The sequence below is a fragment of the Rhizobium sp. LCM 4573 genome (assembly GCF_001854865.1).
Taxonomy (GTDB): Bacteria; Pseudomonadota; Alphaproteobacteria; order Rhizobiales; family Rhizobiaceae; genus Neorhizobium.
This window is the reverse complement of sequence record NZ_MDDW01000001.1, coordinates 559,850-789,865: the sequence shown is the minus strand read 5'-3', so window position 1 is coordinate 789,865 and position 230,016 is coordinate 559,850. Positions and strand designations below refer to the sequence as shown.

The 230,016-nt window shown below is 62.4% G+C and carries 209 protein-coding genes, 1 tRNA gene and 2 pseudogenes (2 of these 212 only partly in view); 116 read left to right on the top strand and 96 right to left on the bottom strand.

Going from position 1 to position 230,016, the window contains the following annotated elements; genetic code table 11:
- A protein-coding gene (locus LCM4573_RS03965) for a glucose/quinate/shikimate family membrane-bound PQQ-dependent dehydrogenase (protein ID WP_071004658.1) crosses the window boundary here: on the top strand, window positions 1–1,981 show its 3' portion. It extends 365 nt beyond the left edge of the window; only the last 1,981 of its 2,346 coding nucleotides appear in the window; its start codon lies beyond the left edge, outside the window; the stop codon is at window positions 1,979–1,981.
- Window positions 1,982–2,044: 63 nt separating this feature from the next.
- Here the strand turns inward: LCM4573_RS03965 and LCM4573_RS03960 are convergent, their stop codons facing one another.
- Window positions 2,045–2,347, bottom strand: a complete 303-nt coding sequence (locus LCM4573_RS03960) for a BON domain-containing protein (RefSeq protein ID WP_071004657.1) — start codon at window positions 2,345–2,347, stop codon at window positions 2,045–2,047.
- Between the two features lie 55 nt (window positions 2,348–2,402).
- Window positions 2,403–4,343 (bottom strand): PAS domain-containing sensor histidine kinase, encoded by a 1,941-nt coding sequence (locus LCM4573_RS03955; RefSeq protein ID WP_071005172.1) that lies wholly within the window; start codon window positions 4,341–4,343, stop codon window positions 2,403–2,405.
- 181 nt (window positions 4,344–4,524) lie between these two features.
- Here LCM4573_RS03955 and LCM4573_RS03950 point away from each other — a divergent pair, with 181 nt between their 5' ends.
- Genes LCM4573_RS03950 through LCM4573_RS03940 form a run of 3 tightly spaced genes read left to right on the top strand, consistent with a single transcriptional unit; the run spans window position 4,525 to window position 9,500 of the window.
- On the top strand, window positions 4,525–5,127 hold the full coding sequence (locus LCM4573_RS03950; RefSeq protein WP_071005171.1) for a TetR/AcrR family transcriptional regulator: 603 nt from the start codon (window positions 4,525–4,527) through the stop codon (window positions 5,125–5,127).
- 43 nt (window positions 5,128–5,170) lie between these two features.
- Window positions 5,171–6,331, top strand: a complete 1,161-nt coding sequence (locus LCM4573_RS03945; RefSeq protein ID WP_071004656.1) for an efflux RND transporter periplasmic adaptor subunit — start codon at window positions 5,171–5,173, stop codon at window positions 6,329–6,331.
- Between the two features lie 22 nt (window positions 6,332–6,353).
- Window positions 6,354–9,500, top strand: coding sequence for an efflux RND transporter permease subunit (locus tag LCM4573_RS03940; protein ID WP_071004655.1), 3,147 nt, complete (start codon window positions 6,354–6,356; stop codon window positions 9,498–9,500).
- A 19-nt stretch (window positions 9,501–9,519) separates the two neighbouring features.
- Here the strand turns inward: LCM4573_RS03940 and LCM4573_RS03935 are convergent, their stop codons facing one another.
- Window positions 9,520–10,431, bottom strand: coding sequence for a LysR family transcriptional regulator (locus LCM4573_RS03935; RefSeq protein WP_071004654.1), 912 nt, complete (start codon window positions 10,429–10,431; stop codon window positions 9,520–9,522).
- A gap of 177 nt (window positions 10,432–10,608) precedes the next feature.
- Between LCM4573_RS03935 and LCM4573_RS03930 the strand changes: the two genes are divergently transcribed.
- The 11 genes from LCM4573_RS03930 (at window position 10,609) to LCM4573_RS03880 (ending at window position 22,278) form a co-directional block, all read left to right on the top strand.
- Complete coding sequence (locus tag LCM4573_RS03930; protein ID WP_071004653.1) at window positions 10,609–11,814, top strand: ABC transporter substrate-binding protein; 1,206 nt, start codon at window positions 10,609–10,611, stop codon at window positions 11,812–11,814.
- Window positions 11,815–11,818: 4 nt separating this feature from the next.
- Entirely contained in the window at window positions 11,819–12,601 is a 783-nt protein-coding gene (locus LCM4573_RS03925) for an ABC transporter ATP-binding protein (RefSeq protein ID WP_071004652.1), read from the top strand.
- Between the two features lies 1 nt (window position 12,602).
- A complete protein-coding gene (locus LCM4573_RS03920) occupies window positions 12,603–13,304 on the top strand; it encodes an ABC transporter ATP-binding protein (protein ID WP_071004651.1) in 702 nt (233 codons plus the stop codon).
- Between the two features lie 193 nt (window positions 13,305–13,497).
- Window positions 13,498–14,385, top strand: coding sequence for a branched-chain amino acid ABC transporter permease (locus LCM4573_RS03915; protein WP_071004645.1), 888 nt, complete (start codon window positions 13,498–13,500; stop codon window positions 14,383–14,385).
- On the top strand, window positions 14,378–15,388 hold the full coding sequence (locus LCM4573_RS03910) for a branched-chain amino acid ABC transporter permease (RefSeq protein ID WP_071004643.1): 1,011 nt from the start codon (window positions 14,378–14,380) through the stop codon (window positions 15,386–15,388). The genes LCM4573_RS03915 and LCM4573_RS03910 overlap by 8 nt, the downstream gene beginning before the upstream one ends.
- Before the next feature lie 73 nt (window positions 15,389–15,461).
- Window positions 15,462–17,057, top strand: coding sequence for a GMC family oxidoreductase (locus tag LCM4573_RS03905; RefSeq protein WP_071004641.1), 1,596 nt, complete (start codon window positions 15,462–15,464; stop codon window positions 17,055–17,057).
- A gap of 177 nt (window positions 17,058–17,234) precedes the next feature.
- A complete protein-coding gene (locus tag LCM4573_RS03900; protein ID WP_071004639.1) occupies window positions 17,235–18,314 on the top strand; it encodes an enoyl-CoA hydratase/isomerase family protein in 1,080 nt (359 codons plus the stop codon).
- 149 nt (window positions 18,315–18,463) lie between these two features.
- Window positions 18,464–19,450: a thiosulfate ABC transporter substrate-binding protein CysP gene (cysP, locus tag LCM4573_RS03895; protein ID WP_071004637.1), complete on the top strand. Its 987-nt coding sequence runs from the start codon at window positions 18,464–18,466 to the stop codon at window positions 19,448–19,450.
- Window positions 19,451–19,526: 76 nt separating this feature from the next.
- Entirely contained in the window at window positions 19,527–20,348 is an 822-nt protein-coding gene (gene cysT, locus LCM4573_RS03890) for a sulfate ABC transporter permease subunit CysT (protein ID WP_071004635.1), read from the top strand.
- Window positions 20,349–20,350: 2 nt separating this feature from the next.
- On the top strand, window positions 20,351–21,262 hold the full coding sequence (gene cysW / locus LCM4573_RS03885) for a sulfate ABC transporter permease subunit CysW (protein WP_071004633.1): 912 nt from the start codon (window positions 20,351–20,353) through the stop codon (window positions 21,260–21,262).
- Window positions 21,259–22,278: a sulfate/molybdate ABC transporter ATP-binding protein gene (locus LCM4573_RS03880; protein WP_071004631.1), complete on the top strand. Its 1,020-nt coding sequence runs from the start codon at window positions 21,259–21,261 to the stop codon at window positions 22,276–22,278. Before cysW ends, LCM4573_RS03880 begins: the two co-directional genes overlap by 4 nt.
- Before the next feature lie 94 nt (window positions 22,279–22,372).
- On the opposite strand, the gene LCM4573_RS03875 is transcribed toward LCM4573_RS03880, so the two are convergent.
- From LCM4573_RS03875 to LCM4573_RS03865, 3 genes are all read right to left on the bottom strand, one after another.
- The gene (locus LCM4573_RS03875; protein ID WP_071004629.1) at window positions 22,373–23,806 is read right to left on the bottom strand and encodes an NAD-dependent succinate-semialdehyde dehydrogenase; all 1,434 of its coding nucleotides are present in this window, start codon (window positions 23,804–23,806) and stop codon (window positions 22,373–22,375) included.
- 200 nt (window positions 23,807–24,006) lie between these two features.
- On the bottom strand, window positions 24,007–24,588 hold the full coding sequence (locus tag LCM4573_RS03870) for a cupin domain-containing protein (protein WP_071004624.1): 582 nt from the start codon (window positions 24,586–24,588) through the stop codon (window positions 24,007–24,009).
- 140 nt (window positions 24,589–24,728) lie between these two features.
- The gene (locus tag LCM4573_RS03865) at window positions 24,729–25,916 is read right to left on the bottom strand and encodes an acyl-CoA dehydrogenase (protein ID WP_071004622.1); all 1,188 of its coding nucleotides are present in this window, start codon (window positions 25,914–25,916) and stop codon (window positions 24,729–24,731) included.
- Between the two features lie 99 nt (window positions 25,917–26,015).
- Here LCM4573_RS03865 and LCM4573_RS03860 point away from each other — a divergent pair, with 99 nt between their 5' ends.
- The 14 genes from LCM4573_RS03860 to LCM4573_RS03795 all read left to right on the top strand — a co-directional run bounded on the left by LCM4573_RS03860 (window position 26,016) and on the right by LCM4573_RS03795 (window position 40,100).
- Window positions 26,016–26,933, top strand: coding sequence for a LysR family transcriptional regulator (locus tag LCM4573_RS03860; RefSeq protein ID WP_071004617.1), 918 nt, complete (start codon window positions 26,016–26,018; stop codon window positions 26,931–26,933).
- Window positions 26,934–26,993: 60 nt separating this feature from the next.
- Window positions 26,994–27,671, top strand: coding sequence for a phosphoribosyltransferase (locus LCM4573_RS03855; RefSeq protein ID WP_071004615.1), 678 nt, complete (start codon window positions 26,994–26,996; stop codon window positions 27,669–27,671).
- A 94-nt stretch (window positions 27,672–27,765) separates the two neighbouring features.
- Entirely contained in the window at window positions 27,766–28,815 is a 1,050-nt protein-coding gene (locus LCM4573_RS03850) for a dipeptidase (protein WP_071004614.1), read from the top strand.
- Between the two features lie 43 nt (window positions 28,816–28,858).
- Window positions 28,859–30,502, top strand: coding sequence for an ABC transporter substrate-binding protein (locus LCM4573_RS03845; RefSeq protein WP_071004612.1), 1,644 nt, complete (start codon window positions 28,859–28,861; stop codon window positions 30,500–30,502).
- Between the two features lie 12 nt (window positions 30,503–30,514).
- On the top strand, window positions 30,515–31,582 hold the full coding sequence (locus LCM4573_RS03840) for an ABC transporter permease (RefSeq protein ID WP_071004610.1): 1,068 nt from the start codon (window positions 30,515–30,517) through the stop codon (window positions 31,580–31,582).
- Window positions 31,579–32,511 (top strand): ABC transporter permease, encoded by a 933-nt coding sequence (locus LCM4573_RS03835; RefSeq protein ID WP_071004608.1) that lies wholly within the window; start codon window positions 31,579–31,581, stop codon window positions 32,509–32,511. Before LCM4573_RS03840 ends, LCM4573_RS03835 begins: the two co-directional genes overlap by 4 nt.
- The gene (locus tag LCM4573_RS03830) at window positions 32,508–33,344 is read left to right on the top strand and encodes an ABC transporter ATP-binding protein (protein WP_071004606.1); all 837 of its coding nucleotides are present in this window, start codon (window positions 32,508–32,510) and stop codon (window positions 33,342–33,344) included. Before LCM4573_RS03835 ends, LCM4573_RS03830 begins: the two co-directional genes overlap by 4 nt.
- Window positions 33,341–34,090 carry an ABC transporter ATP-binding protein gene (locus LCM4573_RS03825; RefSeq protein WP_071004604.1) on the top strand — a complete coding sequence of 250 codons (750 nt, stop codon included), beginning with the start codon at window positions 33,341–33,343 and terminating at the stop codon, window positions 34,088–34,090. The genes LCM4573_RS03830 and LCM4573_RS03825 overlap by 4 nt, the downstream gene beginning before the upstream one ends.
- A gap of 118 nt (window positions 34,091–34,208) precedes the next feature.
- A complete protein-coding gene (locus LCM4573_RS03820) occupies window positions 34,209–35,735 on the top strand; it encodes an ABC transporter substrate-binding protein (RefSeq protein ID WP_071004602.1) in 1,527 nt (508 codons plus the stop codon).
- Between the two features lie 181 nt (window positions 35,736–35,916).
- Window positions 35,917–36,867, top strand: coding sequence for an ABC transporter permease (locus LCM4573_RS03815; RefSeq protein WP_071004600.1), 951 nt, complete (start codon window positions 35,917–35,919; stop codon window positions 36,865–36,867).
- Window positions 36,864–37,682 carry an ABC transporter permease gene (locus tag LCM4573_RS03810; protein ID WP_071004598.1) on the top strand — a complete coding sequence of 273 codons (819 nt, stop codon included), beginning with the start codon at window positions 36,864–36,866 and terminating at the stop codon, window positions 37,680–37,682. The genes LCM4573_RS03815 and LCM4573_RS03810 overlap by 4 nt, the downstream gene beginning before the upstream one ends.
- 19 nt (window positions 37,683–37,701) lie before the next feature.
- On the top strand, window positions 37,702–39,099 hold the full coding sequence (locus tag LCM4573_RS03805) for an amidase (RefSeq protein WP_071004596.1): 1,398 nt from the start codon (window positions 37,702–37,704) through the stop codon (window positions 39,097–39,099).
- A gap of 183 nt (window positions 39,100–39,282) precedes the next feature.
- Window positions 39,283–39,624 (top strand): YqjD family protein, encoded by a 342-nt coding sequence (locus LCM4573_RS03800; RefSeq protein WP_071004594.1) that lies wholly within the window; start codon window positions 39,283–39,285, stop codon window positions 39,622–39,624.
- Window positions 39,624–40,100, top strand: coding sequence for a hypothetical protein (locus LCM4573_RS03795; RefSeq protein WP_071004592.1), 477 nt, complete (start codon window positions 39,624–39,626; stop codon window positions 40,098–40,100). Before LCM4573_RS03800 ends, LCM4573_RS03795 begins: the two co-directional genes overlap by 1 nt.
- A gap of 4 nt (window positions 40,101–40,104) precedes the next feature.
- Here LCM4573_RS03795 and LCM4573_RS03790 read toward each other — a convergent pair whose 3' ends face one another.
- Window positions 40,105–40,863, bottom strand: a complete 759-nt coding sequence (locus LCM4573_RS03790) for a Crp/Fnr family transcriptional regulator (RefSeq protein ID WP_071004590.1) — start codon at window positions 40,861–40,863, stop codon at window positions 40,105–40,107.
- A 122-nt stretch (window positions 40,864–40,985) separates the two neighbouring features.
- Between LCM4573_RS03790 and LCM4573_RS03785 the strand changes: the two genes are divergently transcribed.
- Window positions 40,986–41,330, top strand: a complete 345-nt coding sequence (locus LCM4573_RS03785) for a hypothetical protein (protein ID WP_157895479.1) — start codon at window positions 40,986–40,988, stop codon at window positions 41,328–41,330.
- 12 nt (window positions 41,331–41,342) lie between these two features.
- Here LCM4573_RS03785 and LCM4573_RS03780 read toward each other — a convergent pair whose 3' ends face one another.
- Window positions 41,343–41,909, bottom strand: coding sequence for an RNA polymerase sigma factor (locus LCM4573_RS03780; RefSeq protein WP_071004586.1), 567 nt, complete (start codon window positions 41,907–41,909; stop codon window positions 41,343–41,345).
- Window positions 41,906–42,088: a NepR family anti-sigma factor gene (locus LCM4573_RS03775; protein WP_071004584.1), complete on the bottom strand. Its 183-nt coding sequence runs from the start codon at window positions 42,086–42,088 to the stop codon at window positions 41,906–41,908. The genes LCM4573_RS03780 and LCM4573_RS03775 overlap by 4 nt, the downstream gene beginning before the upstream one ends.
- Window positions 42,089–42,256: 168 nt before the next feature.
- Between LCM4573_RS03775 and LCM4573_RS03770 the strand changes: the two genes are divergently transcribed.
- The 3 genes from LCM4573_RS03770 to LCM4573_RS03760 all read left to right on the top strand — a co-directional run bounded on the left by LCM4573_RS03770 (window position 42,257) and on the right by LCM4573_RS03760 (window position 44,387).
- A complete protein-coding gene (locus tag LCM4573_RS03770; protein ID WP_071004582.1) occupies window positions 42,257–43,051 on the top strand; it encodes a response regulator in 795 nt (264 codons plus the stop codon).
- Window positions 43,052–43,138: 87 nt separating this feature from the next.
- Complete coding sequence (locus LCM4573_RS03765) at window positions 43,139–43,303, top strand: DUF1328 domain-containing protein (RefSeq protein WP_071004580.1); 165 nt, start codon at window positions 43,139–43,141, stop codon at window positions 43,301–43,303.
- A gap of 127 nt (window positions 43,304–43,430) precedes the next feature.
- Complete coding sequence (locus LCM4573_RS03760) at window positions 43,431–44,387, top strand: sensor histidine kinase (RefSeq protein ID WP_244505218.1); 957 nt, start codon at window positions 43,431–43,433, stop codon at window positions 44,385–44,387.
- Window positions 44,388–44,603: 216 nt separating this feature from the next.
- Here the strand turns inward: LCM4573_RS03760 and LCM4573_RS03755 are convergent, their stop codons facing one another.
- From LCM4573_RS03755 to LCM4573_RS03740, 4 genes are all read right to left on the bottom strand, one after another.
- The gene (locus LCM4573_RS03755) at window positions 44,604–44,801 is read right to left on the bottom strand and encodes a CsbD family protein (RefSeq protein ID WP_046794795.1); all 198 of its coding nucleotides are present in this window, start codon (window positions 44,799–44,801) and stop codon (window positions 44,604–44,606) included.
- A gap of 123 nt (window positions 44,802–44,924) precedes the next feature.
- Entirely contained in the window at window positions 44,925–45,845 is a 921-nt protein-coding gene (locus LCM4573_RS03750; protein WP_071004577.1) for an ABC transporter permease, read from the bottom strand.
- The gene (locus LCM4573_RS03745) at window positions 45,838–46,848 is read right to left on the bottom strand and encodes an ABC transporter permease (RefSeq protein ID WP_071004575.1); all 1,011 of its coding nucleotides are present in this window, start codon (window positions 46,846–46,848) and stop codon (window positions 45,838–45,840) included. The genes LCM4573_RS03750 and LCM4573_RS03745 overlap by 8 nt, the downstream gene beginning before the upstream one ends.
- 72 nt (window positions 46,849–46,920) lie before the next feature.
- Window positions 46,921–48,630: a peptide ABC transporter substrate-binding protein gene (locus LCM4573_RS03740; RefSeq protein ID WP_071004573.1), complete on the bottom strand. Its 1,710-nt coding sequence runs from the start codon at window positions 48,628–48,630 to the stop codon at window positions 46,921–46,923.
- A 328-nt stretch (window positions 48,631–48,958) separates the two neighbouring features.
- Here LCM4573_RS03740 and LCM4573_RS03735 point away from each other — a divergent pair, with 328 nt between their 5' ends.
- From LCM4573_RS03735 to LCM4573_RS03680, 12 genes are all read left to right on the top strand, one after another.
- Window positions 48,959–50,122: a M20 aminoacylase family protein gene (locus tag LCM4573_RS03735; RefSeq protein ID WP_071004571.1), complete on the top strand. Its 1,164-nt coding sequence runs from the start codon at window positions 48,959–48,961 to the stop codon at window positions 50,120–50,122.
- A 31-nt stretch (window positions 50,123–50,153) separates the two neighbouring features.
- Window positions 50,154–52,001, top strand: a complete 1,848-nt coding sequence (locus LCM4573_RS03730) for an ABC transporter ATP-binding protein (protein ID WP_071005170.1) — start codon at window positions 50,154–50,156, stop codon at window positions 51,999–52,001.
- Between the two features lie 96 nt (window positions 52,002–52,097).
- Entirely contained in the window at window positions 52,098–53,051 is a 954-nt protein-coding gene (locus tag LCM4573_RS03725; protein WP_071004568.1) for a sugar-binding transcriptional regulator, read from the top strand.
- A gap of 143 nt (window positions 53,052–53,194) precedes the next feature.
- Entirely contained in the window at window positions 53,195–54,520 is a 1,326-nt protein-coding gene (locus LCM4573_RS03720; RefSeq protein ID WP_071004567.1) for a sugar ABC transporter substrate-binding protein, read from the top strand.
- 141 nt (window positions 54,521–54,661) lie between these two features.
- Window positions 54,662–55,534 carry a carbohydrate ABC transporter permease gene (locus tag LCM4573_RS03715; protein WP_071004565.1) on the top strand — a complete coding sequence of 291 codons (873 nt, stop codon included), beginning with the start codon at window positions 54,662–54,664 and terminating at the stop codon, window positions 55,532–55,534.
- Between the two features lie 10 nt (window positions 55,535–55,544).
- Complete coding sequence (locus tag LCM4573_RS03710) at window positions 55,545–56,369, top strand: carbohydrate ABC transporter permease (RefSeq protein WP_071004563.1); 825 nt, start codon at window positions 55,545–55,547, stop codon at window positions 56,367–56,369.
- A 29-nt stretch (window positions 56,370–56,398) separates the two neighbouring features.
- The gene (locus LCM4573_RS03705) at window positions 56,399–57,403 is read left to right on the top strand and encodes an ABC transporter ATP-binding protein (RefSeq protein ID WP_071004561.1); all 1,005 of its coding nucleotides are present in this window, start codon (window positions 56,399–56,401) and stop codon (window positions 57,401–57,403) included.
- A gap of 22 nt (window positions 57,404–57,425) precedes the next feature.
- Entirely contained in the window at window positions 57,426–58,907 is a 1,482-nt protein-coding gene (locus LCM4573_RS03700) for a mannitol dehydrogenase family protein (protein ID WP_071004559.1), read from the top strand.
- 11 nt (window positions 58,908–58,918) lie between these two features.
- A complete protein-coding gene (locus tag LCM4573_RS03695; RefSeq protein WP_071004557.1) occupies window positions 58,919–59,629 on the top strand; it encodes an HAD family phosphatase in 711 nt (236 codons plus the stop codon).
- A 34-nt stretch (window positions 59,630–59,663) separates the two neighbouring features.
- Window positions 59,664–61,244 carry an FGGY-family carbohydrate kinase gene (locus tag LCM4573_RS03690; RefSeq protein ID WP_071004555.1) on the top strand — a complete coding sequence of 527 codons (1,581 nt, stop codon included), beginning with the start codon at window positions 59,664–59,666 and terminating at the stop codon, window positions 61,242–61,244.
- Between the two features lie 87 nt (window positions 61,245–61,331).
- Entirely contained in the window at window positions 61,332–61,982 is a 651-nt protein-coding gene (locus LCM4573_RS03685; RefSeq protein ID WP_071004553.1) for a glutathione S-transferase family protein, read from the top strand.
- Window positions 61,983–62,077: 95 nt separating this feature from the next.
- Window positions 62,078–62,791 (top strand): sulfate transporter family protein, encoded by a 714-nt coding sequence (locus tag LCM4573_RS03680; RefSeq protein WP_071004551.1) that lies wholly within the window; start codon window positions 62,078–62,080, stop codon window positions 62,789–62,791.
- Here the strand turns inward: LCM4573_RS03680 and LCM4573_RS03675 are convergent.
- Window positions 62,788–63,213 carry a VOC family protein gene (locus LCM4573_RS03675; RefSeq protein ID WP_071004549.1) on the bottom strand — a complete coding sequence of 142 codons (426 nt, stop codon included), beginning with the start codon at window positions 63,211–63,213 and terminating at the stop codon, window positions 62,788–62,790. The two genes, LCM4573_RS03680 and LCM4573_RS03675, sit on opposite strands and share 4 nt — an antisense overlap.
- 91 nt (window positions 63,214–63,304) lie before the next feature.
- On the opposite strand from LCM4573_RS03675, the gene LCM4573_RS03670 reads away from it, so the two are divergent.
- On the top strand, window positions 63,305–63,856 hold the full coding sequence (locus LCM4573_RS03670) for a TetR/AcrR family transcriptional regulator (protein WP_071004547.1): 552 nt from the start codon (window positions 63,305–63,307) through the stop codon (window positions 63,854–63,856).
- Here LCM4573_RS03670 and nth read toward each other — a convergent pair.
- Window positions 63,830–64,612, bottom strand: a complete 783-nt coding sequence (nth, locus tag LCM4573_RS03665) for an endonuclease III (protein ID WP_071005169.1) — start codon at window positions 64,610–64,612, stop codon at window positions 63,830–63,832. The two genes, LCM4573_RS03670 and nth, sit on opposite strands and share 27 nt — an antisense overlap.
- A 22-nt stretch (window positions 64,613–64,634) precedes the next feature.
- Between nth and LCM4573_RS03660 the strand changes: the two genes are divergently transcribed.
- A complete protein-coding gene (locus LCM4573_RS03660; RefSeq protein WP_071004545.1) occupies window positions 64,635–65,132 on the top strand; it encodes a DUF2244 domain-containing protein in 498 nt (165 codons plus the stop codon).
- 85 nt (window positions 65,133–65,217) lie between these two features.
- Window positions 65,218–66,099, top strand: a complete 882-nt coding sequence (locus LCM4573_RS03655) for a bifunctional helix-turn-helix domain-containing protein/methylated-DNA--[protein]-cysteine S-methyltransferase (RefSeq protein ID WP_071004543.1) — start codon at window positions 65,218–65,220, stop codon at window positions 66,097–66,099.
- Window positions 66,100–66,286: 187 nt separating this feature from the next.
- Here the strand turns inward: LCM4573_RS03655 and LCM4573_RS03650 are convergent, their stop codons facing one another.
- Window positions 66,287–67,270 carry a sugar-binding transcriptional regulator gene (locus LCM4573_RS03650; RefSeq protein WP_071004541.1) on the bottom strand — a complete coding sequence of 328 codons (984 nt, stop codon included), beginning with the start codon at window positions 67,268–67,270 and terminating at the stop codon, window positions 66,287–66,289.
- Window positions 67,271–67,474: 204 nt separating this feature from the next.
- On the opposite strand from LCM4573_RS03650, the gene tal reads away from it, so the two are divergent.
- Window positions 67,475–68,440, top strand: a complete 966-nt coding sequence (tal, locus tag LCM4573_RS03645) for a transaldolase (protein ID WP_071004539.1) — start codon at window positions 67,475–67,477, stop codon at window positions 68,438–68,440.
- 129 nt (window positions 68,441–68,569) lie between these two features.
- Here the strand turns inward: tal and LCM4573_RS03640 are convergent, their stop codons facing one another.
- The 6 genes from LCM4573_RS03640 to LCM4573_RS03615 form a co-directional block, all read right to left on the bottom strand.
- A complete protein-coding gene (locus LCM4573_RS03640) occupies window positions 68,570–69,865 on the bottom strand; it encodes an MFS transporter (RefSeq protein WP_071004536.1) in 1,296 nt (431 codons plus the stop codon).
- Between the two features lie 77 nt (window positions 69,866–69,942).
- Window positions 69,943–70,344: a MarR family winged helix-turn-helix transcriptional regulator gene (locus tag LCM4573_RS03635; RefSeq protein ID WP_071004534.1), complete on the bottom strand. Its 402-nt coding sequence runs from the start codon at window positions 70,342–70,344 to the stop codon at window positions 69,943–69,945.
- A 40-nt stretch (window positions 70,345–70,384) separates the two neighbouring features.
- The gene (locus LCM4573_RS03630) at window positions 70,385–71,233 is read right to left on the bottom strand and encodes a metal ABC transporter permease (RefSeq protein WP_071004532.1); all 849 of its coding nucleotides are present in this window, start codon (window positions 71,231–71,233) and stop codon (window positions 70,385–70,387) included.
- A complete protein-coding gene (locus tag LCM4573_RS03625; RefSeq protein WP_071004530.1) occupies window positions 71,230–72,093 on the bottom strand; it encodes a metal ABC transporter permease in 864 nt (287 codons plus the stop codon). Before LCM4573_RS03625 ends, LCM4573_RS03630 begins: the two co-directional genes overlap by 4 nt.
- Complete coding sequence (locus LCM4573_RS03620) at window positions 72,074–72,967, bottom strand: manganese/iron ABC transporter ATP-binding protein (protein WP_071004528.1); 894 nt, start codon at window positions 72,965–72,967, stop codon at window positions 72,074–72,076. The genes LCM4573_RS03625 and LCM4573_RS03620 overlap by 20 nt, the downstream gene beginning before the upstream one ends.
- On the bottom strand, window positions 72,964–73,851 hold the full coding sequence (locus tag LCM4573_RS03615) for a metal ABC transporter substrate-binding protein (RefSeq protein ID WP_071004526.1): 888 nt from the start codon (window positions 73,849–73,851) through the stop codon (window positions 72,964–72,966). Before LCM4573_RS03615 ends, LCM4573_RS03620 begins: the two co-directional genes overlap by 4 nt.
- 216 nt (window positions 73,852–74,067) lie before the next feature.
- On the opposite strand from LCM4573_RS03615, the gene LCM4573_RS03610 reads away from it, so the two are divergent.
- Window positions 74,068–74,712, top strand: a complete 645-nt coding sequence (locus tag LCM4573_RS03610; RefSeq protein ID WP_131818929.1) for a hypothetical protein — start codon at window positions 74,068–74,070, stop codon at window positions 74,710–74,712.
- Between the two features lie 32 nt (window positions 74,713–74,744).
- Here LCM4573_RS03610 and LCM4573_RS03605 read toward each other — a convergent pair whose 3' ends face one another.
- The 4 genes from LCM4573_RS03605 to LCM4573_RS03590 all read right to left on the bottom strand — a co-directional run bounded on the left by LCM4573_RS03605 (window position 74,745) and on the right by LCM4573_RS03590 (window position 80,164).
- Window positions 74,745–74,990 (bottom strand): hypothetical protein, encoded by a 246-nt coding sequence (locus tag LCM4573_RS03605; protein ID WP_071005168.1) that lies wholly within the window; start codon window positions 74,988–74,990, stop codon window positions 74,745–74,747.
- A gap of 124 nt (window positions 74,991–75,114) precedes the next feature.
- The gene (gene lysS, locus LCM4573_RS03600) at window positions 75,115–76,611 is read right to left on the bottom strand and encodes a lysine--tRNA ligase (RefSeq protein WP_071004522.1); all 1,497 of its coding nucleotides are present in this window, start codon (window positions 76,609–76,611) and stop codon (window positions 75,115–75,117) included.
- A gap of 206 nt (window positions 76,612–76,817) precedes the next feature.
- A complete protein-coding gene (gltX, locus tag LCM4573_RS03595) occupies window positions 76,818–78,275 on the bottom strand; it encodes a glutamate--tRNA ligase (RefSeq protein ID WP_071004521.1) in 1,458 nt (485 codons plus the stop codon).
- 116 nt (window positions 78,276–78,391) lie between these two features.
- Entirely contained in the window at window positions 78,392–80,164 is a 1,773-nt protein-coding gene (locus LCM4573_RS03590) for an SLC13 family permease (protein WP_071004519.1), read from the bottom strand.
- Between the two features lie 153 nt (window positions 80,165–80,317).
- Between LCM4573_RS03590 and LCM4573_RS03585 the strand changes: the two genes are divergently transcribed.
- Complete coding sequence (locus LCM4573_RS03585; protein ID WP_071004517.1) at window positions 80,318–80,863, top strand: glutathione peroxidase; 546 nt, start codon at window positions 80,318–80,320, stop codon at window positions 80,861–80,863.
- Window positions 80,864–81,045: 182 nt separating this feature from the next.
- Here LCM4573_RS03585 and LCM4573_RS03580 read toward each other — a convergent pair whose 3' ends face one another.
- Both LCM4573_RS03580 and LCM4573_RS03575 read right to left on the bottom strand, forming a co-directional pair.
- A complete protein-coding gene (locus LCM4573_RS03580) occupies window positions 81,046–81,798 on the bottom strand; it encodes a TerC family protein (protein WP_071004515.1) in 753 nt (250 codons plus the stop codon).
- Window positions 81,799–81,895: 97 nt separating this feature from the next.
- Complete coding sequence (locus LCM4573_RS03575) at window positions 81,896–82,591, bottom strand: TetR/AcrR family transcriptional regulator (protein ID WP_071005167.1); 696 nt, start codon at window positions 82,589–82,591, stop codon at window positions 81,896–81,898.
- Window positions 82,592–82,744: 153 nt separating this feature from the next.
- Between LCM4573_RS03575 and LCM4573_RS03570 the strand changes: the two genes are divergently transcribed.
- From LCM4573_RS03570 to xylA, 5 genes are all read left to right on the top strand, one after another.
- Window positions 82,745–83,968, top strand: a complete 1,224-nt coding sequence (locus LCM4573_RS03570) for an HlyD family secretion protein (protein ID WP_071004513.1) — start codon at window positions 82,745–82,747, stop codon at window positions 83,966–83,968.
- Window positions 83,969–83,995: 27 nt separating this feature from the next.
- Window positions 83,996–85,588, top strand: a complete 1,593-nt coding sequence (locus tag LCM4573_RS03565) for a DHA2 family efflux MFS transporter permease subunit (protein ID WP_071004511.1) — start codon at window positions 83,996–83,998, stop codon at window positions 85,586–85,588.
- 146 nt (window positions 85,589–85,734) lie between these two features.
- A complete protein-coding gene (locus LCM4573_RS03560) occupies window positions 85,735–86,754 on the top strand; it encodes a LacI family DNA-binding transcriptional regulator (RefSeq protein ID WP_071004509.1) in 1,020 nt (339 codons plus the stop codon).
- 31 nt (window positions 86,755–86,785) lie between these two features.
- On the top strand, window positions 86,786–88,240 hold the full coding sequence (xylB, locus tag LCM4573_RS03555; RefSeq protein ID WP_071004507.1) for a xylulokinase: 1,455 nt from the start codon (window positions 86,786–86,788) through the stop codon (window positions 88,238–88,240).
- Window positions 88,241–88,434: 194 nt separating this feature from the next.
- A complete protein-coding gene (xylA, locus tag LCM4573_RS03550) occupies window positions 88,435–89,745 on the top strand; it encodes a xylose isomerase (protein WP_071004505.1) in 1,311 nt (436 codons plus the stop codon).
- 147 nt (window positions 89,746–89,892) lie between these two features.
- Here the strand turns inward: xylA and LCM4573_RS03545 are convergent, their stop codons facing one another.
- A complete protein-coding gene (locus LCM4573_RS03545) occupies window positions 89,893–90,768 on the bottom strand; it encodes an aldo/keto reductase family oxidoreductase (RefSeq protein ID WP_071004503.1) in 876 nt (291 codons plus the stop codon).
- Between the two features lie 93 nt (window positions 90,769–90,861).
- Here LCM4573_RS03545 and LCM4573_RS03540 point away from each other — a divergent pair, with 93 nt between their 5' ends.
- The 11 genes from LCM4573_RS03540 to LCM4573_RS03490 all read left to right on the top strand — a co-directional run bounded on the left by LCM4573_RS03540 (window position 90,862) and on the right by LCM4573_RS03490 (window position 104,973).
- Window positions 90,862–91,764, top strand: a complete 903-nt coding sequence (locus tag LCM4573_RS03540) for a LysR family transcriptional regulator (protein ID WP_071004501.1) — start codon at window positions 90,862–90,864, stop codon at window positions 91,762–91,764.
- 199 nt (window positions 91,765–91,963) lie between these two features.
- Window positions 91,964–93,484 (top strand): sugar ABC transporter ATP-binding protein, encoded by a 1,521-nt coding sequence (locus LCM4573_RS03535; protein WP_071004499.1) that lies wholly within the window; start codon window positions 91,964–91,966, stop codon window positions 93,482–93,484.
- The gene (locus LCM4573_RS03530) at window positions 93,484–94,488 is read left to right on the top strand and encodes an ABC transporter permease (protein ID WP_071004497.1); all 1,005 of its coding nucleotides are present in this window, start codon (window positions 93,484–93,486) and stop codon (window positions 94,486–94,488) included. Before LCM4573_RS03535 ends, LCM4573_RS03530 begins: the two co-directional genes overlap by 1 nt.
- Window positions 94,489–94,561: 73 nt before the next feature.
- Window positions 94,562–95,527 (top strand): substrate-binding domain-containing protein, encoded by a 966-nt coding sequence (locus tag LCM4573_RS03525; RefSeq protein ID WP_071004495.1) that lies wholly within the window; start codon window positions 94,562–94,564, stop codon window positions 95,525–95,527.
- 196 nt (window positions 95,528–95,723) lie between these two features.
- Window positions 95,724–96,776 (top strand): sugar phosphate isomerase/epimerase, encoded by a 1,053-nt coding sequence (locus tag LCM4573_RS03520; protein ID WP_071004492.1) that lies wholly within the window; start codon window positions 95,724–95,726, stop codon window positions 96,774–96,776.
- A gap of 180 nt (window positions 96,777–96,956) precedes the next feature.
- Window positions 96,957–98,132 (top strand): Gfo/Idh/MocA family protein, encoded by a 1,176-nt coding sequence (locus LCM4573_RS03515; protein WP_071004490.1) that lies wholly within the window; start codon window positions 96,957–96,959, stop codon window positions 98,130–98,132.
- A 289-nt stretch (window positions 98,133–98,421) separates the two neighbouring features.
- Window positions 98,422–99,786 carry a GH1 family beta-glucosidase gene (locus LCM4573_RS03510; RefSeq protein WP_071004488.1) on the top strand — a complete coding sequence of 455 codons (1,365 nt, stop codon included), beginning with the start codon at window positions 98,422–98,424 and terminating at the stop codon, window positions 99,784–99,786.
- Window positions 99,787–100,143: 357 nt separating this feature from the next.
- Window positions 100,144–101,184, top strand: coding sequence for a methionine ABC transporter ATP-binding protein (locus LCM4573_RS03505; RefSeq protein WP_083347319.1), 1,041 nt, complete (start codon window positions 100,144–100,146; stop codon window positions 101,182–101,184).
- Window positions 101,174–101,842, top strand: coding sequence for a methionine ABC transporter permease (locus tag LCM4573_RS03500; RefSeq protein ID WP_071004484.1), 669 nt, complete (start codon window positions 101,174–101,176; stop codon window positions 101,840–101,842). Before LCM4573_RS03505 ends, LCM4573_RS03500 begins: the two co-directional genes overlap by 11 nt.
- Window positions 101,843–101,880: 38 nt before the next feature.
- Entirely contained in the window at window positions 101,881–102,657 is a 777-nt protein-coding gene (locus LCM4573_RS03495) for a MetQ/NlpA family ABC transporter substrate-binding protein (protein ID WP_071004482.1), read from the top strand.
- Between the two features lie 123 nt (window positions 102,658–102,780).
- A complete protein-coding gene (locus LCM4573_RS03490) occupies window positions 102,781–104,973 on the top strand; it encodes an EAL domain-containing protein (protein WP_071004481.1) in 2,193 nt (730 codons plus the stop codon).
- 116 nt (window positions 104,974–105,089) lie between these two features.
- Here the strand turns inward: LCM4573_RS03490 and LCM4573_RS03485 are convergent, their stop codons facing one another.
- From LCM4573_RS03485 to LCM4573_RS03475, 3 genes are read right to left on the bottom strand one after another with little or no spacing between them, the layout of a single operon-like run.
- Window positions 105,090–106,034, bottom strand: a complete 945-nt coding sequence (locus tag LCM4573_RS03485; RefSeq protein ID WP_071004479.1) for a rhodanese-related sulfurtransferase — start codon at window positions 106,032–106,034, stop codon at window positions 105,090–105,092.
- A 23-nt stretch (window positions 106,035–106,057) separates the two neighbouring features.
- Window positions 106,058–107,041: a CHAD domain-containing protein gene (locus LCM4573_RS03480; RefSeq protein ID WP_071004478.1), complete on the bottom strand. Its 984-nt coding sequence runs from the start codon at window positions 107,039–107,041 to the stop codon at window positions 106,058–106,060.
- Window positions 107,016–107,513: a CYTH domain-containing protein gene (locus LCM4573_RS03475; protein WP_071004477.1), complete on the bottom strand. Its 498-nt coding sequence runs from the start codon at window positions 107,511–107,513 to the stop codon at window positions 107,016–107,018. The genes LCM4573_RS03480 and LCM4573_RS03475 overlap by 26 nt, the downstream gene beginning before the upstream one ends.
- A 180-nt stretch (window positions 107,514–107,693) precedes the next feature.
- Between LCM4573_RS03475 and LCM4573_RS03470 the strand changes: the two genes are divergently transcribed.
- From LCM4573_RS03470 to LCM4573_RS03455, 4 genes are all read left to right on the top strand, one after another.
- Window positions 107,694–108,344: a 2-dehydro-3-deoxy-phosphogluconate aldolase gene (locus LCM4573_RS03470; protein WP_071004475.1), complete on the top strand. Its 651-nt coding sequence runs from the start codon at window positions 107,694–107,696 to the stop codon at window positions 108,342–108,344.
- Between the two features lie 86 nt (window positions 108,345–108,430).
- Window positions 108,431–109,144, top strand: a complete 714-nt coding sequence (locus tag LCM4573_RS03465) for a tellurite resistance TerB family protein (protein WP_071004473.1) — start codon at window positions 108,431–108,433, stop codon at window positions 109,142–109,144.
- Between the two features lie 136 nt (window positions 109,145–109,280).
- Window positions 109,281–109,976, top strand: a complete 696-nt coding sequence (locus LCM4573_RS03460) for a GNAT family N-acetyltransferase (RefSeq protein ID WP_071004472.1) — start codon at window positions 109,281–109,283, stop codon at window positions 109,974–109,976.
- Window positions 109,973–110,170, top strand: a complete 198-nt coding sequence (locus tag LCM4573_RS03455; RefSeq protein ID WP_071004469.1) for a hypothetical protein — start codon at window positions 109,973–109,975, stop codon at window positions 110,168–110,170. Before LCM4573_RS03460 ends, LCM4573_RS03455 begins: the two co-directional genes overlap by 4 nt.
- Here the strand turns inward: LCM4573_RS03455 and LCM4573_RS03450 are convergent.
- On the bottom strand, window positions 110,142–111,077 hold the full coding sequence (locus tag LCM4573_RS03450; RefSeq protein WP_071004467.1) for a LysR family transcriptional regulator: 936 nt from the start codon (window positions 111,075–111,077) through the stop codon (window positions 110,142–110,144). The two genes, LCM4573_RS03455 and LCM4573_RS03450, sit on opposite strands and share 29 nt — an antisense overlap.
- Window positions 111,078–111,179: 102 nt before the next feature.
- On the opposite strand from LCM4573_RS03450, the gene LCM4573_RS03445 reads away from it, so the two are divergent.
- Window positions 111,180–112,166 (top strand): zinc-dependent alcohol dehydrogenase family protein, encoded by a 987-nt coding sequence (locus tag LCM4573_RS03445; protein ID WP_071004465.1) that lies wholly within the window; start codon window positions 111,180–111,182, stop codon window positions 112,164–112,166.
- A 4-nt stretch (window positions 112,167–112,170) separates the two neighbouring features.
- Here the strand turns inward: LCM4573_RS03445 and LCM4573_RS03440 are convergent, their stop codons facing one another.
- The 3 genes from LCM4573_RS03440 to LCM4573_RS03430 form a co-directional block, all read right to left on the bottom strand.
- On the bottom strand, window positions 112,171–113,202 hold the full coding sequence (locus LCM4573_RS03440) for a nickel/cobalt transporter (protein ID WP_071004463.1): 1,032 nt from the start codon (window positions 113,200–113,202) through the stop codon (window positions 112,171–112,173).
- Complete coding sequence (locus LCM4573_RS03435; RefSeq protein WP_071004461.1) at window positions 113,196–113,840, bottom strand: DUF1007 family protein; 645 nt, start codon at window positions 113,838–113,840, stop codon at window positions 113,196–113,198. Before LCM4573_RS03435 ends, LCM4573_RS03440 begins: the two co-directional genes overlap by 7 nt.
- A gap of 211 nt (window positions 113,841–114,051) precedes the next feature.
- Entirely contained in the window at window positions 114,052–114,948 is an 897-nt protein-coding gene (locus LCM4573_RS03430; RefSeq protein ID WP_071004458.1) for a LysR family transcriptional regulator, read from the bottom strand.
- 543 nt (window positions 114,949–115,491) lie between these two features.
- On the opposite strand from LCM4573_RS03430, the gene odc2 reads away from it, so the two are divergent.
- Both odc2 and LCM4573_RS03420 read left to right on the top strand, forming a co-directional pair.
- Window positions 115,492–116,625: an ornithine/lysine decarboxylase gene (odc2, locus tag LCM4573_RS03425; RefSeq protein WP_071004457.1), complete on the top strand. Its 1,134-nt coding sequence runs from the start codon at window positions 115,492–115,494 to the stop codon at window positions 116,623–116,625.
- 89 nt (window positions 116,626–116,714) lie between these two features.
- A complete protein-coding gene (locus LCM4573_RS03420) occupies window positions 116,715–117,281 on the top strand; it encodes a GNAT family N-acetyltransferase (protein ID WP_071004455.1) in 567 nt (188 codons plus the stop codon).
- 103 nt (window positions 117,282–117,384) lie between these two features.
- Here LCM4573_RS03420 and LCM4573_RS03415 read toward each other — a convergent pair whose 3' ends face one another.
- Genes LCM4573_RS03415 through LCM4573_RS03405 form a run of 3 tightly spaced genes read right to left on the bottom strand, consistent with a single transcriptional unit; the run spans window position 117,385 to window position 118,609 of the window.
- Window positions 117,385–117,801 carry a GFA family protein gene (locus LCM4573_RS03415; RefSeq protein ID WP_071004453.1) on the bottom strand — a complete coding sequence of 139 codons (417 nt, stop codon included), beginning with the start codon at window positions 117,799–117,801 and terminating at the stop codon, window positions 117,385–117,387.
- Between the two features lie 26 nt (window positions 117,802–117,827).
- Window positions 117,828–118,292 carry an SRPBCC family protein gene (locus tag LCM4573_RS03410; RefSeq protein WP_071004451.1) on the bottom strand — a complete coding sequence of 155 codons (465 nt, stop codon included), beginning with the start codon at window positions 118,290–118,292 and terminating at the stop codon, window positions 117,828–117,830.
- Window positions 118,289–118,609 (bottom strand): helix-turn-helix transcriptional regulator, encoded by a 321-nt coding sequence (locus LCM4573_RS03405; RefSeq protein ID WP_071004449.1) that lies wholly within the window; start codon window positions 118,607–118,609, stop codon window positions 118,289–118,291. The genes LCM4573_RS03410 and LCM4573_RS03405 overlap by 4 nt, the downstream gene beginning before the upstream one ends.
- Before the next feature lie 213 nt (window positions 118,610–118,822).
- Here LCM4573_RS03405 and LCM4573_RS03400 point away from each other — a divergent pair, with 213 nt between their 5' ends.
- Window positions 118,823–119,506: an OmpW family protein gene (locus tag LCM4573_RS03400; RefSeq protein WP_083347290.1), complete on the top strand. Its 684-nt coding sequence runs from the start codon at window positions 118,823–118,825 to the stop codon at window positions 119,504–119,506.
- Between the two features lie 70 nt (window positions 119,507–119,576).
- Here the strand turns inward: LCM4573_RS03400 and LCM4573_RS03395 are convergent, their stop codons facing one another.
- On the bottom strand, window positions 119,577–119,795 hold the full coding sequence (locus LCM4573_RS03395; RefSeq protein WP_071004447.1) for a 4-oxalocrotonate tautomerase family protein: 219 nt from the start codon (window positions 119,793–119,795) through the stop codon (window positions 119,577–119,579).
- Window positions 119,796–119,825: 30 nt separating this feature from the next.
- Window positions 119,826–120,566 carry an SDR family oxidoreductase gene (locus LCM4573_RS03390; RefSeq protein WP_071004445.1) on the bottom strand — a complete coding sequence of 247 codons (741 nt, stop codon included), beginning with the start codon at window positions 120,564–120,566 and terminating at the stop codon, window positions 119,826–119,828.
- A gap of 99 nt (window positions 120,567–120,665) precedes the next feature.
- Here LCM4573_RS03390 and LCM4573_RS03385 point away from each other — a divergent pair, with 99 nt between their 5' ends.
- A complete protein-coding gene (locus LCM4573_RS03385; protein ID WP_071005165.1) occupies window positions 120,666–121,559 on the top strand; it encodes a LysR family transcriptional regulator in 894 nt (297 codons plus the stop codon).
- Window positions 121,560–121,789: 230 nt separating this feature from the next.
- The gene (locus LCM4573_RS03380; RefSeq protein ID WP_071004443.1) at window positions 121,790–123,034 is read left to right on the top strand and encodes an MFS transporter; all 1,245 of its coding nucleotides are present in this window, start codon (window positions 121,790–121,792) and stop codon (window positions 123,032–123,034) included.
- 184 nt (window positions 123,035–123,218) lie between these two features.
- On the opposite strand, the gene LCM4573_RS03375 is transcribed toward LCM4573_RS03380, so the two are convergent.
- On the bottom strand, window positions 123,219–123,479 hold the full coding sequence (locus LCM4573_RS03375; RefSeq protein ID WP_071004441.1) for an STAS/SEC14 domain-containing protein: 261 nt from the start codon (window positions 123,477–123,479) through the stop codon (window positions 123,219–123,221).
- A gap of 147 nt (window positions 123,480–123,626) precedes the next feature.
- Between LCM4573_RS03375 and LCM4573_RS03370 the strand changes: the two genes are divergently transcribed.
- On the top strand, window positions 123,627–124,430 hold the full coding sequence (locus LCM4573_RS03370) for a potassium channel family protein (RefSeq protein ID WP_071004439.1): 804 nt from the start codon (window positions 123,627–123,629) through the stop codon (window positions 124,428–124,430).
- Window positions 124,431–124,475: 45 nt separating this feature from the next.
- On the opposite strand, the gene LCM4573_RS03365 is transcribed toward LCM4573_RS03370, so the two are convergent.
- Window positions 124,476–124,970 (bottom strand): GNAT family N-acetyltransferase, encoded by a 495-nt coding sequence (locus tag LCM4573_RS03365; RefSeq protein WP_244505217.1) that lies wholly within the window; start codon window positions 124,968–124,970, stop codon window positions 124,476–124,478.
- A 101-nt stretch (window positions 124,971–125,071) separates the two neighbouring features.
- Between LCM4573_RS03365 and LCM4573_RS03360 the strand changes: the two genes are divergently transcribed.
- Window positions 125,072–126,088, top strand: a complete 1,017-nt coding sequence (locus tag LCM4573_RS03360; RefSeq protein ID WP_071004437.1) for a serine hydrolase — start codon at window positions 125,072–125,074, stop codon at window positions 126,086–126,088.
- Between the two features lie 385 nt (window positions 126,089–126,473).
- Here LCM4573_RS03360 and LCM4573_RS03355 read toward each other — a convergent pair whose 3' ends face one another.
- The 3 genes from LCM4573_RS03355 to LCM4573_RS03345 all read right to left on the bottom strand — a co-directional run bounded on the left by LCM4573_RS03355 (window position 126,474) and on the right by LCM4573_RS03345 (window position 129,765).
- Window positions 126,474–127,460: a WD40 repeat domain-containing protein gene (locus LCM4573_RS03355; RefSeq protein WP_071004435.1), complete on the bottom strand. Its 987-nt coding sequence runs from the start codon at window positions 127,458–127,460 to the stop codon at window positions 126,474–126,476.
- A gap of 178 nt (window positions 127,461–127,638) precedes the next feature.
- On the bottom strand, window positions 127,639–128,748 hold the full coding sequence (locus LCM4573_RS03350; protein WP_071005163.1) for a GTP-binding protein: 1,110 nt from the start codon (window positions 128,746–128,748) through the stop codon (window positions 127,639–127,641).
- A 123-nt stretch (window positions 128,749–128,871) separates the two neighbouring features.
- On the bottom strand, window positions 128,872–129,765 hold the full coding sequence (locus tag LCM4573_RS03345; RefSeq protein WP_071004433.1) for a LysR family transcriptional regulator: 894 nt from the start codon (window positions 129,763–129,765) through the stop codon (window positions 128,872–128,874).
- A 128-nt stretch (window positions 129,766–129,893) separates the two neighbouring features.
- Between LCM4573_RS03345 and LCM4573_RS03340 the strand changes: the two genes are divergently transcribed.
- A complete protein-coding gene (locus tag LCM4573_RS03340) occupies window positions 129,894–130,157 on the top strand; it encodes a DUF2798 domain-containing protein (protein ID WP_071004431.1) in 264 nt (87 codons plus the stop codon).
- 23 nt (window positions 130,158–130,180) lie between these two features.
- Here the strand turns inward: LCM4573_RS03340 and LCM4573_RS03335 are convergent, their stop codons facing one another.
- Window positions 130,181–130,972, bottom strand: a complete 792-nt coding sequence (locus tag LCM4573_RS03335; RefSeq protein ID WP_071004430.1) for a creatininase family protein — start codon at window positions 130,970–130,972, stop codon at window positions 130,181–130,183.
- Between the two features lie 85 nt (window positions 130,973–131,057).
- On the opposite strand from LCM4573_RS03335, the gene LCM4573_RS03330 reads away from it, so the two are divergent.
- The 3 genes from LCM4573_RS03330 (at window position 131,058) to LCM4573_RS03320 (ending at window position 133,675) form a co-directional block, all read left to right on the top strand.
- Window positions 131,058–131,552 (top strand): MarR family winged helix-turn-helix transcriptional regulator, encoded by a 495-nt coding sequence (locus LCM4573_RS03330; RefSeq protein ID WP_071004428.1) that lies wholly within the window; start codon window positions 131,058–131,060, stop codon window positions 131,550–131,552.
- A gap of 110 nt (window positions 131,553–131,662) precedes the next feature.
- Window positions 131,663–132,685 (top strand): LacI family DNA-binding transcriptional regulator, encoded by a 1,023-nt coding sequence (locus LCM4573_RS03325; RefSeq protein ID WP_071004426.1) that lies wholly within the window; start codon window positions 131,663–131,665, stop codon window positions 132,683–132,685.
- A gap of 24 nt (window positions 132,686–132,709) precedes the next feature.
- Complete coding sequence (locus LCM4573_RS03320; RefSeq protein WP_071004423.1) at window positions 132,710–133,675, top strand: 2-hydroxyacid dehydrogenase; 966 nt, start codon at window positions 132,710–132,712, stop codon at window positions 133,673–133,675.
- On the opposite strand, the gene LCM4573_RS03315 is transcribed toward LCM4573_RS03320, so the two are convergent.
- Complete coding sequence (locus LCM4573_RS03315; RefSeq protein ID WP_071004421.1) at window positions 133,638–134,432, bottom strand: gamma-glutamyl-gamma-aminobutyrate hydrolase family protein; 795 nt, start codon at window positions 134,430–134,432, stop codon at window positions 133,638–133,640. The two genes, LCM4573_RS03320 and LCM4573_RS03315, sit on opposite strands and share 38 nt — an antisense overlap.
- A gap of 307 nt (window positions 134,433–134,739) precedes the next feature.
- Here LCM4573_RS03315 and LCM4573_RS03310 point away from each other — a divergent pair, with 307 nt between their 5' ends.
- Entirely contained in the window at window positions 134,740–135,846 is a 1,107-nt protein-coding gene (locus LCM4573_RS03310) for a TRAP transporter substrate-binding protein (protein ID WP_071004419.1), read from the top strand.
- A gap of 381 nt (window positions 135,847–136,227) precedes the next feature.
- Here LCM4573_RS03310 and LCM4573_RS03305 read toward each other — a convergent pair whose 3' ends face one another.
- Both LCM4573_RS03305 and LCM4573_RS03300 read right to left on the bottom strand, forming a co-directional pair.
- Window positions 136,228–137,733 carry a TRAP transporter large permease subunit gene (locus tag LCM4573_RS03305; protein WP_071004417.1) on the bottom strand — a complete coding sequence of 502 codons (1,506 nt, stop codon included), beginning with the start codon at window positions 137,731–137,733 and terminating at the stop codon, window positions 136,228–136,230.
- A 29-nt stretch (window positions 137,734–137,762) separates the two neighbouring features.
- Window positions 137,763–138,302 carry a TRAP transporter small permease subunit gene (locus LCM4573_RS03300; protein ID WP_071004415.1) on the bottom strand — a complete coding sequence of 180 codons (540 nt, stop codon included), beginning with the start codon at window positions 138,300–138,302 and terminating at the stop codon, window positions 137,763–137,765.
- A 288-nt stretch (window positions 138,303–138,590) separates the two neighbouring features.
- Here LCM4573_RS03300 and LCM4573_RS03295 point away from each other — a divergent pair, with 288 nt between their 5' ends.
- From LCM4573_RS03295 to LCM4573_RS03260, 8 genes and pseudogenes are all read left to right on the top strand, one after another.
- Window positions 138,591–140,924 (top strand): bifunctional diguanylate cyclase/phosphodiesterase, encoded by a 2,334-nt coding sequence (locus LCM4573_RS03295; RefSeq protein WP_071004414.1) that lies wholly within the window; start codon window positions 138,591–138,593, stop codon window positions 140,922–140,924.
- Between the two features lie 162 nt (window positions 140,925–141,086).
- A complete protein-coding gene (locus tag LCM4573_RS03290; RefSeq protein WP_071004412.1) occupies window positions 141,087–141,845 on the top strand; it encodes an N-acyl amino acid synthase FeeM domain-containing protein in 759 nt (252 codons plus the stop codon).
- 183 nt (window positions 141,846–142,028) lie between these two features.
- A complete protein-coding gene (locus LCM4573_RS03285) occupies window positions 142,029–142,253 on the top strand; it encodes an aa3-type cytochrome c oxidase subunit IV (RefSeq protein WP_071004410.1) in 225 nt (74 codons plus the stop codon).
- 84 nt (window positions 142,254–142,337) lie between these two features.
- Window positions 142,338–143,639, top strand: a complete 1,302-nt coding sequence (locus tag LCM4573_RS03280) for a Re/Si-specific NAD(P)(+) transhydrogenase subunit alpha (RefSeq protein WP_071004408.1) — start codon at window positions 142,338–142,340, stop codon at window positions 143,637–143,639.
- Window positions 143,639–144,058 carry an NAD(P) transhydrogenase subunit alpha gene (locus tag LCM4573_RS03275; RefSeq protein ID WP_071004406.1) on the top strand — a complete coding sequence of 140 codons (420 nt, stop codon included), beginning with the start codon at window positions 143,639–143,641 and terminating at the stop codon, window positions 144,056–144,058. Before LCM4573_RS03280 ends, LCM4573_RS03275 begins: the two co-directional genes overlap by 1 nt.
- A gap of 16 nt (window positions 144,059–144,074) precedes the next feature.
- Entirely contained in the window at window positions 144,075–145,475 is a 1,401-nt protein-coding gene (locus LCM4573_RS03270) for an NAD(P)(+) transhydrogenase (Re/Si-specific) subunit beta (protein WP_071004404.1), read from the top strand.
- A 119-nt stretch (window positions 145,476–145,594) separates the two neighbouring features.
- A pseudogene (locus tag LCM4573_RS28750) lies at window positions 145,595–145,823 on the top strand (AbrB/MazE/SpoVT family DNA-binding domain-containing protein).
- 211 nt (window positions 145,824–146,034) lie between these two features.
- Window positions 146,035–147,057, top strand: coding sequence for an LLM class flavin-dependent oxidoreductase (locus tag LCM4573_RS03260; RefSeq protein ID WP_071004401.1), 1,023 nt, complete (start codon window positions 146,035–146,037; stop codon window positions 147,055–147,057).
- A 53-nt stretch (window positions 147,058–147,110) separates the two neighbouring features.
- Here LCM4573_RS03260 and LCM4573_RS03255 read toward each other — a convergent pair whose 3' ends face one another.
- Window positions 147,111–148,004 (bottom strand): tetratricopeptide repeat protein, encoded by an 894-nt coding sequence (locus LCM4573_RS03255; RefSeq protein WP_083347288.1) that lies wholly within the window; start codon window positions 148,002–148,004, stop codon window positions 147,111–147,113.
- 131 nt (window positions 148,005–148,135) lie between these two features.
- A complete protein-coding gene (rpsU, locus tag LCM4573_RS03250; RefSeq protein WP_071004399.1) occupies window positions 148,136–148,363 on the bottom strand; it encodes a 30S ribosomal protein S21 in 228 nt (75 codons plus the stop codon).
- A 297-nt stretch (window positions 148,364–148,660) separates the two neighbouring features.
- On the opposite strand from rpsU, the gene LCM4573_RS03245 reads away from it, so the two are divergent.
- The 5 genes from LCM4573_RS03245 (at window position 148,661) to LCM4573_RS03225 (ending at window position 154,191) form a co-directional block, all read left to right on the top strand.
- Window positions 148,661–149,914 carry a sarcosine oxidase subunit beta family protein gene (locus LCM4573_RS03245; protein ID WP_071004397.1) on the top strand — a complete coding sequence of 418 codons (1,254 nt, stop codon included), beginning with the start codon at window positions 148,661–148,663 and terminating at the stop codon, window positions 149,912–149,914.
- Between the two features lie 19 nt (window positions 149,915–149,933).
- Window positions 149,934–150,290 (top strand): sarcosine oxidase subunit delta, encoded by a 357-nt coding sequence (locus LCM4573_RS03240; protein WP_071004395.1) that lies wholly within the window; start codon window positions 149,934–149,936, stop codon window positions 150,288–150,290.
- Window positions 150,287–153,265 (top strand): sarcosine oxidase subunit alpha, encoded by a 2,979-nt coding sequence (locus tag LCM4573_RS03235; RefSeq protein WP_071004393.1) that lies wholly within the window; start codon window positions 150,287–150,289, stop codon window positions 153,263–153,265. The genes LCM4573_RS03240 and LCM4573_RS03235 overlap by 4 nt, the downstream gene beginning before the upstream one ends.
- A complete protein-coding gene (locus LCM4573_RS03230; RefSeq protein ID WP_071004391.1) occupies window positions 153,258–153,815 on the top strand; it encodes a sarcosine oxidase subunit gamma in 558 nt (185 codons plus the stop codon). Before LCM4573_RS03235 ends, LCM4573_RS03230 begins: the two co-directional genes overlap by 8 nt.
- Before the next feature lie 64 nt (window positions 153,816–153,879).
- Window positions 153,880–154,191 carry a hypothetical protein gene (locus LCM4573_RS03225; protein ID WP_071004389.1) on the top strand — a complete coding sequence of 104 codons (312 nt, stop codon included), beginning with the start codon at window positions 153,880–153,882 and terminating at the stop codon, window positions 154,189–154,191.
- 12 nt (window positions 154,192–154,203) lie between these two features.
- Here LCM4573_RS03225 and LCM4573_RS28745 read toward each other — a convergent pair whose 3' ends face one another.
- The 16 genes and pseudogenes from LCM4573_RS28745 to LCM4573_RS28430 form a co-directional block, all read right to left on the bottom strand.
- Window positions 154,204–154,332: a hypothetical protein gene (locus LCM4573_RS28745; RefSeq protein WP_274534840.1), complete on the bottom strand. Its 129-nt coding sequence runs from the start codon at window positions 154,330–154,332 to the stop codon at window positions 154,204–154,206.
- A 291-nt stretch (window positions 154,333–154,623) separates the two neighbouring features.
- Window positions 154,624–155,112 carry a MaoC family dehydratase gene (locus LCM4573_RS03220; RefSeq protein ID WP_071004387.1) on the bottom strand — a complete coding sequence of 163 codons (489 nt, stop codon included), beginning with the start codon at window positions 155,110–155,112 and terminating at the stop codon, window positions 154,624–154,626.
- An 80-nt stretch (window positions 155,113–155,192) separates the two neighbouring features.
- Window positions 155,193–157,133, bottom strand: coding sequence for a glycogen debranching protein GlgX (gene glgX, locus LCM4573_RS03215; protein ID WP_071004385.1), 1,941 nt, complete (start codon window positions 157,131–157,133; stop codon window positions 155,193–155,195).
- Window positions 157,134–157,358: 225 nt separating this feature from the next.
- Window positions 157,359–158,987 (bottom strand): alpha-D-glucose phosphate-specific phosphoglucomutase, encoded by a 1,629-nt coding sequence (locus tag LCM4573_RS03205; protein WP_071005161.1) that lies wholly within the window; start codon window positions 158,985–158,987, stop codon window positions 157,359–157,361.
- A gap of 2 nt (window positions 158,988–158,989) precedes the next feature.
- A complete protein-coding gene (gene glgA, locus LCM4573_RS03200) occupies window positions 158,990–160,435 on the bottom strand; it encodes a glycogen synthase GlgA (RefSeq protein ID WP_071004381.1) in 1,446 nt (481 codons plus the stop codon).
- Window positions 160,435–161,697, bottom strand: a complete 1,263-nt coding sequence (glgC, locus tag LCM4573_RS03195; protein WP_071004378.1) for a glucose-1-phosphate adenylyltransferase — start codon at window positions 161,695–161,697, stop codon at window positions 160,435–160,437. The genes glgA and glgC overlap by 1 nt, the downstream gene beginning before the upstream one ends.
- A 20-nt stretch (window positions 161,698–161,717) precedes the next feature.
- Window positions 161,718–163,931, bottom strand: coding sequence for a 1,4-alpha-glucan branching protein GlgB (gene glgB / locus LCM4573_RS03190; protein ID WP_071004375.1), 2,214 nt, complete (start codon window positions 163,929–163,931; stop codon window positions 161,718–161,720).
- Window positions 163,931–166,393 carry a glycogen/starch/alpha-glucan phosphorylase gene (locus LCM4573_RS03185; RefSeq protein ID WP_071004373.1) on the bottom strand — a complete coding sequence of 821 codons (2,463 nt, stop codon included), beginning with the start codon at window positions 166,391–166,393 and terminating at the stop codon, window positions 163,931–163,933. The genes glgB and LCM4573_RS03185 overlap by 1 nt, the downstream gene beginning before the upstream one ends.
- Window positions 166,394–166,620: 227 nt before the next feature.
- Window positions 166,621–167,841, bottom strand: a complete 1,221-nt coding sequence (locus tag LCM4573_RS03180) for a TadE/TadG family type IV pilus assembly protein (RefSeq protein WP_071004370.1) — start codon at window positions 167,839–167,841, stop codon at window positions 166,621–166,623.
- Window positions 167,842–168,000: 159 nt separating this feature from the next.
- Window positions 168,001–168,879 carry a transglutaminase family protein gene (locus LCM4573_RS03175; RefSeq protein WP_071004369.1) on the bottom strand — a complete coding sequence of 293 codons (879 nt, stop codon included), beginning with the start codon at window positions 168,877–168,879 and terminating at the stop codon, window positions 168,001–168,003.
- Window positions 168,879–171,284: a circularly permuted type 2 ATP-grasp protein gene (locus LCM4573_RS03170; RefSeq protein ID WP_071004366.1), complete on the bottom strand. Its 2,406-nt coding sequence runs from the start codon at window positions 171,282–171,284 to the stop codon at window positions 168,879–168,881. The genes LCM4573_RS03175 and LCM4573_RS03170 overlap by 1 nt, the downstream gene beginning before the upstream one ends.
- A gap of 75 nt (window positions 171,285–171,359) precedes the next feature.
- Window positions 171,360–172,517: an ABC transporter permease gene (locus LCM4573_RS03165; RefSeq protein ID WP_071004364.1), complete on the bottom strand. Its 1,158-nt coding sequence runs from the start codon at window positions 172,515–172,517 to the stop codon at window positions 171,360–171,362.
- Window positions 172,514–173,452, bottom strand: a complete 939-nt coding sequence (locus tag LCM4573_RS03160; protein ID WP_071004362.1) for an ABC transporter ATP-binding protein — start codon at window positions 173,450–173,452, stop codon at window positions 172,514–172,516. Before LCM4573_RS03160 ends, LCM4573_RS03165 begins: the two co-directional genes overlap by 4 nt.
- Window positions 173,449–174,426, bottom strand: coding sequence for an HlyD family secretion protein (locus tag LCM4573_RS03155; protein WP_071004360.1), 978 nt, complete (start codon window positions 174,424–174,426; stop codon window positions 173,449–173,451). The genes LCM4573_RS03160 and LCM4573_RS03155 overlap by 4 nt, the downstream gene beginning before the upstream one ends.
- Entirely contained in the window at window positions 174,423–175,049 is a 627-nt protein-coding gene (locus LCM4573_RS03150) for a TetR/AcrR family transcriptional regulator (protein WP_071004357.1), read from the bottom strand. Before LCM4573_RS03150 ends, LCM4573_RS03155 begins: the two co-directional genes overlap by 4 nt.
- Window positions 175,050–175,202: 153 nt before the next feature.
- Window positions 175,203–175,624 (bottom strand): annotated as a pseudogene (locus LCM4573_RS28430) (phytanoyl-CoA dioxygenase); the annotation flags it as partial.
- A gap of 215 nt (window positions 175,625–175,839) precedes the next feature.
- Between LCM4573_RS28430 and LCM4573_RS03140 the strand changes: the two are divergent.
- Together LCM4573_RS03140 and LCM4573_RS03135 are read left to right on the top strand one after the other, a co-directional pair.
- Window positions 175,840–177,150: an AAA family ATPase gene (locus tag LCM4573_RS03140; protein WP_071004353.1), complete on the top strand. Its 1,311-nt coding sequence runs from the start codon at window positions 175,840–175,842 to the stop codon at window positions 177,148–177,150.
- Complete coding sequence (locus LCM4573_RS03135; RefSeq protein WP_071004351.1) at window positions 177,147–177,794, top strand: HNH endonuclease; 648 nt, start codon at window positions 177,147–177,149, stop codon at window positions 177,792–177,794. The genes LCM4573_RS03140 and LCM4573_RS03135 overlap by 4 nt, the downstream gene beginning before the upstream one ends.
- Window positions 177,795–177,862: 68 nt before the next feature.
- On the opposite strand, the gene LCM4573_RS03130 is transcribed toward LCM4573_RS03135, so the two are convergent.
- The 4 genes from LCM4573_RS03130 to cpdR all read right to left on the bottom strand — a co-directional run bounded on the left by LCM4573_RS03130 (window position 177,863) and on the right by cpdR (window position 182,244).
- Window positions 177,863–179,290, bottom strand: a complete 1,428-nt coding sequence (locus tag LCM4573_RS03130) for a mannose-1-phosphate guanylyltransferase/mannose-6-phosphate isomerase (RefSeq protein WP_071004349.1) — start codon at window positions 179,288–179,290, stop codon at window positions 177,863–177,865.
- Window positions 179,291–179,423: 133 nt separating this feature from the next.
- Complete coding sequence (locus LCM4573_RS03125; protein WP_071004347.1) at window positions 179,424–181,391, bottom strand: BCCT family transporter; 1,968 nt, start codon at window positions 181,389–181,391, stop codon at window positions 179,424–179,426.
- A gap of 309 nt (window positions 181,392–181,700) precedes the next feature.
- Window positions 181,701–181,775, bottom strand: a tRNA-Val gene (locus LCM4573_RS03120).
- A 106-nt stretch (window positions 181,776–181,881) separates the two neighbouring features.
- Window positions 181,882–182,244, bottom strand: a complete 363-nt coding sequence (gene cpdR / locus LCM4573_RS03115; RefSeq protein WP_046794669.1) for a cell cycle two-component system response regulator CpdR — start codon at window positions 182,242–182,244, stop codon at window positions 181,882–181,884.
- Between the two features lie 173 nt (window positions 182,245–182,417).
- Between cpdR and LCM4573_RS03110 the strand changes: the two genes are divergently transcribed.
- Both LCM4573_RS03110 and hisN read left to right on the top strand, forming a co-directional pair.
- The gene (locus tag LCM4573_RS03110) at window positions 182,418–183,302 is read left to right on the top strand and encodes an N-formylglutamate amidohydrolase (RefSeq protein WP_071004345.1); all 885 of its coding nucleotides are present in this window, start codon (window positions 182,418–182,420) and stop codon (window positions 183,300–183,302) included.
- Window positions 183,303–183,562: 260 nt separating this feature from the next.
- Complete coding sequence (gene hisN / locus LCM4573_RS03105; RefSeq protein WP_071004343.1) at window positions 183,563–184,342, top strand: histidinol-phosphatase; 780 nt, start codon at window positions 183,563–183,565, stop codon at window positions 184,340–184,342.
- A 32-nt stretch (window positions 184,343–184,374) separates the two neighbouring features.
- Here the strand turns inward: hisN and LCM4573_RS03100 are convergent, their stop codons facing one another.
- Window positions 184,375–185,343: an alpha/beta fold hydrolase gene (locus tag LCM4573_RS03100; RefSeq protein WP_071005160.1), complete on the bottom strand. Its 969-nt coding sequence runs from the start codon at window positions 185,341–185,343 to the stop codon at window positions 184,375–184,377.
- A gap of 337 nt (window positions 185,344–185,680) precedes the next feature.
- On the opposite strand from LCM4573_RS03100, the gene LCM4573_RS03090 reads away from it, so the two are divergent.
- Window positions 185,681–186,163 carry an Hsp20 family protein gene (locus tag LCM4573_RS03090; protein ID WP_071004340.1) on the top strand — a complete coding sequence of 161 codons (483 nt, stop codon included), beginning with the start codon at window positions 185,681–185,683 and terminating at the stop codon, window positions 186,161–186,163.
- Window positions 186,164–186,280: 117 nt separating this feature from the next.
- Here LCM4573_RS03090 and LCM4573_RS03085 read toward each other — a convergent pair whose 3' ends face one another.
- Window positions 186,281–187,273 (bottom strand): bile acid:sodium symporter family protein, encoded by a 993-nt coding sequence (locus tag LCM4573_RS03085; RefSeq protein ID WP_071004338.1) that lies wholly within the window; start codon window positions 187,271–187,273, stop codon window positions 186,281–186,283.
- A 100-nt stretch (window positions 187,274–187,373) separates the two neighbouring features.
- Here LCM4573_RS03085 and LCM4573_RS03080 point away from each other — a divergent pair, with 100 nt between their 5' ends.
- Window positions 187,374–188,219, top strand: a complete 846-nt coding sequence (locus LCM4573_RS03080) for a LysR family transcriptional regulator (RefSeq protein WP_071004336.1) — start codon at window positions 187,374–187,376, stop codon at window positions 188,217–188,219.
- A 12-nt stretch (window positions 188,220–188,231) separates the two neighbouring features.
- On the opposite strand, the gene LCM4573_RS03075 is transcribed toward LCM4573_RS03080, so the two are convergent.
- Window positions 188,232–189,284 carry a low specificity L-threonine aldolase gene (locus tag LCM4573_RS03075; RefSeq protein WP_071004334.1) on the bottom strand — a complete coding sequence of 351 codons (1,053 nt, stop codon included), beginning with the start codon at window positions 189,282–189,284 and terminating at the stop codon, window positions 188,232–188,234.
- Window positions 189,285–189,800: 516 nt separating this feature from the next.
- On the opposite strand from LCM4573_RS03075, the gene gltB reads away from it, so the two are divergent.
- From gltB to LCM4573_RS03060, 4 genes are read left to right on the top strand one after another with little or no spacing between them, the layout of a single operon-like run.
- Window positions 189,801–194,492: a glutamate synthase large subunit gene (gene gltB, locus LCM4573_RS03070; RefSeq protein WP_071005159.1), complete on the top strand. Its 4,692-nt coding sequence runs from the start codon at window positions 189,801–189,803 to the stop codon at window positions 194,490–194,492.
- Entirely contained in the window at window positions 194,489–194,653 is a 165-nt protein-coding gene (locus LCM4573_RS28015) for a hypothetical protein (RefSeq protein ID WP_157895478.1), read from the top strand. The genes gltB and LCM4573_RS28015 overlap by 4 nt, the downstream gene beginning before the upstream one ends.
- Before the next feature lie 12 nt (window positions 194,654–194,665).
- The gene (locus LCM4573_RS03065; RefSeq protein ID WP_071004333.1) at window positions 194,666–196,120 is read left to right on the top strand and encodes a glutamate synthase subunit beta; all 1,455 of its coding nucleotides are present in this window, start codon (window positions 194,666–194,668) and stop codon (window positions 196,118–196,120) included.
- A 35-nt stretch (window positions 196,121–196,155) separates the two neighbouring features.
- Window positions 196,156–196,758, top strand: coding sequence for a nucleoside 2-deoxyribosyltransferase (locus LCM4573_RS03060; RefSeq protein WP_071004332.1), 603 nt, complete (start codon window positions 196,156–196,158; stop codon window positions 196,756–196,758).
- Window positions 196,759–196,950: 192 nt separating this feature from the next.
- On the opposite strand, the gene LCM4573_RS03055 is transcribed toward LCM4573_RS03060, so the two are convergent.
- Both LCM4573_RS03055 and LCM4573_RS03050 read right to left on the bottom strand, forming a co-directional pair.
- Window positions 196,951–198,201, bottom strand: coding sequence for a DUF459 domain-containing protein (locus tag LCM4573_RS03055; RefSeq protein WP_071004331.1), 1,251 nt, complete (start codon window positions 198,199–198,201; stop codon window positions 196,951–196,953).
- A 73-nt stretch (window positions 198,202–198,274) separates the two neighbouring features.
- Complete coding sequence (locus LCM4573_RS03050; protein ID WP_407071711.1) at window positions 198,275–199,489, bottom strand: lytic murein transglycosylase; 1,215 nt, start codon at window positions 199,487–199,489, stop codon at window positions 198,275–198,277.
- Between the two features lie 198 nt (window positions 199,490–199,687).
- Between LCM4573_RS03050 and galU the strand changes: the two genes are divergently transcribed.
- Window positions 199,688–200,575 carry a UTP--glucose-1-phosphate uridylyltransferase GalU gene (gene galU / locus LCM4573_RS03045; protein ID WP_244505214.1) on the top strand — a complete coding sequence of 296 codons (888 nt, stop codon included), beginning with the start codon at window positions 199,688–199,690 and terminating at the stop codon, window positions 200,573–200,575.
- Between the two features lie 83 nt (window positions 200,576–200,658).
- Here galU and LCM4573_RS03040 read toward each other — a convergent pair whose 3' ends face one another.
- Complete coding sequence (locus LCM4573_RS03040) at window positions 200,659–201,945, bottom strand: sugar MFS transporter (RefSeq protein WP_071005158.1); 1,287 nt, start codon at window positions 201,943–201,945, stop codon at window positions 200,659–200,661.
- 177 nt (window positions 201,946–202,122) lie between these two features.
- Window positions 202,123–203,649 carry an outer membrane beta-barrel protein gene (locus tag LCM4573_RS03035; protein ID WP_071004328.1) on the bottom strand — a complete coding sequence of 509 codons (1,527 nt, stop codon included), beginning with the start codon at window positions 203,647–203,649 and terminating at the stop codon, window positions 202,123–202,125.
- A gap of 157 nt (window positions 203,650–203,806) precedes the next feature.
- Here LCM4573_RS03035 and LCM4573_RS03030 point away from each other — a divergent pair, with 157 nt between their 5' ends.
- Window positions 203,807–204,802 carry an SIS domain-containing protein gene (locus LCM4573_RS03030; RefSeq protein WP_071005157.1) on the top strand — a complete coding sequence of 332 codons (996 nt, stop codon included), beginning with the start codon at window positions 203,807–203,809 and terminating at the stop codon, window positions 204,800–204,802.
- A gap of 45 nt (window positions 204,803–204,847) precedes the next feature.
- On the opposite strand, the gene LCM4573_RS03025 is transcribed toward LCM4573_RS03030, so the two are convergent.
- Both LCM4573_RS03025 and LCM4573_RS03020 read right to left on the bottom strand, forming a co-directional pair.
- Window positions 204,848–205,312 carry an NfeD family protein gene (locus LCM4573_RS03025; protein ID WP_071004327.1) on the bottom strand — a complete coding sequence of 155 codons (465 nt, stop codon included), beginning with the start codon at window positions 205,310–205,312 and terminating at the stop codon, window positions 204,848–204,850.
- 3 nt (window positions 205,313–205,315) lie between these two features.
- A complete protein-coding gene (locus tag LCM4573_RS03020) occupies window positions 205,316–206,341 on the bottom strand; it encodes an SPFH domain-containing protein (protein WP_071004326.1) in 1,026 nt (341 codons plus the stop codon).
- A gap of 237 nt (window positions 206,342–206,578) precedes the next feature.
- On the opposite strand from LCM4573_RS03020, the gene queC reads away from it, so the two are divergent.
- Genes queC through queE form a run of 3 tightly spaced genes read left to right on the top strand, consistent with a single transcriptional unit; the run spans window position 206,579 to window position 208,376 of the window.
- Window positions 206,579–207,289 carry a 7-cyano-7-deazaguanine synthase QueC gene (gene queC, locus LCM4573_RS03015; RefSeq protein WP_071004325.1) on the top strand — a complete coding sequence of 237 codons (711 nt, stop codon included), beginning with the start codon at window positions 206,579–206,581 and terminating at the stop codon, window positions 207,287–207,289.
- On the top strand, window positions 207,289–207,645 hold the full coding sequence (queD, locus tag LCM4573_RS03010; RefSeq protein ID WP_071004324.1) for a 6-carboxytetrahydropterin synthase QueD: 357 nt from the start codon (window positions 207,289–207,291) through the stop codon (window positions 207,643–207,645). The genes queC and queD overlap by 1 nt, the downstream gene beginning before the upstream one ends.
- Window positions 207,642–208,376, top strand: a complete 735-nt coding sequence (queE, locus tag LCM4573_RS03005; protein ID WP_071004323.1) for a 7-carboxy-7-deazaguanine synthase QueE — start codon at window positions 207,642–207,644, stop codon at window positions 208,374–208,376. The genes queD and queE overlap by 4 nt, the downstream gene beginning before the upstream one ends.
- A gap of 69 nt (window positions 208,377–208,445) precedes the next feature.
- On the opposite strand, the gene hemH is transcribed toward queE, so the two are convergent.
- The 7 genes from hemH to LCM4573_RS02970 all read right to left on the bottom strand — a co-directional run bounded on the left by hemH (window position 208,446) and on the right by LCM4573_RS02970 (window position 217,758).
- On the bottom strand, window positions 208,446–209,480 hold the full coding sequence (gene hemH / locus LCM4573_RS03000) for a ferrochelatase (RefSeq protein WP_071004322.1): 1,035 nt from the start codon (window positions 209,478–209,480) through the stop codon (window positions 208,446–208,448).
- A gap of 118 nt (window positions 209,481–209,598) precedes the next feature.
- Entirely contained in the window at window positions 209,599–211,539 is a 1,941-nt protein-coding gene (locus tag LCM4573_RS02995; protein ID WP_071004321.1) for a 5'-nucleotidase C-terminal domain-containing protein, read from the bottom strand.
- 219 nt (window positions 211,540–211,758) lie between these two features.
- The gene (gene omp10, locus LCM4573_RS02990; RefSeq protein ID WP_071004320.1) at window positions 211,759–212,136 is read right to left on the bottom strand and encodes an outer membrane lipoprotein Omp10; all 378 of its coding nucleotides are present in this window, start codon (window positions 212,134–212,136) and stop codon (window positions 211,759–211,761) included.
- A gap of 158 nt (window positions 212,137–212,294) precedes the next feature.
- Entirely contained in the window at window positions 212,295–213,746 is a 1,452-nt protein-coding gene (locus LCM4573_RS02985; RefSeq protein WP_071004319.1) for a homospermidine synthase, read from the bottom strand.
- A gap of 203 nt (window positions 213,747–213,949) precedes the next feature.
- Window positions 213,950–214,582, bottom strand: coding sequence for an aminotransferase class IV family protein (locus LCM4573_RS02980; RefSeq protein ID WP_083347285.1), 633 nt, complete (start codon window positions 214,580–214,582; stop codon window positions 213,950–213,952).
- The gene (locus LCM4573_RS02975) at window positions 214,567–215,736 is read right to left on the bottom strand and encodes an aminodeoxychorismate synthase component I (RefSeq protein WP_071004318.1); all 1,170 of its coding nucleotides are present in this window, start codon (window positions 215,734–215,736) and stop codon (window positions 214,567–214,569) included. Before LCM4573_RS02975 ends, LCM4573_RS02980 begins: the two co-directional genes overlap by 16 nt.
- A gap of 174 nt (window positions 215,737–215,910) precedes the next feature.
- Window positions 215,911–217,758 carry a M3 family oligoendopeptidase gene (locus LCM4573_RS02970; RefSeq protein WP_071005155.1) on the bottom strand — a complete coding sequence of 616 codons (1,848 nt, stop codon included), beginning with the start codon at window positions 217,756–217,758 and terminating at the stop codon, window positions 215,911–215,913.
- A 170-nt stretch (window positions 217,759–217,928) separates the two neighbouring features.
- Here LCM4573_RS02970 and LCM4573_RS02965 point away from each other — a divergent pair, with 170 nt between their 5' ends.
- Together LCM4573_RS02965 and LCM4573_RS02960 are read left to right on the top strand one after the other, a co-directional pair.
- Window positions 217,929–219,491 carry a sigma-54 dependent transcriptional regulator gene (locus LCM4573_RS02965; RefSeq protein ID WP_116285279.1) on the top strand — a complete coding sequence of 521 codons (1,563 nt, stop codon included), beginning with the start codon at window positions 217,929–217,931 and terminating at the stop codon, window positions 219,489–219,491.
- 209 nt (window positions 219,492–219,700) lie between these two features.
- Window positions 219,701–221,527: a DUF882 domain-containing protein gene (locus LCM4573_RS02960; protein ID WP_071005154.1), complete on the top strand. Its 1,827-nt coding sequence runs from the start codon at window positions 219,701–219,703 to the stop codon at window positions 221,525–221,527.
- 36 nt (window positions 221,528–221,563) lie between these two features.
- On the opposite strand, the gene LCM4573_RS02955 is transcribed toward LCM4573_RS02960, so the two are convergent.
- Entirely contained in the window at window positions 221,564–222,196 is a 633-nt protein-coding gene (locus LCM4573_RS02955; RefSeq protein WP_071004316.1) for a TetR/AcrR family transcriptional regulator, read from the bottom strand.
- Between the two features lie 165 nt (window positions 222,197–222,361).
- Between LCM4573_RS02955 and LCM4573_RS02950 the strand changes: the two genes are divergently transcribed.
- Window positions 222,362–223,738, top strand: coding sequence for an MFS transporter (locus LCM4573_RS02950; RefSeq protein ID WP_244505213.1), 1,377 nt, complete (start codon window positions 222,362–222,364; stop codon window positions 223,736–223,738).
- Window positions 223,739–223,873: 135 nt separating this feature from the next.
- On the opposite strand, the gene LCM4573_RS02945 is transcribed toward LCM4573_RS02950, so the two are convergent.
- Window positions 223,874–224,746: an EamA family transporter gene (locus LCM4573_RS02945; RefSeq protein ID WP_071004315.1), complete on the bottom strand. Its 873-nt coding sequence runs from the start codon at window positions 224,744–224,746 to the stop codon at window positions 223,874–223,876.
- Window positions 224,743–225,357 (bottom strand): nitroreductase family protein, encoded by a 615-nt coding sequence (locus LCM4573_RS02940; RefSeq protein ID WP_071004314.1) that lies wholly within the window; start codon window positions 225,355–225,357, stop codon window positions 224,743–224,745. Before LCM4573_RS02940 ends, LCM4573_RS02945 begins: the two co-directional genes overlap by 4 nt.
- Window positions 225,358–225,497: 140 nt before the next feature.
- Here LCM4573_RS02940 and LCM4573_RS02935 point away from each other — a divergent pair, with 140 nt between their 5' ends.
- Window positions 225,498–226,394 carry a LysR family transcriptional regulator gene (locus LCM4573_RS02935; protein ID WP_071004313.1) on the top strand — a complete coding sequence of 299 codons (897 nt, stop codon included), beginning with the start codon at window positions 225,498–225,500 and terminating at the stop codon, window positions 226,392–226,394.
- 22 nt (window positions 226,395–226,416) lie between these two features.
- Here LCM4573_RS02935 and LCM4573_RS02930 read toward each other — a convergent pair whose 3' ends face one another.
- The 5 genes from LCM4573_RS02930 to LCM4573_RS02910 all read right to left on the bottom strand — a co-directional run.
- Entirely contained in the window at window positions 226,417–227,178 is a 762-nt protein-coding gene (locus tag LCM4573_RS02930) for an amino acid ABC transporter ATP-binding protein (RefSeq protein ID WP_071004312.1), read from the bottom strand.
- Entirely contained in the window at window positions 227,175–227,855 is a 681-nt protein-coding gene (locus LCM4573_RS02925; protein ID WP_071004311.1) for an amino acid ABC transporter permease, read from the bottom strand. The genes LCM4573_RS02930 and LCM4573_RS02925 overlap by 4 nt, the downstream gene beginning before the upstream one ends.
- A 95-nt stretch (window positions 227,856–227,950) precedes the next feature.
- Window positions 227,951–228,724, bottom strand: a complete 774-nt coding sequence (locus LCM4573_RS02920; RefSeq protein WP_071004310.1) for an amino acid ABC transporter substrate-binding protein — start codon at window positions 228,722–228,724, stop codon at window positions 227,951–227,953.
- Between the two features lie 227 nt (window positions 228,725–228,951).
- Window positions 228,952–229,224: a DUF2312 domain-containing protein gene (locus LCM4573_RS02915; RefSeq protein ID WP_071004309.1), complete on the bottom strand. Its 273-nt coding sequence runs from the start codon at window positions 229,222–229,224 to the stop codon at window positions 228,952–228,954.
- Window positions 229,225–229,385: 161 nt separating this feature from the next.
- Window positions 229,386–230,016, bottom strand: the 3' portion of a protein-coding gene (locus LCM4573_RS02910) for an N-formylglutamate amidohydrolase (RefSeq protein ID WP_071004308.1). Its footprint extends 161 nt past the window's final position; 631 of the gene's 792 nt are visible here — the last part of the coding sequence; its start codon lies beyond the right edge, outside the window; it ends in the stop codon at window positions 229,386–229,388.

Here is a 230,016-nt window from a genome sequence, read left to right as displayed (position 1 = left end):
GCTGTCGATCGTGATCGCGGTGGCGGTCGCGGTGCTTTCGATGTTCATGGACCCTTACAATCTCGACGGAGAGCTTCCGGAAGAGGCGGTGGCGGCGGCGCCCGCGCTTGGCGGCAACGTACCTCCGGGGGAATGGCACCAATATGGCCGCACGCCCTATGGCCAGCGCTATTCGCCACTCGATCAGATCAATGTGGAAAACGTCGCCAATCTTCAGGAAGTCTGGCGCTACCAGACCGGTGACGTGAAGCTGCCCGACGACGTGGGCGAGACCACCTATCAGGTGACGCCGCTGAAAGTCGGCAACACGCTCTATCTCTGCACACCGCATAACTGGGCGATCGCGCTCGATGCGACGACCGGGCAAGAGAAGTGGAAGTTCGACTCAAACTCGGGGATGAACCCCGATCGCCAGCACCAGACCTGCCGCGGCGTGACCTATTACGCAGATCCGGCTGCGGCGCCTGGCACGGCCTGCGCGCAGCGGGTCTATCTGCCGACGTCCGATGCACGGCTCATCGCTCTCAATGCGGAGACCGGCGAGATATGCACCTCCTTCGCCGATCAGGGCGTGCTGCATCTGGAAACCGGAATGAAGTACAACCCGGCCGGCTACTATTATTCCACCTCGCCGCCGGCGATCGCCGGCAACAAGATCATCATCGGTGGTGCGGTCAACGACAACTACTCGACTCAGGAACAGTCCGGCGTCATCCGCGCCTACGACGTCAATACCGGGCAGCTCATCTGGAACTGGGATTCCGGCAATCCGACCCAGACGCAGCCGCTGGCCCCCGGCCAGACCTATAGCACCAATTCGCCGAACAGCTGGTCGGTGTTCAGCGTCGACGAACAGCTCGGCCTCGTCTACATTCCGCTTGGTAACCAGGTGCCGGACCAGCTCGGCATGGGACGTAGCGAAAACGTCGAGAAATATTCCTCCTCGATCGTCGCGCTCGACATCAATACCGGCGCCGATCGATGGGTGCGGCAGACTGTTCACCACGACCTTTGGGATATGGACGTCCCCGCGCAGCCGGTTCTGCTGGACATCACGCAACCGGACGGCAATGTGGTGCCCGCGCTCGTCGGGCCGACGAAGCAGGGCGATATCTACGTGCTCGACCGGCGCTCCGGTGAACCGATCATTCCTGTGACGGAAGAGCCGGCTCCGGGCGGTGCCATCCCCGAAGACTTCACCGCGCCGACCCAGCCCACTTCGGCCCTGACGTTCAAGCCCGAGACGCTTCAGGAAAAGGACATGTGGGGCATCACCATGTTCGACCAGATGGTGTGCCGCATCAAGTTCCATCAGCTGAAGTACGAGGGCCGCTATACGCCGCCGTCGCTGGAAGGCACGATCGTCTATCCGGGCAATTTCGGCACCTTCAACTGGGGCAGCGTCGCGGTCGATCCCGAGCGTCAGGTCATGTTCGGCATGCCCACCTATCTGGCTTTCACCTCGCGGCTCGTTCCGCGCTCGGAGATCCCGTCCAAAGGCGCGGACGAGAAGGGCAGCGAACAGGGGCTGAACCGCAATGAAGGCGCGCCATACGGCGTCTACATGGGTCCCTTCCTCGGGCCGCTGCAGATCCCCTGCCAGGCCCCGCCATGGGGCTATGTGGCGGGTGCGAACCTCCGCACCGGCGAAATCGCTTACAAGCACCGCAACGGCACGGTCTACGACATGACGCCGCTACCGCTGCCCTTCAAGGTGGGCGTTCCGGGCATCGGCGGGCCGATGATCACCAAGGGCGGCGTGGCCTTCCTCGGCGCAGCTGTGGACGATTATCTGCGCGCCTATGATCTCACGACCGGCCGACAGCTCTGGGAGGCCCGGCTTCCGGCCGGTGGACAGGCCACGCCGATGACCTATGCGGTAGATGACGGACGGCAGTTCGTGGTGATGGTCGCCGGCGGTCACGGATCGGTCGGCACCAAGCCGGGCGACTATGTCATCGCCTATGCGTTGCCGCGGTGATCTTGGTTTGAAAGAGGGCAATCGCATGCCCGATTGCCCTCTTTCAGAAGGATGATCCGAGGGTCACAGCGGCCTTGGCCCGCCATTGAAGAAAGACGGCGCGGTGTGTCGGATTTCATTGCGGACCGAGGTGACGCCGGATACGCCCCGGGCGACTTCCTCGGCCCGTCCGATTTCCTCCGGCACCTGGACCGCGCCCGAGAGCGTGACCTCACCGCCTTTTACAGTCACCGTCACGTCGCTGGCATCGACTCCGCCTGCGGAGGCGAGCGCATCGGAAACGGCGCTTTCCAGCGTCGCGCGGGGCGGGAATTCGGCCTCCACCTCGGCAGGCGTTTCATGGAAATGCTGGTGCTTGAATACCATTGCGGCGTTCTCCCTGATGAGATCGGGAAAACAACGCCGTCGCACCGGCTTTTGTTCAGACCTTGGCGCATAATACGGTCGCGATCACTTCCTGAAGCTGGTCCTGCGAGAAAGGCTTGCCGAGCCGCGGAAGGCGGTTGTCGCCGCCTTTCGGCAGTTCCGCATAGCCCGTCGCGAGCACGATCGGCAAATCCGGCCATTCTGCGTGAATTTCCGCGGCAAGCTCCGAGCCGCTCATGCGCGGCATGGAATGGTCCGTGATCACGAGGTCGATCCGGTTGTCGCCATTGCGGAGTGTGTTCAGTGCATCGACGCCGCTATAAGCCTCGATCACCCGATGCCCCAGGTCCTCGAGCATGAGGGTCGTGTTCATCAGCACCAGCGCGTCGTCGTCGACGGCAAGAACGGTGAGCTGTTTCCTGGGAACCGCCATAGATGACGTCGCCGCTTCCTCGGGTTGGGGGACTGCCGAAGAATTGGCGCCCGGCAGGAACAGCGAAACCTTCGTCCCTTCGCCTTTCCTGCTCTCGATCGCCAGCTTGCCGCCGGATTGTTCGGTGAGGCCTTGGACCATGGAAAGACCGAGCCCGGTTCCCTTGCCGACCCCCTTGGTGGTGAAAAAAGGCGTGGTGGCCTGGGTCAAGGTCTCCTCGTCCATGCCCTCGCCGGTGTCCGCGACGCTGAGTTCCACATAGCGGCCGGGCTTGAGGCTGCCCCGCCTTACAGGGATATCGACTTCCCGTGCTTCGATGATGATGGCTCCGCCGCCGGGCATCGCGTCCCGGGCATTGACGACGAGGTTAAGCAGAGCGGTTTCGAGCTGCACGGGGTCGGTCATCACATGAGTTGGATGCTCGGCAAGCCTGGTCTCGATCCGGACCGTCGAACCCAGYGAGCGTTGCATGAAATCCATCAGCTCCATGACCAGCGCGGAGATGTCCACCGCCTGCATGTTCAGATCCTGCCTGCGGGAGAAGGCGAGCATGCGCTGCGTCAGCGCGGCGCCGCGTTCGGCGCCCTGAATGGCGTTGTCGACAAGCGGACTGAGCGCAGGGTCGCTCGGCATGCGCTTGCGCAGGATCTGCAGGCTGCCGAGGATCGCCATCAGAAGGTTGTTGAAGTCATGGGCGATGCCGCCGGTGAGCTGGCCGATCGCTTCCATCTTTTGGGCCTGGAAGAGTTCCTCGCGGGCCTGGTTCAGTGCCTTTTGTGCTTCCACTTTTTCCGTGACATCGCGGGTGATCTTGGCAAAGCCGATCAATTCCCCGCGTTCGTCATGGATGGCATCTATGATGACGTGAGCCCAGAAGCGGGTTCCGTCCTTGCGCTGTCGCAGGCCTTCCCTCTCGATGCGGCCCTCCTGCCGGGCAGTCTCCAGGCTCTTCTGCGGCTCTCCGGCGAGGCGATCCTCCTCGGTATAGAACTGCGAGAAATGACAGCCGACGATCTCGTCGGCGGTATAGCCCTTGATGCGCTCGGCCCCCACGTTCCAGTTGGTGACGTAACCTTCCGGGTCGAGCATGTAGATGGCGTAATCGGTGACGCCCTGGACGAGAAGCTGAAACTTCTGTTCGCTGCCTTTCAGTTCCTCCTCGGCGTGTTTGCGCTCGGTGAGGTCACGGGTAATCTTGGCGAAGCCCAGCAGCCTGCCGGAATTGTCCCAGATGGGGTCGATGACGACATGCGCCCAGAAGCGGCTGCCGTCCTTGCGCACCTGCCAACCCTCGTTTTCGAAGTGTCCTTCGGCGGCCGCCGCGTCCAGCGCTCGCTGCGGCTGGCCAACCAGCCGCTCTTCCTCGGTGTAGAAGCTTGAAAAGTGCTGGCCGAGGATTTCGTTGGCCTCATATCCCTTGAAACGGCGGGCGCCGGGGTTCCAGCTTACGACCCGGCCCTCGAGATCCAGCATGTAGATGGCATAATCTGTAATCGCGTCGATGAGGAGCCGGTAACGCTCTTCATTCATCAGCGAAATACTGGGAATTTCCTGCATTTTCATTCGAGACCCGGCAATCCACCCCTGCGGCAACGCATCATAATGCCATCCGCCCATTTTTGTTCCATCATGGAGGTGAATTTCTTGCCGCGAAAGCCGCAGCGGAAAAGTTGACAAAGGAGTGATGTCGATTTAATACTGACGAAAAATGAAATTCGTCACACGTAAAGAAAGCCGAACCGAGATGGAGCCCCACGCCCAGGCCATCGAAGCGAACCGACAGGAAAACGTCGCCCGCATCCTCGATGCGGCGGAGCGGCTTTTCCGGCACTACGGTTATACCAAGACCAATGTCGCGGACATCGCTCGCGAGTTGGGCATGTCGCCGGCCAATATCTACCGTTTCTTCTCTTCCAAGGCGGATATCCACCAGGCTCTTGCCAAGCGCATGCTCGAGGCCAGTTATCAGGCGGCTCTGGCCAATGCGGGCCGTCCGGTCAGCGCCGCCGAGAGGCTGCGCGATCATATACTGCAGCAGCACCGTATCACGCTCGAGACCATGATAGACGAGCAGAAGGTTCATGAGATGGTCGTCATCGCCATCGAGCAGCAATGGCCGGTCATCGAGGAGCATCTGGAACGGATTCGCGCGCTCATCGCCGTCCTGATCAGGGAGGGTGTCGAGGCTGGCGAGTTCCGCGACCAGGATGTCGAGCTCGCTTCGGAAAATTTCATGTCGAGCATGGTGATACTCTGCCATCCGCAGCTTGTGGCCGACTGCCTGCTCGATAGCCGGATCGGCAAACCTGAAGATCTCGTCGAATTCGGCCTGCGGGCTTTGAGATAAACTGAAACGCTAAAGTTCATCACCGCCATCAGGAGTGCGGCTCATGTTCGTTTCGACTACACGGCGTAATGTTTCACTATTTTTCAAGGGAGGCGTCGCGGCAGCGGCGCTGGCTCTTCTTGCGGGATGTTCGGAAGGTGAGGGGGCAATCGGTGCCCCGGAGATTGTCCGGCCGGTGAAAGTCGTCGAGGTCGGCGAGCCCGATCAGGGGCGGCGGCTGGAATATTCCGGCTCCGTCAAGGCGCGCACCGAGATGAATCTCGGATTCCGCGTGGGCGGCAAGATCACCGAGCGTCTCGTGGACGTGGGGGATCGCGTCGGTCCGGGAGACGTGCTGGCGAAGCTGGACGCGGTGGATTATCAGCTTGCCCTGCGCCGCGCCGAGGCCGATCTCGCATCCGCGACGAAGCAGGAGGAGATTTCCGAACTCGCCCGCCGCCGCGCTCAAAGCCTCTTTTCCAAGAACATCGCCTCCAAGTCCGAGCTGGAACAGGCGACGCTGACCCACGACCAGGCGGTCTCCGCCCAGCAGTCGGCCGCTTCCGCGCTCGAGGAAGCCCGCAACCAGGTTGCCTATACCGAATTGCGGTCGGGCCAGAACGGCATCGTGACGACCGTCAGCGCCGATATCGGCCAGGTCGTCGGCTCGGGAACGCCGGTCGTCACCGTTGCCGTCGATGGCGGCAAGGAGGTGCAGATCGCCGTTCCGGAAGTGGATATCGGCCAGTTCCGTCCCGGCAAGACCGTCAAGGCCCGCTTCTGGTCCGATCCTAATCTTGTTCTCGACGGCAGCGTCCGCGAGGTCGCCGGCAGCGCGGATGCCCAATCGCGCACCTTTGCCGTTCGCGTCAGCCTGCCGGAAAACCCGCGCGTACTGCTCGGCATGACCGCCACTATCGAGGCAACAGAAGACAATGCCGTTCCCGGCTATGCCATTCCGCTTGCCGCCCTAGGCGAAAAGGAAGGCAAGACGGTGGTATGGATCGTGGACCGGCAAGCGGGAACGGTCAGGTCGCAGCCCGTCACGGTCGGCACCTTCTCCGATCACGGCGTGCGCATTTCGGAAGGTCTTTCGACCGGGGACGTGGTCGTCTCCGCCGGCACACAGTTCATGAAGGAAGAGATGAAGGTCAAGCTGCCGGAAATGGTGAGTTCCCGGTTCGGCAACGTCAACAGCATGTCCACGGCTTCCGTGAAGCCCTGAGATCGGACCGAAGGACACGACCATGACCTCCTCCAACAATTCTTCCTCCGGTAAGGAACCCTTCAACCTTTCGCGCTGGGCGATCGGCCATCCGAGCATAGCCCGCTTCCTGTTCGGCCTCATCATCGTCATGGGCGCTCTCGGCGTCATGAACATGGGTCAGAAGGAGGACCCGGATTTCACCTTCCGCGTGATGGTGGTGCAGTCTGTCTGGCCGGGCGCTTCGATCGAGGAAATGCAGGACCAGGTGGTCAACAAGATCGAGCGCAAGCTGCAGGAAACTCCGCATCTCGATTTCGTCCGGTCCTATACCCGCGCCGGCTTTGCGATCACTACCGTCCAGATCAAGGGCGATACCAATGCTCAGGAGGTGGCCGACGCCTTCTACCAGGTGCGCAAGAAGGTGGGCGACATCCGGCAGGAGCTGCCCGAAGGCCTGCTCGGTCCCTATTTCAACGATGAATTCGGCGATACCTTCATCACGCTGCACGCGATCAGCGGCGACGGTTACAGCTATCCGGAACTCAAGAAGATCGCCATCCAGGCGCGCGACATGCTGCTCGGCACGCCAGGTGTCGAGAAGGCGGTGATCCTCGGCGACCAGCCGCAAAAGATCTATATCGACGTTTCCTCGAAGGCCCTGGCCGAGCGCGGGCTGACCGTCGTCAGCATCCGCGACGCCATTGCCGGCCAGAACAATGTCGATCCGGCCGGCAGCGTAGAGACCGGCGATCGTTCCGTGCGCATCGCGGTCGAAGGTGACATCACAACGCCGGAAGACATCCGGGAATTGCGCCTGCGCAGTGGCGATCAGGTGATCCGCCTCGGCGATATCGCGACCGTCAGCGAGGGCCTCGAAGACCCGTTCCAGCGCAAGTTCCGCTTCAACGGCCATGATACGGTTCAGATCGGCGTCGTGATGGCCAAGGGCTTCAAAGTCACCGATGTCGGCCACGCGGTCGAGGAGACCTATCATAATTTCGAACAGACGCTGCCGGTGGGCGTCGCCGTCGAGCAGATATCGAACCAGCCGGAAGTCGTGACCGAAGCGATCGGCGAGTTCACAAAGGCGCTCATGGAAGCGCTGGTGATCGTGCTGATCGTTTCTCTCATTTCGATCGGCTGGCGCTCGGGGATCGTGATCGCGATCGCCATCCCGCTGGTGCTCGCCGCCACCTTCGCCATCATGTACTATATCGGCATCGATCTGCAACGCATCTCGCTCGGCGCTCTCATCATTGCGCTGGGACTCCTGGTCGACGACGCGATGATCGTGGTCGAGATGATGGAGCGCAAGCTGGAGGAGGGGCTCGAACGCCTGGATGCGGCGAGCTTCGCCTATCGATCGACCGCTTTCCCGATGCTGACCGGCACGCTCATCACCACCGCCGGCTTCATCCCGGTCGGCTTCGCGGATTCGACCGCCGGCGAATACGTGCGCTCGCTCTTCTTCGTGGTCGGCATCGCGCTCGTCACATCCTGGTTCGTCGCGGTCTATTTCACGCCGTGGCTCGGCTACATGCTGCTCAAGCAGCGCGCGCATGCCGGTACGCACAAGGATGTCTACGACACGCGCTTCTACCATCGTCTGCGTGGCACGATCAGCTGGGCGGTGCGACACCGGATCATCGTCATCCTGCTGACGTTCGCCGCCTTTGGCGGCAGCCTCTACGCCTTCAATTTCATTCCGCAGAGCTTCTTCCCGCAATCGTCGCGGCCGGAGATTCTGGTCGATATGTGGCTGCCGGAAGGGACCAGCATCAAGGAAGTGGAGCGTCAGGCGAAGGCTCTCGAAGAACAGATTCTGCCCGATCCCGACAAGACTTTCGTCGCCACCTATATCGGCGAGGGCGCACCGCGCTTCTTCCTGCCGCTCGACCAGCAGCTCCGCAATCCGAACTATGCTCAGCTTTTGGTCATGGCGAAGGACGTGGAAGCCCGCGAGCGGCTGATCGTCAAGCTGCGCGCCATCCTGGCGGAGGATTTCCCGTCCGTGCGCGGCAAGGTGGACCGCCTCTTCCTCGGTCCGCCGACCGGCTGGCCGGTACAGATGCGCGTCACCGGCCCGGACAAGGCGGAAGTTCGCCGCATCGCCGATGCCGTGAAGGCCCGCTTCGAGGGRCAGCCTAACTTCGGCGCGATCCAWGACGACTGGATGGAGCCGGTGCCCGCCATGAAGCTGGTGATCGACCAGAATCGCGCCCGCGCGCTCGGCGTCACCTCCCAGCRCATCCGCCAGATGCTGCAAGCCGCCGTTTCAGGTGCTCCGCTCGACGATTTCCGCGATGGCGAGGAGACGATCTCGATCGTCGCCCGCGAGCCGGAAACGAGTCGCAATCTTCTTTCGGCCGTGCAGTCGGTCTATGTCCCGACGGATTTCGGCGGCTTCGTGCCCATCTCGCAGGTTGCCAAGGTGATGCCCGTATTCGAGCAGGGCATAGAATGGCGCCGCGACCGCTTGCCGACGATTACCGTCAAGGCGACCCTGCCGGATGGCATCGAGCCTACCCAGGTGGCCATCAACCTCTACAACAACATGGCTGATCTGCGGGCCAGCCTGCCGGCCGGCTACAGGATCGAGATCCAGGGCGGGGCGGAGGATTCGGCCGAAAGCCAGGCCTCGATCGCCGCCAAGGCGCCGATCATGCTGTTCGTCATCCTGCTTCTGCTGATGATCCAGCTCCAGCATTTCGGCAAGGCCATGCTCGTGCTCGCCACCGGGCCGCTCGGGGTGATCGGCGCAGCGATGGCGCTGCTCATCACCCGCGCGCCATTCGGCTTCGTGGCGATCCTCGGCGTCATCGCGCTGCTCGGCATCATCATCCGCAACTCCATCATTCTCATCGACCAGATCGATCAGGACATCGCCGCCGGCATGCCCCGGCAGGAGGCGATCGTGGGGGCCGCGGTTCGCCGCTTCCGGCCGATCACGCTGACCGCGATGACTGCGATCCTCGCGCTGATTCCGATCTCCCGCGAGGTATTCTGGGGACCGATGGCCTATGCGATGATGGGCGGCATCCTGGTTGCCACGGTGCTTACCATCCTTGTCCTGCCCGCAGGCTACGCCTTGTTCTTTGGCCGCGAACCGAAAAACAAGGAAGAGACAGGCGCCGACCAGCGCGATCTCTTCGAGGAACCCAGGGACTTTCCCGTGGCCGCCGAGTGACGGACACGGCATGCCTTCCTCACGATTTACGGAGGAAGGCGTCCTTGTTGGCGTTCACGGCCGCGACGATATAGTCCGCCACCACCCGAACGCGCGGAATCTGGCTGAGGTCGCGGTGCCGGATCAGCCAGTAGTTCCGGAGCAGGTCGACTTCGTCCGGAAGCACGATCTCGAGATCGGGCTGGTGCCGAGCGATGAAGTGCGGGAGCACGCAAAGACCGAGACCATTTCGTGTCGCGGTCAGCTGCGCGAAGATGCTGGAGCTCTGGAAGCGCGGCTTGATGCCCGGATGCACGTCGCCCAGATAATCGAGGCCAGGYGCAAAGATCATGTCCTCGATATAGCCGATGAAGGGGTGGGCAAGGAGGTCTTCCCTGCAGGTGATCGGCTCGCTTCGGGCGAGATAGGTTTTCGCGCCGTAGACGTTGAGCGTATAGTCGGTGATCTTCTCGATGAGGTAGGGGCCGCCCTTCGGCGGATCGAGGGTGACGGCGATATCCGCCTCCTTGCGGGAAAGCGACATGATCTGCTGGATCGTCACCAGCTCCAGCGAGAGGTTCGGGTGCTGCGCCGTGAACTCGCCCATTCGATGGGCGAAGAAGAAGTTTGCGAAGCCTTCCGGCGCGCTCAGGCGGATGACGCCTCGCTGGGCGGTGGTGCCGGAGACGATGTCCGCCTGCAGGCGATCCGCCTCCAGTTCTATCTTCTCCGCGGTGTCGATGAAACGCTGGCCCATGGCGGTCAGTACATAGCCGCGTGGATTGCGCTCGAAGAGCTTCACCTTGAGTGCGAATTCCAGCCGGTCGATGCGGCGCGAGACGGTGGCATGGCTGGTGCGCAGGTGACGCGCCGCCGTCGACAGTTGCCCGGTTCGGGCGACTGCCAGGAAATATTGCAGATCATCCCAGGTGAAATTCGGATTTCCGCTCATGTTCCTCCCGCAGTTCTGTTCAAAAATGCACAGATGCTGTTTGCAATTAATTGGGTGGGCCTTCTTGCGTCAACCGGAGTTTTCCGGAACCATGGGGCCGGATTGACCGCTTTGAGGAGGGCGGCTCGCCAATTTTGAACAGATTCGCAATCTGGCACTCTCTGGGAGGAGAAACTCATGCGAAAGAATCTCATTGCCTCGCTGGCATTTCTGCTGGCCGGCAGCACCGCCGCGCTTGCGCAGAGCGTATCCGACGGCAAGGTGAAGATCGGTATTCTGAACGATCAGTCGGGCGTCTATGCCGATTTCGGAGGCAAATCCTCGGTCGAGGCCGCGAAGATGGCCGTCGAGGATTTCGGCGGCAAGGTGCTCGACATGCCGATCGAGATCGTCGATGCCGACCATCAGAACAAGCCGGACATCGCCTCCAACATCGCCCGCCAGTGGTATGATACCGAGCAGGTCGATGCCATCATGGAGCTGACGACCTCGTCGGTCGCGCTCGCCGTGCAGGCGCTCGGCAAGGAAAAGAAGAAGATCGACATCGTTACGGGTGCGGCGACCACCGACCTCACCGGCAAGCAATGCAGCCCCTACGGCTTCCACTGGGCTTATGACACGCATGCGCTCGCGGTCGGCACCGGCGGCGCGCTGGTGAAGCAGGGCGGCGACAAATGGTTCTTCCTGACGGCCGACTACGCCTTCGGCTACTCGCTGGAGCAGCAGACGAGCGACTTCGTCAAGTCGAGCGGTGGCGAGGTCGTGGGAGCGGTCCGGCATCCRCTGGCGACCACCGATTTCTCCTCCTTCCTGCTGCAGGCGCAATCTTCCGGGGCAAAGGTGATCGGGCTGGCAAATGCCGGCCTCGATACCTCCAACGCCATCAAGCAGGCGGCTGAATTCGGCATCACCGCCGGCGGCCAGAACCTCGCGGCTCTGCTCTTCACGCTTGCGGAAGTGCACGGCCTCGGACTCGAGGCGGCGCAGGGCCTGACGCTGACGGAAGGCTACTACTGGAACCTCGACGACCAGAGCCGCGAGTTCGCCAAGAAATTCTTCGCACGCACAAACAAGATGCCGAACATGATCCATGCAGGCACCTATTCCTCGGTGCTGCAGTATCTGAAGGCCATCGAGAAGGCCGGCACCGACGAGACCGAGGCTGTCGCCAAGGCCCTGCACGAAATGCCGGTGGACGACTTCTTCGGCCGCGGCGGCACGGTCGCGTCGAACGGGCGCATGATCCACGACATGTACCTGCTGCAGGTGAAGAAGCCGGAAGAAAGCAAGGAGCCGTGGGACTACTTCAACGTGCTCGCCACCATTCCGGGCAAGGAAGCCTATATGGACCCTGCCAAGAGCGGCTGCGAACTGGTGAAGTAATCTCATGGCGGTCTCCGCGACATTGACGGACAACGAGCCGCGGGTGGTGCTTTCCGCCCGCGGCCTCAGCAAGAATTTTGGCGCCTTCGCCGCGGTGAAGAACGTCGATCTGGATGTGCGGCATCAGCGCGTACACGCGCTGATCGGTCCGAACGGGGCCGGCAAGACGACCGTGTTCAACCTGCTGACCAAGTTCCTGCAGCCGACGGCCGGTTCCATCACGCTGCTCGGCGCCGACATCACCAGGACGCCGCCGGACAAGGTTGCGCGGATGGGGCTCGTGCGGTCCTTCCAGATCTCGGCCGTTTTCCCGCATCTTTCCGTGCTGGACAATGTGCGGGTGGCATTGCAGCGGCCGAACAATCTCTCCACCCAGTTCTGGCTGCCGATGTCCTCGCTGAACCGGCTGAACGCCCGCGCGGACGAACTGATCGAGGCCGTGGGCCTCAAACGCGAGCGCAACGCGCTTGCCGCCGACCTTTCCTATGGACGCAAGCGCGTGCTGGAGATCGCCACCACGCTGGCGCTCGATCCGAAGGTGCTGCTGCTCGATGAGCCGATGGCCGGCATGGGGCAGGAGGATATCGGAACCGTTTCCAGCATCATCCGCGAGGTCGCAAAGGAGCGCGCGGTGCTGATGGTGGAGCATAATCTATCGGTCGTCGCCGATATCTGCCATCATGTTACCGTGCTTCAGCGGGGCGAGATCCTCGCGGAAGGCGATTACGCCGCCGTCAGCCAGGATGAGCGCGTGCGGCTCGCCTATATGGGCACGGAGGAGGCGTGAGATGAAACCTCTTCTGCAAGTCTCCAACCTGAATGCCTGGTATGGCGAGAGCCATGTCCTGCACGGCGTCGATATGACGGTGGGCGAGGGCGAGACCATCACCATTCTCGGGCGCAACGGCGTCGGCAAGACGACGACGCTACGGACCATCATGGGCATCATCCGCGAGCGGAAAGGCGAAATCCGCTTCGACGGCAAGGACATGCTTTCCGTGCCGCTGCACCGCACGGCTCATGTGGGCCTCGGCTTCGTGCCAGAGGAGCGCGGCATCTTCTCGACGCTGACCGTCGAGGAGAACCTGATGTTGCCGCCGGTGGTCGCGGACGGCGGCATGTCGATCCGCGAAATCTACGACCTTTTTCCCAATCTCGAGGAGCGGCGCTCCAGCCCTGGCACCAAGCTTTCCGGAGGCGAGCAGCAGATGCTGGCCATTGCGCGCATCCTGCGCACAGGCGTGCGCCTTCTCGTCCTCGACGAACCCACTGAAGGGCTTGCGCCCGTCATCGTGCAGCGCATCGGCGAAGTTTTGAAGAAGCTCAAGGAACGCGGCATGACCGTGCTGCTCGTGGAGCAGAACTTCCGCTTCGCAAGCCGTATCGCCGACCGCTTTTACCTGATGGATCACGGTAGAATGGTCGCGGATTTCCCCGTTGCCGAATTGCCGGCCCGCATGGACAAGCTCCACAAGGTTCTGGGGGTGTGAGGATGGCCGAGATTTTGATCAAAACCCCTCCCCAACCCCTCCCCACAAGGGGGAGGGGCTTACCTTGCCGCACCGTCGGGGCCAAGCTTGCCGGTGAGCGTGCTGCGAGTCTTCTCCCCCCTTGTGGGGGAGATGGCGAGCAGGCCAGAGGGGGTGTTTCTCACTCAGTTGCTTTGGTCAGGAGCCCCACCCCATGACCATGATCTTCGGCATACCGCTCCAGGCATTTCTCGGTCAGCTTTTGATCGGGCTCATCAACGGCTCCTTCTATGCGCTGCTGAGTCTCGGCCTGGCCGTCATCTTCGGGCTTCTGCGCGTCATCAACTTTGCGCATGGCGCGCAGTACATGCTCGGCGCCTTCGCGGCGATGCTGCTCTTGCAGTATTTCGGCATCAACTACTGGTTCGCGCTCGTACTCGCGCCGGTGATCGTCGGCCTCTTCGGCGCGCTGATCGAACGCACGCTGCTGTCGCGGCTCTACAAGCTCGATCACCTCTACGGGCTACTCTTCACCTTCGGCCTGGCGCTGACGATCGAAGGCACCTTCCGCTATCTCTACGGTGCGGCGGGGCAACCCTATTCGGTGCCGCCCGCGCTTGCCGGAGGGACGAACCTCGGCTTCATGTTCCTGCCCATCTATCGCGGCTGGGTGGTCGTGGTATCGCTCATCGCCTGCATCGGCACATGGCTGCTCATCGAAAAGACCAAGCTCGGCTCATATCTGCGCGCAGCGACGGAAAATCCCGTGCTGGTGCAGGCCTTCGGCGTCAACGTGCCGATGCTTCTGACACTGACCTATGGGCTCGGAGCGGCGCTTGCGGCTTTCGCAGGTGTGCTGGCCGCACCCGTTTACCAGGTCTCTCCGCTGATGGGCAGCAACATCATCATCGTGGTGTTCGCGGTAGTCGTGGTCGGCGGCATGGGTTCGATTATGGGCGCCATCCTCACCGGCTACATGCTGGGCATAGCGGAGGGGCTGACCAAGGTTTTCTACCCGGAGGCATCCAATATCGTGATCTTCGTCATCATGGCGATCGTGCTTCTCATCCGGCCCGCCGGTCTCTTCGGAAGGGATGCGTGACATGACCGACCTCATCCACAGCACCACTTCCGCGAAACGGACGGAACGCTCGGCCACCGCCTCGATGACCTATGCGATCTTCCTCGCGGCGGGCCTCGCTTTCCTGGTGATCGCACCGGCCTTCTTCTACCCGATCTTCCTGATGAAGCTGCTCTGCTTCGCGCTTTTCGCCTGCGCCTTTAACCTGCTGCTCGGCTATACGGGGCTCCTCTCGTTCGGCCATGCGACCTTCTTCGGCGGTGCCGCCTATTTCACCGCCCATGCGGTGAAGGAGTGGGGCCTCACGCCGGAGCTCGGTATATTGCTCGGTGTCGCGGGTGCGGTCGTTCTCGGGCTCGTGATGGGTTTCGTGGCGATCCGCCGGCAGGGCATCTATTTCGCGATGATCACGCTGGCGCTCTCGCAGATGTTCTATTTCTTCTGCCTGCAGGCGGAGTTCACCAGGGGCGAGGACGGTATCCAGTCCGTGCCGCGCGGCCATCTCTTCGGGCTCATCGATCTTAGTCAGCCGACCAACATGTACTATTTCGTACTGGCGGTGTTCGTGATCGGCCTGCTCATCATCTGGCGCTTCATCAACTCGCCCTTCGGCATGATCTTGAAATCGATCCGCGAGAACGAGGCCCGCGCCACCTCGCTCGGCTATTCGGTGGCCCGCTACAAGCTCGGCGCCTTCGTGATGTCGGCCGCACTCGCGGGGCTGGCGGGAGGCGTCAAGGCGCTGGTCTTCCAGTTCGCGACGCTGACGGATGTGACCTGGCAGATGTCCGGCGAGGTGATCCTGATGACGCTTCTCGGCGGCATAGGCACGCTCATCGGTCCGATCTTCGGCGCCGGGCTGGTGGTGACGCTGCAGAACTATCTCGCGACTTCGGACTTCCCGGTGACGATCATCACAGGCGTCGTGTTCATGGTTTGCGTGCTTCTCTTCCGGCGCGGCATCATCGGAGAATTCTACGCCTCGCGGCTCGGCCGGAAGCTCGGTTTCGAGCATCGGCGGTAAACATCAATTGCCCCTCACCCTAGCCCTCTCCCCGCAGGCGGGAGAGGGGACGCCCCTGGAGTCGGTCGAGATCATGGAAACTTACGACTACATCATCATCGGTGCCGGCAGCGCTGGCTGTGTGCTTGCCAACCGGCTTTCCGCCGACAGCCGCAACCGCGTGCTGCTGCTGGAGGCCGGAGGCAGGGACAATTATCACTGGGTGCATATCCCGGTCGGCTATCTCTACTGCATCAACAATCCGCGCACCGACTGGTGCTTCACCACCGAGAAGGAAGAAGGACTGAACGGCCGCTCGCTTTTCTACCCGCGCGGCAAGATTCTCGGCGGCTGCTCCTCGATCAACGRCATGATCTACATGCGCGGCCAGGCGCGCGACTACGGTCTGTGGCGGCAAATGGGCTGCGCCGGCTGGGGCTGGGACGACGTGCTGCCTTACTTCAAGAAATCCCAGGATTTCTACAAGGGCGCCGACGAGATGCATGGAGCCGGCGGGGAATGGCGGGTGGAAAAGGCGCGCGTGCGCTGGGCCGTGCTCGACGCTTTCCAGAAGGCGGCCGAGGAGGCCGGCATCCCGATCATCGAGGATTTCAACCGCGGCAATAACGAGGGATCCAGCTATTTCGACGTCAACCAGCGCTCCGGCATCCGCTGGAACACGTCCAAGGCATTCCTGCGGCCGGCAATGAGCCGAAAGAATCTGAATGTGCTGACCAAGGCGCATGTACGCCGATTGATCGTCGAGAACGGCGAAGTGAGAGGCGTCGAATTCCAGCATGAGGGGGCAATGAAGCAGGCGCGTGCAACGCGTGAGACCGTGCTGAGCGCCGGCGCGATCGGCACGCCGCATATCCTCGAACTCTCGGGCGTCGGCCGGGGCGAAGTGCTGCAGAAGGCCGGCATAGAGATAGTGAAGGAGGTTGCGGGTGTCGGCGAGAACCTGCAGGACCACCTGCAACTGCGCATGGTCTACAAGGTGACCGGCGTGCCGACGCTCAATGAAAAAGCCTCCCGCCTTCTCGGCAAGGCATCGATCGGTCTCGAATATGCCTTCCGGCGCTCGGGCCCGATGTCCATGGCGCCCAGCCAGCTCGGCATCTTCACCCGATCGGGCCCGGACAAGGAAACGCCAGACCTGCAATATCATGTGCAACCGGTCTCTCTCGACAAGTTCGGCGATCCGGTGCACGCCTTCCCGGCCATGACCGCAAGCGTCTGCAACCTCAGGCCGGAAAGCCGGGGCTCGGTGCATGCGAAGAGCCCGGATTTTGCTGCACAGCCGGCGATCGCGCCCAATTATCTTTCCGCGCCTGCCGACCGCGACATAGCGGTAAGAGCAATCCGCCTGACCCGGGAGATCGTGAAGAGGCCGTCCTTCGCGCGCTACCGTCCGGAGGAATATAAGCCCGGTCCCTCCTATGAAACCGACGAGGATCTGGAGAGGGCGGCGGGCGATATCGGCACGACGATTTTCCATCCGGTCGGGACCGCTCGCATGGGCGCCGATCCGGAAAGCGTCGTCGATATCCGGCTGAAAATGCGGGCGCTCGGCAGGCTTCGTATCGCCGATGCCTCGATCATGCCCAATATTACCTCCGGAAATACAAATTCGCCGACTATCATGATCGCTGAAAAGGCGGCCGAGATGATATTGGCGGATAATCGATAGAATGGGAAATTAGATATGGGATGCTCGGCCGCGCGGCATACTTAACCCTCCCCCTTGTGGGGAGGGTGGCCGGCAGGCGGGAGGGGTTTCACTCCAAGCTAAGTCCCCTCCCCAACCCCTCCCCACAAGGGGGAGGGGCTCCACGCATCGCCGAGTGTCCAATAATAAGGAAACAGCATGTCCGGTACCGCACAGCAAAGCGATGAAATCCTCCTCGGTCGCGCCGGCTCGGCCGCGCTTCTCCGCCTCAACCGGCCGAAGGCACTGAACAGCCTCAATCTTTCGATGGTGCGCGAGATGCGGCAGGCGATGGAGGATTTCGCGGCCGATCCGGAAGTTTCCTGCGTGGTGCTGAAAGGCGAGGGGGAGCGGGGGCTCTGCGCCGGCGGCGATATTCGCGTCATCTACCAGGCGGGAAAGGCCGGCGATCCGGAAGTCACGCGCTTCTGGCGGGAGGAATTTCCCCTGAACTACATGATCTCGCATTATGCCAAGCCCTATGTGGCGCTGATGGACGGCATCACCATGGGCGGCGGCGTGGGGCTCGCTTCGCATGGCCGGCACCGGATCGTTACGGAACGCACGCGGCTCGCGATGCCGGAAACCGGGATCGGCTATTTCCCCGATGTCGGGGCGACCTGGTTGTTGCCGAAGGCGCCCGGCGAGGTCGGCACCTGGCTTGCCCTCACCGGCGAGGTGATCGGCGCGGCGGATGCGATCTACGCCAACCTCGCCGATGTCTGCGTTCCTTCGGAAAGGCTGGAGGCACTGGTGGAGGCGCTCGGCGAACTCAAGGGCGGCGCATCCGACGAACAGGTACGGGCGGTGATCGACCGCTTTGCCGTCGTGCCGGGCGAAAGTAGGCTGGAGGCAGAACGCGCCCTCATCGACCGTGCTTTCCGCTTCGATACGGTCGAGGAGATCGTTGCGGCATTGGAGAAGGAAGAGGGCGAGTTCGCCGCCGCTACTCGCGAGATCATCGCAAAACGCTCGCCGACCAGCCTCAAGCTGGCGCTGCGGCTGATCCGGCTGGGGCGCGGCAGTTCCGGGCTGGTGGAGTGCCTGGAGCGGGAGTTCGCGGCGGGCTCAGAGATCCTCCGAAACCACGATTTCTACGAGGGCGTGCGCGCCGCGATCATCGACAAGGACCGCAATCCACAATGGTCTCCCGCCTCGCTTTCGCAGGTGAGCGATACCGATATAGACCGCTATCTGGTGGCGAAACATGAGGTCCTTTTTCCCGATCATAGGCTCTGAGACGAGGGGCTGAGGAAAAGCGTCGCCAAATGCCTCTGAAAATGGAGGAAAATTCCAACCGGGCGATCGGCGGAGGTTCGCGGTTTCTCGCGGTTTTCCGTCGTCATCGATAGTTTCGTCGCCAATCAGACGAATTACCGGAGACTTTCATGAACCGCCTCCTGATCCTCGGCACCGCCATCGCCGCGCTCTTCGCCGCGCCGGCTTTTGCGCAAGCGCCGACGACCATTCTCAATGCCTCCTATGACGTGGCCCGCGAGCTTTTCGCGGCCGAGAACGAGGCTTTCGTCAAGCAGCATCCGGGCGTCACCGTCGACCAGTCGCATGCCGGCACTTCCAAGCAGGCGCGTTCGATCGTGGAAGGCCTTGAAGCCGACGTGGTGACCTTCAATCAGGTGACGGACGTGAATTTCCTGGTGAAGCAGGGCTTCGTTTCCGAAGACTGGCAGAAGGATTTCGCCAACGACGCATCACCCTTCTACTCCTTCCCGTCCTTCCTGGTGCGCGCCGGCAATCCGAAGAACATCAAGGACTGGAGCGATCTCGCCCGTGACGACGTGCATGCGGTCTTCCCGAATCCGAAGACCTCCGGCAATGCTCGCTACACCTATCTCGCGGCTTACGCCTGGGCGAACGAGGCCTATAACGGCGATACGGAGAAGATCGAGGCCTATATCACCAAGATCTTCGACAACGTTCCGGTATTCGATACCGGCGGCCGCGCCGCGACGACCACATTCGTCGAGCGTGAGATTGGCGACGTGCTGATCACCTTCGAAGCCGAGACGCGTGGCATCGTCAAGCAGTACGGCGCTGACAAGGTCGAGGGTGTTACCCCCTCCGTCAGCCTGCTTGCCGAATTCCCGGTCGCGATCGTCGATAAGGTTGCGGACAAGCGCGGCTCGCGCGAACTTGCGAAGTCATATCTCGACTTCCTCTACACCGAGGAGGGCCAGCGTATCGCCGCCGAGTTCGGCCATCGCGTCCAAAACGAGAAAGTTGCCGCAGAGTTCAAGGACAAGTTCCCGGAAATCCGCCTCGTCAATGTCGATGACGTATTCGGCGGCTGGGACAAGATTCAGGAAGAGCACTTCACCTCCGGCGGCACTCTCGACAAGCTCTACGGCAGCCGCTAAGCGCCTGACCATAGTTTCCTCCCAAGAGCCCGGCGGGTGAAAGCCCGCCGGGTCTCGCCGTGACAGGGAAAGACCATTGAAACGCAACGTGCTGCCCGGACTGCGCCTCTCGCTGGGTGTAACCCTGTTCTATGTCGGGCTGATCGTGGTGCTGCCCATCGCCGCACTCGTCTTCAAGGCCGCGAGTCTGGGTCCGGAAGACTATTGGCGGATCGTCTCCTCCGCGCGCGCGGTTGCGAGCTATCGTGTGACCGTGCTTTCGGCGCTCGGCGCCACGCTCTTCAACCTTTTCTTCGGGTTGGCGCTCGCCTGGGTGCTGACGCGGTACCGCTTTCCCGGCTGGCGCATCGTCGATGCCATGGTGGACCTGCCCTTCGCGTTGCCGACGGCGGTGGCCGGCATCGCGCTGACGGCGCTTTTTGCCAATAACGGCTGGTTCGGCTCGGTGCTTTCCGATCTCGGCATCAAGGTGGCCTATACGCCGCTCGGCATCATGATCGCCATGTGCTTCACATCGCTGCCCTTCATTGTGCGAACCGTGCAGCCGGTGCTCGAAGATATCGATCCCGCGCTTGAAGAGGCGGCGCAATCGCTCGGTGGTTCGGATTGGGAAATCTTCCGCAAGGTCATCCTGCCGCTCCTGACGCCGGCGCTTCTGGCCGGAACGTCGCTCTCCTTCGCCCGGTCGCTTGGCGAGTTCGGAGCGATTATCTTCATCGCCGGCAACCAGCCGATGTCGACGGAGATCACCGCGCTCCTCGTCTTCATCCGGCTCGAGGAATACGATTACCAGGCGGCCGCCGCGATCGCATCCGTGCTGCTGCTGACCGCCTTCGTGATGCTCGCCGTCACCAATACGCTGCAGGCGCGGGCACTGCGTTACACGGTGAGGAGCTGACCATGAGCGCAAACCTCACTTCGGGCCTTGGGCGCAGAAAGTCGCCGCGCGTCGGCGACGGGCCGCTCTTCCGCAGAGCGCTTATCGGCACCGTGCTGGTGATCGGCGCCTTCCTCATTCTGGCGCCTCTCATCGTCATCGGCTTCGAAGCGTTCAAGCAGGGCTGGAAGACCTATAGCGCCACCATCGCCAATCCGGATACGCGGCACGCGATCCTGCTGACGGTGGTGACCGCGCTCATTGCCGTGCCGGTCAATACCGTCTTCGGGGTCGCGGCCGCCTGGGCGATCACCAAATTCGATTTCCGGGGCAAGCGCTTCCTGCTGGTCCTCATCGAAATCCCCTTCTCGGTTTCGCCGATCGTCGCCGGTGTCGCCTATCTCTTCGTCTACGGCCTGCAGGGAATTTTCGGCCCCTATTTCGATGCGCATGACATCAAGATCCTTTTTGCGCTGCCCGGCATCATTCTCGCCTCCATGTTCGTGACGGCCCCATTCGTGGCGCGCGAACTCATCCCGCTCATGCAGTCGCAGGGCCGCGATCTGGAGGAAGCGGCGACCTCGCTCGGCGCATCCGGCTGGCGCACCTTCTTTTCGGTCACTCTCCCGAATATCAAATGGGCGCTGCTCTACGGCGTCGTGCTCTGCAACGCGCGTGTGATGGGCGAGTTCGGTGCGGTCTCGGTCGTTTCCGGCAATATCCGCGGGCAGACGAACACTCTGCCGCTGCATATCGAGCTGCTCTATCACGATTATCAGACGGCCGGCGCCTTTGCCTCGGCCTCCATCCTGGCGATCATCGCCGTGTTCACCATCATCGCCAAGGTCGCGCTTGAAAGACAGGGTGCCGGCCGCACCCGCAAGACCGTCCCCCGCCCGGCACTTGCCGCAAATCCCGCGGAGAAAAGCTCATGAAGATCCGCCTCGACCACGTGGTCAAAACCTTCGATACCTTCCGCGCCGTGCGGGATGTTTCGCTCGACATCGAGAGCGGCGAGCTGGTGGCGCTGCTTGGGCCTTCCGGCTCCGGCAAGACGACGATCCTGCGTATGGTGGCGGGGCTTGAATATTCCGATGGTGGCCACATCTATTTCGGCGATCAGGATGCCACCGATATTCCGGTGCGCGAGCGCGGTGTCGGCTTCGTCTTCCAGCATTACGCGCTCTTTCCGCATATGACGGTCGCGGAAAACATCGCCTTCGGCATGAAGGTCTCCAAGGTGAAGCGGGAGAGGGCTGCCATCGATGCCCGCGTTTCCGAACTCCTGCGGCTGGTGCGGCTGGAGGGCCTCGGCGATCGCTTTCCGGCGCAGATTTCCGGCGGTCAGCGGCAGCGCGTGGCGCTCGCCCGTGCGCTTGCCGTCGATCCCAAGGTACTGCTGCTCGATGAGCCCTTCGGGGCTCTCGACGCCAATGTGCGCAAGGACCTGCGCCGGTGGCTGCGCGAGATCCATGAGGAACTCGGCATCACCACGCTCTTCGTCACCCACGACCAGGAAGAGGCGCTCGATCTCGCCGACCGCGTGGTGATCCTGAAGGACGGCCAGATCGTCCAGCAGGGCACGCCGGAGGAGGTTTGCCGCAATCCGCAATCCGCCTTCGTGATGAAATTCCTCGGCGATGCCAACGTGCTTTCGGCGGAGGTGCGCGACGGCAAGGCCTATGCAAGCGGAGCATCCATCGAAGTGGACGGATTGGTCGACGGCAAGGCGGAGCTCTATGCGCGGCCGAGTGATCTCGACTGGTCTGAGCAGGGGCCGGGCATTCCAGCGGTGATTGCCCGCGTTCTCGACCGGGCCGACGGCCGCAGGGTGATCGCGACGGCCGAAACCGGCGAGCATCTGGAGTTCGACGTGGCGCCTGAACGGGCCTTGAAAGCCGGCAAGGGCGGGTTCGTCACCGTTCGGCGCGCGAAGGTGTTTGCTGCGTAGCAGTGATGTAATTCGCCCCTCACCCTAACCCTCTCCCCGCGTGCGGGGAGAGGGTGGCGGCAGCGGACGAGGGGCCGCGGCGGACGAGATGTTGTCAGCTCATCTGGCTGACGAAGCGCGTCTCCAGATAGGCTTCCGTGGCTTCCGAGCCGCCTTCCGTACCATAGCCGCTGTCCTTGATGCCGCCGAAGGGCACTTCGGGCAGCGCAAGGCCATTGTGGTTGATCGTCAGCATGCCGGCTTCCATCTGGCGGCCGAGTTCGTGGGCGGTCTTCACGGAGCCGGTGAAGGCATAGGAAGCAAGGCCGAAGGGCAGCCGGTTCGCCTCCTCGATCGCGTCCTCGAAGGTGGAGAAGCGGTTGACGATGGCGAGGGGCCCAAAGGGCTCGTCATTCATCACCTTGGCGGAAGTTGGCACATCGGCGACCACGGTGGGCTCGAAGAAGTAGCCCTTGTTGCCGATCCGGCGCCCGCCGGTCTTGATCTCGGCCCCGTGCGAAACGGCGTCGTTGATCATGTCCTCCATGGCCGGGATGCGGCGGTCGTTGGCGAGCGGCCCCATGGTCACGCCGTCCTCCAGACCGTTGCCGACCTTGATCGCCTTGGCAGCCTTCACGAAACCGTCGAGGAACTTGTCGGCGATACCATCCTGTACCAGGAAGCGGGTGGGCGCGACGCAGACCTGGCCCGCATTGCGGAACTTCGCTCCCGCCGTCACCTCGATCGCCTTTTCGAGATCGGCGTCGTTGAAGATGATTGCCGGCGCATGGCCTCCGAGCTCCATGGTGGCGCGCTTCATGTGCCTGCCGGCGAGTGCCGCCAGATGCTTGCCGACCGGGGTGGAGCCGGTAAACGAGATCTTGCGGATCACCGGATGCGGAATCAGGTATTCGGAAATCTCCGCGGGAACGCCGTAAACCAGGTTGACGACGCCGGCCGGGATGCCGGCATCGGCGAAGGCGCGGATGAGCTCGGCGGGTGAGGCGGGGGTCTCTTCCGGAGCCTTGACGATGATAGAGCAGCCGGTGGAAAGGGCGGCCGAAAGCTTGCGGACGATCTGGTTGATCGGAAAATTCCACGGCGTGAAGGCGGCGACCGGTCCGACCGGCACCTTGATGGCGAGCTGCGAGACGCCGGTGAAGCGGGCCGGAATGATCTGTCCATAGGTGCGGCGAGCTTCCTCGGCGAACCAGTCGATCGTGTCGGCAGCGCCCATGACTTCCATCTTGGACTGCGCAAGCGGCTTGCCCTGCTCGCGGGTCATCATCACCGCGATCGTGTCGGCGCGTGAACGCAGGATGTCGGCTGCCTTGCGCATCAGCTTGGAGCGCTCGAAGGCGGCGGTGTCGCGCCAGACCTTGAAGCCCCTGGCAGCCGCTTCCAGCGCCAGATCGAGGTCGGCCTTGCGGGCATGGGCGATCTGGCCGATCACTTCTTCGGTCGCCGGATCGACGACCGGAATGGTCTCGCCGCCGATGGCATCGCGCCACTCGCCGTTGATGAAAAGCTTGACGTTTGGATAGGTCATGGAAGGCACCTTCATTCAAAACAAGCTGCGCTCGGGCGAAGGCCATTTGCGCTGCTGGGAGGATCGGACGTGGAAGAATTCCGCTCTGACGTGATGGCGAAGTTCCGGCTGGGGTCTCGGACGTCGTAGACCTAGGGATTCCCACTATAATTGACAATGGGTTCAATCACGGTAACGCGGTTTTTGATCGGCTCCGGAGGTCAGAGATAGGGCGGCGTGACGGCGCTGACGATCTCGCAATGCTCGGTGCCGATATTTCGATAACGGTGCGGCAGGCGGCTGTCGAACAGGAAGGCGTCGCCTTTTTTTAGGATGCGGGTCTGGTTTCCGACGGTCAGTTCCAGTTCGCCGGCTACGACAACGCCGCCTTCCTCGGCATCGTGCTGCAGCATTGTCTCGCCCGTATCCGCACCCGGTTCGTAGAATTCGTGGAAAATCTGCACGTTGTGGGACTTCGCATCACCTACCTGCAGTAGCGTCAGCGGTCCCTTCGACAGAGGGGTAAGCTCGTCGGCGCGGTAGAATATCTGATCCACCGGCGGCAGGGTCAGCGCGAAGAAATCGGTCAGCGGATAGGAGATCGCTTCCAGGATTTTTTTCAGCGAGGAGACGGAAGGGCTGACCTTGTTCTTCTCGATCAGCGATACGAGGGAATGCGTTACCCCCGCCTTCATGGYGAGCGCCCGCTGCGAGAGTCCGTATTGACGGCGGACGCTGCGAAGCCTTTCGCCGACATCGAATTCACCGGCGGGGTTTTCCGAGGCCTCTTTACTGGCGTGCATTATACTTGACGGTCCTTCTGCCTCGACTTTTTGCCCGCTGCACGATGCGGGCCTCGTTATTGATACAACGACGGGGCAGATTTAGCCAATGACGAAAAGCGGCGTGGAGTGTGTCCACCCACGCCCCTTAGATAGAAAGATCAGAAAAACGCCTGGATGCCTGTCTGGGCGCGGCCGAGGATCAGCGCATGAACGTCATGCGTACCCTCGTAGGTGTTGACCGTTTCCAGGTTCTGCGCGTGGCGCATGACATGGAACTCGATTTGAATGCCGTTGCCGCCGTGCATGTCGCGCGCCTGGCGGGCGATATCCAGCGCCTTGCCGCAGTTGTTGCGCTTGACGATTGAGATCATTTCCGGCGCCATGCGATGCTCGTCCATCAGCCGGCCGACGCGTAAGGATGCCTGGAGGCCGAGCGCGATTTCGGTCTGCATGTCGGCAAGCTTCTTCTGGTAGAGCTGCATGCCGGCGAGCGGCTTGCCGAACTGTTTACGGTCGAGGCCGTACTGGCGGGCACGGAACCAGCAGTCTTCGGCAGATCCCAAAACACCCCAGGAAATGCCGTAGCGGGCGCGGTTGAGGCAGCCGAACGGACCTTTCAGGCCTGAAACGTTTGGCAGCATCGCATCTTCGGAGACCTCGACGCCATCCAGAACGATCTCGCCTGTGATCGAGGCGCGCAGCGAGAGCTTGCCGCCGATCTTCGGAGCGGAGAGGCCCTTCATGCCTTTTTCCAGAACGAAGCCGCGGATTTCGTTGTTGTGAGCTTCGGACTTAGCCCAGACGACGAAGACGTCGGCGATCGGCGCATTGGAAATCCACATCTTGGAGCCGCGCAGGCGGAACCCGCCTTCGATCTTCTCGGCCCGGGTCTTCATGCCGCCCGGATCGGAGCCGGCGTCTGGCTCGGTCAATCCGAAACAGCCGATCAGCTCGCCGGAGACGAGGCCCGGCAGGTATTTCTTTTTCTGCTCGTCGGAGCCGTAGGCAAAGATAGGATAGATGACCAGCGAGGACTGCACGCTCATCATCGAACGGTAACCGCTGTCGATACGCTCGATTTCGCGGGCGACGAGGCCGTAGGAGACGTAATTGGCATTCGCCGCGCCGTATTCTTCCGGCAGCGTCACGCCGAGCAGGCCCGCCTGCCCCATGAGGCGGAAGAGCTCGGGTTCGGAGGTTTCGGAAAGATAGGCTTCCTGAACGCGCGGCAGAAGCTCGGACTTGGCGAAGGCGGCGGCCGCATCGCGGATCATCCGCTCCTCGTCGGTCAGCTGGTCTTCAAGAAGAAACGGATCGCTCCAGGAAAAGGCCGCGTGTGCGCTCACAATCAAATCTCCCGTTATGGACTGCCGGGATTATCGATGCGGCTGCCTGCGCGGGCAAGCGGAGTTTACTCAATCAGCTATGACGTATAGTAATAAGGCATGGTCAACCTCAGCCGGAAGCTCCTTCCTTCTACCGCAGCGCTCGCCGCCTTCGATTCCGTTGCGCGGCTGGGCAGTTTCTCGGCGGCGGCGGAAGAGCTGTCGCTGACACAAGGGGCGATCAGCCGCCAGGTTTCCAGCCTGGAGGAGCAATTGGGCATTCTGCTTTTCGAGCGCAGCAGCCGTGGGGTCGGCTTGACCGCGGCGGGTGCGAGCTATGCCAAATCCATCGCCGGCGCGCTGTCGCAGATCCGCTCGGCTTCCTTGCAGGTCATGACGAAACGGCATAGCGACCAGTTGAACCTCGCCATTCTGCCGACCTTCGGCACGCGCTGGCTGATGCCGCGAATTCCCCATTTCGTCGCCAGCCATCCGGAGGTTACGCTGAACTTCGCAACCCGCATCGGCATATTCGATTTCGATCGCGAGGGGATCGACATGGCAATCCATGTCGGCCAGCCGGATTGGCCGGGTGCGGAATGCACCTATCTCATGGAGGAGATGGTGGCGCCGGTCGCATCGCCGGCTTTCCTTGCGGAACACCCGATCCGCCGGCCGGAGGATATCCAGCGCCTGCCGCTTCTGCACATGGCCTCGCGGCCGGGCGCCTGGGATCATTGGTTCCAGAGCCTCGGCATTTCCGGAGCTTCGTCGCAGGGAATGAGGTTCGAGCAGTTCTCCAACGTCGCGCAGGCCTGCATCGCGGGGCTCGGGGTGGCGCTGATGCCGCTCTTCCTCATCGACTCCGAGCTGGCGAGCGGCCAACTCGTCCAAGCCTTTCCGCATCAGGTGAAGAGCCCGAGTTCCTATTATGCAGTGGCGCCGTTCGCCAAGGTGGACCTCCGGCCGGTTGCTGCCTTCCGCGCCTGGCTTCTCGATGAAGTGAGCCGCTATCGCGAGGAAGTGGTTGGCTGGTGAAGCTGGCGGCGGTAGGACTCCGCTTCACGACTCGTCTTTCTCGATTGATACGGGAGCCTTATGCAGCCGCATGAATTCTGGCAGGAAGTCCACCCTGCATCGAGCTTCGATCCCGCCGGCCCCCACTCGGCCTTCTATCCGGCGACGCTCGACGACGGCCGCCAGATTCGTCTGCCGATCCGGCCGCTCGCCGATGGGGAGCATGCGCTGGCCTCGCTCATCGTAAATCAGGCGAGTTTCGAGGTGCAGGATGTGCTTGCCGCCGATCTCGCCTACAAGATCTCGGCCTTCCGCCCGGAGGTGATTGTCGGCCTGCCGACGCTCGGCCTCACGCTTGCGGCTGCTGTCGCCCGCGTGCTTGGCCACTCTCGCTACGTGCCGCTCGGGACCTCGCGAAAATTCTGGTACGACGAGACCCTTTCCGTGCCGCTTTCCTCGATCACCACGCCGGAGCAGGTCAAGCGGCTCTATGTCGATCCGCGAATGCTGCCGCTGATCGAAGGCAAGCGGGTGGCGCTGATCGACGACGTGATCTCCAGCGGAACCTCCATCATCTCAGGCCTTTCGCTGATGGGTTCTCTCGGCATCGAGCCGGTGGTGATCGGTGCGGCCATGCTGCAATCGGAGCGCTGGCACGACAGGCTGGACTCGCAGGGACCCCAATGGCGGCAGCGGGTGGTCGGGGTCTTCCGTACGCCTCTGTTGAAGAAAAGCGAGCAGGGGAAATGGGTGGCATGATCCGAGATTCCGTCTTGTAGAGAGGCGAAGCTCGGTTAGGATCGCCGTTTCGGCTCACCACAAATATCTTTCGCAATAAATCGGGACTCTTTTCATGGAACTGGTGTTCGACGGCCATAACGACGTGCTTCTGCGGCTCTGGCGGAACATGAAGGCCGGCGGCGATCCGGTTGCGGAATTCATGAGCGGCACGCCCGCGGGACATATCGATGCGCCGCGCGCCAAGGCGGGCGGGCTCGCCGGCGGGCTCTGCGCCATCTACGTGCCTTCAGGCGATCTTATCCTGAAAGAGCCGGACGAGAACGGCCATTACGAGACGCCGCTTGCAGCCCCGCTGGAGCACGGGCCGTCGCTCTCGACCGCGCTCGAAATGGCGGCAATTTCGCTGCGTCTCGACCGGGCGAATGCCTGGCGGCTCTGCCGCTCGACGCGCGAAATCCGCAAGGCAATGGCCGAGGGCATCTTCGCCGCGGTCATGCACATGGAAGGCTGCGAGGCGATTGATCCCGACCTCGCCGCGCTGGAAGTCTTCCACGCCGCCGGCCTTCGGTCGCTCGGGCCCGTCTGGAGCCGCCACAATATCTTCGGCCATGGCGTACCTTTCGCCTATCCCATGTCGCCGGATACCGCGCCGGGGCTTACCGAGCTCGGCTTTGAACTCGTGAAGGCCTGCAACCGGCTCGGAATCCTGATCGATCTCGCCCATATCACCGAGCGAGGTTTCTGGGACGTTGCGAAGACCTCCGACCAGCCGCTGATCGCCAGCCATTCCAACGCTCATGCGCTGACGCCGGTCGCCCGCAACCTCACCGACCGTCAGCTTGACGCGATCCGCGAAAGCGGTGGGCTCGTCGGGCTCAACTACGCCGTCACCATGCTGAGAGCCGACGGCCGAGACGATGTCGGGACCCCGCTTTCCGACATGGTCCGCCATGTTAACTACATGGTCGAACGCATGGGGATCGACCATGTATCGCTCGGCTCGGACTTCGACGGCGCCTCGATTCCGCAGGATATTCAGGACGCGGCGGGCAATCAGAATCTGGTTGCGGCACTCAAGGGTGCGGGATACGCTGACGTGGAATTGATGAAATTATGCCGGGAAAACTGGCTGAGGGTTTTGGGGAAAGCCTGGCACGAATAGGCGCTCCGGAAATTCGAGAGTTCAAAAAAACAGGGGAACGACCATGATGAATTCACTCAACAAACGGCTTCGCGTGCTTTCCACCGGCGCAGCGTTTGCGCTGATGCTGGCGGCCTCGCCGCAGGCATTCGCCGAAACGCCGGCCGACACGCTCGTCGAGGGTTTCGCCATCGACGACATCATCACGCTCGATCCCGGCGAAGCCTTCGAGCTTTCCACGGCGGAAGTCACCGCCAATACCTATAATCTCCTGGTCCGTCTCGATCCCAGCAAGACGTCTGAAGTGGTCGGCGAGCTCGCCGATAGCTGGACCATTTCCGACGATGGCCTCACCTATACGTTCAAGCTGAAGCCGGACCTCAAATTCGCCTCCGGCAATCCGCTGACCGCCGAGGACGTGGCATTCTCCTTCGAGCGCGCGGTAAAGCTCGACAAGTCGCCCGCCTTCCTTCTCACGCAGTTCGGCCTTACCGGCGACAACGTGACCGAGAAGGCAAAGGCCGTCGATGAAACCACCTTCACGCTCACCGTCGACAAGGCCTATGCGCCGAGCTTCGTTCTCAACGTGCTGACCTCGACCGTCGCTTCCGTCGTCGACAAGAAGCTGGTGATGGAAAACGCCAAGCCGGTCACGCCGAGCGACGATTACAAATATGATACCGATTTCGGCAACGCGTTCCTCAAGACCGGCTTTGCCGGCTCCGGTCCGTTCAAGACGGTGACCTGGCGCGCCAATGAAGCGGTCGTTCTGGAAGCCAATCCGAACTATTTCGGCGAAGCGCCGAAGCTGAAGCGGGTCATCTACCGCCACATGAAGGAAAGCGCCGGCCAGCGCCTGGCGCTGGAGAACGGCGATATCGATGTGGCCCGCAATCTTGAGCCGGGCGATATGGATGCCGTGTCGAAGAAGGAAGGCTTCACGCTCACTTCCGCGCCGAAAGGCACCATCTACTATTTCAGCCTCAACCAGAAGAACGAGACACTCGCCAAGCCGGAAGTCATCGAGGCCTTCAAATATCTGGTCGACTATGACGCGATCGGCGCGACGCTCATCAAGGGTATCGGCGAAATCCACCAGACCTTCCTGCCGAAGGGCCAGCTCGGCGCTCTGGATGAGAAGCCGTACAAGCTCGACGTGGCCAAGGCCAAGGAGCTGCTTGCCAAGGCCGGCCTTCCCGACGGCTTCACCGTCACCATGGACGTGCGCAACACGCAGCCGGTCACCGGCATTGCCGAGAGCGTGCAGCAGACGCTCGCCCAGGCCGGCATCAAGCTGGAGATCATCCCCGGCGACGGCAAGCAGACGCTGACCAAGTTCCGCGCCCGCCAGCACGATATCTATATCGGCCAGTGGGGTTCGGATTATTTCGACCCGAACTCGAATGCCGAGACCTTCACGATCAACCCGGACAATTCCGACGAGGGCACCAACAAGACGCTCGCTTGGCGCAATGCCTGGGATGTTCCGGCCGAACTCAGCGACGCGGCAAAGGGCGCGCTACTGGAAAAGGACAGCGCCAAACGCGCCGCGACCTATGAGGATCTGCAGCGCAAGGTGCTCGCCACCAGCCCCTTCGTGATCGTTTTCCAGCAGACGGAAGTGGCCGGCCACTCCTCGAAGCTCAAGGACTTCAAGCTCGGCCCGAGCTTCGATACCAACTTCGTCTACCAGGTCTCCAAGGAATAGCGGGCAGCGTCCTTGACCTTGCCTGAAACATCGGTGACGACACGGCGCAACCGGCGCCGTGCCTCGTCCTACGCGAAGTCCGTCCTGCGTTTCGCGGTGACGGTCGTCACGACCTTCTTCGGCCTGCTTGCCGTCACCTTCTTCATTGGGCGCGTCGTGCCCATCGATCCAGCGCTGGCCATCGTCGGCGACCGCGCGCCCAACCATGTAGTGGAGCGGGTGAGGGAAGAGCTTGGCCTTAACCTGCCGCTCTACCAGCAGTTCTATATCTATGTGAAACAGGCGCTCTCCGGCGATTTCGGCACGTCGGTACTCACCACAAATCCGGTGATGACGGATATAGCTCGCGTCTTCCCGGCGACGATCGAGCTTGCCACCATCGGCACCGTCATCGGGGCGGTGCTCGGCGTGCCGCTCGGCGTGCTCGCCGCCGTCAAGCGCGGCAGCATCGCCGACCAGGTCGTTCGGGTGATAGGCCTCATCGGCTATTCCGTGCCGATCTTCTGGCTCGGTCTGCTCTCGCTCGTGCTGTTCTACGCTAAGCTTCGCTGGGTAGCCTATCCCGGCCGCATCGACATCGTCTACGAGTACAYGTTCACGCCCATCACAGGCTTCTTCCTCATCGACGCGGCCTGGCAGGGACAGTGGGATGTCTTCCGCGATCTTTTCCGGCACATCATCCTGCCGGGCGCGCTGCTCGGCTATTTCTCTCTTGCCTATATCAGCCGCATGACGCGCAGCTTCATGCTGAACGAACTTAGCCAGGAATATGTGGTGGCAGCCCGCGCCAAGGGGCTTTCGGAAGCCCGCATCATCTGGTTCCATGCGCTTYGCAATGCCGCCGTGCCGCTGGTGACGGTAATCGCGCTCTCCTATGCGGGGCTGCTGGAAGGCTCGGTGCTGACGGWGACGATCTTCTCCTGGCCGGGGCTCGGACTCTACATCACCAATTCGCTGCAGAACGCCGATATGAACGCGGTGCTCGGCGGAACGATCGTCATCGGCGCGGTCTTCGTCGGCATCAATCTCCTGTCCGATCTTCTTTACCGGACGCTCGATCCGAGGACGCGCAGCCGATGAGCATCGCTGAAACCTCATCCAAACCCTATAGCCGCGAATGGCTGCTCTCCGACCGTCCGGCCTCGCGCAAGCAGGCGCGGCTGGGCCGGGCCTATGTCATCTGGCGGCGCTTTTCGGAAAACCGGCTGGCGCTGCTCGGGCTTGCGATCATCATCGGCTTGCTGTTCGTCGCGGCGTTCGCGAATGTGCTGGCGCCGCACGATCCGGTGCAGGGTGACTTGCGCAATGCGCGGCTCCTGCCGCCGGGCACCGCCGGCTACCTGCTCGGAACCGACGATCAGGGCCGCGATATCCTCTCGCGCCTCATCCACGGTTCGCGGCTCACCCTGTTCGTCGTCGTGCTGGTGGCGATCATCGCCGCTCCCGTCGGCCTCATCGTCGGCACAGTTTCCGGCTATGCCGGCGGCTGGGTCGATGCGGTGCTGATGCGCATCACCGATATCTTCCTCGCCTTCCCGAAGCTCGTGCTGGCGCTGGCTCTGGTGGCGGCGCTGGGGCCGGGCATCGAGAACGCGGTTCTGGCGATCGCCGTCACCTCATGGCCGCCCTATGCCCGCATCGCTCGAGCCGAGACCATGACCTTCCGCAATTCGGAATTCATCGCGGCGGTTCAGTTGATGGGCGCTTCGCCCTTTCGCATTATCCTGCGCCACGTTATGCCGCTCTGCCTCTCGTCGCTCATCGTCCGCGTGACGCTCGACATGGCTGGCATCATCCTGACCGCCGCGGGTCTCGGCTTCCTTGGCCTCGGCGCGCAGCCGCCGCTTCCCGAATGGGGGGCGATGATTGCGTCCGGCCGCAGGTTCATCCTCGACCAATGGTGGGTTGCCGCCATGCCGGGCGCGGCGATCCTGATCGTCAGCCTCGGTTTCAACCTGTTGGGTGACGGGTTGCGCGATGCGCTCGATCCGAAGGAGGCCGGCCAATGACGTCCCCCCTCCTGACGATCGATGACCTGCGCGTCACCTTCCCGACCCGCACCGGAGAGATACAGGCCGTGCGTGGCGTTTCGTTTACGCTCGGCAAGGAACGGCTTGGCATCGTCGGGGAATCCGGTTCCGGCAAATCGCAGACGGGGAGGGCCATTATGGGGCTGACCCCCGGCTATGCGAAGATCACCGCGAACCGGCTCGCCTTCGACGGCATCGACCTTCTCTCGGCAAGCACCAGGGAACGGCGGGCGCTGCGCGGYCGGCGGATCGCGATGATCCTGCAGGATCCGAAATATTCGTTGAACCCGGTTATGACCATCGGCCGGCAGATCATCGAGGCGCTACGTCAGCACGAAAGGGTCAGCCAGGYCGAAGCAAGAGCCCGCACGCTCTCCATGCTGGAAGCGGTGCAGATCCGCGATCCGGAGCGAGTCTTCGATCTCTACCCGCACGAGGTTTCCGGCGGCATGGGCCAGCGCGCCATGATCGCCATGATGCTGATCTGCGGGCCGGAACTCTTGATCGCCGACGAGCCCACCTCGGCGCTCGACGTCACCGTGCAGCTCGAAGTGCTTTCGATCCTCGACAAGCTGGTGGCCGAGCGCGGCATGGGGCTGATCTTCATCTCGCACGACCTGCGCCTCGTCTCCTCCTTCTGCGACCGGGTGATCGTCATGTATGCCGGACGCGTGGTGGAGGAACTGCCGTCCGCCGATCTCGCGAGCGCCAGACATCCCTATACGCAGGGGCTCCTGAACTGCCTGCCGCAGATCGGCTCCGACCGGCATCCGCTGCCGGTTCTCGAACGCAAGCCGGAGTGGGCGGCATGAGCCAGGCGCTTTCCGTCCGAAACATGGTCGTGACCTTCGAGGATTTCACCGCGCTGAAGCGCGTGAGCCTCGATGTCGGTCAAGGCGAGTCCTTCGGCATCGTGGGGGAATCCGGTTCCGGCAAGTCGACGCTGCTGCGCGCCGTCGCCGGGCTCGTGAGCTTCGATGAAGGCACGCTCACGGTGAGCGGCAGGAATTATTCCGGCCGCAGGCGCGACAAGGAATTCTATCGCACCGTCCAGATGGTCTTTCAGGACCCTTACGGTTCGCTCCATCCGCGCCAGACTGTGGACCGGCTGCTCCTGGAGCCGCTTCTCATTCACRGCTTTTCCGATATCGACGCGCGGATTTCCCGCGCGCTGGATGAGGTCGGCCTAGGCAATGGCTTCCGTTTCCGCTATTCACATCAGCTCTCCGGCGGCCAGCGGCAGCGCATCGCGATCGCTCGGGCACTCATTCTGGAGCCGAAAATCCTGCTCCTCGACGAGCCGACCTCGGCGCTCGATGCCTCCATTCAGGCGGAAATCCTCAACCTTCTCGAACAGGCGCGGCGCGACCGGAATCTGACCTTCGTGATGGTCAGTCACGATCTCGGCGTCGTCAGCCATATGTGCGAGCGGCTGGCTGTCATGAAGGGCGGAGAGGTTGTCGAGACCATGCCGGCGGAGGCCTTGGAAAAACGGGCCTTTTCAGCTGATTATACGCGTCGGCTGCTTGTCGCCAGCGAGGGTTTCCGCCGCGGTTGACCGGCGACGGGCGCACACAATTTTGACGTTGTGTGCACCTGCGAAATGACCATAATCCGTGTGATCGGATGCGGATGGCACAAGACGGGCGACATCTTCACCAGGGGAGCTGAAGGGCATGGCAGGGGTTATCGGCAGCATTTCGTTTTCGCGGCGCGTACTCTTGGGAGCGGCGCTTGCGGTGGGATTGATTTTCTCCGGCCACGGCATGGCCGAAGCGGCGCCGAAGACCACGCTGACGCTCGGTATGACTATCGAGCCCACAGGGCTCGATCCGACCATCGCGGCGCCGGTGGCGATCGGGCAGGTGACCTGGCAGAACATTTTCGAAGGGCTGACCACCATAGACCGCGACAGCAAGGTGCAGCCGCAGCTTGCTGAAAGCTGGGAGATTTCGCCGGACGGGAAGACCTATACGTTCAAACTGCGCCAGGGCGTGAAGTTCCACGATGGCGAGGTGTTCGACTCCTCCGTCGCGAAGTTCTCGATCGATCGCGCCCGAGGACCTGACTCAGTCAACCCGCAGAAGCGTTATTTCGCTTCCATCGAGACGGTGGAAACGCCCGATCCGGCGACCCTCGTCCTCAAGCTCAAGGAACCAGCCGGGAGCCTGCTCTACTGGCTCGGCTGGCCCTCCTCCAGTATGGTCGCGCCGAAATCGGTCGAGAACAACAAGACCGCGCCTGTCGGCACCGGCCCGTTCAGGTTCGTCAATTGGGCCAAGGGCGACAAGGTAGAGCTCGCGAAGAACCCCGATTATTGGAACAGGCAAGTCGCGGTGAAGCTCGAGAGCGCCACCTTCCGGTTCATCGGTGATCCGCAGGCGCAAGCCGCGGCCTTGAAGGCGGGAGATGTCGATGCCTTTCCGGAATTTGCCGCACCCGAACTCGTCAGCTCCTTCGAGGGCGATAGCCGTCTGGTGACGGTGATCGGCAATACCGAGCTCAAGGTCGTTGCCGGCATGAACAATACGCGCAAGCCCTTCGACGACAAGCGCGTGCGGCAGGCGCTGATGATGGCCGTCGATCGTGCCGGCGTCGTGGAAGGCGCCTGGTCGGGTTACGGCACGCCGATCGGCAGCCATTACACGCCGAACGACCGCGGTTATACCGATCTCACCGGCATCTACCCCTACGATCCGGAAAAAGCGAAGGCGCTGCTTGCCGAAGCCGGTTATCCGGACGGGTTCACCTTCACCATCAAGGCACCGCAGATGGYCTATGCGCAGCGCACTTCGCAGGTGCTGCAGGCGATRCTTGCCGAAATCGGGGTGACGATGAATATCGAGACCACCGAGTTTCCCGCAAAATGGGTGGCGGACGTGCTGAAGGCGGCCGATTACGACATGACCATCGTGGCTCATGCCGAACCGATGGACATCGATATCTATGCCCGCGATCCCTATTACTTCAACTACAAGAACCCGGCCTTCAACGAGGTGCTGAAACAGGTGGAACTGACCGCCGATCCAGCGGAACAGGAAAAGCTCTACGGCGAGGCGCAGACAATTCTTGCGAACGACGTGCCGGCGCTCTTCCTCTTCGTCATGCCGAAGCTCGGCATCTGGGACGGCAAGGTAAAGGGGCTGTGGGAGAACGAGCCCATTCCGTCGAACGTGCTCGCGGAAGTCTATTGGGAAGAGTGAGCGATTTGGTGGGGCAGGGCGGTGCCGTATACCAATCTCCCCCCTTGAGGGGGAGATGTCCGGCAGGACAGAGGGAGGAGTTTCGACTTACTCCTTGTAAGTTGAGTTCGCTGCGCTACGCCCCTCTGTCATCTTCGATGACATCCCCCCCTCAAGGGGGGAGATCGGGAGTTCCCGGCTTATGATCTCGATCTTCCTCCGCCGAATCCTGAGCCTCATCGTCACCCTATTGGTCGTCTCGCTGCTGATATTCACGGTCATGGACCTTTTGCCGGGTGATCCGGCCGCGATCTTGCTCGGCACGTCGGCGAGCCCGGAAACGCTTGCGGCGCTGCAACGGGAACTCGGCCTCGACCGGCCGCTGCCGGTGCGTTACCTCGCCTGGCTCGCGGGCTTGTTCCAGGGCGATCTCGGCCAGTCCTATACCTATGGCGTTCCGGTCGCGGGGCTGATCGCGGAGCGGCTGGCGGTGACGCTGCCGCTGGCATTGCTGGCGATCGTCATTTCCATGGCGATCGCCATTCCGCTCGGCGTGCAGGCGGCCCGGCATCGCAACGGCGCGGTGGACCTTCTGGCGGGTCTCTTCTCGCATGTAGGCATCGCCGTGCCGGCCTTCTTCGTCGGCCTGCTCTCTATCATTCTCTTCTCCACCACGCTCGGCTGGATGCCGGCCGGCGGTTTTCCAGGCTGGAGCGCCGGCATTCTGCCCGCATTGAAGGCACTCACCCTTCCGGCGATCGCGCTGGCGCTGCCACAGGCGGGGGTGCTGACGCGTGTTACCCGCTCCGCCGTGCTGGAGGTGATGAACGAGGATTTCGTGCGCACCGCCCGCGCCAAGGGGATCAGCGAGAGCACGGCTCTCTGGCGCCATGCCGTGCCGAACGCGGCTATCCCGGTCATCACCATACTCGGCCTGCAATTCACCTTCCTGATTGCCGGCGCGGTGCTGGTGGAGAATGTCTTCAACCTGCCGGGGCTCGGACGACTCGCCTATCAGGCACTCTCGCAGCGCGACGTCATCGTCATGCAGAATGTGGTGCTGTTCTTCTCCGCGCTCGTGATCCTCATGAATTTCCTGGTCGATCTCGCCTATCTGGTGATCGATCCCCGTCTGAGAGCCGGGGCGCAATGAGACAGCTCTTCCGCCGCCCCGTTTTGCTCGTCGGCGCCGTCGTCACGCTCGCCCTCTTTGCGGTTGCGCTTGTCTCGCTCCTCTGGACGCCGGTCTCGCCGACGCGGCTTGCCATTGCCGAAAAGCTGAAGCCGCCGCTCGCCTCCGGCCTCCTGGGCACGGACCARCTCGGCCGTGATGTCGCCTCACGCCTGATGGTCGGGGCATGGAATTCGCTCTCCACATCCATTCTCGCGGTCGCCATCGGCGCGAGCATCGGCACGGCGATCGGCGTCATCGTGGCGATGCGGCGTGGCTGGCTGGAAGTCGTCGTCATGCGCGGCTGCGACATCATTTTCGCCGTGCCACCCATCCTTTCGGCCATGATGCTCGGCGCCTTCATCGGCTCCGGCCGGTTCACCGCCATCATTGCTATTGCCATCTTCATGGTGCCGGTCTTCGCGCGGCTGACGCTCGGGGCGGCGCTGCAGATCTGGACGCGGGACTATGTCAAGGCGGCGATCGGCATGGGGCGACCTCAGGGCAAGATCACGCTCGTCCATGTCCTGCCGAACATCTCCAACCAGATCATCGTGCAGGTGACGATCCAGCTCGGGCTCGCGATCCTCACCGAAGCGGGCCTGAGCTTCCTCGGTCTCGGCATGGCCCCGCCGGCACCGACCTGGGGGCGGATGCTCGCCGAATCCCAGACCTATCTCGGCCAGGCGCCCTGGCTCGCGCTGATGCCGGGGCTTGCAATCGCGCTTTCGGTCATGGGGCTCAACATGCTGGGCGACGGGCTTCGTGACATCCTCGATCCGCGCGATAATTCATGATCTGACGAAGCGATTTGCCATGAACGATCTTTTGAAACTGACGATCCGCGAATTGACCGGCCTCTACGGTGCGAAGAAGCTTTCGCCCTCCGAATACTGGCTGGTAGTGGAGGAGCGCATCGCCGCCTTCGAGCCGCATATGCAGGCGCTCTACCTCTACGATCCGGACAGCGCGCGGGCGCAGGCGGCCGCTTCCACCGAGCGGTGGATGAAGGGCAAACCACGCGGGCCTCTCGACGGCGTTCCCGTGACGCTGAAGGAGCTGATCGCGACCAGGGGGCAGYCGGTGCCGCTCGGCACCAGCGCGGTGGAACTCGTGCCGGCCGCCGAGGACGCCCCCATCGCTGCCCGGATGCGGGAGGATGGCGCGGTGATCTTCGCCAAGACCACCTGCCCGGACTACGGCATGCTTTCCTCCGGCCTGTCGAGCTTCCACCCGCTGAGTCGCAATCCGTGGGATATTTCGAAAAATCCCGGCGGATCGAGCGCCGGCGCGTCTTCCGCCGCAGCGGCGAGCTACGGACCCTTGCATATCGGCACGGATATCGGCGGATCGGTGCGCCTGCCGGCGGGCTGGACAGGGCTCTTCGGCTTCAAGCCGACCAATGGCCGCATTCCGATCGACCCGTATTATGTCGGCCGTTGCGCCGGGCCGATGACGCGCACGGTGGAGGATGCGGCCTATTCCATGGCGACGCTCAGCCGGCCGGACTGGCGCGACGCGACAAGCCTGCCGCCGAACACCTTCGACTGGATGGGCTTCGATGTCGACATCCGGGGCATGAAAGTCGGCCTCATGCTCGATGCCGGCACTGGCTTGCCGGTCGATGAAGAGGTCCGCAATGCGGTCACCGCGGCGGCGAAACGCTTCGAGGAAGCTGGAGCCGAGATCGTGCCGGTCGGGCCAGTGCTGACGCGGCAGATGCTGGATGGTCTMGACAAGTTCTGGCGGGCCCGGTTCTGGGGCGAAATCGAGGCCCTGAGCGAGGAACGGCGGGCGTCGATCCTGCCTTATATCTACGAATGGGCGGAGGGCGGCGCGGCGATTTCCGGCGTCGAGGCGGTGCGCGGCTTCAACCAGACATTCGAGATGCGCAGAGCCTGCGCGAGGCTCTTCAGCGGCATCGATGCGCTGCTTTCGCCCACCAATCCGGTCGTTTCCTATCCGGCGGAATGGGCTTCGCCCACCAACGATCCAGCCCGTCCGTTCGAGCATATCGCCTTCACCGTGCCGTGGAACATGTCGGAACAGCCTGCCGCCTCGATCAATTGCGGCTTTTCCCGCTCCGGCATGCCCATCGGCCTGCAGATCGTCGGCCCACGCTTCGACGATCTCGGCGTCCTGAAGCTTTCCCATGCCTTCGAAAGCTGGACCGGCGGAATCACCGCGTGGCCGGAGCCTCCAGCCGCAGCCTGACATTTCGAGCAATCAGGCATTCCATCTCCGCATCCTGCTCCGCCGGGAACAATCGCACCTGCCCCGCGTTCACCGCCCGCAGCAAGAAAAGCGATGGGGTCGGCTGCCGTTCGGGTACCGGCGAAGAAAAGCCGGACAACCGGCCATGCCTTCAACCTAAGCTTAAAACCATAGGAGACGGAGATGGCACCTGCGAATGCACAGAGTGAAGTTGGCCGCAACGGCAGCGGCTCTGCCTCGTCCAGGGATATCGAAGCGCAGCTCCAGCAGCTTCGAGACGATATCGCAACGCTTGCCCGCAGCGTGGCTTCCGCCGGCAGCGACAAGGCCAGCGAATATCGCGGCAAGGTTCGGCGGGCCACCAGTGACGCGGCGGATGCCTCCATGCACATGGTGGAGGCCGCGCGCGAGCAGGCCCTCTCGATGGAGAAGGATCTCGAGCGCCAGATCAGGACAAACCCTATTCAGGCCGTCGCGATCGCCGCAGGCGTCGGCTTTCTCCTCGCGCTGATGACGCGACGCTGATGATGGCTGGACTGGGTCCTCTTCTTGCCTCGCTGGCCGCAATCGATCTGGCAGCCTTCACCCAGCGTCTGAAGCGGAATGCGGTATTCTATGCCTTTGCGCTGGTGTTCCTGCTGACCGGCTACGTGGCGGCTGTCGCCGCCATGGCGGTCTTCCTCGCCAGCGTTTGGGGACCAGCCATGGCGCTGGTGGCCATCGCCTCCGGTGCCTTCCTGCTGGCGATCGTGATGTTCACGATCGTTCTGATCCTGAACAGCTCGGAGCAGAGGCGCAAACGGGAGGCCGCCGCCGCGAGCGGCAGCAGGGCTCTCATGGCGACGGCTGCGATAACGGCTCTCCCGCTCGTGCTCAAATCGCGCCCGCTGCTGGTGGCTTCCATCCTCGGCGGGTTGGGCTTCCTGGCACTCAGGAACAAGGACGAGCTCGCGTCGGCGATGTCGAGGCACGACCGCGGACCGCCTCAGGCCGAGGAGTGACCGATCAGATGAAAGGCCGCCTGCTTTCCGCGGGCGGCCGCCATCCCGCCATCTGATACAGGCCTTCCATGTCCAGCACCTCGCAGCCCCGGTCCAGCCAGCGGATGAGGCCAAGCTTTGAGAGCTTGCGGAGCGTCTTGTTGGTATGAACCAGTGAAAGGCCGAGCGTATCCGCGACATGCTGCTGTGTCAGCGGAAGGGTCACCGGCCTGCCGAGTTTGGCGATGCCGCTTGTTCTGGCGCGCAAATCGAGAAAGGCGAGGAGATAGGCGGCGCGTTCCCGCGCGCTGCGCCTGCCGATGCTCAGCAGATGCTCGTCGAGGATGCTTTCCTCCCGCGCGGCGATCCAGGTGATGTCGTAGGCGAGCGAGGGATGCTCGCGATAGAGCGTGGCGAGCCGCTCCCTTTCAAAAAGGCAAAGCGTCATAGGGGTGAGCGCTTCGACGGAATGCTGCATTTCCGTCATAAGATTTCCCTGCAAGCCAATCATATCGCCCGGCAGCACATAGTTTAGAATCTGCCTGCGGCCGTCCTCCAGGATCTTGTAGCGGAAGCCCCAGCCCGTGAGCACGGTATAGAGCCGCGGATTGTTTTCTCCCTCCACTATGATCGCCATGCCGGGATCGGCTGAATGCTCCCCCTGCCGGAACCTCAAAACAAAGGAGAGTTCCTCGGGGGAAAAATCGCGGAACGTCGGAAGGCCGCGTATCGGACATTGCTCGCAGCTCGTGTGCGAAGAAGCGATGGATATCGAATTTGCCATGGTATCGGCCCGGATGAGGAAAGATCAACATAGCCGGTGAAAACCGGCCCGTCTGTGTCTTTTTTAAATGACGGCTTCTTCTTTCGATGATCTAGGCTTCGTGATCAGTGAGGGATGTAAGCGTGCGCACACTTGTAATAGACCCGGAATATCTGGTGGCAATGGAAGCGGAGCGCATCCTCCAAGAAGCCTTTGGCTGCGAAGTCGAGATCGCGACACCGTACAATTACCCGCTCGCGCTGGATAAGGGCGGTTTCGCGGTGATCGTCATCGACGCGAGCCTGCTCGCGGACGGGCAGGGAGAGGCGGCGCGGCGAATAGAAAACGCCGGCGCCATGATCGTGTTCACGACGCTTGATGCCGAGCTTAAAGCGGTCCCCGGCTTCGAAGGGTTTGCAATCATACAGAAGCCGTTCCGGGAGGGACAGCTCGTCAGGGCGATCGAAGAGGCGATCGCCCTGAATTGAGCCTATTCCCGGTCAACTTCCGARAGCGCGCTGAGTGATGGCGGCATCCCCCGGATCGGGGCCGAAATCGCCCTCGCCGGAAACTCCGAGAAGTTCCTGCAGGCGCGAGCGCGCGCGGCTGACGCGGCTCTTGATGGTGCCGACCGCGCAGCCGCAGATGGCCGCGGCTTCCTCATAGGCGAAGCCCGCCGCGCCCACGAGCACGATCGCCTCGCGCTGATCGTCGGGGAGCTTTTCGAGCGCCTTGCGGAAGTCCTGCAGGTCGAGACGGCCATATTGCTCGGGGTGGACCGAGAAGCGCTCGCTGAAGAGCCCGTCGCTGTCCTGCACTTCGCGACCGCGCTTGCGCATCTGGCTGTAGAATTCGTTGCGCAGGATGGTGAAGAGCCAGGCGCGCATGTTGGTGCCGGCGGTGAAGCTCGCCTGGTTGGCCCAGGCCTTCATGATCGTGTCCTGCACAAGATCGTCCGCCTTGTCGTGGCGGCCGGTCAGAGATACCGCGAATGCGCGCAGATTCGGCAGCGAGGCAAGAAGGTCGCGCTTGAAGCCGCGATCGTCGTTCTCGTCTTGCTTTTTCATTTTACATTCACCGATTTCGCATTTTTCTCGGCCTGCTCCAGTCTTTCCAGGAGGTCGAGAAAACGATCCGGAATGCCTTCTTCCTGCACCGCGTTGTAGAATTCGCGCAATTTGCGTGAGATCGATGCATTGGGGGGCATCGATCCTGGTTTGATTTCTTGAGGTTGTACTGTGCTCATCTCATGTTTTTTTCTATTTTCTTCATTCATCACGCGGGCAGCCTGTTGCGATATCGTCGGGTCAAGAAATGCGCACGGGCAAAAAAAGTTCCCCCCTTCGCGGAACTTTTTTTACATGCCCGCGTTGATATCGCGTCAATTGCCCTCAGGGCACAGGGGAGATTTTGAATGTCACTTACCACACGCGTTGCGTCTCACCTTCCATATCTGCGTCGATACGCCAGGGCGGTAACCGGGTCCCAGACCTCGGGAGATGCCTATGTCGCCGCGGTCCTGGAAGCTTTGATCGCAGATGTTTCCATTTTTCCGGAAACGTCCAAGGACCGTGTTTCGCTCTATAAACTCTTCGTTGCGATCTTTGGTTCCACGGACGTGGAGATCAGGCCGATAGAATCCCCGTTCGCCTGGGAACAACGTGCAGCCGCCAATCTCGCAACCCTGCCATCCAAGGCTCGCCACGCCTTTCTTCTCGTCTCGGTCGAAGGTTTCACCACCGAAGAGACCGCGGAAGTGCTCGACGTGACGGTGGATGATGTCAACCGCCTGCTCGACGACGCTTCCAAGGAGATTTCCCGCCAGGTGGCGACCGACATCATGATCATCGAAGACGAACCGTTGATCGCGCTCGACATCGAGCAGATGGTGCAGGAACTCGGCCACCGTGTCACCGGCATTGCCCGAACCCACAAGGAAGCAGTTTCGCTTTTCCAGACGTCTCATCCGAAAATGGTGCTTGCCGATATCCAGCTGGCCGACGGCAGCTCCGGCATCGACGCGGTGAACGAGATCCTTAAGGCTTCCTCCGTTCCGGTGATCTTCATCACCGCCTTCCCGGAGCGTCTGCTGACGGGCGAGCGTCCGGAACCGGCCTTCCTCGTCACCAAGCCGTTCAACCCGGACATGGTCAAGGCTTTGATCAGCCAGGCCCTGTTCTTCAACGAGGCGGTCAAGGCCGCCGCTTGACCTGCTTTAGGCAGGGGCAGTCGAGATCGGGAACAAATATGGCAGGCACGGTGTTTTCCCTCGCGCATCATCCGCTAGGAGACCGCCATGTTATATTATGCCCTCGTGTTCCTGATCATCGCGATCATTGCCGGCGTGCTCGGCTTCGGCGGGATAGCAGGAGCGGCCACCAGTATCGCCCAGATCCTGTTCTTCATCTTCCTGGCGTTGCTGGTCATATCGCTCGTGGTCGGATTGTTCCGGCGCGTCTGACGCCTTATAAGAAGGGCCCCGCCGGGTGCCGCTGCATCCACGGGTCCCTTCCAGATATTCCGCAGACGGAGTGAGGAAATTGGTGCATCCGCTGACATGGCAACAAGCGGGTCAGAGCGATGACGGATTGCGCGAATTTCTGCTGCCCGCCCTGGTCGATCTCGGCGCGAGCATCATCATCCAGGATACCGATCACAACTATCTCTTCGTAACCAATCTGCCCGAGGCCTGGCCGATTGACCGTTCCGCGGCCCAGCTGAAMGACCTTTCCCTTTTCGGGGAGGAGGTCGCCGCCAGGCTTGCAGCGCTTAAGGCGGACATGCGAGCAGCCGGACACAAGGGGCATATCGAGGTCACCGTCGGCTCCGAACAGGTCTACGAATTTCGCGTGCAGGCGGTGGAGCTTCCTGAAAGCGGCGTCCATCTCATCACCACCATTGTCGACCGGTCGGAAGAAAGACATCGCGAGCGCCTGCTGCGGGCGCTGCTTCGCGAAGTCAGCCACCGTTCCAAGAACCTGCTTGCGATCATCCAGAGCATCGCGCTGCAGACGGCCCGCTATTCCGGCTCCCTGGATCTCTTCCTGCATAAATTCCGCGGCAGGCTTTATTCGCTCTCCCAGTCCCAGGACCTGATTACCGATTCAAGCTGGCGGGGTGCCTATTTCTACGAACTGGTTCAGCACCAGACCGAGAAATACCTCCCCGAGAACCGGCATCTGGTGCGGGTAACTGGCGACAATGTGCTGCTGACGCCGAACGCTTCGCTTCATGTCGGCCTGGCGGTGCATGAGCTGATCGTCAACGCGGTCAGCCACGGCTCGCTTCTGCGCGGCGGCAGACCGATCAAGGTCACCTGCACCCGCCTTCAGGTGGATGGGCACGATTCGCTGGAAATGGTGTGGGACGAGCCGCTGGAGGTCGAGACGCAGGGCGACGCGAATACGGAAAGCCTCAAGGYGCATTTCGGCAGCACCGTGTTGGAGCGCGTCGTGCCGGCCTCGGTGAACGGTAAGGCGAGTTATGCCATTTCCGAGGAGAAGATCGCCTACCGGCTGGTCTTTCCCATAGAGGTGGGCGATTGACGCTCTACGGGAATGAAAACGGCCCAGAAATGAGTTGGCCCGGTTCCGTTGCGAAACCGAGCCATCTCATTTTCTCTTCGAGGGGGATTGAAGAGTTCGCCTGGAAGCTTTGTAGGGCGGGGGACGGGGGGTAGCTCCCAGGCACTCGCATAACGAGCTTGTTTTGCTTTGGTTCCCTCGGTTCCGAAAAAAAGTTAACGGCGCTTGTTTTTTATCTCAGTGCCGCGAAAGCCAGTCGTCAACCTCACGGTCGGCCTCTTCCTGAACCTTGCCGTAGCGTTCCTGGATTTTGCCTGCCAGCTGCTTGCGATCGCCGGCGATGACATCGAGGTCGTCATCAGTGAGCTTGCCCCACTGAGACTGCACCTTGCCCTTGAACTGCTTCCAGTTGCCTTCGACCTGATCCCAATTCATGGCTTCTCTCTCCCTGGTTCGATTGAAAACGGATAATTCCGTCCTCACTCGAACCAAGAAGAAGCTGTCTTGTTCCCCGCGTGACCGCCCGGAAGGGCCAAGCTCGCCTTTCGGAAGTGGAGCTCACCTTTTCAGCGTGCGGGGATCGAGCGCATCGCGGATGGCGTCGCCGATATAGTTGACGCTCAGAACCGTGAGCGAAATCGCCAGACCCGGCCAGAGCACCCGCGACGGCGTGAGTTGCAGGAAGTTGGCGCCGTCGAACAGAAGCCGCCCCCAGGTCGGGAAATCCGAGGGAAAGCCTAGACCCAGGAAGCTCAGCGCCGATTCAGTGATGATGGCCGAAGCGATCCCGAGGGTTGCCGAGACCATGATCGAACTCAGCACGTTGGGCAGGATATGGCGCAGGATGATGCGATGTTCGCGCATGCCGCTCGACCTCGCCGCCAGGATGAATTCCTGGCTTTTGACGGCAAGCACGTCGCCGCGCACGATGCGGGCGGTGTGCATCCAGCTCGTGATGCCGATCACCGAGACGATCAAGATGAAGATGCCGGTTTCCGGCCCGAAGGCGGCCCTCAGCGTATCGCGGAAGAGCATGATGATGACGAGAAGCAGCGGCAGGAGGGGGAGGGCAAGGAAGAGGTCGGTCACGCGCATCAGCGGCCCGTCCAGTCTCCGGAAATAGCCGGAAAGGACGCCCACCAGCGTTCCCAGCGACACGGCGATCAGCATGGCGGTGATGCCGACCGCAAGCGAGATGCGTCCGCCGGCAAGAACCTGTGCCAGCATGTCCTTGCCGAGATTGTCGGTGCCGAAGGGATGGGCGAGCGACGGCCACTGGTTCCTGGCGCGCACATTGATCGTGTTGGGGGCTACCGTGTGGATGTAAGGCCCGACATAGACCGCAAGCAGGATGAACACGAACACGATCAGACCGGCCACTCCCCCCTTGTGGGCGCGGAATTGCCGCCAGATGTCGGCCAGCACGGAGCGTGTCGGGGTGGAGGCGGCGGTCGGTACCGTGAGGGCTGCGTCAGTCATACCGAATCCTCGGGTCAAGAATGCCGTAGAGAACATCGGCAATGAGATTGAAGAGCACGATCAGGACCGCGAAGATGAAGGTCAGCGTCTGCACGAGCGGTATGTCGGCACCCTGGATCGCGGTGATGAGCAATTGGCCGAGGCCGTTCACGCGGAAGATCTGCTCGGTGATGATGGCGCCCGAGAAGATCGTCGGGACGCCCAGGGCGATGACCGTCACCACCGGGATCAGGCTGTTGCGCAGCACGTGCACGAGCAGCACGGTCTTTTCCTTGACCCCCTTTGCCCGCGCGGTCCTCACATAATCCTGGTTCAGGTTGTCGAGCATGGAAGCGCGCACGAAACGGGCGATCTGCGAGGCATTGTAGAGCGCCAGAACCGCCACCGGCAGCGCCATCTGTTTCACCTGGCCCATGAAGCTCGCAAAATCCGTGACCCGGAGATTGGTATCGTAGACGGAGGGAAACCATTGCAGATAGGAGGAGAAGACGACGATCAGCAGCACGCCGGTGAAGAAGGTCGGCACCGAATAGCCCACCATCGAGACGAAGGTGCCGATCTGGTCGAAGATCGAATACTGCTTGTAGGCGGAGATCACGCCAATCGGGATCGCGATCATGATGCCGAAGAGATAGGCGAGGCCGACGACCCAGAGGGTCTGCGGCAGGCGCTGCACGATGAGGTCGACGACAGGGCTCCGCGTCGCCCAGGAGAGCACGCGCATGCGCTCTCCGTCGCCGAACTGCCAGCCCGTCAGGCTTTCGAGGATATTCAGCGGCTCATTGACGAAGAATTGCTGCAGCCATTTGAGGTAGCGGATCAGGAAGGGCTGATCGAGGCCGAGCGAGGCGCGTATCTGTTCGCGGACTTCCGGCGGGATGGTGAGCGGCAGGTCGCCGGTCGGATCGTTGGGCGCCAGGTCAAGCAGCGCGAAAATCACGAAACTGATGACCAACAGGGTCGGGATCGCGAAAAGCAATCGCCGTAGAGTATATGTGAACATTCAAAAGTCTCCTGGTTCGCGGAGAAATGCGGACGCCGGGCCGGCGCTATCCGGCGGGCCCGGCGACCGGGGTCACTTCTTGCGAGACCAGTCGGCGACGTTCCAGAGTTCGCTGTCCCACGCGTTCATCCTCACACCGTCGAGCGTGACGGAATGCGAAGAGAGCTGGCCGCGATGGATGAGGGGAATATGCGCACCCTCCTCGGTCAGCATGTCGTTGAGCTTCTTGGCAAGTTCGGCACGCTCCTCGAGATCGGCCGTCTTGGCGAGCACGCCCACCAGCTTGTCATATTCCGGGTTGCAGTAGCGCGGAATGTTCTGACCCTGCCAGCCGTTTTCCGGTGCCGGAACCTTGTCGCACAGCCATTCGGCCAGGTATTTTTCCGGATCCGTGCCGTCGAAGTTGTTGGTGTACATTTCCACGTCTGCATAGAACTTCTGGAAGGTGTCCGGGCTTGCCGGATCGCCGCCGAAGAAGACCGAGGCGCTGACATTGCGCAGTTCCGCATCCACGCCGATCTGCGACCACATATCCTTCACCAGTTCCTGGGTCGCCTGGCGGACGGAGTTGGTGGAGGTGGAGTAGAGGAAGGAGAGGCGGACGCCATCCTTAGCGCGGATGCCGTCGGAGCCGGGAACCCAGCCCGCCTCGTCGAGCAGCTTGTTGGCGCCTTCGATATCCTGCTTCAGGCACCAGTCGTCGTTTCCGGTGGACGCATAGGCTTCCGGCGCTGGCACGATGTTGCAGGTCGGACGGCCCGCTTCACCATAACCGGCTTCATCGATGATGTCGCGGTCGATCGCCATGGAAAGAGCCCTGCGCACGGCCGGATCGGAGAGTGCCGGATGCGGCCCTGCCTCCTTGGTGGAGCGCTTGGCGCCGAGCGACGGATCGGCATTGTAGTGGTTGAGGTTGATACGCTCGACCTGCGTGCCGAAGGCGGTCACCAGCTGACCCTTGCCGGCGGCGAGCATCGTCGCCAGCACTTCCGGCTCCACCTGCATGTTCCAGGCATAGTCGAATTCCCCGGTTTCGAGCACGGCGCGGGCTGCCGAAGGGGCATCGCCGCCGCCCTTCAGCGTCGCGGTCGCAAAGGCGGGCTTGGCCGGATCGCGGTAATTCGGATTGGCCTCGAATGAAATGACGTCGTTCGGCTTGAAATCCTTCACGACGAAGGGGCCGGTGCCGATCGGCATGAAGTTGGCCGAGGTGCATTCCGGGGCCCTTGCACCGACGCAATCCTTGAATTGGGCGGCCTGGATGACGGGCGACTGGGCGCCGACGAACGCGCTGTAAGGATAAGGCTTGGGCTCTTCGAAGGTGATCTTGACGGTGTGCGGATCGACCGCCTCGACGTTCTTCACTCCTTCATACTGGGCAGCCTGCGCGCAACCGCCATCCGGCGCGGTGCAGTATTTCCAGGTGAAGATGAGGTCATCGGCGGTCAGCGGAGTGCCGTCGGACCACTTCACATCGGGCTTCAGCTTCCAGGTCATGCTGAGCAGGTCCTGCGCTACGCCGCCATTCTCGAGCGTCGGGATCTCGGTCACCAGCGTCGGCACGAGTTCGCCCTTTTCGTCGTAGCGGGCCAGCGGCTCGATCACCATGGAGGAGGCGTAGACTTCCTTCGTGCCGCCGGAGAGATACGGGTTCATGGTCGAAACCGCCTGCCAGAAGAGGATCTTCAGCTCCCCGTCGGTGCCCCTCTCGGCATGGGCGGCGGTTGCGCCAAGCGCAAGCGCCGCCACGGAGCCTGCAAGAAGGATATTGAGCTTGTTCATGCGAGTATTCCCCTTTTAATTTTCTCTTTGGGTTGCATGTTCGCCAGCCCGGCCCAAGCCGGTGCAATAGCTGTTCGCACTGCAAAGCAGCCTTATAAAGCTTTTGATTTTACAGTGGAATTTTAACTGTCCTCCCTCCGTTCAAGCAGGTTTTGGCACAGCAAGGTTCGCGCCTTCCCAGTCAGGCGTGACCAAATTTTGAGCTATCTAAGCATAGGCCTATTTTCCGTTCAAGCCGGAAAATTGAAGCTTGCAAAAACCGGACTTCGCATCGCAATATCCCGCCAAACAAGAACGGGAAACAGCAAAAACTGCGGAGTTTGCATCCATGCCGGTACTCAATCGCGTCGCCGAAATGCAGGAAGAAGTCGCTGAATGGAGGCGCCATATCCACCAGAATCCGGAGATCCTCTACGAGGTTCACGAGACGGCGAAATTCGTTGCCGAGAAGCTGAAATCCTTCGGCTGCGACGTGGTGGAAACGGGTATCGGCAGAACCGGCGTCGTCGGGATCATCAAGGGCAGTCGGGGCGATGGCCCGGTGATCGGCTTCCGCGCCGATATGGATGCGCTGCCCATCCTGGAGACGAGCGGAAAGCCCTGGGCCTCGAAGACGCCCGGCAAGGCGCATTCCTGCGGCCATGATGGGCACACCGCCATGCTGCTCGGCGCGGCGCGCTACCTCGCCGAAACGCGCAATTTTTCCGGCTCCGTCGCGGTGATCTTCCAGCCGGCGGAGGAGGGAGGCGCCGGGGCGCTCGCCATGATCGACGACGGTTTGATGGAGAAATTCGGCATCCGCCAAGTCTATGGCATGCACAACGAGCCACACCTGCCGGTCGGTCAATTTTCGATCCGCAAGGGCTCGGTGATGGCCGCGGCCGATTCTTTCGAGATCACCATTCACGGCCGCGGCAGCCACGCCGCGCAGCCGCATCTTTCCGTCGACCCGGTTCTCGCTTCGGCCCATATCATCATCGCCCTCCAATCCATCGTGTCGCGCGAGACCGATCCGCTGAAATCGCTGGTGGTCACGGTTGCCACCACCCATGGCGGCGAGGCGAACAATGTCATCCCCGGTTTCGTGAGGCTGACCGGCACCGTGCGCACATTGCTTCCGGAGACCCGGGACTTCGCTGAAAAGCGCCTGACTGAAGTGGCGCAATCGACGGCGATCGCACATGGTGCCACCGCCGAGGTCGTCTATCGCCGCGGCTATCCCGTCACTTTCAACCATGCCGACGAGACCGAATTCGCGATCGGCGTCGCCGGGAAAGTTGCGGGTGCAAAATCGGTGACGACGGATGCACCGCCGCACATGGGAGCCGAGGATTTTTCCTATATGCTGGAAAAACGCCCCGGCGCCTTCATCTTCATCGGCAACGGCGACACCGCAACGCTCCACAATCCCGCCTACGACTTTAACGACGAGGCGATCCCTTACGGCGTCAGCTATTGGGTGACGCTCGCCGAAACGGCGCTTGCAGCCTGATCCTTTCAACCGTCCGAACAAGGAGAATTCCATGCTGCTTGGTGCAACGGCAATGGAGCAGACCGGCGGCTCGGTCGCCCCGGTGCTTTCGGTCCAGAACCTCACGACCTCCTTCCGCGTCGGCGACGAATGGAAGTCCGTGGTGCGCAACATCTCCTTCGATGTGGCGCCGCGCGAGACGGTTGCGATCGTGGGCGAAAGCGGTTCCGGCAAGAGCGTGACCTCGCTCTCGATCATGCGGCTCCTGCCGAAGAATTCGAGCCGGATCGAAGGCAGGGTCTTTCTTGGCGGCAGGGAGCTTCTGACGCTGCCGGAGGAGCAGATGCGGCATGTGCGCGGCAACGAGATCTCCATGATCTTCCAGGAGCCGATGACCAGCCTCAACCCGATCTTCCCGATCGGCAAGCAGATCGCGGAGGCCTTGACCGTCCACAAGGATATCAGCAAGGCCGAAGCCAAGGCGGAGGTGATCCGGCTCCTCGAAAAGGTCCGGATTCCGAACGCGAAARACCGTTTCGACGAATATCCTCACCAGTTTTCCGGCGGCATGCGCCAGCGCGTGATGATCGCCATGGCGCTCGCCTCGAAACCGAAACTGCTGATCGCCGACGAACCGACGACCGCGCTCGACGTAACGATCCAGGGCCAGATCCTCGACCTCATCAAGGTGCTGCAGGAAGAGGAGGGAATGTCCGTCCTCTTCATTACCCACGACATGGGCGTGGTGGCGGAAGTCGCCGATCGTACCATCGTGATGTATCGCGGCGAAGCGGTGGAAACCGGTTCGACGGACGACATTTTCCATCGCGGCAAGCATCCCTATACGCGGGCGCTTCTTTCGGCCGTGCCGAAGCTAGGTTCCATGAGCGGAAGGGTGTTGCCGCAGAGGTTTCCGATCATCGACATAAAGACCGGCGAGCAGCAGCCCCTCAAGGATGTCGATGACACGGTCGGCAAGGGCAGGACGCCGATCCTCGACGTCAAGGAACTGACGACCCGCTTCGACATCCATTCCGGCCTCTTCGGCCGTAAGACCGGCGCCGTGCATGCGGTGGAGAAGGTCTCCTTCAACCTGTTCGAGGGCGAGACGCTTTCGCTGGTCGGCGAATCGGGTTGCGGAAAATCCACCACCGGGCGCTCCGTCACGCGGCTCATCACTCCGACAAGCGGCGACGTCACTCTCGACGGCTATGACGTCATGAAGCTCGATCAGTCGAGCCTGCGCAGCATGCGGCGATCGATCCAGATGGTGTTCCAGGACCCTTTCGCCAGCCTCAATCCGCGCATGAGCATCGGCGCGGCGGTCATGGAACCGTTCATCGAACACAATCTCGGCACGAAAGCCCAGGCACGCGAAAAGGCGGCCAATCTTCTCGAAAAGGTCGGCCTGGCCGCCGACATGATGAAGCGCTTTCCGCACGAGTTCTCCGGCGGCCAGCGCCAGCGCATCGCAATCGCCCGCGCCCTGATGCTCGATCCGAAGGTGATCGTCGCGGACGAGGCGGTCTCGGCGCTCGACGTGTCGATCAAGGCGCAGGTCTGTAACCTGCTCCTCGACCTGCAGCAGAGCCTCAACCTCGCCTTCCTCTTCATCAGCCACGATATGGCCGTGGTGGAGCGCGTGAGCCACCGTGTGGCGGTCATGTATCTCGGCGAGATCGTCGAGATCGGCCCGCGCGCGGCGGTGTTCGACAATCCGCAGCATCCCTACACCAGGAAGCTGATGTCGGCGGTCCCGGTGCCCGATCCCTCGCGCCGCAAGATCAAGCGCAACATGTCCACCGACGAGATCAAGAGCCCGATCCGGTCCGTCGACTACGTGCCGCCGRCACGCCAGTACCGGGAGGTTTCCGAGGGGCATCTAGTGCAGGTGGCGTAAAAACGTTGTCCCTTGTTCTTCTTCGTCCGATTGCCCGCACCCGTTTGACAAACTCTCGAAAAACGTGGCAGCAACGGGCGGAGGAGATTTTCTGCCATGGCTAAACGGTCGGATTCGCAAGGGCGGCTCGATGATGCGGCGCGGGCCGGCTGGCTCTACTATGTGGCCGGGCGCACGCAGGACGAGATCGCTGCGGCCATGAGCATTTCCCGCCAGTCGGCGCAGCGGCTTGTGTCGCTCGCGGTTGCCGAGCGGCTCATCAAGGTGCGCCTCGATCACCCCATTTCGGCCTGTCTGGAACTGGCCGAGGCTCTGCGGCAAAGATACGATCTCAAGCATGCCGAGGTGGTGCCAAGCGATCCGGCCGGCGTCTCCACCACGGTCGGCATCGCGGAAGCCGCGGCGGCCGAGATCGAACGGTGGCTGAAACGTCCGGACCCGATCATCGTCGCGATCGGCACGGGCCGCACGCTGAAGGCCGCGGTCGACCAGTTGCCGCCGATGGAATGCCCGCAGCACCGCATCGTGTCGCTTACCGGCAATATCGGGCTTGACGGCTCGGCGGCTTTCTACAACGTCATCTTTTCCATGGCCGATGCCATCAAGGCGCGGCATTTCCCCATGCCGCTGCCGGTCCTGTGCTCTTCGGCGGAAGAGCGAGAGACGTTGCACGATCAGGCGCTGGTGCGGTCCACCATCGCGCTTGGCGCCAAGGCGGATGTGACCTTCGTCGGCATCGGCGAACTCGGGGTGGACGGTCCGCTCTGCGTCGACGGTTTTTTGGGCCGCGACGAGATGATGAAGCTGGTGGAGGAGGGGGCGGCCGGCGAGATTTGCGGCTGGATCTTCGATCGTGAGGGCAGGCTGGTGGAAAGCTCGATAAACGATCGGGTCGCGAGCGTGCCGATTCCCTCACGGGAAACCTCGTCCGTCATCGGCATCGCCCAGGGACGCAAGAAGGTGACCGCGCTTGGTGCCGCTCTCGACGGGAGGCTCATCAACGGTGTCATCACCGACGAGGCGACCGCAGAGCAATTGCTCTCCATGTGAGCAAAAATTACTGATTTAAAATCAAGATATTACGTTTGCCGTTGCTCTGCAGCGACGAATGGAGATTGACTTTGTTTGCCCACTGATGAGTAATTGCTCATGAGCAAAGCGAATGCTCGTTACTCATCTTCTGGGAGGAAGATATGACATTGAAGACGGTTTTGCTGGGCGCCTGCTCGGCGCTGGTGTTTGCCGGAGTTTTTTCCACCGGTGCTTCGGCCGAAACTCTCACCATCGCGACGGTCAATAATGGCGACATGATCCGCATGCAGGGTCTGACGTCGGRATTTACCGCGAAGAACCCGGATATCCAGGTCGAATGGGTGACGCTCGAGGAAAACGTCCTGCGCGAGCGCGTCACGACCGACATCGCCACCAAGGGCGGACAGTACGACATTCTGACGATCGGCAATTACGAAGTTCCGATCTGGGCCAAGCAGGGCTGGCTCCTGGAACTCAACAATCTGGGCGACGCCTACGACGTGGATGACCTGTTGCCGGCGATCCGCGGCGGCCTCACCGTGGAGGGCAAGCTCTATGCCTCGCCGTTCTACGGCGAATCCGCGATGATCATGTACCGTACGGATCTCTTCGAGAAGGCCGGCCTGAAGATGCCGGAAAACCCGACCTGGGATTTCATCGGCGAGGCCGCCCGCAAGATCACCGACCGCTCAGCCGATATCAACGGCATCTGCCTGCGCGGCAAGGCCGGCTGGGGCGAGAACATGGCCTTCGTGACCGCGCTCGCCAATTCCTACGGCGGCCGCTGGTTCGACGAGAACTGGCAGCCGCAGTTCGATCAGCCCGAATGGAAGGAAGCGCTGCAGTTCTATGTCGATCTGATGAAGGATGCCGGGCCGTCCGGCGCTTCTTCCAACGGCTTCAACGAGAACCTGACGCTTTTCCAGCAGGGCAAGTGCGGCATGTGGATGGATGCGACGGTTGCCGCTTCCTTCGTCTCGAACCCGAAGGATTCGACGGTCGCCGACAAGGTCGGCTACGCGATCTTCCCCACCAAGGAGGGGGTGAACAACCACGGCAACTGGCTGTGGTCGTGGAACCTCGCGATCCCTGCGAGCTCGACCAAGGCGGAAGCCGCGCAGAAGTTCATCGCCTGGGCGACCAGCAAGGAATATACCGAGCTCGTCGCTTCGAAGGAAGGCTGGGCGAACGTGCCTCCGGGCACCCGTACCTCGCTTTATGAGAACGAGGAATACAAGAAAGCGGCCTCTTTCGCCGAGTCGACCCTCGCCGCCATGCAGGCTGCCGACATTACCAAGCCTACCGTGAAGCCGGTGCCCTATACCGGCGGTCAATTCGTCGCGATCCCGGAATTCCAGGCGATCGGCACGAATGTCGGCCAGCTCTTCTCGGCGGTCGTGGCAGGCCAGTCCACGGTTGATGATGCGCTTGCTCAGGCGCAGTCGGCGACCGTGCGTGAAATGACTCGCGCCGGCTACATCAAGTAGTCTCCTACCGAGCCCTGGGTCGCCCGGTCGCGGGCCGGACGGCCCCCTTTTTCAAACTTTGCCGAAACAACAAGAAAAGCCCGGCCGCGCCACGTCTCCCGCCCAAATGAGATGYGCGGTCAATTCAGGGAGGGTGCCGACATGGCAACGCAGAATACGAGGGGTCTGGCGCGCGCCAYGATGGCGCCCTCCGTTTTGCTTCTTCTGGTCTGGATGATCGTGCCGCTGGCGATGACGCTGTGGTTCTCGTTCCAGAACTACAATCTCCTGAACCCCGCCAATGTGAGCTTCACGGGGCTTTTCAACTATCGCTTCTTCTACACCGATCCGGCCTTCTTCCAGTCGATCTGGAACACTCTCATCATCGTCGGCGGCGTGCTCCTGATCACCGTCATCGGCGGCATCGCGATCGCGCTGCTGCTCGACCAGCCGATCTTCGGGCAGGGCATCGTGCGCATCCTCGTCATCTCGCCGTTCTTCGTCATGCCGCCGGTGGCCGCGCTGATCTGGAAGAACATGATCATGCATCCAGGCTATGGGGTGCTGGCGGATATCAACAAGTTCTTCGGCTTCCAGCCAGTCGACTGGTTCGCGCAATATCCGCTTTTGGCGATCGTCATCATCGTCGCCTGGCAGTGGCTGCCTTTCGCGACCCTTATCCTGCTCACCGCGCTGCAGTCGCTCGACAGCGAGCAGAAGGAGGCCGCCGAAATGGACGGCGCCAACTTCTTCAACCGTTTCATCTATCTGACGCTGCCGCATCTCGCCCGCGCCATCACGGTCGTCATCCTCATCCAGACGATCTTCCTGCTCGGCGTCTATGCGGAAATCCTCGTCACCACCAATGGCGGACCGGGTTACGCATCCACCAACCTCGCCTTCCTGATCTACCGCACCGCGTTGCTCGGCTACGACGTGGGCGGGGCCTCGGCGGGCGGCATCATCGCGGTCGTGCTTGCCAATATCGTCGCCTTCTTCCTGATGCGCGCGGTCGGCAGGAACCTGGATCGATAGGAGAACGGACATGGCCCGCGCAGTCACGACACGCCACAAGGTCACCGCCACGATCGCCGCCTGGATCGTCGCATTGCTGATCTTTTTCCCGATCCTCTACACACTCATCACCAGCATCAAGACCGAGCCGGAAGCGATCGCCGGCTTCAGCCTCATTCCCTCCGGCACCTTCGAGAACTACGTCACGGTGCAGACGCAGCGCGACTACCTGAAGCCGTTCATGAACTCGGTCGTGCTGTCGGTGGGCTCGACGATCCTGGCGCTGATCATCGCAATCCCGGCCGCCTGGGCGATGGCGTTTTCGCCGACGAGGCGCACCAAGGACATCCTGATGTGGATGCTCTCCACCAAGATGATGCCGGCCGTCGCCGTGCTCGTCCCGATCTACCTGATGTTCCGCGATTTCGGCCTGCTGGACAGCCGCATCGGGCTCACCGTCATGCTGACCCTGATCAACCTGCCGATCGTGGTGTGGATGCTCTACACCTATTTCCGCGAAATCCCCGGCGAGATCCTGGAAGCGGCGCGGATGGACGGGGCCGGGCTCTGGCAGGAGATCGTCTACGTGCTGACGCCGATGGCAGTCCCCGGCATCGCCTCGACGCTGCTCCTCAACATCATTCTCGCCTGGAACGAGTCCTTCTGGACCATCCGGCTGACAACCACCAATGCGGCGCCGCTGACGGCCTTCATCGCCTCCTTCTCCAGTCCTCAGGGACTGTTCTGGGCGAAGCTTTCGGCGGCCTCCACCATGGCGATCGCGCCGATCCTCATCCTCGGCTGGTTCAGCCAGAAACAACTCGTTCGCGGCCTCACCTTCGGTGCGGTCAAGTAGGCGGCGCGGTCAAGCAAGGACAGAACGACATGGGAAGCATAACCCTCAACAAGGTGTCGAAGACCTTCGGCGAAGCCAAGGTCATCCCCTCGATCGATCTCGAAATTCATGATGGCGAGTTCGTCGTCTTCGTCGGCCCGTCCGGCTGCGGCAAGTCCACACTGTTGCGTCTGATCGCGGGCCTCGAGGACGTTACCGGCGGTTCGATCATGATCGACGGCAAGGACGTGACGGAGAATGCGCCGGCCGAGCGCGGGCTCGCCATGGTCTTCCAGTCCTATGCGCTCTATCCGCATATGAGCGTGCGCAACAACATCGCCTTCCCGCTGAAGATGGCCAAGCTCGATAAGGCCGCCATCGACAGGAAGGTGGAGGATGCCGCGCGCGTGCTCAACCTCACGGATTATCTGGAGCGGCGTCCCTCGCAGCTTTCGGGCGGGCAGCGCCAGCGCGTCGCCATCGGCCGTGCCATCGTGCGCGAACCTTCCGCCTTCCTGTTCGACGAGCCRCTGTCGAACCTCGACGCGGCGCTGCGCGGCACCATGCGCCTCGAAATCAGCCAGCTGCATCACCAGCTCAAGACGACGATGATCTACGTCACCCACGATCAGGTGGAGGCCATGACCATGGCCGACAAGATCGTTGTCCTCAATCGCGGCAATATCGAGCAGGTCGGCTCGCCGCTGGAGCTCTACCGCAACCCGCGCAACCTCTTCGTCGCCGGTTTCATCGGCTCGCCGCGCATGAACTTCGTCGAAGGCGCCTTCGCCCAGGCCAAGGGCGCCAAGACGGCCGGCGTGCGGCCGGAGCATATCGGCCTGTCGAAGGACAGYGGCGAATGGGCCGGCAAGGTGACGGTCGCCGAGCATCTCGGCGCCGATACCTTCCTGCACGTGGATGTGGAGGGCATCGGGTCGATCACCGCCCGCTGCGACGGCGAGTTCGGCGTGCATCACGGCGACCGGATCTATCTGACACCCAATGAGGGCCGGATACATCGCTTCGACGACAAGGGCATGGCCATTCGTTCCTGACGCGAGACTGGAGTACTGATAAATGACTGTGAAGCTTTCGCTGGCGAGCCTGAAGGATGCCGCGGCAACCGCCGCCGTGCCGGCTTATGACAGGGAAAAACTTTCCGCCGGGATCGTCCATTTCGGCGTGGGCAATTTTCATCGCGCCCATCAGGCCGTCTATCTCGACGACCTCTTCAATCTCGGCAAGGATCATGACTGGGCGATCGTCGGCGCCGGCGTGCTGCCCTCCGATGCCGCCATGCGCGACAAGCTGAAGGCGCAGGATTTCCTGACCTCGGTGGTGGAGCAGGACAACAACAGGACCGCCGCACGCGTCACCGCGCCCATAGTCGACATCATCGCGCCGGATCAGAAGGCGGTGCTGATCGAGAAGCTGGCCGATCCAGCGATCCGCATCGTCTCGATGACGATCACCGAGGGCGGCTATTTCATCGACGCATCCGGCCAGTTCAACCCGACCCATCCGGCAATCGCCGAGGACGGCAGGAACCCGGAGAACCCCAAGACCGTCTTCGGGCTGATCCTTTCCGGTTTGAAGCTGCGAAAGAGCCGCGGCATTGCGCCCTTCACCATCATGTCCTGCGACAATATTCCCGGAAACGGCGAGGTGACGGAAAACGCGGTCGTCGGGCTGGCGAAGCTCTCTGATCCGGATTTCGCGCATTGGATACATCAGAATGTCGCTTTCCCCAACTCCATGGTGGACCGTATCACCCCGGCCACCGGAACCCGCGAGATCGATATCCTGCGCAATGATTTCGGGATCGAGGACAACTGGCCGGTCTTCTGCGAAGAGTTCAAGCAGTGGGTGATGGAGGACAAGTTCCCCGCCGGCCGGCCGGCCCTCGAAGAGGTGGGCGTGCAGTTCGTGCCGGATGTCGCGCCCTATGAGCACATGAAGATCCGCATCCTGAACGGCGGCCATGCGGCGATCGCCTATCCGGCAGCGCTTCTTGATGTGCATTTCGTCCACGAGGCTATGGAGCATCCGCTGATCCGTGCTTTCCTCGCCAAGCTGGAGAGGGAAGAGATCATCCCGATCATTCCGCCGGTGCCGGATACGAGCCTCGAGGAATATTTCGCGCTGATCGAGCGGCGTTTCCTGAACCCGAAGATCGGCGACACGATCCCGCGGCTGGCGCAGGACGGCTCCAACCGGCAGCCGAAGTTCATTCTGCCGTCCACTGCCGACCGGCTTGCAAAGGGTCTCGATATCGTGGGCCTGTCGCTCGTCTCGGCGCTCTGGTGCCGCTATTTCGCAGGCACTTCCGACAGCGGCAAGACGATCGTCTTCAACGATGCGAGCGCCGACCGTCTGCAAGCGGCCGCCCTGAAGGCCAAGGACGATCCGGACGCTTTCCTCGTGTTCGACGAGATATTTGGGGCGGTCTCGAAATCCGAACTCTTCCGCAAGCGTTTCGCCCATGCGCTGCAAACGCTTTGGAAAGAGGGGACTGCCAAGACGCTCGAACTCTATCTGGCGGACCAGCTCGTCAAGTAACGGTGGGAAAAGTGCTCGATACGGCGGGACCATTGGTGATCTTCGATTGCGACGGGGTTCTCGTCGACAGCGAACCCGTCTCCGTGCGCGTCCTCATGGACGCGCTGCGCCGCAAGGGCCTGGCGATCGGGGAGGAGGAGGTCTACCGCCGTTTCCTGGGGCGCAGCCTTGCGACCGTCACCAGGATCATGCGGGACGAGTTCGGCATCGAGGCGGACGAGAGCTTCCTCGATGACATGCGCCACGATCTCTACGCCCGCTTTCGAAAGGAACTGCGGCCGATCCCCGGCATCGGAGAGACGCTCGACCGCATGACGTGGCGGCGCTGCGTCGCCTCGTCCAGTCAGCCCGAGCGCATCCGCCTGTCGCTGACGATCACCGGCCTCATCGACCGGTTGGAGCCGGATATTTTCAGTGCGGCCATGGTGGCGCGGGGCAAGCCGGCGCCCGATCTTTTCCTGCATGCCGCGAACGAGATGAATGCCGACCCCGCGAACTGCATCGTCATCGAGGATAGTCCCGCCGGTATCGAGGCGGCGCATCGCGCCGGCATGGCCACCTTCGCTTTTACCGGTGGTTCGCATGCCGGCGTTCCCGGTTATCGCGAGCGCATAGAGGCGCTGGCGCCCGAGGTGGTGTTTGACGCGATGCCGGATTTGATCCACCTTGTCCAAAAACATTTGGAGGATCGCCGCGACGCGGGCTCGAAAGGGCCGCGCTAATTGCAGCGAACAATGGGACAGGAAACAAATCCGGATGCGTGATCATCTCGTTGCGGTCGATATCGGCACGGGCAGCGCCCGCGCCGGCGTCTTCGATCGCGATGGCCGCCTGCTCGCCAAGGCGAAACGACCGATCCTGATGTTCCGGCCGAAGGAAAACCATGCCGAACACGATTCGGAGGATATCTGGGCGGCCACTTGCCGTGCCGTCCGCGAAGCCGTGTGGGAGGCCGGCATTCCGGCCTCCCACATCGCCGCCATCGGCTTCGATGCGACATGCTCCCTCGTCGCGCGGGATCGCGATGGCCGTCAGCTCACCGTCTCCACGACGGGCGAGGATCGCTGCGATACGATCGTCTGGCTCGATCACCGGGCGATTGAGGAGGCGGACGAGCTTTCCGCCACCGGCCATCCGGTGCTCGAATTCTCCGGCGGCTCGCTCTCGCCCGAGATGGAGATGCCGAAGCTCATGTGGGTGAAGAGGCACCTGCCCGAGACATGGGCGAGGGCAGGGTGCTTCTTCGATCTCGCGGATTTCCTCACCTGGAAGGCGACCGGCTCGGGGGCGCGCTCCCGCTGCACGCTGACCGCCAAATGGAACTATCTCGCTCATGAAAATCCGGGCTGGAACGCCGATTTCCTGCGCCTTGCAGGCCTTGAAGACCTCAAGGAAAAGGCCGGCCTGCCGGAAGAAACCATAAGAGCAGGGAAAAGCATCGGCACGCTCAGCGAAAAGGCGGCGGCGGAGCTCGGGCTCCATACCGGCGTGCATGTGGCGCCGGGCCTGATCGACGCCTATGCGGGCGCTTTTGGCGTGCTCGGCGGGGTGGCGGATGGGCGAGGCCTCGAAAACCACGTGGCGCTGATCGGCGGCACGTCGAGCTGCATCGTCGCCTTCACGCATGAACCGAAGCCCGGCCGCAGCCTCTGGGGACCCTATCATGGCGCGGTCCTGCCCGAGCACTGGCTGGTGGAAGGCGGGCAATCGGCGACCGGCGCGCTGCTCGATCATGTCGTCCGGATGCACGCCGCCGGCGGCGAGCCCTCCATCGATCTGCATGGGCGCATCATCGCCCGGATCGCGGAACTGCGCGCCGAAAGGGGCGGCGAGATCGCGCCCGACCTGCATGTGCTGCCGGATTTCCACGGCAACCGCTCGCCGCTTGCCGATCCGCATGCCACCGGCGTCGTCAGCGGGCTGACGCTCGACACCTCCTTCGACGGGCTCTGCCGGCTCTACTGGCGCTCGTGCGTGGGGATCGCGCTCGGCATTCGCCACATCCTCGAAACGCTCGAAGGCTACGGCTACCGGTTCGAGACGCTGCATGTCACCGGCGGGCATGTGAACAACCCGCTCCTCGTGGAACTCTATGCCGATGCCACCGGCCGCAATGTGATCGTACCCGAGACCCGCGACGCGGTGCTGCTCGGCACCGCCATGACCGCGGCGGTCGCAGGCGCGGTCCATGAAAATCTCTTTGCCGCCGGCCGCGCCATGGATGGCGGCGGCAAGGAGCAGCGGCGCGACCCTGCGCGGACGCAGCAATACGAGCGCGACTACCGGCGGTTTCTGGCGATGCTGAGGCATCGGGAGGAGCTGAAAGGGCTGGGATAGGTGTTCGCGAAGATCATCGCGAGCATCGGATGTCGGAATCTCGTTTAGCCGTTCGTCTTCAAGGCAGGCAAGCCATGGAGAACAGCGATGACCATCACGATTACCGCCTTTGAACGCTCCCCCGATCGTGGCAACGGTCTGGCGCGCGACATGCGCGTTCGCTGGGCGCTCGAAGAAGCAGGGCAGCCCTATGACGTTCGCCTCGTTTCGTTCAAAACCATGAAGGAACCGGCGCATCTCGCGCTTCACCCTTTCGGGCAGATTCCGACCTATGAGGAAGGCGATCTCGCGCTCTTCGAGTCGGGGGCGATCGTGTTGCATATCGCCGAACGCCATGGAGGGCTCTTACCGAACGATGCGAATGCCCGTGCGCGGGCGATCATGTGGATGTTTGCCGCGCTCAACACGGTGGAACCGCCGGTCTTCGAGCGCGCCCTTGCCAATATCCTCGAGCGCGACGAACCCTGGTATGAGCAGCGCCTGCGTGTGCTTGAGAAAGACATACGGAAACGGCTGGACGGCCTTTCCCATCACCTTGGAGATGCCGACTGGCTCGACGGTGCGTTCAGCGCCGGTGACCTGCTGATGGTGACGGTGCTCCGCCGGTTGCAGAGCTCGGACATGCTGGAGGAATATCCCAACATCTCAGCCTATGTCGCCCGCGGCGAAGCACGGTCTGCATACAAGCGCGCTTTCGACGCTCAATTGGCGGTTTTCACCGCCGCGTCGACGGGCTGACGAGGGTGCTTTGGGCCCGGAGCGGGTAATTCCTAGATCACCTTGCTCCTCCGGCTCCTCCCACCTACATCTCTGCGGCCAACACGGAGACGCCGATGATCCTCGACGCCGCGAGACTTGCCATTATCAACCTCTTCGCGCCGGAAACGCGCGCCGTCTTCTGGAAGACGCTGGGGCTCACCATCCTCGTTCTCATCGGTGTGTGGTTCAGCCTGCGCGAGCTTTTCGCCTTCTATGCCTGGCCATGGCTCGTGGGCTTCTTTCCGGCGACGCCGGAATGGACGGGCTGGTTCACCTTCTTTGCGGCGATCCTCGCCARCATCGGGCTTGCGCTTGCGCTGGCGCTGCTGATCGCGCCGATCACCGCGCTGATCGCCGGCCTTTTCCTCGACGACGTGGCGGAAGTGGTGGAAAAGCGCGACTATCCGAACGATCCGCCCGGGAGAGCGCTGCCGCTCGGCCAGGCAATCGCCGGTTCCATCAAGTTCCTTGGTGTCGTCATCGTCGGCAATATCATCGCGCTCGTGCTTCTCTTCATTCCCGGCGTCAATCTCGTCGCCTTCTTCCTGGTGAACGGCTATCTGCTCGGCCGGGAATTCTTCGAGTTCGCGGCGATGCGCTTCCGCCCGCCGGCGGAGGCCCGCGCCTTCCGCTCGAAACATTCCTCCACCGTCTTCATGGCGGGCCTGCTGATCGCCTGCTTCCTGGCGATCCCGATCGTCAACCTTCTGACGCCGCTCTTCGCGGCGGGCCTCATGGTGCATCTCCACAAGGCAATCTCCCGCCGCAATCCGGCTTTCAAGGGTTAGGTCGGCAGGGCGGAAGCCTCGTACATGGCGGCAAATTCGGCGCTCGGCGGGATCGGCTTGACGATATCGATCAGCACGCCGTTCGGATCGGCGGTGATGAAGTGCCGCTGGCCGAAATCCTCGTCGCGGATATCTAGCCGGATCGGCAATCCGGCACCCTTCAGTCGCTCGTAGATCGCATCGACATTCTCCACCTCGAAATTGAGGAGCAGACCGGAGACCTTGYCGCGAGCGCCTTCCGGGATCGTCTCGTGGCTGCCGTCGAGGATCGCCAGCGTCACATGCTCGCTCTCCTTCGATTGCAGATGCACGTACCAATCGGCGGAAAACAGCGCCTCGAAGCCGAAATGCGCTTTGTAGAAGGCGGCAGTGCCGGTGACGTCGTCCGTCATGATGACGGGATAGTAGCTCGCGCATTTCATGGCTTTCACTCCTTCTGATTTAGAGATACATTCAGTCTGTATGTTTTCTGTATAGATACATTCTGTTTGTATGTAAATAGCCGAGGAAGAAATGCCGCGCAGCAATCGCGAACGCACCGATGCCACCCGCACCGCTCTTCTGGACGCTGCGAGGGCGCTCTTCGTCGACAAGGGTTATGCCGAGACCGCCACACCCGATATCGTCGCGGCGGCAAGTGTCACGCGCGGCGCTCTCTATCACCATTTCCAAGACAAGAAGGCGCTGTTTGCCGCCGTGGTGGAGCGTGAGGCCGTGGAGGTTGGYAAGGCGATCGAGGAAAGGTCCGCCGGTAGTTCCTCCCCACGCGAGGCGTTGCTGAGTGGGGCTTCGGCCTATTTCGACGCCATGGCGGTGCCCGGCCGCACGAAGCTCCTGCTTCTGGAAGCGCCGGCGCTGCTTGTGAATGAACCGGCCGAGGAAAGTTTGAGAGCGGGTCTCGCCGAACTGCTCAACGGGTCGAAGCTCGAACCGCTTCTCGATCCGCTCACGGCGCTTATCTCGGCTGCCTTCGACCGCGCGGCGATCGCCATCGATGCAGGAGGAAGCCGGGAAGACTACGAGGCGGCGATCGCGGCGCTACTCGACGGCCTCGGCACCGATTAGCTGCGGCGGCAGCTCGACCAGCGGCGCCGGCACGTCGCAGGTCTTTTCCGGCGATCGACAGAGATCGGCGATGACGCAGCGCTCGCATTCCGGTTTGCGCGCCTTGCAGGTGTAGCGGCCGTGCAGGATCAGCCAGTGATGCGCGTGATAAAGATACTGGTGGGGTATCACCTTGAGGAAATGTTCCTCCACCTCGTCCGGCGTCCTTCCAGGCGCCATCAGCAGCCGGTTGGCAATACGGAACACATGTGTGTCGACGGCGAGCGTCGGAATGCCGAAGGCCATGGACATGACCACATTCGCCGTCTTGCGGCCGACGCCCGGCAGCCGCATCAGCTCCTCGCGGGTCTTGGGCACTTCCGAGCCGAACTCGTCGATCAGCATGCGCGAGAGCGCGATCACGTTCTTCGCCTTGTTGCGGTAGAGGCCGATCGTCTTGATGTATTGCGTGACGCCTTCTTCGCCGAGCGCCAGCATCTTTTCCGGCGTGTCGGCCACCTTGAAGAGGCCGCGTGTCGCCTTGTTGACGCCGGCATCGGTCGCCTGCGCCGAAAGCGCCACCGCCACCACCAACGTGAAGGGGTTCACATGCTCGAGCTCGCCCTTCGGTTCCGGCCGCTGCACGGAAAAGCGACGGAAGATCTCCTCCAGCTCGGCTTTCGAATAGGCGGATTTATACCGCTTCGGCTTGCGCGCCGCGGCGCCGTTTGACTTTTGTGACGGGCTGATGCTGGATTTGGATTTCGGAGTTGCCATATCACTCGTATAGGCGTTCTGCATGAGGGAAAGCAACGTGGACGTTTCGGAAGACAGGCCTGTTTTCGCCGCCGAGCTCACGCCGTACCGCTCGCTCGGCCGCAAGGGATTTCACGTGCTGCTCGTTCTTTCCGGCGGCATCTGCTTCCTCTACGGCGTTTTCTTTATGGCGACCGGCGCCTGGCCGATCGGCTTCTTCTTCGGGCTGGATTTCCTGCTGCTCTACGGGGCTTTCAAGCTGAGTTACTGGTCGGGCAAGGCGCGAGAAGAGGTCAGCGTTTCGCGCACCAATCTTTCGATCCGCAAGTTCTCGCCGCGTGGGCGCATGGTGGAACACCGCTTCAATCCTTTCTGGGCGCGTTTCCGCGTCAATCGGCATGAAGAATTCGGCATCACCTCCATGCATGTGACGGGCGAAGGACGTGGAACGGATATCGGCTCCTTCCTCAACCCGGATGACCGCGAGAGCTTCGCCAAAGCCTTCGGCGGGGCGCTCGCGACAGTGAAGCGGAAGCTGTAGAAGCGTGCAAAATGAGGGAAATCGGCAAGAAACGGGTGGTTTCGACCGTCCGTAACGATCATTTTAGGGGCAAAGGAGAAAGACCATGAATGCCCTTGCCCAGATCGACGCACCCGCCATCGACGTAACGCCGGATGGCTCCGATTACGAGACCGTGCGCCGGGTGATCGAGATGATCACGCTCGATTATCGCGATCAGCCGTCGCTGGAGGCGATCGCCGCCGAACTCGACCAGTCGCCGACCCAGCTCCAGAAAGTCTTCACCCGCTGGGCGGGCTTGTCACCCAAGGCCTTCCTGCAGGCGGTCACACTCGACCACGCCAAGCGGCTGCTCGGCAAGGAGGGACTGCCGTTGCTGGAGACCTCCTACGAGCTCGGCCTTTCCGGCCCCGGCCGGCTGCACGATCTCTTCGTGACCCATGAGGCGATGTCGCCCGGCGAATGGAAGGCGCGCGGCGAGGGGCTCACCATACGCTATGGCTTTCATCCGTCACCATTCGGGATAGCGCTGGTCATGGCGACCGATCGCGGCCTTGCCGGTCTCGCCTTTGCCGATCAGGGCGGCGAGAAGCCCTGTTTCGAGGACATGGCCCGCCGCTGGCCGAATGCGAACTTCGTGGAGGACCGCGAAGGTACCGCGTCTTATATCCGCCGCATCTTCGACCGTTCGAAATGGTCGGCCGAACAGCCGCTGAACGTCGTGCTGATCGGCTCGGACTTCCAGATCCGCGTCTGGCAGAGCCTGCTGAAGATCCCGTTCGGAAAGGCGGTCACCTATTCCGACGTCGCGCGCGATATCGGCCAGCCGAGCGCCAGCCGGGCGGTCGGGGCCGCCATCGGCCGCAACCCGCTCTCCTTCGTGGTGCCCTGTCACCGGGCGCTCGGCAAAAGCGGCGCGCTCACCGGCTACCATTGGGGATTGACCCGCAAGCGGGCGATCCTCGGCTGGGAAGCAGGGAATGCTTGAGGAGCCGAGCTGAATTGCCCCTCACCCTGGGTTAGAGCTAGGGCTACCTATAGGGCAGGCCCCCTCATCCGGTCCTTCGGACCACCTTCTTCCCGAGGGGAGAAGGTAAGGTGCCGCTGCCGTCTCTGCTCTTCCTCTCCCCTTGAGGAGATGGGCGCCGARCGAAGCGGAGGCGGGGTGAGGGGGCTTAACTTGCTTCCCCCAGCCTCAGCAGCTCCCTGGCCGCTCCCTCGTCGGTAATCAGCGTGTTGCAGCCTATGCGACGAATGGTGGCGCGGATGGCGACCGCCCGGTGGGCGCCACCGGATGAGAGCACGATGTGCCGGRCCTTCTTCAAGGTATCGAGGTCGATGGACATCACCCGCTCGTTGATCGGATGCGCTATCGACCGGCCCTCGGCGTCCAGGAAATTGAACATGGTGTCGCAGACGCAGCCGGCGGCGATGAGATCCTGAAGTTCCTGTTTCGAAATGAAGCCTTCCGAAAGGGACGTGGAATGCGGGCCGATGTCGCCGCAGCTCACCACTGCAAGGTCGAGGTTTTCGGCGAGGTTGTAGAGTGTCTTCAGCCCGCATTCCTCGATCAGCGCCCTTTTTGTGGCAACCGAATCCACCAAAAGGGGTGCGAGGAACATGTAGCATTCCGCATCGAGCTGGCTTGCGAGCCGCCAGGTGTAATCGATCGGGTTGGTCTGGTGCACGGCGACGATRCCGCCGAGCAGGGAAACCACCTTGCAATCCTGCCGCCGAGGCGGACGGAAGCTTGCAAGCGAGGCCGTCATGGTGCGGCCCCAGCCCACCCCGAGCGTCATGCCGTCCTGCACGACTTCCGACAGGAACTGCCCGAGCGCCAGTCCTACCGCGCTCGCCATCGCGGCCGGGCTGTCGTCGCGCGGCGCGGGCACGACGATCGCCTCGTCCAGGCCATAGGCCTGTTCCAGCCGGGTCGAAAGCTCAACGCAGCCTTCGATGCTCTCGCTGATCCAGATCTGTACCTCGGAGCGCTTCAGCGCCTCGTCTAGCATGCGGATCACCGTCGAGCGGCTGATGCCGAGCCTTTCGGCCACGTCCTTCTGTGTCAGGCCCTGGTTGTAATAGAGCCAGGCCGCCCGCAGCCTCAGCGAGGCGGCGTCGGAATAGGCGGTGTGGGTTTCCCGTCTGAGCCTTGCCAAAACACCTCCGATATCTTCCCGCGTGGGCGAAAGCCTCTATCTTTCCCGATAAAGGCCATGATATCACCACAGGTGAAACATATGTCAATTCCGATGTACAAATGTCTTGACTTCCCTGTGGCTCGCAGACGATAGTTTGTGCAGGGCGCCGGGGGAGCAAAATCGCGCGACAGGCGTTTTATCTCCATATCGAGGACTATTCGGATGACGTCGAAACTAGAGCAACTTCGTTCCATGACCACGGTCGTCGCCGATACCGGCGACATCGAAGCGGTCGCACGCCTGAAACCGGTGGATTGCACCACGAACCCCACGATCGTGCTTAAAGCGCTTGGCACGCCGGCCTTTGCCGACAAGGTGAAGGATGCGATCGCCTGGGGCCGCAAACAGGGCGGCCAGGACGACGCAGTAGTCGCCGCGGTCGCCGACCGGCTCGCCATCGATGTGGGTGCGGCGCTTGCGGAAATCGTGCCCGGTCGCGTATCGACGGAAGTCGATGCCGACCTCTCCTTCGACACCGAAGCATCGATCGCCAAGGCACGTTCGATCATCGCCGCCTACAAGGAGCGCGGCATCGAGCGCGAGCGCATCCTCATCAAGCTTGCCTCCACCTGGGAAGGCATCCGCGCGGCCGAAGTGCTGCAGCGGGAAGGCATCGACTGCAACCTGACGCTTCTCTTCTCCATGGCGCAGGCAATCGCCTGCGCGGAAGCAAAGGTTTTCCTCATCTCGCCCTTCGTCGGCCGTATCCTCGACTGGTACAAGAAGTCGACCGGCCAGGACTACACCGCCGAGACCGATCCGGGCGTGCTTTCCGTTCGCCAGATCTACAATTACTACAAGGCGAACGGCATCTCCACGATTGTCATGGGTGCCTCCTTCCGCAATGTCGGCGAGATCGAAGCTCTCGCCGGCTGCGACCGCCTGACGATCAGCCCGGCGCTTCTGGAGGAACTCGACAAGGCCGACGGCACGCTCGCCCGTAAGCTTTCGCCTGAAACCTTCAAGGCCGAGCCGCTGCAGTCGCTGGACGAGGAGCAGTTCCGCTGGATGCTCAACGAAGACCAGATGGCGACCGAGAAGCTTTCCGAGGGCATCCGCCTCTTCGCCAAGGATCTCGTCGCGCTGCGCACCATGGTCAAGAAGGAACTGACGCTGGCGGCCGCTTGATCGGTCGAGATGCTGAAATGCAAAAGGCCCGGAGCGATCCGGGCCTTTTCTTTGAGACTGACAATTGCCCCTCATCCGGCTGCCGCCACCTTCTCCCCGCAGGCGGGGAGGAGGTTAGGATGGGGGCGATTAAGCCGCCTGCGGAACAGCCGTCGCGGAACCGGGCTTTCTGAGCAGCAGGACCGAAATCGCAGCGATCATGCAGGCGACGCCGGCGATCTGCAGCGCGGGCATGTAGGTGTTGAAGTCGCTCTTGAAGAAGCCGGCGCCGAAGGCTGCGGTGGCTGCGCCAAGCTGATGGCCCGCAAACACCCAGCCGAAGAAGAGACCCGCCTTTTCACGACCGAAGTTTTCCGCCGCGAGCTTCACCGTCGGCGGAACGGTCGCCACCCAGTCGAGCCCGTAGAAGATCGCGAAGATCGACAGTTCCACGAAGCTGAAGCCCGAGAAGGAGAGATAGATCAGCGACAGGCCGCGCAGGCCATAGAACCAGAAGAGCAGGAAGCGGTTGTCGAACCGGTCGGAGAGCCATCCGGCGAGGATGGTGCCGAAGAAATCGAAGATGCCGATGACGGCAAGCGTGCCGGCGGCCGTTACCGCGGCCATGCCGAAATCGCCGCAGATCGAGATCCAGTGGGTCTGGATCAAGCCATTGGTCGACAGTCCGCAGACGAAGAACGTGCCGAACAGAACCCAGAAGACGGGGTTGCCGGAGACGCTGTAGAGGGTGACGAGCGGGGAGGCGAGCGTCGTCAGCAGCTTGTGGTCCTGCTTCGGCGGCTTCGAAACAGCCGTTTCGCCATAGGCGGGCAGGCCGACATCCGCCGGGTGGTCGCGCATCAGCAGAAGCACGAGGATCATGGCGGTGGCGATGATGGCAACCGCAAGCGTCAGCGCAGTGCGCCAGCCATAGGCCTCGGTGAGTGCCGCGAGAATGGGGAGGAAGACGAGCTGGCCGGTGGCGTTGCTCGCGGTCATCAGGCCGACGACGAGGCCGCGGCGCTTCGAAAACCAGCGGGCGGCGACGGTTGCACCCAGAACCAGCGCCGTCATGCCGGTGCCGACGCCGATGACGACGCCCCAGAGCAACAGCAATTGCCAGACCTCGGTCATGAAGAAGGACGCGACAATGCCGAACATGATCATGCCGAGCGCCGTCGCAACCACCTGACGGATGCCGAAATGGTTCATGAAGGCGGCGGCGAACGGTCCGAGCAGGCCGAAGAGCACGAGACGGACTGCCATGGCTGAGGAAATATCGGCGATATCCCAGCCGAATTCCTGATGCAGCGGCTGGATCATCACGCCCGCCGAGCCCATTGCGCCTGCGGTCGCCAGCATGGTCAGGAAGGTGGTGGCGGCGACCACCCAACCATAGTGCAGGTTTCTGCCGGCCATCCATCGGGCGGCGCTGGTGGAGATCATCTTGTCGTCCCTTTCCTGATCGGCGCCGCGGCTGCAGCGGTGTTGCGGGTATGTGCCCGCGTTTGATTAAAAAGAAATCAGAGTTCCTTGAGCAGCTCCAGCAGTTGCTTCGTCTTGTCCGGTCCGAGCCGAACCTCGATATTTTCCTGGACACCGTCCCAGAGGGGGGCGCCTTGTTCGAGCAGGTGGCGACCCTTTTCCGTCAAGGTCAGCATGGCCTCCCGCTGGTCTTCCCCGTGACCGATCGCGACCAGTCCCATGCGCTCCAGCACTTTCGTATTGCGGCCGACCGTGGAGCGGTCGAGATCCACCTTGCCGGCAAGCTCGGTAAGCGAGACCGGCGCCAGCCGGTTGATGTTTCTGAGCAGGCTGAACTGGCCGATGTTCACGCCGAGCGGCGCGAGGGCCTCGTCGTAATAGGACGAGACTTTCCGGGAGGCTTGGCGCAGCACGATGCAGTGGCAGGTTTCGCTTGGCATGACGCGGGTATATACCCGCGCTTGGAGTTGCGCAAGGGGGTCAGCCCGAACTTGCCGTTCGGGCCGTCATGGTGGTCTTCACGAAAGCGAAGATGAAGAGCCCGGTCATCAAAAGAACGATGGTCGGGGCAGGCGCGCTGTCGAGGAAGAAGCTCACATAGATGCCGAGAACGGACGAGCCGGCGGCGATCGCCACCGCCGTCAGCAGCATGGCGGTAAAGCGGCGCGTCAGGAGGAAGGCGATGGCGCCGGGTGCGACCAGCATGGCGACCGAGAGGATGATGCCGACCGCTTTCAGCGCGCCGACCACGGCGAGCGAGAGCACCGCCAGCAACCCGTAGTGCAGAAGCCGGACGGGCAGGCCGATCGCCCTCGCATGCTGTTCGTCGAAGGAATGCACCAGCAGGTCCTTGCGCAGGATAACGAGGAAAAGCGTTGCGGCGAGCGCGATCAGCCCCGTCTCCACGAGATCGGACGGCAGGATGCCGAGCATGTCGCCGAAGAGAATATGGTCGAGATGAACATCCGACTGCACCTTCACGAACAGCACCAGACCCAGCCCGAACATGCCGGAAAAGACGATGCCGAGCACCGTATCCTCCTTGATGCGGCTGTTTTCCTTGAGGAAACCCGTGGTCAGCGCGCAGATCATGCCGGCGACGAAGGCGCCGATCGCAAACGGGACCGACAGCATATAGGCGATCACCACGCCCGGCAGCACGGCGTGCGAGACCGCATCGCCCATCAGCGACCAGCCTTTCAGCACCAGGAAGCAGGAGAGCATCGCCATGGGTATGGCGATCATCAGCGTCACGATGAAGGCGCGCTGCATGAAGTCGATCTGGAAGGGGAAGGTCGCGAGATCGATGAAATCGAGAAAGCCGCTCATGATGCCGTCTCCTTGAGCGTCCTGCGCAGCCGCCGGCGGGCGGCCAGCATGCCGTGCTTCGGCGCAAACAGGAAGGCGATCAGGAAGAGTGCGGTCTGCAGCACGACGATGATGCCGCCCGTCGCGCCATTCAGGAAATAGCTGAGATAGGCGCCGACGAAGCTCGTCGCGGCACCGATCACCAGCCCCAGCAGGATCAGCCGCTCGAAACGGTCGGTGATGAGATAGGCCGTGGCGCCCGGCGTCACGACCATGGCGATCACGAGAAAGGCGCCGACCGTCTGCAGCGCCGCGACGGTGGAGGCGGCAAGCAGGGTGAAGAACAGCACCTTCAGGAAATCCGGGTTGAGGCCGATGGTGCGGGCATGGTTCTCGTCGAAGAAAGCCACCATCAGGTCCTTCCATTTCAGCGCGAGGATGGCGAGGCTGACACCGCCGATGATGACGAGCTGCAGCGTATCGGCCGGCGTGATGGCGAGGATATTGCCGAGAACGATGGTCTGGATATTCACCGATGTGGGCGAGAGCGACACCATAAAGAGGCCGAGGCCGAAGAAGGAGGTGAAGATGAGGCCGATGATGGCGTCTTCCTTGAGCCTTGTCCGCTGGCTGAGGAAGAGCATGGCGCCGGCCGCGAGCCCGCCGGAGATGAAGGCGCCGAGCGAAAAAGGGAGACCCAGCATATAGGCGCCGGCGACGCCCGGCACGATGGAGTGGGAGAGCGCATCACCGATCAGCGACCAGCCCTTCAGCATCAGATAGGCGGAGAGGAAGCCGCATACGCCGCCCACCAGGGCGCTCACCCATATGGCGTTGGTCATGTAGCCATAGGTGAAGGGTTCAAGAAGCGTCTGGAGCATCCGCCTTCTCCTTCGGCTTGTTGCCGTTGCTGCCATAGGTCACGAAGGGGCGCTCGTCATCGGTGATGACCTTCACGCGCCGCTCGTCGGCATCCTCATGCAGGTCGGAACCGCCGAGAATGAAGTGGCGCAGCACGCCGCCGAAGGCCTTTTCCAGATTGGCTTCGTTGAACGTATCCTCCGTCTTGCCATAGGCGAGCACGGTGCCCTTTACGAAGACCGTGCGGTCGCAGAAATCAGGCACGCTGCCGAGATTATGGGTGGAGACCAGCATCACCCGGCCCTCGTCGCGCAACGATTTGAGAAGGCTGATGATTTGCTCCTCGGTCGTCACGTCGACGCCGGTGAAAGGCTCGTCGAGCAGGATGATCTGGCCTTCCTGGGCCAGCGCGCGGGCGAGAAAGACGCGCTTCCGCTGGCCGCCGGAAAGCTCGCCGATCTGGCGCTTGCGGTATTCCTCCATGTTCACGCGGCGCAAAGCCTGGGTGACCATTTCATGGTCGCGGCGGGACGGAATGCGCAGGAAGTTCATGTGGCCGTAGCGGCCCATCATGACCACGTCCTCAACGAGAACCGGAAAGTCCCAGTCCACCTCCTCGGCCTGCGGCACATAGGCGACGAGATTCTTCTTCAAGGCTTCGCGGGCGGGCATTCCGAGAATTTCCACCGAACCCTCGGCAAGCGGCACGAAGCCCATGATCGCCTTGAAGAGGGTGGATTTGCCGGCACCGTTTACGCCGACAAGCGCGGTGATCGTGCCGCGCGGAACGGTGAAACTCGCCTGCCGCAGCGCCGTGAGGCCCGTGCGGTAGGCGACCGTGATGTTGTCGATCCTGAGGCCGGCGCTGGCCGGCCTCGTCTTTCCCATCATCATTGGGCAAGTCCCTTTGCAATGGTCTCCGAAGTGACGCGCAGAAGGTCGAGATAGGTCGGCACCGGGCCGCCTTCCTCGCTCAGCGAGTCGACATAGAGAACGCCGCCGTATTTCGCGCCGGTCTCGCGGGCCACCTGCTCCGCGGGCTCCGCGGATACCGTACTTTCGCTGAAGATCACGTTGATCTTGTGCTCGCGCATGGCGTCGATCACCGCCTTCACCTGTTGCGGCGTGCCCTGGGCGTCCGCGTTGACGGGCCAGAGGTAAAGTTCCTTCAGGCCGAAATCGCGGGCGAGATAGGAGAAGGCGCCTTCGCTCGTCACCAGCCAGCGGTGATCTTCGGGAAGGGCGGCGAGTTCGTCGCGGATCGGCTGTATCGCTGCACGGATCTTGTCCGTATAGGCCTTGGCGTTTGCGGCATAGACGTCCGCATGGGCGGGATCGATCTCCGTCAGGCCCTTACGGATATTCTCCACGTAGATCACCGCGTTTTCCGGTGACATCCAGGCATGCGGGTTGGGCTTACCCTGATAGGCGCCGCCGGCGATCGACATGGGCTCCACGCCGTCGCTCACGGTGAAGCTTGGCACGTMGCCGAGGTTGGCGAGGAATTTTTCGAACCAGAGTTCGAGGTTGAGCCCGTTGCGCAGCACGAGGTCGRCATCGCGGGCGCGCAGGAGGTCGCGCGGAGTCGGCTGGTAGTTATGGATTTCCGCACCGGGCTTGGTGATGCTTTCCACATCGGCCGCATCGCCGGCGACGTTCTTCGCCATATCCGCGATGACGGTGAAGGTGGTGACCACTTTCGGCTTTTCCTGCGACCAGGCCGCAAGCGGTGAAAGAAGCAGGGCGGCAAAGGCAATAATGAACTTCCGAGCACCCATGGCGGGTTGAACTCCTTTTTGCAATTCATTCGCAATCCAAACTAGCGACCTTTTTCGTGCTGTCAATGCTATTGCAACTCATTCGCAAAAAGGAGGTTCCAGAAAATGCGAACATTAGACGAATTAAAGATTCCTCAATTAGAATGCGGCAGGATCGCTCCGTTCCATGACCTGTGTGTTGCGTAGATTGGAGTTGACCATGCCGGAGTCCGGCCCGTGAATGTCCGGAGATTGAATTTCTCGCGGACGCTTTTCCTCGCCTTCGGCGGCGTTCTCGTGCTTTGCAGCGCAAGTGGGACGGCGGCCGTCTTTATCGGCGCCGACCGGCTTCTCGGTCCGTCCTTTTCCGGGGCGAACGGCCTCAAATGTACCACCGTCCAGACCGCCCGGATCAAGCGGGACGGCACGTATTGGGTGCGCAAATACGTGACGGCGGACAATCGGGCCGACGGCATGGCGCGGGTGAGGACGGCGCTGCGCGTGGCCCGCAGCGTCCAGGCGCATGAAAAGGCGGATCTCGTCCAGGTCGCGGTGCTCGATCCAGCCGGCCCGAAGGACCGGGCGCTGATGCGCGGACGGATGATCGGTGCGCAGGTCGTCTACATTCCCGATCTTTCGAAGATGCCGGAAGGCGCTGCCTCGCAAACCTATACCGCCTATTATCTCGACGGCCCGGCGAGCGACACTGGCGAATATTACGGAATCCGCTTCGACCTGCCGCTGGAGGACGTCCAACCGATGGTGGCGGCGCTTACAGACGATGCGGGTTGCATCGATCCGAATGCGCAGCCGGTTACGGCGGCGGACCATGGAGCGCCGGTCACTGCTCACGGAGAGCCTGTGCCGGGGCACGAGGGCTGACGGACTTTCGGGCTCGATCGGGCTTGCCGGCGTCAATCGTCGTCGGCGCGATAGCGCCGCAACCGTTCGCTTTCATAGCGTCGTCCGTCATCGCGTGACACGCGTTTGCGGACGTAGCGCTCGCAATAGCCGCCTTCGCAATGGGTCTCGACCAGCCGCTCCCGTACGACTCCGTTATCGGATGAGCTGTTGGAGCTCGAATTCGACGACTGGCTTCCGGCCTGGACAGAGCCCGCGCTGATCGCCGAGCCGGCAATCAGAATAAGCATGGTACGCATGGCCTTCTCCTTCCATGCGTCATGGTCGGTTTCCGGCGCTGAACCGGCGATGAACGCAAAAGAAAAGGCTCGTGCGCTTTCAGCCACGAGCCTTCATCCAATTTATGTTCAGCCGGAAACCGGCTCAATCCGCCTTTGCGCGCCGCGCCGGGAAGAGGATCACGTCGCGGATGGACGGAGAATCCGTCAACAGCATCACGAGGCGGTCGACCCCGATACCCAAGCCGCCGGCGGGCGGCATGCCCTGGTCCATGGCGTCGAGGAACTCGTCATCGAGCTGCTTGTCTTTCTCGCCGCGGGCATGCGCCTGCTCGAGCTGCTCCACCATGCGGCGGCGCTGTTCTTCCGGATCGTTGAGTTCGGAGAAGGCGTTACCGAGTTCCCAGGTGTTGCAATAGGTCTCGAAGCGTTCGACCAGGCGGGGCTCGCCCGGCACTTCCTTGGCAAACGGCGAGATGTCCTTCGGGAAATGGGTGACGTGAGAAGGCTGGATCAGCGTGCTCTCGACCTTCTCCTCGAAGATGAAGGCGAGGCATTCGCCCCAGGTCCAGTCCTTCTCCACCTCGAAACCGGCAGCCTTCGCCGCGGCGCGGGCTTCCTCGTCCGTCTTGATCGCGAGGAAGTCGATGCCGGTCGCTTCCTTCACCGCGCCCGGCATGGGTACGCGCTTGAACGGGCCCTTGAAGGAGAGCTCCTTGTCCTGGAACTTGAACTCGGTGGAACCGTGGATGCTCATGGCAAGCTGTGCGAACATGCGCTCCACGAGGTCCATCATGTCCTCGTAATCCGCATAAGCCCAGTAGCACTCCATCATGGTGAACTCGGGGTTATGCCGGGTGGAGACGCCTTCGTTGCGGAAGTTGCGGTTGATTTCGAACACCTTGTCGGTGAGACCCGAAACCAGCGTGCGCTTCAGGAACAGTTCCGGCGCGATGCGCAGGTACATGTCGAGCTTCAGGGTGTTGTGGTGCGTCTTGAAGGGCTCGGCCGTAGCGCCGCCGTAGATCGCCTGCAGCATCGGCGTCTCGACTTCCATGAAGCCGTCGTTCTCCATGAAGCGGCGGATGCCGGAAACGATCTTCGAACGCTGCTGGAATCGGAGCTTCGATTCCTCGTTGGTCATGATGTCGAGATGGCGCTTGYGGTAGCGGAGCTCGATATCGGAAAGACCGTGCCACTTCTCCGGCATGGGCAGCAGCGACTTGGTGAGCATGATGATCGACTGGGCGTTGATCGACAGCTCGCCGCGCTTGGTGCGGCGCACGGTGCCGGTGACGCCGATAATGTCGCCGATATCGATCATCGCCAGCATTTCGCGGGCTTCTTCCGGCGTCACGTCCTTGTGGGAGAAGATCTGGATCTTGCCCGAAGCGTCATGGATGTCCATGAACATACCGGAATTGCGTGAGGAATAGACGCGGCCCGCGACCGTCACGACATCCTGCGTTTCCACGTCCACCTCGAGGTTCTGGTATTTCTCCGCGAGCTCCGCATTGGTCATGGTGCGGTGGAAATGCGCCGGATAGACGTCGCCGATCTTCTCGCGCAGGAGCTTGAGCTTCTGGGCGCGGACTTCCGTCGCGTCGGAGGAGAGGGCGGTTTCGGTCTTCGTTTCGGTCATCGTTCAATTCCTGTTGCGGCATGGCCGCGGCGGCCAGTCGTCTCCGTATCCGTCATTCCTGTGCTTGTCACAGGAATCCAGTGCGCCCAAGTCTTTGGGCGCGGAAGACTTAATGCATTCTTTCACGGCGCAGACGCGCCGTGGCTGGATTCCTGTGACGAGCACAGGAATGACGGAGGAAAGGTTCTGCCTCGCCTCCGTAATCGCTAGTTCCCACTTCCCACCATCTGCGCTACCACCGTGGCGGCGACCTTCAGACGCTGGCGCACGACAGAACGGCCGAGCAGCGCCATCGAGTCGAACAGCGGCAGCGAGCGCGACGAGCCGGACATGGCGACGAAAAGCGGCGGAGTGACAACGCGCAGCTTCTTGCCCAGCTTGTCGGAAACGGCGCGCAGTTCCGCATCGATCGTCTCGACGTTCCATTCCAGGATCTTTTCGAGATCGGCCTGCACGGTGTTCAGGATTTCCAGCGTCTCGGCCGGGCTGGTCTTGAGCCCCGCGAAGGAGGCGGGCGTCAGGCCGACATCGTTGGAAAGCAGGAAGCCGGCGAGCTGCGGCAGTTCRCCGAGCTTGGAGATGCGGCTTTGCGAAAGCTTCAGGCCTTCCGTCAGGCGGCTGTTTTCCGAGGCCCATTCGAGCGTGCGGGCAATGAAGTCTTCCGGTGTCAGCTTCTCGCGGATCCAGCGGCCGTTCAGCCAGTCGAGTTTCTGGATATCGAAGATCGCGCCGGCCTTGGAGAGGTTGTCCGGATCGAACTTCTCCGCCAGTTCCTCCATGGAGAGCAGTTCCTCGCCTTCGGCGATCTGGATGAAGAAGAGGCCGAGGAAGTTCATCAGCGCTTCCGGCAAGTAGCCGAGCGCCGAATAGTAGGAGATCGAGGTCGGGTTCTTGCGCTTTGAAAGCTTCGACTTGTCGGCATTACGCATCAGCGAGAGATGCATGAACACCGGCTGGTCCCACTCGAAATAGCGATAGAGCAGGATGTGCTTCGGCACGGAGGCCAGCCATTCCTCGCCACGCGCCACATGGGTGATCTTCATCAGGTGGTCGTCGATGACGTTCGCCATGTGGTAGGTCGGCATGCCGTCAGCCTTGATCAGCACCTGCATGTCCACCGAATCCCACGGGATAGAGACATCGCCATAGACGCCGTCATGGAACTCGCAATTGCCCTCGGCCGGGATCTTCATGCGAATGACGGAGGCTTCGCCTGCGCCCAAGCGCGCTGTCACTTCCTCGGCCTTGAGGTTGAGGCACAGACCGTCGTATTTCGGCGGCTTGCCGGCGGCGCGCTGGGCTTCCCGCATCTGCTCGAGCCTTTCCGGCGTGCAGAAACAGCGGAAGGCATGGCCCTTGTCCAGAAGCTCCTGCGCATAAGGCTGATACATCGCCTTGCGGTCGGACTGGCGGTAGGGGCCGTAAGGGCCGCCGACATCCGGGCCTTCCGCCCAGGTCAATCCCGTCCAGCGCAGGGCGTCCAGCACTTTCTGTTCGAATTCCGGCGTCGAGCGCGTCGCATCGGTATCCTCGATGCGCAGGATAAATTCGCCGCCCATCTTCTTGGCGAAGAGATAGTTGAAAAGCGCGATGTAAACGGTGCCGACATGCGGCTCGCCGGTAGGCGAGGGGGCGATGCGGACGCGCGGGGTCGGGTTGATCATGAACTGTCGCTCGATTTCAGGCGCCTTAGCGGCGCGTGCATGCTTGCGGGAATGTCGATTTGGGCAGGCCTTAGCGCATATTCAGTCGCAGGCGTCAAGGTTTTTGGCCTGCATGGCTACCCTACCGGCCAGACATAGAGCAGTGCCGGCACGCTGACGAGCACGATGATGAAGGAAAGCGGCAGCCCAAGGCGCGGATAATCGGAGAACCTGTAGCCGCCCGGCCCGAAGACAAGTGTGTTGCACTGGTGGCCGACGGGGGTGAGGAAATCGCAACCGGCGCCGATCGCGACCGCCATCAGGAAGGCCTCCGGCTTGAAGCCGAGATTGGTGGCGAAGCTCGCCGCGATCGGGCCCATCACCAGAACCGTTGCGGCATTGTTGAGAAAGGGGGTGACCGCCATGGTCGTCACCAGGATCAAGCCCAGCGCACCCCAGGCTGGCAGGCTTGCCGCGGCATTCCCGAGCCAGCCGGCGATCAGCTCGCTGCCGCCGGTGGTACGCAGCGAATCCGAAACCGGGATCAGCGCCGCGAGCATCACCAGGATCGGTCCGTCGATGGATTTGTAGATGTCGGCGAGTGGGATGGCGCGGAAGACCAGCATGCCGAGCGCCGCGACGAAGAAGGCCACCGAGACCGGAGCGATGCCGACCGCCGTCGCCGCCATGGCGAGCGCCAGGATGACGAGCGGAATGAAGGCGCGGCGGCGCGTGCCGAGCAGCACTTCGCGCTGGGCGAGCGGCAGCAGCGAAAAATCCTGCAGCACGGCGGTCAGGTTCCTGCGGTTGCCCTGCAACACGAGAATGTCGCCGGCCATCAGAGTTATGCTGCCCAACCGCTCGGTGAGCCTTTCGCCGCGTCGGCTGATGGCGAGAAGGTTGACGCCGCGGGTGTAGGAGAGCGCGAGCTCCCTGGCGGAAAGCCCCTTCAGCGAGGATTCCTGCGAAATGATAGTCTCGACGGAAATGATATCGGCCTGCACTTGGCCCCGCTCGGTCAGCGGCTTCCCGGAAAGCTTCAGCCGGCCGCTCGAAACCGTGCGGTCGAGCGCCGCCGACGAGCCCTCCAGCAGCACCACGTCCCCCTCTTTCAGCCTGAGATCCGGGAAGGGCGACATGCGGGTCGTGCCGCGCAGCACGGCGGTGGCGATGACCTCTCCGTCTCCGAGCTTCAGGAGCGTGCTGACAGGCTTTTCCAATACGGAGGACTGCGCGGTGATGGTGACTTCCGACGTGTAGTTGGCGATCTCCATGGCGTCTTCGATGGATGTGTTCTGCTTCGTGCGGCTCGGCACCAGCCAATGGAAGAACAGCAGGAAGGTGACGCCCACGACCGTCAGCAGCGCGCCCATCGGCGTGAAGTCGAACATGGTGAAGGAGGTGCCGGTCATCTCCTCGCGAAGCCGCGAGACCACGATATTGGGCGAGGTGCCGATCTGCGTCATCAGCCCGCCGAGCAGGGCGGAAAAGGCCATCGGCATCAGGTAGAGCGATGGCGAAACCCCCGAGCGGCGCGAGAACTGGAATGCGACCGGCATCATGATCGCCAGCGCCCCGATATTCTTGATGAAGGCGGAAAGCACCGCGACGACGATCATCAGCAGCGCAAGCTGGGTGCGCACCGAATTCAGGTTCGGAAAGAATTTCTTGATGGCGGTATCGACAACGCCGGAACGGGCCACGCCGGCGCTGACGATCAGTGCGCTGCCGACAATGATGACGATATCGTCCGAAAATCCGGAAAAGGCCTTGTCGAAGGGCACGACGCCCAGCACGACGGCCAGAACCAGCGCACAACAGGCTACGACATCATAGCGGAAACGATCCCAGATGAAGACAGCCATCATCGCGGCGATGACGGTGAAGGCGAAAATCTGGTCTGTGGTCATGCTGCTCCGGGTGGTGAGGAGGGGACAGGCTGTCGGCGGGATACTTGCCGCTTTTGCGTCGGTTATCAATGCCGGCCGAATGCACGGTAACGCCGCTGGACATTCGGCCGCGCGCGCGTAACTTGCGCAGCGCATGTTTAATGGAGATTGCGAATGAGCGGAATTCTGGAAGTGCCGGTGAAACTCGCCGATGGGCGCGAGACCTCGCTGAACGAGTACAAGGGCAAGGTCCTGCTGGTCGTGAACGTCGCCTCCAAATGCGGGCTGACCAAGCAATACGAAGGCCTCGAGAAGCTTTACGAGGACAAGCGCGAGCGCGGCTTCGTCATCGCCGCTTTCCCGGCCAACAACTTCAAGGGCCAGGAGCCCGGCACGGATGCCGAAATCGTCGAGTTCTGCACCTCCACCTATGACGTGAAATTCCCGATCTTTTCGAAGATTTCGGTCAAGGGTGAGGACAAGCATCCGCTCTACAAGGAACTTACGGCATCCGGTACGCCGGTGACCGGTGAAGGCCCCATGAAGGAGCGGTTGCGCAGCCTCGGCATGGAGGTCGCCGATGACGACGAAATTCTCTGGAATTTCGAGAAGTTCCTGATCGGCCGCAATGGCGAGATCGTCGCCCGCTTCGCGCCGGACGTGACGGCGGACGACAGCCGCCTCGTCTCGGCGATCGACCGGGAGCTGACGAAGGTGTGAAGGCCTCACCTTCCCCTTAAGGCGGGGTCGGAAGGACGGGGCGAGACACACGGGTCGCCCCTGAGAACCGGAGGTCTGGGGTAGGGTGCCGTAAGGAGCGCGAGGCTGGGCTCTCTATGGGTTTTGTCACCCCACCCGCCGCATTGCGGCGACCTCCCCCCTCAAGGGGGAGGTGAGAGGCATCAATGCAGCGTCTGCCCGCTCTTCTTCTTCTGGCGGGCGTTGCGGGCCCACATGTTCAGGACCTCGACCAGCGCCGAGAAGGCCATCGCGGCGTAGACATAGCCCTTCGGCACATGGAAGCCCATGCCTTCGGCGATCAGCGTCGTGCCGATCATCAGCAGGAAGGCGAGCGCCAGCATCACGATGGTCGGATTGCGCTCGATGAAGTTGGCAAGCGGGGTTGCCGCAAGCAGCATCACGGTGACGGCGGCGATCACGGCAATGAACATGATCGGTACATGCGGTGTCATGCCGACCGCGGTGATGATGCTGTCGATCGAGAAGACCAGATCGAGGATCAGGATCTGGGTGATGGCGGAGCCGAAGGTGATCGCAGCCGTGCCGCCCACCATGTCTTCCTTATGGTCGACGGGATCGACGTTGTGATGGATTTCCTTGGTAGCCTTCCAGACGAGGAAGAGGCCGCCGGCGATCAGGATCATGTCCTTCCAGGAGAAGGGATGATCGAACAGCGTGAAGACCGGCTGGGTGAGCTGGACGATCCAGGCGATGGTGCCGAGAAGCGCCAGGCGCATGATGAGCGCCAGCCCGATGCCGATCTTGCGGGCCCGGTCGCGGTGCTCGGCCGGCAGTTTGTTGGTGAGGATGGATATGAAGATGAGGTTGTCGATACCCAGTACCACTTCCATCACCACCAGGGTGACGAGCGCCACCCAGGCGGTGGGGTCTGCGACGAGCGCTGCGATATCCATCCAATGTCCCTTTCTCGATCACAAGGCGTATTGCCCCGTCCGATTTAAGGATCGGCGTGAATAAGACAAGGGGAAGTTGCGGCGGAACCGCTTGAAATCAAGCTGGTTCCGCCATTTTCACCATTGCGGGTTTCTCGACGGTGCCGTAGGCGGCCATGAAGACCTTCACAGCACTTCTCACCACCCGTTCCAGCTCTTCCTTCGGTGGCACGTCGTTAAGCTCGCCGAACAGGCGGAACTTGAAGAAGATGCCGCTGGAAAGCTCGATGAACTGGCGTGCGGCCAGGTCCGTATCCTCGACCTTCAGCGTGCCGAGCGCCACTTGCCGCTCGATGAAGTCCTGCAGCACCGTGCGGATGTTGGCCGGCGAGCTGAAGAATTGCCGACAGAGGCCCGGCATACGATCGACCACGCCGATCATCGTCCGCATCGCCCTGATGACGCCGGGCGAGGTGGTATGCGCCGCAAAGCCCATGCCGAAGCGGAAGAGACCGTCCTCGACTTCCTCGCTGCCCTGCAGCACGTCTTTCATCGCGGAGGTGATGCGCTGCCGCTCGCGCTCCACCATGGCGGCGAAAAGATCTTCCTTGTTCTGGAAGTAGACGTAGATCGTGCCTTTCGAAACGCCCGCCTCGCGCGTGATGTCATTCATGCTGGCGGCGTCGAAGCCGAGTTTCATGAAGACGCGCTTGGCGCCGTCGATAATCTGTTCGCGTTTGGCCGGGTCTTCGCCTGCGGCGAAACGGCCCGGCGGACCTTGCCCGCAAAGCTCGGCCTTTGTTGTTCTAGCCATTTTCATGCCCCTTTAACTTTTTCGAACCGATCGGTTCGATTTGCTCTTGATATGTGGTACCGAAGAGCCTATGTCAAGCGGCGCTGAACCGATCGGTTCGATCGAAGCATACGGTTCGACAGACGATAAAACCTCCGACGACGGTAAACCAAAATGACGTCCTCCCAGAATGCGGGCGCCCTGCGCGCCGTGACGAATGATAGCGCGGAATCCGTTGAAGTCGAAGCCCRCAAGCAGGCTCCGGCGGCCGAACAGCCTACCGCAGCACCGCCGGCGGATGCAATCGCGGCGCCGGCCGTCAGCCCGCCCCAGAAGAAACGCCGCGGCTTTCTTCTGCCCGTCCTTATCGTCGCGCTCCTCGGCGGGGCGGCCTGGTATGGTTACAACTGGTGGACCGACGGGCGGTTCCTGGTTTCCACCGACGACGCCTATGTCGAAGGCGATATCGCCATCATCTCGCCGAAGGTTTCCGGCTATGTCGCCAAGGTAGACGTGGTGGAGAACCAGGCCGTGAAGGCCGGCGATCCGCTCGTCACCTTGGATGACGGCGACTACCGGCTCGCGCTCGAGCAGGCCAACGCCAATATCGAGAGCGCCAGGCTCGCCGTTTCCCGCATCGATGCCCAGATCGTCGGGGCTCAGGCCACGCTGAAGCAGGCCGAAGCGCAGCAGGGCGCGCTCGAAGCGTCGCTGCGCGGCGCCGAGATCACCCAGAAGCGCGCCAGCGAACTCGCCGCCAAGTCGGTCGGCACCACGGCCGATCTCGACAAGGCCAATATCGCGCTCGACGAAGCCAAGGCCAATCTTGTCGCCGGCCAGGCGAATGTCGCGTCCGCTCGCGCCAATATCGAGCTTCTCCATGCCCAGCGAAACGAGGCGGACAACAYCATCCGGGTGCAGGAAATCGCCCGCGACAAGGCCGAGCGCGACCTGAACTTCACGGTGCTCAAGGCGCCCTATGACGGCATCGTCGGCAATCTGGCGGTCCAGACCGGGGATCTCGTGTCGGCCGGCAAGCGTCTCGCGGCGCTCGTTCCGCTGACCGAGCTCTATATCTCGGCCAACTTCAAGGAAACGCAGCTCGGCCATATCGAGGTCGGCTCGAAGGTCCGCGTCCATGTGGATGCCTATGAGGATCACCCGATTATCGGCACGGTGGAATCCGTTTCGCCCGCCTCGGGCGCGGTCTTCTCGCTGCTGCCGCCTGAAAACGCCACCGGCAACTTCACCAAGGTCGTGCAGCGCGTCCCGGTTCGGATCTCCATCCCGAGGGACGATCTCGAGCAGCAGCACCTGCGTGCCGGCCTGAGCGTCGTCGTCGACGTCGACACCCGTACCGCGCCAGCCGACGGCAACGCCGTGGCCCAGGCGAAGTAAGCGGATAGAGCTTCAAGGAGTACGGCCATGGCAACAACGGCCGTTGCGGGCGCCCCTTCTCAGGCAGGCTCCGCCGATCAGCCCATGGACAGGCGCAAGCTCGTCGCGTTCTTCGCGATGGTGCTCGGCATGTTCATGTCGATCCTGGACATCCAGATCGTCTCGGCCTCGCTTGCCGAAATCCAGGCCGGCCTTTCCGCCGGCTCGGACGAAGTGGCCTGGGTGCAGACGTCCTATCTGATCGCCGAAGTCATCATGATCCCGCTTTCGGGGACGCTGGCGCGCATCCTGTCGACGCGCGTGCTCTTTTCCATATGCGCGGCGGGTTTCACCCTGGCCTCGGCGCTCTGCGCCACCGCGACCAATATCGAGCAGATGATCGTCTACCGGGCGATCCAGGGCTTCATCGGCGGAGGCATGATCCCCTCGGTCTTTGCGGCCGCCTTCACCATCTTCCCGCCCTCCAAGCGAGCCATCGTCTCGCCGATCATCGGCCTCGTCGCTACGCTTGCGCCAACCATCGGCCCGACGGTCGGGGGCTATCTCAGCCATGCCTTTTCCTGGCACTGGCTGTTCCTCGTCAACATCGTGCCGGGCATCATCGTCACCGCGCTCGCCTGGACCTTGATCGATTTCGACGAGCCCGAGATGAGCCTCTGGAAGAAGTTCGACTGGTGGGGCCTCATTTCCATGGGCCTCTTCCTCGGCTCGCTGGAATACGTGCTGGAAGAGGGCAACAACAAGGATTGGTTCAGCGACGAGCATATCGTCGTCGGCTCCGTCGTAATGGTGATCGGGGCGGTGGTGTTCTTCTTCCGGGCCTTCAAGGTGGAATTCCCGGTGGTGGATCTGCGCGCCTTCGCCAACCGCAACTTCGCCTTCGGTTCGCTCTTCTCCTTCGTGATGGGTATCGGCCTCTACGGTCTCACCTATCTCTATCCGCTCTATCTCGGGCGTATCCGCGGCTACGATTCGCTGATGATCGGCGAGACCATGTTCGTCTCGGGGCTTGCCATGTTCTTCACGGCGCCGGTTGCGGGCTTCCTGTCGAACAAGCTTGATCCGCGCCTGATGATGGCGATCGGTTTCGGTGGCTTTGCGCTGGGCACCTGGATGATGACCGGGCTGACGCAGGACTGGGATTTCTACGAACTCCTGGTCCCGCAGATCCTGCGCGGCTGCTCCATGATGCTGTGCATGGTGCCGATCAACAATATCGCGCTCGGCACGCTGCCGCCGGCCCGCATCCGCAATGCGTCGGGCCTCTTCAACCTCACCCGCAATCTCGGCGGCGCGGTAGGTCTGGCAATCATCAACACCATGCTGACCCAGCGTACCGACGAGCACTATGCGCGCCTTTCCGAGCATGTGAACTACGGCAATCCCGCCGCTCTCGACTGGCTCGACAGCGTCGGCGCCAACTTCAATTCCTACGGGCTCGACGGCGCCACCGCCGCGATGCAGAGGCTCTCGGGCATGATTACCCAGCAGGCCTGGCTGATGTCCTTCATCGACGTGTTCCTGACGCTGACCTGCCTCTTCGCAGGCCTGATCCTGCTCGTCATGCTGATCTCGAAGCCCTCGGCGCCGCCGGCCGGCAGCGGTGGCGGAGGCCATTGAGTTCCCAAGCAGTCCACCGCCGGAAGGGGCTGCCGCGCAAGCGGCAGCCCTTTTCTTTTCGTGGCCGGAAAAACTTTGAAGGGCGTACCTCAGATTTCTGATTTACGTACCTCAGAAATTGGGTTACGAAGGTTGGCGGAGGAGACATGAAGCCCACTGTCCACGACATCGCGAAGATTGCAGGCGTCAGCCTCGCCACGGTGGACCGCGTGCTGAACGGCCGGCCGGGTGTGCGGGAGATTACCCGCGGCCGGGTGGAGGAAGCGATCTCTACGCTTGGCTATGTGCGCGATCTCGCCGCCGCCAATCTGGCCAAGAGCCGAACCTATGCCTTCACCTTCATCATTCCCGCCAACGACAATTCCTTCATGATCGGCCTCGCCGAGGAAGTGCGCGGGGCGATCGCCCGGTCCAGCGCGGAGCGCACCGATATCCGCATCATCGAAGTGCCGCCCTTCGATACGGAAGCACTGGTCTGCGCGCTCGATGAGGTGGTCGAGAGCCGGCCGGCGGGTGCCGCCTTCGTGGCGATCGACACGCCGGAAGTACGCGCGGCGGCCAAGCGGCTGCAAGCGGCCGGCATTCCCGTCGTCACGCTGGTTTCCGATCTGCCGGATTCGGGCCGCGATCATTATGCAGGCATCGACAACATCGCAGCCGGCCGCACCGCTGCCGGTCTCATGGGGCGCTTTCTGAGTGGCCGAAAGGCAAAGATCGCCGTGCTTGCGGGTTCCATGCTGGTGCGGGACCATCGCGAGCGGCTGGAGGGTTTTTCGGCGGTCCTCGGGAGCTCTTTTCCCGATCTCGACATCCTGCCGGTGCTGGAGGGCAGGGACGACCCGGCACTTGCCGAAACGGCGCTTGCCGAAGCGTTCGCGAGCCACCCCGATATCGCCGGTATCTACAGCCTCGGGGCGGGCAATCGCGGTCTCATCCGGGCTGTTCAGGCGAGACGTGAGCGGCCGGTGGTGATCGCCCACGAGCTGACAGCCTCCACGCGTGCGGCGCTGATCGACGGAACGATCGATGCCGTGCTCAACCAGGATGCCGGTCACGAGGTGCGGAGTGCGATCCGCGTCCTGAAAGCCAAGGCGGACGGCCTGCCGGTGATCGCCGCGCAGGAGCGCATCCGTATCGACATATTTCTGAAAGACAATCTGCCATGAGAGGCAGCGCATCCCGATTAGGAGAAGCACCATGTATCTAGGGCTCGACCTCGGAACTTCCGGCGTGAAGGCCATGCTGATCGACGGCGATCAGAAGATCGTCGGTTCGGCCAGCGGCTCGCTGGAGGTCTCGCGCCCGCATTCCGGCTGGTCGGAACAGGACCCGGCCCACTGGATCCGCGCGACCGAAGAAGCGGTCGCCGGGCTGAAGGCCAAGTTCCCCAAGGAACTTGCCGCAGTGAAAGGCATCGGCCTTTCCGGCCAGATGCACGGCGCGACGCTCCTCAACGCCGAGGACAAGGTGCTGCGCCCCTGCATCCTCTGGAACGATACGCGTTCCCATGAAGAGGCGGCGGCGCTGGACGCCGATTCCCGGTTCCGCCAGATCACCGGCAATATCGTCTTTCCCGGTTTCACCGCGCCGAAGCTCGTCTGGGTGAAGAAGCATGAACCCGAAATCTTCGCAAAGGTCGCCAAGGTCCTGCTGCCGAAGGATTATCTGCGACTCTGGCTGACCGGCGAGCATATTTCGGAAATGTCGGATTCGGCCGGTACCTCCTGGCTCGATACAGGCGCGCGCAAGTGGTCCGCGGAGCTTCTGGCCGCGACCGGCCTTTCCGAGGAGCAGATGCCGTCGCTGGTCGAAGGCACGGATCAGGCCGGCCGGCTGCGCGGTGAGCTTGCCTCCAAATGGGGCATTTCCGGCGATGCCGTCGTTGCCGGCGGGGCAGGGGACAACGCGGCCTCGGCCTGCGGCATGGGTACGGTCGGCGAGGGGCATGCTTTCGTCTCGCTCGGCACGTCCGGCGTGCTCTTCGCCGCCAATGCCTCCTATCTGCCGAAGCCGGAAAGCGCGGTGCACGCCTTCTGCCATGCCCTGCCGAAGACCTGGCATCAGATGGGGGTTATCCTGTCTGYGACTGACGCGCTCAACTGGCATTCGCATGTGACGGGCAAATCCGCCGCCGATCTTACCGCCGAGCTTGGCAACGAACTGAAGACACCGACCGGCGTCACCTTCCTGCCTTATCTTTCCGGCGAGCGCACGCCCCACAACGATGCCGCCATTCGCGGCGCCTTCATAGGGCTCGAGCACGAATCGAGCCGTGCGGTGTTGACCCAGGCGGTGCTGGAAGGGGTCACCTTCGCGATCCGCGATAATCTCGAAGCGCTGAAATCCGCCGGCACCTCGATCTCCCGCGTCACGGCCATCGGCGGCGGTTCGCGCTCCCGCTATTGGCTCGCCTCGATCGCGACTTCGCTCGGCGTGCCGGTGGATATTCCGGCGGACGGCGATTTCGGCGCGGCCTTCGGTGCGGCCCGCCTCGGCCTCATTGCCGCAACGGGCGCGGACCCGCTCGCGGTGTGCTCGCAGCCGGAAACGGCCGAGACGATCGAGCCTGTAAAGGCGCTCTCGGATGCTTACGAGACGGCTTACGCCCGGTATCGCGCACTCTATCCGGCGCTGAAGGCGCTGGCGCATTGAATTGATCCTGACCGGGAAGGGTGAAGGCCCCTCCCCAACCCCTCCCCACAAGGGGAGGGGCTTTAGTACCCCGAGCTTCGCTTTCCTGAACGGGCAAGGCGGTGCCTCTAGTCCTCTCCCCCTTGTGGGGAGATGTCGGCAGGCAGAGGGGGACTTTTCGCGTTTTAACCAGTTTCCCCAAGGAGGATATGACCATGAGCACAGGATTTTTCGGCGATATTTCGAAGATCAAATACGAAGGGCCGGATAGCACCAATCCGCTTGCTTTCCGCTTCTACAATCCGGACGAGATCGTCGCCGGCAAGCGCATGGAGGATCACCTGCGCTTTGCGGTCGCCTATTGGCACACCTTCACCTGGCCGGGCGGCGATCCGTTCGGCGGCCAGACTTTCCAGCGCCCCTGGTTTTCCGACACGATGGAAGCGGCGAAGATGAAGGCTGATGTCGCCTTCGAATTCTTCTCGCTGCTGGGCACGCCCTTCTACTGCTTCCACGACGCGGACGTGCGCCCGGAAGGCAATAATTTCGCTGAGAACACGAAGAACCTCAACGAGATCGTCGATTACTTCGAGAAGAAACAGGCCGAAACCGGCGTGAAGCTCCTGTGGGGTACGGCGAACATGTTCTCCCACCGCCGCTACATGGCGGGTGCCGCCACCAATCCGGACCCGGATGTCTTCGCCTTCGCAGCGGCGACGGTGAAGACCTGCCTCGATGCCACCAAGCGTCTCGGCGGCTCCAACTACGTGCTGTGGGGCGGCCGCGAGGGCTATGAGACCATCCTCAACACGGATTTCTCCCGCGAACTCGACCAGATGGGCCGCTTCCTCAATCTGGTCGTGGAATACAAGTACAAGATCGGCTTCGAAGGCACGATCCTCATCGAGCCGAAGCCGCAGGAGCCTACCAAGCACCAGTACGACTACGACGTTTCCACCGTCTACGCCTTCCTGCAGAAGCATGGGCTGGAAAAGGAAGTGAAGGTCAATATCGAGCAGGGCCATGCGATCCTAGCCGGCCATTCCTTCGAGCACGAGCTCGCCATGGCGAACGCCTTCGGCATTTTCGGTTCGATCGACATGAACCGCAACGATTACCAGTCCGGCTGGGATACCGACCAGTTCCCCAACAACGTGCCGGAAATGGCGCTTGCCTATTATCACGTGCTGGCGGGCGGCGGCTTCAAGAACGGCGGCACGAACTTCGATGCCAAGCTGCGCCGCCAGTCGCTCGATCCGCAGGATCTGCTGATCGGCCATATCGGCGGCATGGATTGCTGCGCTCGCGGTCTTAAGGCCGCTGCCCGGATGCTGGAGGACGGCGCGCTCAAGAAGCCGCTCGATGCCCGCTATGAAAAATGGGAGAGCCCGGAAGCCCAGAAGATGCTGCGCGGCGAGTACAAGCTCGACGAGATCGCCGCCATGGTAGAGCGTGAAAACATCAATCCGGAACCGGTCTCGGGCCGTCAGGAATATCTGGAGAACGTCGTCAACAGGTACGTGTGAGGTCATTCCCCTCCCCAACCCCTCCCCACAAGGGGGAGGGGCTTAACCTGCCGCGCCGTTTCTCTGTGTTGATCGGGACGGAGGCGAGGCGGCTTGTTTTCTCCCCTTGTGGGGGAGATGGCCGGCAGGCCAGAGGGGGCGCTCCGCTCAAGCCGCCTGCTTGCCACCAATGCCATCCAGCTCGCGGATCGCATCTTCCGGCAAGGCCAGATCGGCAGCGGCGAGATTTTCCTTCAGATGCGCGACCGACGATGTGCCGGGGATCAGCAGGATGTTCGGCGAGCGTTGCAGGAGCCAAGCGAGCGCCACCTGCATCGGCTTCGCACCGAGCTTCTCGGCGACGGCATTCAGCGTCGAGGACTGAAGCGGCGAGAAGCCGCCGAGCGGGAAGAAGGGCACATAGGCAATGCCCTCGCCGGCAAGCTGATCTATCAGGGCGTCGTCCTGCCGCTGAGCGACATTGTACATGTTCTGCACGCAGACGATCTCGGTGATCTTGCGGCTGTCGGCCACCTGCTTGGCGGTGACGTTGGAAAGGCCGATATGCCGGATGAGGCCCTGGCGCTTGAGGTCTGCAAGCACCGTCACCTGTTCCTCGATCGATCCTTCGGCCGGACCGTGTACATCCAGCATGGAGCGGAAATTGACGACGTCGATGATATCCACGCCGAGGTTGCGAAGATTGTCGTGAACTGCGGCGGTTAGCTCTTCTTTGGACATGGCGGGGAGCCATTCGGCATTCGGGCCGCGCTTGGCCGATACCTTGGTGACAATGGTGAGATTGTCCGGATAGGGGTGAAGCGCCTCGCGGATGATCTGGTTGGTGACGTGCGGCCCGTAGAAGTCGCTGGTGTCGATATGGTCGACGCCCGCTTCGATTGCGGCCCGCAAGACGGCGATGGCGGCTGCGCGATCCTTCGGCGGGCCGAAAACGCCGGGGCCGGCGAGCTGCATGGCGCCGTAGCCGAGCCGTTTCACGGTGCGGTCGCCGAGGGTGAATGTTCCAACGGTGTCGAGGGTCATGGTCGTCTCCTTTGCTGATGGGCAAAAGATAGAGGCTGACAATATGCAGGATAAGGCGTTACAATTTGCACGGGTTGTGCGGAATAGCGAACAATGAAAATCGAGACGAGCGATCTTGAGGCTTTCGTTGCGGTGGCCCGGGCCGGTGGCTTTCGGGACGCGGCGCGCTTATCCGGCGCCAGCGCCTCCAGCCTCAGCGAGGCCGTTCGGCGCCTTGAAACGAAGCTCGGCGTGCGGCTGCTGAACAGAACCACGCGTAGCGTCATCGCAACCGAGGCCGGCCGCGGACTGCTGGAGCGGGTCGGCCCGGCGTTCGACGAGATGGAAGCGGCGCTCGACGTGGTGAACGGCTATCGCGACAGGCCGGTCGGTTCGCTTCGCCTCAATGTGCCCGCCAGCGCCGCCCGGCTCGTGCTGCCGCATATCGTGCCGGAATTTCTTAAAGCCTATCCGGATGTGCGCCTGGAGGTGATGACGGACGAGAGCTTCGTCGATGTCCTGAAGGCGGGCTGCGATGCGGGCATCCGCTATGAAGAGCGGCTGGAACAGGACATGATCGCCGTGCCGATCGGACCTCGGGTCCAGTGTTTTGCCGCCGCCGCATCCCCCGCTTATCTGGACCGTCACGGACGCCCCGAGCATCCGCGCGACCTCTTGAACCATGCCTGCGTGCGTCACCGTTTCTCGAGCGGCCGGATGCCGCCATGGGAATTCGAGAAGGACGGCGAACTTGTCGCCGTCGATCCGACGGGCCCACTCATCGTCCAGGCGGGCGGAGCAAGTGACCTTGCGATCGATGCGGCGGTGCAGGGTCTCGGTGTCGTTTCCCTGTTCGAGCAATGGCTGCGGCCGTATCTCGAAAGCGGGGCGCTGGAGCCGGTGCTGGAGCCTTGGTGGCCGCGCTTTTCCGGTCCGTTCCTCTACTATCCGGGACGGCGGCTGGTGCCGGCGCCGCTGCGGGCATTCATCGACTTCATCAAGACCTTCCAGGCTTAAGGCAGCCTCTTCATGTGTTCCGCCGAACTGGGGATGTAGTGGCTAGCACAAACCTGCTTTACGTACCTCAGAAACTAGGCTAGCGTCTAATTCCGATGGGAGGAGTATTAGTGAAGGTAATCGATTACATTGCTGCCGGCGTGGATGTCGCGACCGGATTTGCGAACTTGTGCGGGCGCGCTTTTCACGGTGGCCGGGCATGACGGAAATCCCGAACGACCGTGCCCCGCTTCTGGAGGCGGTTGGCCTTTCCAAGACCTTCGGCATCGTGGAAGTGCTGCGCGACATCGGTCTGACCGTCAGGGCAGGTGAGGTTCACGCCATCATCGGCGAGAACGGCGCGGGCAAATCGACGCTGATGAAAATTCTCGCCGGCAACCAGCCGCCGACGCGCGGCGAAATGCGGATGGATGGCCAGCCGGTTACCTTCTCCGGCCCGGTGGATGCTGAAAATCGCGGCATCGTTCTGGTGCATCAGGAAATCCTGCTCGCTCCGGACCTCACGGTTGCGCAGAACATCTATCTCGGCCGGGAACTCAAAAAAGGCCTGACGGTGGACGACCGCGCCATGAACGAGAGCGCGGCCAAGGCGATCCGCGATCTCGGCGGCGATATAGATCCGAACGCCATCGTTTCGCGGCTGTCGATCGCCCAGCGTCAGCTCGTGCAGATCGCCCGCGTGCTGCTCGTGCCGCATCGCCTGGTGATCTTCGACGAGCCGACCGCCTCGCTGACGCCGCACGAGACCGAGGCGCTGCTCAAGGTCATCAAGGATATCCGCGCCAAGGGCGTCGCCGTTCTCTATATTTCCCACCGCTTGCCGGAGGTGAAGGAGATCGCCGACCGCGTGACGGTGCTGCGCGACGGACGGCTCGTCGCTTCGCACGACGCAAGCGAACTCGATCCCGCCGACATGGCGCGGCTGATGGTTGGCCGCGACGTCGCCAAGCTTTATCCGGATCGCCATGCGGCGGAAGCGCGCGAAGTGGTGCTTGAAGTCGAGCATCTCGACGTTCCCGGCTATGCGCAGGATGCCTCCTTCCAGCTCCGCAAGGGCGAAATTCTTGGCTTTGCCGGTCTCGTCGGCGCCGGGCGCACGGAGCTGATGGAAGGTCTCGTCGGCCTTCGGCCGAGCCGCGGTACCGTCCGTCTCAACGGCAAACCGGTCAGTTTCCAGGATGTGCATTCGAGCCTGAAGGCGGGCATCGCCTATCTTTCGGAAGATCGCAAGGGCAAGGGCCTGCTGCTGACGAAGGACCTGCGCATCAACCTGACGCTTGCCTCGCTCGGCAAGTTCGTCAACGCACTCCAGATCGACCGCAAGCGCGAGAGCGATGCGCTCGATGAGGCCATCCGCGAATTCGATATCCGCACCGGCCGGAAGGATATTCTCGCCGGCCAGCTTTCGGGCGGCAACCAGCAGAAGCTGTTGCTCGCCAAGATGATGATGCTCGATCCCTCGATCGTCATCATCGACGAGCCGACGCGCGGCATCGACATCGGCAACAAAGAACAAATCTATAAATTCATCGCCAAACTGGCAGAGGAGGGGCGCTCGATCATCGTGGTCTCCTCCGAAATGCCGGAGCTGATCGGCATCTGCGACCGCATCCTGGTCATGCGGTCCAGCCGGATCGTCGGCGAAGTCACGGGAGACCATATGAACGAGAACGAGATCGTGGTGCTGGCAACGGGCGTGAAGACCGGGGAGGCCGCGTGATGACCACTGCCGCCACCGAAACCGCCAAGGCGCCGAAGACCTCGCGGGATTGGGATATGGCCGCGATCGCGCCCTTCATCGCGCTCGCGCTGCTCCTTGTCCTCGGCTATTTCGCCAATCCGAATTTTGTCTCGGTTGCCAATATTCTCAACGTCATTACCCGCAGCGCCTTCATCGCCATCATCGCGCTCGGGGCAACCTATGTCATCTCCTCGGGCGGGCTCGATCTTTCCGTCGGCTCCATGGTCGCCTTCGTGGCGAGCCTGATGATCCTGTTCCTGAACGCGGCGCCGATCGCCGATCCTATGATGCTGCTGATCGCGGGCATGCTGCTTGCCCTCCTGTTGGGTGCGGCCTGCGGCCTCTTCAACGGGCTCATCACCACCGTCGGCAGGATCGAGCCCTTCATCGCCACGCTCGGTACGATGGGCATCTATCGCGGGCTCACCACCTGGCTTTCCCAGGGCGGCGCGATCACGCTGCGCGATCGTGAGCTGCAGGCGCTCTACCGCCCCGTCTATTTCGGAGACATTTTCGGCGTTCCGGTGCCGATCGTGGCGATCTTCGTCACCGCCGCGATCGCCGCTTTCGTGCTCTACCGCACGCGCTACGGACGGCACGTGATCGCGGTGGGTTCCAACGAGGATGTGGCGCGCTATTCCGGCATCTCGGTCAGGAAGGTGCGCACCATCGCCTATATCATCCAGGGTCTGTGCGTCGCTGTCGCCGTGCTGCTCTACGTCCCGCGCCTCGGTTCCACCTCGGCCACCACCGGCATTCTGTGGGAGCTGCAGGCGATCACGGCGGTCGTCGTAGGCGGCACGGCGCTGCGCGGTGGGGTCGGGCGCATTTGGGGCACGGTCTGCGGCGCCTTCATCCTGGAGATCGTCGGCAACATCATGCTGCTTTCGAATTTCGTCAGCGAATACCTGATCGGCGCCATCCAGGGGGCGATCATCATCATCGCCATGCTCGTGCAGCGGTCGCTGATGCGCAGATCGTAAGAGACAAGCCGGACGGATCGGGGGCGCCCGGCTCAAGTATCGAATACCCCGCAAAACACTTGGGAGAGAAAACATGCGTAGAAGAACTTTCGGGCTGGCCGCCGCCGCGCTTGCCGCTTCGGTCGCCGTCGGCCCCAGCCTCGGCTGGGCGCAGGAGGAAAAGAAGGTGACGATCGGCGTCTCCATTCCGGCTGCCGACCACGGTTGGACGGCCGGCGTCGTCTTCCATGCCGAACGCGTCGCCAAGCTTCTGATGGAAGAGCATCCGGGCCTCAACGTCATCGTCAAGACCTCCGCCGATCCGGCGAGCCAGGCGAATGCCGTGCAGGACCTTGCCGTGCAGAACATCGACGCGCTCGTCATTCTGCCGACGGACCCGGATCAGCTCGTCAACGCTATCCAGCAGGTCAAGGATGCCGGCAAGTTCGTGGCGCTGGTTGATCGCGCGCCTTCCGTCAACGACAACACGATCCGCGACCTCTATGTGGCCGGCAACAACCCGGCGCTCGGCCGCGTGGCGGGTCAATACATCGCCAAGACCACGCCGGATGCCGAGGTCGTCGTTATCCGCGGCCTGCCGATCCCGATCGACCAGCAGCGCCAGGATGGCTTCGACGAAGGCATCAAGGGTTCGAACGTCAAGGTTCTGGAGCGCCAGTACGGCAACTGGAACCGCGACGACGCCTTCCGCGTCATGCAGGACTACCTCACCAAGTACCCGAAGATTGACGTGGTCTGGGCTCAGGACGACGACATGCTGGTCGGTGTGCTCGAAGCCATCCAGCAGGCGAACCGCAGCGATATCCAGTATGTCGTCGGCGGCGCCGGTTCGAAGGACATGGTGAAGCGCGTCATGGACGGCGACAAGATGGTTCCGGTCGACGTTCTCTATCCGCCGGCGATGGTGGCGACCGCCATGCAGCTCACCGCCGCCAACTTCTACGATCAGGTTCCTGTCAGCGGCGAGTACATCCTCGATGCCACGCTGGTGACCAAGGACAATGCCGAGCAGTTCTACTTCCAGGATTCTCCGTTCTGATCTGGCGGCCTACTGGCCCCTTACCCTAGCCCTCTCCCCGCTTGCGGGGAGAGGGAACGTGCCCAACCCTCTGCCGGCGGGCGGAGAGAACATAGCGGCTTGCGTCCTTCTCCCCCGCGAGCGGGGAGAAGGTGCCGGCAGGCGGATGAGGGGCAAGCGAAGACATTCGAAGCGATAACGTCACGGAGGTATTTTCATGAAGACGATCAAGGGCCCGGCCATTTTCCTCGGCCAGTTCGCGGGCGATGCAGCCCCGTTCAATACCTGGGACGGCATCACCAAATGGGCCGCCGAGAAGGGCTATGTCGGCGTGCAGGTGCCGACCTGGGCGAGCCAGCTCATCGACCTGAAAAAGGCCGCGACGTCGAAGGATTATTGCGACGAATTCGCCGGCATCGCCCGTCAGAACGGCGTCGAGGTGACCGAGCTTTCCACCCATCTTCAAGGTCAGCTCGTGGCCGTGCATCCGGCCTATGACGAGGCCTTCGACGGTTTTGCGGTTCCGGAAGTGCGCGGCAACCCCAAGGCGCGCCAGGAATGGGCCGTCGATCAGGTGAAGATGGCGCTTTCGGCCTCGAAGAACCTCGGCATCAAGGCGCACGCCACTTTTTCCGGCGCGCTCGCCTGGCCCTTCATCTATCCCTGGCCGCAGCGTCCGGCCGGCCTCGTGGAGACTGCCTTCGACGAGCTTGCCCGCCGCTGGACGCCGATCCTGAACCACGCGGAAGAATGCGGCGTTGACGTCTGCTACGAGATCCATCCGGGTGAGGACCTGCATGACGGCGTCACCTTCGAGATGTTCCTGGAGCGGGTGAAGAATCACAGTCGTGCCAACATGCTCTACGACCCGTCGCACTATGTGCTGCAGTGCCTCGATTATCTCGACAACATCGATATCTACAAGGACCGGATCAAGATGTTCCACGTCAAGGACGCGGAATTCAATCCGACCGGCCGGCAAGGTGTCTATGGCGGCTATCAGGGTTGGGTGGGCCGCGCGGGCCGCTTCCGCTCGCCGGGCGATGGCCAGGTGGATTTCGGCTCGATCTTCTCCAAGATGGCGGCGAACGATTTCGACGGCTGGGCCGTGGTCGAATGGGAATGCGCGCTGAAGAACTCCGAGGACGGCGCGCGCGAGGGCGCCGAGTTCGTGCGGGCCCATATCATCCGCGTCACCGAAAAGGCCTTCGACGACTTCGCCTCCGGCGGCACGGACGAGGCCGCCAACCGGCGGATGCTCGGGCTTTAATTTTTTGCCCCTCACCCTAACCCTCTCCCCGCAGGCGGGGAGAGGGGGGACCCGCCACGCAAATCGTTGGAGAGGGACGGAGATGTTGTGGCATATCCCTTCTCCCCGTCAGAACGGGGAGAAGGTGGCGGCAGCCGGATGAGGGGCATTCCGTTTAGAAATTTTCACGGAGACTTCACTATGGCAATCGAAGGTAAGGACGAACAGGCGCGCGAGCCCCGCATCCGGCTCGGCATGGTGGGTGGCGGCGCGGGCGCCTTCATCGGCGCGGTGCACCGCATGGCCGCAAGGCTGGACGACCAGTTCGATCTGGTGGCGGGGGCGCTTTCCTCCACGCCGGAGAAGGCGATCGCTTCCGGCCGCGATCTGGGGCTCGATCCCGCCCGCACGTACGGCAGCTACAAGGAAATGGCGATCCGCGAGGCGCGGTTGAAGAACGGCATCGAGGCCGTATCGATCGTCACGCCGAACCACGTGCACTACGAGGCCGCGAAGGAGTTCCTTCGTCGCGGCATCCATGTGATCTGCGACAAGCCGCTGACCTCCAACCTCGCCGATGCCAAAAAGCTCAAGAAAGTGGCGGACGAGAGCGACGCACTCTTCATCCTCACCCACAACTACACCGGCTATCCGATGGTGCGGCAGGCCCGCGAGATGGTCCAGAACGGCGATCTCGGCAAGATCCGCGTCGTGCAGGTGGAATATCCGCAGGACTGGCTGACAGAGGCCGTGGAACAGACCGGTGCCAAGCAGGCCGTCTGGCGCACCGATCCGGCGCAGTCCGGCGCGGGCGGCTCGACCGGCGATATCGGCACGCATGCCTATAACCTCGCGTCCTTCATCACTGGGCTGACGCTCGAAAGCCTCGCCGCCGATCTCGATAGCTTCGTCGAGGGCCGTAGGCTCGATGACAACGCTCATGTGCTGCTTCGCTTCGAAGGCGGCGCGAAGGGCATGCTCTGGTGCAGCCAGGTTGCGCCCGGCCATGAGAACGGGCTGAAGATCCGCGTCTATGGCACCAAGGGCGGCATCGAATGGGTGCAGGCCGATCCGAACTATCTCTGGTTCACGCCGTTCGGCGAGCCGAAGCGGCTCATCACCCGCAACGGTGCCGGTGCAGGTGCGGCCGCCGCCCGTGTTTCCCGCATTCCGTCCGGTCATCCGGAAGGCTATCTCGAAGCCTTCGCGACGATCTATACCGAGGCGGCCCATGCCATCAATGCGAAGAAGAAGGGCGTGAAGGTCGACAAGGGCGTCATCTACCCGACCGTCGATGACGGCGTGAAGGGGGTCGCCTTCGTCGAGGCCTGCGTGGCGTCCTCGAAGAAGAACGGAGCCTGGGTGAAGCTCGGCTAAGGGGCATCCCAGGCAGGTCTGCTGTATGACGCCGTCATTCCTGTGCTTGTCACGGGAATCCAGCGCCCAAGTCTTTGGGCGCGAGAGACACTTGGATAATGATTCACTCACGGCGCGGATGCGCCGTGGCTGGATCCCTGTGACGAGCACAGGGATGACGGCGGTAGTAACAGCGTATCTCCTGCAACGTTGCAGAAATCTCCGCCGCGAACCTGTACAACCGCGCACTCCTTGATTAAATCGCCGCTGGAACGCTGGTTTCCCGGCAACGAACAGACAGGCTGGCTCCATGACCGATCCCAAGACCCTCGCCTCCCGCTTTCCCGGCGATTTCCTGTTCGGCGTGGCGACAGCCTCCTATCAGATCGAAGGAGCGGCCAAGGCGGATGGCCGCAAGCCCTCCATCTGGGATGCCTTCTCCAACATGCCGGGGCGCGTCTACAACCGGCATAATGGCGATGTCGCCTGCGATCACTACAATCGCTGGGAGGAGGACCTCGATCTCATCAGCGAAATGGGTGTGGCAGCCTACCGCTTCTCCATCGCCTGGCCGCGTATCATCCCGGACGGCGTGGGCCGCGTGAACGAAAAAGGTCTAGACTTCTACGACCGGCTGCTCGACGGCTGCAAGGCGCGCGGCATCAAGACCTATGCGACGCTCTATCATTGGGACCTGCCGCTGGCGCTGATGGGCGAGGGCGGCTGGACTTCGCGCTCCACGGCCTATGCCTTCCAGCGCTATGCCAAAGTGGTCATGGCGCGGCTCGGCGACCGGCTGGATGCGGTGGCCACCTTCAACGAGCCCTGGTGCTCGGTCTGGCTCTCCCATCTCTATGGGGTGCATGCGCCGGGCGAACGCAACATGGAAGCGGCGCTGGCGGCAATGCATTACACCAATCTCGCCCACGGACTCAGCGTCGAGGCGATCCGCCACGTGGCGCCGAGCGTGCCGGTCGGGCTAGTGCTCAACGCCCATTCCGTCATTCCCGGATCGGACAGCTCGGAAGACAAGGCCGCTGCCGAGCGCGCCTTCGATTTCCATAACGGCTMCTTCTTCGGTCCGGTCTTCAAGGGAGAATATCCCGCAGGCCTCATGGAAGCGCTGGGCGAACGCATGCCTCCGGTGGAGGAGGGCGATCTCGACGTCGTCAGCCAAAAGCTCGACTGGTGGGGCCTCAACTATTACACGCCCATGCGCGTTTTTGCGGATGAGGCAGAAGGCGCCGAATTCCCCGCGACGAAGCCGGCGCCCTTCGTCGCTGAAACGGTCACCGATATCGGCTGGGAGGTCTATTCGCCGGCGCTCAAATCTCTGGTGGAGGAGCTTTACCGCCGCTACGATCTGCCGGACTGCTACATTACCGAGAACGGCGCCTGCTACAATATGGGCGTTGTGGATGGCGAGGTGGACGATCAGCCGCGCCTCGATTACTACGCCGATCATCTCTCGGTCGCCGCCGATCTGGTGAGCGATGGCTATCCGCTGCGCGGCTATTTCGCCTGGAGCCTGATGGACAATTTCGAATGGGCGGAAGGCTATCGCATGCGCTTCGGCCTCGTGCACGTGGATTACGGCACCCAGGAACGCACCGTCAAGAAAAGCGGCAAATGGTATCGCGAGCTTGCCTCGCAGTTCCCGAAGGGCAATCACTGAAGCAATTCCAGGAAAGTGGGAACCGGTTTTCCGTCCGGAATTGAGTAAGCAAAGCTGATTATGCGGTTGCGAGAAGATTTTTCCTGATTTCGCGTTGAAAGGGAAAAACATCCCTGTCAAAATAAGCGGACTGCGGGCATCAATGCGGCAGAAACGAGGCCGCTCCGGCCCAATCAAAGTGAAAGCCGACACGATGCTCCGGAACATTGTCTGTCATCGAATGTGCAGCCTGCTTGGCTAAAGCATGCGTGAGYGGTTAAGAACGCCGCCGAGTGACCAGACCCAATCCGTGAGTACCAGATGACGATCCAATTTGCAGCGGTTCGATCCGCGCCGGCCGAGGYGGGTGCCAGGCCAATGGTCGCATTCGAGGCCGTGACCAAGCGCTTCGGAAGCGGCGACGACGAGAACCAGTTCACCGCCCTTGATGGCATCGATTTGTCCGTCGCACGCGGCGCCATCACCGGCATTATCGGCCGTTCGGGCGCGGGCAAGTCCACGCTCATCCGCCTCGTCAACGGCCTTGAAAAGGCGACGTCCGGTYGCGTGGTGGTGGACGGCGTCGAGGTGGGCGGACTTGGCGAAACCGGCCTCAGGGATCTGCGCCGCCAGGTCGGCATGATCTTCCAGCATTTCAACCTGCTTTCTTCCCGCACGGCTTTCGACAACGTGGCGCTGCCGCTCGAGATCGCCGGCATGGACCGGCAGAAGATCAGGGACCGCGTCGGCCCGCTCCTCGAGCTCGTGGGGCTCGGCGATAAGTCCGCCCGCTATCCGGCGGAGCTATCCGGCGGCCAGAAGCAGCGTATCGGCATTGCCCGTGCGCTTGCCACCGAGCCGAAGCTGCTGCTCTCCGACGAAGCCACCTCGGCGCTCGACCCGGAAACCACCCAGTCGATCCTCGATCTTCTCAAGCAGATCAATGCCGAACTCGGCCTGACCGTGCTGCTCATCACCCACGAGATGGAGGTGGTGAAGACCATCGCTTCCGATGTTGCGGTGATCGACCGCGGCAAGATCGTCGAGGCGGGCCGCACCTTCGACGTCTTCACCGGTGCAAAGCACGAGACCACGCGGGCGCTGCTTTCCGCCGCTCTCGGCACCAGGCTGCCGGAATGGATCAGCCAGAACCTGAAGGCGGAACCTTCGGCGGGAGACCGCATACTGGTTCGGCTGATCTTTTTCGGCTCGACCGCCTTCCAGCCCCTTACGGGACGGCTGGTTGCTGAGCTCGGCGCGGACGTCAACATCCTCGCCGGAAGCATCGAGGAGATCGCCGGCGAACCCTATGGCTCGCTCGTCGTGGCCTACCCGGCCGATCCGGATGTGCTGGAGCGCGCCAACCGCTTCTATGCCGAAACCGGCCTGTCCATGGAGGTGCTCGGCTATGTCGCTTGACATGCTCGTCAATCTCCTCACGAAATCGCTTGGGCAGACGCTGCAGATGGTCGCGATCGCGGGTCTCCTCGRCTCGCTGATCGGGCTACCGATCGGCGTCTTCCTCGCCACTAGCGGCAAGGGCGAGCTTTTTCCGGCACCCGTCACCAACCGGGTAATCGGCCTCATCATCAATGCCGCCCGCTCGACGCCGTTCATCATCCTGGTGGTGGCGATCATCCCGTTCACGCGTTTCGTCACCGGCACGTCGATCGGCACCAATGCGGCGATCGTGCCGCTCACCATCGCTACGGTTCCCTTCTTCGCGCGGCTGGTGGAAGCCTCGATCCGCGAGATCGACAAGGGGCTGATCGAGGCCGCCCGCGCCATGGGCGCCACGCCGGTCCAGATCGTCTTCAAGGTGCTGCTTGCCGAGGCGCGGCCCGGCATCACGCTTGCCTTCACCATGACCATCGTCAGCCTGATCGGCTATTCGGCCATGGTCGGTGCCGTCGGCGGCGGGGGGCTCGGCGATCTCGGCATCCGCTACGGCTATCAGCGCTTCATGCCGGAGGTGATGCTGGCTGTCGTGGTGGTGCTGATCCTTCTCGTGCAACTCGTCCAGAGTGCCGGCGATGCGCTCGCCCGCCGGTTCGACAAGCGCAACCGCAAGACCTGACTTTTCGATAAACATCAAATGCTAACAAGGAGGCATCCATGAAGAAACTCATTATCGCGGCGGCACTCGCGGCCCTCGCAGCCGGCACCGCCCTTGCCGAAACCATCAAGGTCGGCGTGACCCCGGGCGAGCATGCCCAGATCATGGAACAGGTGAAGGAAATCGCGAAGACCAAGGGTCTCGACATCGAAATCCTTGAATTCTCCGACTACGTGGTTCCGAACCAGGCGCTGGCCGACGGCGATCTCAACGCCAACTCCTTCCAGCATCAGCCCTATCTCGACAACCAGATTGCCGACCGCAAGTTCGACCTCGTCAGCGTCGGCACCACCATCACCACCCCGATGGGCGTTTATTCGAACAAGGTAAAGAGCCTTGACGAGCTGGCGGACGGCGCGACGATCGCTATTCCGAACGATCCGACCAATGGCGGCCGCGCGCTGCTGGTGCTCGCTTCCAAGGGCCTGATCAAGGTCGATGAAGCAAAGGGTCTGACGGTCACCCCGGCCGACGTCACGGAGAACCCGAAGAACATCGAATTCACCGAGCTTGACGCGGCCCAGCTTCCGCGTTCGCTCGCGGATGTCGATGCTGCGGTGATCAACACCAACTACGCACTGGAAGCCGATCTGCATCCGCGTGAGGACGCCATCGCCATCGAGAGCGACAAGTCCCCTTATGCGAACGTCATCGCCGTTCGCGCGGCTGACAAGGACGCGCCCTGGGTGAAGACGCTTGTCGAATCTTATCACGACGACAAGATCAGGAACTTCATCAACGAAGAGTTCAAGGGCGCGCTCATCCCGAGCTGGTAATCCGCCAAGCATTATTGTGTTGATTGAAGGCCGGTTTCCGCGGGAAACCGGCCTTCTTCTTTTGATTTAACCGGATTTGAAGAATTAAGGCCCAAAACGGATGCACGCAGTGCGAGGTATCTGATGCGGCTTCTACCGACACGTTTCCGGCGGACTGTCGCGGTCGGACGTCGCTCCGCCGTGACCGCGGTGCTGCTCGCATTCGCCGCAGTGGTGGTACTCGTCACCCTTTTCGTACTGACCGCGCTCGACCGCGTCACGGAGAGCGCCAACCGGCTCGATGACGAGCGCTCCCGCGAAACGACCACCGGCGCACTCCACACCTTCCGCGACCAGCTCCATGCCACGCTGAACGACTATGCGGCCTGGGACGATGCYGCGCAGTTCGTCTATGCCGGCGACGAGAAATGGATCGCCGACAATTTTGGCGACGTGACCGCCGGCAGTGATCTCTTCGATATCGCCCTCATCATGGACGCGCGGCAAAACACACTGATGGCCTATGAGGACGGCGCCCCCGCCACCTGGTCCGCGCGGAAATATTTCGGGGCTTCGCTCTGGACCCTCTTTGACGACGCGAGCACGGCGGGCTCCGGAGAAATACCGGAGGCCGTCGGTTTCGTACGCACCGAAAAGGGCGTTGCGGCGGTCGGTGTGGCTCTCATCCGCCCCGAATCCGGCCAGCTGGACAAGCCGCGGGGCGAGCTTCGTTTCGTGATCTTTGCCAGACACCTGACGCCCGAGAAGGTGGAAAAGCTCGCCCAGACCTATGTGATCGACGGGTTGCGTTTCGCGGACGCGGGAGAGGCGCCCCAGAACGTGGTGGAAATCAGAAACCTCCATGGCAATGCGCTGGCGAAGCTTACCTGGCGTTCCCGCCTGCCGGGCGATGCGAGCTATGCAGCGGTCCGTCCGCTAGTGCTCTCGGCGCTCATTATGGTCGGTCTCTTCTTTCTTCTGCTCTTCGTCAGCGGTAGCAAGGCATTGAAACGACTGGAGGCGGAGGAGGCTGCCGCGCGCCGGCTTGCGATGGTCGACCGGCTGAGCGGCCTGCTCAACCGCACCGGTTTCTTCGCTGCGCTCGACGATCTCGTGGAGACCGGCCGCCAGGGCAGTTCGGATGTCGCGCTTCTCTATCTCGATCTGGACGGCTTCAAGGAGGTCAACGATTCCTACGGGCACGGTACCGGTGACCAGCTGATCCGCGGCGTCGCGGCCGGGCTGAAAACCTTGGTCGGCAAAGAGGTGGTGCTTGCCCGCGTCGGGGGCGATGAATTCGCGATCGCGCTTTCGGGCGAGGATGTGGGCAAGACCGCCGRCATCCTTTGCGACCGCATATTGGGTTTCTTCGGCGAGCCTTTCGTGATCGGCGAACGAGTCGCAGCCATCGGCACCTGTATCGGCGTCGCCATATCGCCGCGCGGCTCGGTCAAGGGCGAGGAACTGGTGCGCCGCGCCGATCTCGCCATGTACGAGGCCAAGGAGAACGGCCGGGGCCGCGCCGAGCACTACCATCCGGAAATGGATGCCGAGCGGCACGAGCGCAACCAGCTCGAGGTGGACTTGCGCATCGCCATCGAGCGGCGGGAGCTTTCGGTGGTCTTCCAGCCGGTCGTCGCGGCGGAAGATTGGCGGCTCACCGGCGTCGAGGCGCTGGTGCGCTGGGACCGCAAGGGTTATGGTCCCGTGCCGCCGGAAGTGTTCATCCCGATCGCCGAGTCGACGGGACTTATCGATCAGCTCGGCCTTTACGTACTCTACCGCGCCTGCGAGACGCTGCGCCGCTGGCCGGGTCTCAACCTTGCCGTCAACATCTCGCCCGGTCAGTTCCGCGACCCTGCCTTCTCCATCCATGTCGCCTCGATCCTGCAAAAGACCGGTTTCGATGCCGGTCGGGTGACGCTGGAGGTCACGGAGGGCTATTTCATCCAGAATCCGAAGCGGGCCCGCTCGACGATCGCCAAGTTGAAGCGGCTCGGCCTGAAGGTCTCGCTCGACGATTTCGGCGCGGGCTTCTCGAGCGTCGGCTATCTGCGCCAATTCGGCTTCGACCGCATGAAGATCGATCGTTCGCTGATCGTAGCCCTGGAGGAGGGCAGCCACGCCGTCAACATGCTGCAGGCGACGGTGGCGCTCGCCCGCTCGCTCGATATCCCTGTCACGGCGGAAGGCGTCGAAACGGAAGAACAGGCCACGCTCTTGAAGATCAGCGGCTGCGACGAGCTGCAGGGCTATTTCTTCGGCAGGCCGGTCAGCGCGGAGGAAATCGAAATCCTCCTTCGCGGCAGCGGGCTGGGCGGGGTTGTGGCCTCCTGATATATGCGTCCTGCTTCGCTCGGCGTCGCCTTCTTATTCACCTCCTCTGCCCGGCAGGGCAGAGGGGGTAAAATAGAGCGCCGGACGGGGTGAGGGGGCATATCCCCAGGAGCGCCTCAGCTTCCCAAGTGCTTTTCGCCGCGCTTCTTGGCAAGCGCGATCTGATGCTGGCGCTGGCGGTACCGCAGCCGGTCTTCCTCGGTGCGGCTATGGTAGCAATTGCTGCAGGAGACGCCTTCCTCGTAATAGGGTGAGATTATCTCCTCGGCGGTGATCGGGTTGCGGCAGGCGTGGCAGAGCCGGTGATTGCCCTCCTTCAGCCCATGCTCCACCGAGACGCGGTCGTCGAAGACGAAGCAGGCGCCTTCCCATAGGCTTTCCTCTTCCGGCACTTCCTCCAGGTATTTCAGGATGCCCCCCTTGAGGTGGTAGACCTCATCGAAGCCCTGCTCCTTCATGAAGGCGGTGGCCTTCTCGCAGCGTATGCCGCCAGTGCAATACATGGCGATCTTCGGCTTGTTGTGCAGGCCGGTGTTGTTTTTCACCCAGTCCGGGAACTCGCGAAACGTCTTGGTCTGCGGATCGACCGCGCCCTTGAAGATGCCGATCGCCGTCTCGTAGTCGTTGCGGGTGTCGATGACGATCGTCTCCGGATCGGAGATTAGCGCGTTCCAGTCCTTCGGCTCCACATAGGTGCCGACGATGCGGTTGGGGTCGATGCCCTCGACGCCCATGGTGACGATCTCCTTCTTCAGGCGCACTTTCATGCGCAGGAAGGGCATTTTCGAGGCCCGGCTCTCCTTGTGCTCAAGGTTCGCAAATTCCGGCTGGGCGTGCAGGAAGGCTATGAGGTCGGCGATCGCTTCATCGGAGCCGGCGACAGTGCCGTTGATGCCTTCGGCGGCGATCAGCAGCGTTCCCTTGATGCCGTTTGCGTCGCAGAAGTCCTGCAGGGGCGCGCGAAAGCTCTCGTAGCGGGGGAAGCGCGCGAAGTGATAAAGCGCGGCCACGAGGAAGGAGCCCGTTTCTTCCGGGCGGGTCTGGATAATGTTGTCCGTCATGGCGCTGAAATACAGCGAGAAGGCTATCCGCGCAACTGATGCGCCAACTGGCCGTTTCCGGAATTCTTCCGTTTTGCCTTCTCCCGCTCCCTGCGAGGCGCTGTCGCAGCTTTCTCCCAGAGTGCAGCGATCAATGCGCTCTCGTCCGCGGCGCTGTCGGCGAATACTTCCTCGGCGCGCTCCAGGGCTTCGCGGCGCAGCGCCTGCTGGCGGGTGATGATCGCGCCGATCAGGAGGGCGAGCGTGTCGCTGTCGCCAAAGAGCTCGGGGCTCTCGTTGACGAGCTCCGTCAGCACGGAAAGATCATGCTCGTGACCCAGGATATCGACCAGTTGTTTGGCTTCCCGCTGCTTGGCAGCCATGGCGGAGGGCCAGACTTCGTTGAGAAGCGAAAGGTGTATCCAATAGGTCTGCCCGCTCTTGCGCAGCGCGTGGAAGGCCTCCGCATCGGCGTTTTCCTCGCAGGCCTCGAGCGCCTCATGCGCCCGCAGCCGCTGCTTGCGCCAAGCCTTGGCGAGGCGTTTCGCGGTCTTTTTCGGGGAATCCTCGAGCGAAAGTTCGTCGAGCGCGGCGCTCGCCTCCCGGCATTCCGCAACCGCCGCGGCGATCTTGGCCGGAAGATCCGTCTCCTCGGCAGCGATCCGGTCGCGGCGCTCGGTCAGCACCTTGGAGGCGAAGGCGAGCGCCTTCAATTCCTCCGGCGATGAGGCTTCGCCTGCCAGGTAGTTCAGCGTCTCCACGAGCGCGGTCGCATCGCGCACCGTGGAGAGCGTCCCTGCCATGTCGCGGATGCGGGCGTTCTCTCGCCGCCGGAATTCCTTCGCGTCCGGTTGGATGAGCCGGTAGAGGGCGCGCAGCCGCTTGAACTTCTTGCGGGCGTTGTGGATGGCCTCGTGAGGGCCTTCCGGCTGTTCCTGCAGAAAGGCGGTGGCATGGGAAAGCTGGCGCCGGGCGATTGCCCGGAATTCCTCGGTGAAAGGCTTAGCGGGCCGGACGCGAAAGGGCATGGCTCAGCTCCGCGCTGACATTTTCGGTGGCCATCACCATGTTGGAATAGCGCCCGTCGCCGGTCACTTCCCGGCCGATCCAGTCGGGAAGCTCGGGAGTGTCCGCCTCGTCCTGCAATTCCACCTCGGCGACGACGAGGCCGCGATAGACGCCGCCATAGACGTCCACCTCCCAGATGAAACCCTCGTGCTCCACGGTGTAGCGGCGCTTTTCCAGGATGATGCCGATGGCGCTGGAGAGCAGTTCCTCGGCATCGCTCAAGGGGATCGCGTACTCGAATTCGTCGCGCGAGAAAGACTTGCTGCCGATCTTGACGGTCAGCGTGGCGCGCTTGCCATCGACCAATCTCACGCGCACCGAGCGGTCGTCCATGGCGGCGATATAGGCCTGGACGAAATTCTTCGACGAGGTAGCCTCGCTCCGCCAGCCATCGCCTTTCACCAGAAACTTCCGTTCGATTTCCTTGGCCATAAGCAACCACCGTTGGTCAGGAATTTTTCTACCCTATGGCAAAGACGGGTTGTGACAAGCCCTGCTTTGCCCCGCACCGGCATTTTTTTTCTCGACAAGGGACCAAGCTTTTCTCGACAAGAGCGAAGCCGCGCGCTATCTGCAGGCCGAGTTTTCAATCGTTTTAGCGGAGACGACGCCATGGCTGGCCAGACCCAAGGCAAGACCGAAAAGCTGCTTTCCATCCTGAAGCTGCAGCCGGTGGTGCCGGTTCTGATTGTCGACGACGCGAAATCGGCGGTCGGGCTTGCCAGGGCGCTCGTTGCGGGCGGGCTGAAGGCGATCGAAATCACCATGCGCACGCCGGCGGCATTGGATGCCGTCAAGGCCGTTGCGGCGGAAGTCGAAGGCGCCAATGTCGGCGCCGGCACGATCCTCAATGCGCGCGATTTCGATGCTGCCGTGAAGGCGGGCTCCACCTTCATCGTCAGCCCCGGCGTCACGCCCGGCGTGCTGGATGCCGCCAAGGGTTCCGAAGTTCCGCTGCTACCGGGTGCCGCGACCGCAAGCGAAGTCATGACGCTGCGCGAAGCCGGCTACGAGGTCCTGAAATTCTTCCCCGCCGAGCAAGCCGGCGGCGCGGCCTATCTCAAGGCGCTTTCCTCGCCGCTCGCGGGCACGCTTTTCTGCCCGACCGGCGGCATTTCGCTCAAGAACGCCAACGACTATCTTTCGCTGCCGAACGTCGTCTGCGTCGGCGGCTCCTGGGTGGCGCCGAAGGAACTCGTCTCGGCGGGCGACTGGGCGGGCATCACCAAGCTCGCTTCCGAAGCGGCGGCACTGAAGGCTTAACGCCGCTTAAAGGCTGACCGCAACCCATCTTTGTAATTTCACATCGGCGCACTATCTTCCTGGAACCTCAACAGGGAGATGACGCGATGTTTGATGCCAAGAAGCTGCTCGACCAATTCCTCGGCTCGCAGATACCGGGGGTTTCCGGAACGCTCCGGGAGCGGGCGGGGCAGGCCACCGATCTTGCCCGCAACAATCCATTGGCAACCGGCGCGATCCTCGCCGCCGTTCTCGGCACCAAGACAGGCCGGAAGCTCGCCGGCAATGCCGCCGGGCTGGGCGGGCTCGCGGCGATAGCGGGTCTCGGCTATCTCGCCTACAAGAACTATCAGTCGGGCCAGTCGCCGCAGACGGCGCCGCAGCCGCAGCCACAGGCGGAGACGCCGCTTCTGCCGCCTCCGACAGATTCTCCCTTCCATCCCCAGTCTCCGACGCTGACCAATGACTTCGCGCTGACCCTGGTGCGGGCGATGATCGCGGCCGCCAAGGCCGACGGCCATATCGACGAGGCCGAGCGCACGAACATCATGGACAAGGTGCATGCGGTCGATCTCGGCGCGGAAGCGGAAGCCTTCATCGAGAAGGAACTTGCCAGCCCGGTCGATCTCGACAAGCTCGTCGCCGCAGCCCGCACCGAGGAGCAGAAAGTCGAGCTCTATACCGCTTCGAGGCTCACCATCGATCCGGACACGCGTGTCGAACGCGGCTATCTCGACATGCTTGCCGGCCGCCTCGGCCTGGCCGACGCGCTCATCGACCATATCGATGCGACGGTTTCGGCCGCGAAGGTGAAGGTTTGATCTAAGCCTCCATTCCCCTCCCCAACCCCCCTCCCCACAAGGGGGAGGGGCTGGGGAGGGGCGACCTTACGCAGTCTCCCCGTTGCCTTTCCCGCACCTCTGGCCTAAGCCTCATGGCTCCAAAGCAGAGGCCACCATGCGCGATCTCAAGAACTACAAGGTCCCGGCACCCGCTCCGGTCACCCTCAAGGGCCGTTTCGTCACCCTCGAGCCCTATGAGAGGGATAAACATCTCCAGCCGCTCTGGGATGCGCTGGGTGGCGGCGCCGGTATCAACGGGCTGCTGAAATTCTTCCCGAACCAGGATTACACCAGGGCGGAAGAGCTGGGCGCCTGGATCGAAAATGCGAACGCCAACCTCGATTTCGTGACGCTCGTCTTCCGCGACAACGCGAGCGGCAAGGTTGTCGGCATGGCGAGCTACATGCGCCCCGACCCGAAGAACGGCGTGGTGGAGGTGGGCTCCGTCGCGCATGGGGCGGACATGAAGCGTTCGCCGCTTGCGACCGAGGCCCATTACCTCATGGCAAGACATGTGTTCGACGAACTCGGCTACCGCCGCTACGAATGGAAGTGCCATAACGAAAACGAGGCCAGCAAGGTCACGGCCAGGCGCTACGGCTTCACCTTCGAGGGCGTTTTCCGCCAGCACATCATTTCCAAGGGCGCCAATCGCGACACGGCCTGGTTCTCGATGATCGACGGCGAATGGCCGCTCCTGAAGGCCGCGTTTGAGGCCTGGCTCGCACCGGAGAATTTCGACGGGGCGGGACAGCAGAAACGGCGGCTGGAGGAAATCCGGGCCGATCTCGCCAAGGAAGCCACGGCATGACCGAAAAACGCTCTCCGGCGATTGCGGCCGCGATCATCCTCGCAGGCTTCCTGATCCTGTTCTTCGCCATGCCGCCGATCATGCTGTGGCTGGCGGAGTTCTCGCCCTGGCTTGCCGCCGCCTTCGGCATTGCGGCGGTGCTCGCCTTCTTCCTGATCTTCTGGCTCAGGGCACGCTACCAGCAGCGGAAATAGTCGAGTTCAAGCCCATGAACCGGGGCAGGGCCGCCGCCAGCGCATCGACGGCGAGGCGAACTTTTCGCGGCAGATGCGGCGTCTTCAGCCAAAGCGCATGGACGTCATAAGGAAATGCCGGCTCATCCGGCAGGAGCAGGGTGAGTCTGCCCGTCCGGATACGTTCCCTCACCAGCCAGCATGGAAGCCAAGCAAGCCCCATGCCTGCGGTTGCGGCATCGGCGATCRCATCGAGGTYATCGAGCCGGAACCGGTTTTGAGGATGGACCTCCACTGGAGGGAATCCCTCACGGGGGAAGAGCCAGGGAGAAACCGGACCTGTGCGGCGATAGACGATGGCCTGGTGTTCCGCCAGGTCTTCCAACCGCTCCGGCCGGGCGTGCGTTTCAAGATAGGAAGGGGCGGCGCAGACGATCATGCTCTGGCGGGCGATGCGCCGGGCGATGACGTCCGCCCGGTCCTGAAGGCTCCCCGTCCGGATGGCGAGATCGAAGCCATCCTCCGCAAGGTCGGTCAGGCGATCATTGAAGGAAAGCTCCAGCTCGAGAGCCGGATATTGCCGCGTCAGGTCCATGAGGATAGGCATGGCGCAGTGCCGGCCGAAATGYACCGGCATGGTGACCCTGAGCTTTCCGCGCGGCTCCATGAGCTGGTCGGCCGCAAGCGCTTCCGCTGCTTCCGTTTCCGCAAGCACGATCCGGCATCTCTCGTAATAGGCCCGTCCGAAATCGGTGAGGCTCTGGCGGCGCGTGGTGCGGTTGAGAAGCCGCGTGCCGAGCCGGTCCTCCAGGAAGCGGATATGCTTGCCGACCATCGGGCCTGAGAGATCGAGCGCATGCGCCGCCGCGGCGAAGGAGCCGGTATCGACGGCCTTGACGAACACGGCCATGCTGGTGAGGCGATCCATATTGAAAACCTTTAGTTTCTACTGTCGTGCCTGAAGCGCTATTTATCGCGGAAATCGTGCCTGTCATAGCTCATTCCATTCAATTGATTTGGAGTTTTGCCGATGACGCGTGTTATTCGCTTTCATGAGCTTGGTGGTCCGGAAGTCCTGCGGATTGACGACGTCGATGTGCGCGGACCTGATGAGGGAGAGGTCAGCATCCGGGTGAAGGCGCTCGGTCTCAACCGGGCCGAGGCGCTGTTGCGGTCCGGCACCTATATCGAAACCGCCGTGTTGCCGTCCGGCCTTGGGCTCGAAGCCGCCGGCATCGTGGAGAGTGTGGGCGAGGGGGTGACTGGATTTGCGGTTGGCGATGCCGTCAGCGTCGTGCCGCCCCGTTCGATGATCCGCTGGCCGGCCTATGGAGAGCTTGCGACCTTTCCCGCCAACCATGTCGTCAAGCATCCGCCGTCGCTCAGCTGGGAAGAGGCCGCCGCCGTCTGGATGCAATATCTCACGGCCTACGGGGCGCTGATCGATATCGCGAAGCTCCGGCGCGGCGATTTTGTCGTCATCACCGCGGCCTCCAGCAGCGTCGGGATTGCGGCGATCCAGATCGCCAACATGGTCGGCGCGACGGCAATCGCGGTCACCCGGACATCGGCCAAGAGGGAGGCCTTGCTGGAAAAGGGCGCGCATGTCATCGCCTCCGCCGAAGAGGATCTCGGGGCGCGGCTTGCCGGGATCGCCGGCCCGGACGGCGTTCGGGTGGTGTTCGATCCGATCGGCGGGCCGAATTTCGCGCCTCTGACGGCTGCGATGTCGCGCGGCGGCATCCTCATCGAATACGGCGCGCTGAGCCCCGATCCGACACCCTTCCCGATTTTCACGGTGCTCGCCAAATCGCTGACGCTGCGCGGCTATCTCGTTCACGAGATCAGCGCCGACGCGGCTCGCCTGGAAGCCGCCAAGGCGTTCATCCTGAAAGGTCTCGCCACCGGCGCGCTGAAGCCGGTCATCGCCCGAACTTTCCCTTTCGAGCAGATAGTGGAGGCTCACCGCTTCCTGGAATCGAACGAGCAGTTCGGCAAGATCGTCGTGACGCTTTGAGACGTCAGCCCTGCAGCGATGCTCCGAGCAGGATCAGTCCCATCAGGAGCACGAAGAGCGCGCCGGCGATCTCGATCGCCGTGCCCGCCCACATGGCCTTCCTCGAACCGGGGCCTGCGAAGCGCACGGCGAGGTCCTTGGCGCTGACGGCGAGAATGGCGAGGATCGCAACCGTGATCGCCGTACCGATCGACATGGCGAGCACTGAAAGCAGCCCGCCGAGATAGAGCCCGTTCAGCAGCGAGAAGCTCATCACCAGGATCGCGCCGGAGCAGGGGCGAAGGCCGACGGCGATGATCGCCGACCAGGCCTCGTGGAGGCTGAAATCGCGTCCCTTCAGGAGGGCGGGGTCAGGGATATGGGCGTGGCCGCAGGTTTCGCAGGCGCCGCCCGAGCCGCGATATTCGTGATCGTCGATCTCGATTGCCTCGAAGCGCAGTCCGGTCGGGCCCTTGCCGATGCCGGCCGCAACGGGCTCGGAAACCGTGACGACGCGCATTCTGAGCGCGTACAGCTTGCGTAGCAGCAGCCAAGCGCCGAACAGAGCGATCAAGGCAAAGCTCGCCACTTCCATCGCCCAGGTGGCGCGCGTCATGGTGATGCCGGTGCCGCGAAGCGCGAAATAGGCGGCGCCGACCAAGAGGACGGCGGTTACGCCCTGCACCAGCGCCGAGATGAAGGAGATCAGGATGCCGCGTTTCAGCGCCGTTTCGTTGGCGACCATGTAGGAGGAGATCACCGCCTTGCCATGGCCGGGGCCTGCCGCATGGAAGACGCCGTAGGCGAAGGAAAGGCCGATCAGGCCGGTCAGCGCCCAGGGGTCTTCGCGCATGGCGCGGAGCGCCGCTGTCAGCGCCCGGTAGAAGGCCTGCTGGTGGGTGTTGATCCAGGCGAAAAAGCCGCCGAGCGGCCCGCCGACGCTGAAGGAGGGTTCGGCGGAGCCGACCCCGAGGGGAGATTGGGCATTGGCGCCGGCGGCTGCGAGCAGGAGGACCGCGAGTGCCGCGAAGATGAGGGTTCGGCTTGTCCTCAGCATGTCACCTCAAGCCGGGTCGCAAAGAGTTTCGTCATGTCGTTGCCCGTCGGGTCGTTGAAGAAAGCCTCGGTCAGCGTCGCACTGTTCTGCGAGATGATCTCGTCGGGATCGGGACGCACCACCTGATGCTTGCAGGCGGCAAGCGCCTTGCCCTCGGCCACGAGATCCTTGTCTGTCGGAAAGTCGATCGCCGTGTACATGGAGGGATCGTAGACCCCGAAGGTGAGTTTGCCTTTCGCCGGCATCGGCTTTTCCGGCTTTACCGCGAAGAAGACGAGGATCTGGCCCTCATCGTAGGAAACATGGATCGCGTCCGGCTTCTGCACGCCCACATTGGCGCCGTCGACGGTTATGGTCGTGAAATAGTGAAAATCGGCAAGCGAGGTGCGCATCGTTTCGCCGAGCTCGGCCAATTCCTGCTCATCCAGTTTCAGGTCGGTGTTCTTGTCGAAGTCGAGCAGAACGCTCGATGAGAACATCTCGTCGAACCGCCAGACATTGCGCAGCTCGGAGATCATGCCGTCGTCGCCGGCGATCACCTCCAGACGCGCCTCGGCGAAGATGTGGGGATGGGCAAGTGCGGGCAGCGGCGCCGCGACGGCCGCCAGCGCGGTTATGATGAGGTTTCTATATCGCATTCGCCCTAGGTTCCCCGGCCGGTTGACGGCTAACAGAAATTTCCCCCCTCACCCGCCTCGCTCGGCGACCTTCTCCCCAAGGGGAGAGGAGGAGCGGCGGCGGTGCGGTACCTTTCCTTCTCCTCACCGCGGAGAAGGTGGTCCGAAGGACCGGATGAGGGGTATAGATATCGTCGCGTTGTGTGCCCCGCAAATGGGACGGAATTTCGACTCAGTGCGGATGCCTGCGGAACCAGGTGGAGAGAAAGTCCACGAAGCTCCTAACCTTCGCCGGCAGGTAGCGGYGGTGCGGATAGACCGCATAGATGCCTCGGTCCTTGGCGATATAGTCGTCGAAAAGCGTCACCAGTTCGCCCGACTGGATCGAGGGCGCGGCGATGAAATCCGGAATGATCGCGACGCCGAGCCCGGCGCGAGCGGCGCGCAGTGTGGTCTGCGGGCTGTTGACCTCGATCGGGCCGCTCACCGAAACCGAGATCGTGTTGCCCTCCGGCCCGTTGAAACGGACATTGTTGTGCCAGCGGGAATTGGTGTCGATGATGAAAGGAACGCGGTTCAGGTCCTGCGGATGTTCGAACGGTCCGTGTTTCGCGACGAAATCGGCGGTCGCAACCGTGTAGACCCGGAAATCGGAGAGCTTGCGGGCGATGAGGCCCGAATCCTCCAGCTTGGTGATTCGGATGGCGAGGTCGAAGTTCTCCTCGATCAGATCGACAAAACGGTCCTCCGCGACGATCTCCAGCGAAACCTCCGGATGCCCCTTGGCGAAATCGATCAGCGACTGCCCGACCTCCGCGTCGATGAAGGTGCGCGGCACCGAGACGCGCAGCCTGCCCTTGAGATCGGCATTGTTCTCGCGCACCAAGTCGGCGAGATTGTCGATTTCCTTCAGGATATCGGCGGCCGTGCGGTAATAGGTATGGCCGGCTTCGGTCATGGAGAACTGGCGCGTGGTGCGGTTGAGCAGCAGGGCGCCGAGATCGTCTTCCAGTTCGCGGACGTATTTCGAAAGCAGCGCCTTGGAGCGCCCCGTCTTGCGGGCGGCGGCCGAAAAGCCTTCGGCTTCGACCACGTCGATGAAGGCCCGCATGCGCGTCAGAGTATCCAAATTGCATCCCCTTGGTTCCGTGGAACCCTAGTTGGGATTTTGCCCGCGATAGTGCAATGCGATTTTTAGCCGAAAGGTAAAAAAATCTCTTGATTATGACTGCGAATATTCTTATCTCCCGGCTGCCCAAAGTCGCACGTGCCTGTGGGTGTCCGCCGACCCTCGAATTGGGATTTATCCCTAAGGTGAGGTCATCGGTAAGGTACCTGGAACTAACCCCTCCAGTCGCTATTCCGGCCAACCGGGAAATGCGAGGACATCTTGAAGCAACGACGGTGCGGGCCTTTCTGGTCTCTGCAGGCTTTCCATCAGCCTGCAATACTGAAGAGGCACACCATCATTGCCGGAAGTGCGGTTGGGATAATCCCTCCAATCCATGGCAGACAAAGCCGGATTTTCGCTCGTGGCAGGGCGTTGATCCAAAGTTCGCGCGTTTGAGCGTGTTTGCGGTCCGGTGTCTCCACCAGCTGGGCCGAGCGCATTCTCATCCGTCCTTTGTCCTCCGGTTCGCCGGAGCCTGAGATTTTTGAAGGGGAATGACCGATGACCACCGCTCGCATCCTCGACTTCATCAAGACCCGACGTCCGGAAGGCCCGTGCCTCGTCGTCGACCTCGATGTCGTGCGCGACAATTTCCACGCCTTCCGTCATGCCCTGCCGGACAGCGCGATCTACTATGCGGTGAAGGCAAATCCCGCTCCGGAAGTCCTGAAGCTGCTCGCTTCGCTGGGCTCCAGCTTCGATTGCGCCTCGGTCGCCGAAATCCAGATGGCGCTCGATGCCGGTGCTACCGCCGACCGCATTTCCTTCGGCAACACGATCAAGAAGGAGCGCGATGTTGCGCGCGCCTTCGAGCTCGGTGTCGGCCTCTTCGCCGTCGACAGCCATGAGGAAGTCGAGAAGATCGCCCGTGCCGCTCCCGGCGCGAAGGTGTTCTGCCGCGTGCTGACCGATGGCGAAGGCGCCGAATGGCCGCTCAGCCGCAAGTTCGGCTGCGTGCCGCAGATGGCCGTGGACGTCCTCGTCTACGCTCACCAGCTGGGTCTGGAATCCTACGGCGTGTCCTTCCATGTCGGCTCGCAGATGACGAAGGTCGATGCCTGGGATTCGGCGCTGGCCGACGCACGCCGCGTCTTCGCGCAGCTTGCCAAGCAGGGCATCGAGCTCAAGATGGTTAACATGGGCGGCGGTTTCCCGACCAAGTACCTGCGCGATGTGCCTTCGGCGGAAGCCTACGGCCAGGCGATCTTCGCATCGCTGCGCAAGCACTTCGGGAACAACCTGCCGAAGACGATCATCGAGCCGGGCCGCGGCATGGTCGGCAATGCGGGCGTCATCAAGGCGGAAGTCGTTCTGGTCTCGAAGAAGTCCGACAACGACAACCATCGCTGGGTCTTCCTCGACATCGGCAAGTTCGGCGGTCTCGCCGAGACGATGGACGAGGCCATCCGCTACCCGATCCGCACYGCGCGCGATCAGGACGAGATGGAGCCCTGCGTGCTCGCCGGCCCGACCTGCGATTCGGCCGACGTGCTCTACGAGAAGAACATGTATCCGCTGCCGGTCTCTCTGACGATCGGTGACGAGGTTCTGATCGAAGGCACCGGCGCCTATACGACGACCTATTCGGCGGTCGCCTTCAACGGCTTCGAGCCGCTCAAGGCTTACGTCATCTGATCTCGCCAGCCCCGTAGCCAGCCGGGGCGGCAAATCCACAACGATCGTCCGACACCGTCTGAAACGGTTTTGAGCAACGGGAGGCCGGGATGGCCACTGTTCTTGATTCTGTGCGCGCACTCTTTGCGCCCAATACTTTCACCATCGCCGCCGAAACTCCGGCCGATGTCGTGGCCCGCGAAAACCTGCTCGACCGCGCCATGGGGCCGGATCGCCGCAAGAAGTCGTCGGAAAAGATCCGCCGCGGCCGCGTTCCGGCCGAGGGCCTGGCACTCGTCGCCCGCGATGCGGACGGTCATGTGATCGGCAGCGTGCGGCTCTGGAATGTCGAGGCGGGCATCACCACCGAAGGCAATCCGGTCGATGCGCTGCTGCTCGGCCCGCTCGCCGTCGATGCCGACCACGAGGGCAAGGGCATCGGTTCGGCGCTGATGCGTGCGGCGATCACCGAGGCCCACAAGCGTGACCACGGTGCCATCCTGCTCGTCGGCGATGCGGCCTATTACGAACGTTTCGGCTTTTTCGCCGACAAGACCCGGCATCTCGTCATGCCCGGCCCGTTCGAGCGCTCCCGTTTCCTGGCGCTCGAGCTGAAGGCCGGCTGGTTGGAAGGTGCCGCGGGCATGATCGTGCCGAGCGGGCGCAAGCTGGCCTGAAAAACAGCATTCAACGCAGGCCTCGCGTTCCCCCGATCTGCCCGGCCCCGCCTCCCCACTCAGGGGAGGCGGGGTTTTTCGTGCGGGTTCAGCTCGGGGAAATTCAGCCGGGCGGCAGCCGTTCGAATGTCTGCAGCGAGGGATCGATCGTATCCCATGCATTGCCCCGGATGCTGTATGTGAGGGCTTGCGGGCTGAACTGGTCCGGATCGTCGAGGCTCGCTGCGTGGATCGCTATCGATTCCGGCATCGCGGCGAAGATCACGTAAACCGGCGTTCCGCATGTGGGACAGAAGGCATGGACCTTTTCCTTCCCACTATCGGCGGTCACGCTCCACTGCGACGCCTTGCCGACTATCCTGACCTCGTCTCGGCGGGGAAAGCTCAGATAAGATCCGTGCCCGGTGCCGCTTCGTCTCTGGCAATCACGGCATTGGCAGTGGTTCTCGAAGATGGGCTCGCTGCTCGTCTGGTAGCGGATCGCGCCGCACGCGCATCCGCCGGTATAGAACTTGGCCATGATAGCGTTCCTCGGACGTTGCCGGATCAGGCCGCCTTCGGCTTTGCGAAGACGTCGAGCCCGCGGCCGGTTTCCAAGAAGGATTTCAAGCTGGAGAGAACCACCGGCCAGCCCTTGGTGATGCCGCTCGCCATGGCGCTGCCGGCTTCGAGTTCGTCATGGGTGACCGTCAGCCGCACCATGTCCTCGTATTCCTCGATCTCGAAGGTAACCCGGCTATAGCTTGCCGGATCGGAAGCCTGCGAAGCGCCGGCCCAGGTGATGACCAGCCGGCTCGGCGGCGAAACCTCGACGACCTTGCCGACGAGCTGGACCGTGCGCTCGTCATCGGCGCGGATATGCTCCCATTTCGATCCCGRCTGCCAGTCGGAGACGTTTTCATGGCCCCAGTAGCGGCGTGCGAGGTCCGGTTTGGTGATGGCCTCGAACACCTTTTCCGGTGTCGCGGCAATATAGGTCACGTAGACGAAGCTGATGGTCTCTCTGGTCATTTCCGTTCTCCTTCGAGTTCCTTCTTGAGATCGTGCAGCAGGCCGAGCCGCTGACGTTCGAACTTGCGTACCCACCGCTCGTAGACTTCATGGAGCGGGACGGGGTTGATGAAATGCAGCTTTTCCCGGCCACGCCTGACGGTGCTCACCAGATTGGCTTCCTCCAGGATGCCGAGATGCTGCGTGGCGGATTGCCGGGCCATGTCCAGGTGTTCGCAAAGCTCGCCGAGGGTCTGCCCATTCTTCTCACAGAGAAGGTCGAGCAGCTTTCTGCGGGTCGGATCGGCGAGCGCCTTGAAGAATTTGTCTGAGTCCATTGGTTTCACTTCTTGTCTGAAACCATAATATGCAGGTAAACACCTGCATGTCAAGCGCAGGTGTTTACCTGCATATTCTTGTGGCAGAGCGTCGAAATTCCATCTTCCGGTGCGGCGTTCCGTGTCCCGCCATTGATCCCGATCAATCCGACTCGAGCCCGTTGCGCCTAGCTTGGGCAGCGAAGGACCAGTGCACGAGAAGGAGTGGGACACATGAACAGCAGACTGCATCTGAGATGGATCGCCGGCGCGGCGGCGGCTTTTTTCGCGTTCGGGGCGATGGCGGCGGACCTGACGCGGGCACCCGCTGCTCCGGTGGCGGAGTATATGCCTACCGAAAGAAGCCCGTGGCAGATCCGCGTGCGCGGTCTGGGCGTCATCACTGAGGACAAGGGCTCGGTGAACGGCGTGCCGGGTTCGGACCTTTCCTATTCCAACACGGTGACCCCGGAACTCGATATCAGCTATTTCTTCACCGACAACATCGCCGCCGAGCTCGTTCTCGGCACGACCTATGCGAATATCAGGGAGGACGGCGCGGTCGGCGTGCCTGTCGGGCGGGCCTGGATTTTGCCGCCCACATTGACGCTGCAATACCACTTCACGGATTTCGGCGCCTTCAAGCCCTATGTCGGCGCGGGCATCAACTACACCTTCTTCTATAACGAGTCGGAAAAGCCGGGCTTCCGCAACCTCGATGTTCGCAATCATGTCGGCGCGGCGCTGCAGGTCGGGTTCGACTACATGCTCGACGAGCATTGGGGTCTGAACTTCGATGTGAAGAAGATTTTCCTGAAGACCGACTGGAAGGCGGATCACGATACGCTCGGCCCGCTGAGCGGCAAGGCCAAGGTCGATCCCTGGCTGATCGGGGCGGGCGTTACCTACCGGTTCTAGAACGTCAACGAGGGAGGGCCGGTAGTGGAACGGCGCGGCGTTTTTCGCCGCGCCGTTTTCGTTGAGAGGGTTAACCGCCGTCCTTTGCCCGATAGGCATCAGGCATGATGAAGATCTCGTCGGCGCGGCCGTAGCCGCCGTCCTTGACCTCCTCGATCAGCACCATGGTGTGCGGCCGCGCCGCCTCGGTGAAATATTCCACGAGCATGTCCGTCACCCGGTGGACGATTTCCTCCTTCTGTGCGCGGTTCAGCGCCGCTTCCGGCGTCTTGATATTGACGAACGGCATTGGTTTCTCCTTGTTGCTGTAGATTGTGCTTCAGATCATGCCGCCATTGGCGCGCAGCACCTGGCCGTTCACCCAGCCGCCTTCCGGGCTTGCCAGGAAGGAAACGACGGAGGCGATCTCTTCCGGCTGGCCGAGACGGCCGAGCGGGATCGTCCCGACGATCCTCTGGACCAGTTCGTCGGACTTGCCGGTCATGAACATGTCGGTTTCCACCGGGCCGGGAGCGACCGCGTTGACGGTGATCCCGCGCTTGCCGAGCTCCTTGGAGGCCACATGCGTCATCGCCTCGACGGCGGCCTTGCTGGCGGCATAGGCGCCGTAGTTCGGCCCGTAGACACCGACGACGCTGGACGAGAAGTTGATGATGCGCCCGCCATCGCGCAGACGCCGGCCGGCTTCGCGAATGCCGCGGAAGGTGCCGGTCATATTGATGGTGACCTGCTGTTCGAAGGCCGCGTCGTCCATCTCCGCAAGCGGCGCGAGCTTCATGATGCCGGCATTGTTGACGAGGATATCGGCGCCTCCGAAGTTTTTCTCCGCGGCGTCGAACAGGTCGGCGACGCCGTTCGGGCTGCCGATATCGGCTTGAACCGCAACCGCCTTGCCGCCGCCCGCCTCGATCTCGGCGACCACCGCGTCGGCGGCCTCGCGGCTGCTGGCGTAATTCACCACAACGGCGATGCCGTCCCTGGCCAGGCGCTTGGCGATGGCCGCGCCGATCCCCTTCGATGCTCCGGTTACGATCGCGACGCGTTCTCTGTCATTGGTCATGGCAATTCTCCTTCGTGTTGGGCAGGAGATATTGCTGACGCCGCACCTGAACAATTACTGGTGATTTGACATAAGAATTCGCCCATGGTGAACAAAGCCATGGACCGCCTCGACCGCATGCAGCTCTTCGTCCGGATCGTCGAACGGCGCAGCTTTACCGCCGCTGCCGCCGATCTGGGGCTTGCCCGCTCGACCGTCACCGAGGCGGTCAAGCAGCTGGAAGGCGATGTCGGCGCGCGGCTTCTGGAGCGGACGACCCGCCATGTCACGCCGACGCTCGACGGCCAGGCCTTCTACCAGCGCTGCCTTGCGATCCTCGCGGAGGTGGACGAGGCGGAGAATATCTTTCGCGATACCCAGCCGCGAGGCCTGCTCCGCGTCGATGCGCATGGGCATCTGACCCGCACCGTCCTTCTGYCGCGGCTCGATGAATTTCTCGACCGTTATCCGCTGCTCGATCTGCAGATCGGCCAGGGCGACCGGCTGGTGGATCTCGTCCGGGAAGGCGTCGATTGCGTCATCCGTGCAGGCGAAATCACCGACAGCGGATTGATCATGCGACGGCTCGGGCTCATCACCGAGATCACCTGCGCCAGCCCGGCCTACATCGAAAGGCACGGCATGCCGCAATCGCCCGACGGGCTGGACGGACATGTGGCGATCGGCTTCATCTCGTCGCGCACCGGCCATATCATGCCGCTCGAGTTCATGGTCGCGGGCGAGGTGCGCAACGTCACCCTGCCGTGCCGGCTGACGGTCAACAATTCCGACACGATGGTCGATCTAGCCCGCCGCGGTTTCGGGCTCATTCAGGCTCCGCGCTACCGGCTGCAGCCGGATATAGATCGGGGGGAACTCGTCGAGGTCCTTGCCGGTTTTCCGCCGACGCCGACGCCGCTTTCGGCGCTTTATCCGCAGAACCGCCAATTGGCGCCGCGGGTGCGCGTGTTCGTCGACTGGATCGTGAAGGTGTTTGCGGAAACGGAACTCTAAACGGCCCTCACTACACAAATTCGCGAGCGCGCCGCCGCGCGGGAACATTCATCTGCCTCACGCTTTTAAGCGAAGTCACCAACCTCTCGCCAATACCTGCCTTCCTTTCCAAGACATGCATTGCGGGAATTCAACCAGAACACCGGCTCCCCGCCGGTGCATCCGGCCTCGATTCGACGACATCCGGACATTGCCCGCCTCGCCGCCGTCTCCGAATGGAGGAGATTGCCATGTCAGCGCTCGAAGACCTTCGCTCGCTCACTCCAAGCCAACGCAATACCGTCATTGCCAGCTTCCTCGGCTGGACTCTCGACGCCTTCGATTTCTTCATACTTGTCTTCATCCTCAAGGCGATCGCGGATGAATTCCAGACCGATGTTTCGGCGGTCTCGATCGCGATCTTCCTGACGCTCGCCATGCGCCCGCTCGGCGCGCTGATCTTCGGCTTCGCCGCCGACCGATACGGCCGCCGCGTCACGCTGATAGTGGACGTGCTGCTCTATTCGATCTTCGAATTCCTCTCCGGCTTCTCGACCGGGCTCACCATGCTCATCGTGCTCAGGCTGCTCTACGGCATCGCCATGGGCGGCGAATGGGGCGTGGGCGCATCGCTCACCATGGAGACGGTCCCCGAGCGCAGCCGCGGCATCGTCTCCGGCATCCTGCAGGCGGGTTATCCCTGCGGCTATCTCATCGCCTCGCTGGTTTTCTTCTTCCTGTTTCCGGTGATCGGCTGGCGCGGCATGTTCATGGTCGGCGTATTGCCGGCGCTGCTCGTTCTTTACATCCGCCGCAATGTCGAGGAATCGCCGGCCTTCCTGATGAGCCGCAACCGGGAGCGCCGGCCGTTCCTGACGGTGCTGCGCCAGAACGTGCCGCTCTTCATCTGGGCGGTGGTGCTGATGACGGCGTTCAACTTCTTCAGCCACGGCACGCAGGATCTCTATCCGACCTTCCTGGAAGTCCAGCGTGCCTATTCGACCCACACGGTCGGGGCGATCGCCGTCGTCTACAATATCGGCGCGATCTGCGGCGGGCTGTTCTTCGGCGCGCTTTCACAGCGGATCGGGCGCCGGAAGGCGATCGTGATCGCCGCACTCGTCGCCATGCCGATCGCTCCGCTCTGGACCTATGCGCATGGCCCCGTGCTGCTCGCCGCCGGCGCCTTCCTGATGCAGTTCTTCGTGCAGGGCGCCTGGGGCGTCGTTCCCGCCCATCTCAACGAGCTATCGCCGGATGAGGTTCGCGGCACTTTTCCCGGTTTCGCCTACCAGCTCGGCAACCTGCTCGCCTCGGGCAATGCCACCATTCAGGCCGGGCTGGCCGAACATTGGAATGGCGATTACGCGCTGGCGCTGATGATCGTCGCCATCATCGTCGCCGCGGCCGTCGCCCTGCTCGCCGGTTTCGGTTACGAGAAGAAGGATGCGAGCTTTGCGCTCGCGCCGCAAGGCGGCACGGCCCGGGCGTCCTGAAGCTTCAGGCATCGACGAAAAAAAGCGCGGGCAGAAATGCCCGCGCCCTTGCCGATGTCCGGCCCGGCAACCGTCAGTGAACGGCCGATACCCATTCCATGGCCTTGGATTTCTCGTTTTCCGGGAACACCCGCGCTTCGATCTGCGGGAAGAGCTTACCCGTCATCTCGGTAGTAGCCTTGATTCACTGCTTGTCGGTGATCACCGCGGCACGCTTGAAGCGGTGGAATTCGCCGAGCTTGCTCAGGCCATATTCGAGATCGCGACGCAGGGCATCGCCGGTCATATCCTCGAACCCCGTGAGATCGGCCAGTATGCCTATGTCCTCATGATCGCTCAGCTTCTCTTCTATCGCGGGGATGATTTGGTCGTAATCGCTCGCAGTGACGGTGCCCGCAACACGGAAAGCGGCTATGTTGTCGGGTGCGGAAAGAACCTCGATCATCGTCTTCTCCCTCGGGTTCGAGTTCAGGCTACCGTCCAACTCAAAGATTTCGGCTATGTTCCGAGGTTTGAACAGGCCGCGCGGTCAGAGATTCGTGCGGTGGAGCCTCCCGCTTGCCCGCCCTGGCAGGCAGCCTATATTGCGCTCATGGATACGACTTCCCCGCGGCGAGAGCCTGCCTCCTCCTACCTGAAGTCGCTGCGGCTTGCAGTGCAGCGCATCGAGCGGGGCCGCGATCGCGGGGCCTTGCGGTGGCAGGCGCTGCTGGCCTTCATAGACCTCAGCATTCTCGTCTTCTTCATCATGGGTCCATATCTGCGGTCCGGCCCTTCCTATCTGATCATCGACTACATGATCGCGGCCTGGGTCGGCGCCGAGCTCGCCGCGCGGGCGCTGGCAGCGCCGTCGCTCCGGACCTTCCTCAGGAAACCGATGACGTGGATCGACATCGTGGTCCTCGCAACGCTGCTTTTTCCCGACGCGCTGTTCAACTTCGCCTTTCTTCGGGTCATGCGGATCTGGTCGATCGGCAAGAGCCCGCTGCTGCGCGAGGGACTGCGCCGGTACGGATGGCTCCATTTTCACGAAGTGGTGCGCGCGGTCCTCAACTTCCTCGTCTTCCTCTTTCTCGTCACCGGCTTCGTCTACACGACCTTCTTCTATGCCCAAGAGGGAGGGGAGGGCTTCGTCGATGCCCTCTACTTCACGGTCGCGACCATCACAACCACCGGGTTCGGCGACATCACGCTGCCCGRCACGCTCGGCAAGCTGACCTCGGTCGTCACCATGATCGTCGGCATTTCGCTGTTCGTCAGGCTCGCCCAGACGATCGTGCGGCCCTACAAGGTGCATTTCCCCTGTCCCCAATGCGGGCTGCAGCGGCACGATGCCGATGCCGTGCATTGCAAGGCGTGCGGCCATCTTCTCAACATCCCCGACGAAGGGGATTGAGGGCGGCAGGGTGCCCGCTCCATCCCACCGGCATTGCAATGCCGCTCACCTCAAATACTTCTGCAAAAACACGCGGGCATGTCCTTCGATATCGAACTCGACGCGGCCGAACTCCTGATAGCCGTGACGGCTATAGAAGCCGGGAGCCTGGAAGGTGYTGGTTTCCACGACGGCCCGCTTGCAGCCTCTTTTCACCGCCTCTGTCTCCACGAGGGCGAGAAGCCGGCTGCCATAGGATCGCCCGCGCAAGTTCTCGGGCAGAAAGAACATATCCAGGAAAAGCACGCCAAGTTCGGTCCGCCCCCAGAGGCCGCCCAATGCCTCGCCCGACGGATCGTAGAGCACGGCGCCGATCGGCGAGCGGTCATCCCTTTCGGTCTCGGCCACGTTGTACCGGTAGAGCGCTTCGCCGGCCCGGACCTTCTCCTCGGGATCGCAGGAAAGCATTATCCTGAAATCGTCTGCCGGAGCCATCGGCAAAACCTCGTCGTTGTTCGAGTAGCGAACGAGCGTCCGGGAGCGAGGTTCCTGACTTGCCATTCTCGCTTCATCCACAAGCGGCCTTCACGCCCCATCATTTTGGCGTGAATCCGGCGGCTTGGCCATGTTCCCACGCGCCAGGCTGGCATAACCTGCGGCGCATGATCACGCGTCGCGCCACTCTTCTGTCCATGCCCTTTGTCCTGACGGCTGTGCGCGGCCTCGCGCAAGGCGTGCCGCAGCCGCCGGTGACGCTCGATACTGTGCTGAGCGACGCCCAAGAACTCGAGCCACTGAAGGTCGTGCTGGTATCGCAGAACGGGAAAATGACCGCCGAGCGGGCCTTCAACGGCCATGCGGCCAGCGAGTCCACCAATATCAAATCGGCCTCCAAATCGATCATTTCCTGCCTTGTCGGGATTGCGATCGACCGTGGTTTGCTCGAAGGGCCGGACCAGAAGATCGCGCCGATCCTCGAGGCTTATCTGCCGGCAAATCCCGATCCGCGCATCCACGAAATCACCATCGGCAATCTTCTCTCCATGCAGGCGGGGCTCGCCCRCATGTCGGGGCCGAATTACGGGCGCTGGGTCGCAAGTTCCAACTGGGTGCGTTTCGCACTGTCGGAGCCCTTCGAGGCCACGCCGGGCGGCGAGATGCTCTATTCGACCGCCTCCACCCACCTGCTTTCGGCCATCCTGACGCGGGTCGGCCGCCGCTCGACGCTGGCGCTGGCGCGCGAGTGGCTGGAGCCGGTGCCGGATTTTCGCATCGGCGCCTGGGACCGCGATCCGCAAGGCATCTATCTCGGTGGCAATCAGATGGCGATGTCCGCTCGCTCGCTGCTCGCCTTCGGAGAGCTCTACCGCAACGGCGGCAAAACGCCTTCCGGACGGCAGGTGGTCTCGCAGGGCTGGATCGACCAATCCTGGCAGGTGCGCACCCATTCCCGCTTTTCCGGCGATGGCTACGGCTATGGCTGGTTCCTGCGGAATATCGGCGGGGAGGAGGTGCGTTTCGGCTGGGGCTATGGCGGGCAGATGATCTACATCGTGCCGTCGCTCAAGCTGACCGTCGCGATGACCTCCGACGAGAACGGACCCTCCGCCCGCAACGGCTATCGCGACGAGCTGCACGGCCTTCTGGCCGAGATCATCGGCGTGGTGAAGACGGTTTGAGCGGGGACGATAGCGCTCGGTCCTCCGAGCGAGATCAACGATTTAGCGAAAATAACTTTCCCATTCATCCCCGCCTTCCGCCACGCGGTTATGCTTTGCACGTCATCGGAAGGGAGCCGGGTCGCGAACCGGACGCCCAACGGCAAGCAAATCCGGCGCCGGTGATGGTCGTAAGGGCAGGGTGACGCCGTCAGGGTGTCAACCTACCGGAAGAGCGGGGTTTCGGAATTCGAACCCTCAGGAACCGCGCTCTTCGGATAAACCTGAACGATCGGGCAGGCAGAACGCCTGACACATCCATACTACCCGATACCGACTGCCTGCCCATCCCTACGGATCAGGCCGTGACGGAGATTTCTCCGCCGCGGGCATTCGTGCTGCCAGTTCAGGCAGAGATATCGATCACGCCGCAATCGCCGGCTTCCGAGGAGAAGGCCAGAAGCTTGCCGCTGGCGCTCCAGCCCATGCCGGTGATCGCCCCCTTACCCGGACGGCGCAGCAGGGCTTCCTTGCCGTCCGCGACCCGGACCCCGAGGATCATGCCGTCCACGAAGCCGATCGCCAGCACGTCCTCGGCCGGATGGAAGCAAACCTGGGTGACCATGATATCGGCGCGGGTGCCGAGCTCCAGCGGCGCCTTACCCATGGGGCCGTCCTTGCTGGCGAAGGGCCAGACGATCGCGGCAGGAGCGCCGGAAGAGGCAAGCCATTTGCCCTTCGGCGACCAAGAAAGCGACTTCACCTTGGCGGGATAGCCGGTCATGCGCATGTGGCGATGCTCGCCGGGCTTGCCGTCGAGCTTCCAGCCATGCAGGGCGTTTTCCTGCATCATGGTGACCAGGAAGCGGCCGTCCGGCGAGAAGGTGACGCCGGTATGGGCGCCCTTCCAGTCGAGATCGGCGGCCGGCGCATTGGTGCCCACCCAGTGCAGCGAGAYGCCGTTATAGCGGGCGGCGGCGATCCTCAGCCCCTTGGGCGCAAAGGCAAGGCCCTCCACGCTGCGCTCCTCGGTGAACTCCCTCACCGTGCCGTCCTTCTGGCGCACGAAGCTGGATTTGCCGGAGGCATAGGCGACCGCGCCCTGCGGGCCGCCGGCGATGACGCTGATCCATTTGCGCGGGACATGGGCGAGTTCTTCCACACTGCCGTCTGCGGCAATGCGCAGAACCTTTCCGTCCTCGCCGCCGGTGAGCAGGGTGGCGCTATGGGGATCGCGCACGCAGGCGAGCAGACCCTGATGGGCTTCGGTGACCTTCTCTCCGCCATCGAGCCGGTGGATGGTGCCCACGGCCGTTGCAAAGAAAGGCACGTCGCCAAGAAACTCGGCCGCGACGACGTGGCCTTCAAGATCAAGCGGTGCGACTGTGGGCATTATGCGGTGGGTCTCTTCAGGATAACAAGATTGTGCTTATTACACCCCTTCTGGCCTGCCGGCCATCTCCCCCACAAGGGGGGAGAGAATCTGGGGCGATGCCGGGGCTAAGCCACTCCCCCTCGTGGGGAGGGGTTGGGGAGGGGTAACCGCAAGCGCCGTAAGAAGGCGCAGGCCATCATGCCGTTGCCTGGCAGGCCAGGAAGCTCTTCTCGATCTTCTCGCGGTCAAGCTCGCGGCCGATGAAGACGAGCCGGCTTTCGCGCTTTTCGCCTTCCTTCCAGGCGCGCTGGTGATCTCCCTCGACGATCATGTGCACGCCCTGCACGACATAGCGCTGCTCATCGCCCTTGAAGGCGATGATGCCCTTCAGGCGCAGGATGTTCGGGCCTTCCGTCTGGGTGATCTTCTGGATCCAGGGGAAGAAGCGTTCCGGGTTCATTTCGCCGCCGCGAAGCGAGATCGACTTCACCGTCACGTCATGGATCGGCGACATATCGCCATGATGGTGTTGGTGGTGATCATGGTCGTGATCGTGATGATGGTGGTCGTGATCGTGGTGGTGATGCCCATGGTCGTGCCCGTGGTCATGATCGCAATCCGGGCCGCAGACATGGTCCTCATGGCCGTGCTCCAGGAAGTGCGGATCGTTTTCCAGCGCGCGCTCGAGATTGAAGGCGCCCTGATCCAGCACCCGGGCGAGATCGACGCCGGAACGGCTCGTCTTGTAGATGCGCGCCGTCGGGTTGATGGCGCGAACGACATCCTCGACGACCGCCAGTTCCTCCGGCGTCACGAGATCGGTCTTGTTGACGATGACGACATCGGCAAACGCGATCTGGTCTTCTGCCTCGCGGCTGTCTTTCAGGCGAAGCGGCAGGTGCTTGGCATCTACAAGGGCAACGACCGCATCGAGTTCGGTCTTGGAACGAACGTCGTCGTCCATGAAGAAGGTCTGGGCGACCGGCACCGGATCGGCAAGACCGGTGGTTTCCACAATGATGCCGTCGAAGCGGCCGGGGCGGCGCATCAGGCCTTCCACGACTCGGATCAGGTCGCCGCGAACGGTACAGCAGACGCAGCCGTTGTTCATCTCGTAGATTTCCTCGTCGGACTCCACGATCAGATCGTTGTCGATGCCGATCTCGCCGAATTCGTTGACGATGACCGCGTATTTCTTGCCGTGGCTTTCGGAAAGGATGCGGTTGAGAAGCGTCGTCTTGCCGGCGCCGAGATAGCCGGTGAGCACGGTGACGGGAACGGGCTTTTGCGTGGCGGTATCGGTCATGGAAAACCTCGGAAATGAGATGTCGCCGGATGGGCGCTTGAAATCTGTCGGCCTCATATAAGAGCTTGGCGCGGCGAGTTCAAAGGGTTTCATATGTTATAAGGTCACATCGTGGGGCGGCGGTCAAAGGCCTGTCAGCTTGAGGCGCGCCGCCAGGAGGTCCACGAAGGCGCGGACCTTTGCCGGAGGGAACCGGTTCTCCTGCCAAAGCACGTGGATCGGAACCGGTTTCGGCTCGAATTCCCCCAGAACGAGCTCGACCTTGCCGTCGTCGAGCAGATGCCGGACCTGCCACAGCGGAGAAAATCCGATGCCGAGACCGTGGGTTACGGCCGAATAGACGGCGGCGATCGTGTTGGCGCGGAACGGCCCGCCGACCGTAATCATGCGGGGCTTGCCGTCGATCAGAAACGGCCATTGCCCCGACCGCTGGTCGACCGCCCGCACGATGCAGGAGTGCTGCCGCAACTCGGCGGGATGCGTGGGCCGGCCGTGGCGCTCGAAATAGGCCGGAGCGCCGAAAACCACCCTCCGGAGCGCGCCCAGCCGTCTTCCCTGCAGCCCCGAATCCGGCAGTTCGGCGATCCTCACCACCAGGTCCAATCCTGCCGAGGATAAATCGGTGAGCGCATCGGAAAGCTGGAGATCGACCTCTACTCCGGGGAAGGTCCGCATGTATTCCGCGATGACGGGAACGAGGAATTGCGGGCCGAACTGGACCGGCGCACCGATGCGCAGAATGCCCGACGGTTCGGAACGACGGTTGTTCGCCTCCAGCTCCGCTTCCCTGATTTCCGCCACGGCGGGCTTCACCCGCTCATAGAAATCCTGCCCGGCTTCGCTCGTGCTGCATTGGCGGGTCGTGCGGTGGACGAGCTGAACCCCGACATCCGATTCAAGAGATGCGAGCGAGCGGCTGACGGCCTGAAGCGACCGGCGGAGATGGCGGGCGGCATCCGTCAGGCTGCCTTGTTCGACAACCGCCACGAACGCTTCGAGATCCGCAAGCCTACTCATCCGATTATATCGCTTTTCGATAATAAGAATGGATTTCTACGATGATTGTACCGCTTTTCGCAACAGCCTATTTCGAAGCTGTTCGAAACTTCGGGGATGGTCGCAGGCCCCAGTCAAGGAGAGCAAGCATGGCTGATATCAGGAAAAACTCACGGTTGAGAAAGCTGCCCGCATCATATGGTCCGTTCGTGATGCCGTTGGTGCTTTCGGTCTTCATGTCGGCGATCGTTTCGGYGGTCGCCACTGTCATGAGCGTGGGGTTCGGCAACCTGTTCCTTGCGAATTGGCCCAGCGCCTGGGCCATGTCCTGGATTGTCGCTTTTCCCTGCCTGCTGGTGGTGCTTCCCGTCGTACGTCGCCTCGTTTCTGCGATCGTCGAAATGCCGAGGTAAGGCAACCCGCCGATGCGGAGAACTCAGTTCAGCATTTCCGCGTCGAACTTCGCCACATCCTCCAGCAATTCGATGATGCCCTTTACCGCATGGGCGAGGAACGCCTCGCCCTTTTCGGCGCTTGCGGCGGCGGCATTGCCGGCCACGCCCTTTGCATTGAGGTCCGTCATCCTCCAACCAAAGGCATGGGGACCATAGGCGCGCAGATGCCGGAACTGGCGGGTGAATTCCGATTGCCGCGAAGAGAAGTCCGCGGCCTTGGCCATGTCCACCTTGTCGGGGTGTAGCGCCAGCATCACCGAGGTCTCGATATCGCCGCCATGGATGTCGATAGCCTTTTCCTCGGGCGTGATGATCCCTTCCGGCAGGCCGAAGCGGGTCCAGCTCGTCGTGACCGCCAACATCCCCAAGCGCACCCGCGCCTCGGTCGCGACGATCGTCATCAGCGGCGAGTTGCCGCCATGGGCGTTCAGCATCACGAATTTGCGGATGCCTTCACCGGAAAGGCGCTCGGCAATGCCGAGCCATCGGTTGACGGCCTCGTCGAAGGCGAGCGTCCTAGTGCCGGCCACATCCATGTGCTCGATCGAGTAGCCGACCGGCTCGACCGGCAGGAAGCTCACAGGCAGGCCCGCGGGCAGAGCCTCGATGACGCGGGCGGCCAAACCTTCGGCAATCAGCGTATCCGTTTCGAACGGCAGGTGCGGCCCGTGCTGTTCATGGGCGCCGAGCGGCAGCACGGCGATCCAGTCCCGCCTGTCCACAGATGCGAGCTTCGGATCATTGTCGTGATAGCGCGGTAGTGGATTAGGCATCTGGCGATGATTCCCAGGTTTGGTTATGGATAGGCGCGGCTTAGGATACAGCCACGCTCGAAGTGGACAAGGACGGTCGACGCAGATGAGCAAGAAGAAGGGCGACAAGAAAGCCAAGGGCGGCAAGAAGAAGGATCTCGCGGGTCTCGGGGCCGCCGATCTGGCGGCTGCGGTCACGCAGACGGCGCGCTCGATGCGCACGGCGCTTAGCCGCAGCCTTGCGGAAAGCGGCCTCTATGCGGGGCAGGACGGAGTGATCCTGACGCTCGCCGGAGAGGACGGTCTGACGCCGGGCCAGCTTGCACAGCGCCTCGGCGTGAAAGCTCCCACCATGACTCGCACCATCGGCCGTATGGAAGCTCAGGGCTTTCTGGAGCGGCGGGCGGACGGGATGGACGGGCGACTCACCAAGGTGCACCTGACGCCGGCCGGCCGGGAAAACGTCGAGCAGATCGGTCGCTCGGTCGCCGATTGCGGATCGCTGGCGACGAGGGGACTGTCGGACAAGGAGGTCCGAACACTCCTCAAACTCCTCAGGGCGGTGGACCAGAACCTTCAGCCTGCACTCGGGGACGATTGATTTCTCACCGGAAATTCCCTCTTGCGGGATTGCTGCGCCGAATTAAATTGTTTATTTAAACATTTAATGCGGCCGGCTACGGATCGGCTGTTCTGTCTCGGGGAGGGGGCGTGGCTCAGAAGATCAAGTTATCGACCATCGCGGAAAGCCTGGGGCTTTCGACCGCGACCATTTCGCTTGCCTTGCGCGACAGTCCGCTGGTCGCGACCGATACCCGCGAGAAGATCAAGGAACAGGCCCGCGCGCTCGGTTATATCTACAATCGCCGCGCCGCCAGTCTCCGGACCTCCCGCTCAGGCATCATCGGCGTCGTGGTGCACGACATCATGAACCCGTTCTACGGCGAAATTCTCAAGGCCATCGAGACCGAGCTGGATCGCAGCMGGCACACTTTCATCCTTTCCAACCATTACGATTCCGTCGAGAAGCAGCGGACCTTCATCGAAACGCTGCTGCAGCTCGGCGGCGACGGCGTCATCATGTCGCCCGCGATCGGCACGCCGGTCGAGGATGCGACGCTCGCGGAGCAGAACGGCATGCCGGCGATCCTTGTCGCCCGCTCGATGGAGGGCGTCGACCTGCCGACCTATCGCGGCGACGACGCCTATGGCATTTCGCTCGCCACCAATCACCTGATCGGGCTCGGGCATCGTGTGATCGCCATGATCGGCGGCACGGATCAGACTTCGACCGGCCGCGACCGCTATCAGGGCTATGTGAATGCGCTGCGCAAGGCCGGGATCGAGGTCGATCCGAACCTGCGTATCCCCGGTCCGCGTTCCAAGCAGGGCGGGTTCGAGGCGGCGGTGCATTTCCTCTCGCTGCCGCAGAAGCCGACGGCCGCCGTCTGCTGGAACGATCTCGTGGCGATCGGCCTGATGAACGGCATCGCCCGCGCCGGCTTCGTGCCTGGCCAGGATATTTCGGTGACCGGTTACGACGATCTGGAGGAGGCCTCGATCGCCACGCCGGCGCTTACCACCGTTTCCAACGGGCAGGCGGAAGTCGGCAGGCTGGCCGCACGCGCGCTGCTCGACCGCCTCGCCGGCAGCCATGAGCCGGACGGCCTGCATCTCATCAAGCCGGAAATGCGCATCCGCCAATCGACCGGCATCCATCGCCCGCGTTCCTGAAGTTCGTTCACAAAGAGGTTTGCTATGTCGGAAAAGCTCGCCGCCGTGCTCGTGCCCGGTAGAATTCATCCGCGCGTCCTGGAGCGGCTCGGAGAAACTTTCGAGCTGGTCACGGCGTCGAAGGAGCCGGCGGTCGGGATTGATCCGGCCGTTCTCGCCCGGGTGCGCGGCGTTGCCGTTTCAGGCCTCTTCGCGCCGGAATGGTTCGACCGGCTCCCAAATCTCGAGGTCATCGCCAATTTCGGCGTAGGGTATGACGGCGTAAATACGCTGAAAGCGGCCGAACGCGGTATCGTGGTGACGAACACGCCGGACGTGCTGAACGACGAGGTGGCGGATACGGCCATCGCGCTGTTGCTCAACACGGTGCGCCGCCTGCCTCAGGCGGAGACCTGGCTTCGCGAAGGGCGCTGGAAGGCCGAAGGCCCGTTTCCGCTCGTGCCGCTATCGCTCAAGGGCCGGCATGTTGGCATTGTCGGGCTCGGCCGCATCGGCCGCGAGATCGCAAGCCGTCTGGAGCCGTTCAAGGTCAGGATCGGTTATCACACCCGCACGCCGCGCGAGGGGCTGGCCTATACCCACTATGCCTCGCTGAGGGCTATGGCCGAGGAGGTGGATACGCTGATTTCCGTGCTGCCGGGCACCGCCGAGACCCACAAGCTCTTCAATGCGGAGATATTCTCGGCGCTCGGGCCGCAGGGCGTCTTCATCAATGTCGGGCGCGGCACCAGCGTGGATGAGGATGCGCTGATCGCGGCCCTTCGGAACGGCACGATCGCCGGTGCGGGGCTCGACGTCTTCTATGACGAGCCGAATGTGCCGGCCGAACTGCTGGAATTCCCGAATGTCAGCCTGCTGCCGCATGTCGCTTCGGCTTCCGTGCCGACGCGCAATGCGATGGCGGACCTCGTCGTCAACAACCTGATCGGCTGGTTCCGCGAAGGGCAGGTGCTTACGCCGGTTCCGGAAACGCCGGTTCGCCGCGGCTAACCCGCGTCCTGGAGGCGGCGAAGGCGCGCACCGCATCGCCGAAGGCTTCGAAAAGGGCGCGTGAGGGAGCGTCCGTTTCGGCCCAGTATTCGGGATGCCATTGCACGCCGACGGCGAAATTCTTCGCATCGATGACGGAGACGGCCTCTATGGTGCCATCCTCGGCGGTGGCCTCGACCTTTAGCCGCGGCGCGGTTTCGGCGATTGCCTGCCGGTGCAGGGAGTTGACCTGGATTTCGCCGGCGAGGCCGAGATAATTGGCGATGCAGGAGCCTTCCTGCACGATCACCGGCTGACGGATCGCATAGGCCTTGTCGCGCTCAGGCACGTTTGGCTTGCGGTGATCCCAGATGCCCGGCTGCTCCTGGATTTCGCTCGCCAACGTACCGCCGAGCGCCACGTTCAGCTCCTGTATGCCGCGGCAGATGGCGAGAAGCGGAATGCCGCGATCGATCGCCCGGCGGATCAGCGGCAGGGAGGTCGCGTCGCGGGCGGGATCGAACGGACCATCGCCTTCCGCGGCCTCCTTTCCGTAAAGCGAAGGATGCACGTTGGTCGCCGAGCCGGAGACGAGCACGCCGTCCACCCGGTCGAGAATGGCATCGATCTCATTGCCGTCCTCGAAGGCGGGGACAATGAAGGACATCGCGCCCGCGACCTTGAGCGCCGCCTGAACGTACTGGTTCGGCGAGGCATGCCATACCGCGCCTTCGATTTCGCGGATGTCGGCTGGAACGGCGATGATGGGTTTCGGCATGGAATTCYCCGGCGCGGGCAGGCGGTTTGCAATCGGCTTGGTTGTCGCTCCGGAACCCGGCTCAAGTCAAGTTGGGCCGTCTTTCGGGGCGATCTGATCTTACACGGGGAGCAGGCATCTTCTCTTTGAAATACCTCGCCAATTGACCGCGACCGGAGGCAGACCAAAGTATAACTCGGGAAGAGGTCTGCAGTTCAAGGAATATTAGCACTACCGCTTGCAAGCCATTGTGCAACATGTTTACTTCGCCGCAGGACTAGGGGAAATGGGAACGGAAGCCCCTGCAGTGTCCTATGGGAGGTATTTCATGGATCGTCGTGCATTTTTCAAGAAGGCAGCCGTAATGGGGGCGGGTGCCGCGGCCGGGACGGTGCTTGCCGCTCCGGCCATCGCGCAGGAAAACCCGAAAATCACCTGGCGCCTGACGTCTTCGTTTCCGAAGTCGCTCGACACGATTTTCGGTGGCGCGGAAGACATTACCAGGCATGTTTCGGAAGCAACCGGCGGCAATTTCACCATTCAGCCCTTCGCGGCGGGCGAAATCGTGCCCGGCCTGCAGGCGGCCGATGCGGTGAGCTCGGGCACGGTGGAGATGTGCCACACCTGCTCTTACTATTATGTGGGCAAGGACCCGACCTTTGCGATCGGCACCGCCATTCCCTTCGGCCTCAATGCTCGGCTCACCAATTCCTGGTTCTACGAGGGCAACGGCAACACGCTGCTCAACGAGTTCTATGCCAAACACAATCTCTACGGCATGATCGCGGGCAATACCGGTGCCCAGATGGGCGGCTGGTTCCGCAAGGAAATCAATAYGGTCGACGACTTCAAGGGCGTCAAGATGCGCATCGCGGGCATTGCCGGCAAGGTGCTTGAAAAGCTCGGCGCCGTGCCGCAGCAGATTGCCGGCGGCGATATTTACCCAGCGCTGGAAAAGGGCACGATCGATGCGGCCGAATGGGTCGGCCCCTATGACGACCACAAACTCGGTTTCTACAAGGTGGCCAAGTATTATTACTATCCGGCCTTCTGGGAGGGCGGTCCGGTCATCCACGCGATGGTCAATCTCGACAAGTGGAACAGCCTGCCGAAGAACTACCAGGCGGCGCTCATCGATGCCTGCGCCTATGCCAATACCAGCATGATGGCGAAGTACGACGCGAAAAACCCGACGGCGATCAAGCAGATCGTCGCCGAGGGTGCGGTTCTGCGGCCGTTCAGCCAGGAAATCCTGGAAGCCTGCTACAACGCGTCCCTTGAGGTCTACAAGGAGATTTCGGCCTCGAATGAATCCTTCAAGAAGATCTACGAGGACCAGGTGGCCTTCAAAAAGGAAGGCTATCTCTGGATGCAGCTTTCGGAATACACCTTCGATACCTTCATGATGATCCAGCAGCGCAACGGCAAGCTCTAAGCGGCTGTTGAAGATCGGTTTTCAGCGAGCCCGGATCGAAAGATCCGGGGTTTTCGTTGCTTGGCGTCGCGGGTTGTGCCGTATCGACAACTGCAACCTTTTATGTGTTGTCGCGATGTTTGGGGGCAGAAGCAGAGCGCTCCGAGGCCAGCCGGAGCATCGGTGAAGACGGGCTTCACCGACTTAGGCAAGAGCCTTGCTCTCGAACCGGAGGTGATGCGAATGAGCATTACGCTACTGTTCAGGAAAAACCGGACGAGCTGGTCAATAGCTGTCCGGTTCAGATTCCAGAAACGTTAGTAAAGGGAGGGTAGGGTTGCAGCCCTGCCCTCCACTCCGAATATAAGCCTTCGTCGTCGGGCTGACAAGCGATGCTCCACCTCAAGGATTGATCTGCGGCGGCTGCCTGAGGTTCGGCATGGCCGGCTGGCTGGGTGGCGCAGGCTGGCCGGGTGCGCCCTCCATCGGCGGAAGCCCGAAGTTCGGCATCTGGTTTCCGCCGCCGCCCGAACCGAAGCCGGGCACCTCGATCTTGATCGTGTTGAGGTCCACATCGGCCGCCTTGTCCAGCCAGTAGGTGACCGACTCCGGCCAGAAGATGACGATCGCGACGAGGATGAGCTGCATGCCGAGCCACGGGATGGCTCCGAGATAGATGTCCTTGGTCTTCACCGTCTTGGGCGCGATCGAGCGCAGATAGAACAGGGCGAAGCCGAATGGCGGATGCATGAAGCTCGTCTGCATGTTGATGCAGAGCAATACACCAAACCAGATCAGGTCGATGCCGAGCGACTGCGCGACGGGCGCGAGCAGCGGCAGAACGATGAAGGCGATCTCGAAGAAATCGAGGAAGAAGGCCAGGAAGAAGATGAAGATATTGACGAAGATCAGGAAGCCGATCGCACCGCCCGGCACGTGCGACAGCAGGTATTCGATCCAGTGTCCGCCATCCATGCCCTGGAAGACGAGGCTGAAGCAGGTGGCGCCGACCAGGATGAAGACCACCATGGAGGTGATCGTCATGGTCGAGTGYATGCCCTGGCGGACGAGGTCCCAGGTGAGGCGGCGGTGCAGCGCGGCCAGAACCATGGCGCCGACGACGCCGAGCGCGCCGGCTTCGGTCGGGGTCGCGAGCCCCATGAAGATGGTGCCGAGCACGAGGAAGATCAGCACGATCGAGGGGATCATGCCCCACAGCACGCGGATCACGAGCGCCATGTTCAGTTCGCCGCGCGCCTCCGGCGGAAGCGGCGGTACGTCCTTCGGCCGGAAGATCGACAGGCCGAGGATGAAGAGCATGAAGATGACGACCTGCAGGATCGAGGGGCCAATCGCGCCGAGATACATGTCACCGACCGAGCGGCCGAGCTGGTCGGCGAGCACGATCAGCACGAGCGAGGGCGGGATGACCTGGGTGATCGTGCCGGACGCTGCGATGACGCCGGTGGCGAGCCGCGGACTGTAGCCGTATTTCAGCATGATCGGCAGCGAGATCACACCYATGGTGATGACGGATGCCGCAACCGTGCCGGTGATTGCGCCGAGGATGGCGCCGACCAGGATTACCGCATAGGCGAGGCCGCCGGGGATCGCGCCGAAGAGCTTGCCGGTTCCCTCCAGCAGGTCCTCGGCAAGGCCGCAGCGCTCGAGTATCGCGCCCATGAAGGTGAAGAAGGGGATGGCGAGCAGCAGGTCGTTCGAGACGATGCCGAAGATGCGCAGCGGAAGCGCCTGGAGGAAGGCGAAGTCGAAGTGGCCGGTGGCGATGCCGAGAAGGCCGAAGAAAAGGCCGACGGCCGATAGCGAGAAAGCGACCGGGAAGCCGTAGAGCATGAAGATGATCATGCCCAGGAACATTGCCGGCGGCATTATGCCGTATTCGAACATGCGCGCTTATTCCCCCCGAAGCATTGATTTTATTGAAGCGGCTTTTCGTAGGTGGTGTCGACCCGGAGCAGGCCCTTGAGGCCGGCAATCCGCTTCACCAGTTCCGAGAGCCCCTGAAGCGCGAGCAGGGCAAAACCGGAAACGATGATGAGCTTGACCGGCCAGCGTATGAGACCGCCGGCGTTCGACGACATCTCGCCCTGGGTATAGGAGACGGTGAAGAAGGGCCAGGACAGCCAGGCGAGATAGAGGCAGGCGGGTATCAGGAAGAAGACGAGGCCGAGAATGTCGATCCAGAGCCGGACGCGGTCGGAGACGGCGCCGTAGATGAGGTCGACACGCACATGCTCATTGAGCCGCAGCGTATGAGAGGCGCCGAGGAGCACGATGAATGCGAAGAGATACCATTGTATCTCGAGCCAGCCGTTCGAACTGTAATTGAAAAGATAACGAATGCAGGCGTTGGCGGCGCTGATCATGCAACAGGCCAGAACGAGGTATCCCGAAAACCTTCCGATGACCTCACTGACGCGGTCGATCAGAGCACTGAACTTCAGAAGTGCCGACATATGTTCCCATTCTCCCGGCGGCTCCTTTTTCTCCCGGCCGCCTTGGAGGCGATGTAAACCAACGCTTCTGAAAAGAAAAGCGGTTATTGGCGGCGTGTTTTCAGGTTCTGCACGGCTGATTGTTCGGCGCCGCTTGCCTTAGATCGTGGGGAGAGCTTTAAAGTTTACCGATTTCATTGAAAGTTTGTTAAGCATATTGCGGCGAACCCCTAGATCGCTATGGGGGAAGATCAGGTCCGACAAGCAAATTTTAAAGTGTTTTCTTCACTGTTCGCCGCGGAATTAGGGATGAGCCCGATGAAGCAGATGGAAGCGAAGACGTTGCCGACAGATGTCTATCTGTCGTTCGTCAGTTCGCTGTTCGGAAATCGCGGTACGCTTGTGACCGGCGTGGTCGTCCATGTCGTCTGGTGCTTCATCGTATTCAGCAGTACCGGTTCCGTATTCTATCTCGCCATGGCCGCGAGTTTCATGGCGGTCTTTGCCTACCGCATGGTCGGCTTTGCGAAATTCGACAAGATGGACAAGCAATCCTTGTCTCGCCGGGAGATCGCCAAGGTCGAGTGCGGCTATGTCGTCGGGGCGGCATTGACCGCCCTGCTGCTCGGCATCGCGAGCGGCTATGCGCTGCTCGTTCTTCAGAATACGTTCGCCGCCTTCACCTGCATCGCGATGACGCTGGGTTCCATGATGTCGATCGTGGGACGCAATTACGGTTCGCGTCATGCGGTGGATTACCAGACGATGGCATGCTGTCTGCCGATCATGGGCGCCTGCCTTCTCTCAGGCCAATTACACCTGGCGCTGATGTCGCTGCTGCTCATTCCCTTCGGCCTGACGACGCGCTCCATGGCCATGGGCGTTCGGGACTTCCTTTATGAGAACGTCATCGCGACCCGCGACATCACGGTCATAGCCGGGCGCTTCGATACCGCTCTCAAGACCATGGCGCATGGCCTCGTCATGCTTGATGGCGATGGCAAGATCGAGGTGATCAACCGCCAGGCGCGCGACCTTCTCCATCTTGATCCGGTCGCCGAGGTGAAGGATCGCGATCTGGTGACGGTGCTGCGTGAGGCCGCCGTCACGCCGTCCGAGACCATCATGTGGCAGGTGGCGCGCCTTGCCGAGGGAGCGCAGCGCCGTGCGCTGCTGCAGTTCGGCGAGGGCCGTCATCTGGAGTTTTCCGCCAGCCACCGCTCCGATGGCGGCGTCGTTCTCATCTTCGAGGATGTCAGTGCGCGCGTGGCGACCGAGGAGAAGATCCTGCACATGGTTCGTTTCGACGCGCTGACGGCCCTGCCGAACCGCGGTTACTTCAGCGAGCTTGCAATCGGAAAGCTTCAGGCTGTCGACGAAAACGCTCTTGCCGCCCTCCTCGTTCTCGATGTCGACGGGTTCAAGCATGTCAATGACATGCGCGGGCATGTGGTCGGCGACCGGCTGCTGGCCTTCATCGGTATGCGCATGGCCGCACTTGCCGGAGACGATGTCGTGGCGGGCCGCCTGATCGGCGACGAGTTCGTGCTGTTGATAGCGGGGGGCGATAATCGCGCCGCTCTCGAGCAGCGCATCAGGGAGCTCCATGCCAGGATTCAGGGAAGTTATCCGATCGGAGACCTGCGCCTCACCGTGTCGATGAACGGCGGCTGCGTCATCGATGGAGCCGGCGGCTTCGATATGGAGAACTGGCAGATCAGGGCCGACCTTGCCCTCAACGATGCGAAATCCAGGGGCAACGGAACGCTCACCTTCTTCCGCGAGGAAATGGATGCCCGCTATGTGGAGGAACAGAAGCTCAGGGCCGATCTGCGCCAGGCTATCGAGGACCGCGGCCTGTACGTCGTCTATCAGCCCATGTACCGGCCGGACGGTTCGCAGGTCGAATGCTTCGAGGCGCTGGTCCGCTGGAAACATCCGGAAAAGGGCCTGATCGGCCCGAACGTCTTCATTCCGCTTGCCGAGGATATGGCGCTCGTTTCGCAGATCACCCGGTTCGTCATCGAGCAGGCCTGCCGTGATTGCGCCTCCTGGAAGAGCCCGATACCGGTTTCCGTCAATCTTTCGATACACGATCTGCAGAATTCCGATCTCGTCGCCTATGCGGCGGATGTGCTCTCGAAATACGGGTTGGAACCTTCGAGGCTTCATCTGGAGGTGACGGAGAGCTGCTTCATGAACGAACCGGTTGCCGTCAGCGCCATACTCAACCTTTTCAGGGCGAAGGGCGTCACCATCGCGATCGACGATTTCGGAACGGGTTTCTCCAGCCTCAGCTATCTGCATTCCCTGCCGCTGGATATCGTCAAGATCGACCGCGCCTTCGTGAAGGACATCGAGGGAGAGCCGCGGCATCTCAAGCTCCTGAGCGGCATCGTCCACCTGTCGCGCGAACTCGGCCTGAAGGTCGTTCTCGAAGGCGTGGAGACGGAGGGGCAGCTCGCGCTGATCAACCAGCACGATTTCGCCGATCTGGTGCAGGGATATGTCTTTTCGCCGCCCGTTCCCGCCGATGCGATAGAGGAACTTGCCTCGAAGCCGGGCTCTCCCGCCAAATCCGCCGGCGTCGTTCGGCGCAGCCGCAAAGGCCCTCGAACCCGCGCTCTCAGCACCATCGGCTGAGCGGCTTGCAGCCGATATTCTGCCGCAATCCAGGGTTTTGAGCCGGAATGGCCTTTTCCGTTAACCATAACACTTAAAATTCTATTAAACTTTGCTTTTGGTGCATTGCGGTAGCCGCGCGGTGTAGGGTTAATTCTTGGTAAACAGCCAAGGATTGCCAAGATGTGGATAGATCAAAACAGCACAGATGGAAGTTTCTCGTCCAGGCTTCTGGAGACCCTTGACCATATCGAATACCGCCGCATTCAAAGTAACGAGGATTTCGAAGATATAGCCAGGCTCCGTTACAAGGCCTACAAGGCACATAACGTGCTGCCGGTTGCGGCGCGCAGCATGCTGGACGAAACAGACTTCGACAGCCATGCCTATGTCTTCGGTGTTTACTATTACGAAGAACTCGTTAGCACGCTGCGGATCCATTATGTGACGCCGGAGCATCGGGTCAGCCAATCGAGCGGCGTTTTTCCCGACGCGATCAATGCGTTTCTCGATGCCGGCCTGACGCTGATCGATCCGGCCCGGTTCGCCATCGACGCCGAGTTTGCGAACGAACGCTCGACCTTGCCCTATCTCACCGTCAGGCCGACCATCATGGCGGCCATCCATTTCGATGCGGATCGGATGCTGCAGCATATCCGGCCGGCGCATGCCGCATTCTACAAGCGGTTCTTCTACGCGGATACCGTCGTGCCGCCCACCATGACCAAGACCTACGGCTTCGACCTGACCCTGCTTGCCTCGCGGACCCGGGAGATACGCTCGAAGCTGATGCGACGCTTCCCCGTTTTCCAATCCGAGGCATATGAGCGCCGGATGATGTTCGAGCGGTCCTCGCGCTTCGATCTGGCGCCCCTTAYCATCCTGCCGACCGCACGGCGCGCGGTGCGTCCGGGCTCGCCCGAAATGGCCTACGTGGCCTGACGCCGCAGCGTACCGATGTGGCGCCGAGGTGGCATTGCGCTTTGCGGCGGCTTTGTGTAAGGCCAGAACGGGCGTTCCGTCCTGTCCGAGGGCAGGATTCGGAACGGTAGCGAGGGTTTCTCCGCCCGCTAGAGCCGCCTTTTCCGCGGCTTGGCGGAGCGGTTGTCTGAAGGAGACGGATTGATGGACGATCATCACAGCGGACCGGTGGAAACGGGCGCGCCGATGAATTACGAGGAGCATGAGAGCACCTACGACCTGTTCATTGCAGGTACCAAGTGGGGCACCATGATCCTGGTCGTGCTGCTGATCGCCATGGCGGCCGGTTTCTTCACGACGGCCGGTTTCCTCGGCGCCACCATCCTCTTCATCATCCTCAATATCGCCGGTTTCCTGCTGCTGCGCTGATCGCGCGGCAGGGGAGGCATGGGAGTTAGCGGACGGAGTGCTGCTCCGTCCCGAGGGGGATTCTGACCGGGAGGAGGCAGGTTCTTGCCAAAGATGATATTTGTCGGCCGCGAAGGCCAGGGGGAGCTGCGCGTAGCCGCTTCACCCGAAACGGTGAAACGGCTTGCGGGCCTCGGCTTTTCCGTCGTGGTGGAAAGCGGGGCAGGAGTGGCGTCGGGCATTCCCGATGCCGAGTACGAAGCGGCGGGCGCGCGCATCGGACGCTCTGCGGATGCCCGGCCGGCCGATATCGTGCTCAAGGTCAACCGGCCGGCTTCGGCTGAAATCTCATCCTGTAAATCCGGTGCGGCGGTCTTCGCCTGCATGGACCCTTATGGCAACGAGGCCGCGCTGGCCGAGATGGCCAGAGCGGGGCTTTCCACCTTCGCCATGGAGCTGATGCCGCGCATCACCCGTGCGCAGTCCATGGACGTGCTGTCGTCCCAGGCCAACCTTGCCGGCTATCGCGCCGTGATCGACGCGAGCCACGAATATGGCCGCGCGATCCCGATGATGATGACGGCCGCCGGCACGGTTCCCGCCGCCAAAGTCTTCGTCATGGGCGCAGGCGTCGCCGGTTTGCAGGCGATCGCCACCGCAAGACGTCTCGGCGCGGTCGTTTCCGCAACCGACGTGCGCCCCGCCGCCAAGGAGCAGGTGGCCTCGCTCGGCGCGAAGTTCATCGCGGTCGAGGACGACGAGTTCAAGGCGGCCGAAACCGCCGCCGGTTATGCCAAGCCGATGTCGGAGGCCTATCAGGCCAAGCAGGCGGCACTGGTCGCCGAGCATATCGCCAAGCAGGACATCGTCATCACCACGGCGCTCATTCCCGGCCGGCAAGCACCTCGCCTCGTGACGCGCGCCATGCTCGCCTCCATGAAGCCGGGCTCCGTCGCCGTCGATCTCGCCGTCGAGCGCGGCGGCAATATCGAGGGTTCTGAAAAGGGCCAGATCGCCACGGTCGAGGGCGTCACCGTCATCGGCTATGCGAATGTGCCCGGTCGCGTCGCTGCTTCCGCCTCGGCGCTCTATGCCCGCAATCTTTTCGCCTTCCTGGAAACGTTCGTGGACAAGCAGACGAAGGAGTTCGCGATCAATACCGAGGATGAGCTCGTCAAGGCGACGATGCTGACCCATTGGACGCCCGAAGGCGGCAAGGTGGTGCATCCAGCCTTCGCGGCGGCTGCCGCGGCAATCACCGGAGAGCCGGCCGCGCCTGCCAAGGCCAAGAAAGCCGCGCCGAGGAAGTCCAAGCCTGCTTCGGCGGATGCCGCGCCGGCGGAAAAGGCCATCCGGTCACGCCGGAAACCGGCGAAAGACGATGCCGCGAAGAAGGAGGGGCTTTGATGGCGAATGAAATTATGAACAAGGCGCTGGAAGGCCTCGATCAAGCGGTTTCGGCCGTCAGGAACGCCGCCGAGCAGGCGCCTGCCGTCGCCGATGCGGTGGGTGCCGCCGCGCACGGCGTTTCCGGCGGCGCGATTGATCCCTTCGTCTTCCGCCTGGCGATCTTCGTGCTGTCGATCTTCGTCGGCTATTACGTTGTGTGGTCGGTGACGCCGGCGCTGCATACGCCGCTGATGGCCGTCACCAACGCCATCTCCTCGGTCATCGTCGTCGGCGCGCTGCTGGCGGTCGGTGTGGCCGCGAGCGGGCTTGCGACCGGCTTCGGCTTCATCGCGCTGGTGCTCGTCTCGGTGAACATCTTCGGCGGCTTCCTGGTGACCAGCCGGATGCTCGCCATGTACAAGAAAAAAGATCGCTGAGGGGTTCTGAAGAAACATGTCGCAGAACCTCGCAGCCTTCCTCTATCTCGTCTCCGGCGTGCTGTTTATCATGGCGCTCCGTGGTCTTTCTCATCCGACCACCAGCCGCAAGGGTAATGCCTACGGCATGGTGGGCATGGGGATTGCCATCGGCACGACGCTGCTGCTGGCGACCCCGAGCCTCGGTGGCCTCCTGCTGATCGTGCTGGCGCTCGCCATCGGCGGTGGGGCAGGGGCCTATGTCGCCCGCACCATTCCGATGACGGCGATGCCGCAGCTGGTCGCCGGCTTCCACTCGCTGGTCGGCTTTGCCGCCGTCATGGTGGCGGCCGCGGCTCTCTATGCGCCGGATTCCTTCGGCATCGGCGAAATCGGCGCGATCCACGGCCAGGCGCTCATCGAGCTGGCGCTTGGCGCGGCGATCGGCGCCATCACCTTTACCGGCTCCGTCATTGCCTTCCTGAAGCTCGACGGGCGCATGTCCGGCAAGCCGATCATGCTGCCTTACCGGCATTTCATCAATATCGGCCTCCTGGTGCTGATCGTCGTTTTCATGATCGGCCTCGTGCAGACCGAAAGCCATTTCGATTTTTGGCTGGTGGTGCTGCTTTCGCTGATCCTCGGCGTGCTCATCATCGTGCCGATCGGCGGCGCCGACATGCCGGTCGTTGTGTCGATGCTGAACTCCTATTCCGGCTGGGCCGCCGCCGGCATCGGCTTCACGCTCGGCAACCTGGCGCTCATCATCACCGGCGCGCTGGTGGGGTCGTCGGGTGCGATCCTCTCCTACATCATGTGCAAGGGCATGAACCGCTCCTTCATCTCCGTCATTCTCGGCGGCTTCGGCACCGACAATGGCGGTGGCGCTGGGGCGGACAATTCCGACAGGACGGTGAAGCAGGGATCGGCCGACGATGCGGCCTTCCTGATGCAGAACGCCGAAAAGGTCATCATCGTGCCGGGCTACGGCATGGCGGTGGCGCAGGCGCAGCACGCGCTGAAAGAGCTTGCCGACACGCTGAAGGAACACGGCGTCGAGGTGAAGTATGCGATCCACCCGGTCGCGGGCCGCATGCCCGGCCATATGAACGTGCTGCTCGCGGAAGCCAACGTGCCCTATGACGAGGTCTTCGAGCTCGAGGATATCAATGCCGAGTTTGCGCAGGCGGACGTCGCCTATGTCATCGGCGCGAACGACGTGACCAATCCGGCGGCGCGCGACGACAAGTCCTCGCCGATCTACGGCATGCCGATCCTCGACGTGGACAAGGCCAAGACCTGCCTCTTCGTCAAGCGTTCGCTCGGTTCCGGTTATGCCGGCATCGACAACACGCTGTTCTACAAGGACGGCACGATGATGCTACTCGGCGATGCCAAGAAGATGACGGAGGACATCGTCAAGGCGATGAAGCACTGAGAGCAGCGAATAGTGATTAGTGATTAGTGAGTAGTGAAAGCCCGGCAATGCCGGGCTTTTTCGTGGATGCTTGAAGTTCTAGATATACCTCATCAAGAATTGTCTATCGGGAGCGGGCAATGCGGGTTTTGAAATGGGGCAACAGTCTCGCTGTCCGCTTGCCTGCGGCAGTGGTAGAGGCGCTGGGGTTGAAGATAGGCGACGATATCCAGATCCGGGCGGTCGATGCGCTGGAATTCGAGGTGGCACGCAAGCCGACCCGCCAGGAACTGCTGGAGCGCCTGAGGAAATTCCGTGGACGCCTCCGAGGATTTCGTGTTCGATCGGGAAGAGGCGAATGCTCGGTAATTTTTTACGACGCGAACATCCTCGTTCATTCGCCTCGGCTGACCCTACAAAGCAGACGCTGCCGAACAGGCCGTGGCCGTATGCCGAACCATCGTTCAGCAACAACGAACAATCCGTTTCGGCAAATGCGGTGGGGGCGGGCTAACGGATGGCGGCCGGACATGCCATGTAAGGGGCAACAATCCTTCGCATATCCTTTTCGGAGTGATCCATGAAAAAGATCGGTTTCCTTTCATTCGGGCATTGGACGCCCTCGCCGCAGTCGCAGACGCGTTCGGCATCCGATACCCTGCTTCAGTCGATAGACCTTGCCGTCGCGGCCGAGGAGCTCGGGGCGGACGGCGCCTATTTCCGTGTCCATCACTTCGCAAGGCAGCTTGCCTCGCCCTTTCCGCTGCTTGCGGCCGTCGGCGCGAAGACGAGCCGCATCGAGATCGGCACCGCCGTCATCGACATGCGCTACGAGAACCCGCTTTACATGGCGGAGGATGCGGGCGCGGCAGACCTGATCGCCGGCGGGCGCCTGCAGCTCGGCATCAGCCGTGGCTCTCCCGAGCAGGTGATTGATGGATGGCGGTATTTCGGCTACCAGCCGGCCGAGGGGCAAAGCGACGCCGATATGGGCCGGCGGCATGCAGAGGTTTTCCTCGACGTGCTGCGAGGCGAAGGTTTTGCACAGCCCAATCCACGGCCGATGTTTCCCAACCCTCCGGGGCTCTTGCGTCTCGAGCCGCATTCAGAGGGTTTGCGGGACCGTATCTGGTGGGGAGCGTCTTCCAATGCGACGGCGGTATGGGCCGCGAAGCTGGGTATGAACCTGCAAAGCTCGACGCTCAAGAACGACGAAACCGGCGAGCCCTTTCACGTTCAGCAGGCGCAGCAGATCCGCGCCTATCGCGAGGCGTGGAAGGAAGCCGGACATACGCGGACCCCGCGCGTTTCGGTCAGCCGCAGCATCTTTGCGCTGGTCGATGACCGGGATCGCGCCTATTTCGGCGGTGGTGGCAATGAGGACGATTCGATCGGCTTCATCGATCCGAAGACCCGGGCGATCTTCGGCCGCAGCTATGCCGCCGAACCGGATGTGCTGATCGAACAGTTGAGGCAGGACGAGGCGATTGCGGAGGCCGATACGCTGCTCCTGACCGTGCCCAATCAGCTCGGCGTCGAATACAACGCCCATGTGATCGAGGCGATCCTGAAGCATGTCGCGCCGGCTCTCGGCTGGCGCTGATCCTGGCGGCTGGAAGACCGATCCCGCTTCAAAAGGCGGGGTCGGCTTTTCGATCAGCTTGATGCGCCGCGCGTGCGGGCCAGGCCATCCTTGGCGGGTTTGTAGTTCGGATCGAGACGTACCGCATGGGAATAGGAGCGGGCAGCCTTGGCCTTGTCGCCACGGCGCTCGTAGACCAATCCCTGGTTGGCCCAGGATTCGGCAATGTCGCCGTTGAGTTCGATGGCGCGGTTGAAGTCTGCGAAAGCGTTCTCGTCGTCGTTCAGCGCCACATAGGAGATGCCACGGCCGTTATAGGGCTCGGGCGAGTTCGGCGAAAGCGAGATCGCCTTGGAGAAATCCTCGATCGCCTGGGCGTGCTGGTTGCGCACCTGGTAGATCAGGCCGCGATTGTGCCAGGCCCGGCCATCCGTGGTATCGAGCTCGATCGCCCGGCTGAAGTCGTTGAAGGCCTCGTTGGTGCGGCCCGCCTGGCGGTAGATATTGCCGCGGCCGACATAGGCCACGTCATAGCTCGAGTTGATCTGGATGGCGCGGTTGTAGTCGTTGATCGCCTCGACCGGCTTGCCCATGTTGCGGTAGACCAGCGCACGGTTGGCATAGGCCTGGTAGAATTGCGGGTTGAGCTGGATGGCGCGGCTGAAATCGTCGAGCGCCCGGCGGAAGTCGCCGGCGCGGCCATAGGCTGAGCCGCGCACGTTATAGCCTTCCGGGTCCTGGGGATTGGCCTGGATGACGGAGGAAAGGGAGGCGATGTTCTCCTGCGAGCCCTGCGCGCGGTCGACCGTGATCAGGTCGGTCGTCTGGGTGGACGAGCAGCCGGCAAGTGCGAGCGAAGCCAGAACCGCCAGGGATAGCGCTGTTTTTCCTTGGGATGGAAAGGGGATGGACGGCAAGAGGCCGGAGGTTTCAGTTCCACTAAAGCGAACGGCAATCTTTGCGGCCATCAGGCGCGTTTCCTCGTATCGGGCAGCGGGAGCGGTTCACGGAACCGATCCGGACAAAATCGAAAAAAAAGCGGCGGCGCCCTAGTCGCCCCCGCCTTACAAGCACGTGAAAACGTCGAAAAAACGGCCGATCAACGGCCGGTGCGGCCGCCGGCGACGAGGCCTTCGCGCTGAGCGCGCTTGCGAGCCAGCTTGCGGACGCGGCGAACGGCTTCAGCCTTTTCGCGAGCGCGCTTCTGCGACGGCTTTTCGTAGTAGTCGCGCATCTTCATTTCGCGGAAAATGCCTTCGCGCTGCATCTTCTTCTTGAGAGCGCGGAGAGCCTGGTCGACGTTGTTGTCGCGGACAAGTACCTGCACGTGAAATCCCGTTCCTTTGGTTTGGTTGCTCGCCCGATATCGACGTGACACAAGGCGATAGAATGCTCTTGCCCGGCGCGCGGCCGTGCGATTGATGAAGCGAGATAGCAGATGAGTCTCCCAAAGTCCAGACGCTAACTTTCAGAGATTGGCGAAATCGGTATCGGCGTCGGCCATATGGCCACGTGTCGAAACAATCTTTGAATGCGTCGCAAAACAGCCATTGCGCCGGATGTTGATTTGCGATGGGTATGGCTCTACCCACAGTACCGTCGGACAGGGAGTTTGAAGGGCGAGATGCGCAAGTATTCGGTTTTCGCCATAGCCCGCGAGGCTATGCGTGCCCACAAGGGCTGGGAGGCGCAATGGACCTCGCCGGAGCCGCGCAGCGCCTATGACGTCGTCATCGTCGGGGCGGGCGGGCACGGGCTGGGTGCAGCCTACTATCTTGCCAAGGAACACGGCATCACCAATGTCGCGGTGATAGAGAAGGGCTGGCTCGGCGGCGGCAATACCGGGCGCAACACCACCATCATCCRCTCCAACTATCTCTATGAAGAGAGCATGGACATCTACGAGCACTCGCTGAAGCTCTGGGAGGGCTTGAGCCAGGAACTCAACTACAATGTCATGTATTCGCCGCGCGGTGTGATGATGCTGTCGCACAACGTGCATGACCAGCAGTCGTTCAAGCGCCACATCAATGCCAACCGGCTCTATGGCATCGACAACGAATGGCTGACGCCGGAGCAGGCGAAGGCATATTGTCCGCCGCTCGATATCTCCAAGACGGCGCGCTACCCGATCAACGGCGCGGCGCTGCAGCGTCGCGGCGGCACGGCCCGTCACGATGCGGTCGCCTGGGGCTATGCGCGCGCGGCCGCCGACCGCGGCGTCCACATCATCCAGAACTGCGAAGTGACCGGAATTCGCCGCGGGCCGAACGGCGAGGTGCAGGGCGTGGAGACGACGCGCGGCTTTATCGGCGCCAAGAAGGTCGGCGTTTCGGCCGCCGGCCACTCCTCGGTCGTCATGGAAATGGCGGGCGTGCGCGTGCCGCTTCATTCCAACCCGCTGCAGGCGCTGGTTTCCGAGCCGCTGAAGCCGATCTTCCCCTGCGTCGTCATGTCGAACACGGTGCATGCCTATATTTCGCAATCCGACAAGGGCGAACTGGTGATCGGCGCGGGAACGGACCAGTACAATTCCTATTCGCAGACCGGCGGATTGCAGATCATCACCCATACGCTGGACGCGATCTGCGAGCTTTTTCCGATCTTCCGCCGGGTGAAGATGATGCGCCAATGGGGCGGCATCACCGACAACACGCCGGACCGATCGCCGATCCAGGGTGTCACGCCGGTGCCGGGCCTCTTCGTCAACTGCGGCTGGGGAACCGGCGGGTTCAAGGCGACGCCGGGCTCGGCGAACCTCTTCGCGCATCTGATCGCCAGGGGCGAGCCGCACCGTCTGGCCGCGGGTCTCAACCTCGATCGCTTCCGCACCGGACGGCTGATCGACGAGGCGGCGGCTGCCGCCGTGGCGCATTGATATATAGGGGATAGACGAGATGCTTTTGATCCACTGCCCCTATTGCGAGGAAGACCGTTCGGAGCTGGAATTCCGCTGGGCGGGCGAGGCTCATATCGCGCGTCCTGAAAACATCGCGGCGATCACCGACGAGGAATTCGCCGAATACTTCTTCCTGCGCAACAACGAGAAGGGCCTTACCTATGAGCGCTGGCGGCACATCCATGGCTGCGGCCGCTTCTTCAATGCGGCGCGAGACACCGTGAGCGACAGGTTCCTGATGACATACAAGGCGGGGCTGCCGAAGCAATCGATTCCGGCGGCGGAAGAAGCAACGGCGGTTGCCGAGGAAAAGACCGTCGAGACCTGGGAAGCCGTGGAAGGAGACGCCCGATGAGCGCTTCCTCCAAAAATACCGGTGCGTTCCGCATCAAGGGGGCCGGCCGCCTGACGCCCGCCCGCACGGCGCGCTTCACTTTCGACGGCAAGACCTATACCGCGATGGAAGGCGATACGGTCGCTTCGGCGCTGCTGGCGCATGGGGTGCATCTCGTCGGCCGCTCGTTCAAATATCACCGGCCGCGCGGCATTCTCTCGGCCGGTGCCGAGGAGCCGAACGCGCTGATCGACGTTTCGCGCGATGCGGCTCGCCGCCAGCCCAATGTGCGGGCGACCGTGCAGGAAGTGTTCGACGGTGCGAGGATCTCCTCGCAGAACCGCTGGCCGTCGCTGAAATATGATGTCGGCGCCTTTAACGACCTGCTCTCGCCTTTCTTCGCCGCGGGCTTCTACTACAAGACCTTCATGTGGCCGAAGGAAGCCTGGATGAAGGTCTATGAGCCCTTCATCCGCCGCGCGGCTGGCCTCGGCGTCGCGCCGACGGAAGAGGATCCGGACCACTATGCCAACCGCTATGCCCATTGCGACGTGCTGATTGCCGGCGCGGGCGTGGCGGGCCTGACGGCGGCACTCTCCGCTGCGGCGACGGGCGCTTCCGTCATCCTCGTGGACGAACAGCCGGAAGTCGGCGGCGCGCTGCATGCGGATGCCGCGACCACGATTGATGGCCGGAACGGCTATGGATGGGCGCAGGCCGCGGCCGCGAAGCTCAAGGCCATGCCGAACGTGACGGTGCTGACCCGCACGACTGTGTTCGGCTACTACAATCACGGCTTCCTCGGTTTGGTCGAGCGGGTCACGGATCATCTGGCGCGGCCCGGCAAGAGCCTGCCCCGCGAGCGGCTGTGGCAGGTGCGCGCGAAGCGCGTCATCCTCGCCACCGGCTCTATCGAGCGGCATATGGTGTTTTCCAACAACGACCGGCCGGGCATCATGCTGGCATCGGCCGCGCGCACCTTCCTCAACCACCATGGCGTGGCCGTGGGCCGCAATGTGGGCGTCTATACCGCGCATGACTCGGCCTATGAGGCGGCCTTCGACCTGAAGCGGGCGGGCGTTTCGATCGCTGCCATCGTCGATTGCCGCGCGCAGCCGGGTGAGGCAGTGCTGGCAGAGGCCCGTTCGCTCGGCATCGACGTGCTGACCGGCCATTCGGTGACGGATACGTTCGGCCGTCTGCGCATCTCCTCCATGACGGTGGTGCGCAACGGCGGCTCGAATGCCCGCAAAATCAAGGTTGACGCGCTGATCGTTTCGGCCGGCTGGACGCCTTCCGTCCACCTGTTCTCCCAGTCGCGCGGCAAGCTGCGCTTCGATGAGAAGGGGCAGCGCTTCCTGCCCGATATCTATGCGCAGGATTGCATCTCGATCGGCGGCTGCAACGGCACGGATGATCTTGCCGAACTGATCGACGAGGCGATCGCGGCGGGCGGCGGCTCGATCGCGCTTTCCGGCGAGAATCGCTTCGAATGGACGGGCGGCATGATCGGCGCCGCCGAAGGCGCCGGGCCGGATACGGTGGTGAAGGCCTTCATCGACTTCCAGCACGACGTGACCGCCAAGGACATCCGCCTTGCTGTGCGCGAAGGTATGCACTCGATCGAGCATATCAAGCGCTTCACGACGAACGGCATGGCTTCCGATCAGGGCAAGCTTTCCAACATGCACGGTCTGGCGATCGCGGCTGAAGTGCTCGACCGGCCGATCCCGCAGGTGGGGCTTACCACTTTCCGCGCGCCCTATACGCCGGTCACCTACGGCACGCTCATCAACCACTCGCGCGGCGATCTGTTCGATCCCGCCCGCAAGACGCCGATGCATGCGCTGGAGGCGGCCGAGGGCGCGGAGTTCGAGGATGTCGGCAACTGGAAGCGTGCCTGGTATTTCCCGAAGCGCGGCGAGGACATGGCGGCTGCCGTCAACCGCGAGTGCCGCACGGTGCGCGAGGCGGCGGGCGTGTTCGACGCCTCGACGCTCGGCAAGATCGAGGTGGTCGGCCCGGATGCGGCGCAGTTCCTCAACCTCATCTACACCAATGCCTGGGATACGCTGAAGCCGGGTAAATGCCGCTACGGCATCATGACCCGCGAGGACGGTTTCGTCTATGACGACGGCGTCGTGGGACGGCTTGCCGAAGACCGCTTCCATGTGACCACCACGACCGGTGGCGCGCCGCGCGTGCTGCACCACATGGAAGACTACCTTCAGACGGAATTCCCGCATCTCAAGGTCTGGCTCACCTCGACCACCGAGCAATGGGCGGTGATCGCGGTACAGGGGCCGAAGGCGCGCGAGATCATCCAGCCGTTCGTGGAGGGCGTCGATATTTCCAACGAAGTCTTCCCGCATATGAGCGTGGCGGAATGCACGGTGATGGGCGTGCCCGCACGGCTCTTCCGCGTCTCCTTCACCGGTGAGCTCGGCTTCGAGGTCAATGTGCCGGCAGATTACGGCCCTGCCGTCTGGAAGGCGATATGGGAACGCGCGGAAGCCATGGGCGCCTGCCTCTACGGCACCGAGACCATGCACGTTCTGCGTGCCGAGAAGGGCTACATCATCGTCGGCCAGGATACGGACGGAACGGTGACGCCGGACGATGCGGGCCTCGGCTGGGCGGTTTCGAAGAAGAAGACGGATTTCGTCGGCATTCGCGGCCTCAAACGCCCGGATCTCGTCCGGGATGGCCRCAAGCAGCTCGTCGGCCTTTTGACCAACAAGCCGAGCGACGTGCTGGAGGAGGGGGCGCAGATCGTCGCCGATCCGAACCAGCCGAAGCCGATGACCATGCTCGGGCATGTGACCTCCTCCTACTGGTCGGAGAATTGCGGCCGATCGATTGCGCTGGCGCTGGTGGCCGGAGGCAGGGCACGCGTCGGCCAGACGCTCTACGTGCCGATGAAGGACAGGACGATCGCGGTGGAAGTTACCGACATGGTGTTCTTCGACAAGGAAGGAGGCCGCATCAATGGCTAAAGTCAAGGCTGATGCGAGCCGCGCGCTGCCGCTCGCAGGTTTCCATGGCGGTTCTTCGACGGTTCGGCTGGAAGCGGCACCGCCCGTCGAACGTATCTCGTTGCGTGCGAGCGCCGACGACGTGCCCGCGCTTTCACGCGCGCTCGGCCTCGACCTGCCGATGAAGCCGAAGACATCCGCCACGGCGAAGGGGCGCATGGCTCTGTGGCTCGGCCCGGACGAGTGGCTGGTGATCGATGACGGGAAGGGCGGTCTGATGCAGGCCGCGGCCTCTTCCGGCGTCACGCATTCCGCGGCCGATGTCTCCCATCGCAACACGGCGATCCTGGTTTCCGGACCAGGTGCCGTGCGTGCGATCAATGCCGGCTGCCCGCAGGATCTTTCGCTTGCGGCCTTTCCGGTCGGCGCCTGCTCGCGGACTGTTCTGGCCAAGGTTGAGATCGTGCTGCTCCGGACCGGTGAGGATGCCTTCCGGGTGGAAGTCTGGCGCTCCTTCTCCGATTATGCCTTCGGCCTTCTTGCCGAGGGCGCGCAGGACGCGGCGCTCTAGACGATAGCCTGACTTGACTTGGCTCTCAGGAACAGCACTCTCGCGTTGAAACGGGAGGGCATTCATGGACCATATTCAACTGATGGGGCTCGGCTTCGCCGTGGCGATCATTGGCGGCGCGATCGCGGCGAAGCTTACCAAGGTAGAGATCTGGAAGGGCGTTCTCGTCGCGGCGGTTGCGGCGCTGGCGGCGATCGTCGCCTATTTCATTCCGGGCTTCGATCGAAGCCTCGCCATGCCGCTTGCCGCACTTGTCGGAGCGGGTGTTTCCGGTGCCGTGCTTGGGCTCTCCGCGCCCATGACCGCCAATATACTGATCGGGGCGGCGGTGCCGCCGATGCTGGGCTTCGTGCTGATGGAGATGGGTGGTGTCTAGACGCGTGCAGGATCACTCGCCAGGATGGCGATGCTTGTGCTTGCGATCGAGATCCCATTCGTGCAGGCGATAGGCAGCATAAGCGATCACCGCAATGAGTGCAGGCATTCCGAARGACACGAAGAGCCATTCTGCTGTCATGCGAGCCTCCTCAAGGTTAGCCTTGCCAAGTAATGTAGGAAGACGGCTATTAAAAGCCAACCGCTTAGATAACCTAGCACAGCAAAGCCGAATTTAATACCGACATTGCCGATACCGTAAAGCATCGCAGCGACAGGTGTTACAATTCCGACGGTTACACAAGCTGTCGATGCTCGATCGAACGCATTCGCCAGTAGCTTCGTCTGCTCGATTTCAGCAGGGTTCAGTCCACCCATCTCAGCCGCTCACCCCAATATATCGGCGACAACCTTAAGGCGAGTTCCGGAAAAGTCAAACGCCTTCCGGCCTGTCCTTGGGGTCGAACTGGATGATGGTGATCCAGTTGGCGGTGAGGGCCGGCTTCTGCTCGTTTTCGATCTCCACCGAGACCTCGTAGGTGGTCATCAGCATGCCGGCGCCGCGGAAGCGCGCCTCGACCAGTTTGAAGTGGCCGCGGACACGGGTGCCGCTCTTGACCGGCGACATGAAGCGGACGCGGTCAAAGCCGTAATTGATGCCCATGGTCTGCTCGCGAATCTTCGGCACGCAGTCGAAGTTCATGGCGGAGAGAAGGGAGAGCGTCAGGAAGCCGTGAGCAATAGTGCCGCCGAAGGGGCTTTCGGCCTTGGCGCGCTCCGGGTCGACATGGATGAACTGGTGGTCGTGGGTGGCGTCCGCGAAAAGATCGATCATCGGCTGGTCGACGCTGATCCACTCGGAAATGCCGACTTCCGTGCCGACCAGGTTCTGAATCTCGATAAGCGAAATCTCGCGCGGCATGCTTCCTCACTGATTTTTCGGTACAGAAACTTTTACAAGGTTTCCGGTCGTTTGATAGCGATATTTTGCGCTGCAGCATCTCATTCGATGCAGAAGAGGACGGAGCGGGCAGGCACGTTTTCCTGCCACGGCGCACCGGACGCAAGCTCGCGCCAGCCCTTGCCTGGAAGTGTGAAATCCAAGGCTTTTTCGGAGCGATTGAAGAGAGCCGCAAGGCGCACGGACTTTCCGGTTTCACGGTCGAGGGTCTTGAGGATCATGCCCAATGCCGAGGCGTTCGGCGCTTCCCACTCGGCCACCGTCATCGGATCGCCGGAGGGGGATAGCCATTCCACATCGCCGTCGCCGCTAAAGAAGCCGGTTTGCGAAAAGACTGAGAAGCGCTTGCGCAGCGCCGCCAGCATCGTCGTGTGCTCCACGAGCGTCTCGTCCAGCGCGTTCCAGTCGAGCCACGTGATTTCATTGTCCTGCGCATAGGCATTGTTGTTGCCGTTCTGGCTGCGGCCGCCTTCGTCGCCGGCCGTCAGCATCACGGCGCCGCGGGTGGCAAACAGGGTGGAGAGGAGGGCGGTCACATCGCGCCGACGCGCGGCGAGTATAGCTGGATCGTCCGTGGCGCCTTCCGCGCCGCTGTTCCAGGAAAAGTTCTCGTTATGCCCGTCGCGGTTCTGCTCACCGTTCGCATCATTGTGCTTCCGTTCATGCGAGACGAGGTCCATCAGCGTGAAGCCGTCATGGGCGGCGATGAAATTGATGCTGCGGGTTCCGGTGCCGGAGAACAGGTCCGAGGAGCCGGCAAGCCGCGTGGCAAGCGCGCCGATGGTCCACTGGTCTCCACGCCAGAACCGGCGGATGTCGTCGCGGGCACCGTCGTTCCACTCGAGGAAGGCTTCCGGGAAGTGTCCGAGCTGATAGCCGCCGGGTCCGATATCCCATGGTTCGGCGATCAGGAGGCGGTCCTTCAGCACCTCGTCGCCCGTCATTGCGAGGAGCGTTTCGGCGTGGCTGTCGAAGCCCTCCGCTGTGCGGCCCAGAACAGTCGCGAGATCGAAGCGGAAGCCATCCACGCCGGCGTGAAGCACGAAATGGCGCAGCGTATCGAGAATCAGCTGGCGGACATGCGGCCGGTCGCAGGCGAGTGTGTTGCCGGTGCCGGTGTCGTTGACGAGCGTTCCCGGCTCGCCCGGCAGATGTCGGTAATAGGCGAGATTGTCGAGGCCGCGCATGCAAAGCGTCGCGCCGTGCCTGTCGCTCTCGCCCGTATGGTTGAAGACGAGGTCGAGGATGACGCCGATGCCATGCTCATGGAGTGCCGCGACCGTCTCGCGCAGTTCGTCTATTCCGCCGGGGCAAAGACGCGGATCGAGTGCCATYAAGGCGATGGGGTTGTAGCCCCAGCTATTGGCAAGCCCGAGCGGCGGCAGATGCCGCTCGTCGATCCAGGCGGTGATCGGCATCAGCTCGACGGCATCGACGCCGATGCGTTTCAGATGGGCGATGACGGAAGGGTGCGCGAGTGCGGCGACCGTGCCCCGGTTCGCCTCCGGTATATCAGGATGCAGGACGGTGAAGGATTTGACGGCAATTTCGTAGATGAAGCCGCCGGGCGGAAGAAGGGGCGGTGCGACTTTGGCCTTCCTGTCGCGGGTGACGATAGCTTTCGGCACGAGATCGACCGTATCGACGCCGAAAGTGGAAAGGCGCTGGTCATGACGGAAGGGCCGGTCGAGTTCCTTTGCGTAGGGATCGACCAGCAGCTTCGTTGGGTCGAACCAGAGGCCACGATCGGGGTCGTAGAGCCCGTGGGCGCGATAGCCATAGCGGGTGCCTTCGTGGGCTTCCTCGATTTCGAGCGTGAAGACCTCGCCTTCGCGCCTCATCGGCAGGCGGACGGTTTCGCTTGTGCCGGTTTCGCCGAAGAGGCAGAGGTCAATCGCTTCGGCGGTCTCGGAGCGGACGCGGAAGATGGTGCCGGATTTGGTGATGGTGGCGCCGAGGGGGGAATCAAAGGGTTTTGCCAATGGCCACACCCCCCTCTGCCCTGCCGGGCATCTCCCCCTCAAGGGGGGAGATCGGATGTTGCAACGCCTCGCCCATCTCGAGGGCGTTTATTCCGCTGTACCGCTCGGTAAAGTGGGGCGAGCGGCGGTGCTTCTTGCCAATCTCCCCCCTTGAGGGGGAGATGCCCGGCAGGGCAGAGGGGGGTAAAAGCATCCGCGGCTTCCCGAACCTGAGATTTTAGCGCTTCACGTAATCACACTCGGCTTGTCACGGCCGGTGCGGTTGCGGATATCGGCGATCTGGTCGGCGAGCTTGATGAGGTCCGAAAGCGCCTCCTGCGTATCGATGCCGTGCTTGGCCGGATCGGGCTCGTAGCGCTCGACATAGACGCGCAGCGTGGCGCCGGAAGTGCCGGTGCCGGAGAGGCGGAAGACCACGCGCGAGCCGCCCTCGAAGAGCACGCGGATGCCCTGGTTTTTCGAAACAGAGCCGTCGACCGGGTCGTGATAGGCGAAATCGTCGGCGGCGGTCACCTTGAGGCTGCCGAAGCTCTGACCGGGAAGCGAGGTCAGCTTTTCACGCAGCGCGGTCATCAGGCCGTTCGCGGCATCCGTATCCACTTCCTCGTAGTCGTGGCGGGAATAGTAGTTGCGGCCGTATTCCGCCCAATGCTGCTTGACGATTTCCGCGACACCCTGCTTGCGGGCGGCGACGATGTTCAGCCAGAAGAGGACCGCCCAGAGGCCGTCCTTCTCGCGCACGTGGTCGGAACCGGTGCCGAAGCTTTCCTCGCCGCAGACGGTCACCTTGCCGGCATCGAGCAGGTTGCCGAAGAATTTCCAGCCGGTCGGGGTCTCGTAGATGCCGAGACCGAGCTTTTCGGCCACCCGGTCGGCGGCCGCACTCGTCGGCATGGAACGAGCGATGCCGGCAATCCCCTTGGCATAGCCGGGAGCGCATTTCGCATTGGCGGCGATGATCGCGAGACTGTCGGAAGGCGTGACGAACATGTCCTTGCCGACCACCATGTTACGGTCGCCGTCGCCGTCGGAGGCCGCGCCGAAATCCGGTCCTGACGCGCTCATCACGTCGTCATAGAGTTCCTTGGCGTGGACGAGGTTCGGGTCGGGATGGTGACCGCCGAAATCGGGCAGGGGGGTGGCGTTGCGGACCGAACCTTGGGGCGCGCCGAGCCGTTTCTCGAAGATCTCCTTGGSATAGGGGCCAGTGACGGCGCCCATCGAATCGATCGCAATGCGGAACCCGCCGGCGATCAATGCCCCGATGGCCGGGAAGTCGAAAAGCTTTTCCATCAGCTCTGCATAGTCGGCGACCGGGTCGATCACCTCGACCGTCATGCCGGCGAGGTCGAAGCTGCCGATCTTGTCGAGATCGATATCCGRCACATCGGCGATCTTGTACTCATCGATGATCTTGGAGCGGGCAAAAATGGCATCGGTGATCTTCTCCGGCGCCGGGCCGCCATTGCCGATATTGTACTTGATGCCGAAATCCTCGGTCGGGCCGCCGGGATTGTGGCTGGCGGAAAGCACGATGCCGCCGAAGGCGCCGTATTTGCGGATGACATTGGAGGCGGCGGGGGTGGAGAGAATGCCGCCCTTGCCGACCATGACCTTGCCGAAGCCGGCGGCCGCGGCCATCTTGATCGCCTTCTGAATGACCTCGCGATTGTAGTAGCGGCCGTCGCCGCCGATCACCAGCGTTTTGCCCTGAAAGCCTTCGAGACTGTCGAAGATCGACTGGATGAAGTTCTCGGCATAGTTCTCCTGGGCGAAGACCGGGACCTTCTTGCGAAGCCCCGAGGTGCCCGGCTTCTGGTCCTGATAGGGGGCGGTTGCGACGGTCTTGATCATGGTCATGCACCTTTTTTCGAAAGAATGCTGGAATAGAGATCGGCATAGAGCCCGGCGCTCCCTTCCCAGGAGACATCGGATTTCATGCCCTGCTTCTGCATCTGCGTCCACGCCTTCGGATCGTTGTGGAGGCGAACCGTGCGGCGCAGCGCCCGCAGCAGGCTTTCGGCGGTGACCGGGCCGAAGGAGACGCCGGTTGCCGTGCGTGCAGCGAGGGCCGCTGGATTGGCGTCGATTACGGTATCATTAAGGCCACCCGTTCGCGCAACAACCGGCACGCAGCCGTAGCGCAGGCCATAGAGCTGGGTGAGCCCGCAGGGCTCGAAGCGGGAGGGGATGAGGATGGCGTCGGCTCCCGCCTGCATGAGGTGGGAGAGGGGTTCGTCATAGCCCGTCACGATGCCGATTCGGCCAGGATGGCGGGCGGCGGCCATGTGAAAAGCCTCCTCCAGCTCCCGTTCCCCGGAGCCGAGCACCGCGAGTCTGGCGCCGAGGGCTACGAGCTCGTCCAGCACTTCTGCCAACAGATCCATGCCCTTCTGCCAGGTGAGGCGTGAGATCACGCAAAAGAGTGGTCCCGCATCATCGGTAAGGCCGAAACGATCCGCGACTGCCCGCCGGTTATCGAGGCGGTGCTTGAGGGTCGCTGCGGTATAGTTCCGCTTGAGCTTCGGGTCGGTCTCGGGGTTCCAGAGCGCGGCATCGATGCCGTTGACGATGCCGGTAAGATTGGCGGAACGGAACTGCAGCAGACCTTCCAGCCCCATGCCGTATTCCGGCGTCAGGATTTCCTCGGCATAGGAGGGGCTCACGGTATTGATGGCGGAACTCATCTGCAGCCCCGCCTTGAGGAAGCCGACGCCACCGAAATACTCGATGCCATCAAGGCCGTAGGCGTCCGGAGGCAGGCCGAGATAGGGAAAGATATCGGCCTCGAAACGTCCCTGGAAGGCGATGTTATGGATGGTGAGGAGGCTCGGCAGTTCCGGCGCCCCGGAATAGCGCATATAGGCCGGCACCAACCCGGTCTGCCAGTCGTGCAGATGCACGAGATCGGGCCGCCAGCCCTCCATGTTTCCGGCGGCGATTTCGGCCGCGGCAAGCGAGAGGGCAGCGAACCTGCGCCAGTTGTCGGGATAGTCCTTGCCGCTCGAATCCACATACGGGCCGCCCGGCCGGTCGAAATGGGCAGGGGCGTCGAGAACCAGCAGGTCCAGGCCTTCGTAGCGGACTTCCAGCACGTCGGCGCGGGTGCCGAAGAGGTCCACGAAGCTCAGGCGGACCGCGCCGCCGCGGAGTTTCGACATGACGGCGGGATAGCCGGGCAACAGGGTTTTCGTCGTCACCCCATGGGGCTTGAGAGCCAGCGGCAGCGCGCCCGCGACATCGGCAAGGCCTCCGGTCTTTATAAGGGGATAGACTTCGGACGCGACTGAAAGAACCTGCATCAAATATCCAGTTTATCGATCATGGGCTGCGTGATCAGACAAATACCGTTCTCGCTGCGGCGGAAGCGCTTGGCATCGAGTTCCGGGTCCTCTCCCACGACCAGTCCTTCCGGTATGGTTACACCGTGATCTATGACGACATTGCGAAGCTGGGCGTGCCGGCCGATATGAACCTCGGGCAGGATGACGGCGCCTTCGAGCCGCGAATAGGAGTTCGCCCTTACCCCGGTGAAGAGCAGGCTGCGATAGAGCGTGGAGCCGGAGATGATGCAATCGCCTGCAACGACCGAGGAGATGGCGGAGCCGCGCCGATCCTCGTCGTCGTGAACGAACTTGGCCGGTGGAGTTATTTCCGAATAGGTCCAGATCGGCCAGGACTTGTCATAGATATCGAGGTCGGGAACGATCGCGGTCAGGTCGATATTGGCCTGCCAGTAGGCGTCGATCGTGCCCACGTCGCGCCAGTAGGGCTCGTGCTCGAAATCGGAGCGGACGCAGGACTTAGCAAAACGATGGGCGACCGCCTTACCGTTCTTGACGATATAGGGAATGATGTCCTTGCCGAAATCCCGGCTCGATGAGGGATCGGCGGCATCGCGGCGCAGGCATTCGATCAGGAATTTCGTGTGGAAGACGTAGATGCCCATCGAGGCGAGCGCGTGGTCGGGCTTGTCGGGAATGCCCGGCGGATCGGCGGGCTTTTCCACGAAATCGATGATCTCGTCTTTCTCGTTGACGTGCATGACGCCGAAACCGGTCGCCTCCATGCGCGGCACTTCGAGGCATCCGACAGTGACGTCTGCTCCGGAATCCACATGCTGCTGCAGCATGTATTCGTAGTCCATCTTGTAGACGTGGTCGCCGGCCAGGATCACCATGTATTCCGGGCCATAGGGCTCGATGATATCGATGTTCTGGTAGACCGCGTCGGCGGTGCCCTCATACCACTGCGTCTCGGAAACGCGCTGGCTGGCGGGCAGGATATCGAAGCTCTCGTTGCGCTCGGGGCGGAAGAAGTTCCAGCCGCGCTGAAGGTGGCGGATCAGCGAATGGGCCTTGTACTGGGTGGCGACCCCGATGCGGCGGATGCCGGAATTCAGCGCGTTGGACAGCGCGAAATCGATGATCCGTGCCTTGCCGCCGAAATAGACCGCAGGCTTGGCGCGGCGGTCCGTCAGTTCCTTGAGGCGGCTGCCGCGGCCGCCGGCCAGTACATAGGCCATGGCATCGCGTGCCAAGGGCTGGATTCTTCTGTCGTTCATCAGTTCCCCTCCCGTTTTCTTCAGGCTTGTTCCGGTTCCAGCATGATCGTCGCCAGCGGCGGCAATGTTATCTCGGCGGTGATTTCTCCTCCCGCATCGACCGCCTGCACCCGGCCGCCATTGCCCTTGCCGCTGCCGCCGTAGATTTCCGCGTCGGTGTTGAGAATTTCCCGCCACCTTCCGGCGCTTGGCAAGTGCAGACGATAATTTTCCCGATAGACCGGCGTGAAATTGGTGATGACCACGACCGGTTTCGCGTCCGGGGCCATGCGAATCCACGCAAAGACGGAGTTTTCCTGGTCGTTGGCGATCAGCCAGCGAAAGCCGTCGGGTTCGCAGTCGCGGGCGTGCAGGGCGGGCTTGGAGCGGTAGCAGAAGTTCAGGTCACGCACCAGGCGGCGCATACCCTCGTGCGGATGATAGGCCAGCAGGTTCCAGTCGAGCGGGCGGTCCTCGCTCCACTCGGCCCATTGAGCGAATTCCTGCCCCATGAACAGGAGCTTCTTGCCGGGATAACCCCACATGAAGGCGTAGTAGGCGCGCAGGTTCGCGAATTTCTGCCAGTCGTCGCCAGCCATCTTTGCGATCAGCGAACCCTTGCCGTGGACGACCTCGTCATGGGACAGCGGCAGCACGAAATTCTCCGACCAGGCATAGAGCAGGCCGAAGGTGATTTCGTTGTGGTGGAACTGGCGATGCACCGGCTCGCGTTTCAGATAGCTCAGCGTATCGTGCATGAAGCCCATGTTCCACTTGAAGCCGAAGCCGAGCCCCCCTTCGTGAACGGGGTGGGAAACCTTGGGCCAGGAGGTGCTCTCCTCAGCGATCGTCATCACGCCCGGATGCTGGCCGTAGGAGAGCGAGTTCATCTTCTGGAGGAAGCGCACCGCTTCCAGATTCTCGCGGCCGCCATATTCGTTCGGAACCCAGTCGCCTTCCTTCCGCGAATAGTCGAGGTAGAGCATGGAGGCGACGGCATCGACGCGCAATCCGTCGAGATGGAATTTCTCCGCCCAGTAGAGGGCGTTGTTGACCAGATAGGAAAGAACCTCGATGCGGCCGAAATTGTAGATCGCGGTGTTCCAGTCGGGATGGAACCCCTTTCGCGGATCGTCGTGCTCGTAAAGCGCCGTGCCGTCGAACCAGCGCAGGCCGTGCTCGTCGGTGGGGAAGTGGGCCGGCACCCAATCGAGGATGACGCCGATGCCGACCTTGTGACAGCCGTTGACGAAGCGGGCAAAGCCTTCCGGCTCGCCGAAGCGGGCCGTCGGCGCGAAGAGCCCCGTTGTCTGATAGCCCCAGGAAGGATCGTAGGGATGTTCGGTGATGGGCAGGAATTCGATATGGGTGAAGCCCATGTCGACGCAGTAGGGGATGAGTTCTGAGGCGAGTTCGTCCCAGGAGAGGAAGGAGCCGTCCTGACGCCTGCGCCAGGAGCCGGCATGCACTTCGTAGATGCTGATCGGCTGGCGGCGGTGATCGGCCTTGGACCAGAACTCCTGGTGGGCCTCATCGTCCCATTTCTGCGCAAGCTCGGGTGCCGTGACGGATGCCGTGTTCGGCCTGAGCTCGGCGCGGCGGGCATAGGGGTCGGCTTTTAGCGGCAGAAGCTTGCCGTTCTTGCCCACGACCTCGAACTTGTAGGCAGAGCCGGCGGAGACATCCGGCGCGAAGATTTCCCAGATGCCGGTATCGACGCGCAGCCGCATGACATGGYGGCGGCCGTCCCAGTTGTTGAAATCCCCGACGACCGAGACGCGCTGGGCGTTCGGCGCCCAGACGGCGAAGTGAAAGCCCTCGACGCCCTCGTGCTTCATCGGATGGGCGCCCATCTTGTCGAAGAGGCGCAGGTGCGAGCCTTCGCGGACGTAGTAGTCGTCCATCGGCCCCAATACCGGGCCGAAGCTGTAAGGGTCGGTGACGGCCCATTCCACATCGCCACGGCGGGCGCGATAACGCAGCGGCCGCAGGCTGGAGACGTCGACCAGTCCCTCGAAATAGCCGGCCTCATGCCGGCGCTTCAGTTCGCCGACTTCCATGCCTTCGAGAGTGGCCGCGATGACTTCCTCGGCGCCGGGAATGAAGCAGCGGGCGCGAAAACCGTCGTGGAGCTTGTGGAGACCGAGAACGGCGAAGGGGTTGGCATGCCTGCCCTCCAGAATCGCCTCGATCTCCGACAACGGAATTTCGCCTGGGGCTCTCCCGTCATCGGCTTCTCGCGGCGATTTCTTCATCAGGCTCTCCAAATTTCGGATGCGTATTGGCGGATCGTCCGGTCGGAGGAGAACCATCCCATGCGTGCCGTGTTCCGTATGGTCTTCGAGTACCAGGATTTCGGGTCGTTCCAGATGCGGTCGACGTCCCGCTGCGCCTGGGCATAGGCGTCGAAATCGGCGGCCACCATGAACCAGTCGTGATTGTAGATGCCGTCGATGAGATCGGAGAAGCGGGAGCGGTCGTCGGGAGAGAAGACGCCCGAGGCGATGGCCGAAAGCGCCTGCGAAAGCTCGCGGGAGCCCTCGATGATGGGGCGGGGATTATGGCCGTCGGCGCGGACTTTCGCCACTTCCTCCGCCGTCATGCCGAAGATAACGATGTTTTCGGCGCCCACATGGTCGCGCATTTCCACATTGGCGCCGTCGAGCGTGCCGATGGTGAGCGCGCCGTTCAGCGCAAACTTCATGTTGCCGGTACCCGACGCTTCCATGCCGGCGGTGGATATCTGTTCCGAAAGGTCGGCGGCCGGCACCATGACTTCGGCCAGCGAGACGTTGTAGTTGGGGACGAACACCACCTTCAAGAGGCCGCGCACGGCCGGATCGTTGTTGATGACGCGGGCGACATCGTTGGCGAGCTTTATGATGAGCTTCGCGTTGTGATAGCTCGGCGCCGCCTTGCCGGCGAAGAATTTCACGCGCGGAACCCAGTCCAGTTCGGGGCGCGAGCGGATCTGGTCGTAGAGCGCCACCGCCTCGATGATGTTCAAGAGCTGGCGCTTGTATTCGTGGATGCGCTTGATCTGGATATCGAAAAGCGCCGATGGGTCGAGGCGCACGCCCATGCGGCTGCCGACGAGATGGGCGAGCTGCTCCTTGTTGGCGCGCTTGACGGCGGCGAACCTCTCCTGGAAGGCCTTGTCGGTGGCATGGGCATCGAGCGCCTTCAGAGCCTCGGTGTCATCCATGAAGCCGTCGCCGATCACCTCCCGGATCAGTTCGGTGAGGCCGGGATTGCACTGCATCAGCCAGCGGCGCGGGGTGATGCCGTTGGTCTTGTTGTTGATGCGGGCGGGATAGAGCGTGTGGAGGTCGGAAAACACCGTCTCCTTCATGAGATCGGTGTGGAGTGCCGAGACGCCGTTGATGGAATGGGACCCCACGAAGGCGAGGTTGCCCATGCGCACCCGCCGTTCGCCGCCTTCGTCGATCAGGGAGATGGCGCGGATCTGCGCGTCGTTGAAGCGCGTTTCCTTGCGGGCTTCCAGCAGGATCTGGGCGTTGATGGCATAGACGAGCTGCATATGGCGCGGCAGCAGGCGTTCGAAGAGCGGCACGGGCCAGCTTTCAAGCGCCTCCGGCAGGAGCGTGTGGTTGGTATAGGAGAAGGTCTGCCTGGTGATCCCCCAGGCCTGATCGAAATCCATCCCGTGGACATCGCAAAGAAGGCGCATCAGCTCGGCGATGGAAACGGCCGGATGGGTGTCGTTGAGCTGGATCGACACCTTCTCGTGCAGATTGGTGAAATCCGGATATTGCTGCAGGTGGCGGCGCAGGATGTCCTGCAGCGATGCGGAGGAGAAGAAGTATTCCTGACGCAGGCGTAGCTCCTGGCCGGCCGGATTGGCATCCGCCGGATAGAGAACGCGGGTCAGGCTCTCAGCCTTGTTGCTCTCGCGCAGCGCGCCGATATGGTCGCCGGCGTTGAAGGCATCGAGCAGGATCGGGTCGATCGGCTGGGCCGACCAGAGGCGCAGCGTATTGACGCGCTTTCCCCGCCAGCCGACGATCGGAGTGTCATAGGCGGTTGCGATGACGCGCTCGGCCGGCTTCCAGACATAGCGGGGCGGGGCGTCATAGCTGCCGACCGATTCCACCGAGCCGCCGAAGCCGATCTCATAGGAGCTTTCCCGACGTTCGAATTCCCAGGGATTGCCGTGGGCAAGCCAGGTTTCCGGCAGCTCCACCTGCCAGCCGTCCGCCATCTGCTGGCGGAAGAGGCCGTGGACATAGCGGATGCCGTAGCCATAGGCGGGGATATCGACGGTCGCCATGCTTTCCATGAAACAGGCGGCAAGCCGGCCGAGGCCGCCATTGCCGAGTGCCGCATCCGGCTCGAGCCCCGCGATGATTTCGAGATCGACGCCGAGCGAGGAGAGGGCATCGCGGATCTCCTCCATCAGGCCCATATTGGTGACGGCGTCGCGCATCAGGCGTCCGATCAGGAATTCCAGCGACAGGTAGTAAACGCGCTTGGCGCCGGTCTGATAGGCTTTGCGGGTGCTTTCCATCCACTTGTCGATGATGCGGTCTCGCACCACCAGGATGGTGGCGGTCAGCCAGTCGTGCGGCTTTGCGACCTTGGCATCCTTGCCGATGCGGTAGGTGAGGCGCTCGATGATCTCTTCCGCCATGATTTCGGGGCGGGAGCTGCGAGGAGCGGGCTGGGGTAGATCGACCGGGGAAGGATTTGGATTCATGAGATCGCCAGCGTTTTCGGGAGCAACGGGTATGGACGGGTCCGAAGAAATTCCATGTGGTTCGACCATATGGAACGGCAGTTTATGCCTCGTTGCGAGGCGCTGGCAACACAGGATTTGTGATTGCTGACATGCGGGGACATTCACGCTTCGAGCGTGCCGGCGCAAACGAAAAGCGCTCCCGCCGGACAAACGGCGGGAGCGCAGGCATTCGATAACGGAGYCGATCAGTTGGTAAGGCGCGGTATGGTCTTGTTGGCCTTGGCGGCAATCTCGCCGAAATCCTTGACGAGCTGCTCCATATTCTCCGGCTGATAGTAGTTTTCCGCTCCGCTGGCGCAGTTACTGAGGAGCTCCTTGCCTTTCTCGGGAGCCATGAAGGCGACGGAGAAGATGATGATGYCGTCCTTCTTGGCGGTCGTGCAAAGATCGCGGGTTTTCTTGTCGAGGGTGGAGTTCCAGGTCGAGCTGTTGCCCGTCATTTCGCCGTCGGTCATCAGGAGAATGTAGCGCGTAAAGGCCTCGTGATCCCGCGACTTGTGGGCATCCGCTTCGGTGTTGTTTTGCGTCTTCAGCGCATCGTAGGCGATCTGCATCGCGCCGCTTGCGTCGGTACCGCCTTCCGGTTTGTAGGGCAGGGCGTCCACATAGGCTTTGGCCTTTGTCACGCCCCATTCGATCTTCTGGGCGGATTGGGTCTGGTGCGTGTAGGAGACGGCGCCGATCCGCACGAGGTCACCCTTCGGATCGGCCYTTTCCATGCCTGCGAAAAGCGCGCTTCCGGCGATCTGCAACGCTTCGATCTTGCGCAGATAGCAGGGGTTTCTCGATCCGGAGGTGTTTGGCCAAGACTTGCTCGTATAGTTGTCGCAGCTTGATTTCGTCGGATGCCGAGTGTCCGTCTTGAAGGACATCGAGCCGGAGCGGTCAAGAGCGAGATACATGGAAATAGGACTTTCCGTGACCGCGCTGCTGACTGCGGTGCTGGTGACGCCGACCGTCATGGTGGATTTGCCGAGCAGCGTCGCGAGCGGGTTCAGCGGCATCTCGTGGTTCGAGGTGATCGTGATACTGTAACTTTCGCCGCCAGTAGTGGGGTTCTTGGTCACCCGGACATTCGTGTTTTCGCCCTCGTCGCCATTCGACTGTTTGGCGGTGTCCGACTGGTCGTCATTTGACTCGGATCCCTCACGCGAGGCGCTGAAAAATTCGAGCGCCATTCTTTCGACCTCCGCCTCGGATATCTCCTTGCTTGCCATGGCGGAGGCTGCGGCGAGCGCCGCCGAGTCGGCGGAGGCCTGCATTTGCGTGCGCAGTTCGGAGGCGCGTACGAGATCCATCGCTACGCCGCCTACCCCCAGAGACACCGGGAGCAATATTGCCGTCATCATGCCGAAATTGCCGCCGCGGTCCTTCGCGAACCGTGCGATCGAAAAGCCGTTTCTCATAACCCCAGTCCCATTCGTGAAGGACAACCCCAATGCCTGTGGTGCCATTAGGGCAAGCGGGTGTACCGGGGCTTAAGGAAACAGGCGGCATTTTAGCGATCGGCTGAATCAGTGCCAAAATCGGTCTAATGCGCATTTCCCCGGCAATTTTTAGGGGAATTAGCTCACCGGGACGACATCGACGGCCTGGATGGTTTTCTGGTTGCCGTAACCCTTGAGGATGCCGATGACGGGGGCGATATCGGAGTAGTCGCGGCCATAGCCGACGACGATATGATCGCTGCCGGCCGGCATGTCGTTGGTGGGGTCCAGCTCGACATAGCCCATGGTGCCGCCGCACCAGACACGCACCCAGGCATGCATGGCATCGGCTCCTTCCAGCCGCTCCTTGCCGGGCGGCGGGATGGTGCGCAGGAAACCGCTGACATAGCCCGCCGGGATGCCGAGGCTTCGAAGCGCTACGATCATCACATGGGCGAAATCCTGGCAGACGCCGCGCTTCAGGCGGAAGGCCTCGCCGGGCGTGGTGTCGACGGTGGTGGCCTCCGGGTCATAAGTGAAATCCCGGTGGATGCGGGCCGAGAGCGCCATGGCGATTTCCCGCACCGTTTGGCCGGGTCCGGCCAGTTCGCGGGCATAGGCGGCGATCTCGGGCTCCCGCGGAAGGCGCGGGCTTGGAGCCGCGAGGTGGTGCGGAGAGGCGGCGTCGACCGACCAGACCGCCGCAAGCTCCTCAGGCAGCTTTGCAAGTTCCGGCGAAAGATCGGCGGTCATCGGTTGGCTTTCGACCATGACGCGGGCCTGCATGCGGATATCCAGCCGATCATGCGGCGCGCGCACCAGGATGGAGGTCGCCTGCTGGCCGAAGAAATCGAGGAAGGCGGTTCTCTCGTCGACGGCAGGGGAGATGGAGAGTGAACCTGCGACCAGCCGCTGCCGATCCGGCAACGAAAGCGGCATGACGCGGATCACATGCCGGGCTCCCGATGCCGGAGCGTCGTAGGCATAGCCCATGTGGAGAGAAAGGTCGTACAGCATCAGTGAAAGTAAGTCTGGCCGAGAAGATCGGAGAGGCTTTCCAGTTCGAGCTCGAACCTGCGGAATATCTCCTCCGACATGGCCTCGGGCGTCATGACCGCCAGCGTGGAATGCAGCCGCATCGCTTCCCGGTAGAAGGGCGACATCTGGCCGTTGACGAGCGCGTTCGGCAATTGCTCGATCTCGGCGCGGATCTCGTTCAGCTGGAAGAGGATCGAGCGCGGGTTCAAGGGATCGAGCGCCAGCAGATCGGCCACTGTCAGCCGGGCGGTGTTGACGTTGTAGCGCCGGCGGTGGGTCATGACGCTGTCTCCGATCTCGATCAGCATGTCGAGCGAGCCGTCCGGGGCATCCGGGCCGAACATGTGGCCGAGCAGACGGGTCATGTGAAGGCCGCGTTCGAGATGCCGGCCGATCGAGAGGAAACGCCAGCCGGTGAAGCGGTACATGTTCTCGTGCACGAGGCCGGCAAAGCCCGCGAGCTTGCGCAGCAGGATGGTCATGGCATGGGCTGCGTCATCGCCCGGCTGCACGGTCTCATGGAAGCGGCGGGCAGTCTTGGCGAGATCGGTCAGGGCCAGCCAGCCATCCGGAGAGAAGCGGTCGCGGATATTGCTTGCCGAGTGGATGGCGCTGTCGATGTTGCGGAGCAGCGGGGCCGGCACGGCTTGTTTCATGTCGATGCCGGTCTTCTCGAGATAGCGGGCGACATCGGCCAGCAGCGGCTGGTTCGGATCGGCCGATTCCGCATAGCGCAGATGCCAGGCGCGCAGGATGCGCAGCGCCCCTTCTGCCCGCTCGATATAGCGGCCGAGCCAATAGAGATTGTCGGCCGCGCGGCTCGGCAGGCTGCCCGGCATGTTGCGGTTGAAGCTTTCCTCCGGCGGCAGCAGGGATTGCCTGGGAACCGGCTTGTCCGAGACGATCCAGACATCGGCCGCCGTGCCGCCCGCCTGCATGGCGATCGCCGCCACGTCGTCGCCGGAACCGATGCGGGCGAACCCGCCCGGCATGATCTGCCAGCCGTGCTCGGTGCGGGCGGCGAAGACGCGCAGCGACATCGGCCGCGGCATGAGCCTGCCGTTGACGTAAGCCGGGGTGGTGGAAAGCGTCACGGCTTCCTGGCCGACCAGTCCGGCGCCGTCGGAGGCGAGCCAATCGGCGATCGAGCCTTTGGCGCTTTCGCGGACAGAGGAGCCGGCGACCGACTGGCCGTCGTCATCGAAGAAGGGCAGGCGTGAATAGGCGGGGCCGATGACCATCCGGTCGATGTTCTTCGCCACATGATCCCGTTCGGCCTTCTGGCCGCACCACCAGGTGGCGACCGAGGGCATCAGCAGGTCTTCGCCCATGAGCCGGCGGCAGATGGCCGGCGTGAAGGCGAGAAGGGCGCGGGTTTCGAGGATGCCGGAGCCCAGAGCATTGACGAGCGTGACCGAGCCGGAGCGCAGCGCCTGCACCATGCCGGGCGTGCCGATATGGGAGTTCTGATCAAGCTCCAGCGGATCGGCGAAAGAGGCATCGAGGCGGCGCCAGAGCACGCTGATGGGCTTGAGGCCCGCGACGGTGCGAACCATCACCCGGTCGTTGACGACGGTGAGATCTTCGCCTTCCAGGAGCATGAAACCGAGGTAGCGGGCGATATAGGCGTGCTCGAAATAGGTTTCGTTGGCGGGGCCGGGGGTCAGTACCGCGATGCGGTCGTCCGGATATTTCTTCTTCGCCTGCAACGCATCGCGGAAAGCGCCGAAGAAGGAGGCGAGGCGATGCACATGGGTTTCGGCATAGATATCGGAAAAGGCGCGGGTGGTGGCGACGCGGTTCTCCAGCGCGAAGCCGGCGCCGGAGGGCGCCTGCGTGCGATCCGCCAGAACCCACCAGTTGCCGTCCGGACCGCGGCCGATCTCGAAGGAGCAGAAGTGCAGGTAATGGCCATCGGCCGGCTTGACGCCGACCAGCGGGCGCAGGAATTCCGGATTGCCCGCCACCAGAGCGGGCGGCAGGAAGCCTTCCCGCACCAGGCTGTTCTCGCCGTAGAGATCGGCCATGACGGCTTCGAGAAGGTTTGCACGCTGGACGAGGCCCTTCGAGACCGCTTCCCATTCCCGACCGTCGATCAGGACCGGAACGTGGGAGATCGGCCATTCCCGCTCGCTGCCGGTTTCAGTGCCGTAGGTGCGGTAGAAGACGCCGGCATCGCGCAGATAACGGTCGGCGCGGGCAAAGCGCTCCTGAAGCTCGCTTTCGGGCATGCGGCCGAGCGCTGACATGAGGTTCCGCCAGACCGACCGGACATTGCCGCCGGAGTCCAGCATCTCGTCTGGGACGCCTGGCAGGGCCGCGTAGCCGAGAACAGGGTCGTCGTCGTTTCCGGGCTTCAATTCGGTAGCAGAGCCTTTCGGCATCGAGGTTCCTTGGTGTCGGCAGAATCCGCCGCGATCTTGTGCAATGCAAGGGGAGAAAGCAAGGCAGGCGGTGGTTCAATCCAGCGTGCGGCGGAAGCGGCGTACCGCGATCAGCATGGCGATGAGGGTGAGGCCGGCGAGTGCCGCCGTATCATAGGCGAGCGTGCCGATTTCCGCGCCCTTCAGCATGACGGCGCGCACGACGCGGAGATAATGGGTGAGGGGAAGTGCCTCGCCGAACCACTGCGCCCAGCGCGRCATCCCGGCAAAGGGGAACATGAAGCCGGAGAGCAGGATGTTCGGCAGGAAGAACATCATCGCCATCTGCATGGCCTGCAACTGGTTCGTGGCCATGGTGGAGAATGTGTAGCCGATCGACAGGTTGGTGATGACGAAGAGTGCCGTGATGGCGGCGAGCGAGGCCGAGCTGCCGATGATAGGCACCCGGAATACGAGGATGCCGGCGGCGATGATGATGAGCGCCTGAATGAGCCCGATCAGAACGTAAGGAGTAATCTTGCCGAGCATGATCTCAAGCGGCTTGAGGGGCATGGAAAGCAGGTTCTCCATGGTGCCGCGCTCGGTCTCTCGCGTCACCGAAAGGGCTGTGAAGATCAGGAGCGTCATGGTCAGGATGGTGCCGAGCAGGCCAGGCACGATGTTGAGCGTCGAGGAACCGGCCGGATTGTAGCGCCGGTGCTGGATGATTTCGAAGGCCGGCTTTACCGGTTCCATAAACTCCACCTGGCGGTCGTCGGCAAGCGCGGAAGTGACGATGCCGGAGAGCGCGCCGAGCGCCGAGCTCGCGGCCACGGGGTCCGTGGCATCGGCGGCTATCAGCAGGGCAGGGGTATCGCCGCGCCTCAGGCTGCGTTCGAATCCCTCCGGGATTTCCACGACGAAGAGCGCATCGCCGGATTCGAGCACGCGGTTCATGTCCTCGGCGCGGGTGACGACCGAGCGGACCTCGAAGAAATCGGTATTGTGGAGCGCGGCGAGAATGGAGCGGCCGACATCCGTGTTCTCGCGCATCAGGACGGCGGTCGGCAGGTTGTGCGGCGTGGTATTGATCGCGAAGCCGAAAAGAAGAAGCTGCATGATCGGGATCATGATCATGGTCGCGAGCGTGATGCGGTCGCGGGTCATCTGGATGAATTCCTTGACCGTCATCGCCCAGAAGCGGCCGAAGAAGCCTCCGTTGGCTTTGCCGTTGTTTGGGCCATTTGCACTCATCGGAAATTGTCCTCCGAACGGCGCATCAGGTCGATAAAGGCATCCTCCAGCGTTGCCTCACCCTTTTCCCATTTGAGGCCGGGACGTTCGCGCCATGGGGCGATCGCCTTTTCCAGCGCCTCCGCATCGCGGCCGGCGACATGCAGGCTGGTGCCGAAGGGGGCGATCATGTCTATGCCCGACACGCCGTCGAGTTCGGACTGGAGGCGATGCACGTCCGGACCGGAGACTGTGAAGGTGACGAGGCCGGTGCCTTCGATCACCTCGTCCACCGTGCCCTCGGCAAGAAGCCTGCCATAGGCGATATAGGCGATCTCGTGGCAGCGCTCCGCCTCGTCCATGTAGTGAGTCGAGACCAGTACCGAGAGGCCTTCGGCGGCAAGCGCATGGATCTCGTTCCAGAAGTCGCGCCGGGCCTTGGGATCGACGCCGGCGGTCGGCTCGTCGAGCAGGAGCAGCGCCGGCTCTGGCAGGATGCAGGCGCCGAGCGCGAGCCGCTGCTTCCAGCCGCCGGAAAGCTCGCCTGCAAGCTGTTTCTCGCGCCCCTTGAGGCCGAGGCGTTCGATCGCGGCGCCCGCCTTGCCGCGCGGATCGGGCAGGCCATAGACGCGGGCCACGAATTCCAGGTTTTCGCGGATCGAGAGGTCCTGGTAGAGCGAGAATTTCTGGGTCATGTAGCCGACGCGGCGGCGGATGCGGTCGCTTTCGGTAAGGATGTCGAAGCCGAGGCAGGTGCCGGTGCCGCTATCCGGCGTGAGCAGGCCGCAGAGCATGCGGATCGTCGTCGTCTTGCCGGAGCCGTTGGGGCCGAGGAAACCGTGGATGCGCCCCTTCCGGACCGACATGGAGACATCATCCACCACCTTGCGGCCGCCGAAGCTCTTGGTCAGGTGATGGACGTCGATGACGACCTCGGGCGCGTTTTCGGCGATCATGATCCCGCTCCGGTCCGTGGTCCGGGAAGGACATCGACCGGCTGGCCGGGGCGTAGCTTCGCGGGTTCGGCGGGGATCGCGTCTACCCGGTAGACCAGCTTAGCGCGTTCCTCCATGCTGTAGATGACCGGCGGCGTGAACTCCGCCTCCATCGCGATGAAACTGATCCGGGCGTCCGACGGCTCGCAGGCATCGCAGGTGACGCGGATCGGTTGACCCAATGAAAGCCTCGCTATCTCGGTTTCCGGCACGAAGAAGCGGATGCGGATGTTTTCCGGTGGCAGCAGGGCGACGATGGGCCTGCCGGCGGGTACGACCTCGCCCAGGCGGTAATAGAGCCTTTCGATGCTCCCGGCGGCTGGGGCAGAGACGGCGCGCTTGGCAAGTGCCGCTTCAGCGGAAGCGAACTCGGCCTTCGCTGCCTCGACGCTTTCGCGCGCCTGCCGCACCGCCTGTTCGCGGGCGGGGAGTGTGGCGAGCGTGATCTGGCTGCGGGCGCTGTCGAGCGAAGCGCGGTTCGCCGCTTCGGTGGCGACCGCCACATCGAGGCTCGCCTGGGTGGCGGTGCCCTTGGCGACGAGCGAGCGGGTGCGTGCCAGTTCCTGTTTCGAGAGTTCGAGCTGCGCGACAGCCTCCCGTTCGGAGGCGCGCAGCACGTCTATCTCCTCCGGACGCTTTTGGGCGGCTTCGGCGAGATCGAGTTCGGCCTCAGAGCGGGCGAGCGCGGCACGCGCGGCGGAAACGGCGGCTTCTTCGTTTTCGGTGTCGAGCCGGAAAAGGGGGGCGTCGGCGGCGACCGTTCCGCCCTCCTCGACATCGACGGCGGCAAGCCGGCCGACGCTTTCGGCGCCGATGAAGAGCGTGTCCGCTTCGACCCAGCCCTGATAGGGACGCGGCGCCTCATCCCGCAGGAAGAAGGGGAGGGCGGCAAGGGCCGGGCCGGCAATGAGGACGATGAACACGATGCGTTTCATGGCGAGGTTCCTCCATCCGGCAGGAACAGGGTATCGAGGAAGGCGTCGAAGAGTTTTCGCGTATCGAGCCGTTCATATCGGTCAAAAAGCGTCGACCAGATGAGCGAAAGTAGGGCCGGGGCGATGACCACCTGCGGGGTTTCGGCCAGCATGGGGCTGCGAAGCTGCCCCTGCTCGGCGGCTTTCCTGAGAAGGGGGCGCATGATCGCAATGCCCTTCGAGACGATCTCGCGATAAWAGAAATCCGTCACGCGCGGAAACATCGGCCCTTCGCCGATGACCAGCCTTAGGAGATGGCGGCGCTCGGTATTGAGCACTTCCCGCTCGAAAACCGCGTAGAACATCGAAATGGCAGCGCGGGGCGAGATATCCTGGGCGGCCAGCCTGGCCTCGACCTCGCCGAGGATCGGCGAGGCCACGCCGTAGACGAGTGCGGTGAACAGCGCCTCCTTATCCGGAAAATGCAGGTAGACAGTGCCCTTGGCGATGCCGGCGCGGGCAGCGACATCCTCCATGCGGGTTGCGGCGAAGCCGCGCTCGGAAAAGCAGGCAAACGCCGCCTGCAGGATTTCCGCCCGGCGCTGTTCCGGCTCCAGTTTTCGCCTGGCCTTTTCCTTCGTCATTGTTTCTTCCAATTATGACTGACTGGACAGTCACTACCATGGGCTGGCGGATTTTGCAAGGCAAAGGCCGGCGGAGATGGTGTCGGCCGCGCATCTGTTCCACTCATGACTTGCGACACCCGGTGCCGCTCAGCATCCGGGTGTCGCGTGGTCTTAAAACGTGAGCCCGCAAGCTTGCCGAATGGCGATCTGAACCGGGGATGGCGGCAAGGCCGGATCGAACTCACCTTTCGGCAGAAGAGGCGGCTGAGCGAGGAAGCGGGGCTGCTGTCCTCTGTGAGGTTGCGCGGCATGCACAAGGAATGGATGGCACAGATAGACGGTTCCCGCCGCGCCCGTTGCAAATTCGACCTTGCAATCTTCCGTGGAGGCATAACCGTCGGCGGAGAGTTGTCTGAGTGTCGCGCCCTGTTCGCCATAGGGCAGCAGCTCGCGGGCGATGACGGTATGGGCTTTCTTATTCTCGTGGGTGCGTCATCGAGGCCGGTATCCGAGAACAGGAACAGCATCAGCAATGCCCGCCCGCTGCTCTTGACGTTGGCGCGCCATTCCATGAAATCGGAAGAGTCGCCGAAGCGGGTGTTAAGCAGAGGGACTTACAGCCGAGACCACGTCCCGCCATCAGACCGGAGGTTGGCGCCGGTTGTATTACGGCGGGACTTACGAGAAAGGCGCTTTCACAACTACGACAGAAAGCGCTTGCCTGGTGACGCTTGTGCTTTTTAATGTGATTTAATCTTGAAAGCAGAGCGGCCTCGGTTATCGCCAAATTGAATGCTAAGGTATAGTAATGGAAGATTTATTGGTTGACAGGCTGACGCTTTCGCGATGGAGACAGTTTAATGAAATTGACATAGAATTTCACGACCGTCTCACCGTTCTAACCGGTGCTAATGGCGCTGGCAAAAGTACAATATTGAAAATATTGAAGTGCCACTTTCCCTACGAAAGTGATGAGAAGTTTTTGGCGACTCCCATCCGGGAAAAAGAGTCGATCCGGTTTTCGCCGGGCAACTGGCTGCTAACGAAATTCGACGAGATATTTCGACCCTCAAAACCCGTCGAGACTGACCAGCAAAAGGTTGGGCAGGTTACCTACTCAAATAAAAGCATTTGCTCTCTCAGTCTGCCCGCTAGCGACACCATGCAATATGCGCTTCGCCGCAGCCTGAATCAGGAAATACCCGGGGTGAGTATAAGCTCTCATCGTCCCGCACCCAAGTATGATCAGCTAAAGCACATTCCGATCTCCGGGCTCTCCCCGCGAGAAGCGTTCCAATTCTATTTTGAATTAGAGAAAGCAAGTGCGGAGCAGTCTGTGTACCACCGCGATGGAGTTTGGGTGCGGATGAATCCACTTGCCGCTCTAAAAGAGGCAATCATCAGTTTCGCAACGTTTGGGGTTGGCAACGAGCATGTGAAACCTGTCCCCGAGCTAGCTGGCCTTTATGAAAAATTCCAAGCAATCCTCAGTAAGGTGCTTCCTCCTGAGGTAGGTTTTGAGCGTCTGGAGATCAGAACCCCTGAAGTCGTCGTCGTTTCGTCGTCCGGCGATTTTCCCATTGATGGTGCCTCAGGCGGATTGATGTCTCTTATCCAACTAAGCTGGCAAGTTTTTCTCCAGTCCCAAATTTTTAAGTCTGGACGTTTCATGGTCCTGATTGACGAGCCAGAGAACCACCTGCATCCCTCGATGCAACGTTCGTTTCTCAGGAATATCGTTGATGCGTTCCCACAGGCTAGGTTTGTCGTGGCGACACACAGCCCGTTCATCATTTCCTCTGTGAAAGAGTCAGTGGTTTACGCACTGCAACATAGAGCCGCTGACGGTGCGAGCCTAAAACCTTTAGAGCCTCGTTCGGTCGTATCGAGTAAGCTCGACACCGTTCAAAAGGCAGGACCAGCAAACGATATTCTCCGTGAGGTTCTTGGAGTTCCGGTAACGATGCCGGAGTGGTCAGCCGATGAACTGGAGCGAATAGCGGCGACGTTTGCTTCGAAAAAGATGGATGCGGATGCGATCCAGTCGCTCAGAGCCCAACTCCAGGCTGCCGGGTTGGGCGAATTCTATCCTGATGCACTTGAGCGCATTGTAAAATGATCAAGCTTAATAAGTCTGCCTCTCCTGCCGTCCTCACGAACAATGCTGCTAGCTGGTTGACCGAGCTTCAGTCTGCGATTGCCTCGAATGACAAGAATGCAATTGCCTATCGGAAGTCTCGCTACAACCATGCGGACATAAAGTCCGCTGTGATCGCTGAAACTTATGGGAAGTGTGCTTACTGCGAAGCTAAGGTCCTTGCTGTCGCTCACGGAGATATCGAGCACATATTCCCGAAGTCACGGGACGTATCTAAAACGTTCGATTGGTCCAACCTCGGCTTCGCCTGCCAGTTATGCAATCAAAGTAAATCAGACAAGGACCCGCATGCCGAACAGATCATTGATCCTTACACAGTCGATCCCGAACCATACATCAGCTTTTTCTGCGCGATGATAAACGGCAACGACACGGCGGAAGGCCTCAACACGATTAATCACTTAGACCTCAAGAGGGCGGATTTGGCCGAAAGACGAGGTTCCGTCATACAAAGTTTGATTAAATCCATCACAGCGATGAAACGGGCTAGATCGCCAGAGGAGAAAGCGGCCCTGATCGCCGATTTCGAGGCCAACGAGCTAGGGCCGCATCTGGAATTTAGCGCGATGAGGCGGGACTTTTGGAGGGCTTTTAATCCGAGCTGACGTTGGTACGCGCGAGGGATGTCCACTCGTGGCGAAAGCCGGCCATCCTCCAGCGGAATCGAGCCAAATCAGCTTCGCCCGAAAGTATCCTCGATGCGGATGATATCGTCCTCGCCGAGATAGGAGCCGGTCTGCACCTCGATCATCTCGAGCGTGATCTTGCCCGGATTGGCGAGCCGATGCACCTCGCCCTGCGGAATATAGACGGATTCGTTTTCGCGGATGATCCTCACCTCGCTGCCGATCGTCACTTCCGCGGTGCCCTTGACGCAGATCCAATGCTCGGCGCGGTGATGATGCTTCTGCAGCGACAGCTTCTTGCCCGGCGAGACGAAGAGGCGCTTCACCTGGAAGCGGTCTCCGTTAAGCACCGATGTATAGCCGCCCCAGGGACGGTAGGAGGTGGGGTGCGTCTCGGTGAGCGCAGCCGTCGCCTTCGCGGCGGCGAGCTGCTTGACGAGCTTGCCGACGCTCTGGCTGTCTTCCAGCCGCCCGACATAGACCGCATCCTCGCTGGCGATCACCGCGACGTTTTCCAGCCCCTGCACCGCCAGATGGCTGGTGCGCGACATGACCAGAGAGTTTCTTGTATTGACGACGGTGGCGTTGCCGGCGGTGACGTTGCCGGCCTCATCACGTTTGCCGAGCTTCCAGACGGCATCCCAGCTTCCGAGATCGGACCAGGTGAAGGAGGAGGGCACGACCGCCGCATTGGCGGTCTTTTCCATGATCGCATAGTCGATCGAGATATCCGGGCTCCTGGCGAAGGCTTCCGGATCGAGCCTGGTGAAATCGAGATCGCTGGTGGCCCTGGCGGTGGCTTCACGGGCGGCCGCCTCCACCTCGGGGGCCAGCGCCTTCATCTCGGCCAGCACCTGGGAAGCCTTGAACATGAAGATGCCCGAGTTCCAGTAATAGCCGCCGGCGGCGAGCATGCGCTCCGCCTCCGGGAGGGCGGGTTTTTCGACGAAGCGTTTCACCGCGTGGGCGCCGGTGGAAAGCTTTTCACCGGTTTCGATATAGCCGTAGCCGGTGGCGGGTTCCGTGGGGGTGATGCCGAACGTGACGAGCCTGCCGTCGAGCGCGGTATCGCGGGCGATGCGGATCGCCTCGAAATAGGCGGCATCGGCGATGATCTCGTGATCGGAGGCGAGCACCTGGATGACGGCGTCCTTGCCGAAGCGGGTGCCGGCAAAGGCAGCTGCGGCGGCCACGGCGGCGGCGGTGTTGCGGGCCACGGGCTCCAGCAGCGTGCCCGCCAGCTTGACGCCGAGTTCGCGGGCCTGCTCCGCCACCAGGAAACGGAAATCCTCGTTGGTGACGACGATCGGCGCTTCGTAAAGCGCGGGATCGGAAACCCGCGTCAGCGTGGCCTGGAAAAGGGTGCGGTCGCCGATGAACTGGATGAACTGCTTCGGCGCGCTGGCGCGCGAAAGGGGCCAGAGCCTGGTGCCCTTGCCGCCGGCCATGATGACGGGAATGATCTTCTGGGCCATCGCTCGCTTACTCCCAATATCGTTCAGCGAAGAATCTCGAATGCAGTTGGTACTAGCTGCATGATCGGTTCCCTTAAAGCAAGATCGTACAAGGAGGTAGGAGGGAGAGCAGGAGAGACGGCCGGAACCGGCATCACACCTTCAATGAAAGATAGTGCCGGAAACGGTCGTAATGGTTGATGATATCGGCGATTACCTGTTCCGCATCATAGCCGTAGATGTCGTAGCCCCTGCCGCCTTGCGCCAGGAATACCTCCGCCCGGTAATATCGATTGCGGCCGCTTTCTCCGCGGGCCGTGTCTGTCAGCGCAAAGGCCGGTATCGGCTGGCTGACCGGACGGACCTCATAGATGAAGTCGGGCGCTTCCTGCCCGTGACTGACGATCAAGCGCAGGCTGTCTTCGGCATCTTCCACCGCCGCAGACAGGTTCCGCTTCGTCAACTCGATGACCACGGCATCCAGCGCCTTGCGGACTGTCGTGTCGATATAGGTGGTGATCTGTCGGCGTGTGGGATGGCTGACGATCGCTCCCAATCGCCGCCGCCAAAGGAAGGTTCCCTCGTTCGGAACGAGCGGCGCCGGGGGCAGGGCGGCGCTTTCGGTCAGCGCCACTTCGTCGTGGAGGCCCTTCCAGACGCCATAGCACATCAAGACCATGACGATGGCGAGCGGCAGGGCGGCGATGACTGCCGCCATCTGAACCGCATCCAGTCCGCCTGCCAGGAGCAGGCAGGCGGCAACCCCGCCGCAGACAAGTGCCCAGAACACGCGAAGCCACAGCACCGGTTCCTCGTCTCCCCGCGATGTGATCATCGCGATAACCAGTGCGCCGGCATCGGACGCCGTCACGAAATAGACGGCGACGAGCAGCCCCGTGATCCAGGCAAGCAGGCCCGACCATGGCAGATATTCGAATACCGTGAAGAGCGCGATCGGCATGTTCTCCGCGACGGTGCGTGACAACTCGCCATTGGCGGCATTCATGTCGAGCCAGATCGCCACGTCACCGAAAATCGTGAACCAGATGAAACTGAAGCCGGCGGGCGCGAAGAGCACGCCGACAAGGAACTGGCGGATCGTCCGTCCGCGCGAAATGCGCGCGATGAACATGCCGACGAAGGGGGACCACGAGATCCACCAGCCCCAGTAGAACAGGGTCCAGGTGCCGACCCAATCTGTGGGCTCGTAGGCATAGATGTGGAAGGTGCGCGAGACAAAGCCGTTGAGATAGAGGCCGATATTCTCGACGAACGCCTGTAGGAGGAAGCGGGTGGGGCCGACGACGAGGATCAGCCCCATCAGAATGAAGGAAACGATGAGGATCATTTCGCTGAGGCGGCGGATGCCGTTGTCGAGCCCGGTGGCGACGGTGATGGTGGCCAGTATCGTGACGATACCGATCAGGACGACCTGCGTCGTGATGTTCTGCTCGAGGCCGAAGAGATAGGCGCCGGTGGCATTGAGTTGGGCGACACCGAGACCCAATGAGGTCGCAAGGCCGGCAAGAGTGCCCACCACCGCGAAGATGTCGATCATGTCGCCGATCGGCCCGTTCACCCTCTCGCCGAGGAGCGGCCGGAAGGCCGAGCGAATGACGAGCGGCTCGCCTCTGCGATAGCCGAAATAGGCGAGCGACAGACCGATCACCGCATAGATCGCCCAGGCGTGAATGCCCCAGTGGAAGAAGGTTATCTCCATCGCGTCGCGCGCGGCCTGGGGCGTGCGGGCCGGCGCATCCGGCGGCGTCGAGAAGTGCGTGATCGGTTCGGCAACGCCGAAGAAGACGATGCCGATCCCCATCCCCGCGCTGAACAGCATGGCGACCCAGGTTCCGTAGGTATAATCGGGAGACGAATCGTCGGGGCCGAGTTTGATCCTGCCGAGGGGGCTTATCGCAAGCCCGAGCAGAAACATCACGAACCCGGCAACCGCCAGCATATAGAGCCAGCCGGCCTCCTCCACGATCCATTTGTTCGCGGTCTCGAAAACCCTTGAAGCCGTGGCAGGGGCCACGGTCGCAAAGACGATCAGACCGAGCGAGATTATGGCGGAGCCGAAAAAGGAGATCGGTGAAATGCCGGATAGCGGAGGTTTCTGCAATTCGGGTCATCTCCGGTGGGTTTCATGATAATCTAGAGGCGCCTCCGTAAAGTCCAACATACGCATCGGATTTGCACGGCGCGCAGCCGGCATCGGCGAGGCGGAGCGGTTCCTGCCGGTGGCGAAAGCGGCAGTCGTGATTCCATCTGCGGAATGTTTTTAAGCGCGGCCGCGCCGCTGGCGTATTCGCATGCCGTCTAAAGAGCATGCTGACAGCGAGGCTGGTATCGGTCGGATGAGCCTAAGGGCCGCCAAGTAAAAAGGGCTTCCGGTTTCCCGAAAGCCCTTGCTGTGTTCAGCGAATTCGAATGGTGGGCGTGACAAGGATTGAACTTGTGACCCCTACGATGTCAACGTAGTGCTCTCCCGCTGAGCTACACGCCCATCCGATGGCGGCGCATAGACCATAAGCTGATCTGGCCGTCAACTGGTTTTTGGCATGAAATGCGAAGCTTTTTTGAATGCCCCGCATTTCCCGGACTTTCGCGGCTCAGGCCGCGAGCAGCTTGTTCACTTCATCCACGAGGTCGCGCAGGTGGAAGGGCTTGGAAAGCACCTTCGCATCCTTCGGAGCCTTGGAATCGGAGTTCAGGGCTACGGCCGCAAAGCCGGTGATGAACATCACCTTGAGGTCCGGATCGAGTTCGGTGGCGCGGCGCGCAAGCTCGATGCCGTCCATTTCCGGCATGACGATGTCGGTCAGGAGAAGCGAGAAGGGTTCCTCGCGGAGCCGGTCGTAGGCGCTTGCGCCGTTATCGAAGGAAGCGACGTTGTAGCCCGCCTTTTCCAGCGCCTTCACGAGGAAGCGGCGCATATCGTTATCATCTTCGGCGAGAAGGATTTTCTGCATCATCTCCAGGACCGTAATTCCGCATGTTATGAGTCCGCCCACGCTATCAACGTTATGGTAAACATCCGTTTAATAGGGGAAGGACCGCCTATGGTGAGGTATAGATAGTATGGACTTCCCGCCGGGCAACTGGCAACATGCCGAGATAAACAAACTGGTGAAATGGTAAAGGCCGGATGGACTGGGTGACGGGAGAATTCGAGCACTTCGAGGTGAGGGAACCCGCAGAGCAGACCATCCCCTTCGTTTTCAATTCTCCCCATAGCGGCCGCTGCTATCCTCTCTCCTTCCTTGCCGAAACCCGGCTCGATTCCATGGCGATCCGCCGTTCCGAGGATCATTATGTCGACGAGCTCTTCGCCGGAGTGACGGAGCTTGGCGCGCCGCTGCTTCTCGCCCATTTCCCGCGCGCCTATCTGGACGTCAACCGCGAGCCCTACGAGCTCGATCCGCGCATGTTCGACGGGCCGCTGCCGCCCTATGTGAACATCGGCTCCATGCGGGTGGCCGGCGGGCTCGGCACGATCCCGAGGATCGTGGCGGAAAACATGGAGATCTACCGGGGGCGCCTGCCGGTGGAAGAGGCGCTTTTGCGCATCGAGACGATCTACAAGCCGTACCATACCTGCCTGAGGCGGTTGATTGCCCGCACCCATGCCCGCTTCGGCTTCGGCGTGCTGGTCGATTGCCATTCGATGCCCGGCAATATCCGCCTTTCCGGTTCCGATATCCGGCCCGATTTCATCATCGGCGACCGCTACGGCACCAGCGCCTCGGCCGAGCTTTCCCGCGCGGCCTTGCACTTCCTCGAGGATCTAGGCTTTTCAGCGGTGCGCAACAAACCCTATGCCGGCGGCTTCATCACCGAACATTACGGCAGACCGGTGCGTGGCCTGCATGCGCTGCAGATTGAGATCAACCGCTCCCTCTATGTCGATGAGATGACGCTCGCCAAGAGGCCGGAATTCGAGCTGCTGGCGGCTGCCCTTTCGGTCTTCATGCGGCGGATGGCGGAGTTCGTCGAGGATTTCGCGGGCGATACCGCGCTTGCCGCGGAATAACCGCCAATAGCTTTTAGCGATGGGAAAGCGCGGGCAAAAAAAACCGCGCTTTTGGCGCGGCTAAGTCTAGGGAGGAAACACCCAAGGAGGGTATTTACAGTCAAAGACTGTAGTTATGACGCTAATGGTGCGCTGCACAAATGTCAAGCAGATTTATTTGCTGATTATAATTTGATCACATGCCGTCGATGCAAATGCGATTTGCTTTGTTGCCGAAGGCGTCTAAAAAAGCCCATCTTCGTCCTTCGCCGGTGTTCCCCATGCTTCCCGATCGCGCTTTTTTCCATGCCCTCGCCGATGCCGCCAAGGCCGAGACCCTGCCGCGTTTTCGCACCGGCGCCTATGTGACGAACAAGATGGAGGGCGGCTTCGATCCGGTAACGGAGGGAGACCGGGCGGCGGAAACGGCGATCCGCGCACTGATTACGGAAAAGTTTCCCGAGCATGGCATTCTCGGCGAGGAGCACGATAATATCGGCCTCGACCGCGAGCATATCTGGGTGATCGATCCGATCGACGGGACGCGGGCCTTCATCTCCGGCCTGCCTGTCTGGGGCACGCTGATCGGCTTCCAGTCGCAAGGGCGCGCGACCATGGGGCTCATGGACCAGCCCTTTACCGGCGAGCGCTATTTCGCCGACGGCAAGCGCTCCTGGTATAGCGGGCCGGACGGCGAACGGCAGATTAAGACGCGGGACTGCGGGTCTCTTTCCGATGCCATCCTGTTCACCACCTCGCCGCATCTCTTCGTCGGTGGAGATCTGGAGAAGTACAAGTCGGTGGAGAGCCGCGTGCGGCTCTTCCGCTACGGCTGCGATTGCTACGCCTATGCGCTGCTGGCTGCCGGCCATGTGGATATCGTGGTGGAGAACGGGCTGAAACCCTATGACGTCGGCGCGCTGATCCCGCTCATCGAGCAGGCGGGCGGCATTATCACCACCTGGGACGGCGGACGGCCGGAGGCGGGTGGCAGCATTCTGGCGGCCGGCAGCAAGGCGGTGCACGAGGAGGCGCTGGCTCTGCTCTCGGGGGCTGCGTAAGCCCGTTGCGATTTCACATGCCTTGACCGGCGCTACGCGGCGGTTTCGGTCAGATCGAGGCCGCCGTCCTCGCCCGGCATGAAGGCCTGAAACGCCGCAAGCGCCTGGGCGCGGTAGATATCTTTCTCCTGCAGGATCTCGTGGCGCCCGCCGGTGATGGTGACGAGCTGGGCCGCGCGGAAATTGCGCGACAATTCCTCCTGCAGCGCATAGGGCACCACGCCATCGAGCACCGGGGCGAGGATCAGCGTCGGGATGGTGATTTCGGTCAGGTGGGTCTGCCGGGAAACGCGGCGGGCAGCGCTCAGCGTTTCATGCACCCAGCGAGCGGTCGGGGCGCCGACGGTGAGTTCCGGATAGGCTTTTATGATCTCGGTATTGCGGTCGAAACGGCGCTGATCGCGCGTCAGGCCATTGTTCTCGAAGGGCAGCCGGCTCTTGTCCTTGCCGAGCGAGACATGGCCGAAGCCGGTCCAGCTCAAGAGGGCCGAAAGCGGGCGAACCACCGTTTCGGGAGCCTCCTGGTTCTGGAAGCCGATATAGGGCCCGAGCAGCGCCATGCGGCTGATGCGGTTGCCAAGGCGCGGCCCGGCCGACAGCGCGATCAGCGCGCCGGTGGAATGGCCGATGAGGAAGAAGGGCATCCGGGCATCCGGCAGCACGATCTTTTCCAGGAAGATTTCGAGATCCCGCTCATAATCGCGGAAGCGGCGGACATGGCCCTTGCGCGGGTCCTTCGTCAGCCGCTCGGAGCCGCCCTGGCCGCGCAGGTCGAATGTCGCGACCCAGAGCCCCATGGCATTGAGATCGCGGATCGTCTCGTAATATTTCTCGATGAATTCATTGCGGCCCTGCAGGAGTACCACCGTGCCGGCGGCGGGCGAAATATCGGAGCGGAAGAGGGCATATCTCAGCTTCACGCCGCGATGACCCTCGAAATAGCCGGCCGTGGCATTCGGCGGCATGGGATTGCCGGGTGTTACGCGGAGAATGTCGTCCATGGAAACTGCCGTCGAGGTCATGAAAAAGAAGCCGAAACCGGGTTTCCGGTTCCGGCAAATGTAGACCGAAGGGACGCATAATACCAGTCTTGGAGGCTGTCCGCCTTCTTGCTTTGCTTTCTATCGAAAAGATTCTGTACCTTACCAAAATCGAGCATTCATAAGGGGTTCAGGCAAGGTGGCGTTTCCCGGAAGGAGGGTCTTGAAGCGGCAAAAGGCAATTCCCATCTTGGTTGTGCGGGCGCCGAAAGGGTCCGCCGAGCGGGAGCCGCATCGCCAAGACGGGATGCGGTAGCCCAAGTCAAAATTCGCAAACGTCGCTTCCAAGGAGGACACCATGCGTCACGTCGATTTTTCTCCGCTTTACCGCTCCACGGTCGGTTTCGACCGCCTCTTCACCATGCTCGACAGCCTCGGCCAGCCCGACCAGGGTCAGAGCTATCCGCCCTACAATATCGAGCGGACGGGTGAGAATACCTACCGCATCACCATGGCCGTCGCCGGTTTCGATGAAAAGGAACTGTCGATTGAAGCTCATGCCAATGTGCTGACCGTCAAGGGTGAGAAGAGCGAAGAGGAAAGAGCCGGCCAGACGGAATTTCTCTATCGCGGCATCGCCAAGCGCGCCTTCGAGCGCCGCTTCCAGCTTGCCGACCATGTGGAAGTCCAGGCAGCCTCTCTGAAGAACGGCCTGCTTCATATCGATCTTCTGCGGAACATCCCGGAAGCCATGAAGCCGCGCCGCATCGCCATCGCCGCCGAGGCGGTCGATGCGCCGAAGACGATCGAGGCTCAGGTGACCCCGCAGCAGGTCAACTAACCTCTGCCAGCCTGAAAAGGCCAGCAAGCCAGATGGCTCCTCCTGAAAGGGAGGGGCCTTTTTTTGTTTGCGGACGTCGTTTGACAGCAGCCCTGATCGGGAGGCGCTGAGCGGCGGTCAAGCCGCTGCGGTTGCGCCTTCCGCTTGCCTTTCCTTCAGCCGGTTCGCATATTTCTGGGCGATGACCGCGCAGACCATGAGCTGGATCTGATGGAAGAGCATCAGCGGCAGCACGATGGCGCCGATCGACTGGCCGGCGAAGATGGCGTTGGCCATGGGCACGCCGCTTGCGAGGCTCTTCTTCGAACCGCAGAAGGTGATGGCGATCTCGTCTTCCTTTGAGAAGCCGAGTGCGCGGCTGCCGAACATGGTGAGGAGAAGCACGGCCGCCAGAAGCAGGATGTCGATCGCGATGACGACGCCGATGTCGCGCAACGAGAAGGTATGCCAGAGACCTTCGATGACAGCTTCCGAAAAGGCGAGATAAACGACCATCAGGATCGAGCCGCGGTCGATCGGCGCCATGAGTTTCTTGCGGGCGCGTATCCAGTTGCCGATCCATGGCTGCAGGAGCTGGCCGATGACGAAGGGGGCCAGAAGCTGGATCATGATCTTTTCCAGTGCATCCATCGAGAAGCCGGCTTCGCCCGTGGTGGTCAGCAGAAGGCCAGCAAGCAGCGGCGTCAGGAACATGCCGAACAGGTTGGAACCCGAGGCAGCGCAGACGGCTGCGGGCACGTTGCCGCCTGCCATGGAGGTGAAGGCGATCGAGGACTGGACGGTCGAGGGCAGCACGCAGAGGAAGAGTATGCCCATATAGAGCGGCGGGGGGAGAATATCCGAAGGCACGAAGCCGACGGCGAGCCCGAGCAGCGGGAAGATCGCAAACGTGGTCGCGAGGATCGTCAGATGCAGCCGCCAGTGCAGCACGCCGGCAATCACCACGTCGCGGGAAAGGCGCGCGCCGTGCAGGAAGAAGAGGAGCGCGATGGCGATATCGGTGGCCGTGCCGAAATAGTCCGCCCATACGCCCCGGACAGGCAGAATCGTGGCGAGTAGCACGGTGCAGATCAGCATTACGGTGAAACGGTCGGGCAGAAAGCGGGCCATGGAATTGTTCCTGGGGAGAGTTCCGCGAAACGAAGCTTTCTCTTTTTCTCATCATGAAGCAGGATGCAAACATTAACAGTTATCATGATTGGCGATAACCATGCTGAACCTTTTTCATCTCAACAGCTTCGTCATGCTGCAGCAGACCGGAAGCTTCACGCAGGCGGCGGCAAGGCTTGGTGTCGGTCAGTCGACGGTGAGCCAACACATCCAGCGCCTGGAAAAGGCGCTCGGAAAGCAGCTCATCCACCGCAACACCCATGAGGTGAAGCTGACGACCGAAGGCGAGGCACTGCTCGGCTATGCCCGCAGCATGCTCGAACTCAACGGCAAGGTCGAATCGCTCTTCGGCGAAAGCCGCTTGCGAGGAAGGCTGCGGCTCGGCGTTTCGGAGGATGTGGTGGCGAGCCGGCTGACTTCGATCCTGGAGGACTTCATAAGGCTGCACCCGCTGGTGGATCTCGAGCTTACCGTGGCGCTCTCCGCCGTGCTCTACCAGATGCAGGACGTGGGCGATCTCGACCTGGTGCTGGCCAAGCGGCATATCGGGGAGACCCAGGGCCGGCTGCTTTATCGAGAGCCGCTGGTCTGGCTGGCTCGGGACCCCGATCATATTCTCTCCCGTGGGGATACTTTGCCGCTGATTGCATTCCCGCCGCCAAGCATCACGCGAAAAATCGCGCAGGAGGCGCTGGATCGGGAGAAGATGGCCTGGCGGATCGTCTGCACCTGCGGCAGTCTCAGCGGCCTGACCGCCGCGGCGCGCGCGGGCATGGGCGTACTCGTTCAGCCGCGCAGCATGGCGCCGGCGGGCCTGAAGGAGATACCCGCAGGAAAACTGCCGGTGCTTGAAGATGTCGAATTCGTGCTGGTGCCGAGGCGCGGCGCCGATGCCGCGCTCACGGAGGCGCTTTCGAGCCTCATCGTGGCGCGGATCGTGCCGTAAATCGGAACAGGGTCAGCGGCCGGTCGCCAGTGCGACGAACTGGTCCACATCCTCTTCGGTGGTGGCGAAGCTGGTAACGAGGCGGACCAGCATTTCGTCATCGGCAGCGGGTTCCGGCATGTCACGCGGCTCCAGCCAGTCGTAGAACTTTGCGCCCTTCGCCTCGGCAGCCTTAGCGGCATCCTTCTTGACCACGACGAAAACTTCGTTGGAGGTCGTTTTCCAAGCCTGCCGGGCGCTGTTGGAGCGGTCGAGGCCGGCGCGCAAACGATCGGCCATGGCATTGGCATGGGCCGCAAGCTTCAGCCACAGGCCGTCCTGCAGATAGGCTTCGAACTGGGCCGCGATGAAGCGGCTCTTGGAAAAGAGCTGGGCCGAACGCTTGCGGAGAAAGGCGAAATCCTTTGCAAGCGAGGGATCGAAGAAGACGATCGCTTCCGCGCACCAGCAGCCGTTCTTGGTGCCGCCAAAGGAGAGGATGTCCACGCCGCGCTTCCACGTCATTTCCGCCGGCRTTGCGCCGAGCGCGACCAGCGCATTGCCGAAGCGCGCGCCGTCCATATGCAGCGGCAGGCCGTTGTTCCTGGCGATCTTCGAAATCGCATCGATCTCTTCCAGCGAATAGACGGTGCCGACTTCGGTTGCCTGGGTGAGGGTGACGGCGGCGGCGCGGCCATGGTGGACGGCGTCCTGCGGATAGCGAGCGATGCGCTCCACGAGGTTTTCCGGGTCCATCTTTCCGTGCGGGCCTTCGACCGGGACCATGCGCATGCCGCTGAAGAAATCCGGAGCGCCGCATTCATCCTCGATCACGTGTGCTTCCGAATGACAGAAGGTGACGCCGCCGGGCTTTGCGACACTTGCGAGGGAGAGCGAATTGGCGGCCGTGCCGGTGGCGACGAAATAGACCGAAACTTCACGCTCGAAGAGTTCGTTGAAGCGCTGCTCGATCGACCGGTCGAGCTCGCTGGTGCCGTAGGCTGCGGCGAAGCGGGTGGATTCCTTGTGGAGGCGCTCATTGATGGCCGGATGGGCGCCAGCCCAGTTGTCGGAAGCGAAGAACATCTTGAAACATCACCTTGAAACGTCGGGGGAGGCGATCGTGAAATTAAGCCTTTTGGCGCGGCAATCAATCGTTACCTTTACGGAGAAGGCGTGACCTGTTGCCGTGAGCAATCAAACGGAATCGATCCGAGCTCTCGTGTAATTAAATTTCGTCTGCTTTGCGGGTGAGATAATCTCCTGTCGTTTCGGGCCCGAACTTTTTGAAGAGGCCTCTTGTGAAAGAGCCGAAAGCATGTCATAGATTTTGAGAAATAGGACAGAAGTATTGTCCTATTTTCGAGAATTCGGAGGCTTAGGTTCCAGGCTTTTCCGTGACGCTCGCGCCGATCCGGGTTATGCTGCTCCTATCAAGGCTGCGGTAAACGCTGGAGCGGCGCCATTCGTGCGAACGGGATGGTGGCGGCCTGTCATCCGGAAGAAATAGTTGAGAGCCACTTTGCCCGTTCGAAGAAGCGGCCAACAGGAGGGATGACGATGACGAAGATGATCTCCGAGATGTCCGGCCAGGCGGCCCCGATGTCCGCCGAGACGAAAGCGCCCGTTCCCTCGGCCGGACCCTTCAAAGCCTCCGGCGTTCCGGCGCGCCAAGGCCTTTATGATCCCCGCAACGAGCACGATGCCTGCGGCGTCGGCTTCATTGCCCACATGAAGGGCAAGAAGTCCCACCAGATCGTCAAGGACGGTCTCTTCATCCTCGAAAACCTCACCCATCGCGGCGCGGTGGGCGCGGACCCGCTGATGGGTGACGGCGCGGGCATTCTCGTGCAGATCCCGGACCGCTTCTTCCGCGAGGAGATGGCGAAGCAGGGCGTCACCCTGCCGAAGGCCGGCGAATATGCGGTCGGCCACTTCTTCCTGCCGCGTGATGCCGAACAGATCGAGCACTTCAAGAAGGTGATCGTCGATGTGATCGCGGAAGAGGGGCAGCAGTTCCTCGGTTTCCGCGACGTGCCGGTCGACAACTCCTCGCTCTCCAAGGCGCCGGATATCGCCGCCACCGAGCCCTATCATCTGCAGGTCTTCATCGGCGCGGGCCGCGACGCTGCGACCAATCTCGAGTTCGAGCGCCAGCTCTTCCTCGTCCGCAAGGTGATCTCCAACCGCATCTACGATCAGTTTGGGGGGCAGGAGACCGGCTTCTATCCGGTTTCGCTCTCCTCCTCGACCATCGTCTACAAGGGCATGTTCCTGGCCTATCAGGTCGGCGCCTATTACAAGGACCTGGCGGACCCGCGTTTCGAAAGCGCCGTGGCGCTCGTCCACCAGCGCTTCTCGACCAACACTTTCCCGTCCTGGAAGCTGGCGCATCCCTACCGCATGGTCGCCCATAACGGCGAGATCAACACGCTGCGCGGCAACGTCAACTGGATGGCGGCGCGCCAGGCTTCCGTCTCTTCGCCGCTCTTCGGCGAGGACATTTCCAAGCTCTGGCCGATCTCCTACGAGGGCCAGTCGGATACGGCCTGTTTCGATAACGCGCTCGAATTCCTGGTGCGTGGCGGCTACTCGCTGGCGCACGCCATGATGATGCTGATCCCGGAGGCCTGGGCGGGCAACCAGTCCATGTCGAAGGAGCGCAAGGCCTTTTACGAATATCATGCGGCGCTGATGGAGCCGTGGGACGGCCCGGCAGCCGTCTGCTTCACTGACGGCAAGCAGATCGGCGCTACCCTCGACCGCAACGGTCTGCGTCCGGCCCGCTATATGGTGACCGACGACGACCGCATCATCCTTGCCTCCGAAGCGGGCACGCTGCCGGTGCCGGAGGAGAGCATCGTCAAGAAGTGGCGCCTGCAGCCCGGCAAGATGCTGCTGATCGACATGGAGAAGGGCAGCATCGTCTCCGACGAGGAGGTGAAGACCGAGCTTGCGACCAAGCATCCCTACCGGAACTGGCTCGACCGCACGCAGCTCATTCTGGAAGACCTGAAGCCGGTGGAGCCGCGTGCGCTACGCCGCGATGTGTCGCTGCTCGACCGCCAGCAGGCCTTCGGCTACACCTCGGAAGACACCAAGATCCTGATGTCGCCGATGGCGACGACCGGCCAGGAAGCGATCGGCTCGATGGGCACCGATACGCCCATCTCGGCCATGTCGGCGAAATCGAAGCTGCTCTACACCTATTTCAAGCAGAACTTCGCGCAGGTGACGAACCCGCCGATCGACCCGATCCGCGAAGAACTGGTGATGAGCCTCGTATCGTTCATCGGCCCGCGTCCGAACATCCTCGACCATGAGGGCATGGCACGGGCGAAGCGCATGGAAGTGCGCCAGCCGATCCTGACCAATGGTGATCTCGAGAAGATCCGCTCCATCGGCCACGTGGAAGATCATTTCGACACCAAGACGCTCGACTTCACCTATGATATCGAGCGCGGCGCCGAAGGCATGCCGGAAATGCTCGACCGCCTCTGCGAGCGGGCGGAAGCGGCGGTCAAGGGCGGTTACAACATCATCGTGCTGTCCGACCGCCAGATCGGGCCGGACCGCATCGCGATCCCGGCGCTGCTGGCGACCGCGGCCGTCCACCATCACCTGATCCGCAAGGGTCTCCGCACCTCGGTTGGCCTCGTGGTGGAATCGGGCGAGCCGCGCGAAATCCATCACTTCTGCTGTCTCGCCGGTTTCGGCGCGGAGGCGATCAACCCCTATCTCGCCTTCGATACGCTGACCGACATGCACATGCGCGGCGAATTCCCGAAGGAAGTCGATGCGCAGGAAATCGTCTACCGCTACATCAAGGCGGTCGGTAAGGGCATCCTCAAGGTCATGTCCAAGATGGGCATCTCGACTTACCAGTCCTATTGCGGCGCACAGATCTTCGACGCGATCGGCCTGTCCTCGGACCTGGTGGAGAAGTATTTCTTCGGCACGGCGACCTCGATCGAAGGCATCGGCCTCAAGGAGATCGCCGAAGAAACGGTCGCCCGTCACCATGCCGCCTTCGGCAAGGATCCGGTTCTGGCTTCCACGCTCGATATCGGGGGCGAATACGCCTATCGCATGCGCGGCGAAAGCCATGCCTGGACGCCGGATGCGGTTGCCTCCCTGCAGCATGCCGTGCGCGGCAACAGCCAGGACCGCTACCGCGAGTTCGCCGAGATGGTGAACGAGACGGCGCTTCGGATGAACACGATCCGCGGCCTGTTCAACATCAAGACGGCGGATCAGATCGGCCGCAAGCCGGTTTCCATCGACCAGGTCGAACCGGCGGTCGACATCGTCAAGCGCTTCTCGACCGGCGCCATGTCCTTCGGCTCGATCAGCCGCGAGGCGCATACGACGCTGGCGATCGCCATGAACCGGATCGGCGGCAAGTCGAACACCGGCGAGGGCGGCGAGGAAAGCGACCGCTATATGCCGCTGCCGGACGGTAGCCAGAACCCGGAACGCTCGGCGATCAAGCAGATCGCTTCCGGCCGCTTCGGGGTGACGACCGAATATCTGGTCAATGCGGATATGCTGCAGATCAAGGTTGCGCAGGGCGCCAAGCCCGGCGAGGGCGGCCAGCTACCCGGCCACAAGGTGGATGCGACGGTTGCCAAGACCCGCCACTCGACGCCGGGTGTCGGCCTCATCTCGCCGCCGCCGCATCACGATATCTATTCGATCGAAGACCTGGCGCAGCTGATTTACGACCTGAAGAACGTCAATCCGACCTCGGACATTTCCGTCAAGCTCGTCTCGGAAGTGGGCGTCGGCACGGTTGCCGCGGGTGTCGCCAAGGCGCGCGCCGACCATATCACGGTCGCGGGTTTCGACGGCGGCACGGGCGCTTCGCCGCTCACCTCGCTGAAGCATGCCGGCAGCCCCTGGGAGATCGGCCTTGCCGAAACCCAGCAAACGCTGGTGCTGAACGGGCTTCGCTCGCGCATCGCGCTGCAGGTGGACGGCGGATTGAAGACCGGCCGCGACGTCGTCGTCGGGGCGCTGCTCGGCGCCGACGAATTCGGCTTCGCAACCGCGCCGCTGATCGCCGCCGGCTGCATCATGATGCGGAAGTGCCATCTCAACACCTGTCCGGTGGGCGTCGCAACGCAGGATCCGGTTCTGCGCAAGCGCTTCAAGGGCACGCCGGAGCATGTCATCAACTACTTCTTCTTCGTGGCCGAGGAAGTGCGTGAAATCCTCGCGTCGCTCGGCTTCACCAAGCTCGACGACATCATCGGCATGTCCGAGCTTCTGGAGAAGGACGAGGCGATCGCCCACTGGAAGTCCAAGGGGCTCGACTTCACCAAGATCTTCCACAAGGTGGAGGCTCCCAAGGAGGCGACCTACTGGACCGAGCGGCAGAAGCACCCGATCGACGACATCCTCGACCGCAAGCTGATCGAGAAGTCGCAGCCTGCACTCGAAAGCAAGGAGCCGGTGGTCTTCGAAGTGCYGATCAAGAACGTCGACCGTTCCGCCGGCGCGATGCTTTCCGGTGCGCTTGCCAAGCGCTGGGGCCACAAGGGGCTGAAGGACGACACGATCCACGTGACGCTCACCGGTACGGCAGGCCAGAGCTTCGGCGCCTTCCTCGCGCGCGGCATCACCTTCGATCTCGTCGGCGACGGCAACGACTATGTGGGCAAGGGGCTTTCGGGCGGCCGTATCATCGTGCGTCCGCCGGAGAACTCCAAGCTCGTCGCGGAGAACTCGATCATCGTCGGCAATACCGTGCTTTACGGTGCGATCACCGGCGAGTGCTATTTCCGCGGCGTGGCCGGCGAGCGCTTTGCCGTGCGTAACTCCGGCGCGATCGCCGTCGTCGAGGGCGTGGGCGACCACGGCTGCGAATACATGACGGGCGGCGTCGTCGTGGTGATCGGCGAGACGGGCCGCAACTTCGCGGCCGGCATGTCCGGCGGCGTGGCCTACGTGCTCGACGAGCAGGGCGATTTCGCCAAGCGCTGCAACATGGCGATGGTCGAGCTCGAGCCGGTTCCGGAAGAGGACGACATGCTGGAGAAGCTGCACCATCACGGCGGCGACATCATGCACAAGGGACGCGTGGACGTTTCCGAGGACATGACGCGCCACGACGAGGAACGCCTCTACCAGCTCATCTCGAACCACATGCATTACACGGGCTCGACCCGCGCCAAGGAAATCCTTGATCGCTGGAGCGAGTACCGGCCGAAGTTCCGTAAGGTCATGCCGGTCGAATACCGGCGTGCGCTGGAGGAAATGGAGCGCATGCGGATGGGCATTGCCGCGGAATGAACTGGCCCTTCATGCACCGGCTGATTTCGGTGCTGATCGCGATCGCCGTTCCGGCGGTCGCATCCCAAGTGAACGGCGAAGTCGCAATAGAATTCATCGTACTGGGGGCGGTCATAGGTCTCGCCTACTGGTACTGGGGGCCTACGGGCACCCTGCTTTGAAGAGGTAGAAACATGGGCAAGGTAACGGGTTTCCTGGAAATCGACCGGAGCGTGGCGAAGTATCAGCCGGCTTCCGACCGTATCCGCCATTTCCGCGAATTCACGATCCCGATGTCCGATGCGGAAGTCACCAAGCAGGCGGCGCGCTGCATGGATTGCGGCATTCCCTATTGCCACGGTCCGACCGGCTGTCCGGTGCACAACCAGATTCCGGATTGGAACGATCTCGTCTACAACAACAAGTGGGAGGAGGCGATCCGCAACCTCCACTCCACCAACAACTTCCCGGAATTCACCGGCCGCGTCTGCCCCGCACCCTGCGAGGAGGCCTGCACGCTGAACCTCGAGGATACGCCGGTCGCGATCAAGACCGTGGAGCAGGCGATCGCCGACAAGGCCTATGAACTCGGCTTCATCGCGCCGCAGCCCGCAACCGTTCATACCGGCAAGAAGGTCGCCGTGATCGGTTCCGGTCCGGCGGGCATGGCCGCCGCCCAGCAGCTCGGCCGCGCTGGCCATGAGGTGCATGTCTACGAGCGCGAATCCAAGCCCGGCGGGCTGCTGCGCTATGGCATTCCRGACTTCAAGATGGAGAAGAACTTCATCGACCGGCGCGTCGAACAGATGAAGGGCGAGGGCGTTACCTTCCATACAGGCGTCAACGTGGGCGTCGATATGCCGGTCGAAAAGCTGATCGCAGAGCACGACGCGGTTCTCTATTGCGGCGGTTCGGAAACGCCGCGCCCGGCCGGCATTCCCGGCACGGACCTGCACGGCGTCTACGACGCCATGCCCTATCTGGTGCAGCAGAACCGCCGGATCGGCCGCGAGAACATCGACAGCGTCGCCTGGGCGGCCGAGCCGATTCTTGCCGGCGCCAAGCATGTCGTCGTCGTCGGCGGCGGCGATACGGCATCCGACTGCGTGGGCACCGCCTTCCGCCAGGGCGCGGTCAAGGTGACGCAGCTCGACATCCGCCCGCAGCCGCCGGAAAAGGAAGACAAGCTCGCCGTCTGGCCGTTCTGGGCCACCAAGATGCGGACCTCCTCCAGCCAGGCCGAGGGCGCCATCCGCGAGTTCCAGGTGGCGACCCTCGAGTTCATCGGGGAAGACGGGCACCTGACTGGCGTGCGCTGCTGCGAGGTGGACGAGCGCCGCAAGCCGATCGCCGGCACGGAGTTCATCATCAAGGCCGATCTCGCCTTCATCGCGATCGGCTTCTCCGGCCCCCTGACGGACGGTGTGCTCAACGAACTCGAAGGCAAGCTGACGCTCAACGTCGATCGCCGCGGCTCGACCAACGTGGTCGCCAACGATCGCGACTACAAGACCTCGATCGACAAGTTCTGGACGGCGGGCGACGTGCGCCGCGGCCAGTCGCTGGTGGTCTGGGCTATCCGCGAGGGCCGTCAGGCGGCCCGCGCCATCGATGAGGCCCTGATGGGCAGTTCGGTCCTGCCGCGTTGAGTGGCGGAGCTGTTCGAGCGGAAGACGGTCGCCCGATGAGCTTGAAACTCTACCTCGCAGGGCCGGAAGTCTTCCTTCCGAACGCCCGGCAGATTCTCGATGCAAAGGCAGCCTTGGCGCGGACTTATGGCTTCCAGCCGATCTGCCCCGGCGACATTTCCATCGAGCCGGCGCCGACGCGCCATGGATTTGGCTTAAAGATCAGCGCCGTGGACGAGGGCATGATGAATGCCGCGGACGGCATCATCGCCAATCTCACACCGTTCCGCGGCATCGCGGCTGATGTCGGCACGGCCTTCGAGCTCGGCTATATGTGCGCACAGAGCAAGCTGGTCGCGGCCTATACCAATGTCGAAGAGAACCATTTTGCGCGCACTGCCGGTTTTTATGGCGGAGACGTTCGCGAGAGCGAAGACGGCCGGCGCCGCGGGCCGGATGGAATGTCGCTCGAAGACTTCGACATGATCGACAACTTGATGCTTCACGGCGGCATCGAGCGGCGTGGCGGCCATATTGCGATTCATGCCGCCCGGCCGGACGCGCTCTATACCGATCTCACAGCCTTCGAGGAATGCCTCAGATGGTATGCGAAGAGGCAGCGGGGGGATACGGCGCGAGTGGTGGAAGCTCTGGGTTGATGTGCGAACCTGCCCGCGGCCAGAAATCATCTTGAAATTGCCCCTCACCCTAACCCTCTCCCCGCTCGCGGGGRGAGGGGACGTGCCATGCGAGATATTGTAAGGCTGGAGAGGTGCGGCATATCCCTTCTCCCCGCATGCGGGGAGAAGGTGGCGGCAGCCGGATGAGGGGCGAAGCGAGACTTCCGACAACTACCGCGTCGTCGCGGCGGGTATCCGATAATCATCCACGCGCCCGGAAGGGGCAGGGGGCAGCTCGCCTCGCTTGACCAGCAGTTCGCGAGGCGACTGTACGAGGCTGACGGGCAGCTGGCCGGCGCCGAGCAGATCGGTGCCGCCGTCGAGCTCGGGATCGGCAAGGCTGATCGGCTGGGTGGGTACGGCATTGGCGGCCGGGGGGAGCGTCGCCAGCGCCGGAAGGTTGCTTCCATCCAGCTTCACGAGGTCGGGATCGGTCATTTCGCCAAGATGGCGGCGCGCGAGCTTTTCGACGTAGAAGGCGAGCTTGCGCTTGCCGGCGGTGGTGAAAGTAATGCCATCGCCGCCGCGCAGGCGGGCCTGCTGGCCGTTCATGTCCGAGCCGGTGAGGATGAACTTGCCCTCCTCATCCACGAARCCATCCCAGATATCGACGAACTCGCCGCCGGCCTTTTCCACCTGGTCGCGGTAGATGCCGTTCAGCGTCACCGCATCGGCCATCATGGAAGGCGACTGGAAGGAAGGCAGGCCAACCCAGAGCAAGGGCAGCTTTCGCGCTGTGGCTATGGCAGCAAGCCGGCTGACCCGCTGCTCGTATTCCTTGAACCAGGCATCGGTGCGGAATTTTTCCGAAATCGAGCCGATCTGCATCTGCTGGCGGTCGTTGGCACCGATCATGACGACGACGATGGCCGGATCGACCTCTCCGATCAGCTTCGGCAAGGCCGGCGGCCAGTCGTAATGGTCTTCGCGCACGAGGCCTGAGGAGCCGTTGGTGCGGTTTTCCACCGCAACGCTGGGAGACGTTTCGAAGGCGGTCTCCAGTTCGTCCGCGAGCCCGCCGGCCAGAAAGTCGCCGACCACCAATATCTTGCGGGCATTTTCCAGCTTGGGAATGAGCGCGGGCTTGGGCGGCGCGGCCGGCCGTTGGGGACGAGGCGTGGCGGCGCGTATGCTGCTGCGATCACGCTGGCGGCGGGGCGCCGTCTCGATAACCGAACGGTCACGGCGATTGTAGCGCGGCCGCCGCTCATATCGTTCGTATCCCTCATACCGCTCATAGCGGTCGTACCGATCGTATCGCTCCTGGCGGGGACGGATGCCGAACAGCATTTCCAGAAGGTTGCGGCGTTCCTGCGCGGCCGCGGGCGGCGCATAGGGCGGTACGGCCACGACAAGGGCGAGCAGGATCGCGACCAGCCGGCCCCAAACAGGTTTTATATCCGTCCGCCTCGATACCGTCATGGTTCAGCCGTTCGCTCTCGTCCCCCGGCAGATCGCTCTCATAGGAGCGATCTTGGGCGCGAGCAAGCATTTGTCAACGCAAGGCTTCGAGAAGCGATTGCGACGGCTCGCCATCCGACTGCATGCCCAGCCTCTGCTGGATCGCCGAAATAGCGGCCTTCGAGCCGGAGCCGAAATTGCCGTCGATCTCGCCGTCGTAATAGCCGAGTTCCTTCAGGCGGCTCTGCAGCTCGAACTTCTCCTTGACGTCCAGCGTGCCGTTGGGGCGCGGCCAGCGCTGGTGAACGCCGCCATGGCCGGCGATCTCGTCCGCCAGGAGGCCAACGGCAAGCGCATAGCTGTCGGCTGCATTGTAGCGCTTGATGACGAAGAAATTCTTCAGCATCAGGAAGGCAGGAGCGTTGGGACCACCGAGCATCTTCAGCTCGGCACGATCGGAGCCGCGGGGAAAGCCCTTGCCATTGGGACGCGTGAAGCCGAGAGCGGCCCATTGGGCGAGCGTCTTCGTCTGCCCTTCGTATTTGGCGCCGCCAGATGGGATGGCTGCCTCGTAGCCCCAGGTTTTGCCGGTTTGCCAGCCATTCTTGGCGAGAAGGTTGGCGGAGGTCGCCAGCGCATCCGGTACGGAATTCCAGATATCGCGGCGGCCGTTGCCATCGGCATCGACCGCATAGAGGAGATAGCTGGTCGGGATGAACTGCGTGTGTCCCATGGCGCCGGCCCAGGAGCCGGTGAGATGCTTCGGGGTGATGTCGCCGGCCTGTAGGATCTTCAGTGCGGCGATCAGCTGGTTGCGGGCGAATTTCGCCCGCTTGGGATCGCCCCATGCCAGCGTTGCGAGCGCCTGCGGCACATAGTGCAGCCGGTCCGGCTTTTCGAGCACCGCGCCGTAGTTCGACTCCATGGACCAGATGGCGAGCAATATGTGCTTGTCGACGCCGAAATGGCGTTCCAGCGCATTGAGCGTCGAGCCGTGCTTGGCCTTCATTTCCCGACCGATGCGGACGGTATAGGGGTTCACCCGCGAATCCAGATAGTCCCAGATCTTCGACTTGAACTCCGGCTGATAGTTTGCCTTGTCGAGAACCGCTGCGTCAGGCTCCGAGATGCCTGCGAATGCCTTTTCATAGGTCGAGCGGCTGATGCCGCTTGCGGCGGCCGTCTGGTAGAATTTTGCAATCCAGGACTTGAAGCTGTCGTTGGCCTGGGCATCTATCGGCGTTGTCGCGGCGGCAATGCCTACGATCAGAGAGAAAACAAGCCCGCGAAAGCGATTGGTGCGAAACATGGTCATCGGCAGTCGTGTCCGTTGCTCTTGTGTTAACATCGGCGAGTGCTCAAAGCGGCTCCAGGATCGATTAGCATCATAGAGTCAACAAATTCTTTACCATAGAGAGAGGATGAGCGCACTCTTTGCGAAACGGCAGCAAACCGTTAGTAAAGGCGCACATCGAAATTCGCACCAGAAATGCCGCAGGAGGTATGCGTGGGACAGAAGAAGATCAGAAAAGCCGTTTTTCCGGTTGCCGGCCTTGGGACACGTTTCCTGCCCGCGACGAAGGCGGTTCCGAAGGAAATGCTTACCGTCGTGGACAAGCCGGTCATCCAGTATGTCGTGGATGAAGCGGCCCAGGCGGGCATCGAGCATTTCGTCTTCGTGACCGGCCGCGGCAAGGGGGTCATCGAGGACTATTTCGACATCCAGTACGAACTGGAGCAGATGCTGCGCGAGCGCAACAAGAATGCAGAGCTGACCCTGCTTTCCGATCTCCTGCCGACGGCGGGCACCGCAAGCTTCACGCGCCAGCAGGTTCCGCTCGGGCTCGGCCACGCGGTCTGGTGCGCGCGCGACATCGTCGGCGATGAACCCTTTGCAGTGCTTTTGCCGGACATGATCATGTCGTCGGAGAAGAGCTGTCTCAAGGGTATGGTTGAACTCTACGATCAGACCGGCGGAAACGTTCTGGCCGTGCAGGAATGTGATCCGGAGCAGGCCCATAAATATGGCATCGTCGGCAAGGGCGCCGCGGTCGGGAAAGAGGGCTTCAAGATCACCCAGATGGTGGAAAAGCCGGCCAAGGGCACCGCGCCGTCCAACTTCTACATCAACGGCCGCTACATCCTGCAGCCGGAAATCTTCAAGATCCTGGAAACGCAGGAACGCGGCGCCGGCAACGAAATCCAGCTTACCGACGGCATGCTGACGCTCGCCAAGGCCCAGGAATTCGCGGCCTATCACTTCAAGGGCGAGACATATGACTGTGGCGCCAAGGACGGCTTCATCCTTGCAAACCTCGCATTCGCCCTGCAGCGCCAGGATATCCGCCCGGCGATCGAGGGACCGCTGAAGGCGATGGTATCCGGCCTCAAGTAAAGGCCGCTTGACCTATCCAAACGAAAAGCCCTCGCGGGAGACCGCGAGGGCTTTTTTGTCGCTGCAAGTCGCGGGCCGAGGGATCAGGCCGGCTTGTGTCCCTTCACGCCGTAGAAGGCGATGTAGAGATAGCAGAGGATCGGCAGCACGAAGGCATGCTGAATACCGATCGTATCCGCAAGGGCACCCTGGACGACGGGCAGAACCGCGCCGCCGACGATCGCAAGGCACAGGATGCCGGAACCCTGGCTGGTATGGCGGCCAAGGCCCTTCAATGCCAGGCTGAAGATCGTCGGGAACATGATGGAGTTGAAGAGGCCGATGGCCAGCACGGTCCACATGGCGAGCTTGCCGCTCGTCAGGATCGTGACGAGAAGAAGCAGTATGACCATGGCGGCATTGAAGGCGAGTGCCTTGCCGTCGTTGACATAGCGCATGGCGAAGGAGCCAATGAAACGGCCGACCATGGCACCGCCCCAGAAATAGGCGACGTAATGGGCGGCCTCGGCCTCCGGCATGCCGGCGATCGTCGGCTCACCGAGGAAATTCACCAGGAAGCTGCCGATGCTGACTTCTGCGCCGACATAGACGAAGATGCCGATCGCGCCGAGCACCAGATGGCGGTAGCTCCAGGCGGAGCCTTCCTCCACGCCCGCGGTTTCGGTCTCCTCCTCATCGACGGTCGGGAGCTTCAGGGCGGCGAAGATGGCGGCCAGGACGATGAAGGCGACGGCGAGAAGGAGATAGGGGAAGCGGACGGCATCCGCCTCGACCGCCCGAAGCGCTTCCATCTGTTCGGGGCTTGTGCCCGGCAGGCTCGCGGTCGCGGCCGAGAGGATCAGGAAGGCACCGAACATTGGGGCAAGCGTGGTGCCGAGCGAATTGAACGCCTGGGTGAGCGTCAGCCGGCTTGCCGCGCTTTCCGGCGCGCCGAGCGCGGTCACATAGGGGTTGGCCGCGACCTGCAGCACGGTGATCCCGGCGGCGAGCACGAAGAGGGCGCCGAGGAAGAGCCCGTAGACGCGGTAGGCTGCGGCGGGGATGAAGAGCGCGCAGCCGACTGCCGCGACGAGGAGGCCCACCACGATGCCCCATTTGTAGCTGATGCGCTTCACGAGCKCGCCGGCCGGAAGCGACACGATGAAATAGGCGCCGAAGAAGCAGAGCTGGATCAGCATGGACTGCGTATAGTTCAGCGAGAAGACGCTCTTCAGATGCGGGATGAGAATGTCGTTCAGGCAGGTGATGAAGCCCCACATGAAGAACAGGGTGGTGAGGGCAATCAGTGCGAATTGATAATTGTTGGCGCTCGACCCGGCAGCGGAGCTCTTTCCGCCCGTCGTAACGCTGCTATTGGAATAACTAGCCACGTTCAAACCTTCCTACACACACAAAGGCGCAGCCGATGCTGCGGTGCGGCGGGATCTCTCCGCCTGGCCCCTAATATGCTGCATCTGCGAAGTTTGGAAGGCCGAGACGGTTCACATTTGGTGGCTTCACCGTTCAGGAAGCCCATATCTGGTGGAAAGCAGGCCGGTTGAGACGCGTCAGCGACGCAGCGTGAGACCGACGCCGGCGCGGAAGATATTGTCGCTGGCCCGGCCCGAATTTTCGTTGCGCTCGTATTCCACATCGCCGGTGAGATCGAGATAACGGCTGATGTTCCAGGTCAATCCGGCGCCGGTGACCCAGCCGGTCTCGCTCGAACCGCCGGAAAAGTCGCGCAGCGTCGTTCCGCCGCTCAAGCGCGCTACGAGATTGCTGCGGAGCTGGTGGGTAACCTCCGCCGTCAGCGCATATTCCACCCAGCCGCTCTGGCCAGGCGAGGTGGCATCCTGCAAGGTGGTGGCGAGGCCCAGATTGACATCGGTGCCACGCCGAGGCGACCAGGTCACCAGGCTATCGAAGGTGACCGCATCGAGCGAGGCGAGGCGGTCGTCATCATAGCGCCGAGTTTCGTAACCTACGCCAACCTCGCCATGCAGCTTTTCGCCGAAATCGAATTCCACGCCGCCGCGCGCCGCATAGCTGCGCGAGGAACGGGCGTAACCGGCGCCGTCGCGCCTCTCGTCGTAGAAGGTGCGGCCTGTCGACACTTCCACGAAGGGTATCAGGGCCGGCGAAAGTTCGTAGCCGAGCCTTAGCCTGCCATCGACGCCGGTGCGGTCGCGATCGCTGAGGTCGACGGTCGTGCCGTCCCTGAGTTTGGCTTCCGTATAGACCTCGCGGCTGACGGCGACTGCCGCAAGACCGCGGATCACCCCGAGATCGCGCTCRACCGAGAGGCCGCCGTCGAACTGGTGCACGCCGGATTGAGTGGCTGCGCCGCCGATGGCGTTCGGATCGTCGTTGTCTTCGCGTTCGAAACCGTAGCCGCCGGTGATGCGGGCGACCGTATCGCCCGCAAGGTCCAGCCGCAGGTCCGCATCGATGCGCGCTTCCGGCTCGTTGTCCCGGTCCCCGCTGATCGTCCGCTCGAATGTGCCTTCGCCGTTGACCGTCAGCGCATGGCGCGCCCAGTCGGAGGTGAGCGTGCCGCGAACCGTGGTGGCGAGATAGTTCCGCTTTTCGTCCGATCCCCCGCTGCGACGTTCGGTGTTGACGCTCTGGTTCACCGAGGGACGAAGAAGGAAGGTGCCGAGCCGAACGCCGGTCGCATCGACTTCCGCGCGCGGGGCCGCATCCCCTTCGATCGGTCCCGCCGGGAGGTTGTCGTCCTCTTCGTAGGGCTGGTTCAGATCTTCCGCGTAGGCGGCCTCCTCGGTAGGGCTCGCGGAGGCTTCGCCCATACGGAGCCGGGCATCGCCGGCAAGCGGGGTGTCAGCCTCGGGATCGGCGGTCGCATCCGCTTGCAAAGGGCTTGTGGCATCAGGAGCGCCATCCGGCGGCACGGCGCCAGGCCAGGCGGAACGGCCGATGACGGGGGTGCCGGTGGCACCCGCCGTATCCTGCGGCGGGAAAACAGTTTGCGCGCCTGCATTCAACGGCTGGGCGAGCACGGAACAGGCGAGCAGCAGCGCGAGCGGTTTCCCGCGCCGAGGAAGCGTTGCACCTGTTTTGCCGCTGATTGCCATGAACCTGCCTGGGCACCCGAAAGCTTACCCAAACGTAAAGCCATGTGGTTAATTATTGGTTGTCCACCTTAATTTACCGTGGGGCAGGGTCACGGAAGGTAACTGGCTGTAAATGGATGCCAATGGACTTGAGCAGCGAAACACGCTAAACGGCGGCATGATAAAGAGAGCTCTAAAGACCGTCGAGATGGACCTGGTCGATTCCGCCATTCGGACAGTCTCTATTGAAAGACAGGGCCTCGAGGCCCTTGAGAACGCGCTACGCGATCGGCTCGCCGAGCCGTTCCGCAAGGCCGTCGAATTGATCGGCGGCATCAAGGGACGCGTCATCGTTACGGGGGTCGGCAAGAGCGGGCATATCGGCGTGAAAATCGCCGCCTCCTTCGCGTCCACCGGAACGCCGTCGTCATTCGTTCACGCGGCCGAGGCCAGCCATGGCGATCTCGGCATGATTACCGCCGAGGACGTGGTGCTGGCCCTTTCCTGGGGTGGGGAAACCGCCGAACTCCAGGGGATCGTCAGCTTCTGCCGTCGCTTCTCCATTCCGCTGGTTTCCATTACATCGGGCGCGGCTTCCACGCTTGCGCGCCTTTCCGACATCGTTCTGCTGCTGCCGAAGGAGCAGGAGGCCTGCCCGCATGGGCTGGCGCCCACTACGTCGGCCATCATGCAGCTCGCGATCGGCGATGCGCTGGCTGTCGCGCTTCTGGAAGCCAGGGGCTTCACCGCGCTCGATTTCCGTGTCTTCCATCCGGGCGGCAAGCTGGGCGCCATGCTGAGCCGGGTCGGAGACCTCATGCATCGCGGTGACCGCATTCCGCTCGTGCCGAAGGGCACACCGTTGCCGACGGCGGTGATGACGCTTTCCCAGATGCGCTTCGGCTGCGTCGGCGTGCTCGACGGGGAGGGCCGGCTTTGCGGCATCGTCACCGACGGGGACCTTGCGCGCGGCCTGAACCTCAATCTTTCCGCGATGGTGGTCGACGATATCATGACCGGCAATCCGAAGACGGTGACGGAAGACATGCTCGCCACCGCGGCCATGGGGTTGCTCAACAAGCACAATATTTCCGCCCTGATCGTCACCGACGAAGACCGGCGGCCGGTCGGCATAGTGCATTTTCATGACCTGCTGCGCGTCGGCGTCGCCTGACCGGAGATTTCGGAACTTCGCACGGCTTCGCGGAGCCGGCCTTTTTCAGCCCTCCGAGGCTTCGACCGTCAGACCGCCGCCGGTGGATGAAACCACCTTCACCCGCGTGCCGGCCGGCAGGTCCGGCCCCATGACCGCCCACCAGGTATCATCCAGACGGATTCGCCCGCGTCCTTCCATGATAGGCTCGGCAAGCGTGGCCGTGCGGCCGATCAGGCTTTCGCCGCGCCGGTTGAGCAGCGGTTCATCGCTGGCGTGATTGTCGCGGGCGTAGAAGCGCCGCCCGGCGAGCGCGAAGACGACCGAAAGCACGGCGAAGACGAGGAACTGCACCTGCCAGGACCAGACGCCTGTCTCCCATAAAAGCAGAGAGAGTATGCCGACGACGATCGCCGCAAGCCCGATCCAGATCAGGAAGACGCCGGGCGCCACGAGCTCGGCCGCCAGAAGCACGAGGCCGACGATCCACCAGCTCCAGAGACCAAGTTGGGCGGTGAGCGACTGGACCATGGCTCAGGTCTCGGCGGGTGGGCTGGAAGGTCTGACGGGCGGTGTCGTGCGCGGAGGTGCTGCTCGAGGCCGAACAGGTGCCGGGGCCGGGGCGGCAGCCGCTACCCCGCCGTCGCCAAAGACCTCCTTCGCAATTGCGCCGATTCCGCCGAGAGAGCCGATGAGCGAGGAAGCTTCGAGCGGCATGAGGACGATCTTCGTGTTCGTCGCGGTGCCGATTTCCGCAAGCGCCTCGGTATATTTCTGGGCGACGAAGTAGTTGATGGCGTGCACGTCACCGGCGGCGATCGCCTCGGAAACCGAGCGGGTCGCCTTGGCTTCGGCTTCGGCAAGGCGTTCGCGGGCCTCGGCCTCGCGGAAGGCGGCCTCCCTTTCGCCCTCCGCCTTCAAGACGGCGGCCTGCTTGGCACCCTCGGCGCGAAGGATTTGCGCGTTACGGGAACCTTCGGCCTCCAGAACCTGCGCGCGCTTCTCGCGCTCGGCTTTCATCTGGCGAGCCATCGCATCGACGAGATCGGTCGGCGGGCGAATGTCCTTGATCTCGATGCGCGTGACCTTGATGCCCCAGGGGCCGACCGCCTCGTCCACCACGCGCAACAGTCGCTCGTTGATGACATCACGGTTCGAAAGGAGCGCATCGAGATCCATCGAGCCCATGACCGAGCGGATATTGGTCATGGTGAGGTTCTGAATGGCGTTTTCGAGGTCGGAAATCTGGTAGGCGGCCTGAGCGGGGTTCAGAACCTGATAGAAGGCCACGGCATCGGCCGAGACGCTGGCATTGTCCTTGGTGATGACTTCCTGGGTGGGAATGTCGAGCACCTGTTCCATCACATTCATGCGGGCGCCGATGCGCTCGATAAAGGGTGTGATGAGGTTGAGGCCGGGATCGAGCGTGCGCGTGTAGCGGCCGAAGCGTTCCACGGTGTAGCGATAGCCCTGGGGCACGGTCTTGATGCCGGCGAACAGTACCAGGATAACCAGCAGGACCAGTATCAGCACGACGATATCGAATCCATCCAGAACCATGAATTCCCTCCTATGGGGCTGTGATGCGTCCCGCTGCGCAATGCTGTCGACACGCCGCGCCGTTCACAAGCACGGTCCTTGCCCGCCCTTATACCTGAATCCGCGAAGCAGTACCCATCAGTTCTGGTGGTTGCGGGAACTTTGCACAGGATGTTTGACGCGGCGGACCTCAGTCTCTAAAGAGGCCGCTTTGAAAGACCGGTCGCAGCCTACCCGGACAAAACAAGGACACCTGATATGAAAACCATCGTCGTCTGCTCCGGCGGACTGGATTCCGTTTCGCTCGCCCACAGGATCGCGGCGGAACACGAACTTCTCGGACTGATCTCCTTCGATTACGGTCAACGGCATCGCAAGGAGCTCGACTACGCCGCCGCCTGTGYGAAGCGGCTCGGCGTCTTCCACGAAATCATCGACATGCGGGGCATCGGCAGCCGGCTGACCGGCTCGGCGCTCACCGACGATGTCGACGTGCCGGACGGTCATTATGCCGAGGAAACCATGCGCATCACCGTGGTTCCGAACCGCAACGCGATCATGCTCGCGATCGCCTTCGGCGTGGCGGCGGCGCGCGAGGCGGATGCGGTGGCGATCGCCGTCCATGGCGGCGACCACTTCATCTATCCGGATTGCCGTCCGGGCTTCATCGATGCCTTCCAGGCGATGCAGGACCGTGCGCTGGATGGTTACGCCTCGGTGAAGCTTCTGGCGCCCTATGWGCGCGAATCGAAGGCCGAGATCGTGAAGGACGGCGCCGCCCACGGCACGCCCTTTGCCGAAACTTGGTCCTGCTACAAGGGCGGGGCGCTGCATTGCGGCCGCTGCGGCACCTGCGTCGAGCGGCGCGAGGCTTTTCATCTTGCCGGAGTCGCGGACCCGACGGAATACGAGGACCCGGATTTCTGGATTGCCGCGACCGAAGGCTTCCGGGCCGGGGAGATCCGCTGATGTACCGGATCACCAAGGAATTTCATTTCTCCGCCTCGCATCAGCTCACGCATCTGCCGGCCGACCATCAGTGCGCGCGCCTGCATGGCCATAATTACATCGTCGTGGTGGAGCTTGCCGCCGCCGAGCTCGACGAGGACGGCTTCGTGCGCGATTATCACGAGCTCAAGCCGCTCAAACAGTATATCGACGAGGAATTCGACCACCGGCACCTGAACGAAGTCTTCGGGCATGAGCGGGTGACATCGGAATTCCTGGCCCGGCATTTCTACGACTGGTGCAAGGCGCGGCTGCCGGAAACCTCTGCCGTGCGCGTCAGCGAAACGCCGAAAACCTGGGCGGAATACCGGCCATGACCGGCTCGGATGCCCGCATCCGGGTGAGCGAGATCTTCGGGCCGACGATCCAGGGCGAGGGTGTGCTGATCGGCCAGCCGACGGTCTTCGTGCGCACCGGCGGCTGCGATTACCGCTGCAGCTGGTGCGACACCCTGCACGCGGTCGACAGCGCCTATCGCGACGAATGGAAGCCGATGAGCGCCCCGGCGATCTGGGCGGAGGTGGAGCGCCTTTCCGGCGGCGTGCCGCTGACGGTCTCGCTTTCAGGCGGCAATCCGGCCATCCAGCCTTTGGGGCCGCTGATCAGCCATGGCAAGCGAAAGGGTTATCGCTTCGCGCTCGAAACGCAAGGCAACATTGCGAAGGATTGGTTCGAAAACCTTGATACGCTGGTGCTGAGCCCCAAGCCGCCGTCAAGCGGCATGGTGACGGACTGGCATGCCCTGCAGCACTGTCTCGACATGGCGGCCGGCAAGCCGCAGACCGTGTTGAAGATCGTGGTATTCGACGATGCCGACTACGCCTTTGCCAAGGATGCGGCGGCGCGCTTTCCGCATCTGCCGGTCTATCTGCAGCCCGGCAACCATACGCCGCCACCGCCGGATGACGACGATGCCGTCGTCGATATCGACGGGGTCATGGATCGGATGCTCTGGCTCGTCGGCAAGGTGACGGAGGACCGCTGGTTTGCGGCCCGCGTGCTGCCGCAGCTGCATGTGCTCTTATGGGGGAACCGAAGAGGAGTGTAACAGCAGGAGTTAAAGGGGGACGACGCCCGGCAGGGCAGAGGGATGAGCAAAACGCTTTACTTTCGTGGATTAAACCCAGCCCTGAAGCTCGCGGCGGACGACCTGTTCCAGCACCGTCATTCCATCCGGACTGTCGTTGAGGCAGGGAATGTGGACGAATTTTTCGCCGCCGTAGTGCAGGAAGCTTTCGGCCGCTTCCCCGGCGATTTCCTCTAAGGTCTCAAGACAGTCGGAAACGAAGCCGGGATTCATGACGGCGATGCGTTTGACACCTTCGCTCGCCAGTTTCTCGACCGTCTTGTCGGTATAGGGCTGCAGCCATTCTTCCGGCCCGAAACGGGACTGGAAGGTGACCATGAAGCGCTCCGGCGACAGGCCGAGCGCTTCCCGAAGCAGGTGCCCGGTTATCTCGCAATGGCTGCGATAGGGATCGCCTTTTTCAGAATAGGAGAGGGGGATGCCGTGGAAGGAGGCGAGCAGGACTTCGGGCTCCCAGTCGAGTGTGGAAAGGGTCTGCCTGTAGGAATTCGCCAGCGCCTCGATATAGCCCGGATCGTCGTGATAGGGCGGCACCGTGCGCACGGCCGGCTGCCAGCGCAGCTTCATCAGGTGTTCGAAGGCCTTGTCATTGACCGTTGCCGTGGTGGAGGCGGAATATTGCGGGTAGAGTGGAAAGACGAGGATCTTCTCGCAACCCTTCTCCTTCAGCGCATCGATGCGTGACGCGATCGAAGGCTGGCCGTAGCGCATGCCCCAATCGACCACGACATTCGGCAGGTCCCCGAGCGCCTCGGCCATCAGCTCCGCCTGGTTGCGGGTATAGGTGCGCAGGAAGCTCTCGTTTTTTTCCTTGTTCCAGATCGCCTCGTAAGCCTTGCCTACCTTCTGCGGCCGCTTGCTCAAGACGATGCCTTGGAGGATCGGATACCAGTAGAGGCGCGACCACTCGATGACGCGGCGATCGGAGAGGAATTCGGAGAGATAGCGGCGCATCGGCCAATAGCTCGTGCCGTCCGGCGTTCCGAGATTGACCAGCAATACGCCGACCTTGCCGAAGCTCGCCTCTGATTGGCTGGTGGGCATATGCGCGGGTTTGGAGGTCATGGACGCTCTTTCGATGTGACGGGACGGCACTTCTCGGCCGAACTGCGGCTATTTAGAAACAAAAACCGGTCCGGGAAAGACCCGGACCGGTTCTTCATGCGAGACAAATCGTCTTAGCTTATTGGCCGGGCAGTTCCAGTTCCGCGCCGACAAGGATGCGGTTCGGGTTGCGCAGGCTGTTGGCCTCGGCGATCCGCGTCCACTGATTGCCGTCGCCATACTCGGCTTCCGCTATCTTCCAGAGGGAATCGCCGCGAGTGACGGTGTAGGTCTTCGGGCCGCCGGCGGCCGGGGCAGGCGTTGCGGGCTGCTGAGCCGGAGCCGCGGGAGCAGCCGCCGTCTGGCCGGACGACGGAGCGGCGGGTGCCGGAGCGGCGGGAGCGGTTGCTGCCGGAGCCGAAGGAGCGGCGGGTGCTGCTGCGGTTTCCTTGGCGGGCGGGGTGTAGTCCGCTGGAGTCGCGTCGGTGATGCGGCCATCGGTGAAGGGCTTGTAGGGGTTGTTGGCCGTCAGGTAATCGGCGACCGCCTRTTCGAGGTTCGGCCCGAAATCGTATGGATTGACCGCGTTGGTCGCGAAGGTCTTGTAGCCATCGCCGCCGCCACGGACATAGTTGTTGGTAACGACGCCGTAGGTCTTGTTCGGATCGAGCGGCACGAAGGCTTCGCCTTCCTTCACCTGGACGTCGCTGACGCGGCTGCCGGGAGGCTTGGAGCGATCGAAGGAATATTTCATGCCGGCGACCTGCGGGAAGCGGCCGGCGCCCTCTTCGATCTGGCCGACGCCGTTTTCCAGCGCGGTGACGAGATCGGAGCCCTTGAGCTGGAAGGTGGCGACGGTGTTCTGGAACGGCAGGACCGTCAGCACCTCGCCCATGGTCACGTCGCCTCCGTCGATCGAGGCGCGCAGACCGCCGCCATTGGCGATCGAGATGGTGATGCCCTGGCCCTTCACGCGGTCGAGCTGTGCTTCGGCCACGAGATTGCCCATCGAGCACTCCTTGGCGCGGCAGACCCGCCGGTCGCCTTCGATCGGCCCTTCGGAAAYGCCGACCACCTTTTTCTTCAATTCTTCCAGGGGCTTGCCGAGTTCGGCAACCTTGGCGACATAGCCGGCATCCGGCGTGATCGAGGCATCGAGGAGCTTCGGGGCGCCCTCGGCCGATTTCACCACGCCATTGTCATCGAAGACCACCTTCAGGTCGCCGAGGTATTTCGAATAGGCATAAGCCTGAACGATCGGAACATCCACGCCGGCGGGGTTCTTCACCAAAGTGGGGTAGGAGCCGGCGGCCTTTTCGTCGGTGCTGGAGAGCAGCGTATGGCTGTGACCGCCGACGATGACGTCGATGCCGTTCACGGCCGCGGCGATCTCCTGGTCCCGCACATAGCCGACATGCGACAGGAGGATGATCTTGTTGACGCCCTGCGCTTCGATCTCCGGAACCACCTTGTTCAGGTATTCGACCTCATCCTCGAAACGGATAGTATCTCCCGGAGAGGAGGTCTCGTCGGTATCGGTCGCCAGCACGGAGACGACGGCGACCTTCTGACCGCCCATTTCCTTGATGATGTAGCCCTCGAACTTCTTGGCGACCGGGCTGTTGTCGGCGGCGATGGTGTTGCCGGAGATAATCGGGAAATCGGCGGCGTCTATAAACTTCAGGAGTTCTTCCGGGCCGTCGTCGAATTCATGGTTGCCGATCGCCATGGCATCAAAGCCGATGCCGTTCATGAAATCCGCCACCGGGCCGCTTTTGAAGGTGCTGTAGAAAAGCGATCCCTGAAACTGGTCGCCGRCATCCAGCACCAGCAGATTCTGCCCGTTCAACTCGCCGCGGCGGCCGTCGATGGCGGCCTTTACGCGGGCGATGCCGCCGAAGCACTCGTTCTTGGAGGCTTCTTCCGTGGTGCAGGTGGAATCGAATTTGTTGATGGGCTCGATACGGGAATGAAGATCGTTGATGTGCAGGATATTGAGTTCGTAATCGGCGAGTGCGGCGCCGCACGAAAGAGCGATGGCCGACGCGGTCATCAGCCCAAGTCTCAATGTTTTCATCATGTTGCCTCTCCTGTTCCCTTTTCTGGCGGCTTTTCGCCGCTCGGCTCCCGGCCGTCGTAACATCCCACCATGACAGCCGTTCCGGGTGGGCATGTTTTCATCAACAAAGGCCGGTTTCAAGGGAAATATGACAGGCGGAGAGCGGCTTTCGCGTCTCCGGGAAAATACGAAAAACCCCGCCGGGGAGCGGGGTTTCGGAAAGGTGAGAATGGAAGCCGTTCAGCTCCGTCGGGCGAGCGAGAATTGCGCTCCGCTATCCTGCGTGCAGTTCAGCTGGTTCGGCGTGACGAGCGCACAATTGACCCTGGAGGTCGTCTTGCGCACCAGCGAAGTCATGTTGATCTCGACGAGCGTGGGCGAGACGTTCCTGTAATTGCCGGAGGCGAGAAGGCTGTTGCTGTCCGTCGAACGGGTGGTGAAGGTGCCTGCCTGGAACGTGGAGACGATCCCGTTCGGATCGGCCCAGCTTCCCTCGACGCCCGTTGCGCGCGGTTGCTGTGCGCCCGACGACGGCGGCAGACGGTCCGGAGGAGGAGAGGACACGCACGCGCTGAGTGTGGCGGCGGCAATGAGCACGAGGCTCGCTCTGATTTTCATAACTCTGTCTCCCGCGATTCGATCTGGCCTGGCGCTAAACCATGCCGCGAAGGCCCATGTAACGCAAGGCGTGCAGTTTCACAGGGCCCTTTCTTTCAACACATGAAACGCCCGCGGGAAGGCGGGCGTTTCATAAAGATTAATGGGGAAGGCTGGTCTTAGCGGACCAGGACGTTCCTGAACTGCCAGGGATCGCTGGTGTCGATGTCCTCCGGGAAGAGGCCGGGGCGGCCTTCCAGCGGCGTCCAGTCGATATAATGGCCTTCGACCGGGCCGAGATAAGGAAGCTGGACTTCCAGGCAGCGCTTGTAGTCGATCTCGTCCGCCTCGACGATGCCCGCATTCGGATTTTCCAGCGCCCAGACCATGCCGGCGAGCACGGCGGAGGTCACCTGCAGGCCGGTCGCGTTCTGGTAGGGGGCGATGCGGCGGGTCTCTTCCAGAGACAGGCGCGAGCCGTACCAGTAGGCATTCTTCTCGTGACCGTAGAGCAGGACGCCGAGTTCGTCGATGCCGTCCTCCAGCTCGTCCTCGTCAAGAACGTGGTGGATCGGCTGCGCGTTGCCGCCATTGCCGAACATCTCGTGCAGCGACAGCACGGCATCGTTGGCGGGGTGGTAGGCATAGTGGCAGGTCGGGCGATAGGTCACGTCGCCATCCTTGTCGCGGACCGTGAAATAGTCGGCGATCGAGATGGATTCGTTATGGGTGACCAGGAAGCCATATTGCGGGCCGGGCGTCGGGCACCAGGTGCGCACGCGGGTATTGGCGCCCGGCTGCTCCAGATAGATCGCCGCCTTGCAGCCCTTCTTGTGCTTCTTGGCGTTCTTCGGCATCCACTTCTCATGGGTGCCCCAGCCGAGTTCGGCGGGCTGCAGGCCCTCGGAGATGAAGCCTTCGACGGACCAGGTGTTCCAGAAGACGTTGAGGGGCTTCGGATGCTTGGTGCGCTGGGTGTCGCGCTCGGCGATGTGGACGCCCTTGACGCCGAGCTTTTTCATGAGCTTCGCCCAGCCTTCGCGATCATGCTGGTCGGGCTCTTCGAACTTCAGGCCGGTATCGTTCGCGAGGTTGACGAGCGCCTGCTTGACGAACCAGGAGACCATGCCCGGATTTGCACCGCAGGTGGAAATGGCGGTGGCGCCGCCCGGGTTCTTTTCCTTCTCCTTGCGCACGGTTTCGCGCAGCGCGTAATTGGTGCGGTCGGCATTCTTCATGTTCTTGTCGAAATAGAAGCCGAGCCAGGGTTCGACCACGGTGTCGATGTAAGGCACGTCGAGCTTGCGGCAAAGCTTCATGATGTCGAGCGAGCCGGTATCGACGGAAAGATTGACGCAGAAGCCCTGGCCACCGCCTTCGGTCAGCAGGGGTTTCAGGAGTTTCTTGTAGTTTTCCTTGGTGACGTACGACTTGATATGCCGCACGCCGTGCTTTGCCAGAATTTCAGTGTGATCGGCATCGTCGCGCGGGTCGATCACGACCATCCGGCTCTTGTCGAACTTGAAGTGACGCTCGATGAGCGGCAGCGTTCCGCGGCCGATCGAACCGAAGCCGATCATCACGATCGGGCCGGTGATCTCGCCATACACCGGATAGGTCTTTTCTGACATGTGTTTCTCCTTGATCGGCGGCCTCTCGGCCGTGGGTCCGACTGTGCGGCAGTGGAAGGAATGATTGTTACGCGTGGGTCGGGTTTCAACGGGCAGTTCCAGGCTCTAAGATCATAAAATCTCGTCACAATAAAGAGCCTGTCAAATGGAGCGGGAAAACACGGTTTCCAGCCTGCACATGCGCGCGATTTCGCGCTGAGGGTTCATGATTCTTCGATAAGTTCCGCCGGAATGAGCCCGCGCAGCGAATTGCCGACGAAGAGCCTTCCGCTCCCGAGGTCGGCGGGCGTCAAGACCTGGCTGCGCGCTTTCCGTTCGCGGATAAGCTCGGAGCGCAATATGCCGGGCAGCAGTCCGCTCGCAAGCGGCGGCGTCAGAAGGGAACCGTCCGGCTCCTCGACGAAGACATTGGTGATCGTTCCTTCGCAGACCTCGCCGCGCTCGTTGAGGAGCAGCACCTCGTCGGCCTCTTCCGGCGAAAATTCGGCGCGTGCGGCCTCGTAGGGCTCCCGCCGCGAGGTCTTGTGACGGTAAAGAGGATCGTCCGAGGCAAGCCGGGCGGTTTCGGCAATGCGCAGGCGCCAGACCGAGCCTTCAGGGACCGGCGCGAAGGGACTGGTCGTGATCTCGATCTTGCCGCGATAGGTCATGACGAGGCGCACGCGCAAGGGCGCCTCGCCGCCGACAGCGGCTTCGAGCTGGTTGAGCGTATCCAGCGGCGGCTGACGGAAGCCGAGCGCATCGGCCGAACGGCTCAAGCGGCGAAGATGTTGCTCCAGCCGAACGAAGCCCGTTTCGGGCTCCCACCGCATCGTTTCGATCAGCGAGAAATCCATTGATCGCCTACCGCAAACCGCGCCTTCAACAGGCATTCCTCATATTCGGCATCCGCCTTCGAATCGAAGACGATGCCGCCACCCACATTGAAGACGGCCTTGCCGTCGTTGAAAAGCGAGATCGTACGGATCGCCACTGAAAACCGCATCGGCCCGGCCGGATCGCACCAGCCGATCGCGCCGCAATAGACGTCGCGGCAATCGGCTTCCAGGCCGGCAAGAATCTGCATCGCCCACATTTTGGGCGCTCCTGTGACGGAGCCGCAGGGAAAGAGCGCGGCAAGGATTTCCGGCAGGCCGATTTCGGGCCTCAGCTTGGCCCGCACATGGCTGACCATCTGATGGACGGTCGGATAGGTCTCGATTTCGAAGAGCTTGGGGACGTCAAGCGTTCCCACTTCGCTGACGAGGGAAATGTCGTTGCGCAGCAGATCGACGATCATGCGGTTCTCCGCAAGCGTCTTCTCGTCGGCGAGCATGGCTTCAACGATCGCTTCGTCTTCCTCGGGTGTCTTGCCGCGCGGGGCGGTGCCCTTCATCGGATGGGTTTCGATGAAGCGCTCGGCGTCAACGGAAAAGAAAAGTTCCGGCGAGCGGGAGAGGACGATCGGGCCGCCCGCGTCCCCGGTGAAATCGACGAGCGCGCCGTAGCGGACCGGCTGTCGAGCGACGAGGGACCAGAAGATGAAGCGCGGATCACCCTGCCAGCGGGCGGTGACCGGCATGGTGAGATTTCCCTGGTAACAATCGCCATTGCGCAGGTGCCGGTGCAGGCGGTCGAACCGCTCGCGATAGGTTTCGAAATCCCAGGCGGCGCTGGGTTCGATGAAGGGTTCCTCGTTTCTGGCGGGAAGCGGCGCGGCAAACGGATGGTCCTCGCCGGCGGGGGCGTCGAAAATGCCCATAGCGATGAGCGGCGTCGGCCTTTCCGGCACGATCAGGGGTTTGAGCTTATCCTCGAAGACGTAGCCGGCCTCGTAGGAAATATAGCCCGCGAGCCATTGGCCGGCGCGGCGGGCTTCCTCCAGGCGTTGTAGGGCCGGCAGCACCTCATCCGCCTCATGCGCAGTGACGATTTCCCTCGGCCGGTCGAAGACGAGGCTCCGCCCGGCAGGGTCATCGCGAAAGAGCGCATAGGGTGGGTGGTTTGCCATGTCGGTGTCTCGCAGCTTTGCCCCTCACCCTAGCCCTCTCCCCGCAGGTGGGGAGAGGGGACGTGCCCGGTGAAACCTCTGTGATCGGGGAAAGGTGGTGCCGCTTGCGTCCTTCTCCCCGCGAGCGGGGAGAAGGTGGCGGCAGCCGGATGAGGGGCATCCTCCCCAAGCCAATTACCCCCTATCCAAAGCCTCCAGCTCGTCGATCAGGCCCTCGATCATCGACAGCCCCTTGCTCCAGAACGACGGATCGGTGGCATCGAGGCCGAAGGGCTTCAGCAATTCGGAGTGATGCTTGGTGCCGCCGGCCTTCAGCAGCTCGAAATACTTCTGCTGAAAGCCGGGCTCCGCTTGCTGGTAGACCGCGTAGAGCGAGTTCACCAGGCAATCTCCGAAGGCATAAGCATAGACGTAGAAGGGCGAATGGATGAAATGAGGGATATAGGCCCACCAGGTCTCGTAGCCCTCGGAAATGCGGATCGCCGGCCCGAGGCTTTCCGCCTGTACCGAAAGCCAGAGTTCGCCGATCTGCTCGGAGGTCAGCTCGCCTTCCTTGCGGGCGGTGTGAACCTTGCGCTCGAATTCGTAGAAGGCGATCTGGCGCACGACCGTGTTGATCATGTCCTCCACCTTCTGGGCGAGCATGGCCTTGCGCTCGCGCTTGTCCTTCGTCTTTTCGAGAAGCGCACGGAAGGTCAGCATCTCGCCGAAGACGGAGGCGGTTTCGGCAAGCGTCAGCGGCGTCTGGCACATCAGCGCCCCCTGCTTGCCGGCAAGCACCTGGTGAACGCCGTGGCCGAGTTCATGGGCGAGCGTCATCACGTCGCGCGGCTTGCCCATATAGTTGACGAGGACATAAGGGTGCGCCGAGGGGACGGTCGGATGCGCAAATGCGCCCGGCGCCTTTCCGGTGCGGACCGGCGCGTCGATCCATTCCTCATCAAAGAAGCGGCGGGCGATATCGGCCATTTCCGGGGCAAAGCCGCCATAGGCCGAGAGAACCGTATTCTTCGCCTCATCCCATGGGATGAGCGCATTCGGGGTTTCCGGCAGGGGCGCGTTGCGGTCCCAGAAGTTCATCTCTTCCATGCCGAGCCACTTCGCCTTCATGGCATAGTAGCGGTGCGAGAGGCGGGGATAGGCTTCCTTTACGGCTTCGGCCAGCGCATTCACCACTTCGCGCTCGACGCGGTTGCCGAGGTGGCGTGAGTCGGCGATATCCTCGAAGCCGCGCCAGCGGTCGGAGATATCCTTGTCCTTGGCCAGCGTGTTGGTGACCAGAGTGAAGATGCGGATATTGTCCTTGAAGGTCTTCGAAAGCGCGGCGGCGGCCTTGGCGCGGGTTGGCTCGTCCGGTTCCTGCAGCATGTTGAGCGCCACTTCGAGCGGCACCTTCCCGCCGTCGATGTCATAACGGAGCTCCGCCATGGTCTCATCGAAGAGACGGTTGAAGGCGGCGCTGCTGGTCATCGATTTTTCGAGGAAGAGCTGCTCCAGCTTGTCTTCCAGCTGGTAGGGTTTGTCCTTCCTCAGATCGACGATCCAGGGACGATAATGACCGGCTGCCGGGTCGCGGTCCATGCAGGCATCCATTACCGCGTCGTCGATACGGTTCAGCTCCAGGGGGAAGAACAGAAGATGCGCCGAAAGGTCGGTGAGCTTCGACTGGACGTCGCCGTAGAACTTGCCGTTGGCGGGACTGGACGTGTCGGAGAAATAGGTGAGACCGGCAAACGAGCCGATCTTGCCGAAGATATCTTCGATCACCTCGTATTCGGCGAGCGCCTCGCCGATGCCTCCGCTGCCCGTCTTGCCCGCGGCTTCCGCGAGCTTGCCCTTCCACTTCGCCTCGAATTCCCTGGCGAGCTTCGCAGCCTTGTMGAGGTCGGCGCGGAAAGCCGGCGAATCCTTGTCCTCGTAGAGGTCGGAAAGCTTCCAGACGGGCAGAAGGCCGAGCGCGGGATCGGCCGCGGCACCCTCAGCCGCAGGGGAAAGAACACCGGGAATTGCGATTGCGGGCATATTCAACATATTGTTTCTCCTGGGTCGCCGCTTCCGTCATGCTCGCTTCTTTTCCGCGCCAGCAGTTAAAATGCAAGCTTTTCTCAAAAGGGGATGTTCAACCCTTTATGGGACAAGCGGCCTGTAATGAGCCCATGAGGGGACATAATGACCGCTGCCAGGAGCCGAGCATGATTGCGCAAATCCTTGTTGTCGATGACGATCCCATTCAGCGCCGCCTGTTGAAGAATGCCGTGGAACGCCACAGTCATGCGGCGCATCTCGCAGAGAACGGCCGTGCCGCGCTCGAATTTCTGAAGCGCTCCCGCTCCGAGATCAACGTCATCGTGCTCGATCTGATGATGCCGGAAATGGACGGTCTCACCTTCCTCGAAACGATCCGCGGTATGGGCGTCGAGACGCCGGTGATCGTGCAGACCGGGCAGGGCAGCATCGAATCCGTCGTGCAGGCCATGCGTGCGGGCGCTTTCGATTTCGTGGTCAAGCCGGTATCGCCCGAGCGCATCGCCGCCTCCATTTCCAACGCGCTCAAGCTGGACCAGCGCGAAGGGCGCAGCCGCGCCGGCCGCCGCGTCCGCTCGAGCTCCGTCAATTTCGCCGATATCGTTTCAGCCAGCACCGAGATGCTGCGCGTCATCGATCTGGCGAGGCGCGCCTCGCAATCCAGCATCCCGGTGGTGCTCGAAGGCGAATCGGGCGTCGGCAAGGAGCTTATCGCCCGGGCCATCCAGTCCGGCGGCGACCGGGCGGGCAAGCCGTTCATCACCGTCAACTGCGGAGCCATCCCGCATAATCTCGTAGAAAGCATTCTGTTCGGTCACGAAAAGGGTGCCTTCACAGGTGCCACGGAACGCCATACCGGCAAGTTCGTGGAGGCCGATGGCGGCACGCTCTTCCTCGACGAGATCGGCGATCTGCCRCTCGAAGTGCAGGTGAAGCTGTTGCGCGCCGTGCAGCAGGGCGAGATCGAAACGGTCGGCGCAGCAAAGGTGCAGAAGGTCAATGTCCGGCTGATTTCGGCCACCAACAAGGACCTGATCGAAGAGGTGAGGGCAGGCCGGTTCCGCGAGGATCTCTATTACCGGCTCAACGTCTTCCCGATCACCATTCCCGCGCTTCGCCGCCGCAAGGAGGACATTCCGCATCTGGCGCGCGTTTTTGCCGAGCGCTTCTCGCTCGAGCAGAAGCTGCCGAAGGTGCTGTCGGTTGGCGCCGGTGCGCTGGCGCTTCTGACCGCCTATGACTGGCCGGGAAATATCCGCCAGCTCGAGAACGCCATCTTCCGTGCGGTCGTGCTGGCGGAAGGCGACGAGCTGTCGGAGGCGGATTTTCCGCAGATCGCCGCGCAGGTTCCGGAATTTCGTAGCGCCGAGCTTTCGGCCACGGAGGAGATCATCGCTCCGGCTGTTCGTTACGAACCTGTCGTTACCCTGCCGCTCGATGCGGCTGCCAGGGAACGCGGCGAGCCTCCCCGGCCGGACAGGCCCGATCCGCGCGCGCTTCTGGCGGCGGCCTATCCTTCCGTGGAGAACGTCATCTCCAGCACCGATCAGGCTGGCGAAGTGCGCAAGCTCGCGGATGTAGAAGAGGAGCTCATCCGTTTTGCCTTGAAGTTCTATCGCGGCCAGATGAGCCAGGTAGCGCGAAAGCTGGGGATCGGGCGGTCCACCCTTTACCGGAAATTGAAGGACTACGGTATCGATCCCGACGATCCGCTGAAGGAAGCTGCCTAAAAGCAGCAAGGTAAATCAAGGCATTGGCATGTGGGCTGGTGTTAACTTTCGGGCAAGGATGTTCTGTCACCCTTTGTCAATCTCTCGTTAGTCGATTATTGACTAAATGTGAGAAGCTTGTGAATGTGTGGCAAAATTGCCATCGTGTCACCGCAATTGACAGTCATTTGAGGCAGCAGGGGAATGTTGCCTACAAGACGGGGATAGCCTTGCCTGATCTGAATGCCAGCCAAACGCCTTCGGGTGAAAGCGTGCGCGGTCTCCATGCCGGGCTTTTCCGGGCTCTCGCGAAGCGTGCCGCCGCGGCTGCGTTTTTGATGTGCATGGCCATGCCGTTTACCCTGGCTTCCGTCTCGGAGGCGGCCGCGGAGAATCGCAGCCTCAAGCTCTACTTCGTCCATACGAAGGAAAGGGCGATCATCACCTACAAGCGGAACGGCAGGTTCGATCCCAAGGGGCTGCAGCAGGTCAACCAGTTCCTGCGGGACTGGCGCCGCAACGAGCCCACCAAGATGGACCCGCGGCTGCTCGACCTCGTCTGGGAGGTTTACCGGCGCAGCGGCGCCACCGATTATATCCATGTCGTCTCCGCTTACCGTTCTCCCGCGACCAACGGCGCGCTGCGTTCGCGCACCAAGGGCGTGGCGAAGAACAGCCAGCACATGCTCGGCAAGGCGATGGATTTCTATATTCCCGGCGTAAAGCTTGCGACGCTGCGCAGCACGGCCATGAAGATGGAAGTCGGCGGCGTCGGCTATTATCCGAATTCCGGTTCGCCCTTCGTGCATCTCGATGTCGGCGGGGTGCGTGCATGGCCGCGCATGAGCCGCCAGGAACTGGCCAAGCTCTTCCCGAACGGCAACACCGTTCATCTTCCTTCCGATGGCAAGCCGCTTCCGGGTTACGATACGGCGCTCGCCTCCTACAAGAAGCGCCTGGCTTCCGGCCAGCAGATCGAGATCGCCAGCGCTTCCGGCAGCTCGAGCGGCAAGCGGCGCAACCTTCTGGCCGTGCTCTTCGGCGGCGGCGACGAGGACGAGGATGCAGAAGCCATCGCGGCTCCAGCCCCGGCTGCGCCCGCGCGGCAGAGGCAGGCGGAACCCGCGCCGCAGCCGGTAGCTCCCCAGCCTGCGGCCGAACAGCCGGTCATGGTGGCGGCGGTCGAGCCGCAGCAGCCCGAGAATATCGCAGCGCCCGTGCCGCTTTCGCGCCCCGCGCTGCGCCAGGACAATGGGCCGGGCGGTCTTGCTACGGCGCTCTATTCCCCGACCCGCAACACCGCCCAGGAGGCCCTGCAGGCAGCAATGCCGCCGCAGCCGCGGCAGCCTGAGGGGGAAAACTTCGCCGATCTTGCCCAATATGCCATTCCCGTTCCGACGCTTCTCGGCCCGCGCGGCCTGAAAGGCGACGCGGAACAGGGCGTGATGACCGCTTCGGCCGATGGCGCGCTGCCTGCCGGCGAGCTTGCCGCCGTGCCGCTGCCGGTCGCCCGGCCTTCTATCGCCGAACCTCTGCTTGCTTCAGCCGAGACCGATCCGGAAAGCGAAGCGGATCTCGTGGAGCAGCAACAGCTCACGCCGTCCGTCGTCGCGGCGCTCACCCAGAGCGCGGCAGAGGCTAGGGCGGCCATGACGCCTCAGATGCAGCCGGCGCACCCCGCGCCGAGACCGATGGAAGTGGCGGCTATTCCTTCGAAGCCCGCACAGCCTTCCGGAAGTGGGATGCGCTTCGGCGACGGCTTCGATGCGCCCGTCGACAACTCCAAGCCGGCGGTCGCCACAAAGGGCGGACGTGCGGCAAAGCCCGGCCAGCAAAAGCCGGCGGGTGGCGCGCTGACCGGCGACCTGATCGCCAAATGGGCCGTCAACAACAATCGCGCGGGAGAGATGGCTTCCGTCAAGGCGCCGCGGGTCGTTACCCGCACGCTCAACGCGGACTATTCCGCTGCCTATGCGAGCGGCGGCTTCAAGCCGGTCACCGCGGCACGGTCGATCGACCCGAACCGGTTCAGCGGCCCGGCCGGCATCAAGCGCTGATTCATGAAGCGTCAGAAGGCCGGACTTCGGCCTCTGTCATTCACGCCCGAATTCGGCGGCACTCTTCCCAAGAGGCTGCCGTTCGGTGCCAAACAACGCGTCTATCGCAAAGGCACACATTGCCTCCAATTTCTCCGGCGGCGCGCCATCTCTCGCCTGAACCGAGAGTCCATTCAGGATTGCCGCGATAGTGCCGCCCAGCGCCTCGGCATCCGTTCCCGTCGGTAATTCGCCCTCGCTCACGGCTCGCCGAAAGCGGGCGACGATGCTCTCCTCCTGCAGCCGGCGTCGCTCGGCAAGAAACTCGCGAACGGCATCGTTCTCGACCGCGCTGCTGGAGGCCGCGGATACGACAAGGCATCCCCGGGGCTTGCCGGGCCTCGTATAGACCTGGACCGCTTCCCTGAACATGCGCATCACGGCGTCCCGCGCGGTCGGCTCCTGCAGGAGCGCCCTCGACACGAAACTTCCTTCGCCGGCCTCATAAAGGGCGACCGCCTCGCGGAAAAGCTCCTCCTTGGAGCCGAAGGCCGCATACAGTCGGGCCGGAGCCAGGCCGAGAATTGCCACGAGATCGGAAATCGAGGTGCCTTCATAGCCGCTGGCCCAGAAAGCATCGCGGGCCTTAGCCAAGGCCACATCCCGGTCGAACTCACGCGGACGAGCCATCAAAACCTCCATTATTGAATGATCGATAAATAATCTGCTTGACTTCGAATTGCAAGTTTTCATTATTGAGTGATCATTCAATAATTGATGGAGCCTGCCGCGATGAGCACATCGGACCAGTCGTTTTCTTCAATATCGCCAGAACCAAGCCTAACCAGGGGACGGGTGACCACTCTTGCCCTGCTCGCCTTCGCCCAGCTGATTATCGCACTTGATCTCAACATCGTGTTCGTCGCCCTGCCGGAGATCGGTGCCGGGCTCGGTTTTTCCGGACAGACGCTGCAATGGGTCGTAAGCGTCTACACGGTCTTTACAGGCGGTTTCCTCTTGTTCGGCGGCAGGGCGGCCGATCTCATCGGTCAGCGCCGCATGTTCATTTTCGCGCTGTGGCTCTACGCGTTGTCCTCGCTGGCGGGCGGGCTCGCATGGCGGCCCGAAATCATTATTGCCGCACGGGCGGTGCAGGGAATCGGCGGCGCATTCCTCTTTCCTGCGACGCTCTCGCTCGTGAACCGCCTGTTTGCGGAGGGGCCGGAACGCAACCGCGCCCTGGCCGTATGGGGTGGAGCGGGTGCGAGCGGGCTTACGATCGGTTCGCTTGCCGGAGGGTTCCTGACCGCGGCATTCGGCTGGCCCTCGGTCTTCTATGTGAATGTCCTTCTGGCCGCGGTGGCAATCCTTGCCGCATTCATCGTCATCCCGAAGGATCCAAAGCGGCATGAACATCGCAGCTTCGATCTGGCGGGCGCCGTCACGGTAACCGCCGGCGCAACCTTGCTGGTCTTCGCCCTTGTGCAGGGTCCGGAATATGGGTGGGCTGCTCCGAGCATTATTTGGAGCGCGATATGCGCCGCCGGGTTCCTGCTTGCCTTCGCGATCATCGAGGCGAGGAGCGCGGACCCGCTGATGCCTCTGCGCCTTTTCCGTAATAGAAGTCTGTTTGCGGGCATGACCATCACCTTCCTCTACATGGCGACGTTCGGCACCTTGCCGTATTTCCTGACCGTGTTGTTTCAGAACGTGCAGGGCATGAGCGCGCTGCAAACCGGACTGGCCTTCCTCACGCCTTCGCTGGCGATCGCCGCGGGAACCCAGGCCGGGGAGCGTCTCGCCACCCGCTTCACCACACGCTCGACGCTTATCGCCGGCATGCTCATCGGTGCTGTCGGCACGGTACTGATGGTGCCGGGCGCGGCTGCCGGGAGCGGTTATCTGCTTATCGTTCCCGGTCTGATTATCTCCGGCGTCGGCCAGGGAATCGTCTGGACAGGCATGTGGATCGCGGCTGCCTCGGGCGTTCATCACGACGAGCAAGGCGTTGCATCCGGCATGGCGTCGACGACGCTCAATGTGGGCAATGCGATCGGGCTTGCGATATTGATCGCGATCGCCAATCGCCAAACCCAAGGCCTCTCGGGGAACGAGCTGAGCATTGCGGCCGGCGAGGGAATCCGGCTGGCTTTCTATCTGGCCGCTGCGGGGATCCTGGTTTCGATTCTCGTCGCGTATCTGACGGGCAAGCCGGCGGGGGCAGCAAAATAGGCGCCGGGGCTCTTGTCGACCCTGCGGCGGCTCCTGCCTGGAAAGGTTCGGCGGTTGCGGATTTAAAAAGAAAACCCGCCGGATGTTCCGGCGGGTTTTCGCATTCTGGATTGCCGCGAGGTGTTCGCTTTCGAGTTATCGCGTGGCCGGCTGTGGGCTGGGGGACTGGGCGCGATGGCTGAGCTGGATGCTGGCGACCACCAGAAGGCTGCCGACGATCTGGACGGCGCTCAGGGTCTGGTCGAGGAAAATCCAGCCAAGCAGGACCGCGACCATAGGGCTCAGAAGGAGAAGCGACGAGGCCACGGAGGGCGGCAGGCGCGAGACCCCGCGGAACCAGATAACATATGTCACCGCGGCACCGATCAGGCTCAGCCATGCCAGCCCCAGCAGGTTGGTTGTGGTCAGCGGCGGCAAGGACGGCTCGAACCAGAAGGCTACCGGCAAAAGGAGAATGCCACCTGCCGTCAGCTGCCAGGCCGTGAAGGTCAAGAGCGAAGCCGGTGGCTGCCAACGCCTGCTCAGCACGGTGCCGGCTGCCATGGAAGCAGCGCCCGCAAGGCCGGCGATGATGCCGAGCGGATCGAGTGCGGCGCCCGGAGCAAGAACCAGCATCGCCACGCCGACCAGGCCGGCGATCGCGGCGACGACCGACAGAAGATGGATCGGGCTTCCGAGCAGGAGGCGTGCGAGCACGACGACGACCAGCGGCTGAATGGCCCCGACGGTTGCGGCGATGCCGCCTGGCAACCTATAGGCGGAGATGAAGAGCATGGCCTGGAAGAAGGAGAAGTTGAGCACTCCCAGGATCGCAATGCGCATCCACCATGTGCCCCAGGGCAGCTTGCGGACGAAGAGCAGCAGGAGCAAGCCGGCCGGCAGTGCCCGAAGCACGGCGACCGTGAGAGGATAGCCCTGCGGCAGGAACTGGGTGGTGACGATATAGGTGCTGCCCCAGATGGCCGGCGCGAGAGCCGTAATCAACAGATCGAAGCTGGATGTTTTCATAGTAGGTCCAAGACCTCCGAGACGGGACGGCGGGGCTTTTGCGGCCAATTGCCTTCGGCGGCGCGGCCGACGGCAACCAGCAATGCAGGTATTTCATCGGGTTCCAAGGAGAATTCCTTCCGGAGCGCTTCCTGATCGAACCCGACCATGGCGCTGGAGGAAAGGCCGAGCGCTTCGGCGGCGTAGATGAGCGTCGCAGCACCAAAGGTGGCGGAGCGCAGCGCCTCGTCCCGGGCCGCCTGCGAACCTCCATATTGAGCATCGGCGCCTTCGCGCCAGGCATCGGCAATGGCGGGCGGCATGAAGCCCGCGTCGACGAAGGGCCGCAGCCGATCGGGAAGGGTGGCGGCATCGGGCAGCCTGCCGCAGAGGATGAAGGTAACGGCTGCGTCGCTCACCTTCTTCTGCCCGTAGGCGATGGCGCGCAGCCGGGCCTTGGCCTCGGGCGACTGGACCGCGATGAAGCGCCAGTTCTGCAGATTGTAGGCGGTGGGCGCCCGTGTCGCCAGGCCGACCAGCCGCTCGATATCGGCGGCCGGCAGGGCATGGGCGGGATCGAAGTGATTGGCGGAAATGCGTTTCTCGATGAGAGCAATGGTCGGATGGGTCATGGGGCGATCTCTGAGTGCGGTCTTCGCGCCTCTTTCGGCGCTTCGGGCAGTCCTTGCGCTGCCAGTCTGTTTTACCGGATTCACCTGATGGGGATAATCGGCTATATGGTGATCTGATTATTCACTATTGGAAAATAAACATGGATCGACTGACCGCGCTGAATGTTTTCCGTCAGGTGGCGGAACTGAGGAATTTCGCCGAAGCCGGTCGGCGGCTCGGCCTCTCGCCGCCAGCCGTCAGCAAGAACATCAACGAACTGGAAACGCATCTGGGCGTCCGTCTGTTCAACCGCACCACGCGTCGGGTCAGTCTTACCGAGGCGGGGGTGGTCTATCTCGACCATGTCGCCCGCATCCTGGACGGATTGAAGGAGGCCGACCGTGCCATGGGGCCGCTCCAGGATGCGCCGAGCGGGCTGCTCAGGGTCGCGGCTCCGATGACGGTGACCCTGACGCGGCTATCGGCGGCGATCCCCCGGTTTCTTTCGCGATATCCCGACCTGTCGCTCGATCTCAACCTCGACGACAGGCGGGTGGATATCGTGAGCGAAGGCTATGACATCGCCATCCGCGGCCGGGACCATCTGGAGGACACGAGCCTGATTGCCCGCAAGCTGGCCTCCATGCCGCATGTGGTCTGCGCAGCACCTTCCTATTTCGAAGCCTTCGGGCGGCCRGCAACGCCGGAGGACCTGGCGGGGCACGATTGCATCCAGTTCAGCCTTTCGGGAAATGCCGACATGTGGGAATTCCGCAAGGAGGACCGCGTGGCGCGCATCGCCATCAACGGCCGCTACAAGGTGACGTCCAGCCTGGCAGTTCGCGATGCGCTGCGGGCCGGCTTCGGCCTCAGCCTCATTCCTCGCCCCTATGTCCAGGAGGATCTGGAAAAGGGGCTGCTGCAAACGGCGCTCGAGGATTGGTCCACCGCGGACACGAACCTCTATGCCATCTATCCGTCCCGGCGGTTTCTCGCCCCGAAGCTCAGGGTATTCCTCGATTTCCTGGTCGAGGAATTCAAGGAGTATCCCGCCTGAGCCTAGGTTAGCGAACCGGAGTTCAGATGTCGTAGCTATGGGCGGCGTTGATGGTCGAGATGAACTGCTTGGTGCGTTCGTGTTCCGGGGAGGCGAACATCGACCGCGCGCTGCCGGTCTCGACGACCCTGCCGGCTTCCAGGAAGACGACGGCATGGGCAATGCGGGATGCCAGGCGCAGGTCATGGGTCGCCATCACCATGGTCGTCCCCTCGTTGGCAAGCCTACCCAGCACGTCGACGACTTCCGCGGACAGTTCCGGGTCCAAGGCGGAGGTCGGCTCGTCGCAGAGCAGCACGCGCGGCGAGGGGGCAAGCGCGCGTGCGATGGCTACGCGCTGCTGCTGCCCGCCGGAAAGCGTCGAGGGCCAGGCATCGGCCTTGTGGGCCATGCCCACCTTGGTCAGCAGTTCCATGGCGCGGGCCTGAGCCTTTTCCCGCGGCCATTTGAGGACGGTGACCAGTCCTTCCATGACGTTTTCGATCGCGGTGCGATGGGGGAAAAGCTGGAAATTCTGGAAGACCATGCCCGTCTGGCGGCGGATTTTCTGGATCGACTGCCAGCCGACCTTCCTACCGGGCTGGAAGTCCAGCCGCTCCTCGCCGATGCGGATGGAGCCAGAGGTCGGGATTTCGAGGAGGTTTATGCAGCGCAGCAGCGTGCTCTTGCCGCCGCCAGACGGGCCGACAAGCGCGGTGACGCTGCCTTCCGGAATCTGAAGATTGATATCCTTGAGGATGACCGCATCGCCGAAGCGCTTTTCGATATCCGAAAGCTCGATCATGAATTTGCCTCCAGCATGCCGCCATAGCGGGCAAAGCGCCGTTCCAGACGGACCTGCAGCGCCGACAGAACGGAGCTCAGGGCGAGATAGATGAGGGCGGCCTCGATATAGAGAATCAGCGGCTCATAGGTCGTGGCCACAATCCGTTGGGCGGACTGGAAGAGCTCCGGCACGGTAATCGCGGCGGCAAGCGAGGTATCCTTGACCAGCGATATGAACGTGTTCGACAGCGGCGGCACGGCGACGCGCGCGGCCTGCGGCATGATCGTGCGGCTCATCGCCTGGCGCCAGTTCATGCCGATGGAATAGGCGGCTTCCCACTGTCCCTTCGGCACGGAAGAGATGACGGCGCGGATGATCTCGGAACTGTATGCCCCGATATTGAGCGTGAAGCCGATCAGGGCCGCGGGAAAGRCATCGAGCAGGATGCCAATGCTGGGCAGGCCGTAGAAGATGACGAAGAGCTGCACCAGCAGCGGCGTGCCGCGAATGACCCAGACATAGMAACGCGCGACGAGCGCAACGGGCACGGGGGCAAACAGGCGCGCGACCGCGGTGGCCAGGCCGAGAATGAGCCCGAAGACGAAGGAAAGCAGTGTCAGCGGGATCGTGAACTTGATACCGGCCCACAGAAGCGTGGGCAGCGAATCCGCCATCAATTGAAGCCAGTGCGGCACGATGCGACCCCTTGAAATGACAGGCCCGGCCGGCGGCCGGGCGTATCAGACTAATAGTTCATGTCGGGTGCGCGGGGAACCCGGGGTTTCCGCGGTTATTTGGAGACGTCCTGCCCGAAATACTTTTCCGATATCTTCTGGTAGGTGCCGTCGGCCTTGATGTCGGTCAAGGCCTTGTTGATGGCTTCGAGCAATTCCGGTTCGCCCTTGCGGATGATGATGCCGGAATAATCGGCGTTTTCCTGCTCGGCGGCGATCTTCACCGGCGCGTCGGGCTTCTGCTTCTTGAAGTCGAGGAAGGAGAGGCTGTCATTGATCGTCGCATCGGCGCGGCGCGTCAGCACGAGCTGGATGGACTGGTCGAAGCCGTCCGTGCCAACGAGTTCGGCGCCTGCCTGCTCGGCGAGCTTGCCGAAATTGCTGGTCAGCGACTGGGCGGACTTCTTGCCCTTGAGATCGGCAAAGCCCTTGATGTCCTCGTTATCTTCCCGGACGATCAGGACGGCCTTCGAGGCGATATAGGGCTCGGAGAAGTCATACTTCTGCTTGCGCGCCTCGGTGATGCCGACCTGGTTGATGACCGCATCGTACCGCTTGGCGTCGAGACCGGCGATCAATCCGTCCCATTTTCCCTCGATGAACTCGGCCTTGACACCGAGCTTGGCGGCGATCGCCTCGCCGATCTCGACATCGAAGCCGACGAGCTTGCCGGTCGCATCATGATAGGTGAAGGGCGCATAGGTGCCTTCGGTGCCGATCTTGATGGCGCCGGCGGATGTGATGGCGGCGAGGTTTTCGCCAGCGAGCGCCGGCATCAGGGCGGCCGCCTGGATCAGCGTGGCGGCGGCAATGGTTTTCAACCAACTCATTTCATTAATCCTTTCGAAGCTGGCAGATGGTGGCGCATACATCGCAGAAAATGGGGAGGTTCGAAGGAAAGAAAACTGCAAAGAAAACGGGCAGATGCAAATATTTTTCTCAAGCTTGCCGCGATCCGGGTGGAGCGAGGCCAAGCATTCAGAGTTTCGGTGCGTGGGGCAAACAAAAACCCGCCGGGAGGCCGGCGGGTTGAAGGTATCGGATGGCCGCGTGCCGATCAGGCGGCGTCCTGGTCCGGCGGAGACTCGATCATGCCGAGCGCCTGCAGATAGGTATCGAGGATCAGGTCCTCTTCCATGCGCTCCTGCTCGTCCTTCTTGCGAAGCGCGATGACCTTTTTCAGAATCTTGGTGTCGAAGCCCATGGACTTCGCCTCGCCATAGACGTCCTTGATGTCGTCGGCGATCGTCTTCTTTTCTTCTTCCAGCCGTTCGATGCGCTCGACAAATGCGCGGAGTTGGTCGCGGGCGACGCCATGTGCATCAGACATCGAGTGTCTCCTGATCTTTGAAAATTCGAATGAGTGGTCGTCAACTGCCGAAAAGCCGCCGCAAGGTCAAGGGCGAATCCCCGACAGATCAACCATGCGCGGGTTTGTTTATGCCGAATGCGGCTTTTTGAGCATCCTCGGGTTCTGACCGGTGGATATCTTCAGGCCGGGTAAGGCCCGGTGCGGGAAGGGAATATCGTATATTCATGCAAGGCGGGATTGGCGTTGAGCGTCCGGAAGATCGGCGCGAGCCGGTCCGCCCAGGCATCGATGCCAGCCTCGCCGGCGATCAGGTCCTGCCGGATCTCCAGCAGCGCATGCGGCGTGCCGGACATCATGCAATGCCGGTACATGGTGTCGCCGCGCAACGCGCCGTCATAGGGCTCATTGTCTCCAACCAGAATATCGCCGGGCTGACGCAACAGTTCCAGCAAGGGCAGCACGGCGCGATGGTCGCTGTCCCACAGCACGGCGGCATGCCAGGGGCGGGGCACGCCCTTCCAGGCCGGCGTGAAGGAATGCAGCGAGAGCACGAGCGGGGCATGGCCGGATGCGCCGGCCTTGGCGAGCGTCCGCTCCACTGCGCGGTGATAGGGCCTGTGATAGGTATCGAGGCGGAAATTCCATTCCTCCTCGGTGATCGGGTAATTGCCGGGAATGATCGCGCCGTCGGAAATCTTCATGACGAGGGTCGGGTCATCCTCGCCGCGATTCGGGTCGATTAGCAGTCGGGAGAAACAGCCGAGCACGGCCGGCACGTTCAGCATGGCGGCGAGCCTGCGCGTCAGGCCC

Excerpts from the sequence above, each read along its gene's own strand:
- LCM4573_RS03850 (WP_071004614.1), top strand. The coding sequence starts at position 27,766 with ATGGAACTGGTGTTCGACGGCCATAACGACGTGCTTCTGCGGCTCTGG.
- LCM4573_RS03220 (WP_071004387.1), bottom strand. The coding sequence starts at position 155,112 with ATGCCGCGCGAGATTTCGCTTATCGAGATTCAGAACCTGGTCGGCACG.
- glgC (WP_071004378.1), bottom strand. The coding sequence starts at position 161,697 with ATGAACGACAGAAGAATCCAGCCCTTGGCACGCGATGCCATGGCCTAT.
- LCM4573_RS03330 (WP_071004428.1), top strand. The coding sequence starts at position 131,058 with ATGAGCAAGAAGAAGGGCGACAAGAAAGCCAAGGGCGGCAAGAAGAAG.
- LCM4573_RS03530 (WP_071004497.1), top strand. The coding sequence starts at position 93,484 with ATGACCACTGCCGCCACCGAAACCGCCAAGGCGCCGAAGACCTCGCGG.
- LCM4573_RS03255 (WP_083347288.1), bottom strand. The coding sequence starts at position 148,004 with ATGGCCGCAAAGATTGCCGTTCGCTTTAGTGGAACTGAAACCTCCGGC.
- LCM4573_RS03335 (WP_071004430.1), bottom strand. The coding sequence starts at position 130,972 with ATGCCTAATCCACTACCGCGCTATCACGACAATGATCCGAAGCTCGCA.
- LCM4573_RS03880 (WP_071004631.1), top strand. The coding sequence starts at position 21,259 with ATGAAGATCCGCCTCGACCACGTGGTCAAAACCTTCGATACCTTCCGC.
- LCM4573_RS03465 (WP_071004473.1), top strand. The coding sequence starts at position 108,431 with ATGTTTGATGCCAAGAAGCTGCTCGACCAATTCCTCGGCTCGCAGATA.
- LCM4573_RS03085 (WP_071004338.1), bottom strand. The coding sequence starts at position 187,273 with ATGGCCCGCTTTCTGCCCGACCGTTTCACCGTAATGCTGATCTGCACC.
- hisN (WP_071004343.1), top strand. The coding sequence starts at position 183,563 with ATGCTTCCCGATCGCGCTTTTTTCCATGCCCTCGCCGATGCCGCCAAG.
- LCM4573_RS03900 (WP_071004639.1), top strand. The coding sequence starts at position 17,235 with ATGTCCGGTACCGCACAGCAAAGCGATGAAATCCTCCTCGGTCGCGCC.
- LCM4573_RS03460 (WP_071004472.1), top strand. The coding sequence starts at position 109,281 with ATGCGCGATCTCAAGAACTACAAGGTCCCGGCACCCGCTCCGGTCACC.
- LCM4573_RS03860 (WP_071004617.1), top strand. The coding sequence starts at position 26,016 with ATGGTCAACCTCAGCCGGAAGCTCCTTCCTTCTACCGCAGCGCTCGCC.
- LCM4573_RS03910 (WP_071004643.1), top strand. The coding sequence starts at position 14,378 with ATGCGTGACATGACCGACCTCATCCACAGCACCACTTCCGCGAAACGG.
- LCM4573_RS02975 (WP_071004318.1), bottom strand. The coding sequence starts at position 215,736 with ATGGCAAACCACCCACCCTATGCGCTCTTTCGCGATGACCCTGCCGGG.
- LCM4573_RS03160 (WP_071004362.1), bottom strand. The coding sequence starts at position 173,452 with ATGATCGCCGAAAACGCGCCCGAGGTCGTCATCGACGTCCATCACCTG.
- LCM4573_RS03435 (WP_071004461.1), bottom strand. The coding sequence starts at position 113,840 with ATGCGATATAGAAACCTCATCATAACCGCGCTGGCGGCCGTCGCGGCG.
- LCM4573_RS03230 (WP_071004391.1), top strand. The coding sequence starts at position 153,258 with ATGGCTAAAGTCAAGGCTGATGCGAGCCGCGCGCTGCCGCTCGCAGGT.
- LCM4573_RS03320 (WP_071004423.1), top strand. The coding sequence starts at position 132,710 with ATGTCGGAAAAGCTCGCCGCCGTGCTCGTGCCCGGTAGAATTCATCCG.
- LCM4573_RS03155 (WP_071004360.1), bottom strand. The coding sequence starts at position 174,426 with ATGAAACGCATCGTGTTCATCGTCCTCATTGCCGGCCCGGCCCTTGCC.
- LCM4573_RS03100 (WP_071005160.1), bottom strand. The coding sequence starts at position 185,343 with ATGGACGACATTCTCCGCGTAACACCCGGCAATCCCATGCCGCCGAAT.
- LCM4573_RS03590 (WP_071004519.1), bottom strand. The coding sequence starts at position 80,164 with ATGACCACAGACCAGATTTTCGCCTTCACCGTCATCGCCGCGATGATG.
- cysW (WP_071004633.1), top strand. The coding sequence starts at position 20,351 with ATGAGCGCAAACCTCACTTCGGGCCTTGGGCGCAGAAAGTCGCCGCGC.
- LCM4573_RS03020 (WP_071004326.1), bottom strand. The coding sequence starts at position 206,341 with ATGGTTCTGGATGGATTCGATATCGTCGTGCTGATACTGGTCCTGCTG.
- nth (WP_071005169.1), bottom strand. The coding sequence starts at position 64,612 with ATGGCAACTCCGAAATCCAAATCCAGCATCAGCCCGTCACAAAAGTCA.
- LCM4573_RS02930 (WP_071004312.1), bottom strand. The coding sequence starts at position 227,178 with ATGATCGAGCTTTCGGATATCGAAAAGCGCTTCGGCGATGCGGTCATC.
- LCM4573_RS03415 (WP_071004453.1), bottom strand. The coding sequence starts at position 117,801 with ATGGCCAAGTTCTATACCGGCGGATGCGCGTGCGGCGCGATCCGCTAC.
- LCM4573_RS03605 (WP_071005168.1), bottom strand. The coding sequence starts at position 74,990 with ATGCGTACCATGCTTATTCTGATTGCCGGCTCGGCGATCAGCGCGGGC.
- LCM4573_RS03855 (WP_071004615.1), top strand. The coding sequence starts at position 26,994 with ATGCAGCCGCATGAATTCTGGCAGGAAGTCCACCCTGCATCGAGCTTC.
- LCM4573_RS02945 (WP_071004315.1), bottom strand. The coding sequence starts at position 224,746 with ATGAAAACATCCAGCTTCGATCTGTTGATTACGGCTCTCGCGCCGGCC.
- LCM4573_RS03400 (WP_083347290.1), top strand. The coding sequence starts at position 118,823 with ATGAACAGCAGACTGCATCTGAGATGGATCGCCGGCGCGGCGGCGGCT.
- LCM4573_RS02980 (WP_083347285.1), bottom strand. The coding sequence starts at position 214,582 with ATGGATTTCTCGCTGATCGAAACGATGCGGTGGGAGCCCGAAACGGGC.
- LCM4573_RS03390 (WP_071004445.1), bottom strand. The coding sequence starts at position 120,566 with ATGACCAATGACAGAGAACGCGTCGCGATCGTAACCGGAGCATCGAAG.
- LCM4573_RS03775 (WP_071004584.1), bottom strand. The coding sequence starts at position 42,088 with ATGAGCACAGTACAACCTCAAGAAATCAAACCAGGATCGATGCCCCCC.
- LCM4573_RS03140 (WP_071004353.1), top strand. The coding sequence starts at position 175,840 with ATGGAAGATTTATTGGTTGACAGGCTGACGCTTTCGCGATGGAGACAG.
- hemH (WP_071004322.1), bottom strand. The coding sequence starts at position 209,480 with ATGACCTCCAAACCCGCGCATATGCCCACCAGCCAATCAGAGGCGAGC.
- LCM4573_RS03535 (WP_071004499.1), top strand. The coding sequence starts at position 91,964 with ATGACGGAAATCCCGAACGACCGTGCCCCGCTTCTGGAGGCGGTTGGC.
- LCM4573_RS03345 (WP_071004433.1), bottom strand. The coding sequence starts at position 129,765 with ATGAGTAGGCTTGCGGATCTCGAAGCGTTCGTGGCGGTTGTCGAACAA.
- tal (WP_071004539.1), top strand. The coding sequence starts at position 67,475 with ATGACGTCGAAACTAGAGCAACTTCGTTCCATGACCACGGTCGTCGCC.
- LCM4573_RS03710 (WP_071004563.1), top strand. The coding sequence starts at position 55,545 with ATGGCCCGCGCAGTCACGACACGCCACAAGGTCACCGCCACGATCGCC.
- queD (WP_071004324.1), top strand. The coding sequence starts at position 207,289 with ATGTACCGGATCACCAAGGAATTTCATTTCTCCGCCTCGCATCAGCTC.
- LCM4573_RS03175 (WP_071004369.1), bottom strand. The coding sequence starts at position 168,879 with ATGCTGTACGACCTTTCTCTCCACATGGGCTATGCCTACGACGCTCCG.
- LCM4573_RS03580 (WP_071004515.1), bottom strand. The coding sequence starts at position 81,798 with ATGGATATCGCAGCGCTCGTCGCAGACCCCACCGCCTGGGTGGCGCTC.
- LCM4573_RS03130 (WP_071004349.1), bottom strand. The coding sequence starts at position 179,290 with ATGGCCCAGAAGATCATTCCCGTCATCATGGCCGGCGGCAAGGGCACC.
- LCM4573_RS03740 (WP_071004573.1), bottom strand. The coding sequence starts at position 48,630 with ATGAACAAGCTCAATATCCTTCTTGCAGGCTCCGTGGCGGCGCTTGCG.
- LCM4573_RS03575 (WP_071005167.1), bottom strand. The coding sequence starts at position 82,591 with ATGGCTAGAACAACAAAGGCCGAGCTTTGCGGGCAAGGTCCGCCGGGC.
- LCM4573_RS03620 (WP_071004528.1), bottom strand. The coding sequence starts at position 72,967 with ATGATGATGGGAAAGACGAGGCCGGCCAGCGCCGGCCTCAGGATCGAC.
- LCM4573_RS03405 (WP_071004449.1), bottom strand. The coding sequence starts at position 118,609 with ATGGACTCAGACAAATTCTTCAAGGCGCTCGCCGATCCGACCCGCAGA.
- LCM4573_RS03745 (WP_071004575.1), bottom strand. The coding sequence starts at position 46,848 with ATGTTCACATATACTCTACGGCGATTGCTTTTCGCGATCCCGACCCTG.
- cpdR (WP_046794669.1), bottom strand. The coding sequence starts at position 182,244 with ATGATGCAGAAAATCCTTCTCGCCGAAGATGATAACGATATGCGCCGC.
- LCM4573_RS03540 (WP_071004501.1), top strand. The coding sequence starts at position 90,862 with ATGAAAATCGAGACGAGCGATCTTGAGGCTTTCGTTGCGGTGGCCCGG.
- LCM4573_RS03315 (WP_071004421.1), bottom strand. The coding sequence starts at position 134,432 with ATGCCGAAACCCATCATCGCCGTTCCAGCCGACATCCGCGAAATCGAA.
- LCM4573_RS03735 (WP_071004571.1), top strand. The coding sequence starts at position 48,959 with ATGCCGGTACTCAATCGCGTCGCCGAAATGCAGGAAGAAGTCGCTGAA.
- omp10 (WP_071004320.1), bottom strand. The coding sequence starts at position 212,136 with ATGAAAATCAGAGCGAGCCTCGTGCTCATTGCCGCCGCCACACTCAGC.
- LCM4573_RS03560 (WP_071004509.1), top strand. The coding sequence starts at position 85,735 with ATGAAGCCCACTGTCCACGACATCGCGAAGATTGCAGGCGTCAGCCTC.
- LCM4573_RS02920 (WP_071004310.1), bottom strand. The coding sequence starts at position 228,724 with ATGAGTTGGTTGAAAACCATTGCCGCCGCCACGCTGATCCAGGCGGCC.
- LCM4573_RS03655 (WP_071004543.1), top strand. The coding sequence starts at position 65,218 with ATGAATGCCCTTGCCCAGATCGACGCACCCGCCATCGACGTAACGCCG.
- LCM4573_RS03025 (WP_071004327.1), bottom strand. The coding sequence starts at position 205,312 with ATGGTCCAGTCGCTCACCGCCCAACTTGGTCTCTGGAGCTGGTGGATC.
- LCM4573_RS03660 (WP_071004545.1), top strand. The coding sequence starts at position 64,635 with ATGAGGGAAAGCAACGTGGACGTTTCGGAAGACAGGCCTGTTTTCGCC.
- LCM4573_RS03050 (WP_407071711.1), bottom strand. The coding sequence starts at position 199,489 with ATGTTTCGCACCAATCGCTTTCGCGGGCTTGTTTTCTCTCTGATCGTA.
- LCM4573_RS03630 (WP_071004532.1), bottom strand. The coding sequence starts at position 71,233 with ATGAGCGGCTTTCTCGATTTCATCGATCTCGCGACCTTCCCCTTCCAG.
- LCM4573_RS03445 (WP_071004465.1), top strand. The coding sequence starts at position 111,180 with ATGACGCGTGTTATTCGCTTTCATGAGCTTGGTGGTCCGGAAGTCCTG.
- LCM4573_RS03260 (WP_071004401.1), top strand. The coding sequence starts at position 146,035 with ATGAAAAAGATCGGTTTCCTTTCATTCGGGCATTGGACGCCCTCGCCG.
- LCM4573_RS03640 (WP_071004536.1), bottom strand. The coding sequence starts at position 69,865 with ATGATCTCCACCAGCGCCGCCCGATGGATGGCCGGCAGAAACCTGCAC.
- LCM4573_RS03625 (WP_071004530.1), bottom strand. The coding sequence starts at position 72,093 with ATGCTCCAGACGCTTCTTGAACCCTTCACCTATGGCTACATGACCAAC.
- LCM4573_RS03285 (WP_071004410.1), top strand. The coding sequence starts at position 142,029 with ATGGACGATCATCACAGCGGACCGGTGGAAACGGGCGCGCCGATGAAT.
- LCM4573_RS03915 (WP_071004645.1), top strand. The coding sequence starts at position 13,498 with ATGACCATGATCTTCGGCATACCGCTCCAGGCATTTCTCGGTCAGCTT.
- LCM4573_RS03765 (WP_071004580.1), top strand. The coding sequence starts at position 43,139 with ATGTTATATTATGCCCTCGTGTTCCTGATCATCGCGATCATTGCCGGC.
- LCM4573_RS28015 (WP_157895478.1), top strand. The coding sequence starts at position 194,489 with ATGAACTGGCCCTTCATGCACCGGCTGATTTCGGTGCTGATCGCGATC.
- LCM4573_RS03960 (WP_071004657.1), bottom strand. The coding sequence starts at position 2,347 with ATGGTATTCAAGCACCAGCATTTCCATGAAACGCCTGCCGAGGTGGAG.
- LCM4573_RS03375 (WP_071004441.1), bottom strand. The coding sequence starts at position 123,479 with ATGATCGAGGTTCTTTCCGCACCCGACAACATAGCCGCTTTCCGTGTT.
- LCM4573_RS03470 (WP_071004475.1), top strand. The coding sequence starts at position 107,694 with ATGGCTGGCCAGACCCAAGGCAAGACCGAAAAGCTGCTTTCCATCCTG.
- LCM4573_RS03300 (WP_071004415.1), bottom strand. The coding sequence starts at position 138,302 with ATGTCGGCACTTCTGAAGTTCAGTGCTCTGATCGACCGCGTCAGTGAG.
- LCM4573_RS03945 (WP_071004656.1), top strand. The coding sequence starts at position 5,171 with ATGTTCGTTTCGACTACACGGCGTAATGTTTCACTATTTTTCAAGGGA.
- LCM4573_RS03240 (WP_071004395.1), top strand. The coding sequence starts at position 149,934 with ATGCTTTTGATCCACTGCCCCTATTGCGAGGAAGACCGTTCGGAGCTG.
- LCM4573_RS02985 (WP_071004319.1), bottom strand. The coding sequence starts at position 213,746 with ATGTCAGAAAAGACCTATCCGGTGTATGGCGAGATCACCGGCCCGATC.
- LCM4573_RS03565 (WP_071004511.1), top strand. The coding sequence starts at position 83,996 with ATGGCAACAACGGCCGTTGCGGGCGCCCCTTCTCAGGCAGGCTCCGCC.
- LCM4573_RS03690 (WP_071004555.1), top strand. The coding sequence starts at position 59,664 with ATGCGTGATCATCTCGTTGCGGTCGATATCGGCACGGGCAGCGCCCGC.
- cysP (WP_071004637.1), top strand. The coding sequence starts at position 18,464 with ATGAACCGCCTCCTGATCCTCGGCACCGCCATCGCCGCGCTCTTCGCC.
- LCM4573_RS03225 (WP_071004389.1), top strand. The coding sequence starts at position 153,880 with ATGGACCATATTCAACTGATGGGGCTCGGCTTCGCCGTGGCGATCATT.
- LCM4573_RS03455 (WP_071004469.1), top strand. The coding sequence starts at position 109,973 with ATGACCGAAAAACGCTCTCCGGCGATTGCGGCCGCGATCATCCTCGCA.
- LCM4573_RS03525 (WP_071004495.1), top strand. The coding sequence starts at position 94,562 with ATGCGTAGAAGAACTTTCGGGCTGGCCGCCGCCGCGCTTGCCGCTTCG.
- LCM4573_RS03170 (WP_071004366.1), bottom strand. The coding sequence starts at position 171,284 with ATGCCGAAAGGCTCTGCTACCGAATTGAAGCCCGGAAACGACGACGAC.
- glgA (WP_071004381.1), bottom strand. The coding sequence starts at position 160,435 with ATGCAGGTTCTTTCAGTCGCGTCCGAAGTCTATCCCCTTATAAAGACC.
- LCM4573_RS02955 (WP_071004316.1), bottom strand. The coding sequence starts at position 222,196 with ATGGCTCGTCCGCGTGAGTTCGACCGGGATGTGGCCTTGGCTAAGGCC.
- LCM4573_RS03750 (WP_071004577.1), bottom strand. The coding sequence starts at position 45,845 with ATGACTGACGCAGCCCTCACGGTACCGACCGCCGCCTCCACCCCGACA.
- LCM4573_RS03685 (WP_071004553.1), top strand. The coding sequence starts at position 61,332 with ATGACCATCACGATTACCGCCTTTGAACGCTCCCCCGATCGTGGCAAC.
- LCM4573_RS03475 (WP_071004477.1), bottom strand. The coding sequence starts at position 107,513 with ATGGCCAAGGAAATCGAACGGAAGTTTCTGGTGAAAGGCGATGGCTGG.
- LCM4573_RS03420 (WP_071004455.1), top strand. The coding sequence starts at position 116,715 with ATGGCCACTGTTCTTGATTCTGTGCGCGCACTCTTTGCGCCCAATACT.
- LCM4573_RS03275 (WP_071004406.1), top strand. The coding sequence starts at position 143,639 with ATGGCGAATGAAATTATGAACAAGGCGCTGGAAGGCCTCGATCAAGCG.
- LCM4573_RS03790 (WP_071004590.1), bottom strand. The coding sequence starts at position 40,863 with ATGGCAAATTCGATATCCATCGCTTCTTCGCACACGAGCTGCGAGCAA.
- queE (WP_071004323.1), top strand. The coding sequence starts at position 207,642 with ATGACCGGCTCGGATGCCCGCATCCGGGTGAGCGAGATCTTCGGGCCG.
- LCM4573_RS02940 (WP_071004314.1), bottom strand. The coding sequence starts at position 225,357 with ATGACCCATCCGACCATTGCTCTCATCGAGAAACGCATTTCCGCCAAT.
- LCM4573_RS03030 (WP_071005157.1), top strand. The coding sequence starts at position 203,807 with ATGATAAAGAGAGCTCTAAAGACCGTCGAGATGGACCTGGTCGATTCC.
- LCM4573_RS03725 (WP_071004568.1), top strand. The coding sequence starts at position 52,098 with ATGGCTAAACGGTCGGATTCGCAAGGGCGGCTCGATGATGCGGCGCGG.
- LCM4573_RS03380 (WP_071004443.1), top strand. The coding sequence starts at position 121,790 with ATGTCAGCGCTCGAAGACCTTCGCTCGCTCACTCCAAGCCAACGCAAT.
- LCM4573_RS03925 (WP_071004652.1), top strand. The coding sequence starts at position 11,819 with ATGGCGGTCTCCGCGACATTGACGGACAACGAGCCGCGGGTGGTGCTT.
- LCM4573_RS03485 (WP_071004479.1), bottom strand. The coding sequence starts at position 106,034 with ATGACGGACAACATTATCCAGACCCGCCCGGAAGAAACGGGCTCCTTC.
- LCM4573_RS03185 (WP_071004373.1), bottom strand. The coding sequence starts at position 166,393 with ATGAATCCAAATCCTTCCCCGGTCGATCTACCCCAGCCCGCTCCTCGC.
- LCM4573_RS03950 (WP_071005171.1), top strand. The coding sequence starts at position 4,525 with ATGGAGCCCCACGCCCAGGCCATCGAAGCGAACCGACAGGAAAACGTC.
- LCM4573_RS03755 (WP_046794795.1), bottom strand. The coding sequence starts at position 44,801 with ATGAATTGGGATCAGGTCGAAGGCAACTGGAAGCAGTTCAAGGGCAAG.
- LCM4573_RS03875 (WP_071004629.1), bottom strand. The coding sequence starts at position 23,806 with ATGACCTATCCAAACGTCAAGCTTTTCATCAACGGCGAGTGGCGCGAT.
- LCM4573_RS03480 (WP_071004478.1), bottom strand. The coding sequence starts at position 107,041 with ATGCCCTTTCGCGTCCGGCCCGCTAAGCCTTTCACCGAGGAATTCCGG.
- LCM4573_RS03585 (WP_071004517.1), top strand. The coding sequence starts at position 80,318 with ATGAGCGGAATTCTGGAAGTGCCGGTGAAACTCGCCGATGGGCGCGAG.
- LCM4573_RS03835 (WP_071004608.1), top strand. The coding sequence starts at position 31,579 with ATGAGCATCGCTGAAACCTCATCCAAACCCTATAGCCGCGAATGGCTG.
- LCM4573_RS03090 (WP_071004340.1), top strand. The coding sequence starts at position 185,681 with ATGCGTCACGTCGATTTTTCTCCGCTTTACCGCTCCACGGTCGGTTTC.
- LCM4573_RS03135 (WP_071004351.1), top strand. The coding sequence starts at position 177,147 with ATGATCAAGCTTAATAAGTCTGCCTCTCCTGCCGTCCTCACGAACAAT.
- LCM4573_RS03110 (WP_071004345.1), top strand. The coding sequence starts at position 182,418 with ATGGACTGGGTGACGGGAGAATTCGAGCACTTCGAGGTGAGGGAACCC.
- LCM4573_RS03770 (WP_071004582.1), top strand. The coding sequence starts at position 42,257 with ATGTCACTTACCACACGCGTTGCGTCTCACCTTCCATATCTGCGTCGA.
- LCM4573_RS02915 (WP_071004309.1), bottom strand. The coding sequence starts at position 229,224 with ATGTCTGATGCACATGGCGTCGCCCGCGACCAACTCCGCGCATTTGTC.
- LCM4573_RS03350 (WP_071005163.1), bottom strand. The coding sequence starts at position 128,748 with ATGACCGATACCGCCACGCAAAAGCCCGTTCCCGTCACCGTGCTCACC.
- LCM4573_RS03700 (WP_071004559.1), top strand. The coding sequence starts at position 57,426 with ATGACTGTGAAGCTTTCGCTGGCGAGCCTGAAGGATGCCGCGGCAACC.
- LCM4573_RS03815 (WP_071004600.1), top strand. The coding sequence starts at position 35,917 with ATGATCTCGATCTTCCTCCGCCGAATCCTGAGCCTCATCGTCACCCTA.
- LCM4573_RS03440 (WP_071004463.1), bottom strand. The coding sequence starts at position 113,202 with ATGCTGAGGACAAGCCGAACCCTCATCTTCGCGGCACTCGCGGTCCTC.
- LCM4573_RS03295 (WP_071004414.1), top strand. The coding sequence starts at position 138,591 with ATGAGCCCGATGAAGCAGATGGAAGCGAAGACGTTGCCGACAGATGTC.
- LCM4573_RS03515 (WP_071004490.1), top strand. The coding sequence starts at position 96,957 with ATGGCAATCGAAGGTAAGGACGAACAGGCGCGCGAGCCCCGCATCCGG.
- LCM4573_RS03920 (WP_071004651.1), top strand. The coding sequence starts at position 12,603 with ATGAAACCTCTTCTGCAAGTCTCCAACCTGAATGCCTGGTATGGCGAG.
- LCM4573_RS03795 (WP_071004592.1), top strand. The coding sequence starts at position 39,624 with ATGATGGCTGGACTGGGTCCTCTTCTTGCCTCGCTGGCCGCAATCGAT.
- LCM4573_RS03635 (WP_071004534.1), bottom strand. The coding sequence starts at position 70,344 with ATGCCAAGCGAAACCTGCCACTGCATCGTGCTGCGCCAAGCCTCCCGG.
- LCM4573_RS03080 (WP_071004336.1), top strand. The coding sequence starts at position 187,374 with ATGCTGAACCTTTTTCATCTCAACAGCTTCGTCATGCTGCAGCAGACC.
- LCM4573_RS03270 (WP_071004404.1), top strand. The coding sequence starts at position 144,075 with ATGTCGCAGAACCTCGCAGCCTTCCTCTATCTCGTCTCCGGCGTGCTG.
- LCM4573_RS03395 (WP_071004447.1), bottom strand. The coding sequence starts at position 119,795 with ATGCCGTTCGTCAATATCAAGACGCCGGAAGCGGCGCTGAACCGCGCA.
- LCM4573_RS03060 (WP_071004332.1), top strand. The coding sequence starts at position 196,156 with ATGAGCTTGAAACTCTACCTCGCAGGGCCGGAAGTCTTCCTTCCGAAC.
- xylA (WP_071004505.1), top strand. The coding sequence starts at position 88,435 with ATGAGCACAGGATTTTTCGGCGATATTTCGAAGATCAAATACGAAGGG.
- LCM4573_RS03545 (WP_071004503.1), bottom strand. The coding sequence starts at position 90,768 with ATGACCCTCGACACCGTTGGAACATTCACCCTCGGCGACCGCACCGTG.
- LCM4573_RS03845 (WP_071004612.1), top strand. The coding sequence starts at position 28,859 with ATGATGAATTCACTCAACAAACGGCTTCGCGTGCTTTCCACCGGCGCA.
- LCM4573_RS03520 (WP_071004492.1), top strand. The coding sequence starts at position 95,724 with ATGAAGACGATCAAGGGCCCGGCCATTTTCCTCGGCCAGTTCGCGGGC.
- LCM4573_RS03800 (WP_071004594.1), top strand. The coding sequence starts at position 39,283 with ATGGCACCTGCGAATGCACAGAGTGAAGTTGGCCGCAACGGCAGCGGC.
- LCM4573_RS03495 (WP_071004482.1), top strand. The coding sequence starts at position 101,881 with ATGAAGAAACTCATTATCGCGGCGGCACTCGCGGCCCTCGCAGCCGGC.